The following is a 224378-nucleotide window of genomic DNA, read 5'->3' as shown; positions in this document are numbered from 1 at the left end:
GGGTGAATTCGAAGAGTACGCGGCGCTGCGCCGCCAGTTGCACGATCTGCTGCTGGCCGAGTCCGCGTCGGCTGCTACGAGGGAGCACATATGACACGGGCACGACGTTTCGCCGCGGTTCTTTTCGCCTCGCTGCTGGGTCTGGGCTTCGCTGCCGCCTGCGCCGACAGTCAAGAGTCCGCCTCGACTCTGACGCTGGGCTGGGTGGTCGATCCGTGCTGGGCACAGGTGCCCGTCGCCAACGAGCTCGGCTACTTCGCGCAGAACGGCGTAACGGTCAAGGTGGTGCCGTTTCCCACCGGTGCTGCGGCATTGGAGGCGCTCGCGGGCGGCGCAGTCGACGTCGCCAATGGCGGTGACGTCCCGACGTCTGCCGCAGTGCTGAAGAGTCCGCGGCTACGGGTGATCGCCGACGGGGCGCGCTGGCCGGAAGGCCGGTTCGTGGTCCGTCGGTCGTCGGGCATCGACTCCATCGCTGCGCTGGCGGGCCACAAGATCGCGGTACCGCTGGGCAGCAGCGCCCACTACTTCGCGACCAAGTTCCTGGCCGAAGCCAACGTGACCGCCGATCTCATCCAGACCGGTCCGGCAGAGATCGTCACCGCGATCGTCAACCACAACGTCGACGCGATCGCGGTGTTCCAGCCCGCGCTGGCTAAAGCTGTCCAGGCTCTCGGCGATGACCAACTCCAGTTGCAAGGCAGGCAGAAGTACAACCAGCACAGTCTCTACCTCGCCAACGACGACGTCGTCACATCGAAGAAGGCCGTGATCGCCAAGTTCATCTCGGCAATACGGCAGGCCGACGCTCCGTTGACCCAGAAGAATCCAGCCGCGTTGTCTGCGGTCGCGAAAGCCGTTGGGCTAGAACGGAATCTGATCGACTCGGTGTCTTCGGAGTTCGTCTTCCGCACTGAGCTCGGACCGGAACTGGCCGCAGACCTGGCCGATCGTGCACGCTGGGCGCAAAGCATTGGCCGCGTGCCGGCGGAGCAGCCGATCCCGGACTACCAGTCGGTGATCGTGCCGTCGTTCCTCGAGGCGGGGAAATCCTGACCGTGGTCCACCTTCTGGCCCTCGGCGGCACGATCTCGATGCGTGAGACCGCAACCGGGGCGGTGCCGAGCATCGATGCCGCGGAGGTGTCGGGCCAGGTCGGCGGTTTCCGCAGCGCCGAGGGGCTGGCACTGGTCGGCGGTTCCGAAGTCGACTTTGCGCTTTTGGAACGGCTCGTGTTCCGAGCCCGCGAGGTGGTGTCCGAGGGAGCCGACGGCATCGTCGTGACCACCGGAACGGACTCCATCGAAGAGGTTGCGACATGGCTGGCATATCGCGACAACTGGCCGGTGCCATTGGTGGTCACCGGCGCCATGATCGTGGGGACGCGGCCGGACAGTGACGGACGCGCGAATCTGGCGGACGCCTTAGCGGTGGCGGCGTCGGGCGCCGACGTCGATCCGGTCGTCGTGTTCGGCGGGAAGGTTTTCGACGGCCGCGAGGTGGTGAAGGTTTCCGGTCTGGTGCGCGATGCTTTCGATGCACCGGGTCGCGGTCCGATCGGGTATGTGGTTGCGGGGCAGGCTCGTTGGCATCGCCACTGCGCGCGTCTGAAGGCGCACGGTGACCCCGCCGGCCCGATTGTCGGAGTCCCGGTGGTGCTGGCCGCGCTCGGTGACGACGGCACTGTGCTGCGGGCCGCAGGCCGCGGGCGGCGGGCGATCGTGGTCGCGGCGAACGGCGCCGGAAACCTGCCGCCGCGCCAAGCCGCTGCGGTCAGGGAACTGATCGACAACGGCACGCTGGTGGTCATCACCAGCCGAGCGGCCGACGCGCGCGTGGCACCGGTCTACGGTTACCCGGGCGGTGTCGCCGGCCTTCAGGCGTATGGGGCCGAGCTGGCCGACGGACTCACTCCGCACCGCGCGCGGCTGCTCGTCACTCTAGGCCTCGCGCAAGGGCTCGGCCACGACCAACTGCGGGCGATGATCCGCTCAGAAGTGCGGCCATGACCGGCTTCGCCGTCGCGCCTGCGGTGAACCGCCGCGAACTCGCGGACCTGGCGGTCCGTCTGGTCGCGACTGGTCAGCCGTGGTGCGAGAACAGCCTCGACGGCCCCGCACGACCTCCGGAGGAGGAGCGCATCGCGCGTCCACTCGCCGAACTGCTGCGCGGGTGGGGCTTCTCGGTGGAGCTGATCGGGCGCACACCGCAGCGGCCAAACGTCGTCGCGTCGATGAGATTCGGAGACGGCCCGACGTTGATGCTCAACGACCACCTCGACACCTACCCGTCCGGGCCACCCAGCCGCTGGCACGTCTGCCGCGAAAGCCCTTACACCGCAGTCGAACTGGACGGCCGCCTCTACGGCCGTGGTACCTCCGACACCCGAGCCAACCTGGCAGCGCTGTTGACCGCCGCCAAACGTCTCGCCGACGATCCGCCACCGCGGGGAACCTTGCTTGTGGTCTTGACGGCCGACGAAGAGCGCAACGGCGTCGAGGGATCGAAGTATCTGGTCGAGGAATGCGGCTTGCGGCCGGACGCCTCGATCACAGTCGAGCCGACGGCGTGGACGCAGGGTGATCGGCGCGGGATCGCGCTGGCCGTCGCCCAGACCGGCCACGCGCTGCTCGACATCACTGCGCGAGGACGGTCGAGCCACATCTGGCGACCTGACACCGGCGCGAACCCGGCGCGGTACCTGACCGAGGCATTGGCAGACCTACACGCCAATCCCGTGCGGGGATGGCCGATCTCGGTCGTGGGCTTGCATGCCGGGGAAGCCGGCATGGCCCAGTTCACACCGCTGGTCGCGACAGCACGAGTCGCGGCGGTCAACGTCGGGCCCGACGTGGTCGCGGGCCAGCTGTTAGCGGAATTCCACCGGCGCCTTTCGCTCTCCCGACCCGACGGCATCGACGTCAGCGTGGATTTTGTCGACGGACCCACATTCGTCGCCGGAACCGAACGGCTCGACGACGACGACCCATTGGTGGCAGCGGTCAGCGACGCTTATCGCGAGGTCACCGGTGAGGCCGTCCGCACGTACACCAAGCCGGCGTTCAACGACACGATCCGCTTCCGCCACGCCGGAATTCCTGCCGTCACCTTTGGGCCGGGCGACGACGGATGGGCGGTGTACGACGAGAGTATTTCGCTGGACGCAATGGCGACGGCAGTGCAGGTGCTCGAACAGGCCGTGCGGATTTTTCTAGGCGGGCACTGATGCCACGCGACCCGGCGCGCGGCGGTTGCGGTTGCGCTCGGCCAGCCAGGCCCGCATGTTGTGGCGCACCGCCCGACCGATGATCCGCCCGTTCGGAACCATGTACAAGCTGTCGAGGAGAGAGAACCGGCGCAAAAACCATTCGGCCAGAACAGGTTCCGTCTCGGCGGCGCTCAGGAACTGTTCGAACAGGCTGCCGACCGGCCGATACCACCGCGGTACCGTGCCGCTGGCGTTGTGGAACATGAAATCGCCGATCGCGTTCATCGTCCACACCGGAAAGGTGGTCTTCGCGGTGGCGCGGTTCAGCGCCGGTGCGATGTCGTCGTCACCGGATGCCAGCGCCCGCTGCAGATGGCCCGCCTGAAGCGACGTCATCGTCATGCCCTGGCCGTAGGTCGGGTTGAAGCTGACCACGGCGTCGCCGAACGGGACGATGCCGGCGGGGAAGCGGGTGAGCTTGTCGTAACGGCGCCAGCGGCTGGTCGGATACTGGTGGAACGCGATGTCACCGATCGGCGTGGCCTGCCGGATCGCCGCGGCATGGTCGGGCAGCACCACGTCGGCGACGTCGCACATCTGCGAAAAGGTCTGCGGCGGTTGCACTTTGCCGACGCCGAAAGTGGTCATGCCCCAGGTGTCGTCCTCGTAGTAGAGCATCCCGATGCCCACCGGCTGCGCCCGCGACGCTCCGGCCACCACCACCTTCTCCTCGATCAGTCCCTCGGGGATGCGCAGCTGCTGCGTCGCATATCCGATGCCGACGTCGACCGTGTCCTCCACAGGGCGCTCAAAACCCCACTCCTGCAACCACACCGGCAGCCGGGTGCCGCGACCCGTCGCGTCGACGACAAGGTCGGCGTCCACGATCTGCCCGTCGTCCAGCACCACCCCGGTCACCCGCTGTGCGGCCGCGTCGAAGTGCGGCCTGCTCACCGACCGCTGCTGGATCGTGACGTTCGGCAGCCAGGCGGTGCGGCGGCGGATCTGCCATTCCAGGTGCGGCCGGCTCGGCACGTAGGTGGTGAACGTGTCCTCGAGTTCGGTGGGGATGCCCAGCAGATGCCCGGCCGCACCGAAGTGAATGGACCCTGGCTGATCCTCGAGGATGGGCACGCCCGCGGCCACCATGTCGTCGAGCAGTCCGGGAAACAGCGCGCCGAATTCCTGCGCACCGCGCGACATCAGGATGTGCACGTGCCGGCCCTGCGGCACGGCCGCCCGGTTCGCGGGACGCTCGGGCAGGTCGTCGCGGTCGAACAGGGTCACGCGGTCGTAGAAATCGGACAGCACGCGCCCGGCGCACAGCCCTGCGATGCTGGCTCCGATCACCACTGCGTGTTTTCGTTTCGATGCTATGAGGGCACAGTAGAGCAACACTCGGGAGGAAGACGAGAACATGGACCTGCGCACCAAATCCGTCGAGCAGTCGATCGAAGACACCGACGAAGAAGGCACCCGGCTCCGCAAGGATCTGAGCTGGTGGGACCTGACCGTCTTCGGGGTTTCGGTGGTGGTCGGGGCCGGCATCTTCACCATCACCGCGTCGACGGCCGGTAACCTCACCGGCCCGGCGATCTCGGTGTCGTTTTTGATTGCCGCGGTCGCGTGCGGGTTGGCCGCGCTTTGCTACGCGGAATTCGCGTCGACGGTGCCGGTTGCGGGCAGTGCCTATACGTTCTCGTATGCGACGTTCGGCGAGTTCGTCGCCTGGGTGATCGGCTGGGACCTGATCCTCGAGTTCGCCGTCGGTGCCGCGGTGGTGGCCAAGAGCTGGTCGACGTACCTCGGTACAGTATTCGGATTCCGCGGCGGCACAACGGATCTCGGCCCGGTCACGCTCGACTGGGGCGCCCTGCTGATCATCGCGGTGCTGACCACGCTGCTGGCCTTGGGCACCAAGCTGTCGGCGAACGTCAGCGCCGTGATCACCGCGATCAAGGTCTCGGTGGTGCTGTTGGTGGTGGTCGTCGGCGCCTTCTACGTCAAAGCGTCCAACTTCTCGCCGTTCGTGCCGGCCCCGCAGCCCAGCCCGTCGCAGGCCGACCAGTCGGTGTTCTCGCTGCTGACCGGAGCAGGTGGTAGCACCTATGGGTGGTACGGGGTGCTCGCGGGGGCTTCGATCGTGTTCTTCGCGTTCATCGGCTTCGACGTCGTCGCCACCACCGCCGAGGAAACCAAGAAGCCTCAGCGCGACGTGCCCCGCGGGATCCTGGCCACGCTCGCGATCGTCACCGTGCTCTACGTCGCCGTGTCGATTGTGCTGTCCGGGATGGTGCGGTACACGCAGCTCAAAGACACCGCCGACGGTGGCCACGCCAACCTCGCGACCGCGTTCAAGCAACACGGCGTGACGTGGGCGGCCGAGGTGATCTCCATCGGCGCGCTGGCCGGGCTGACGACGGTGGTGATGGTGCTGATCCTCGGGCAGACCCGCGTGCTGTTCGCGATGTCGCGTGACGGTCTGCTGCCGCGGCAGCTGGCCAAGACCGGCTCGCGTGGCACGCCGGTGCGCATCACCGTGCTGGTCGGAGTGCTGATCGCGCTGGCGGCATCGGTGTTTCCGATCGGCAAGCTCGAGGAGATGGTGAACGTCGGCACGCTGTTCGCATTCGTGCTGGTGTCAGCGGGCGTGATGATTCTGCGCCGCACGCGGCCGGACCTGCATCGCGACTTCCAGACGCCGTGGGTGCCGTGGCTGCCCATCGCGGCGATCGCCGCCTGCCTGTGGCTGATGCTGAACCTGACGCTGCTGACCTGGATTCGGTTCGCGATCTGGATGCTGGCCGGGATCGTCGTCTACTTCGCGTACGGCCGCCGGCACTCGGTGCAAGGTCGCCGCGCAGTGCAAGCAGCGGTCTGACCCGGCCACTGATGGTTTACAAAAAGGTTGTCTGTGTCTAGACAGAGGACAAATCAGGCGTTACCGTAAACGCATGGACACACAGCAATGGCACGACACCAAGCGGTACCTGTGGCTGACGGGCCTGGTGGCGCCCACGGCATTGTTCGCCATGCTTCCGTTGGTCTGGGCGATGAACCAGGCCGGTTGGCACACCGCCGCTGCGCTGCCGCTGTGGATCGGCCCGCTGCTGCTGTTCGTGGTTCTGCCGCTGCTCGACCTGAAGTTCGGCGCCGACGGCCAGAATCCGCCGGACGAGGTGATGGAGCGACTCGAGAACGACAAGTACTACCGGTACTGCACGTATGCGTTCATTCCGCTCCAGTACGCCAGTGTGGTGCTGGGCGCGTACCTCTTCACGGCCCATGACGTGTCCTGGTTGGGCTTCGACGGACCGCTGGGCTGGCTCGGCAAGATCGGCGTGGCCCTAACGGTCGGGGTGCTCGGCGGCGTCGGAATCAACACCGCGCACGAGCTCGGACACAAGAAGGACGCGCTGGAGCGCTGGCTGTCCAAGATCACGTTGGCGCAGAGCTGCTACGGGCATTTCTTCGTCGAGCACAACCGCGGCCACCACGTGCGCGTTGCCACCCCTGAAGACCCGGCCAGCGCGCGGATGGGTGAGACGCTGTGGATGTTCTTGCCGCGCAGCATCTTTGGCGGCCTGCGCTCATCATGGGAGTTGGAGGCCCAGCGGATGCGGCGAATGGGCAAGAGCCCGTTCAGTATTCGCAACGAGGTGCTCAACGCGTGGCTGATGTCGGTGGTGTTGTGGGGTGCGCTGTTGGCGGTGTTCGGCTGGGGTCTGATCCCGTTCATCGTGATCCAGGCGGTCTTGGGCGTGGGTCTGCTGGAAGCCGTGAACTATCTGGAGCACTACGGGCTGCTGCGGCAGAAGACGGCCAACGGTCGCTACGAGCGGTGCACGCCGCAGCACAGCTGGAACTCTGATCACATCGTCACCAACATCTTCCTGTACCACCTGCAGCGACACAGTGACCATCACGCCAACCCGACGCGGCGCTATCAGACGCTGCGCAGTTTCGACGAAGCGCCGAACCTGCCGAGCGGATACGCCAGCATGATCATGCTGACGCTGGTCCCGCCGCTGTGGCGCAAGGTGATGGACCCGCGGGTGCTGGCGCACTACGACGGCGACATCACCCGGGCGCACGTGCACCCACGATCGCGATTTCGGTGCGCGAACATGCGCTGAGCGCCCGAAATCGCACCGAAATCGCAACCCGAAAGAGGGGAAGAATGGACTACAAGCTTTACCGCTGCATCCAGTGCGGCTTCGAGTACGACGAAGCGGTGGGCTGGCCTGAGGACGGCATAGCCGCCGGCACCCGCTGGGACGACATCCCCGACGACTGGAGCTGCCCGGACTGCGGGGCGGCCAAGGCCGACTTCGAGATGGTCGAGATCGCCCGCGCGTGACGGTTACTCTCGCGCGTGTGAAGCAGCGAGTTCCGTATGCGGAGGCCTCGCGCGCGCTGCTGCGCGACTCGATCCTCGACGGCATGCGGGATCTGCTGCTCAGCCGCGACTGGTCGGCGATCACGCTGGCCGACGTGGCGCGCGCCGCGGGGATCAGCCGGCAGACCATCTACAACGAATTCGGATCGCGCCAAGGCTTGGCGCAGGGCTATGCGCTGCGGCTGGCCGACCGCCTCGTCGACGTCATCGACGAGCAGATCCAGCAGAACCAAGGCGACATCTACGCCGCGTTCCGGCAAGGGTTCGGATCGTTTTTCGCCGAGTCGGCCGCCGACCCGCTGGTGATCTCGTTGCTCAACGGTGAAGCCAAGCCCGACCTGCTTCAGCTGATCACGACCGACAGCGCGCCTATCATCAACCACTGCTCGCAGCGGCTGACCTCGTCGTTCATGAACAGCTGGGTTAAGGCGTCTGAAGAAGACGCCGGGGTGCTGGCGCGCGCGATCGTGCGGCTGGCCATGAGTTACGTGTCGATGCCTCCCGAGGCCGATCACGACGTCGCCGACGACCTAGCCAGGCTCATGACACCGTTCGCCGAGCGATACGGTGTCATCGACACAGATTGAGCTTGAGAAGGACGAGATGACGACTCTAGAAAACAGCCTGATGGCCGATGTCCGCAACGGCGTCGAATACAAGGTGGCCGACCTGTCGCTAGCCGACTTCGGCCGCAAGGAAATCCGGCTGGCCGAGCATGAGATGCCGGGCCTGATGGCGCTGCGCCGCGAGTATGCGGAAGTGCAGCCGCTCAAGGGTGCGCGTATCTCCGGGTCGCTGCACATGACGGTGCAAACCGCGGTGCTGATCGAGACGCTGGTGGAGCTGGGCGCCGAAGTGCGCTGGGCGAGCTGCAACATCTTCTCCACACAGGACCACGCGGCCGCGGCCGTCGTCGTCGGCCCCCACGGGACAGCCGAAGAGCCGCAAGGGGTTCCGGTGTTCGCGTGGAAGGGCGAGACGCTCGAGGAGTACTGGTGGGCCACCGAGCAGATGCTGACGTGGCCGGGCGAGCCGGTGAACATGATCCTCGACGACGGCGGTGACGCCACCATGATGGTGCTGCGCGGCGCCGAGTTCGAGAAGCAAGGCGTGGTTCCGCCGGCAGAGGACGACGACCCAACCGAGTGGAAGGTGTTCCTGGCGCGGCTGCGGGAGCGCTTCGAGTCAGACAAGACGAAGTGGACGAAGATCGCCGAGTCGGTCAAGGGCGTCACCGAGGAGACGACGACGGGTGTGCTGCGGCTCTACCAGTACGCGGCCGCCGGTGAGCTGACGTTCCCGGCGATCAACGTCAACGACTCCGTCACCAAATCCAAGTTCGACAACAAGTACGGCACCCGGCACTCGTTGATCGACGGCATCAACCGCGGCACCGACGTGCTGATCGGCGGCAAGAACGTGCTGATCTGCGGTTACGGCGACGTCGGCAAGGGCTGTGCTGAGTCGCTGAAGGGCCAGGGCGCGCGCGTCACGGTCACCGAGATCGACCCGATCAACGCATTGCAGGCGTTGATGGAAGGCTTCGACGTCAAGACCGTCGAGGATGCGATCGCCGACGCCGACATCGTGATCACCGCGACCGGCAACAAGGACATCATCACGCTCGATCACATGCGGGCGATGAAGGACAAGGCAATCCTGGGCAACATCGGCCACTTCGACAACGAGATCGACATGGCCGCGCTGGAGCGCTCGGGCGCCAAGCGGATCAACATCAAGCCGCAGGTCGACGAGTGGGTGTTCGACAGCGGCAAGTCGATCATCGTGCTGAGTGAGGGCCGGCTGCTGAACCTGGGCAATGCGACCGGGCACCCGTCGTTCGTGATGAGCAACAGCTTCTCCAATCAGGTGATCGCTCAGATCGAGCTGTGGACCAAGAACGACGAGTACGACAACGAGGTGTACCGGCTGCCCAAGAAGCTGGACGAGAAGGTGGCCCGCATCCACGTCGAAGCACTGGGCGGGCATCTGACCAAGCTCACCAAGGAGCAGGCTGAGTACATCGGCGTCGACGTCGAGGGCCCGTACAAGGCGGAGCACTACCGCTACTGATTTTCGGCGGCGTCGAGCCTGCGTCCAGATCGCGAAAACGTCGGGAATTGCGATCTGAGCGCAGTCTCGGGCCCGGTGAGATACGCCAAAATCGGTGCGAATTCGCGCGTGCCACTCCGCGTTCGATCCCGAAAACACCAAAGTCACGGTTGGCCGGTGCGAGTTCGCGCTCCAGAAGGCAGCGTGACGCAAACCAACGAGGGGGCAGTTCGCACCACATACGTCCACCGCTTTCGGACCGGTCACTAGTCCGCCGTCGGTGCCTACGCTACCGACCGGCGGCGCAGTTCCGGCCTGATCCATCGAATTGAGTTAGGTAGCGATGCTGACGCTGTCCCGGCTGCGTGACCTGGACGCCGGCGCCTGGCGCCTGGCGACGTGGTCGGCGCCGTTCATGGTGCAACTCGTCTCAGCCGTGCTGTTCATCCTCATGTGGGTGTTGGGCAAATGGCCCTTCGCGACGCATGATGCGTACGCAGGGGAACGCGCCTGGCTGTTGACAGCGACGGCGATTACCACCCTGGCATCGCTGGCGACGAGTGCTGCTCTATTCGCGTCGCAATCGCCGCGGCGGCGCGCGCTGTCTCTGAGCATTGCAGCCTCGTCGGTGGTGGTGTTTATCGGCGGGGTCTTCTTTGCCTTCTGGATGTTTCGTTGAGAACGGCCGGCCGGGATGTGAATCCATCGATGAACAAGTCTTCAACAAACCGTTATGGTCCAGCCAGCTTCATCGCCGCGATCGCGAATATCGCGGTATTGGAGGTTGTCACGTGGGTATTTCTCTCCTGGTGGATAATCCTACCGTTGATTATCGCACCGATATTGCTCGTTGAGCTAGCCATTTCCTGGGGGCTGACAAGAGCCGACGGCAAGATTGGTCAAGTTGGACGAGGAATCCTCATCGGCTCCCTGTCGGCTCCGCTCACTGCGGTAATCTTCATTGTCGCCTTCATCATCGCTCAAGCGATTGGGCCGATTTGATATCAAACGATACGGGGCGGTCTGACCGTCTATTATCCGAGCCCATAGCTTGGTCCTGGGCCACTTGGACCGCGCCATTCCTAACTCAACTTGTGGTCGGCGCAACCCTCATCTGTATGTGGTTGTTGGGAAAGACCGAATATTTCAAACAGTCCCATGAACGAGGCTGGTTGCTGTCCTCGGCGGGAATTTCGACGTTGGCGGGTCTGCTGATCGCAGGGTTATTTGCCTTCTCCCGTTCGCCGCGCGCGCGGGGCCTCGCCGTCAGTATGGCCGGCTGCTCACTTGCCGTCCTTCTCGGTGCGTCGATTTTTGCGTTTTGGATGTTTCGGTGGTGAGCGAGCACAGCGAGCATTGCGCGGTGATCCAGGACCGCTATGGTCCCGTCAGTTTTCTGTCGACACTCCTCACTATCTTCCTTCTGAATTCTTACCTCTGGTTCTTGGGTCCGTACGCCATCATCGGTTTTCCGATATTTCTACCGCCGATATTGATCGTTCTGGTAGTTGCGATCTTCCTTGCCAGAAGCACTGGCAGAGTAAGCCAGGCTGGCCGAGGAATATTGATCGGTCTCCTCTCGGTGCCGGCCGCGATAGCGATTTTCGTCACCGGCTTCATCGTGGCGAACGCCATCGGGCCGATTTGAGCCGGCCGTCGCGACTAACGCACTGTCACATCGAGCGTAAACCGTCCTGCGACGTGCGGTGGATTGGCGTTGTCCTGCTGAACCAGCGTTACGTGGACGGTTCCCGCGCGTGCCGCCCGATACCTACTCGTAAAGGTGCCGACCTTTTTATCAGCGCGGCCAGGATCGTATTTCCCCCCGAGATGCTCGAGGATCGTGATGTCGTACTTTTCCTCATCGTGCCACTGACAATTAGATGTCTGGTAATCGTCTGGCAATACGATGTCGAGCACCTGACCGCTGTTCAGCTCGATATGCCGACCATTGCCGGATTCATTCACCGTCACGTCCGCCATGCCGAAGAACTCATAGCGCAGGCTCGACTGACACCCGGCCACCAGCAGCACGCACGCCAAAGCCATCGGCAATCTCGAGTACACGTCCACCCTCCGGCTGAGTTTGCCTCAGCACCACACCATTTCACACGTCGCCAGTGGACTCGCCGAGCTCCGTAGGTACGTGCCGTACCGAACTCGCGTACGTTGTCCGGTGTGGCGGGGGTCCTCATTGCGATCGAAGGTGTCGACGGCGCCGGCAAGCGCACCCTGTGCGACGGCCTGCGGGCGCAGTATGAGCGGAACCACAGATCGGTCGCGATGCTGTCGTTCCCGCGCTACGGGCATTCGGTGAGCGCCGACATCGCCGCCGAGGCGCTTCACGGCGACCATGGCGATCTCGCGTCGTCGGTGTATGCGATGGCGGTGTTGTTCGCACTGGACCGCGCCGCCGCGCGCGACGAGATCCACCACCTCAGGGCCGCGAACGACGTCGTCATCCTCGACCGCTACGTCGCCTCCAACGCCGCCTACAGCGCCGCGCGGCTGCGCCAGCACGCCGACGGCCAGGTGGTCGAATGGGTGAAGAGGCTCGAATACGAGCGGCTTCACATGCCGGCCCCGGATTGGCAGGTGCTTTTGGATGTGCCCGCTGAGCTGGCGAAGGCCCGCGCGCAACACCGCGAGGCCACCGAGGACAGCCGTGCCCGCGACTCCTATGAACGTGACGACGACCTGCAGCGCCGCACCGGTGAGGTCTACCGGGGGCTCGCCGAGAACGACTTCGGCGGGCCTTGGAAGATCGCGCGCGCCGACGTCAACACCGCCGTGCTGGCAAGCTTCCTGTTTCCGTGAGTCAAGCGACGCGTTGCGCCTTATTCCAGGACATGCGCGTGTGGTAGCCGGGTTTTATCCCGATCTGGTGACACCATGGACACCATGAGGCAAAGGATTCTTGTGGTCGACGACGATCCATCGCTCGCCGAGATGCTCACCATCGTGCTGCGCGGCGAAGGTTTCGACACGGCGGTGATCGGCGACGGCTCCCAAGCACTCACCGCGGTACGCGAACTTCGCCCCGATCTGGTGTTGCTTGACCTGATGCTGCCGGGGATGAACGGCATCGACGTGTGTCGGGTGCTGCGGGCGGACTCCGGCGTGCCGATCGTGATGCTGACCGCCAAGACCGACACCGTGGACGTCGTCCTCGGTCTGGAGTCCGGCGCCGACGACTACGTGATGAAGCCGTTCAAGCCAAAGGAGCTGGTCGCGCGGGTACGCGCGCGGCTGCGGCGCAACGATGACGAGCCCGCCGAGATCCTGTCGATCGCCGACGTCGACATCGACGTGCCCGCCCACAAGGTGACCCGTCAAGGCGAGCAGATCTCCCTGACCCCGCTGGAGTTCGACCTGCTGGTGGCGTTGGCGCGCAAACCGCGGCAGGTGTTTACTCGTGATGTGCTGCTCGAACAGGTGTGGGGATACCGGCATCCCGCCGACACCCGTTTGGTCAACGTGCACGTTCAGCGGCTGCGGGCCAAGGTCGAGAAGGATCCCGAGAACCCGCAAGTGGTGCTGACTGTTCGAGGAGTGGGATACAAGGCCGGCCCTCCGTGATCGGTGGCCGTTCGGCGGTCGCTGCGTTCCATGACCGCTGCGCGGTCGCCGTCAATCTGACCGCTCGGCGGTCGCCGTGATCTTCGGTTCCAGGCGGCGCATTCGGCGCACCGCGCCACTGCTGCGTGGCCTCGGCGCGTTGAGTCGCGCCATCGGTCTCGCTTGGCGGCGATCCCTCCAGCTGCGTGTCGTCACGCTGACGCTGGGCTTGTCGCTGCTGGTGATTTTGGTCCTCGGTTTCGTACTGACCAGCCAGATCACCGACCGCGTGCTCGACGCCAAGGTCCGCGCCGCCACCGAGGAGATAGATCGGGCCCGCGCCACCGTCAGCGGCATCGTCGGCGGCGAAGAAACCCGATCCCTGGACAGCAGTCTTCAGCTGGCCCGCAACACGCTGATCGACCGCAAGACCGACCCCGGCGCCAGCAACCTGGGCGGCGCGTTCGACGCCGTGCTCGTCGTCCCCGGAGACGGTCCTCGCGCGGCCACCTCCGCCGGCCCGGTCACCCAGATCCCGGAAACCATGCGCGACTTCGTCAAGGCCGGCCAAGTCAGCTACCAGTACGCGACCGTGCACACCGAGGGGTTCACCGGCCGGGCGCTGATCGTCGGCAGCCCCACCACCGGGCCGGTGTCCAACCTCGAGCTGTACCTGATCTATCCGCTGTCCAGCGAGGAAAGCACGATCGCGCTGGTTCGCGGCACCATGCTGACCGGCGGCCTGGTGCTGCTTGTGCTGCTGGCCGCGATCGCTCTGCTGGTGTCACGGCAGGTGGTGCAACCGGTGCGGTCGGCGTCGCGGATCGCAGAGCGGTTCGCCGAAGGCCACCTGACCGAACGCATGCCGGTGCGCGGCGAGGACGACATGGCGCGTCTCGCGGTGTCGTTCAACGACATGGCCGAAAGCCTGTCGCGCCAGATCACCCAGCTCGAAGAGTTCGGAAATCTGCAGCGGCGCTTTACCTCTGACGTCAGCCACGAGCTTCGCACGCCGCTCACCACCGTGCGGATGGCCGCCGACCTGATCTACGACCACAGCGAAGAACTCGACCCGTCGCTGCGCCGGTCCACCGAGCTGATGGTCAGCGAACTCGACCGCTTCGAGACCCTGCTCAACGACCTGCTCGAGATCTCTCGTCACGACGCCGGCGTGGCCGAACTGTCCGTCGAGCAGCTCGATCTGCGCACGACCGTGCGCAACGCGCTGGAGAACGTCGGCCACCTCGCCGACGACGCCGGCGTCGAACTCGAACTGGACCTGCCCGATCACGAGGTGATCGCTGAGGTCGACCCGCGCCGTGTCGAACGGATCCTGCGCAACCTGATCGCCAACGCGATCGACCATGCCGAGAACAAACCGGTACAGATCCGGATGGCGGCCGACGAGGACACCGTCGCCGTCACCGTCCGCGACTTCGGCGTCGGCCTGCGCCCAGGCGAGGAGAAGCTGGTGTTCAGCCGGTTCTGGCGCTCCGACCCGTCGCGGGTGCGCCGCTCCGGCGGCACCGGGCTGGGCCTGGCGATCAGCATCGAGGACGCCCGGCTGCACCAAGGCCGACTCGAGGCGTGGGGCGAGCCCGGCAAGGGCGCCTGCTTCCGGTTGACGCTGCCTCTGGTGCGCGGCCACAAGGTGACGACGAGCCCGCTGCCGCTCAAACCCGTTGCGCCGCAGCCAAATCCACGCGCGCCGCGACAGCGCGAGGCTGCGGAGAAGGTATGAGACGCCTGCCGGCCGTGGTCGTCGCGCTGGCGGCCGTCATTGTGGTGGCCGTGTCCGGCTGCGCCGGGGTGCCGTCGTCGTCGGCGCCTCAAGCGATCGGGACGGTGGAGCGTTCGCCGGCGCCGAGCCTGCCCAAACCCACTCCCGGCATGGACCCCGACGTGCTGCTGCGCGAGTTCCTCAAGGCCACAGCGGATCCCGCCAACCGGCACCTGGCGGCCCGCCAATTCCTGACGGAGTCGGCGTCGCGTGGCTGGGACGACGCGGGCAGCTCGCTACTGATCGACAACGTCGTGTTCCTCGAAACCCGAAGTGCGGACCGGGTTTCGGTGAACATGCGAGCCGACATCCTCGGCTCGCTGTCGGACATGGGGGTGTTCGAGACGGGGGAGGGGGCGCTGCCCGACCCCGGGCCGATCGAACTGGTGAAAACCAGCGGCGGCTGGCGCATCGACCGCCTGCCCAACGGAGTGTTCCTTGACTGGCAGCAGTTCCAGGCCACCTACAAGCGTCACAACCTCTATTTCGCCGACCCGACCGGCAAGACCGTCGTACCCGATCCGCGCTACGTCGCAGTGGCCGATCCCGACCAGCTGCCCACCGAACTGGTCAGCAAACTGATCGCGGGCCCGCGACCGGAGATGGCTCACTCGGTGCGCAACATGCTGGCTCCTCCGTTGAAATTGCGTGGGCCGGTGACCCGGGCCGACGGCGGCAAGACCGGCATCGGCCGCGGCTACGGCGGCGCCCGCGTGGAGTTGGAGGGATCGTCGACCACCGATCCGCACAGCCGGCAACTCGTTGCGGCGCAGATCATTTGGACGTTCGCGCGCTCCGGCATCGCGGGGCCGTACGTGATCAACGCCGACGGCGCCGCGCTGGACGACCGGTTCGCCAACGGGTGGGAGGCCACAGACGTCGCATCGACGGACCCGGGCGCCGACGACGGCGCGTCGGCCGGTCTGCACGCGCTGGTGGGCGGGTCGCTGGTGTCGGTGGAGAACGACAATGCACCGCGGATGCCCGGCTCGTTCGGCCAGATGCCGGAGCAGAAGGCGGCGATGCTGTCGCGCACCGGCCGCGACGTTGCGTCGGTGGTGGTGCTGCGCAGCGGACAGCCGGACGCGGCGGCGTCGCTGTGGATCGGGCCCAGCGGCGGTGTCGCGGTGGAGGCTACAGACGGGCACACCATTACCCGTCCTAGCTGGTCGCTGGACAATGCGGTGTGGGTGGTGGTCGACGGCGTCAACGTGGTGCGGGTGATTCAGGAGGCCGCGTCGGGCCAGCCCGCCCGCATTCCGGTCAATGCGACGGCGGTGACGACGCGCTTTCCCGGTCCGGTCACGGAGTTGCAGCTGTCGCGGGACGGGACCCGGGCGGCCATGGTGATCAACGGGCAAGTGGTTCTCGCGACCGTCGAACAGACACCTGGCGGTGAATACGCGTTGACGTATCCGCGCCGGCTGGGCTTCGGTCTCGGCGCGTCGGTGGTGTCGCTGTCGTGGCGTACGGGGGACGACATCGTCGTCAGCCGCACCGACCCTCAGCATCCCGTGTCGTATGTGAACCTCGACGGCGTGAATTCCGATGCGCCCTCGCGCAACATCACGATCCCGGTGTCGACGGTGGTGGCCAACCCGTCGACCGTGTACGTCGCAGACCAGCGCGGCGTGCTGCAGTTGTCGAGCGCTGCTGCCGAAAACGAGCAGCGGTGGATCGAGGTGCGGGCGTTGATGATTGCCGGTGCTGTGCCGGTGCTGCCGGGGTGATTTCGACGCTTTGCGACGCTGAGCGTCGTTTAGCGTGCCGAAATCCCCGCGACGTGCTGCAGGAACGGGGTGATGATGTCGACCGGCAGCGGGAACACCACCGTGGAGTTCTGGTCAGCGCCCAACTCCAAAAGTGTTTGCAGGTAACGCAATTGCAGCGACGCCGGGCTCTTGGAGAGCGTATCGGCCGCCTGGCGCAGCTCCTCGGAGGCCTGCAGTTCACCGCGGGCGTTGATCACTTTCGCGCGCCGCTCCCGCTCGGCCTCTGCCTCGCGCGCCATCGCCCGTTGCATGGATTCGGGAATCTCCACGTCCTTGATCTCGACCACCCGGACCTCGACGCCCCAGGACTCGGTCTGCTTCTCGATGATCGTGCGCAGGTCGCTGTTGAGGTCCTCGCGGTGGGCGAGCAGCGTGTCCAGGTCGGCGCGACCGAGCAATGAGCGCAGCGTGGTCTGCGCGATCTGCGACGTCGCGATCGCATAGTTCTCCACGGCCAGAATGGCTTTCAACGGATCGGTGACCTGAAACATCACGACGGCATTCACCCGCGCGGGCACGTTGTCGCGGGTGATCACCTCTTGCGGGGGGATCGTCAGCGTCACCACGCGCTGGTCCACCCGCACCATTCTGTCGACCAAGGGAATCAGGAACCTGAGCCCCGGCTGATAGAGGGGACGGACGTGGCCCATCCGGAACACCACGCCCCGTTCGTATTCGCGCAACACCGCCAGCGAGACGACGCCGAGCGCAACGAGCACGATGGCGGCGACGACGACGATGGCGATCACCTCTGCGGTCATCTGGCGTCTTTCTTGTCGGCGTCCTGGTCGGCCCAGCCGCCGCCCCACCGGGTGGAGTACCGGTCTATGGCAGCGGCTACCGCATCCTCCTCGCCGCTGCGATGCGGCAGGTGCGCCGGCGCGTTCGACGGCGTGTTCCAGAAGTGCTGTGCCAGCGGCAAACCGGTGACGACAACGAGCGCCGACGCGCCGAGCAGAACCACCAGGTCTGCCGCGGAGTGGTTGCCGACCAACATGCCCAAGGGCATGACCAGTCCCATCGCCGCGACTGCGCAGGCGATACCGCGGTGAAAGCGGCCGGCCTCCGAATGCGGCCACGGGTCCACTTCGCGCGTCACCTCACGGCCGTGGTCGGACGTCGTGCACGTCGACTTCACCGGGCAGCTGTTGCACACCGTCGGCGAACCGCGGTAACGCATCACCCGATGCTGCGGGTCGAACGACGTAGGCCACAACCACTGGTCTTGCGGGCACACCCATGCGTCGTGGTCGGCGTGGTAGACGAAACTGCCTGTGCGCCAACGAGCGGCCCGCAATGATGATCGCCGTGCCATGAGGTCGATGGACCACGCGATCGCGACGAGCATGAGCGCGTAACCCGCGATCAGCCAGACCGACGCACTGACGGTCATTGTTCGGCTGCCGCCGTTTCGGCGCCGACTTCGGTATAAAGCGGGTGATCGGGCAGCTCCTCGGCAGTTGGCCCAGAACGCCAGTGGCGCACCGCCTGCCATGCGATCCAGATGAACGGCAGCACGCCGCCCACGATCAGGATCACGTCACCGGGCAGCCGCAGCCACTCCAGCAGCGCATTGCCGGGTTGGGTGAGATAGCCCAGGGAGCGAGCGTCGACGTAGCCGTTGTTGACCGAGTGGTACAGCTGCAGCACACCGAGGGGAAGCAGGGTGGCGAACACCATCCAGGCCAAACCGATGTTCATCGACCAGAAGGACACGCGCGCAGCTTTTTCCGGCCATTTGTCGGCTGGTATCGCGTAACGGAACGCGAACATGGCCAGTGCGACGGCGAGCATACCGTAGACGCCCATCATCGCCGCATGTCCGTGGTTGGCGGTAAGTGCGGTGCCGATCTGGTAGTACGACACGATCGGCAGGTTGATGAGGAATCCGAAGATGCCCGCACCCACGAAATTCCAAAACCCAACGGCGACAAGGAACATGACCGCCCAGCGGTGCGGGAAGGGGTGGTCGCTGCCGGCCTGCTGTCGTGAGCCGAGTTGCAGGAACGCCCACGCCTCGACGGTCAGGAAGGTCAACGGGATGACTTCTGCGGCGGAGAACAACGCGCCCAGTGCCATGTGCTCGACGGGCGTCCCGGAGAAGTACAAGTGGTGCATCGTGCCGATGACGCCGCCGGCGGAGTACAAGATGACGTCAAGGAAGATGATGCCCAACGCGATTCGCTGTCGCACGACGCCGAGCAACACGAAGATGTAGGCCACCATCACCGTGGTGAACAGTTCGAGGAAGTCTTCGACCCACAGATGCACCACCCAGAACCGCCAGAAGTCCGCGACGGTGTAGTGGGTACCGCTGCTGGCGAGTAGACCGACCGCGTAGAAAGCCGGGATCGCCAGACCGGCGAACAAGAACAGCCACGGCATGTTCAGCTTCGACTCGCCTTTGAGCCGCGACCGCATGCCGCGCCACACAATTGCTATCCACAAGAACATGCCGACCACGAGCAGGATCTGGAACAGCCGAGGCAAATCCAGGTACTCCCACTGCTGCGAGAACAGCGAACCCTCCGGAACCACACCGTAAATGGACAGCGCTTCGGTGATCAAGGAGCCGAACACCACCACCGCCACGGCGATCAGCAACCCGTAGGCAAGCCAGCTCTGCCGCCGCGGCTCACGGCGAGCGATGAACGGCGTGAGGAAGATTCCGCCGGCCAAGAAGGCCGCCGCGGTCCAGAACAACGCCAGCTGCACATGCCACGTCCGGGCGAGGTTGTACGGGAGTAGACGGGCCAGATCGAGGCCGAAGAACGTCGACAAGTCAGCGCGATAGTGCTGCGCGGCCGCACCAACCAGGGTCTGCGCCAAGAACAGCACCGACACGATCGCGAAGAACCAGACCGTCGCACGCTGCGACGGCGTCAGCGTCACTTCGCCCGGCTGCCGGTAGACCAGCGTCGGCGCCTCGACGCTCTGCCAGCCGATCTTCTGGCTCCAGCGGCCGTACACGAAAAGCAGGATCCCGGTCCCGCCGAGCAGCGCCACTAATGACAGCACCGACCAAACCACCACCTGACCGGTCGGGCCGTTGTCGACGCGGGGTTCGGCGGGCCAGTTGTTCGTATAGGTGTAGTTGTGGCCGGGGCGTTCGGCGGACGCCGCCCACGCGGTCCACGCGAAGAACGCGGTCAGGTCATTGACGTCGTTTGGATTGGTGATGAAATCTGGCAGTAATCCGCGCTTGGTGGAGTCCTTGCCCCAGTAGTCGGCGTACTGTGCGCGGATGTTCTCGAACGCCTTGACCTGACGGTCGGTGAACACCAGAGTCTTGGTGTCGGGGTCGTAGCGGTTGGTGCGGAATTCGGCGACGACGCGGTTGTGCGGATCGGGATTACCCTCGGCGCGGAATTGGTCAGCGACGTTGTCGGCGGCCTTGCGTAGGTATTCCGCGGTGTAATCGGGTCCCAGGTATGCGCCGTGGCCCAGCACCGATCCGTACTCCTGTAGGCCGCGCGCCTGGAACAGCTCTTGGCCGCGGGTGATCTGCGCCTTGGTGAACAGCACCTGGCCCGATTGAGTTACGACCTTGTCGGGCAACGGCATTGCCGCCGTATACGCACGATAGGCCAGGATGCCCATGACGAAGAAGCCAAAGATCATCACCAACGCGACGCCTTGGACCCAGCCTTTTCCGATCAGACGTTCCGCGGACGGTTGATCGGTTTCTGGTGCTGAGAACGACTGCGCTGAATCAATGGCCATGCGATGCTCCTGCCCGCTAGCTGCCCCGCGTCCTACGTATTTATCACCCGGGGACAGCAGAGGGGACCTATTCCGCCTGGCATTCTGTGCCCTTTCGCTGCACTTCGGGGTCGTCGCTGCGGTTGTGGCTCGGCGTCGGTTCGCTGACGCGGCGGCAGGTGAACTGCCGCGTTCGGCGCTGTAGCGGGAATTTAGGCTCTTACAGGTGAGCGATTCATCTGTGTTGCGCGGCAATCCCGGCGAAATCGGGCGGGTGGCGGAGTTGCTGGCGCGCGGAGCCGACGACTTCCGCGCCGGCCTGGCCGACGTGGATTCGGAGGTGTCGAGCATGCTCGACGGCTGGCGCGGCGATTCCGGGGGTGTTTACGGCGAAGCATGGCGTGAGTGGCACGAAGGGGCAGCGCGCATTCAGTCCGGGTTGTCGTTGATGGCATCGGCATTGGGCCGTGCCGGCGGCGACTATCAGGGGCAGGAAGTCGCATCGTCGGAATCGCTGCGGAATGTGGCACCTTGAGTAACGCATTTGCGGTCGACCCCGAAGCGCTGCTTGACGCAGTCTCGCGGATGGCAGGCTTCGAACGCTACGTCGAGTCGCTGCTGCAGGAAATCGACGCGCTGGTCGCCGGACTTCACGTGGAGTGGAGCGGGACTGCCGCGGCCGCGCACGCCGAAGCGCATCGACAGTGGGCCGAGGGTGCAGCGATGATGCGAGACGCTCTGGGGAAGCTGCAGGCTGCGGGCAAAGTCGCCCATCACAACTACACGGGGGCGGCAGCGACCAACCAGCGCATGTGGGCATGACATTCGGCAATGGGTGCGCTTGACGTCGATCCGCCGGCGCTTGACGGTGCCGGCACGTCCGTCGTATCGGTTGGGAAGGACCTTGGGTCGGCGATTTCGACCCTGACGAGCGCGCTGAGCGGGACCGGCGGAATGTGTGGCGACGACCCGGCCGGTGCCGCGTTGGCGCGCCAGTACGACAGCTCTGCCAAAGCGCTAGTAGAAGCGATGACCCAGGTGCGCAACGGGTTGGTTCGCATCGGCGATGGAATCCGCGTATCGGCGACGAACTACTCGGTCGCCGAGGCGGCATCCAACATCGCAGGCAGTACCGAGCCGCTTCCCAGGCCAACCCCAACTGAGATGATCAATCCCGGGTCGGTACCGTCCGGTGTCGGTAGCGGTACGCCCGCACCGGCGGGATGGGGTTGGGTCGCGCCGTTCATCGGAATGATCTGGCCTACAGCGGATTCGGGGCGCCTACGTACTGCGGCCGCCGCCTGGACGGCCGCGGGAACGCAGTTTCTTGCGACCGAAGTCGGTGCGGCCGCACCACTGGCGATCGTTGGGGCGCAGAAGATTCCGGAGGCCGACGCGATCGGCGTGGCTTTCGCGACAGCAGCGCGAGGCGGAAGCCAAGTTTTTCAGCAGTGTGGAACTATCGCCAGCACTCTCAACACCTATGCGGCACATGTCGACGAGGTGCATGCCGCGGTGTTGGACTTGCTGTCACAGATCGCGGACCCGCTGACCGGCATCAAAATCGTCTGGGACCTTCTCAGCGGCGACGACGAGAACGAAATCAAACGCATCGCCAACGAGATCCGCACGGTCATCGACAACTTCAAGGCTGAAGCGACGGCATTGGGCCACCAGATTGCCGGTCTCGCGGCTGAAGCCAACACGATTGCCACCACCATGGGCCACTACGCGCACAAGGAGTGGGATCACTTTTTACACGAGAACCTCGCGGGCCGGGCGCTGGATCAGATCGGGCAGTTCGAAAAGGGCGTTTTAGAAGAAGCCGGCGGCATGCTGAAAGACGTCTTTTGGACGTACTCGCCAGAGCGTGAAGCGATCGACCCGGAGGGCTACCACCGCGACATCGAGAACCTGGCCCACGGCTTGGCGCCGCTGGTTGGTCTCGGCGGACCGAACGCACCCGGAGTTGGCGAGGCATGGAAGCAACTCGGCAAGGAAGCAGTCCACTGGGATTTGTGGAGTACAAATCCGGCGGAGGCGGCCGGCCGCAGTGTCACCGACGTTGCCACATTGTTCATTCCCGGAGTTGGCGAAGAGGCGACGGGACTGCGCACCACCGTTCGTGCGGCCGACGCGGCAGCGGACGCTGCGCGCGTCGAACGCCCGCTGGAGAGCCTGCCGCTGGCCAAGCCGCCCGAGCTGCCGAAGCCGCCGGGCGAGTCGCCCAAGCCACCGGCTGAGGCGCCCAAGCCGCCGGTGGAGGCGCCCAAGCCGCCGGCCGAAGTTCCTAAGCCGCCGGCTGAATCTCCGAAGGCGCCACCGGTGGTGCATGAAACGCCGACACCCACGCCTGGTCAGTCGGCCGCGGACGCGAAAGTGCCAGCGGCGCCCGGGCGCCCGCCGGCGCCCGCAGCAGCGGATGCGCTACCTCAGGCTGAGCGAGGGACGGCATCGCCGGTGGGCTCGTCTTTCGGAGAATCTGGTGCTCGCTCGTCGGGCGGTGCGGGCCTGAACGGTGTCACCCATCCAGGCCAGATCACTCCGTCGGGTTTGGCTTCGCTCGAACGGATAGAGCCGCCCCATCCAGCGCTTTCCGACCCGACCGGGGTGCCACCCTGGCATGAGCCCAGCGGACTGGACCACCCATCGCATGGTTCTCGCAGCGGCGCAGGTGCGGACAACGGTTCGCCGGCGACGGCCACACACGTCGAACCGAGCCCGGAATTGATCGATGGCGCGAGTGCAGCGCCAGCCGACGGTAGATCAGTGCTGACGTCAGACGACGCAGCCGGTCCACACTGGCAGCGCCTCGATGACGGACCGGCAGACCCTGGCTACGGGCAGCCGATGCCCGATGCCGGCGACTCAGGCCCGTATCCGACGCCAACTACGGAAAACCAAGCAACTTGGGATCTCGTTCGACATCCCGAGGAACCATACGGCCACGATGAAAACGGCAACCCGCTCACCAAAGAGCAGTACGACGAGCGCTATACCCAAGTGGGGCCTGACGGCGAGTCCTTGAATAGGTACCCACCTAATGAGGGTGCTGTGCCGGGCACCAGAGTGGCTTACAATTCGGTGGAGGCCTTCATCCATGATTTTGGCAGTCAGATAGACAGAGTAGGCAGTCCGTACGGCGAATACTTCGCCGTAATGGAAAACGGGGTGCCCGCCTCTTTCGAAGAACGTAGCCTCCCAATTAGTTCACTTAACGGCCAGTATTATCGATACAGTTTCAGTGGTAGCCTTCCAGAAGGCTGGGCGATTGAGATATCTGAGGTAGCTCCCGGTTTCGGTCGCGACGGTGGGGGTTTGCAAGTGAAGATCATCGATGATGGAGGCGACGCGATGTCAGTATTGCAATTATTAGAGCGTGGAGTCCTGGGTGAGCAATAACCGCTACGAGCTGTCCGCTGATGTTGCCGCATTGGCGGTGGCGGCCGGCTTCAAGGAGCACAAAGTCGGCGGGGACGCCACATGTCTGGTTAACAATGGCGGAGAGATAGTCTTCTACATCCGACGCGAGCCGCAGGGTTGGTACACCGTGACCAAGGCCAACCGTTCTGGCGCTGAGAAATTCGAATTGGCAGCTGCCGATCATCGGGTGCTCGATCGGTATTTCCTCGCGCTTTTCGGGCAAGGTGTTCGCGCCAGCCGACGAATAGCGCTTGTCAATCTGCCCTTCAAGGCTGAGGAAGTTTGCGAAGGTTATTCATTGATACCCGACAATCACGCCCTCCAGTGGCTTGTTGATTCGTCCGGGAGCAGAGTCGCTGCGGCAAAGAACAGCTCCACCGGCACGGCTAGGTTGGTAGAACTATCACACTTGCTTCCAAAAGCCTGCGATGAAATTATGTCGATGTTCCAAGTCGGCGACGAATTCCCTAATCATGGTTGAGATATCTCGTCTTCTCCCAAACGATCGAGCAGATTAGTGAAATGTTCGTTGACTTGTGGCCTTCAATCTCCATTAACGACTTCCAAGGGCACACAATCTATTGGGCGTCGGGGGCATTCGGCACGGATAACGTCTTCACAGCGAGGGGTCGTTAATGGCGGGAAGTATATTCTTCCGCAAGCATCATTGGGCCGAGAGTGCGCAGCTCATCTTTTACGTATTTGACTATCTTGCGAAGAAAGCATCGGACCCGAACGTAAGTAGGCATCTATCAGAACTGGAAGCCGCGAATGTGCCTATCCTTGATTTGCGAGAGGCCAGACACTCGGAATTAGTTGACATTATTGCCGACGATCTTCCAGTGCATTTGGAAAATCTTAGCGACCCTGAGCGCCGACGCAGACTAATAGCGGCACTGGATGAGCTCATCTCGTATGCAAAGGAGCAAAAGGCAGAGGACGGTTAGATAAGCTATGTCACGTGTTCAACAATGTCGGAATAAGATATTACGTAGCAGTTTTTCGAAGTACGGGATGCGGTTGAAACTGTGACCGAGCTCGGTTTTCTTCGAGAGGTCACTTAATGAGGTTTGAACAGAACGGTATGCGGCCCACTGGCGAAGGAGGTTCCGTCGATAACTTCCTTCGGCAGTACGAGCAGTCGCGCAACCTATGGCGAAAGACGAAGGGCCGCACTCCTTGGAACTCGCCGGCCTGGATTGGAAGCGGCCTCTCGCTCCGCAGGGGGTACCCGTTCCCGGACTGGACCGGCTATGTCATACGGCAAGAGGCAGACGCCTTCTTCGTTCTCGCTTCGACTACCGAACGGCGATCCACTCCGTTCGTGACCGTGGCCGCGGTCTTCTCGCAGATGGAAGATGCGGGAAATACGTCATCGCGCAGATGGGCGATTCTCTCAGGACCGAGTGCCGCGCTGATCCGGTCTTCTGGCGATGGAGAGATGCGGGCCTCGATGACCGCATAGAGAAAGGCCTCCCGGATCCGCGATTTCTCGCTGCAATCAACCGTATCGATAACGTCGAACCTGGGAAGCGGCGATTTATGCATCGCTATGTGATCAGGCAGCACCCTGACATTTACGCCGTCTTGAATAGTTGGGAGGAGCCGATGAGTCATGTGTTGACCAATTCTTATGAGGAACTGCACGAGTTGCTCGCCGAGGGCTTGCCAGAATCGAGATGAGAGCGTCATCGAGCTCGGAGGCAAAGAAGCCAGAATCGAGGCTAGTACATGGCCCGGCCCGCGTTTGGACAACCCGGGGGTGGGGAGGAAAAGGGTCGTCATAGATATCCGCACAGGCGATACCGTCGCCGTCCAGCGGTTGATTGATGCGCGGGTTCTTCGAGAGATCGGCTTGGGACCATGAAAAATTCCGGCGGCTCTGACACATCGGCCAACGACGAGGTAGCAGAGTTCCTGGCACGATACGAGCGCTGGCTCGTCCGGTGGCGTCGTCTGGAAGGTCGGTCGCAGTGGGATCCACCGAGGTGGTCAGGTGACGATCTGTGGTTATGCAGTGGCTATCCCAAGCCTGACTGGAGCGGATATGCGGTCCGGCTCAGCGAAGACGGCATCATTGTCTTCAATGCGACCACCGAACGACGAGCCACACCACATATCACCGTCAAGGCGCTCTTCTCGCGGATGGAGGATGCCGGCAAGTTTCTGCTCTGGAACTTGGGAGACTACTTGAGAATCTCGCGAGGAATCGATCCAGTCTCATGGCGATGGTCGGACACCAGCCTCGATGAACGAATTGCGAAAGGGTTGCCTGGTGAAGAGATCCTCAACATGATCTCCGAGCTCGAACAGATCCCCGTCGAGAGATCCCGCGCATTTGTTCGCAAATATTGGCTTAAGGATGAACCCGAGGTATACGCATCATGACCACCTCAGACGAGTTGAGGAGTCGAGTATTGACAATGACTTATGATGACCTAGAAAACCTCTTAACCGAAGGGTTAACGTGACTTTCCGACGTATATGAGCGATTCGGCAGTGGCCCTGAGCAGCGCCATAATCTAAGGATTGCCGTTGCCGAGCGGGGATCACAGGCAAGGGGGAACAGAATGCTGATGACGGCACTGACCAGAGGATCGAATTGGCGAGAATCGAACTGCGAAACATCGATTTTGGACCACCCGACTTGGAGGCGCAGATCCCGCTGACGGCAAGCCTCCGGCGGTGGATACCAGGTCCAGACAGGGATGATTACATAACCGCATTACTTGACCGCCCAATCAAGTATCACCCACCAGCTGATTTCGTGTGGGAGCGTACACAACCCGAGTTCCGTGCTCACGACGGTAATGGACCGTTTGTGTGGATCTATATGTTGGTCATATGTAGCCGATTCGTCGGCACGCAACTGCATCCCGGTATGGAGGCCTTTCCTGTGAATATCCTTTGTCATCGACAACACGCTTGGACGTGATCAGCGGCTGGATATGAGCAAGGTCGACTATGTCGCCGTTGGCTTCATCGATGCCCTCGCCGACGAACCGGTTCAGAACGAGTGACATCGTCGACTCACTTGCGTTGGAGCCCGGCAGCATTGCCGCCGCCATGTCGGTGCCTCTCGCCACACTGGCGCCATGCTTGACCTTGTCCTGCCGCTGGAGTGCGGCGGCTGCGGTATGCCGTCGACACGATGGTGTGACGCCTGCGCGCGCGAGCTGACGCTCACAGAAGACGACCCTCGACTGGTCACCCCCCGCGTGGACCCGGGCGTGCCTGTGTTCTCCCTCGGTCGATATGCCGGCGCCCGCCGGGCCGCGATCGTCGCCGCCAAGGAACACGGCCGCGCGGACCTGCTGACACCAATGTCGCAGGCAACGGGTCAAGGACTGGACCGGCTGGTCGGCTGGGGGATCGTCGACCTGCCGCTGACGCTGGTGCCGGCGCCCACTCGCCGGTCCGCCGCGCGGCGCCGCGGCGGTGACCCCGTCACTCGCATCGCGCGTGCCGTCGCCGACACCCGTGACGGCGTGGACGTCGTCGCCGCGCTGGGCATGCGGGCAGGCACACGCGATTCAGTCGGCCTCTCGACAAGCGCGCGACAACGCAACGTGCGCGGCCGCATCGTGCTGCGCCGAAGCACCCACGGCGAGGTCGTTCTCGTCGACGACATCGTCACCACCGGCAGCACTGCCACCGAATCGGTCCGCATCCTGAATGCCGCAGGAGCCCGCGTGGCGGCGGTGCTCGCCATCGCCCACGCATGACTGGTGAAGAACAGGCAACGGGTGAGAGAAAGGGGTGGCACGCGGCGGTGAACACCATTACCGTCGGGACCAAGCAACAGTGACTCGGCCGCCTCGAACCACCGGGGCGCCACTTACCGACAGCGGTAGGAGGTGAGTCTTTCGACCTCTTGTGCCGGTGGGTGGCGAGGGTGTAGGTCGCGATTCACCGGTTTTGTTCACAGAACCCGGCACGCCGGACCGCGTGCGACTCCGCGACAGAAACGAGTTGTCAAGCATGCCAAGCCGATCCGTGGAATCCGATTTGGGGACATCTCCCGCTCGCGAGGGAGTCCTGGCCGATACCGACGATGCTGAACCCACGCCGCGCGCTGAGGTCGTGGTGAAGGGGCGCAACGTCGAGATACCCGACCACTTCCGCGTGTACGTGTCGCAGAAGTTGGCCCGCCTCGAGCGGTTCGACCGCACGATCTACCTGTTCGACGTAGAGCTCTACCACGAGAAGAACCGCCGCCAGCGCAAGAACTGTCAGCACGTGGAGCTCACCGCCCGTGGCCGTGGCCCCGTAGTCCGCGGCGAGGCGTGCGCCGACAGCTTCTATGCCGCTTTCGAGTCGGCGGTCAACAAGCTGGAGAACCGGCTGCGCCGCAGCAAAGACCGACGCAAGGTCCACTACGGCGAGAAGACCCCGGTCTCGCTGGCGGAAGCCACCGCCGCTGCGGTACCGCCATCGGACAACCAGGCTGCCGAGGCACCATCGGTCGACGGCATTGCGGTCGACGACCACGAGCCCGGGCGCATCGTGCGCGTCAAGGAGCACCCCTCGACGCCGATGACCGTCGATGACGCGCTCTACGAGATGGAGCTCGTCGGCCACGACTTCTTCCTTTTCCACGACAAAGAGACCGACAAGCCCTCTGTCGTGTACCGACGGCACGCCTACGACTACGGGTTGATCCGGCTGGCGTAACCGCCGTGACAGCCTGAACCCCCCGCGGCGAGCTCTGACTGGCCTGTCGCACTCTCGCCTACCATGGGGTACGCCGAAGACGTCAACCCATAGGGGATATCTGTGCTGTCGAAATTGCTGCGCCTCGGTGAAGGTCGCATGGTCAAACGCCTCAAGGGCGTCGCAGACTATGTCGGCAGCTTGTCCGATGACGTAGAGAAGCTCAGCGACGCCGAACTGCGGGCCAAGACCGAGGAGTTCAAGAAGCGCTACGCGTCCGGGGAAGACCTCGACGACCTGCTGCCCGAGGCGTTCGCCGTCGCCCGCGAGGCCGCCTGGCGCGTGCTGGACCAACGGCCGTTCGACGTGCAGGTGATGGGCGCGGCGGCGCTGCATTTCGGCAACATCGCCGAGATGAAGACCGGTGAGGGCAAGACGCTGACCTGCGTGTTGCCTGCCTATCTCAACGCGATCGCCGGTAAGGGCGTGCACATCGTCACGGTCAACGACTACCTGGCCAAACGCGACAGCGAGTGGATGGGGCGCGTGCACCGCTTCCTGGGGCTGGACGTCGGCGTGATCCTGGCCGGCATGACACCCGACGAGAGGCGGGTGGCCTACAACGCCGACATCACCTACGGCACCAACAACGAGTTCGGGTTCGACTACCTGCGCGACAACATGGCCCATCGGCTCGAGGACCTGGTGCAGCGCGGCCACAACTACGCGATCGTCGACGAGGTGGACTCGATCCTCATCGACGAGGCCCGCACGCCGCTGATCATCTCCGGGCCGGCCGAGGGCGCGTCGAACTGGTACACCGAGTTCGCCCGCCTTGCCCCGCTGATGGAAAAAGACGTCCACTACGAGGTGGACATCCGCAAGCGCACCGTTGGTGTGACCGAGCTCGGCGTCGAGTTCGTCGAAGACCAGCTGGGCATCGACAACCTCTACGAAGCGGCCAACTCGCCGCTGGTCAGCTACCTCAACAACGCGCTGAAGGCCAAGGAGCTGTTCCACCGCGACAAGGACTACATCGTCCGCGACGGCGAGGTACTGATCGTCGACGAATTCACCGGCCGCGTGCTGATCGGCCGCCGCTACAACGAGGGCATGCACCAGGCCATCGAGGCTAAGGAAGGCGTGGAGATCAAGGCCGAGAACCAGACGCTGGCCACGATCACGCTGCAGAACTACTTCCGCCTCTACGACAAGCTCGCCGGCATGACCGGCACCGCCCAGACCGAGGCGTCGGAGTTCCACGAGATCTACAAGCTCGGCGTGGTGTCGATCCCCACCAACAAGCCGATGATTCGCGAGGACAAGCCCGATCTCATCTACAAGACCGAGGAAGCCAAGTTCCTCGCGGTGGTCGACGACGTTGCCGAGCGGTATCAGAAAGGTCAGCCGGTGCTGATCGGCACCACCAGCGTCGAACGCTCGGAATACCTGTCTCGGCAATTCCAGAAGCGGCGCATTCCGCACAACGTACTCAACGCCAAGTACCACGAGCAGGAAGCCGGCATCATCGCCGAGGCCGGCCGTCGCGGCGCGGTCACCGTCGCCACCAACATGGCCGGCCGCGGCACCGACATCGTGTTGGGCGGCAACGTCGACTTCCTCACCGACAAGCGGCTGCGCGAACGCGGCCTCGACCCGGTGGAAACGCCTGAGGACTACGAGCAGGCATGGCACGACGAGCTCGCGAAGGTCAAAGCGGAGGCGGCGGCCGAAGCCAAAGAGGTGATCGACGCCGGCGGGCTTTACGTGTTGGGGACCGAGCGGCACGAGTCGCGGCGCATCGACAACCAGCTGCGCGGCCGGTCGGGTCGGCAGGGCGATCCCGGGGAGTCGCGGTTCTACCTGTCGCTTGGCGACGAGCTGATGCGGCGGTTCAACGGCGCGACGCTGGAGTCGCTGCTGACGCGGCTGAACCTGCCCGACGACGTGCCGATCGAGGCCAAGATGGTCACCCGCGCCATCAAGAGCGCCCAGACCCAGGTCGAACAGCAGAACTTCGAGGTCCGCAAGAACGTCCTCAAGTACGACGAGGTGATGAACCAGCAGCGCAAGGTGATCTACGCCGAGCGCCGCCGCATCCTCGAGGGCGAAAACCTCAAAGACCAAGCGCTGAAGATGATCCGGGACGTGGTCACCGCGTACGTCAACGGCGCCACCGCGGAGGGCTACGCCGAGGACTGGGATCTCGAGCAGCTGTGGACGGCGCTGAAGCAGCTGTATCCGGTGGGCATCGACTACAAGCAGCTGACCCACCGCCACGACGAGGTCGACGACCTCACGCGCGAGGAGCTGCTCGAGGCGGTACTTGCCGATGCCGAGCAGGCCTACGCCAAGCGGGAGGCCGAGATCGACGCGCTGGCCGGCGAAGGCGCAATGCGTCAGCTCGAGCGCACCGTGCTGCTCTCGGTGCTGGACCGCAAGTGGCGGGAGCACCTCTACGAGATGGACTACCTCAAGGAAGGCATCGGGCTGCGCGCGATGGCCCAGCGCGACCCGCTGGTGGAATACCAGCGCGAGGGCTACGACATGTTCATGGGCATGCTCGAAGGCCTCAAAGAGGAGTCCGTCGGCTTCCTGTTCAACGTCGCGGTGGAAGCCGCGCCAGCTCCGACAGTGGCGCCGATGCCCAGCCCGGAAGGACTCACGCAGACGGCCTCCTCCGGGGCAGAGCCTGAGGGCGGCGTGGCGACCAAGCAACGCGAGAGCGCTGCCCCAGCTCCGTTGCGCGCCAAGGGAATTGACGACGGAGAGCAGCAGCTCACCTACACCGGACCGTCGGAGGACGGCTCTGCGGCGATACAGCGGCGCAACGGCGGCGAGCCCGCCGGTGTGTCAGCTGGAGGCACCCGGCGCGAGCGGCGAGAAGCCGCACGGCGTCAGGCCAAGCAAGCGAAGTCCGGCCGCCGGCGCTGAGTTTCGAGCGACCGGATTTGAGGGCAATTGCCCCATGTGAGGCGGTTATGCGCCGAGCGAGCATCGGCGCATGAACAATGCACACACCAACCAGCCCATCCGAATCCGAATGATCGTCGCTGCCGGTGCAGTCACCGTCGGTGCGCTGCTGAGCGTTGCCAATCCCGCCATTGGGAACGCGACGTTCGACAAGAAGAGCTTCGACAACTGCGCCAGGGCTGCGGACGGGCGCTGGCTCAGGGGCGAGACCGACTCCCAGACCCACGACGACGAATACAAGTTCTGCTGCGCCAGGTCCGGCGGATATTGGAACGCCAAGAAATCCTCCTGCGACGCCGAGCCGCCCGCCCGCACGGCAGAGCCGCAAGTTCCGCAAGCGCCGCGGCCCACGGTAGCCAGCCCGGCGCCGTAACCGCTAACGCGCCGAAGCTACGGACGATCACCGAAATCGCTTGGCAGCCATCACCATTCGTAGTCTCGGCGCTGGCTCAACGCCTTTCGACGAGCTTGGCTATCCGTTCCAACGTCTCGCGCATGCCGTTCTCGGCCTGCTTCGGCATGCCGCTGGATCGCAGCAGCCACTTCTGCTTGTCCTGGGAGATGTCCCATGTCTCCCGCACCCGCGTGCCGCCGCCATTGGTGGGCTCGAGCTCGTAGCGCCAGATCCGGCCGCCCACGAGACCGCCCAGCATGGTTGTCTGCCAAGCGATTCGGCGGTCAGGTTCGAATTCGATGACGGTATTGGTGGTCCGGTACGGCAATCCCATCCGCATCGACATACCGAACTTGGAACCCTTCGACAGTGGTATCGATTCGTGTTCGGCATGCTGCACGGTGCCGGAGCCGTCGAAGCTGGCGTGCTTGCCGGCGTCGGCAAGTAACTCGAAGATCGCACTCGCCGGTGCGTCGATCACTCGTTCAACGCTCACTCTGTCGTTTTCCACGCTGGCCATGGACCCACGCTAGCCGATCTGAAGCGCCACGAGTCGCCATCTTCGACGGCCGCGGACCACCGTGTGCTCCACCCGCCCCGCGATCGCGCGGAGCCGCTCGCCGCGGCAATACGTCGCAGACACCTCCGCGATCTCGCCCTCGCTGTCCACGATGCGCAGCCGGACCCGGCGCAGCTGAGCCGCTGTCCGGCCGGCGCCTCGCGGCGCGCGGGCCAAAGCGATCACCGTATCGGCCACGCAATCGCCGAGCATCGGCTGCAGCTGCGCGAACGGGCGGCGTCCGTCGATCACTTCCAGCACACCGCGCAACGCCGCCTCGGCGAACACCGCCGCAGCCTGTGCCGACGGTTGCTCCGGCGCAGGCGGCACCGCAACCAGCCGGCGGCTCCGGCGAAGACCAGGCGTCGGTGGGCGGGGCTGGCCGATCGGCGGCTCATAGTCGACGACGGGAACGACGGTCAAATGGCGGTTCATGCGCGCAGCCTCCAGCGGTGACGATGTCGACCTGCCTGCTGGAGAGACGCAGACGTGTACTCACAAATGATCCCATGGCGAGCACGGCGTCCCAGCGCCGAATTTTCGTTCCGGCCCGACAATGCGGAACTCCCTCGTCGCCGGATACGGTGGGCGCAAGCTGCGGCTGAGTTCGGTGAGGGGAGGGTATGGCCCGCGTGGTGACCCGCTTGTCGGCGTCCGACGCGTCGTTCTACCACCAGGAGGACACGTCGACGCCGATGTACGTCGGGTCTCTGTCGATTCTGCGGCGGCCGAAGGGGGGCCTGTCGTACGAAACGCTGCTGCGCACCGTCGAGCAGCGGCTGCCGCAGATCCCGCGCTATCGCCAGAAGGTGCGCGAAGTGACGTTCGGCCTGGCCAGGCCGGTATGGGTCGACGATCCCGACTTTGACATCACCTACCACATCCGTCGCTCGGCGCTGCCCTCTCCGGGCAGCGACGAGCAACTGCACGAGCTCGTTGCCCGGCTGGCATCGCGGCCGCTGGACCGCTCACGGCCGCTGTGGGAGATGTATCTGGTCGAGGGCCTGGCGAAGAACCGGCTGGCGATCTACACCAAGTCCCACCAGGCCCTGGTGAACGGCATGACGGCCCTGGAGATCGGCCACGTGATCGCTGACCGCACCCAACGCCAGCCCGAGTTCGGCGAGGACATCTGGATTCCCGCCCACGAGCCGTCGAACTTCGAGCTGGTGATGGGGGCTGTCGGCGACTGGGTGACGCGACCCACCACCCAGCTGGAGTCGATGCGCACCGCGGCCACCGACATGGTCACCAACGCGGGCTACCTGGCCGACATGGGCCGTCAGCTCACCCATACCGTCCGCACCCTGTTGCGAGGGACCGCGCCGGACAGTCCGCTCAACACGCAGGTGTCGCGTAACCGCCGATTCACCGTGGCCACCGGTCGGTTGGACGACTATCGCAAGCTGCGGGCCCGCTACGACTGCGACGTCAACGACGTGGTGCTGGCCGTGGTGGCCGGCGCGTTGCGCAATTGGCTGTTGTCTCGGGGAGAGCCGGTGACGACGACGTCGACGGTGCGCGCGATGGCGCCGATGTCGGTGTACCCCGAAGCCGATCTGGAGACGAACGCCGGCCCGGGACAGGCGATCAGCGAAGTGTCGCCGTTCCTGGTGGATCTGCCCGTCGGCGAGGGCAATCCGGTGGTGCGTCTTTCGCAGATCGCGCACGCCACCGAAAGCCACCCGACGGCCTCGAGCCTGGTGGACGCGCGCACGATCGTGACGCTGTCCGGCTTCCCCCCACCGACGTTGCACGCGATGGGCATTCGCGTGGCCACCAGCTACTCGGCTCGGGTGTTCAATCTGCTGATGACGAATGTGCCCGGCCCTCAGTCGCAGATGTACGTCGCGGGCGCCAAGCTGCTGGAGACCTACGCGGTGCCGCCGCTGCTGCGCAACCAGGTGCTGGCGATCGGGGTGACGTCCTATTGCGGGATGCTCTATTTCGGCATCAACGCCGACCGTGACGCGATGAGCGACGTCGACATGCTGCCGACCCTGCTTCAAGAATCTCTCGACGAGCTGATCGAAGCCGCGCAGTAGGTCTGCGACGATACCATTCGGCGATGAGCGGCAACAAGGCGGATGACGCGTCGGCGTCGCCGGCGGCGAAGCCCAAGCGACGCAAGATCCCGCCGAAGGTCTATGAAGCTGAATTGTTCCGTCTCCAAACGGAATTCGTGAAGCTGCAGGAGTGGACCCGCCATTCCGGCGCGCGCATCGTGGTGGTGTTCGAAGGCCGTGACGCCGCTGGCAAAGGCGGCACGATCAAGCGGATTACCGAGCACCTCAGCCCTCGGGTGGTGCGCATTGCCGCATTGCCGGTGCCATCTGACCGAGAGCGTGGCCAGTGGTATTTCCAGCGCTACGTTGCGCAGTTGCCGGCGCGCGGGGAGATCGTGCTGTTCGACCGGTCATGGTACAACCGGGCCGGCGTCGAGAAGGTGATGAATTTCTGCACGCCGCAAGAGCATTCGTTGTTTCTCAAGCAGGCACCAATTTTCGAGGACATGCTCATCGACGACGGTGTGGTACTGCGCAAGTACTGGTTCTCGGTCTCGGACAAAGAGCAATTGCGCCGGTTCCGGTCGCGGCTGACCGACCCGGTGCGGCAGTGGAAGCTCAGCCCGATGGACCTGGAATCGATCTATCGGTGGGAGGACTACTCGCGTGCTCGCGACGAGATGATGGCCGTTACTGACACTCCCAAAAGCCCTTGGTACGTCGTCGAATCCGATTCGAAGAAGGCTGCGCGACTGAACATGATGGCCCATCTGCTGTCCACTTTGGAATACCACGAGACGCCGAGGCCGGCGGTGCAACTGCCGGCCAAGCCTGTTCACTCCGACAGCTACCAGCGTCCGCCGCGGCGCCACTACCACTACGTGCCCGACCACGTCGCCCGCTTGCTCGGCCAAGCGGAGCCGGCATCGTGACACGGGTCTACATCCCCGCCACGCTGGCGATGCTGCAACGGCTGGTGGCCGACGGCCAGCTCGACCCGGTGAATGGCACGGCATTTGCCGTGACACCTGCGCTTCGGGAGGCGTACGCCGAAGGTGACGACGACGAGCTCGCCGAGGTGGCGTTGCGCGATGCCGCGCTGGCGTCGCTGCGGCTGCTCACTACCGAGGACGACTCGTCCGGGCTGCCGCCTCGGCGCGCGGTGCTGGTCGCAGACGTGGATCACGCGCAGCCGCTTCCGCTGCTCGATGATGCCGTTGTGCGGCTCAGCGGCCCAGTGCGTTTTGACCAGGTGGTCTGCGCGCACGTCGACAACGCGGCGGCCGAGGAGGCGGTGGTCGCGGCGGTGGAAGCGATTGACGCTGCCGACCTCGGGGACGAGGATGCCGAGCTTCGGGTCGGCGACGCCCAGGACCACGATTTGGCCTGGTACGCGCCGCAGGAATTGGCATTCCTCCTCGACCTGCTCTGACCGGAGTTGTTACGCCACCGTAGGTTACGGTACCGTAGGTAGGACGGATTGACCGACGGGAGTGAGGCATGGGTTCGAAGATCTCGAAGCCCACCGCGGTCGTCGCCGATACTCAACGGCCGACCGTTTCAGGCGCCGCAGCCAAGCATCCGGTGTGGCGGACACTGCGCGCGGTAGCCAGCCGGATCACCACGCCGCTTTTGCCCGACGATTACCTGCAACTGGCCAACCCGCTGTGGTCCGCCCGGGAATTGCGCGGCCGTGTGCTCGACGTCCGTCGGGAAACCACCGACTCCGCGACCCTGGTGATCAAACCGGGGTGGGGTTTTGAATTCGACTACGAGCCGGGCCAATACATCGGCATCGGCCTGCTGGTCGACGGGCGCTGGCGGTGGCGTTCGTATTCGCTGACCTCGAGCCCGGTGACCTCACGCTCGGCGCGCACGATCACGATCACGGTCAAGGCGATGCCCGAGGGATTTCTGTCGACGCATCTGGTCGGTGGAGTCGCGCCGGGCACAATCGTGCGGCTGGCTGCCCCGCAGGGCAACTTCGTCATGCCTGATCCGGCGCCGGCGTCGGTGCTGTTTCTCACCGGGGGCTCGGGCATCACGCCGGTGATGTCGATGCTGCGCACGCTGGCGCGTCGAGAACAAATCACGGACATCGTGCACATCCATTCCGCGCCAACGAAATCTGATGTGATGTTCGGCGGCGAACTGGCCGAGTTGGCGCGCGAGCATCCTGGTTACCGGCTGAATCTGCGGTTCACCCGCACGCAGGGCCGCCTCGATCTGAACCGGCTGGCCGAAGAAGTGCAGGATTGGCGCGAGCGTGAAACCTGGGCGTGCGGCCCGCTGGGGATGCTCGAGGCGGCAGAACGGGTGTGGGCTGACGCCGGACTCACCGGCAAGCTCCACCTCGAGAGGTTCGCGGTGAGCAGGGCTGGCACGCATGGCGCCGGCGGCACCGTGACGTTCGCCCGCAGCGGCAAGTCGGCGACCGTCGACGCCGCCACCTCACTGATGGACGCCGGCGAAAACGTTGGCGTGCAGATGCCTTTCGGCTGCCGAATGGGTATCTGCCAGTCATGCGTGGTGGGCTTGGTCGACGGCCATGTGCGCGACTTGCGCACCGGTGTGGAACACGAACCGGGTACTCGCGTGCAGACCTGCATCTCGGCGGCGTCGGGAGATTGCGTGCTCGACGTCTGATGATTACCCACTGGTAACCTACGACGTCGTAGGTTACGCTAGCGTAGGTAGCGACCCGACGGCGGAAGGAGCATGCGTTGGCTATCTCGGACGTCCCCGCGTTCGCGCACCTCACGGACGCGGACATCGAAAGCCTCGCGGTCGAACTGGACGCGATACGCCAAGACATCGAGGACTCACGCGGCGAGCGCGACGCGCGCTATATCCGTCGCACCATCGCCGCGCAACGCACTCTCGAGGTGGCCGGCCGGGTGATGCTGGCGGCCAGCTCCAAGCGGTCGGCCTGGTGGGCCGGAGCAGCGACGCTGGGCCTGGCCAAGATAATCGAGAACATGGAGATCGGCCACAACGTCATGCACGGCCAGTGGGATTGGATGAACGATCCCGAGATCCACTCCTCGACGTGGGAGTGGGACATGGGCGGCGCCGCCAAGCACTGGCGCTTCACCCACAACTTCCAGCACCACAAGTACACCAACATCCTGGGCATGGACGACGACGTCGGCTACGGCATGCTGCGCGTCACGCGTGACCAGCGCTGGAAGAAGTACAACGCCTTCAACCTGCTGTGGAACACGATTCTTGCGCTCGGCTTCGAGTGGGGAGTTGCGTTGCAGCACTTGGAGATCGGCAAGCTGTTCAAGGGGCGGGCCAATCGCGAGGCCACCAAAGTGCGGCTGCGTGAGGTGTCGACCAAGGCCGGCAAGCAGGTGTTCAAGGACTACGTCGCGTTCCCGGCGTTGACGTCGGCCTCACCGGCCGCGACCTTCAAGTCCACGGCGACCGCGAATTTCATGGCCAACGTCATCCGCAATGTGTGGGCCAACGCGGTGATCTTCTGCGGCCATTTCCCCGACGGCGCAGAGAAGTTCACCAAGACCGACATGGAAGGCGAATCGAAGGGCCAGTGGTACCTGCGCCAGATGCTCGGTTCGGCCAACATCGATGCCGGGCCGGTGATGGCGTTCATGACCGGCAACCTGTCGTACCAGATCGAGCACCACCTGTACCCGGACCTGCCCAGCAATCGACTGGCCGAGATTTCTGTGCGGGTGCGCCAGGTGTGCGACAAGTACGACCTGCCCTACACCACCGGGTCGTTCTTGGCGCAGTACGGCAAGGCGTGGCGCACGATCGCCAAGCTGTCGCTGCCTGACAAATACCTCAGTGCCACCGCAGATGACGCACCGGAAACGCGCAGCGAAAAGATGTTCGCGGAGCTGGAGCCGGGATTCGCAGGCACCGATCCCAACACCGGCCGTCGACGCGGGCTCAAGACCGCGATCGCGACGGTTCGCGGCTGGCGCCAGAACCGCCGCGAAGCCCGCCGCGCCGCTGCCTGATCTCAGCGCCCGGGCGCCTCGGCGGCGTTCGGCGCGGTCGGGGTCGGCGACGCCGACGTCGACGAAGGTGTCGACGACGGTGTGGTCGGCGTCGTGGAGCTGCTGCTCGAGCCGGCCGGGTTCAGCACGGTGTCGATCATGTAGATGACGCCGTTGGTGGTCGTGATGCCGCCGCAGACCACTTTCGCCGTGTCGTCGACCTTCACGTCGCCGCCCTTGCCGGTGACGGTGACCTGGTTACCCTGCAACGTCGTCAACTTGCCGTGCACGTCCTCCGGATACAGCAGGCCGAGCACCACGTGGTAGCTGAGCAGATTGCTCAGCGCGGCCGGATCGGCCTTCAGCGCATTCAGCTGCTCCGGCGGCAGCTGCGCGAACGCGTCGTCGACCGGCGCGAACAGGATGTGCTGCCCGGAGTTCAGCGCCGAGACCAGGTTGACGTTCGGATTCAGCTGCCCGGTCAGCGCGGCGTTCAGCGTCGTCAGCATCGGGTTGTTGGCCACGGCGTCGGTGATCGACCCGCTCGCCATGCCCGCGAACGACCCCTTACCCGACGGGACCTGCTTCTTGTAGTTGTCGCAGCCGGAACCCTGAGGGTCGGGCGGCTGCAAGGTCGGGCTCGTCGGGCTGCTGCTCGGCGTCGGCTCCGACGGGGGGTCGCCGTGCGCCGTCACCGACAGTCCCAACGACAACGCGATCGCGGTGCCGGCCGCGACGAGGCCAGCCACCTTACCGGCGTGCTTACCGGCGTGAGTCATAACTTCGGGTCCTCTCGGTCTTCGTTCAGCGGCCATCTGCTTGCCCCCAACCGCGGTCGGCGAAGAATCGCCTGTGCCGCTACGCCGCTGAAACACTCGGTGGAATGGTAAGGGCGCCCCTCAGGTCCGCCCAAACGGCCCTGGTGAGGCTACGTTTCGGTGAGCACCCGCAACAGCCGTCGCGCCGCGCTGACGCGCCGCGCCGCCGGGCCGCTCAGCGCGTCCAGCGCGCATTCCGGGTCGGCCGGCGGACCCAGGTGCCCGCATCCGCGCGGGCAGTCCTCGACGGCGTCGGCCAGGTCGGAAAATGCCATCAGCACGTCGTCGGGTTCGATGTGCGCGAGCCCGAACGACCGGATTCCCGGTGTGTCGATCACCCACCCGGAGTCCGGCAGCGGCAGGGCGACGGACTGCGTGGACGTGTGCCGGCCCTTGCCCACGCCGGTCACCTCGCCGATCGCCCGATCGGCCTGCGGCACAAGGCGGTTCACCAACGTCGATTTGCCTACGCCCGAATGGCCAAGCAGCACAGTGACTTCGCCGGTCAGCAGCGGGGCCACCGCGTCGAGCGGATCGTCGCGCCCGGCGGTGGTCACCGTCAGGTCGAGGTCGGCGAACTGCTCGGCGAAGGGTTCGGCCGGGGCCAGATCGCTTTTGGTCAGGCACAGGATCGGCCGAAGACCGCCCGCGTACGCCGCGATCAGCGCCCGGTCCACCAGCCCGGTGCGCGGCGGTGGGTCGGCCAGGGCAACCACGATCAGCAGCTGGTCGGCGTTGGCCACCACCACCCGCTCGGTGGGGTCGGTGTCGTCGGCGGTACGTCGCAGCACGGTTCGCCGCGGGCCGCGGCGCACGATGCGCGCCAGCGTGTCGGGGCGGCCCGACAAATCGCCGACCAGGTCCACGTCGTCGCCGACGACGATCGGAGTGCGGCCGAGTTCACGGGCCCGCATGGCGGTGACCCGCTGCGCGGGGTCGCGATCCAGCACGCACCCCCAGCGGCCACGGTCCACGGTCACCACCATCGCCGGACGCGCGTCGGCGTGTTCGGGGCGCGTCTTGGTCCGCGGCCGCGAGCCTCGGCCCGAGCGCACTTTGACGTCGGATTCGTCGAAGTCGCCCGGTCTCACCGGGCGGGATCCTGGCCCGCCAGCATGTCCGCCCACAGCTGCGGGAATTCCGGCAGCGTCTTGGCGGTGGTCTCCACGTCGTCGACGGCGACCCCGGGCACTGCCAGGCCCACGATGGCGCCGGCCATCGCCATCCGGTGATCGGCGTACGAATGCCAGGTACCCCCGTGCAGCGGCGTCGCGGTGATCACCAGGCCGTCGTCGGTCTCCTCGCAGTCGCCGCCGAGCTTGTTGATCTCGGTGGCAAGTGCGGCCAGCCGGTCGGTTTCATGACCGCGCAGATGAGCGATGCCGGTCAACCGCGACACCGAGCCGGGCTGCGCAAGGGCGGCCAGCGCGGCGACCGCGGGGGTCAGCTCGCCCACGTCGCCCAGGTCTGCGTCGATTCCTTCGTAGCTACTGGGCCCCTGCACGTCGAGATGCGAATCAGCTTGCAGCACAGTGCATTTCAGCTTGCGCAGCAGGCTGAGGATGTGGTCGGCGGGTTGGACGCTGACCAGCGGCCAGCCCGCGATGCGCACGGCGCCGCCCGTCACCACCGCCGCAGCCAGGAACGGCACCGCGTTGCTCAAGTCGGGCTCGACACGCCAGGTCCGCGCTGTGACCGGGCCGGGTGCCACGTGCCAGCGCCGCGGCGCCGAGTCGTCGACGTCTACGCCGGCCTCGCGCAGCATCGCCACCGTCATCGCGATGTGCGGGGTGGATGGGAGGGTAGCTCCGGTGTGCACGACGGTCAGCCCGTCGTCGAAGGCCGCTCCCGACAGCAGCAGTCCGGACACGAACTGTGACGACGCTGACGCGTCGATCTCGACCTTGCCCCCGCGCACCGCACCCGTGCCCCGCACCACGAAGGGCAGCCCGGTGCCGTCGACGGACACCCCCAGCGTGCGCAGCGCGTCGAGCAGCGGGGCGATCGGCCGGCTGCGGGCCTGTTCGTCGCCGTCGAACGTGACCGCCGTGGCACCGAGGGCGGCCAGTGGCGGAACGAACCGCAGCACGGTTCCGGCCAGCCCGCAATCCACGGTCGCGCCCTCACCCGGTTCGACCCGGCCCGACACGGTGACGTCGCTGCCGTGAACGTCGACGCCGAAGCCCAGCGTGCGCAGCGCGCCGATCATCAGGTCGGTGTCGCGGCTGCGCAGCGCACCGGTCACCGACACCGACTCGTCGTCGCTGGCGCCCAGTGCCGCGAGCACCAGCGCACGGTTGGTCTGCGACTTGGAGCCGGGAACGGCGACGGTGGCGTGCACAGGGGCGGGCGCGGTGGGGGCCTGCCAGATGCTCACGCCTCAATTCTGGCGTGTCGGCAACCGGTGCCACGATGGAGGCATGTGCGGGCGTTTTGCGGTGACCACCGATCCGAAGCTGCTGGCGGAGAAGATCCACGCGATCGACGAGGCCACGTCGGCTGCGAAAGCCGGCTCAGGACCCAACTACAACGTCGCGCCGACGAACACGATCGCGACCGTGGTGAGCAGACACAGCGATCCCGAAGACGATCCGACGCGACGGCTGCGGCTGATGCGGTGGGGACTGGTGCCGCCGTGGGCCAAGGCCGGCCCCGACGGGGCGCCCGAGGGCAAGGGGCCGCTGTTGATCAACGCCCGCGCCGACAAGGTCACCACGTCGCCGGCGTTTCGGTCGTCGGCGAAGAGCAAACGCTGCCTGGTGCCGATGACGGGGTGGTACGAGTGGAAGGCCAATTCGGACGCGCCGTCGGGCAAGAAGCCGCGCAAGACCCCGTATTTCATGACGCCCGGCGACGACCAGTTGATCTGCATGGCCGGGCTGTGGTCGGTCTGGAAGCCGGCCAAGGACGCTGAGCCGCTGCTGAGTTGCACGGTCATCACCACGGATGCGGTCGGCCCGCTCGCGCAGGTCCACGACAGGATGCCGCTGATGATCGACGAGCGCGACTGGGACCGATGGCTGGACCCGGACAGTCCGCTCGACCCCGAGCTGCTCACGGTGCGCGCCGACCTGTCGCACCTGGAGATCCGCGAAGTGTCGACGTTGGTCAACAACGTGCGCAACAACGGCCCCGAGCTCATCGAGCCCGCCGAGCCGGAGGCCAAGCAGCCGACCCTGCTCTAGGAACCGGCATTCACGTTCGCCGCCGTATCCGGCAATAACACCGCACCGGTGCCCGAACCGTCGTTAACATCGACGGGCAAGGCTGTGGCCAGCGCAACGGACGGGGACGGCATGCTCAGCGCGGTGCGGAAGATCCTGAGCTTTCAGATGACCGTCGCTGAGTGGATTGGGACTGCGGCCCTGCTGGGCGTCCCGTACCTGCTCGTCGGCGCTCTGTGGTTGGTCACCCACACTGATCAGCTCAACCAGACCCACGGTTCGCACCGTGTGGTGGTGATTGCCGGGTCCGCGCTGTCGTGGCCCGTTCTCGTGCTGTTCAACGTCTGCCTGACGTGATGCGAGTGGAGGCGACCGAAAGGAGACGCATGCGCGAGTTCTCGCCCGATGACTGCCGGATCCGGATTCGCAGACGCACCGCCCGTTGGGATGACGGTGCGGTTACCGCAGCCGAGGCCATGGATTTCTGGGGGTTCGCGGCCGGCGCAGCCAACGTGATCATGCAGCTGTCGTGGCCCGAAGTCGGTTACGGAGTCGTCGAGAGCAAGGTCGACTCCGGCAACATCCTCAAGCATCCGTGGAAGCGGGCACGCACCACGCTCCAGTATCTGGCCGTCGCGGTCCTGGGCACGCCGGCGGACCGTGCGGCGTTCCGCAAGGCCGTGGACGGCTCGCACCGGCAGGTCAAGTCCGGCCCGGACAGTCCGGTGCGGTACAACGCCTTCGACCGCGACCTCCAAATGTGGGTTGCCGCTTGCCTTTTCGTCGGTTTGGAAGATGTCTACCAATTGTTGCGCGGCGAGATGACGCCGGCGCAGGCCGAACAGTTCTACCGATCCGCGTGGACGCTGGGAACCACGCTGCAAGTCACCGAGGACCAGTGGCCACCCACCCGCGCGGAGTTCGATGCGTACTGGGTCGACGCGTGCCGTCGGGTGCAGATCGACGAAACGGTCCGTCAGTACCTGTTGGACCTGATCAATCTGCGGATGATCAATCCCGTTCTGCGGCTGCCTTTCCGGCCGCTGCTGAAATTTCTGACCACCGGCTTTCTGGCGCCGGTGTTCCGCGACGCCATGGGTCTGCGGTGGAGCAACGTCAAGCAGGGTCTGTTCGAATGGCTTTTCCTGACGGTCGCTTTCGTCAACCGGTTCATTCCGGTGTTCATCCGCCAAGGCGGCAGCTACGTATTGCTGGCTGACGTCAGACTGCGGGTCCGCGACAATCGGGCGCTGGTATGAGGGCACTGCGCCGGCTGCTGAGCAGACGGGTCAGCGTCGAAGCGATGATCGAAGTGGCCTTCTGGCTTGCGGTTCCCTACATCGTTGTCGGACTGGTGTGGGCGTTCTTCGACGCCGAGCAGGTGCAGCTGCTCGAGGGCGATCTGCGCACTCGGATGCCGGCGGGATCGGAGATGGTGTCGTTCGTGACCACGGCGGCGCTGTGGCCGTGGCTGCTTGTGGGCGCGCATATCTCCGTGGTGTAAGGCCGGATCAGGCCTCGTAACCCGGCGGGTTGGGCGAGTCCACCCAGAAGTCGACGCCCAGGGTTGCGCCGGGCACGCAGTCGTACACCGACAGGTCGGTGACGCCGGATTCGACGAGCACGTCCTCGCACAGCAGGGTCTTGCCGGTGTACTCGCGGGCGGGTTTGTTGAGGACGGCATACGCCGCGTCGGCATAGACCTCCGGTTTGCGCGACCGGGCCATCGCCTCGTCGCCGCCGAGCAGATTCTGCACCGCCGCGGTGGCGACCATCGTGCGCGGCCACAGCGTGTTGGAGGCGATGCCCTCATCGCGCATCTCTTCGGCAATTCCCAACGCGCACAGGGTCATTCCGAATTTGGCCATCATGTAGGGGGTCGGCTTGAGCCACTTGGGTTCGAGGCGGATCGGGGGAGACAGCGTCAGGATGTGCGGGTTCTCCCGGCCTCTCATGTGCGGGATGCAGGCCTGCGACACCGCATAGGTGCCTCGCACCTGAATGCCGTTCATCAGGTCGAAGCGCTTCAGCGGCACCTCGGTGATCGAACCGAGGTTGATCGCCGAGGCGTTGTTGACGCACATGTCGATGCCGCCGAACTGCTGCACCGCCTTGGCCACCGCGGCGACCACCATGTCGCCGTCGCGGATGTCGCCGACGATCGGCAGAGCTTGACCGCCGGCCTCCTCGATCTCCTTGGCCGCGGTATAGACGGTGCCGGGCAGCTTGGGGTGGGGTTCGGCCGTCTTCGCGACGAGTGCGATGTTGGCGCCGTCCGCGGCGGCCCGCTTGGCGATCGCCAGGCCGATGCCGCGGCTGGCACCAGAGATGAACATGGTCTTGCCGGAAAGGGACATCTGTCGACCTTAACCGGGCGCTTCTGGGCTGGATGGCGTGCTCGTGGGACGGGTAAGGCGTCTGTGCCGTCGGACAACCAGCCCGCGATGACGGGAGGCTCAGTGGGTGAAAGTCGTCAGATCGATCCAGCCGCCAAAGGGGTTGCGCCGCTTGCTATTTCGTATAACCATCCAGCTGTACCACGCCAGGCTCGGCTGGTTGTTCAGCCAGCGGTTGCTGCTGCGGCCGCACGACGATCCCGGTGACCGCCGAGGGGCTGTCGGCTGAGCAGGGCGTCGAGATCTTAACCCGCTACGCCACCCGACATCGTGTGCTGGCGATGCACCTGCTGCCTCGGTTGATGGGATTCGAAGTCGACGGCTCCGAGGAGGACTTCCGCGCGGTAGGGCGGCGGATCCCATTTGTGCGGTTCATACCGCGGTAACAGCTGCACCGGGAACAACGCAGGTCCTGACTGGTGTTGATGGGTGCAGTCAAGGGTCGAGCGGCTTGCGGTTCTAGGATTGAAGAAGGGGTTGTCTGGTGTTGACGGCGTGCCTGGAGCGCCCAGTGTGGGTGGGCGGCGTCGATGACACCCCAACGAAAGGGATCGACATGACCGACGTCGATGGTGCGGGCGCCGCACCGTCGGACGAGGCCGGACCGCCGGAGACGCCGACTGATAGTGGGCGAACCGAGACCGATGCTGAGCTGACCGCACGCTTCGAACGCGATGCGATCCCGCTGCTCGACCAGCTCTACGGCGGCGCGTTGCGAATGACGCGCAATCCCGCGGACGCCGAAGACCTGCTGCAAGAGACCATGGTCAAGGCTTACGCCGGCTTCCGCTCCTTCAAGGAAGGCACCAACCTCAAAGCGTGGCTGTACCGGATTCTGACCAACACCTACATCAACAGCTATCGCAAAAAGCAACGCCAACCGGCTGAATATCCCACTGAGGAAATCACCGACTGGCAATTGGCGGCCAACGCCGAGCATTCGTCCACCGGGCTGCGGTCGGCCGAGGTCGAGGCGCTGGAGACGCTGCCGGACAACGAGATCAAGGAGGCGCTGCAGGCACTGCCGGAGGATTTCCGGATGGCGGTGTACTACGCCGACGTCGAAGGCTTCCCGTATAAGGAGATCGCCGAGATCATGGATACTCCGATCGGGACGGTGATGTCGCGGCTGCATCGCGGCCGGCGGCAACTGCGCAGCTTGCTCGCCGATGTGGCGAGAGATCGCGGATTCGTGCGGGGACACGAGGAGGTGTCATCGTGAGTGGCGATGAGCGCTCGCGCGAAGAGCGGAGCAGCACCGATGAGCGCTCGCGCGAAGAGCAAAGCAGCACCGATGAGCGCTCGCGCGAAGAGCAGAACGTATTCAAGCCGCCGATAGGCCCGATTGACCCGGAGCATCCCGATTGCGCGGCCGTGATGGCCGAGGTGTGGACACTACTTGACGGCGAGTGCACACCTGAAACCCGCGACAAGCTGCGCCACCACCTCGAGGAGTGCCCCGGCTGCCTGCGTCAGTACGGCGTCGAAGAGCGCATTAAGCGGCTGATCGCAGCCAAGTGCAGCGGGGAAAAGGCGCCGGATCGGCTGCGTCAGCGCCTGATGATGGAAATCAGCCGCACCACGATCATCAAGTACTGACCGCGGGTCTGCTGTTACTTCTTGGCGCCGGCGTTGGGCCGTTTGCCGTGGTTTGCCTTGTTGTGCTTGCGGTCACGCTTCTTGCGGCCACGCTTGGCCATCGTCTTCTCCTTCGGTCACTTCATGTCTACTGGCCGTCCATCCTCTCATGCGGCTCGAGTGCTCGGCTCTTCGCGCAAGCGCTCATCGCGTGTGCTGGCTCTTCGCGCAAGCGCTCATCGCGTGTGCTGGCTCTTCGCGCAAGCGCTCATCGCGTGTGCTGGCTCTTCGCGCAAGCGCTCATCGCTGTGGTTCGATTAAGGCGAAGATTCATGTCGCCGCCGCGCGGCTCCGGCGATCGATGTCGCCGCCCGGGCGGCTCCGGCCTGCGGTGCAGAGAACGGGGTAGTGAATGGCCGAAGACGTTCGCGCGGAAATCGTGGCCAGCGTGCTGGAGGTCATGGTCAAAGAAGGCGATCAAGTCGGTGAGGGCGACACCCTGGTGCTGCTGGAGTCGATGAAGATGGAGATCCCCGTGCACGCCGAGACGGCGGGGAGGATCACGCAGGTCAAGGTGGCTGTGGGTGACGTCATCCGCGCCGGCGATTTGATAGCCGTCATCGATTAGCTAGGAGCCATGTCCACCCTCGGTGAACTGCTCGCCGAGCACACCGTCCTGCCAGGCGAGGCGGTCGATTACCTGCACGCGGTCGTGGGGGAGTGGCAGCTGCTGGCCGACCTCTCCTTCGCCGATTACCTGATGTGGGTGCGCCGCGACGACGGTGCGCTGGTGTGCGTGGCGCAGTGCCGGCCCAACACAGCGCCCACAGTGCTGCTGACCGACGCGGTCGGAACCATCGCTCGCAGTGAGGACTTACCACAGGTTGCGGCCGCGTTCGCATCCGGCACGATCGGCGACGACGGCACCGGTATGGAAGCGGTGCCGGTCCGTCACAGCGATGACGTGGTGGCGGTGCTGACGCAGCAGACGGCGGTGGCTACGCGACGCAAGTCCAGTCCGCTGGAAGTCGCCTACTTGGACTGCGCCAACGACCTGCTGCAGATGCTGGCCGAGGGGACGTTTCCCAATGTCGGTGATCTGCCGGTGTCGCGGTCCAGCCCGCGAGTGGGCGACGGGTTCATCCGCCTGGACGTCAACGGTGACGTGGTGTTCGCCAGCCCCAACGCGATTTCGGCGTACCACCGCATGGGGCTGGCTTCCGAGCTGGAGGGCCACAACCTCGTGCGCGTGACCCGGCCGCTGATCTCGGATCCGTTCGAGGCGCAGGAGCTGGCCGATCATGTGCTCGACTCGCTGGCCGGCGGTTCCAGCATGCGGCTCGAGGTCGACGCTGGTGGCGCGGCCGTGCTGCTGCGCACGCTGCCGCTGGTGGTGCGGGGCGAGTCCGTCGGCGCTGCGGTTCTGATCCGCGACGTCACCGAGATCAAGCGGCGCGATCGCGCCCTGTTGTCCAAGGACGCAACGATCCGCGAAATCCATCACCGGGTGAAGAACAACTTGCAGACGGTCGCGGCGCTGCTGCGGCTGCAGGCGCGCCGGACCACGAATCCGGAGGGCCGCGAGGCGCTGATCGAGTCGGTGCGGCGGGTCTCGTCGATTGCCTTGGTGCACGACGCGCTGTCGATGTCGGTGGACGAGGAAGTGAACCTCGACGAGGTGGTCGACCGGATCTTGCCGATCATGGGTGATCTCGCCGGTGTCGACTCTCGCGTCCGGGTCGAGCGCGCGGGGACGCTGGGTGTGCTCGATTCAGACCGTGCGACGGCGCTGATCATGGTGATCACCGAGTTGGTACAGAACGCGATCGAGCACGCCTACGACCCGTCAGGGTCCGACGGCAGCGTGACCATTCGCGCCGAGCGCTCGTCGCGGTGGCTCGACGTGGTGGTGCACGACGATGGCCGCGGGCTGCCGCCCGGTTTCAGTCTGGAGAACTCGGATCGGTTGGGCCTGCAGATCGTGCGGACGCTCGTGGCGACGGAGCTGGACGGCTCGCTCGGCATGCACGACGCCCCGGGCGGAGGGACGGATGTGGTGTTGAGGGTGCCGATCGGCCGCCGGAGCGGGCGGAGCCCGCAGTAAGGCTGGAGCGGGCAATAGGAGTAATAGCTCGTAAAGGCTGAATCCGATAAACGCTTGTTAGCTCAGCAAAGTAGGGCGCGGAATTTTCCGCGCCCTACTAAATACGTGCTGAGAACGTCAGACCGAACTGCGTGCTCGGGTCCGGGCGTTGCGGCGCTTCAGCGCACGCCGCTCGTCTTCACTCATGCCACCCCAAACGCCGGCGTCCTGGCCGGAGTCCAGTGCCCACGTCAGGCACTCGGTGGTTACCGGGCAGCGGTTGCACACCAGCTTCGCTTCTGCGATCTGGGCGAGTGCGGGACCGCTGTTGCCGACGGGGAAGAACAGTTCCGGATCCTCGTCCCGACAGACCGCCTTGTGGCGCCAATCCATGTAAATCTCCTTGCAGCGTGCGTGCAACGACGCACGGTTGTCTTCGGCTCTTAATGCGTGCGCACGAATTGTTTCCGCACTGTTGCAACCGATCGTTTCACAGGCTCAACAGATGTCAACACTCTGCGGTAACTCGTGGGCAATCTCACTATCAGAATCCGTTCCCGGATTCCCTATCCGTTTGTACTACACTTTCGGCCCTGCTTCGAGTGTGTAATCAGGTCGGAGCTGGTCAGCCTGATTCCTGGGGCGGCGCGACCACCGATAGGGCATCGGGAACAGCGGTGAATGTCATTGCGTCGCGGGGTCCCACGTAGTCGCCATCGATCTGGGTCGCCACCGGTGTGGTCGAAGTCACGCGCACCCAGGCGACGTCGTCGTCACGGACCAGGTGCTTCGCGTGAATCCGGGGGCGTTTGGACAGCATCTGGCGCACGAGCCGCAAATTCGAGAACACGTTCATGCCTGTGGTGGCGAACACGCCGATGCCGGTCTCGTAGGTGGTGGTCGTGTTGGTCCACACCGGCCGGTTGTTGGCGTAGGTCCACGGCCTGGCGTTGGAGACGAACACGAAGTGCACACCGTCGATCGGCTCCCGGCCAGGCAGCTGCAGGCTGAGCACCGGTTCTCGGCGGGCGCTGCGCAGCGCCAGCGGCACAGTGGTGCGGATGTAGCGCCACGCCGTCACCTTGCGGCCCTTGTCCCGCTGCGCCTCGACCGCCGCCACCACCTCCCCGTCGAGGCCCATGCCCGCGGTGAACACGCCCCAGCGTTCGCCGCAATCCATCAGGCCGATCCGCCGCCAGCTGCGGTCGTCGCGGTGCACGCCGAGCAGGTCGACGAGCTGGTTCGTGGCCTTTACCGGGTCCGGGCTGATGCCGAGCGAACGGGCGAACACATTGGCCGATCCACCCGGCACCACCCCGACCGCTGGCGCGTGGGCGGTCCGCCGGTCGGCCGGCGGCCCGAGGATGCCGTTGACCACCTCGTTGACCGTTCCGTCGCCACCGTGGACGATCACCACGTCCACCCCGTCGTCGGCGGCGGCCCGGGCGATCTCGATCGCGTGTCCGCGGTGATCGGTGTGCTCAACGGTCAGCTGCGTGCGGCTTTCCAGCGCGTGGGCCAGCAGGTCGCGCGCCGCCGGCGTGGTTGACGTCGCGTTCGGGTTGACGATCAGCACCGCGCGCACGAGCCATGAGCCTAAGGGTGTTTACGCTGAGGTCCGTGACCGGTGCTGTTCCTCCTGTCGTTCGCGGGACCGGCGTGCTCGTGCTGCTCGAAGGATTCACCGGATTGCTCTATGCGCTTGCGATCGCGATCGCCGGACTTCGGGGTGCCGACGCTCGAGTGGCGTACGGCACCGCCGGGCTGCTACTGATCGTCGCCGCCGCGGTGTCGGCGGCGGGGTGGGCGCTGTGGCGGGGACGACGCTGGGGCCGCGGCCTGGCGGTGTTCGCCCAGCTGTTGTTGCTGCCGGTGGCGTATTACATGCTGGCCGGTTCGCAACGGCCCGAGCTCGGTGCGCCACTGGGCCTGGTGGCGCTGATGACGCTGGCTTTGCTGTTCAGTCCGTCGGCGCTGAAATGGGCGGCAGCTCAGTCTGATTCGGCTAGCTCAGACAACCCGGGGCCGGACAGCCGGTAGGTGATCCACTCGGTCAAAGGTCGTGCGCCGACGGCCTCGTATAGGCCGATCGCATCGACGTTCCAGTCCAGCACTGCCCACGTCAGCCTGGTGTACCCGGCGGCGACGCATTCGCGTGCCAACTCGCGCAGCAGTGCGCGGGCCAGCCCGCGGCGACGAAACACGGGCCGAACGTAGAGATCCTCCAGATAGATGCCCGCGGTGCCGTCCCAGGTGGAGAAATTGAGGAACCACAGCGCCGCGGCCGCAATCTCGCCGTCTACTTCTGCCACATGTCCGCGCACGGTCGGCTCAGCCCCGAAAAGTGCTGTGCGCAACTGTGTTTCGGTCACCGAACACTGGTCGGCGGCCCGCTCGAACTCCGCCAGCTCGTGGATCATCGCGGTCAGCTCTGCCTCGTCGCCGGGTCGGGCGCGGCGGATCGCAGCCGTCACGGCGTCACCCCCAGCGCCGAAAGGATCGTTCTGAATTTCGTTGTGGTCTCGTCGATTTCGTCGTCGACCTGCGAATCGGCGACGATCCCGCCGCCCGAGTAGGCGCGCGCGCTGCGCCGGTCCGCCGACAGCACCGCGCAGCGGATCGACACCACCCAGCGACCGTCGCCGCGGCTGTCGCACCAGCCGGTTGCGCCGGCGTAGAAGCCGCGGTCGCCTTCCAGTTCGGCGATCATGTCCGCGGCGATATCGGCGGGCACTCCGCCGACTGCCGGTGTGGGGTGTAGGGCCAGCGCTAAATCCAGTGCAGTAGTGCACGAGTCGCGCAGCCGCGCGGTGATGGTCGTGCTCAGGTGCCACAGCGCCGCGGTGCGGCTGAGCTGAGGTGTGGGCGCGACCTGTAAGTCGACGCACAACGGGTCCAGCGCTTTGCGCATCGCGTCGACCACCAGCTCATGCTCTACGCGGTTCTTGGCCGAGGCGGCAAGCGCGACGCCGTTGGCGCGGTCGACGTCCGGGTCCGGGGAGCGTGGCGCGGAGCCCGCGAACGGCTGACAGATCACCAGGTCCCCGCGGCGGTCCACCAGAAGCTCGGGGCTCGCGCCCACCAGTGCGCGTCCGTCGTAGTCGGCGCCGGCCGCCGACAGGTCGACGAAGTAGGTGTAGGCGTGCGGATCGGCTTGGGTCAGCCGGTGAAGAATGCCCAAAACCTCCAACGGCGTCTCGGACACCAGCTCTAGCGCCCGCGCCAGCACCACTTTGCGCAGCCCGCCACTGGGGTCGCGCAACACCGCGAGCGCGCGCCGGATCCGCTCGCCGTGCTCGTCGGCCGTGGGAACGCTGGCCACGATCCGGGGCGCCGGTTCCGTGCGCGGCGGCCCGAACGGCAGCCGGTCGCCGAATGCGTAGGATTGTGGAGCCGTCAACGCCGCGGGCATGCGGACGTCAAATGGCAACGCGCCCAAAACAATTGGGGTCTGCCCGGATCGCAGGCCGGCCTGCGCGGCGGAGATGTCAGAGTATGCGGCGGCGGCACCGTGGGCCACCAGGGTGCCGCCGGGGCCACTCAACACGAACGATGGGGTCATCGGTAAAGCGGGCGCGGGTAACCGGTGACGCCGAGTCGGCTGATTTGGCGGACGTTGTGTTCGAACCCGCACACCGCGATCGTTGCCGCCACCATGGAGAACCGGATGCCTTCGTAGAGCGGTTGTTCGATCCAGCGGGTCAAGACCGCACGGGAGAAGTGACCGTGGCCGACGAACAGCACGTCACGCGATTCCATGTGCTGCAGGGCCAGCGCGATCGCCTGGTCGGCACGGTCGCGAACCTGGGCGACGGTTTCGCCGCCGGGGCAGCCATGCGTCCACACCAACCAGTCCGGTACGGCTTTGCGGATCTCCTCGGTGGTGGTGCCTTCGTAGTCGCCGTAGTCCCATTCGCTGATCAGCGGTGTCACGTCGTCCACGCGCAGCCCTGCGAGCTCGGCGGTGACGATCGCGCGCTTGCGCGGGCTGCACACCACGAACGGGTTGTCCAGACCTAGCTGGGTTAGCGTCTCGCCGGCGGATTTCGCCTGTGTGCGGCCCGTCTCCGTGAGGTCCAATTCGGTGCGGCTGGTGTGTTTTCCGCTCCGCGACCACTCCGTTTCACCATGCCGAAGTAGCAGCAGCCGGTGCTGGTGCAGACCCACCCTGCCGATTCTGCCGCACTAACCCACACCGACCCGACTGCGTGCTTGGATGGCAGCGTGACGCGAGTATTGGCAGTGGCCAACCAGAAAGGCGGGGTCGCCAAGACCACGACGGTCGCGTCGTTGGGGGCGGCGATGGTGGAGCAGGGCCAGCGGGTGCTGCTGGTCGACCTGGACCCGCAGGGATGTCTGACCTTCTCTCTCGGCCATGATCCGGACAAGCTGCCGGTGTCGGTGCATGAAGTCCTGCTCGGTGAGGTCGAGCCGTCGGCGGCGCTGGTGGACACCGAGGAGGGCATGACACTGCTGCCGGCCAACATCGACCTTGCCGGTGCCGAGGCGATGCTGCTGATGCGCGCCGGCCGCGAGTACGCACTCAAACGCGCGCTGGCCAAGGTCAAAGACGAATTCGACGTGGTCATCGTCGACTGCCCGCCGTCGCTGGGGGTGCTGACGCTGAACGGGCTGACCGCCGCCGACGAGGTGATCGTGCCGCTGCAGTGCGAAACCTTGGCGCACCGCGGCGTCGGCCAGTTCTTGCGCACGGTCGCCGACGTGCAGCAGATCACCAATGCAGACCTCAAGCTGCTGGGCGCGCTCCCGACGCTGTACGACTCGCGCACCACTCACAGCCGCGACGTGCTCCTCGACGTTGCCGACCGCTACGACCTGCCGGTGCTGGCCCCGCCCATCCCGCGTACTGTGCGGTTCGCGGAGGCCAGCGCTTCGGGCTGCTCGGTGCTGGCCGGGCGTAAGAACAAGGGCTCTGCGGCCTACCGCGATCTGGCGGCCTCGTTGCTCAAGCATTGGAAGTCGGGCAAGCCGCTGGCGAGCTTCACGCCGGAGGTCAACTAGGCCTCGCCGAGCGCGACCACCGTGGCGCCACGCTGTTCGACCACGGTGGTGCCGACGACACCGAGCATGATCGGACCCGCGACGATGCCGCGGTCGACGGGAATCAGCCGCTCGAATGCTCCGGTTTTGGGTTCGTACACCCCGATGCCGCCGGTGACCGGGATCAGCAGCCGATCGGCCATCATCTTGCCCGGCCCCAACGGCGCTGCGCTGCCCGAGGCGATGGTGTAGCGAAGGGCCAGACTCGAGCCGTCCAGCACTGCGACGCTGTCGCCGAGCCACACCGTGACCAAATCGCCGGCGTGCGACACGGCGATCTGCGGCCCGGGTCGGCGGGGCAGCAGCGTATTGCCGGTCTCCTGACCGGTCTCGTCGTACACCACGACGCGTGGCTGCGGCGTCGGCAGGTACACCGCCGTCCGCAGGTCCGACACCGCCAGGACCTTCGCGCCAGCGTCCGGCTTGAGCCCGGGCTGCTGCACGTACTTCTCGTCGGGCTCGACGTCCTCCTTGGAAACTTTGAGCAGCGTCAGCCGCACATCCGGAAAGCTGCTGCAGGTTTCCAGGACTGCCGCGGCCGACGTACTCGCCGCCGTCGACAAGAACTGGCACGGCGGCTTCGGCGGCACAGGTGGATTGACCGGTGCGTCGATGTCGCCGTAGGCGAGCGTGCGAACCATGTCCGAGCGCCACATCTCCAAGCGGGTGCGTCCGGCGGACAGCACGGTGGTGCCGTCGGTGGACAGCCTGACCTGCTTGTCGGCGTACGACGTACGGGTGGGTCCGCGCTCGCCTGTGCGCGCCTGGACAGTGCTGATCTGACCGCAGCCGCGGCTGTCGGGATAGGCGGCAACTGCCAGGTCGTAGACCCATGTGGCCGCGCAGATGTCGCGGTCTCGGGCGAAGCTCCACCGCTGCGAGCCGGTCTTCGGGTCCCGACCCACCAGCTCGTGACCTTCCCCGGTCACCACAGTGCTGGTCACGATCACCGGCTCGGTGGTCACCGGACTCGGCGCGCTCCACAGCTGACGCAGATTCGCCGGAACGGCACGGGCCTGGTTGATCGGCGGCGCCGGTGCGGCGGCCGGTCGGCTGATCGTCGCGCGGGCGTCGCTGTGCCACCAGATCAGCGCCCCCGCCACCGCGACGACCAGCACGATGGCTGCGGCCGCCAGGATGTCGCCTTTAGTGCGGCGCTCGGGTTTGACCAACGGGGTGGATCAGCCGGCAGATGGCGACGCGCCGCTGGCGGTTGCGCCTGAGGACACGGCTTGCCGCGGACGACGCCGCCGCCGACGCCGCCGACCGGCGGAACCGGACTCAGCGGTCTGCTGGTCGGCCTCTGCCGTGTCGGCTTGGGCTTCGACGTGGCCGGTGACCGGTTCACCCGCGCGGGTGCGTCGCCGCGAGCGGCTTCGGCGGGCAGGCTGCTCGTCGCCGTTGCGCCGCGGCGATGAGCCATTCGATCGTCCGCCCGAAGCTGCGGCTTTCTTCGCGGGACCCACGCGGCCACCGGCGTCGGTGGGGATGTCCAGTTCGGAGTACAGATGCGGCGAGTTGGAGTAAGTCTCCGGCGGATCGGGACAGCCCAGGTCGAGGGCCTTGTCGATCAGCGACCAGCGGGCCAGCTCGTCCCAGTCCACCAGCGTGACCGCGACGCCGGCTTTACCGGCCCGGCCGGTGCGGCCGATGCGGTGCACGTATGCCTGCTCGTCTTCAGGGCACTGGTAGTTGATGACGTGGGTGACGTCGTCGATGTCGATGCCGCGCGCGGCCACGTCGGTGGCCACCAGCACGTCGATGTCGCCACCGCGAAACGCCTTCAACGCCTTCTCGCGGGCGATCTGGCCGAGGTCGCCGTGCACCGCGCCCACCTTGAAGCCGCGCTCGGCGAGCTCGTCGGCCACCTTCTGCGCGGTGCGCTTGGTACGGGTGAAGATCATCGTCGCGCCGCGACCGCGGGCCTGCAGGATGCGGCTGACCAGCTCGAGCTTGTCCAGCGCGTGCGCACGGTAGACGAACTGCTCGGTGGTGGCGTGCACGGCGGAGGAGTGCGGCGCCTCGGCGCGGATGTGGGTGGGCCGGTTCATGAACGTGCGGGCCAGGGTGATGATCGGGTCCGGCATGGTCGCCGAGAAGAGCATCGCCTGCCGGTTGTCGGGAATCTGCCGCAAGATGCGCTCGATGTCGGGCAAGAAGCCCAGGTCCAGCATCTCGTCAGCCTCGTCGAGGACCAGCACCGAGAGCCCGCCCAGCTGAAGATGGCCCTGTTGTGCCAGGTCCAGGAGGCGGCCGGGAGTACCGACGACGACGTCGGCCCCCTTCTGCAGCGCCTCGATCTGCGGTTCGTACGGGCGGCCGCCGTAGATGGACACCACCGACAGTGGCCTACCGTTCTCGGCCGTCAGGTATTTGGCGGCGCTGGACAGGTCGCCGAAGACCTGCAGGCACAACTCGCGGGTGGGCACCACGACCAGCGCGCGGGGCGCTCCGGCAAGCGGGCGTTCGTCGTCGGTGGTGATTCGGTGCAACAGCGGTACACCGAAGGCGAACGTCTTGCCCATGCCGGTGCGCGCCTGGCCGATCAGATCCTCGCCGGCCAGCGCCAGCGGCAGCGTCAGTTCTTGGATGGCAAAAGGGTGTTCGATTCCGTTCTCGGCCAGTGCGCGCACGATTTCGTCGCGAACGCCGAGCTTGGCAAATGTGGGGTTGAGGGCGGTCATGTGGCCTTTCGTGTCATTCGTTCTCCGCGCCAGCGGGGCCGGCAATCGTTGTCGCCACGCGCGCACGAGTTCGAATGTTCACGTCTGGCCGGCACCAAATCGGTGCCGACTCCGATGGCCCTGCGCTTATCGGAAGGCGGGCCAACTGCGTGCACGCACATATCGGAGCGGCGGCTTACGCGGCCGCCTGCTGCCATCATACCGGGCTAGGCTGTCGGCCATGAGTTTCACGCAGCCCGCCGCTGCCGCCGAACAGCTCGCCGACCGGCCCGCGTCGCGAATTCCCGCCGACCATCCGGGCGTCGACAAGCTGTTTGCGCTGCTGGCCTACGGCGAGGTCGCCGCGTTCTACCGGCTCACCGACGAAGCCCGGATGTCGCCGAGCCTGCGCGGCCGGATCGCGATGGCCAGCATGGCGGCCGCCGAGATGCGCCACTACGAGTTGCTTCGCGACGCGTTGGCGGCCCGTGGAATCGACGTCGAGCAGGCGATGACGCGGTACGTGTCCGCGTTGGAGAACTATCACCGGCTGACCACGCCCAGCACGTGGCTGGAGGCATTGGTCAAGACCTACATCGGCGACGCCCTGGCCGCCGACTTCTACCGCGAGATCGCCGACGTGCTGCCAGACGAGGTCGCGGACGTGGTACGCGGCGTGCTCGCCGAGACCGAGCATTCACAGTTCGTGGTGGCCGAGGTGCGCGCCGCAGTGGCGGCCAGCGGCAAGCAGCGCAACCGGCTCACGCTGTGGGCGCGCCGGCTGCTCGGCGAGGCGATCACGCAGGCGCAGTACGTGTTGGCCGAGCACGACGACCTGGCCGACCTGGTGGTGTCGGGTACCGGCGGATTGGGCGAGATCACCACGTTCTTCGAGCGGTTGCAGCGCACGCACGCCGAGCGGATGGCCGAACTGGGCCTGGCCTAGCTGGCTCAGCGGTTGCAGGTCGCCGCAATCGTGTTGTAGTCCTGCGCCGCGATGGTCTGGCCGTTGGCGTCGGCGATCGCACAGTTGAGGTGGCTGGCGACGCTCACGGCGGTCACCGAGTTCAGCAACATGTTGCCCCCCGAGACGACCGTCTTCGTCCAGGGCAGCGTGACGTTGAATTCCGTTCGGGGAAGGCCTGTTTCGTCGAGATAAGTGACCGTGACGATGTCGCCGGGCTGACGCGTGCCCGACACGGTGTAGGTGATGGTGCGCGGATCGGTCTGCGGGACGGCAGGGGTCGGCGTCGCCGTGGAGGCGGCCGTCGGTGTCAGCGTGGTGAAAGTCTCTCGGGGTAGCGAGGTGGTGGGCGGCGCCGAGGCCCGCGGTGGCGTCGTCGTCATCGGGGGCGGCGTCGGCGACGGTGCGGCCGCCGACGGAGCCGCCGGTGTGCGCGACGGCTGGATCGTTGCCGACGTGGACGCGGTGTCACCGCCGCGCACGATCCCGATCGCGCCGATCACCGCCAGCACCACCACCACGACGGCCAACACGCCCGCCCAGCGCCACCGCGACGAATCCTCGTAGTACACGATCTCGTCGACATCGCCGGCGCGCTCGTCGAGCTGCTTCGTCGTCGTGTCCCAAGTCATCGCGTGCGTGTTCTTCCCCGTCGGCCTTGGCGCTGGATCGGCCCGATGGTAGTGACGGACGCCGGCCCTTCGACGCGCTTGCGGTACACGTCCGGTTACAGGTTGATGCCGTCTTCGCATACCGCCGAAGGGTTCAACTAGCCTGCTGTCGGGAACGGAGAGCGACGAAAGGGTGCAGCGTGGAGGTCAAGATCGGCATTGCGGAAAGCCCGCGCGAGCTCGTGCTCAACAGCTCGCAGACGCCCGCGGAGGTCGAGGAGCAAGTCCGCGCCGCGTTGGAGAGCGGTTCGCCGGTGCTCGAGCTGACCGACGAGCGCGGCCGCAAAGTGCTGGTGCAGACGTCGAAGGTGTCTTATGTGGAGATTGGGATCGCCGACGTGCGCCGGGTGGGCTTTGGCGGCGCTTGAGCGCTTGCGTGAACGCGCGGCAAGCCGCTACTCAGGAGCGCGTCAGCGGCACGTGTGACAGCCCGCCCCAGGCGAACTGAACGGTCCCTTCGACGGCGTCCTCTTTGGAGATCGGCCGGTCGGCGCCCACCCAATACCGGGCGCAGTCCACGCTGATGCCCACCAGCCCCACCGCGATCATCCGGGCGCGATGAGCTTCCAATCCGGAGTCGCGGCTGATCAGGTCGGCCACGGCATCGGTGCAGCTTTCGGTGGCGACCCGCACCTGTGCGGCCACTTGCGGCTCGGTGACGTAGTCGTTTTCGAAGATCAGCCGGTAGCCCTGGCCGTCGTGCTCGATGAAGTCGAAGAACGCCTGCACCGCTGCGCGCAACCGCTGGCGGTTGTCGGTCGTGGTGCGCAGGGCCTGCCGCACGCCCGATACCAGCTTGTCGACGTGGCGCTCCAGCACCGCCAGGTACAGTTCGAGTTTGCTCGAAAAATGTTGATACAGAACAGGTTTGCTGACCCCGGCTCGGTCGGCGATCTCGTCCATGCCCGCCGCGTGGAAGCCGCGGTCGACGAAAACCTCACTGGCAGCGGCAAGTAACTGACCGCGGCGTTCGTCGCGGGGGAGCCGGTTGCCGCGCCGGTTGCCGCTATGGGCGTTTCCGGTGACGTCGTCGCCTGTGGCGAACGCGTTCCCGCGCCTTTCGGCGGTGTTGGCGAGTTCGCTCATCCCCATCCTCATTCGACCGCTGGTTCAGGAGTCTGACACTACTACCGCCGCCTGCGGTGCGGCGGAAGTGCCACCTGCTTGGGCTGTGACATTCTGTGTTTCGTGACCTACGACCCGGGGCGCCGTGGCGGTCGCGTGCCGGTGCTGCGCAACGAGTGGCGGGAGCCGTTGCGGGCCCAGCGCGACCCGGTGGGGGCCGACTACGGGCGGATCCGGTCGAATCGCGATGGCAGACAACGCTGGCGCAAGCGAACGTGGCTGGGCCGGTTCGTGTCGACGTATGGCTGGCGGGCGTATGCGCTGCCGGTGCTCGCGGTGGTGACGGTGCTGGCGATCGTGCAGGTGCTCGACGGCGACAACAAGTCGGCCGCGCCGCCGCGTGAGGGTCCGGCGCAGACCATCAGCCCCGTCGGCACCGCGATCGTCGGCGCACCACCGAAGGGGCTCACCCAATTCGACGCAAGCCTGCCCACTGGTGTCCTGCCGGACGGCGGCCCCTACACCGAGGCGGGGGCCAAGACGTGGCACGTCGTACCCGGCGTCGAGCAACAGGTCGGTCAGGGCACCACCAAGGTGTTCACCTACACCGTAGAGGTGGAAGACGGCCTCGACACCGCCACGTACGGCGGTGACGAAGGCTTCGCCCGGATGGTCAGCCAGACACTGGCCAACCCTAAGAGCTGGACGCACAATCCCCAGTTCGGGTTTCGCCGGGTCGACGCTTCGGCGCCCGGCAAGCCCGACTTCCGGGTGTCGCTGACGTCGCCGATGACCACCCGGGAGGGTTGCGGGTACGAGATTCCGCTGGAGGCGTCCTGCTACAACCCGGCGTACGGCGCTGACACGCAGCATCGGGTGTTCATCAACGAGGCGCGCTGGGTGCGGGGCGCGGTGCCGTTCCAGGGCGACATCGGCTCGTACCGGCAGTACCTGATCAACCACGAGGTGGGCCACGCGATCGGCTATCAGCACCACGAGCCGTGCGCCGACAACGGCGGGCTGGCCCCGGTGATGATGCAGCAGACGTTCTCCACCGACGACAACGACGCCGCCAAGTTCGACCCCGACACCGTCAAGCCCGACGGCAAGGTGTGCCGCTTCAACCCGTGGCCGTACCCGATCGCCTGACCCCTCGCCTGGGCCAGCGTGCGCGTCTGTGCACCGACACGCCGAGTTCTCTGTACGACGACGCACGCCGGCGCCCGACGACCGTGCGCACGGGTTCGTCGCCGGGAAGCTCTGACCGGCATTCGTCGTTGCTCGGGGTGCCTATTCTGTGGGTGGAACCGCTGATCAAGGAGAACTCGGGTGTCGACAACCCTGCCGCCGCTGGTGGAGCCCGCGGCCGAGCTGACCCGTGACGAGGTCGCGCGCTACAGCCGTCATCTCATCATTCCCGACCTCGGCGTCGCGGGGCAGAAACGCCTGAAGAACGCGCGCGTGCTGGTGATCGGGGCCGGTGGCCTGGGTTCGCCCGCGCTGCTGTATCTGGCAGCCGCAGGCGTGGGCACCCTGGGGATCGTCGACTTCGACGTCGTCGACGAATCCAACCTGCAGCGCCAGATCATCCACGGCCAGTCCGACATCGGCCGGTCCAAAGCCCAAAGCGCCCGCGACTCGATCCACGAGATCAACCCTCTCGTCGACGTCCGCCTCCACGAGTTCCGGCTCGAGCCGTCCAACGCGGTGGAGCTGTTCGAGCAGTACGACCTCATCCTCGACGGCACCGACAACTTCGCCACCCGGTATTTGGTCAACGACGCCGCCGTGCTGGCCGGCAAGCCCTACGTCTGGGGTTCGATCTACCGCTTCGAGGGCCAGGTGTCGGTGTTCTGGGAGGACGCGCCCAACGGCCTCGGCCTGAACTACCGCGACCTGTATCCCGAACCTCCGCCGCCGGGCATGGTGCCGTCGTGCGCTGAAGGTGGGGTGCTGGGGATTTTGTGTGCGTCGATCGCGTCGGTGATGGGCACTGAGGCCATCAAGCTGATCACCGGAATCGGTGAACCGCTGCTCGGTCGGCTGATGGTCTACGACGCTCTCGAGATGAGCTATCGCACGATCAAGATCCGCAAGGATCCCGAGACCGTCAAGATCACCGAGCTGATCGACTACGAGGACTTCTGCGGTGTGGTTTCCGAAGACGCCGCCCAGGCCACTGCGGACTCGTCGCTGACGCCCCGCGAACTGCGTGAGCTGTTGGACTCGGGCAAGAAAGTGGCGCTGATCGACGTGCGCGAGCCGGTCGAGTGGGACATCAACCACATCGACGGCGCACAGTTGGTACCCAAGTCGACGATCGAGTCGGGCGAGGGCCTGGCCATGCTGCCGCAGGACCGGATGCCGGTGTTGTACTGCAAGACCGGCGTGCGTTCCGCGGAGGCACTGGCCGCGGTGAAGAAGGCCGGCTTCGCCGACGCAAAACATCTGCAGGGCGGCATCGTGGCCTGGGCACGTCAGCTCGAACCCGACATGGTGATGTACTGACGACCGTTCTCCTCGATGCTGCGTGCAGATCGCGAAACCGGCGCACATCACGATCTCCGCGCAGTCTCAACGGCGTAACGACGCGTCCGACACGGCTCGGTCACCCGCGGGCCGCAGTCGTTTGCGCAGGTAACCTGACGCCATGATCGTCGAGCGTCCGCCGGAGCATGTGCAGGCGGCGTTCGGGCTGAGCGGATTTCGTCCGGTACCGCTGGGGGCCGGGTGGGAAGGCGGTTTCCGCTGCGGCGAGGTCGTGCTGTCGATGATCGCCGACCACGCCCGTGCCGCCTGGTCGGCGAAGGTGCGTGAAACGTTGTTCGTCGACGGCGTGCGGCTGGCCCGGCCGGTGCGCTCCACCGACGGCCGCTACGTCGTATCCGGCTGGCGCGCCGACACTTTCGTCGCCGGAACCCCGGAGCCGCGGCACGACGAGGTGGTGTCGGCCGGGGTGCGCCTGCACGAGGCCACCGCGAAGCTGGAACGGCCGCGGTTTCTGACGCAGCCGCCGGTGGCGCCGTGGGGCGACGTCGACGTGTTCGTCGCCGCGGACCGTGCCGCGTGGGAGGAGCGCCCCCTGCACTCCTGGCCGTCAGGTGCCCGGGTGTCACCCGGATCTCCGGACGGGCAGCGTTCGCTCGACTTGATCAACCAACTCGCCGGGCTGCGTAAGCCGACGAAGAGTCCCAGTCAGCTGGTTCACGGCGATCTTTACGGCACAGTGCTTTTCGCAGGCACTGCCGCTCCCGGCATCACCGACATCACGCCGTACTGGCGACCCGCGTCGTGGGCGGCGGGCGTGGCCGTGGTGGACGCGCTGTCCTGGGGCGACGCCGACGACGGACTCATCGAGCGGTGGGCGTCGCTACCGGAATGGCCGCAAATGTTGTTGCGCGCGTTGATGTTTCGTCTTGCCGTACATGCTCTGCACCCGCGCTCCACGGCGGCCGCATTTCCCGGTTTGGCCCGAACCGCCGCGCTGGTCCGGCTGATCCTCTAGCTCACCGGCCCGGCCGCGGGCATGTGAGAAGGATGTATCAAGCAGGTCATCGCCTGCAGCGTTGCCGCAACACGGTTTTCCTACCGTGGCCGCATGCTCACCCGGACACGCAGACACGACATCGACAACTGGGACCCCGAAGACCTCGACGCCTGGAACAACGGCGGCGCGAGAATCGCCCGCCGCAACCTGATCTGGTCCGTCATCGCCGAGCACGTCGGCTTCTCGGTGTGGTCCATCTGGTCGGTGATGGTGCTGTTCATGCCCCAGGCCGTCTACCACATCGACCCCGCGGGCAAGTTCTTCCTCGTCGCGGTCCCCACGCTGGTGGGTGCGATCATGCGCATCCCGTACACGTTCGCCGTTACCCGCTTCGGCGGCCGCAATTGGACGGTCTTCTCCGCGTCGCTGTTGTTGATCCCGACGCTGATGACCCTGTATTTCATGGCGCACCCCGGCACGTCGTACACCACCTTCATGCTGGTGGCGGCACTCGCGGGCGTCGGTGGCGGCAATTTCGCCTCGTCGATGACCAACATCAACGCGTTCTACCCACAGCGGCATAAGGGCTGGGCGCTGGGCCTCAACGCGGGCGGCGGCAACATCGGTGTCCCGGTGATCCAGGTGGTCGGCCTGTTGGTCATCGCGACCGTCGGTAACCGGTCCCCGCACTGGGTGTGCGCGGTGTATCTGGTGCTGATCGCGTTCGCGGCAGTGGGTGCGGCGTTGTTCATGGACAACCTCAAGCACCAGAAGACCAATGTGCGCTCGATGGTCGAAGTGATGGCATTCCGCGACTCCTGGCTGATCGCACTGCTCTACATCGGAACGTTCGGGTCGTTCATCGGATTTTCATTCGCGTTCGGCCAGGTGCTGCAGATGAACTTCTTGGCCAGCCTCGCTCACGGCGGCCCGGCCACCGCCGCGATGACCGCCCAGGCGTCGCTGCACGCCGCTCAAATCGCCTTCATCGGGCCGCTTCTGGGCTCGTTGTCGCGGCCGCCCGGCGGCTGGCTGTCCGACCGGATCGGTGGTGGCAAGGTGACGCTGTACACGTTCGTGGCGATGATCGCTGCGGCGGGCTGGCTGGTGGTCGCCGGACGGCTGGACGACGCCACACCCGGTGCGCCTTCCGGCGGCATCATGACCGCCTACGTGATCGGGTTCGTGGCGCTGTTTTTACTGTCCGGGATCGGCAACGGCTCGGTATACAAGATGATTCCGTCGATCTTCGCCGCGAAGGCCCAAAGCCGCGACGACCTGAGCGCGGCAGAAAAGACTGCATGGTCGCGGAGCATGTCCGGCGCGCTGATCGGTATCGCCGGCGCCATCGGCGCACTCGGCGGGGTGGGCATCAACCTCGTGTTACGGGCCTCCTATCTGTCCGCGGCGCACTCGGCGACGATGGCGTTCTGGATTTTTCTGGCCTGCTACGTGGTGTGCGCGACGATCACGTGGTTGGCCTACGTGCGCCGTCCCGCCACTGTTTCCTCGCTCGCGACACCGGAGGTGGTGCCGGCATGACCACGAAACACGTTGTGGTGGTGGGCCACGGCATGGTGGGCCACCGGTTCGTCGAAGCGTTGCGCGACCGCGACGCCGACCGGCGCTGGCGGATCACGGTGCTCTGCGAGGAACCCACGCCCGCCTATGACCGGGTAGCGCTGTCGTCATACGTTGGCACCTGGGATCGCGCCGCACTCGCCCTTCCCGGAAGCGATTACGGCAGCGACGAATTCGTCGACCTGCGCACCGGGACGCGGGCGGTTTCGATCGATCGCCACGCACAGGTGGTCACCACGTCGACCGGTGACGAGCTCGGCTACGACGCGCTGGTGCTGGCCACCGGTTCGTATCCGTTTGTGCCTCCCGTGCCCGGCGGCGACAGCCAGCGTTGCTTCGTCTACCGCACCCTCGACGATCTCGACGCGATCCGCGCGGCGGTGACCCCGGGCGCTGACGGTGTGGTCGTCGGCGGCGGGCTGCTGGGTTTGGAGGCCGCAAATGCCTTGCGCCTGCTGGGCATGAGGCCGCATGTCGTCGAGTTCGGTAACCGACTGATGCCGGCACAGGTCGACGACGGCGGTGGCGCTGTGCTTGCCGGTCTGGTGACGAAGCTGGGCCTGACAGTACACACCGGTGTTTCCACCACCGCGATCGAACCGCGCGACGACGGGCTGACGGCCGCGCTGTCAGACGGTTCGGTGATCGATGCCGGGCTGCTGATCTTCGCCGCCGGTATCCGCCCCCGCGACGAACTGGCCCGCTCATGCGGACTGGCCATCGCCGAACGCGGTGGAGTGTTGACCGATATCACCTGTCGCACAAGTGATCCGTTCATCTACGCGGTCGGCGAGGTCGCGGCGATCGAAGGCCGCTGCTACGGCTTGGTGGCACCGGGATACGCCACCGCCGAGGTGGTGGCCGACCGGCTGCTGGGCGGCACCGCGGAGTTCCCCGGCGCGGACATGTCGACCAAGCTCAAGCTCCTCGGTGTCGACGTGGCCAGCTTCGGTGACGCGCACGCCACCACTGACGGCGCGCTGGAAGTGGTGCTCAACGATCCGACAAAAGGGACCTACGCGAAACTCGTTGTCTCTGACGATGCTTCGACGCTATTGGGTGGCATCCTGGTCGGCGACGCGACCGCATACGGCACGCTGCGTCCGCTCGTCGGGCGCCCACTGCCCGCCGACCCGGCGTCGCTGATTGCCCCGGCCGGCGCCGAGGTCGGAGTGGGCGCGCTGCCCGACGAGGCGCAGATCTGCTCGTGCAACGCGGTCACCAAAGGTGCTATCTGCTCGGCGATTTCAGAGGGCGCCTGCGATGTGCCCGCCATCAAGAGCTGCACCGCGGCTGGGACATCGTGCGGCAGCTGTGTTCCGATGCTCAAGCGGCTGTTGGAGGCACAGGGTGTCGAACAGTCCAAGGCGTTGTGCGAACACTTCAGTCAATCCCGCGCGGAGCTGTTCCAGATCGTCGCCGCTACCGGCATTCGCACGTTCTCCGCGCTGATCGCCAAGTACGGCAGCGGAACCGGTTGCGACATCTGCAAACCGGTGGTTGCGTCGATCCTCGCGTCGACGTCGTCGGACCACATCCTCGACGGCGAGGCCGCCGCGTTACAGGACACCAACGACCACTTCCTGGCCAATTTGCAGCGCAACGGCACCTATTCGGTGGTGCCGCGTCTGCCGGGGGGCGAGATCACCCCGGAAAAATTGATCGCCATCGGCGAGGTGGCCCGCGATTTCGGCTTGTATACGAAGATCACCGGTGGCCAGCGCATCGACCTGTTCGGCGCTCGCGTCGAACAACTTCCGGCGATTTGGAAACGGCTCATCGACGCCGGCATGGAATCCGGCCACGCGTACGGCAAAGCCCTGCGGACGGTGAAGAGCTGTGTGGGTTCGACGTGGTGCCGCTACGGCGTGCAGGACTCCGTGGCCATGGCCGTCGAACTGGAGCTGCGGTACCGCGGGCTGCGCTCGCCGCACAAGATCAAGATGGGCGTGTCGGGCTGCCAACGGGAATGCGCAGAGGCACGCAGCAAGGACGTCGGCGTCATCGCGACCGAAAAGGGTTGGAACCTCTACGTCGGCGGCAACGGCGGCGCCACTCCGAAGCATGCACAGCTGCTCGCCGGCGATCTGGACTCGGAGACGCTGGTCCGCTACATCGACCGCTATCTGATGTTCTACATCCGCACGGCCGACCGGCTGCAGCGCACCGCCGTCTGGCAGGAAACGATCGATGGTGGCCTCGATCACATCCGCGCCGTCGTGTGCGAGGACTCGCTCGGAATCGCCGCCGATCTCGAGGCCGCGATGGCGCGCCATGTCGCCGGCTATTCCGACGAATGGGCCGGTGTACTGGCCGATCCCGCAAAACTGTCGAGGTTCGTGTCGTTCGTCAACGCACCCGACCAAGCCGATCCGACCGTCGTCTTCGACGACAGCGGCCCGCGCAAGGTGCCTGTGTTGTTGGGCACACCGCGATTCGGTGACACGCGCGAAAGGTCGAGTTAATGGCTTCGAAACACGACTTGACTGCAATGGGTTCACAACAACTTCAGCAAGGAGTGGGCACTCATGACCGTTCTCGTTGACGGCCCCCGGACCGCCGACCTAACCACCCGCACGTGGACCGCGGCCTGCCGCCTCGATGAGCTACTGCCCGGCCGGGGTGTCGCGGTGTTGCTTGCCGACGGGCAACAAGCGGCATTGTTTTTGCTGGCCGACGGCACATTGGCAGCAGTCAGCAACATCGACCCGTTCGGCCGGGCCGCGGTGATGTCGCGCGGCATCACCGGCGATCGGCATGGTGAGCCGACGGTGGCGTCGCCTCTGCTCAAACAAGTTTTCTCTCTTCGGGATGGACGCTGCCTCGATGACGAGTCGCGCGCGCTGAAGGTCTACGACGTGCGAGTGACTGATGGAATCGTTGAAATCGCCTGCGAATGAACCGCTGAGAGGGTTCACGATCGGCGTGACCGCGGCGCGACGATCCGAAGAGCTCATCACCCTTCTCGAGCGCCGCGGCGCGACGGTCGTACATGCACCGGCGATCCGGATCATACCGCTGATCGACGACACCGAATTACGCCGCGTCACAGAGCTTCTCATCGCGCAACCACCCGATGTCGTCGTGGTGACGACGGGCATCGGGTTCCGCGGGTGGATCGAGGCCGCGCACGGCTGGGACGTGGCGGACGAGCTTGCTGAAGCGCTCGGCTCGACACGCATCCTCGCGCGCGGGCCGAAGGCGCGCGGCGCTGTTCGTCAAGCCGGCCTGTGTGAGGAGTGGAGCCCGGACTCGGAGGCGTCAGCTGAGGTTCTCGACCGGCTGCTCGCCGACGGCGCCGCCGGATTGCGCGTCGCGGTGCAGTTACACGGCGCAGCGTCGGAGTGGGAACCCAACGCCGACATCTGCGATGCGCTGACCATGGCGGGTGCAGACGTCGTGAAAGTACCCGTCTACCGCTGGGAATCACCGGAGGACAGCCGTCCGATGGACCAGCTGATCGGCATGATCATCAACGCCGACGTGGACGCCGTGAGCTTCACCAGTGCGCCTGCGGCTGCGTCGATGTTGCAGCGAGCCAAGGCCCTTGGATGCGTGAGCGAGCTCGTCGAGGCGCTGCGCGAGCACGTCGCAGCGATCTGCGTCGGCCCGGTCACCGCCGCGCCCCTGCGCCGGCTCGGAGTGCCGGCAACCTACCCGCAACGCTATCGCCTGGGCGCGCTCGCTCGGCTCATCAGCGACGAAGTACCAAGGCGTGCTTCCCATTTCACGGCAGGCGGTCATCGCATCAGCGTGCGCAGCTCGACAGTCGCTGTCGACGGCGAAATCCGAACTCTGCCGCCTGCCGCAATGACATTGTTGCGCCGGCTGATGGCCAATCCTGGATTGGTGGTGTCGCGCGAGCAGTTGCTCGCCCAGCTGCCCGGCGGCGGAGCAGACACGCACGCAGTGGAAACCGCGATGGCCCGGCTGCGTTCGGCACTCGGTGCGCCGGGTGCAATCCAGACCGTCGTCAAGCGCGGCTACCGGCTGGCGATCGATCCGGCCGAATGCTGATCCTCGTCGCGCACGGCACCCGCAGCAGCGCCGGTGTGCAGTCGATCTTCGAGCTGAGTGCCGCGGTAGCACGCCGTGTCGGCGCGGTGCACACCGCGTTCGTCGACGTGCTCGGACCGAATCCCGCTGAGGTGCTTGCGCTCAGCCGAGGTCCCGCGATCGTCGTTCCCGCGTTTCTGGCGGGCGGCTATCACGTCCACACCGACCTGCCTGCGCGGGTTGCCGAAAGTGGTTGTACCGGCGTGTCGGTGCGGCCGCCGATCGGGCCCGACCCCGCGCTGGCGGTTGTGATGCGTGACCGCCTGCGCGAGGCGGGTTGGCATCCTGGCGATGCGGTCGTGATGGCAGCCGCCGGATCGTCAGACCCCCGAGCTGATCGCGACTTGCGCTGTGCTGCAAAGTTATTGGAGCACCACGTCGGCCGAGTAGCGATCGGCTTCGTGGCCACGGGCGCACCACGGGTGGGTGACGTCGTCAATGAGCTGAGGGCCGCGGGGCGACGCAGAGTGTTCGTCGCGTCGTATCTGTTGGCCCCTGGCCTCTTTCACGATCGGCTGGCCGACTGTGGCGCGACCGCGGTGACCGCCCCGCTGGGTTTGCACCCCGCACTCGTCGACCTCGTGGCGGCCCGCTTCGAATGCCGCGACGGTATCGCACTATCGAACGCCGCGCTGGCGCGGGTCTCGACGGTGCAGTCAGAACGTGTGGCGGACGTCGCGTAGCGGCACTCTGCCGTCGACGGCCAGCACTCCTTCGGCGCGCAGCGACGCCAGTTGCCGGGTCCGCAGGTGCGGTGCGGGACGGCCGTCGGCGCGGATCACGCGGTGCCACGGTAGGTCAGCGGAATCGGTGCGCATGATCCAGCCGACAATTCGTGGACTGGAAAGCCCTGCAGCACTGGCGATGTCGCCGTATGTCGCCACCTTTCCCGGCGGTATGGCCGAGACCAGCGCGCGTACCCGTTCGACGTCGGCATCGCTGACAGCCGTCATAGCCGGTGCCGCACTGCCGCCGCGGTGTCGCCGGGCCGGGCCAGCGGCAGCATGTGGTCGCAGTCCACGTCGACGAGGGTGAAGTCACGGCCGAGGCTGTCGTGCAACCCGTGCACCAGCGCGTCTGTGACATACGGTGGCTGCGTCTTGGTGGCACGCATCAGCGTCGTCGGAATACCACTGCGGGGCAAGACAACTGGCCGGGCCAGCTCACTCCAGTAGGACATCATCGCCGGTAGGCTGATCCGCCACCCCACCCGGCCACCGGGCCAGGGCACCAGGTGCTCGTCCAGCTCGGCTTCGAGGTCCTCCGGGGGGACCTCGTGCCACGATCCGGACAGCTTGTCGGCGCGGGCCTCATCGCGGTCGGCGTAGTCGGGGGATGCCAGCATCTCGTCGGCGATTTGGCGCATGCGGCCGCCATCGAGACCGGCCGCGGGGTCGAGCAGCACCAGCGCGTCGATCAGATCGGGCCGCTGTGCAGCCAGGCTCAGTGCGATCGCCCCGCCGAACGAATGCCCGACCGCCACCACCGGATGGCCGCCGTCGGCATCGAGCACGGCTGCCAGTGCGTCGACGTTCGCGTCGATGGTCCACGGCGCGTTCCACGACGAGCGCCCGTGCCCCAACAGGTCCGGCGCGGCGACGGTGACGTCGGCGAGGTGCTGGGTGGCCAACCTCTGCCAGCGCTTGCCGTGTCCGGTCAGCCCGTGGATCGCCAGCACCCTGATCGGCCCGTCGGGTCCGTATCGGTAGACGTGCAGATCAGACATGGCTCGATCCTGCCAAACCGCAACTTGTCAGACCCCCGTGGTGTCATGCCGACATGGCCTCACCGCAGCCGATCATCCACCCCGAAACCCGGGGCCTCGTTCGCCTCGTCGGCGGTCCTGGCACGGGGAAGACCAGCCGGCTTGTCGACGCCGCGGCCCAGCACATCGCGTCCGGCCTGGAACCCGAATCCGTTCTGCTGCTGTGCCCTACGGCGCGGGCGGCCATCAGGGCGCGTCGCGCGCTGGCCGCGGCGCTGACGGGGCAGGGGCCCATGGTGATCCGGGAGCCGCTGGTGCGCACGCTGCATTCCTACGCATTCGCGATCCTGCGGCTGGCCGCACAACGCGCCGGTGACCCGCCGCCACGCCTGGTCACCGGCACCGAACAGGACGGCATCATCCGAGAACTGCTGGCCGGTGACCTCGCCGACGGGCCAGACGCCATGGTGGCGTGGCCCGAGCCGCTGCGGCCCGCGCTCACCACCGCGGGATTCGCCACCGAACTGCGAGACCTGTTGGCACGCTGCGCCGAACGAGGTGTCGACGGACCGCAGCTGCAGCGGCTCGGAAAGGCCTCGGGGCGCCCGGAGTGGGTGGCGGCCGGGCAGTTCGCCCAGCAGTACGAGCAGGTCATGCTGCTGCGGGCCGCAGCGGGCCGGGCCGCACCGCACGCCACGGTTCCGGCACTCGGGGCGGCTGAGCTCGTCGGCGCCGCACTAGAGGCGTTGGCCACCGACCCGGGCCTGTTGGCCGCCGAACGCAGCCGGATCCGCGTGCTGCTTGTCGACGATGCGCAGCACCTCGATCCGCAAGCCGCGCGGTTGGTGCGTGTCATCGCGCAAGGCGCGGCGGTGACCGTTGTCGCGGGAGACCCCAACCAGACCGTATTCGGCTTCCGCGGCGCAGATCCGGCGCTGCTTTCCGGCGAGGACGGCCAGACCGTGACGCTGACGCAGTCGTACCGCTGTGCACCCGCGATCGCCCGCGCGGTGAGCGCGATCGCGGCCCGGTTGCCTGGCAGCGCGCCGGCCCGCGTGATCGAGGGGAGCGGCGACGATCCCGGGTCGGTCGGGGTGCGGCTGGCGCCGTCGGCGCATGCCGAGGCGGCGGTGATCGCCGATGCCCTTCGGCGCGCACACCTGGTCGACGGCATGCCGTGGTCACAGATGGCGGTGATCGTGCGGTCGTTGCCGCATGCGGCGTCGGTGCTGGCCCGTGCGCTCGCCGCGGCCGGTGTGCCGGTGCGTCCCCCGGCGCCCACCACGTCACCAGCTGATCACCCCGCAGTACGTGCGTTGCTCACTGCACTGAGCGCAGCTGTCGACGGGCTCACCGGCGAGCAGGCGCTTGCGCTGGTCACCGGCCCGATCGGCCGAATCGACCCGGTGTCGCTGCGGGCATTGAGACGCTGCTTGCGCCGTCACGAAATCCATGTCAGCTCAACGCGATTCGAGGAACTGCTGGCCGACGCTCTGACTGGTGATCCGGCACACCTGCCCGCGGCATATGCGCCGGCGCTGCGCCGGGTACGGGGCGTCGTGGACGCCGCATCCCGTGCCGCTGGGCAGGATCCTCGCTACGCGCTCTGGCAGGCATGGAGCCGGTCAGGCCTGCAGAGACGATGGTTGCAAGCCAGAACACGCGGCGGCACCACGGCAGCGCAGGCTGACCGCGACCTCGACGCTGTCACCACACTTTTCGACATCGCCGACGGCTACGTCGCCAACACCCCGGGCGCGACGGTGCGGGGGCTCGTCGACCACGTCAACACGTTGGCACTTGCTCCTCCGGAGCGGGAACCGCTCAGTGAGCCCGAGAGCGTCGCAATCGTCAGCGCACACGCGGCCCTGGGGCGTGAGTGGGAATTCGTGGTGATCGCAGGCCTTCAGGAAGGCTTGTGGCCCAACGCTATTCCGCGTGGCGGTGTCCTGCGCACGCAGCAACTCCTCGACGTCCTCGATGGTGTCGCCGGCACGGCGTCGGCCCGGGCGCCGGTGCTGGCGGACGAGCGTCGCCTGCTGATATCCGCGCTGGGCCGGGCGCGGAGGCGGCTGCTGATCACGGCCGTCGACAGCGACGGTGACGACGCCAGCGTGCCGTCGACGTTCGTCGACGAACTCGAGCAACTCGTCGACGTCGACGACCAACTGGCCGCCATCGCTCCCCGATTGCTCGCACCGGCGGCGCTCGTGGGCAGGTTACGTGCGGTGGTCTGCGCACCCGAGGGCACAGTGGACCATGGGCGCCGGCGTTACGCCGCAACCCAATTGGCGCGGCTCGCCGCCGCCGGGGTGCCAGGTGCCGACCCGTCGACCTGGTACGGGCGGACATCCGTCAGCACTGATCAACCGGTCGTCGACCCCGACGGCCACCCCGTCACCGTGTCGCCGTCGACCGTCCAGACGCTCACCGACTGCCCGCTACGGTGGCTGCTGGAGCGTCACGGCGGCGCCAACAGCCACGACGCGCGGTCGGTGCTCGGCTCTGTGGTGCACACGCTGATCGCCGCCGAGGGCAAGTCCGAGGCGCAACTCGTCAGCGAGCTCGAGAACATCTGGGATGCTGTGCCATTCGAGTCGCAGTGGCATTCCCGCAACGAGCTCGCTCGCCACCGCGCGATGCTGTCGGCCTTTTGCCAGTGGCGCGCACAGAGCCGACGCGAGTTGACGGTCGTCGCCACCGAAGTCGAGGTCGACGGCGTGCTGGCCAGCCCGCACCCGGACCTGCCCGACGTCCGGGTGCGCGGCCGCATCGACCGCCTGGAGCACGATGCGGCCGGCCGGCTGGTGATCGTCGACATCAAGACCGCAAAACGCGCCGTTTGCAAGGACGACGCCCAACGGCATCCGCAGCTGGCGACATACCAGCTCGCGGTCGCCGAAGGCCTCATGCCAGCAGAGGGTCAGCCCGGCGGCGGCAGGCTCGTTTACCTCGGCAAACCGGGCGTCGTCGAACGCGACCAGGACCCGCTGACCCCGGACACGCAGCAGCAGTGGCGACGCGCCGTGCACCAAGCGGCGGCTGCAACCACCGGCCCCACATTTCTCGCCCGAGTCAACGACAGCTGCGGCCACTGTCCCGTCCGCTCCAGCTGCCCGGCCCTGGGCGCATCGCCCGCGAACGGAGGACGGATCGGATGACGCCGCAGCACAGCCCTGCCGAACTCGCACAAGCACTGGGCTTGCCGACACCTACCGACGAGCAGGCCGCGGTCATCGCCGCGCCGCCCGGCCCCCTGGTGGTGATCGCCGGCGCCGGCGCCGGCAAAACCGAAACCATGGCCGCGCGCGTGGTGTGGCTGGTCGCCAACGGCTTCGCCGACCCCGGTCAGGTGCTGGGGTTGACGTTCACCCGCAAGGCCGCCGCGCAACTGCTGCGCAGGGTCCGCTCACGGCTGTCGCGCCTGGCGGGCGCGGGTCTGGCAGTGGGGACACCGGTCGCACGCACGCGAGCCGCCGCGGACGCGGAGCCGCCGACCGTCAGCACCTACCACGCCTTCGCCGGCGCCCTGCTGCGCGACCACGGGTTGCTGCTCCCGCTCGAACCCGATACCCGGCTGATCAGTGAAACGGAGTTGTGGCAGTTGGCCTTTCGGGTCGTCTGCGACTATCCGGGCGACCTCGACACCGACAAGGCCCCGGCCGCGGTCACCTCGATGGTGCTCAGACTGTCCTCGGCGCTGGCCGAACACCTCGTCGACACCGACCAGCTGCGCGACACGCACGTCGAACTCGAACGGCTCGTGCACACGCTGCCGGCAGGGTCTTACCAACGTGACCGCGGTCCCAGCCAATGGCTGTTGCGCATGCTCGCCGTGCAGCACGAACGCACCCAACTCGTGCCGCTCGTCGATGCGTTGCACGCTCGCATGCGCGCCGAGAAGGTTATGGACTTCGGCCAGCAGATGGCTGCTGCCGCACGGCTCGCGGTGGCACATCCCGAAGTCGGCGAGCAGTTGCGGCGCCGGTTTCGCGTCGTGCTGCTCGACGAATACCAAGACACGGGTCACGCCCAGCGCATCGCGTTGTCGTCATTGTTCGGCACAGGGGTCGACGACGACCTCGCCCTGACTGCCGTGGGTGATCCGATCCAGTCGATCTACGGCTGGCGCGGCGCGTCGGCCACCAACCTGCCGCGGTTCGCCACGGACTTCCCGCGCGCCGACGGCACGCCGGCGCCCACATTGGAACTGCGCACCAGCTGGCGCAATCCACCGCGGACACTGCATCTGGCCAATGCGGTGTCGGCCGACGCGCGGCGCCGTTCGGTGGCGGTACGCACACTGCGGGCGCGCCCGGACGCGCCTGCCGGCACGGTTCGGTGTGCACTGTTGGACACTGTGCACGCCGAACGTAACTGGGTGGCCGAGCACCTCGCCGCCCGCTATCACGGAGCGAAAGCGGTTGCGGCCCAGCCTCCCACGGCCGCAGTGCTGGTACGGCGCAACGCCGACGCCGCCCCGATGGCCGAGGCCCTCACCGCACGCGGCGTGCCCGTCGAGGTGGTGGGACTGGGCGGGTTGCTCGGCGTGTCTGAGGTTGCCGACGTCGTCGCGATGCTGCGGCTGGTTGCCGATCCCGCCGCCGGCCCGGCGGCCATGCACGTGCTGACGGGTCCGCGCTGGCGGCTCGGCGGTAAAGACATCGCGGCGCTGTGGCGCCGAGCTACAGAGCTCGACGGTCAGGCTGCGCCGGTGTCACTCGACCAGCTCGTCGCACAGGCCGCGCCGGATGCGGACACCGCCTGCCTCGCCGACGCGATCTGCGACCCCGGCCCGCCGCACGGCTACTCGCCGGAAGGCTATCGACGCGTCGTCGCACTCGGCCGCGAACTGACCGCGTTACGAAGCAAACTCGACTACCCGCTGCCCGATCTCGTCGCTGAGGTCCGCCGGACGCTCGGTGTCGACGTCGAAGCCAGGGCAGCGCGCAGCGTCGACGCCGGCTGGTCGGGCAGCGAGCATCTTGACGCGTTCGCCGACGTGGTCGCCGACTACGCCGACCGGCCCAACGCGTCGGTGCCCGGGCTCCTGTCCTACCTCGACGCCGCCGCGGCCGTTGAAAGCGGTTTGGCGCCAGCCGATGTCGCAGTTTCTCGTGACCGCGTGCAGGTGATGACTGTGCATGCCGCCAAAGGGCTCGAATGGCAGATCGTGGCGGTCCCGCATCTCAGCGCACGCGTCTTTCCGTCGACGGCCTCCGCGCGTACCTGGCTGACCGACGCCGCGGATCTGCCGCCGCTGCTGCGCGGCGACCGCTCGGCCGACGGCGTGCTCGGCGTGCCGGTCCTCGATACGGGCGCCGTGACCAATCGAAAGCAGCTGTCGGACACCATCAATGCGCATCGCCGCCAACTCGAGCAGCGCCGGGTCGACGAAGAACGCCGACTACTGTACGTGGCGATCACCCGCGCGGAGGACACCCTGCTGTTGTCCGGCTACCACTGGGGCCCGTCGGCCGCCAAGCCTGCCGGACCGTCGGAGTTCCTCACCGAGCTCAAAGACATCATTGAGAAGTCCGCAGCCGACGGCGAGCCGTGCGGCGTGATCGAACACTGGGCGCCGTCCCCGGCCGACGGCGACCCAAATCCATTGCGCCAGGCTGTGATCGAGGCCGTCTGGCCCGCCGACCCTCTCGGAGGCCGACGCGCAGACGTCGAACGCGGTGCCGCGCTGGTGTCCGCGGCTATCGACACACCGACGGAATCCAGCACCGACCCGGAGGGGTGGGCGGCCGATGTGGACGCGCTGCTCGCCGAGCGAGCCCGCATCGAAGCGCCGCCGAAAGCCGTCCTGCCCCCCGAAATCTCCGTGAGCAGCCTCGTCGAGATGGGCCGCGACCCGGTCACTGCGGCCCAGCAGTTGCTTCGCCGGCTGCCCAAGCGGCCCGATCCGAATGCATTGCTGGGCACTGCTTTCCACGAATGGGTGCAGCGTTTCTACGGCGCCGAGCGGCTTTTCGACCTCGACGACCTACCTGGTGCGGTCGACGCTGCAGCAGCCGATGCGGAGAAGCTGACCGAGCTGCAGGACGCGTTCATCGCGTCGCCGTGGGCGTCGCGCTCACCGCTCGATGTCGAAGTGCCGTTCGAGATGACCGTCGGTCAGACCGTCGTGCGCGGCCGCATCGACGCGGTGTTCGCCGATGCCGACGGAACAGAGACCGTGGTGGATTGGAAGACCGGCGAGCCGCCGAGCACCGAGGCCGAGCTTGCGCAGGCAGCCGTGCAGCTGGCGGTTTACCGGTTGGCGCGGGCGGCGTTACGCGGCTGCCCGCAACACCGAGTGCGCGCCGCGTTCCATTACGTGCGCTCGGGCCGCACCGTCCGCCCCGACACCCTGCCCGGGGCCGCGGAGCTCAACGCGATTCTGGTGCAAGCTCACGACGGCGAACGCCAGACTTTGAGCGCCTGAACGATCATCGGAATCTGCAGCGGCAGCCGGGCGATCGCCACCGCCCGCATCGGCCACGGCTTGCTCCAACAGAGCCGGACCATGTTGACGTTGGCGGGAAACACCGACACGAACAGCGCTGCGGCCACCAGCCCGCCCGCCCTGCGCGTGCGGGGCACCAGCAGCAGCGCGCCCGTCGCCAACTCCGCCATCCCCGAGGCGTAGGTGTAGAACCGGGCCGAGCCGGGCAGCTCGGCCGGCACGATCGAGTCGAACGGTTTCGGCGCAACGAAGTGCAGGGTGCCCATGCCGAGCAGCATCGAGCCCATCCGCGTCGCACGCGTGGCGGCAGGGTTGTCGTCGGTCCGTGTCATGAGAGCATTGTGCCCGTGCGGACCGGCCCAGACGGGAACCGAATCATGACGGGTCAGCGTGGCCAGCAGTAAGTTGAGGCGCTTGGCCAGCGCCGACGACGCCCTCACTTCACGACCGGATGCCGCATTGGTCGACGTGCTGCGCATCCCGGAGAAGTTCGTCAGCCCGGGACAGCGGATCTTCCGGCGGGTGGTGTACGCGGCGCTGGCGTTGTTCGCGGCGGTGCTGATCGTGTATCTGGACCGCGACGGCTATCGGGACGGCGGACAAGGCAACCCGCTGTCGTTCCTCGACTGCTTCTACTACGCGACGGTGTCGCTTTCGACCACCGGTTACGGTGACATCACCCCGGTCACCGAATCCGCCCGACTGGTCAATGTCCTGGTGATCACCCCGCTGCGGGTGGCCTTCCTGATCGTGCTGATCGGCACCACCGTCGAGACGCTCACCACGCAGTCCCGCCAGGCCCTCAAGATCCAGCGATGGAGGAAAAGAGTGCGTAACCACACCATCGTGATCGGCTACGGCACGAAGGGCAGGACAGCGGTCGACGCGATGATCGGCGACGGCACTCCGGCCGGCGAGATCGTGGTCGTCGACACCGACCAATCCGTGTTGGAACAGGCCGCCACCAACGGGCTCGTCACCGTTCACGGCAACGCCAGCAAGTCCGACGTGCTCCGGCTCGCCGGCGCTCAGCACGCCGCCGCGATCGTCGTCGCCACCAACCGCGACGACACCGCGGTCCTCGTCACGCTCACCGCCCGCGAACTCGCCCCCAAGGCCAAGATCGTCGCGGCGGTGCGAGAAGCCGAAAACCGCCATCTGCTGCGGCAATCCGGCGCCGACTCGGTGGTGGTGTCGTCTGACACCGCCGGCCGGCTGCTCGGTATCGCGACGTCCACCCCGAGTGTCGTGGAGATGATGGAAGACCTGCTCACCCCTGAGGAAGGGTTCGCGATCGCCGAGCGCGAGGTGGAGCGTAAGGAGGTCGGCGGCTCGCCGCGGCACCTGTCCGACATCGTGCTCGGCGTGGTCCGCAACGGCACGCTGCTGCGCGTCGACTCGCCGGAAGTCGATGCGCTCGAGCCGGGGGATCGGCTGCTGTACGTGCGCAGTGTGGAACGCAGCTGATCTTGAAGCTACGCAACGTCCCCTTGCTCGCCCGCGTCGGCGCCGACCGAGCCGACGCTGTTCGCACGGATGTCGACGCTGCGGTGGCCGGGTGGCCGAATGCCGCTGTGCTGCGGGTGGATTCGCGCAACCAGGTGCTGGTCTCCGAGGAGCAGGTGGTGCTCGACAGCGCTCTCGGATTCGGTGACAGGCCGCCGCAGGAGGCGGTGTTCCTCGGCCGGCTGCCGGACGGTCGGCACGTGTGGGGCATCCGCGCGCCGCTGGCCCATGACGATCACGACGGCGCCGAGGTCGTCGATCTGCGCCGCGGCGGACACCTCTTCGACGACGTCAGCGCCCAACTCGTCGCCACCGCGACCGCGCTGCTGAACTGGCATGACAACGCTCGGTTCAGCCCGGTCGACGGCGCCCCCACCAAAGCCGTCAAGGCCGGCTGGGCGCGCGTCGACCCGGTCACCGGCCACGAGGAATACCCCCGCATCGACCCGGCGGTGATCTGTCTGGTGCACGACGGCGCTGACCGCGCGGTGCTGGCCCGCCAAACCGTCTGGCCCGAGAGGTTCTTCTCGCTGCTGGCCGGATTCGTCGAAGCCGGTGAGTCGTTCGAGTCGTGTGTGGTCCGCGAGATCGCCGAAGAGATCGGATTGCATGTGCGCGACGTGCGCTACCTGGGCAGCCAGCCCTGGCCGTTCCCGCGGTCGTTGATGGTCGGCTTCCACGCGATCGCCGACCCCGACGAGCAGTTCTCCTTCAACGACGGCGAAATCGCCGAAGCCGGCTGGTTCAGCCGCGCCGAGGTCCGCGACGCGCTCGAACACGGCGACTGGACCAGCAGCTCCCATTCACGGCTGCTTCTGCCCGGATCGATTTCGATCGCCCGCGAGATCATCGAATCCTGGGCCTACGCAGACTAATTCGCCAGCTGCGCCAGCTTCTGTTTGACCTGCGCCGCACTCGGATTGGTCATCGTGGAGCCGTCGGCGAACTTCACGGTGGGCACCGTGCGGTTGCCGCCGTTCACCGAGCTGACGAACTGCGCAGCAACCGGGTCCTCTTCGATGTTGATCTCCTCGTAGGCGATCCCGTCGGCCTTCAGCATCGTCTTCAACCGCACGCAATAGCCGCACCAGCTGGTGGTGTACATGGTCAACGGCACAGATGTCATAGCCAGATCTAACCAATCGTCACGCGCGGCGATTCCCGCGCCATGGTGTCGGGGCGTGCTGCCATGATGGGCACCATGCCGACGGTCCGGACCAGTGGCTCTTCGCCCGAGAGGCTCATCGGTGCCAGTGGCTCTTCGCCCGAGAGGCTCATCGGTGCCAGTGGCTCTTCGCCCGAAAGGCTCATCGCTGCCGACCTCGACGATGAGCAGCGCGAAGCCGTGCTGGCGCCGCGCGGACCGCTGTGCGTGCTTGCCGGTGCCGGCACCGGCAAGACCCGCACCATTACCCGCCGCATCGCGCACCTGGTCGCGGCCGGACACGTCGCACCCGGGCAGGTCCTGGCTGTGACATTCACCCAGCGCGCCGCAGGGGAGATGCGCAACCGGCTGCGCGAGCTCGACGACGGGGTGGGCACCGGCTCGGTGCAGGCCGTCACCTTCCACGCCGCGGCCCGCCGCCAGCTGAACTACTTCTGGCCACGCGTGGTCGGCGATGCCCGCTGGGAGCTGCTGGACAGCAAGTTCTCCGTCGTGGCGCACGCCGCCTCCCGGATGGGGCTGCAGGTCTCCGCTGACGACGTGCGCGATCTCGCCGGCGAGATCGAATGGGCGAAGGCATCGCTGATCACTCCGGAGGGATACGCGGACGCGGTCGCCGACATCGGACGGGACACCCCGCTGGACGCCGGCAAGGTCGCCGCGGTGTACGCCGGCTACGAAGCAGCCAAGACCCGCCGCGACGGCGTGATGCTGCTCGACTTCGACGACCTGCTGCTGCACACCGCCGCGGCCATCGAGAACGACGCCGCTGTCGCGCAGGAGTTCCGCGACCGGTACCGCTGCTTCGTCGTCGACGAGTACCAGGACGTCACTCCGCTGCAGCAACGTGTGCTTGCCGCCTGGCTGGGGGAGCGCGACGACCTGACGGTGGTCGGCGACGCGAACCAGACCATCTACTCGTTCACCGGCGCCACGCCACGCTTCCTTCTCGAGTTCTCCCGCCGCTTTCCGGACGCCACCGTGGTCCGTCTCGAGCGCGACTACCGGTCCACCCCGCAAGTCGTATCGCTCGCCAACCGGGTGATCGCAGCCGCGCGTGGCCGCGTCGCAGGCAGCAAGCTGCACCTGATCGGGCAACGCGCCCCCGGGCCGGTGCCGTCGTTCTCCGAACATTCCGACGAGGTCGCCGAGGCGGCTGCCGTTGCGTCGAAAATCAAAGCGCTGATCCAGGCCGGCACCCCCCCGTCAGAAATCGCGGTGCTGTACCGCATCAACGCCCAGTCCGAGGTGTACGAAGAGGCGCTCACCGAGGCCGGCGTTCCGTTCCAAGTCCGTGGCGGCGAAGGGTTCTTCACCCGCCAGGAAATCCGGCAGGCACTCGTGGCGCTGCATCGCGTCGCCGAGCGCGGCGCCACCGGCGAGCTCGGCCCGCTGGTGCGGGCGCTGCTCGAGCCGCTCGGTCTGACCGCCACCCCGCCGGCCGGCGCTCGGGCGCGGGAGCGTTGGGAGGCGCTCGGCGCGCTCGCCGAACTCGTCGACGACGAGGTCGCCCGCCGACCCGACCTGGACCTGTCCGGGCTGCTGGCCGAGTTGCGCATACGCGCCGACGCCCGCCATCCCCCCGTGGTCCAAGGGGTGACGCTCGCGTCGCTGCATGCCGCCAAGGGGCTGGAGTGGGATGCGGTGTTCTTGGTCGGGCTGGCCGACGGCACACTGCCCATTTCGCATGCCCTCGCCCACGGCCCCGACAGCGAGGCCGTCGAAGAGGAACGCCGACTGCTTTATGTCGGAATCACAAGGGCGCGAACGCATTTGGAGCTGAGCTGGGCGCTTTCGCGCACCGCCGGCGGTCGGCAGACCCGGCGGCCGTCACGGTTTCTGGCCGGCATTGCGCCGCAGACACCGTCCGACACCGCGGCCCGCAAGCCGCGGCGTGCACGCGGGTCGGCGCCACGCTGTCGAATCTGCAACGCCGCGCTGTCGGCACCCACCGCGATCATGTTGCGCCGCTGCGAGAAATGTCCCGCCGACATCGACGAAGAACTGCTCAAGCAGCTCAAAGAATGGCGGCTGCGCACCGCCACCGCGATGGATGTGCCGGCGTTCGTGGTGTTCACCGACAACACGCTGATCGCGATCGCCGAACAGCTGCCCGCCGATGACCACGCCTTGGTGGCGATCCCGGGCATCGGCGCGCGCAAGCTCGAACAATTCGGGCCCGACGTGCTCGCGCTCGTCCGCGCCCGCAGCGCATAACCGCAGGTCAAAAATTGGTTGTCGACGGATACTGCTACCCTTTACCCTCAAACGCGGGCGTGTGGCGCCCACGATTCATCCGTAGCTGATGACGAGAGGAGGAGCCCGATCATGTTGAGCATCAATGCGTTCGCGGTAGGCATGCGCGTTGTCGGCGCTGTTCGGGATCTTCCGGCCGGCACCTGGACCGCGCACGCCGCCGCGTCGGCGCATGCGGCGGCGGCGCCCGCGCGCAAGCGCCGCACCGCCGCGACTGCCGGGTTCGTGGACGGGAGCACCATCTAGCAGCTCCCACACCCAAGGCCACGGACCCGCAGACAGCAAGGATCCGTGGCCTTCTCGCTTTTACGGGCACCTGGTCACAGATCCGCCAGCAGACAACGACGGACTACGACCAGGAAGCAGGAATTGGACATGTCGCTCTCGACGTGTCGGGAGAGAAGGCCCGAACTGCCTTGTCATGCAGGCGATCCCGACTTGTGGTTCGCCGACAACCCCGCCGACCTCGAACGCGCCAAGCAGCTGTGCGCCGGCTGCCCGATCCGTCGTCAGTGCCTACAGGCGGCGCTGGAGCGAGAAGAGCCGTGGGGTGTGTGGGGCGGCCAAATCTTCGAGCGGGGCACCATCATCGCCCGCAAGCGCCCGCGCGGACGGCCGCGAAAGGATGCCGAGGCGGCGTGACACCTTCGACGACGAGCTAGCCGTCCGCGTCGGCGAAACCTGGAAGGTATTGCATCACAATGGATCTCATCGGCACATGGGCGTCCAGCTGACAGGCGATTGCGACGTTGGAGGCGATCACGCGCATCGGGATCGCGAGCTTCGGCGGCACGTCGAGCTGTCGCACCGTCTTGATCTGCGCCACCGAGCGTTCCATCTGCACCGCGGTCATCCGCTGCAACCACTTGCGGGTGTAATGGAACACCTCCGTTTGGACGGGTTCGATGTACTGGCGCAGCATGTCGTCGATTTCGCGCGCCGACACCTTCTCGCCGGGCTGGATGAACCCGATCACCTCCATCGTCGCGATCAGGTTGTCGTAGTCCCCGTCGATCGCATACCGCAGCATGTGGCCCAGCTCGATCGGTAGCCCGCCCGGCAGCGGCGCGACCGCCCCGAAGTCGATGACGCCCATCTTCTGATCAGCCATCAGCATGAAATTTCCGGGATGCGCGTCGCCGTGCATCATCTCCAGACGCTGTGGCGCGCTGTAGGTCAGCTCGGCCAGCAGGGTGCCCATCCGGTCCCGCTGCTCGACGGTGCCGCTGCGGATGATCTGCGACATCGGAATGCCGTCGATCCATTCCGCCACAAGCACTTTCGGGGCGCTCGCGACGATATGAGGTATCACGAACTTCGGATCACCCTCGTACGCCTTGGCGAATGCCCGCTGGTTCTCGGCCTCGAGCCGGTAGTCGAGCTCCATCTCGGTGCGTTCGATCAGCTCGTCGACCACCGCATCGACGTCGGCGCCAGGGGAGAGCTGCTTGAGCACGCCGACCATCCGCTGCATGGTCTTCAGGTCGGCCCGCAGCGCTTCGTCGGCACCGGGGTACTGGATCTTCACCGCGACCTGCCGGCCGTCGTGCCACACCGCCTTGTGCACCTGGCCGATGCTCGCGGAAGCCACCGGGGTGTCGTCGAACGACATGAACCGCTCACGCCACTTGGTGCCCAGCTGCGCGTCGAGCACCCGGTGCACCTTGGCCGCCGGCAACGGCGGGGCGTCTTTTTGCAGCTTGGTCAGCGCCTCGCGGTACGGCTTGCCGTACTGCTCGGGGATCGCGGCCTCCATTACCGACAGCGCCTGGCCGACCTTCATCGCCCCGCCCTTGAGTTCACCGAGCACGGTGAACAACTGCTGGGCGGCCTTGTCCATCAGCTCGGCGTTGACCTCGTCTTTCGACTTGCCGGTCAGCCTCTTGCCGAAGCCCAGTGCGGCCCTGCCGGCGATGCCGACGGGCAGGGAGGCAAGCTTCGCGTTGCGAGCCGCCCGACCACGTTTGATGTCTGCCACTCCACCATCATCCCCGACGAACGGGTCGGCGGTCGCACCGATGTGGCAACACGGGTTGTCAGCAGGAACACCGGGGATGGCGCGCCCACCGCCGCGCGACGATCGAGCTGGCGCCGACGTCGAATTCCAGCGTGGTGTCCAGCGTCGGCGGCGGGGCCGGGGTGCTGCCGGACTGGATGGCCCGCAGTATCCGGTCGACCTGGTTGACCGCCAGCGCGGCGGTGGCCAGCACCGTCGCCCGGTCCGCCGTGCCCACGGTGTCGCGCAGCTGCGCCGCCACCGCCGGCCAAGCAGCATCGTGATCGCTGCGGTGAAGGTCGGCGCAGCGCAGACAGCTGGTAACACCCGGCACCACCATCGGCCCGACCAGGCCGGTGCCGTCGCGCACCCGGACCAGAAGGTGTGGTGTCGCGGCCGCATGCAGTGCCCGCACAAGACCCGGGTCGACGACGAGGTAATCGGTCAACACGACGAGGTCCGCATCGGCCGCGGTGGCGCCGCGCTGGTTCGTGTGCCGCACGCGCGCCCCTGAGCAGCGAATCGCGTTGACGACGACGTCGGACAGCGGGCCGCTGCCGTGCACCCGGACGTTGATGGACCGCGTGGTCCGCGAAAGACGTTGGCGCGTAGCCACATTCGCACACAGAAGCTGCCGGACCACCTCCGCGAACTCCTGTGGGTCGGCGAGCCCGAGCTCGACTGCGCTTGCCAGCAGGTCGGCCGTCGGTACCCGCGACTGCATTCTGCGCAGCAGAACCGCCAAGGCGTCGGCCGTCAGGCCCAGGGGTGGGCGCACCAGCACCGCCCGGCGTGGATCCCATCCCACTTGGACGAACCCGTCGGGGCGTAGCAGCACAGGCATCGACGGCTCGAGTGTGACGACCCCCATGGCTTGACTGTGCCATGCGCGCAGTCGCACTCAGGGGTTATCCACAGGGGGCGGTTAGTCCTCGCCGTCGTCCTCGGTGCGCTCGTCGGTTTCGAATTGGGCGATCACTTCGTCGATGCCGCTGGTGTCGCCGCCGATCACCCGGTCGATGAACCCGGCCGGCTCGTCGAGGTCGTCGGAATCAGGCAGCAGGTCGGGGTGTTGCCAGACGGCGTCGCGCCCGTCGATACCCGCTGCCTCGGTCAGCCGCTCCCACAACGCGGCGGCCTCGCGCATTTTGCGGGGCCGCAGCTCCAGGCCGACCAGCGTGCCGAAGGTCTGTTCCGCAGGCCCGCCCGTGGCCCGTCGCCGCCGCAGCATCTCGCTCAGCGCCGCCGTGCCGGGGATGCGGTCACCCAGCGCGGCGGTCACCACCGTCTGCACCCAGCCCTCGATCAACGCGAGCAACGTCTCCAGGCGCTCCAGAGCCGCGGTCTGCTCGGGAGTGGCCTTGGGCTCGAACACGCCCTGCGTGAGCAACTGCTCCATCGCCGCCGGGTCGCCCAGCGCCATCGGGTTGAAGCCGCGCGCCGCCTCTTCGATGCCGCTCATGTCGATCTTCATTCCGCGCGCATACGACTCGACCGCATTCAGCAGCTGACTGGCCAGCCAGGGCACGTGGCTGAACAGGCGGTGGTGCGCGGCTTCGCGAGCCGCCAGGAACGTCAGGATCTCGCTGCGCGGCTGCTCCAGCCCCGTCGACAACTCTTCGATCGCGTCGGGCATCAGCGCGCCCACGCCCTTCGGCCCCAGCGGCAGTCCGATGTCGGTGGAGGTGAGCACCTCCTTCGACAGCGTGCCCAGCGCCTGGCCCAGCTGCGAGCCGAACGCCATCCCACCCATCTGCGTCATCATCGACATCAGCGGGCCGGCCATCGCCTTGGCCTCCTCCGGCAACGCCGCCGCCCATACCGTCGAAATCTGTTGTGCCATCGGGTCGCACAGCCGCTTCCAGGTGTCCAGCGTGTTGTCCACCCAGTCCTGCGGCGTCCACCCGACCGCCTTGACCGTGCCGGCGGGCAGTGCGGTCGCCCCGTCCAGCCACGTCTCCGCGAGGTGCACAGCGTCGGCGATGGCCGACGACGTCGTGGCGGGAACCGGTTTGACGAAACCGATCGAACTGGACGCCAGCTTTCGCGCGAGGTCGTAGTTCACCGGTCCCGACGCCTTGCCCGAAGCCATCGCGCTGCCCGCGCCGCTGAACATCTGGCCGAGTTGGGTGAACAGCTTGCCGAGGTCGGTGACGTCGAAGCCCATGGCGGACTCGTCGCCGGAATCGGCATCCTTCTTCCGCTTGTCGCGGTCGGGATCGTCACCGGCGGAAAAGCCGAAAGGCAGGTCAGCCATAACCCCAACGGTACTCACCGCCACGGAACTCGGGGCGGCTCGGCGTCACGCTCTCCGTGAACGGGTTGGGTTTTCGGTTCCGTACTGTGTCTGGCGTGAACAGGCGGATTCTGACGCTGGTCGTGGCACTGGCGCCGATCGTCGCGTTCGGTGTGCTGCTCGGGGTGGTGACGGTGCCGTATGTGTCGCTCGGCCCGGGCCCGACTTTCAACACCCTCGGCGAGGTCGACGGCAAGGAGGTCGTCGACATCGAGGGCACCACGGTGTTTCCGGCGTCGGGCCATTTGAACATGACCACGGTGGCGCAGCGCGACCAGCTGACGCTCGGTCAGGCGGTCGTGCTGTGGATGTCGGGCCGCGAGCAGCTGGTGCCGCGCAGCCTGGTCTATCCACCCGACAAATCGCGCGACGAGGTCACCAAGGAGAACACCGAAGACTTCGAGGCCTCAGAAGACAAGGCCAAATATGCGGCTCTGGGCTTCCTTCACTACGCGCCGGCGGTGACGGTCGAGGTGGTCAACGACGACGGCCCGTCGCACGACAAGCTGCAACCCGGTGACGCGATAGACAAGGTCAACGGCACTGCGATCACCAGCCTCGACCAGTTCCAGTCGCTGCTGAAGCAGACCAAACCGGACCAGCAGATCGTCGTCGACTTCCGCCGCAAGAACGCGCCGCCGGGCTCGACGACGATCAGACTCGGCAAGAACAAGGACCGCGATTACGGTTTTCTCGGTGTCAGCGTGCGCGAGGCGCCGTGGGCGCCGTTCAAAATCACGTTCAATCTGGCCAATATCGGCGGACCGTCGGCCGGGTTGATGTTCGCGCTGGCGGTGGTTGACAAGCTCACCACCGGAGACTTGACCGCGTCGAAGTTCGTCGCCGGCACCGGCACCATCGACAGCGACGGCAAAGTCGGGCCGATCGGCGGGATCACCCACAAGATGCTCGCCGCCCACGAAGCCGGCGCGACGGTGTTCCTGGTGCCCACCGACAACTGCGCCGAGGCGCGCAGCGCCGACGACGACGGCCTCGAGCTGGTCAAGGTCGACTCGTTGGGTCAGGCGGTCGACGCATTGCACCAGCTTTCAGCCGGCGGCGAACCTCCTCGCTGCTGACAATCCCGCCTCACCGCTGATGCGTACAGTTGGGTCACCACCGCCGAACCGCGCGAGGCTTGTCCGAGCGGGTAACTAGCACCAAGCAGGAGTTGAGACGTGGGAATGCGGCCGTCCGCCAGGATGCCCAAGCTGACTCGGCGAAGCCGGATACTAATCGGCATAGCGCTCGCCGTCGTGGCGTTGCTGCTGGTGGGCCCGCGGTTCGTGGACGCGTACGTCGACTGGCTGTGGTTCGGAGAACTCGGCTACCGCTCGGTGTTCAGCACCGTGGTGGTGACGCGCTTGGTGGTGTTTTTGGTCACGGCCCTGTTGGTCGGCGCGATCGTGTACGCCGGACTGGCGCTGGCTTATCGTTCGCGTCCGGTGTTCGTGCCGGCCAACGGCCCCAACGACCCCGTCGCGCGGTACCGCACCGCGGTGCTGACCCGGCTGCGGTTGTTCGGCATCGGTATCCCGGCGGTGGTGGGCGTGCTGGCCGGGATCATCGCGCAGAGCTACTGGGCGCGGGTCCAGCTCTTCCTGCACGGCGGTGACTTCGGCGTCGCGGACCCGCAATTCGGCAAGGATCTGGGCTTCTACGCGTTCGACCTCCCGTTCTACCGGTTGGTGCTTAGCTATCTGTTCGTCGCGGTGTTCCTGGCGTTTCTGGCGAACCTCGTCAGCCACTACATCTTCGGCGGAATCCGGCTATCGGGCCGCACCGGTGCGCTGAGTCGTTCGGCCCGCATCCAGCTGGTGGTGCTGGTCGGAATTCTGGTGGTGCTCAAGGCCGTTGCGTACTGGCTGGACCGCTACGAGCTGCTGTCGCACACCCGCGGCGGCAAGCCGTTCACCGGGGCCGGCTACACCGACATCAACGCGGTGCTGCCGGCGAAGATGATCCTGCTCGCCATCGCGCTGATCTGCGCGGTCGCCGTGTTCTCCGCGATCGTGTTGCGCGACTTGCGAATTCCGGCCATCGGTCTGGTGCTGTTGTTGCTGTCGTCGTTGATCATCGGGGCGGGCTGGCCGCTGATCGTCGAGCAGTTCAGCGTCAAACCGAACGCGGCACAGAAGGAAGGCGAGTACATCAGCCGGAGCATCACCGCGACGCGGCAGGCCTACGGGCTGACCGACAACGTGGTGACGTACCGCGACTACAGCGGCAACTCCACCGCGACCGCCCAGCAGGTGGCCGCCGATCGGGCCACCACATCGAACATTAGGGTGCTCGACCCTACGATCGTCAGCCCGGCATTCACGCAGTTTCAGCAGGGCAAGAACTTCTACTACTTTCCCGACCAGTTGTCGATCGACCGCTATCAGGGGCCCGACGGAAACCTGCGGGATTTCGTAGTCGCAGCCCGAGAACTCAACCCGGACAGGCTGATCGACAACCAGCGCGACTGGATCAACCGGCACACCGTCTACACGCACGGCAACGGTTTCATAGCATCGCCGGCCAACACGGTGCGCGGAATCGCCAATGACCCCAACCAGAACGGCGGCTACCCCGAGTTCCTCGTCAACGTCGTCGGCGCCAACGGCACGGTGCGTTCGGACGGGCCCGCCCCGCTGGACCAGCCGCGAATTTACTTCGGACCGGTGATCGCGAGCGCGGCAGCCGATTACGCGATCGTCGGCAAGACCGGCGCCGACCGCGAGTACGACTACGAGACCAACACCGAGACCAAGAACTACACCTACACCGGCACCGGCGGTGTGCCCCTGGGTAACTGGTTCGCCCGTACCGTGTTCGCCGCGAAGTTCGCCGAGCGAAACTTCCTGTTCTCCAACGTGATCGGCGACAACAGCAAGATCTTGTTCAACCGGGACCCGGCGCAGCGGGTAGAGGCCGTGGCGCCGTGGCTGACCACCGACAGCTCGGTGTATCCGGCGGTGGTGAACAAGCGGCTGGTGTGGATCGTCGACGGCTACACCACGCTGGACAACTATCCGTACTCGGAGTTGACGTCACTGTCGTCTGCGACGGCCGACTCCAACGAGGTGGCGGTGAACCGGCTGGCACCTGACAAGCAGGTGTCCTACATCCGAAATTCGGTGAAGGCCACCGTCGACGCCTATGACGGCACCGTGACGCTGTACGCCCAGGATGAGAGCGATCCGGTCTTGCAGGCGTGGACGAAGGTGTTCCCCGGCACGGTGAAGCCGAAGAGCGCGATATCGCCGGATCTTGCTGCGCACCTTCGCTATCCGGAGGACTTGTTCAAGGTCCAGCGAATGCTGCTGGGCAAGTACCACGTCAACGATCCGGTGACGTTCTTCTCCACCTCCGACTTCTGGGACGTGCCGCTCGACCCGAACCCGACAGCCAGCAGTTATCAGCCGCCGTACTACATCGTCGCCAAAGACCTTGCGCGCAATGACAACTCGTCGTCGTTCCAGCTGACCAGCGCGATGAACCGGTTCAAGCGCGACTTCTTGGCCGCCTACATCAGCGCCAGCTCCGACCCGGCGACATACGGCAGGATCACGGTGCTGACGATTCCGGGGCAGGTCAACGGTCCCAAGCTGGCCAACAACGCGATCACCACAGACACGGCGGTGTCGCAATACCTCGGTGTGATCGGGCGCGACAACCAGAACCGCATCCGGTGGGGCAATTTGTTGACGCTGCCGATCGGCCAGGGCGGGCTGCTCTACGTCGAACCCGTGTACGCCTCGCCCGGCACCAGCGACGTGGCATCGTCGTACCCGAGGCTCATTCGGGTGGCGATGATGTACAACGACCGGGTCAGCTTCGGGCCGACGGTGCGTGACGCTCTCGAGCAGCTGTTCGGCCCAGGCGCGGGCGCCACCGCGACAGGCCCGGCACCGGCGCCGGAGGGCACGCCACCCGCAGGGGCGCCGTCCACACCGGTACCGACGGCTGCGCCCGACGGCAATTCGCCTCCTCCTGCTGCTACGCCCGCACCTGCTGCGGTGCCGCCGGGAGGGCCGGTGCAGTTGTCGACGCAAAAGGCCGCGGCCTTGCAGGAGGTGCAGTCCGCGCTGGACTCGGTGCAGCAGGCGCAGCGAAGCGGCAACTTCGCCGATTACGGCAACGCGCTGCAGCGCCTCAACGACGCGATGACGAAGTACAACAACGCCAAGTAGCCCCGTCCCTTCGCGCGAGGGTGCGTGTCTGCTCAGCGACACGCCGCTCTGGGCGTACGGCGGTGCACGCTCGCGGCCGTCGAGCGCGCGATTTGGCCACTGGCCGTGGCTTCGGTAACCTTGCGTTCACCGACGCGGGGTGGAGCAGCTCGGTAGCTCGCTGGGCTCATAACCCAGAGGTCGCAGGTTCAAATCCTGTCCCCGCTACCAAGTAGAACGGCCTCCGGGAGCGATCTCCGGGGGCCGTTTTCCATGGGGTCGATCCCCGCGTGACCGCACTTCACCCTGACAGCTGTAACGCATGTGACTGTGGCGCCGATGACCTTCCGACGGACTTTGGCGCAGCGCAGGGGGTCGGGTGGTAGGACGCATGAGTGCGGTGGCTGTTGCCGTCGCGGTGGCAGGCGCAGCACTGATCGGTGTGACCGCTGGCGTTGCAAACGCAGAGTCGAGTTGTCCTGACGTCCATTGGATCGGCGCCGCCGGCTCCGGCGAGCGCGACGATCCGACCGCGAACGGCGGAATGGGCCGAGTGGTCTACCAGTCATACCGCGATCTCGCCCAGCAAGTGCAGCGAGACGGCCGGGTGATCACGGCCGAAGCAGTCGACTATCCCGCCAAGGCAGTGCCCGCCGATGGCGACCTGCTCGGCTGGGCCGGCTTCATGAGCAGCGTCGACGCCGGCACCGCCGCATTGCGCACCCAGTACGCGACATTCGCAACACGTTGCCCCGCAAGCAAAGTCGTGCTGGCCGGTTACTCGCAGGGGGCAATGGTGGTGCACCGCAACCTGCAGCCGCTGGCCGACAGCCCCAACATCGCGGCGGCGCTGCTGGTCGCCGACGGCGACCGGCTACCCGGCGACACCGTGATCACCATCGGTTCGGCCACTGCGTCGCCCGCCAAAGGCAAAGGCGTGGCGCAGGACTGGCCGATCTTGGCGCACGCTCCAGGCAAGCTCCCCGACACCATTGGCAGCCGCACGATCAGCGTCTGCGATCGCGGCGACGCCGTCTGTGACGCCGTTTCCGGCCCGACGACCGCCGCTGGCGTGGCCATCCACACGAGCTACGCGCTCAACACCAGCGGCGGATACGCCTGGACCGCTCCGGTCTATCAATTGCTCGGGCCGTCGCCTCAGGTCTCGCAGCTGGCGTCGGACACGCGCACGGTGAGGTAATGCCTAGAACGGTGCGGTAATGGCGTGGAACCGCGTGACTATCGGGCCGCTTCCAGCTGGCTGGGGGCGTGCCGCTTGACCCGCCGCGCATTCGCGGCCTGAGCCGCTTCGGCGTTGCGCCGCAGGCGGCGAATCTCGCGGTTGATCCGACGGGTAAGCACCCGGTCGTCGCGCTTGGTCAGTGACCGACTCCGTTCAACCAGCAGATCCAGCTGCTGCCAGCTGAGTCCGTCTAGGTCGCCGTCGGAGTCATGCGTGGCCACAACCACTCCGCCGCGCAACAGCGGCACCGTTTTCGCGGTGAAATTCGTAGTGGCCAAGAGTAGTTCGGTAGCCCTGCGGTTGGGACGGCGCTGGCACCGCCGGGTCGAGGGAGTGAACCAGAAGTCGAACTGCCTGTCGGTGCTGGTCAAGCTCTCCAGCCCACAGTTGTTGATCAGATCTGCGATGTCGGCCTTGCTGTAGGCCCGGGTTTCATAAGCGACGCCATTGGGGCTGAAGTAAAGGACAGTGTTCATTCAGATGTTCCATTCGACTCTTTCTGGGTGGTGGTGATGGGCTGGTGCCTGACCAACCGCTGTTACCAAAGTTACCCATGTGACAGTTGAGATAAACCTCGATAACGAATTCGACACGTCGTGAAATAGGTCACTTTTCCGCCCACAGAGAACCGCACGGCACGCCACCGGAATGCGGCATAACGGGTTCAGATACTGGGTAGGCTTTGCCCACGCGGCGTCGTCGCCGCCGATCGGAGTGGTCATGGCTCACCAGATCCAGCGCGGCCGCGCAGCTAGATCAACTAACGGCCTTGCCGAGTTATCTCCCGCCCGCGCCCTCATGGTCCGATCGTCGGACGGCACCCGCTTGCACACCGAGGTCTTCGGGCCCGACGACGGCTATCCGATCGTGTTGAGCCACGGCATCACCTGTGCGCTTCGCGTATGGAAACACCAGATCGCCGATCTCGCTACCGACCACCGCGTCATCGCCTTCGACCACCGCGGCCACGGCCGCAGCGAAATTCCACGCCATCGGCGCCACTACACCCTCGACTATCTCGCCGCTGACCTGAACGCCGTCCTCGACGCGACGTTGCGACCGGGGGAGCGGGCGGTGATCGCCGGACACTCGATGGGCGGCATGACCATCAGCGCCTGGTCCCATCGGTACCGCGACTCGGTGCCACACCGCGCCGACGCGGTCGCGCTGATCAACACCGCCACCGGCGACCTGCTGCGCGAGCTGCGTCTGCTCAACGTGCCGGGTCTTCTGGCTGCGGCCCGAATTCGAGTGGCGGAACAGGTTATTCGCGCTATCGGGCCGCTGCCCGTCCCGGCCGGCGCCAAGTGGACCAGCCGTCGATTCATCACGGCACTGGCGGTGGGTGCGGACGCTCACCCGTCGGTCACCGATCTGGTCTACGAACTGTTCATGGGCACCTCACCGGTCGCTCGCGGCGGATGTGCGCGAATGCTTGCCGACGCGCTCGGCCCTGAACACCTGCCCTTGGACGGTCTGACCGTGCCGGCGTTGGTGATCGGCAGCACGAAAGACCGCCTGCTGCCGATCGGGCAGTCACGAAAGATCGCCGACGCTGTCCCGAATCTCGCCGGCTTCGTCGAACTGCCCGGCGGGCACTGCGCCATCCTCGAGCACCCCGACAAGGTGAACCAGCACCTGCGCGACTTGGTGGCGTCGGTGACCCGGCCCCAGCGAGCGACCTCCTAGCCGCGCAGCCGCTTCGCCACCTCAGCCGCGGCGCGCCGGCCCGACCGCACCGCCCCGTCCATGAATCCGGTCCACTCGTCGGCGGTTTCAGTACCCGCCCAGTGGACAGGGCCGACGGGCCGCCGCAGCCACGGACCGAACCGGCTCCACGACCCAGGCGGGACCGCCGCCGTCGGGCCGCCGGGTGCGAACGGTTCCTGACTCCAGCAGTGGTCGAGGTAGTCGATGGGATCCAGTGCGGCGTCCCCGAAGATGTCAGCGAAGCAGCCAACTGCGACATCGCGACGACGACTAGGCGGCAGCGGGTCGAACGTGCGAGCGTCGGCAAAGCCGAGCAGGATGCCCGGGCCGCGCTCCGACGGGCTGACGTCGAACGTGATGAACACCGGCCCCTCATCCGAAAGCGCTTGTCCGGTCTGGCCTTTGGTGCGCCAGAACGGTGTCTCGTAGGCGACGTAGGCCTTGCTGAGCTTGCCTTGCGGCCAGCGTTCGGCAAGGTGGCGATACTCCAGCGGCAGCTCTGGCGCGAACTCGATGCCGTCGCGATGTTCGGGCGCGATCGCGACGATCGCGAACCGCGCGTGCACCTCGTGTCCGTCGTGGGACGCGGTCACCCCGTCGAAGTCGCGCCATGCGATGCGCCGCACGCGGGCGTCGAGGCGCAGCCGGGATCCGAGCTCGTCGGCGATTCGCAGCGCAATCTGCTGCGTCCCGCCGGGGAACCGGTCCTGCTGCGCACCGCCGCGGGTGTCGAGCATCCGGTCCAGCCCTCCGGCGGCATTGACGTAGCGCACCACGTGCAAGAGCGACACTTCGTCGGGCTCCGCACCCCACGTCACGCGGCTGATCAACGCCAGCAGCACCCGCACCGCCTCCGAGGCGCGGATCGATCCGAGCCACTCCGCCAACGACATCGCATCCAGCGACGCATCGGCCGTCCACGGTTCGGTGATCGACACCCGGCGACCCAGACGGGCGAGCTGCCAGCGCACCCGCGCCAGATCCAACAGTTCCCGGATGGACAGCTTCGGAATGGTGCCGCGATACGCCCTGACGCGCCCGCGCCAGCGGATCAGGTTGAGGCCGTCGGCGTAGGTGGGCACTGTCTGACATCCCAAGTCGGCCGCCACTTTGAGCACTTCATCCTGGGTGGGACCGACGAACGTGGCGCCGAGGTCGACGGGCACGCCGGCGATGGTGCCGGTGCACGATCGCCCGCCGACGCGCTCTCTGCCCTCGAGGACGACGACATCGTGGCCACGGTGGACCAGTTCCCGCGCTGCGGTCAGCCCTGCGAAGCCTGCGCCCACGACCACGACGTCGGTGTTGGTCTCAGTCACGGGCATCAGTCAACTCCTGTTCGGCGCGGCGATACATGCCTATCGTGGGAGACATGAACGTCAGCGCGGACGAATACTTCGATGTGTTGATCATCGGTGCCGGAATCTCCGGAATCGATGCGGCGTACCGCATTCGCGAGAAGAACCCCGACATTCGGTATGCGGTGCTGGAGCGACGTGACCGGTTGGGCGGCACCTGGGACCTGTTCCGCTATCCCGGCGTGCGGTCCGACAGCGACATCTTCACGCTCAGCTTCCCGTTCGAGCCGTGGCGCCGCGAGGAAGCGATCGCCGATGGTGCACACATCTGGCAGTATCTCGCCGACACCGCTGACAAGTACCACATCACCGAACACATCCGGTTCAACACGTTCGTCCGGTCGGCCGACTGGGATTCCAGCACTGATACGTGGACCGTCCGTGCCGAACAGGATGGCACCGAGAAGACCTATCAATGCGGGTTCTTGTATTGCGCCACTGGCTATTACGACTACGACCACCCGTATCTACCTGACTTCCAGGGCATCGAGGACTTCCAGGGGGAGGTGGTCCACCCCCAGCACTGGCCGGAGTCGCTCGACTACACCGGCAAGCACGTCGTGGTGATAGGCAGCGGCGCGACGGCGATCAGCCTCATTCCCGCGCTGGCGGAAAAGGCCGGGCGGGTGACCATGCTGCAGCGCTCACCCACATACCTGTATTCGTCCAAGCAGGTGGACCCGCTGTCCAACTGGTTCCGAAAGCTGTTGCCGCCCAAGGTCGCTTACTGGTTGATCCGTTGGCGGTTTGCACTCTTCTACGTGTTCACCTACCAGTTCGCCAAGAAGGCACCCGGGTTGATGAAGAGGTTCTTGCGGCGGATGGCTGTCAGCAACCTGCCCAAGGGCTACGACATCGACACCCACTTCAAGCCGCGTTACAACCCGTGGGATCAGCGCCTTTGCCTCATTCTCGACGCAGATGTCTACAAGACCATCGCCGAGGGCCGCACCGAAGTGGTCACCGACCATATCGACCACTTCGACGAGACCGGTATTGCGCTGGCCTCCGGTCGGCACATCGACGCGGACATCGTCGTCACCGCTACCGGCCTGCAGCTGCAGGCGCTGGGCGGCATCACGGTGAGCGTCGACGGCGAGAAGATCAACATGCACGACCGGTTCGTCTACAAGGGCTACATGCTCGATGACGTGCCCAACTTGGCGTGGTGTATCGGCTACACCAACGCGTCGTGGACGCTGCGCGCCGACATGAATGCGGAGTCGATCGCGAAGTTGTTGGCGTACATGCGATCTCATGGCTACACCCACGCCTATCCGCATCTGGAAGACAAGAACCTGCCGGAGAAGCTGACGTGGGATCTGCAGGCCGGCTACGTCATGCGTGCGCTGGACGTGTTGCCGAAGTCGAGCGTGCACCGCCCGTGGAACATGCGGCACAACTACCTGCTCGACGCGCTCGACCACCGGTTCGACCGCCTCGAGGAGTCGATGGTGTTCGGCCGCGCAGAACAGGCCCGCGCCGCTTAGGGCGCCACCGACAGCCAGTCCGCGAAGCCGGACGGGTCGTGCCGGCCCAGGGCGCCGTGCTCGAACAGACCCCAGCCCTCGGCGGGCTCGCCGTCGCCGTCGCGGCACAGCGCCCGGCCCACGTGGTCGATCACACCGAAGCCCGCCCGCCCGACGATCGCCGGGTCCGTCATGTCGTAGGTCAGCCGCTCGGTGAACTTCTCGCCCTTCCACATGCCGTGCAGCCAATCGGCGTCGCCGCCGTAGCCGCCACCGACGTGAATCGGTACCGGCAGCTTGGATTCGACGTCGAACCGCACCGGTGTGCCGTCGGCGGCGGTGGCGTCGATGGTCGCGCCGGTGGGGATCCGCGTGCCGGATCGGTAGTGGATCTTCACCCGCGGCCAGCCGAGTTGCTCGACGCGCCCATCGCGCCAGATCCGCGTGCAGTCGTTGAGCGAACGGAACCCGTCGGGCTCCTCTTGGATGATCAGCACGATGCCGAAGTCGTCGAACGCCATCGGCACGTACAGCCACCACATGCCCTCGAACGGCGGATCGGCCGGCCGGCCGGCCGGTTCCGGTTCGCCGATCGGTCGGATGCCCCACGACCTGTCCCGGGAGCCGATCCAGGTGTCGGGGTCGACGGCGATCTCGTCGCCGTCGATGGCGATGCGGCCGCTCCAGGTGCCCAGCTGCGCAAATCGCTGCGCGTCCAACGTAATTCGGTTACCACTGCGCAGCACATGGCGCTGTTCCTGCACAGCGTCGAACAAGCCGTTCCACGTGAGGTCGACGGAAATACCTTCGGTTTGCTCGAGGACAATCCGCAATTCGTGCAACGGCTCGACGACGTCCACCCGGTAGCCGATCACGTTCTGCCGCAGGCGGTCCTGGTCGATTGCATCGGACAGATGAACGGCGGTCTGCACATCGCCTCTGCGCACCAGCACGAAAGCGTCCTTCACGCCGAGGTTCGGGTAGTAGCCGATCCCACTGATCAGGAAGATGTCTCCGGTGCGGTCGTGGGCGTTGAAGTACGAGCGGTCGTAGAAGTTGCGGTCGCTGGAGCCGGCCCAGGCGATCGGCTGCGGAACCTGGTGGACGGGGAATTCGTCGACGGGACCGATCATCAGGCCTCTTCTCCGATCAGCCGCTTCATCAATGCGGCATGGTAGAACAGCGATTCCACGTCCTGCGGCCGCTCGACCTCGCCGAAGTGCACGCGTCGCGCGCCAGTGCGCATGAATACACACGCCCACATCACTCCCGAGTACGCGTAGAACCAGTGCAGGTCGCCGAGTTCCACCCCGGTCAACTCGCGATATGTCGCCCGGACGTCGTCTTCCCGCAGCACGTCGGGCAGTCCCGGCAGCCCTGCCAGCCCCGCGAGTTCTTGAAACACCATGTGCGCGAAGATCAGCCACGCGACATCGAGTTCGCGTGGCCCCAGCGTCGTCATCTCCCAGTCGAGCACGGCGACGGGCCGGAAGTCGCGGTAGAGCACGTTGCCGATCCGCGCGTCACCCCACAGCAGCACCGGGTCGGCGGCGGCTACCTCGGCCGGCCAGTTGGCTTGCAGCCAGTCGAATGTCCGCTCCAACAACCCAGAGCGGCCGATGTCGGGTACCGCGAAGTCATACCAGGACCGCACCCACGCGAAGTGACGCTCCAGCGCATTGCCGCCGGTGCCCAGGAACCCGAACGTCGACGTCGGATCCGGAATGGCATGCAGCTTCGCCAGCACCTCAATGGTCGAGTTCTGCAACAGTCGCTTCGATTGCATCGGTGCGTCGTGAAACCAGTTGCCCCCGAACGTATATGGCATCACATCGGGCGGTACCACACCGTCGACGTAATCCATCAGGAAGAACGGGGAACCGAGCACTGACCCGGTTGGCTCGAGCCACCGCACCCGCGGCACGGGAACATCAGTGAGTTCACCGACCAGCCGTATCACCTCGAATTGATGGTCGAGCCGGTACGACGGAAACACCGGAACGTCTTGGGCGCCGGGGGCGACGCGTGCGACGAATCGTTGCTCGGTCGGCGTACCGCCGTCTACCCAGCGCGCCGTGAGAATGATCGTCTCCGACGACATCCCGGTCGCGTCGACGCCACTTTCCACGGTCACTTCCGGAACCCGGTTGCCCGGCAGCACGGTAGACAGCCACTGCGACATCACATCCGGCAGCGTGCTGGTGTCACGGCTGGATCGCTGTAGTCGGCTGACGTCGTCGACAGCCGGTTCTCCCGCCACATTCGCTCCAATTACGATACTGTTGGTAGCGATATGAAAGCAGATCCGTCGACCGTTGACAAGACCCCGGGACGGCCGCGCGACCCCCGCATCGACGCGTCGATCCTGCGCGCCGCAACTGAATTGCTCACGGAGATCGGATATCCGAACCTGACCATGGCCGCCGTGGCCGAGCGGGCCGGTACCACCAAGACGGCGCTGTACCGGCGGTGGTCGAGCAAGGCCGAACTAATCCACGAGGCGGTGTTTCCCGCGGCGCCGACCGCGCTCGTTACATCGTCGAACAGCTTCGCCGACGACGTGCGCGCGATGGTCGAAGCCACCCGTGACGTGTTCACCACGCCGGTGGTTCGCGCCGCGCTACCCGGCCTGGTTGCTGACATGGCAGGCGATCCGGAGCTGAACAGCCGTGTGATGCAACGTTTTACGGGGCTGTTCGCGGCGGTGCGCGACCGCGTGCGACGGGCGATCGACGAGGGCGATGCCCGGCCGGAAACCGACCCCGACCGGCTGGTGGAGGTGATCGGCGGTGCGACCATGTTGAGGATGTTGCTGCATCCGGGGGAGGACCTCGACGACAACTGGGCCGCGCAAACCAGCGCAATCGTGCTCGACGGTGTGGTGGCATGACAGGCGTGCTGCAACCATTTCCCAGCGACTGGCAGTCGATGCTGGTGCTGATGCCCCACCCCGACGACCCCGAATACGGCATGGCGGCGGCCGTCGCGAAGTGGACCTCCGCAGGCAAGACCGTGCGATACGTGATGGCGACGCGCGGCGAGGCGGGCATCGCCGGCATGGCGCCGGAAGAGACGGCAGCGGTCCGCGAAGCCGAAGAACGGCGCTCCGCCGCCATCGTCGGCGTGTCGAGCGTCGACTTCTGGGATTTCCCGGACAGTCAGATCCGCGACTGTGACGAACTGCGCGCGAAGATCGCCGACGCCATCCGCGACGCACAGCCCGACATCGTCGTGACGATTTTCGGTGGACCGCAATGGGCGCCCGGCGCGCCGAACCAGCGTGATCACATGGAGTTTGCCGCCGCCGTGCGCGCAGTCTGCACCGATCGCCGGCTGTTCAGCAACGGCCCCAACGGAACGCACGCGGAGATTGTCGACGAGTTCGTCGACGTCGCGGTGCGGTCCCTGGCCGCGCATGAGAAGTATCTGTCGGTGCTCGACCCGGATACGTCGGTGGTCGAGCAGGCACGCAAGCAAGTCGAGATGACGACGCCGGCGCATCCCGACTTCGGCGGGCACCGCGTCGTCGAGTTCATCCTCGAGAACTGACCACGATCATGGCCGAGCGTCAGCGCACGAATTCCGCTGCGCGGTCGCACAAGTCGAGCAGCGGCTGCGGCATGATGCCGAGCACGATCGTCGCGGCCGCCGAGATCGCGATCGCGATCTTGCTCAGCGTGCTGGGCACCACCACCTGCGGCGGCTCGGCAGCTGGTTCGGTGAAGAACATCAGCACGATCACGCGGACGTAGAAGTACGCGGCGACACCGCTGGCCACCACGCCGACGATCACCAGCGGCGCGGCCCCGCCTTCGACAGCGGCCTTGAACACCGCGAACTTCGCGACGAAGCCACTTGTCAACGGGATACCGGCGAACGCCAGAAGGAACCCGGAGAACATCGCGCCGACGAGCGGCCGCTCCCGGCCCAGGCCCGCCCAGCGCGACATATCGGTGTCTTCGTCGCCCTCTCGGTTGCGCACCAACGACACCACGGCGAACGCCCCGAGCGTGCTGAACCCGTAGGCCACCAGATAGAACATCGTGGACGACAGTCCCGCTTTGTTCGCGGCGATCACGCCGGTGAGGATGAACCCGGCGTGCGCCACCGACGAATACGCGAGCATCCGTTTGGCGTCGGACTGCGTCACCGCGCTGATCGTGCCGACGGCCATCGTCAGGATCGCGATCGCCCACATCACCGGGCGCCATTGCGTCTGCATGTGCGGCAGTGCGACGTAGAACACCCGCAGCATCGCACCGAACGCGGCGATCTTCGTGGCGGCGGCCATGAACCCGGTGATCGGCGTCGGCGCGCCCTGATACACGTCGGGGATCCACGAATGGAACGGCACCGCACCGACTTTGAACAGCAACCCCACCGACAGCAACGCGACACCGATCAACGCCATCGTCTGGTCCCGCTGGCCACTGATGACGTCGCTGATTCCGCCGAGTGTCAGTGTGCCGGCATACCCGTACAGCAAGGCGATGCCGTACAAGAAGAACGCCGACGAAAACGCCCCCAGCAGAAAGTATTTCAGTGCCGCTTCCTGAGACAACAACCGGCGTCGGCGGGCCAGGCCACACAGCAGGTACAGCGGCAGTGACAGCACCTCCAGTGCCACGAACATGGTCAGCAGGTCGTTGGCCGCGGGAAACAGCAGCATCCCGGCGAGCGCGAACAACACCAACGGAAACACTTCCGTTTGGCTCATGCCGGTCCGGTCGGCCTCCCGCTCAGCGGTGCTGCCGGGCACGGTGGACGCTTGCGGCGTGAACGCGTCGAAGCCGGCCGGTGCGACCGAAACAGCCTCCAACGCAGGCATTTCGACGCTCAGGCGGCGCTCGGCGATGAGCATCAGAGCCAAGATGCCGACCACCAACAGCGTCCCCTGCAACAGCAGCGCCGGCCCGTCGATCGCGACAGATCCCGCGACGGCGACCTGGCCGGGCAGCCGCACGCCCGACGCCACCAGCACCACCGCGACCAGCGCGGCCACCGATGCGCCGAGGCTGAGGACCAGCTGAACCGGATAGCGCATCCGCCGCGGCGCGAACGCTTCCACCAGCACGCCCGCGACGGCGGCGCCGAAGACGATCAGCATGGGGGAGGCGAGGGCGTATTCGACGCTGGGGGCGGGAATGCTCATTTCGGCTGTCCCTCTGCGGTTTTCGACGGGGGCGCCGACGGCGCCGGATCGCGCTGGCCGATGGTGGTCAAGGTGTGGCCAACGGCGGGGTTGATGACGTCGAGGGCGGGCTTGGGATAGATCCCCAGCACCAGAAGCAGTGCGATCAACGGTGCGACGACCACGGCCTCACGCGGCAGCAGGTCGCGCAGCCGCTCGTTGCCGTCCTTCACGGGACCGGTCATCATCCGCTGGTACATCCACAGCACGTAGACCGCAGAGAGCACCAGTGCGGTGGCGGCCACGACGGCGGCGGCCTGATAGCGGGTGAATGTGCCGATGAGGACAAGGAATTCACTGATGAACGGCGCCAGTCCAGGCAGTGAGAGCGTGGCCAGGCCCGCAACCAGGAACGTGCCGGCCAGCACAGGTGCCACCTTCTGCACGCCGCCGAACGAGGCGATCGCGCGGCTGCCGCGCCGCGACGTCAGGAACCCGGCGATGAGGAACAGCGCGGCGGTGGAGATGCCGTGGTTGACCATGTACAGCGTGGACCCGGTCTGACCCTGGCTCGTCATCACGAAGATGCCGAGGATGATGAACCCGAAGTGGCTGATCGATGTGTAGGCGATCAGGCGCATCACGTCGGTCTGACCGATCGCCACGATCGCGCCGTAGACAATGCCGACCACGGCGAGCGTGATCACCAGCGGCGCGAAGGTTTTCGATGCATCCGGGAACAGCTGTAAGCAGAAGCGCAGCATGCCGAAGGTGCCGACCTTGTCCACCACCGCCATCATCAGCACCGCGGTCGCCGGTGTAGCCTGCACCGCGGCGTCAGGTAGCCAGGCGTGAAACGGCCACAGCGGCGCCTTGACCGCGAACGCGAACATAAAACCGAGGAACAGCGCGTTGAGCACCAGCGGGCTGGCGCCGAGCTGGCCCGTGGACGCCATCGTCACGATCTCGCGGAAATCGAACGTGCCGCCGCCGTTGCGGGCTGTCACCACGTACAGGCCGATCACCGCGGCGAGCATGATCAACCCGCCGAACAGGTTGTACAGCAAGAACTTGACGGCCGCGCGTGATCGATGTTCGCCGCCGAACCCGCCGATGAGGAAGTACATCGGGATCAGCATGGCCTCGAAGAACACGTAAAACAGCAGGACGTCAAGCGCCACTAGGGAAATCAGAACCATCGCCTCGACCGCGAGGATCAACGCCACATAGGTGTGCACGGCGCGTTTGCGGTCGCCGGCGTCGTTCCAGGCGGCCACCAAGAGAAGCGGCACCAGCACAGCCGTGAGCACTACCAGCGCCAGTGCGATGCCGTCGAGTCCGAGCGTGTAACCGGTGCCGAAAGCCGGTATCCACTGGTGCTTTTCGACGAACTGGAACTGCGCACCGGAGGTGTCGAAAGAGACTGCGAGCACCACGGCGACGGCCAGCACGCCCAGCGATACGACCAGTCCCGCCCACTTCGCCAGCGCCCGTTGTGCCGGCGGCAAAAGCATGATCAGCACCGTGCCGGCCACCGGCAGCAGCCACAGGATCGACAACAAGGGAATGTGGTTCACCACAGTTTCACCGCCAGGATTGCGGCGACCACCAGTGCGGCGCCGGCGAACATGGACAGCGCATAGGACCGCGCGAAACCCGTTTGGGCGGAACGCAGTGCGCCGGACAGTCGGCCGATTGCACCTGCGAGTTCGGTGACGGTGCCGTCGATGCCCTTGTCGTCGACGCGCACCAGCGTTCGGGTCAGGTCAGCCCCGGGCCGCATGAACACCTCTTCGTTGAACGCGTCGCCGTAAAGATCTTTGCGTGCCGCGACGGTGAGCACCGAACCGGCGGGTGCGACGGCGGGCACCGGACGTGTTCCGTAGAGCCGGTAGGCGATCGCGATCCCGACCGCAACGACGGCCAGCGTGATCGCGGTGGTCACCCACACCGGCACCGCATGGGTCACCTCTTCGTGGGCGCCGACGACGGGCTCCAGCCAATGCTGCAACGTGCCGCCGATCGCGAGCAGTCCACCGGAGGCCACCGAGCCGACGGCCAGCACGATCATCGGCCACGTCATCACTTTCGGCGCCTCGTGCGGATGCACATTCTCGGCCCAACGCTTCTGCCCGAAGAACGTCATCAGCATCACCCGCGTCATGTAAAACGCGGTGATGCCTGCGCCCAGCAGTGCGGCTCCGCCCAGCACCGCGCCCTTGAATCCGCCTGCCGCCAAAGCTGTTTCGATGATCGCGTCCTTGGAGAAGAACCCGGCCAGCGGCGGAACGCCGATGATCGCGAGATAGCCGAGCCCGAACGTCACGTAGGTGATGGGCAGCGCTTTGCGCAGCGCGCCGAAGTGGCGCATGTCGACGTCGTCGTCCATCGCGTGCATCACCGACCCGGCGCCCAAAAACAGGCCGGCCTTGAAGAACCCGTGGGTCAACAGGTGCAGGATCGCGAACGCGTATCCGGCCGGTCCCAGTCCGGCGGCGAGCACCATGTATCCGATCTGGCTCATCGTGGAGGCAGCGAGCGCCTTCTTGATGTCATCCTTCGCGCAGCCGATGATCGCCCCGAACAGCAACGTGACCGCGCCGACGGCCGCGACGCCGGCCTGTGCGCCGGGGGCCAGGTTGTAGATCGGGTGCGACCGCACGATCAGATACACCCCGGCGGTCACCATGGTGGCCGCGTGAATCAGCGCGGAAACCGGTGTGGGGCCTTCCATCGCGTCGCCGAGCCAGGACTGCAGCGGCACCTGCGCGGACTTGCCGCAAGCGGCCAATAGCAGCAGCAGCCCGATCGCGGTCAGCACCCCCTCGCTGGTGCGTTCGGTCGCGCCGAACACCCCAGAAAACGAGATCGTCCCGAACGTCGCGAACATCACCATCATCGCCACGGCCAGCCCGATGTCGCCGACGCGGTTGACCACGAACGCCTTCTTGGCCGCGGTGGCAGCCGACGGTTTGTGATACCAGAACCCGATCAGCAGGTACGAGGCCAGACCAACGCCCTCCCACCCGACGTACAGGCCGAGGTAGTTGTCGGCGAGCACCAACAGCAGCATCGCCGCGACGAATAGATTGAGATACGCGAAAAACCGTCGCCGGTCGGGGTCTTCGGCCATGTAGCCGATGGAGTAGATGTGGATCAGCGCGCCCACGCCGGTGATCAACAGCACGAAGCACATCGACAGCGGATCGACCAGCAGGCCGAAGTTCACCTGGAGGCCGCCCACGGGCACCCAGGAGAACCCGTCGAGATGGATCGCGCGGTCTTCGCCGTGGCGACCGAGCAGCTCGGTCAGCAGCACCACACCGACAGCGAATGCGCCCAGCACCGTCGCACATCCCAGCAGGTGCCCCCAGCGGTCACTGCGCCGACCGGCCAACAGCAACACCGCCGCGCCAAAAGCGGGCAGCGTCAACAACAACCAGCTCAGCTCGCCCATGTCAGTGCCGCAGCAGGTTGGCGTCGTCGACCGAGGCCGAGCGGCGGGTGCGGAAGATTGTCATGATGATGGCCAACCCGACGACCACTTCACAGGCCGCCACCACCATCGTGAAGAACGCCACGACTTGGCCGTCGAGGTGGCCGTGCATCCGGGCGAACGTGACGAACGCCAGGTTGGCGGCGTTGAGCATCAGCTCCACACACATGAACATCACGATCGCGTTGCGGCGCAACAAGACTCCGGCCGCTCCGATCGTGAACAACAACGCCGACAGGTACAGGTAGTTCAGCGGATTCACTGGCCGTTCCTCTCGGGGGCCCCGTCGAGCACGTCGACTGGTCGCGGAGTGAGAACCTTCGGCACCGACACCTCCGCGTAGGAGCCGTCGGGCAGCTTCGCCGGGACGTCGACGGCGTTGTGGCGGGCGTACACCCCTGGACCGGGCAGCGGGGTCGGGCGTGCGCCGCGGGCGAAGCGCTCCTGGGACAGTTCGCGCTGAGTCTTGCGGCGGTCGAAGCGTTCTCGGTGCGCCAGCACCATCGCGCCGATCGCGGCGGTGATCAGCAGCGCGCTGGTGACCTCGAACGCCCACAGGTACCGCGTGAAGATCAGCACCGCCAAACCCTGGACGTTGCCGGCCGAATTCGCCTGTGCCAGCCCGGTGAACGACGTCGTGCCGGCGCCCAGGCCCGCGATCAGCAGAACGCCGAAGCCCAGCCCGGCAAGCATCGCGGCAATGCGTTGTCCCCGAATGCTTTCCACCAAGGACTCCGCGGTGTCGACGCCGATCAGCATCAGCACGAACAGGAACAACATCATCACCGCGCCGGTGTAGACCACCACCTGCACCACCCCCAGAAACAACGCGTCCTGCGCGATGTAGAACACCGCGAGCACGATCATCGTCATCGCCAGAAAGATCGCCGAGTACACCGCCTTGGATGCCGTCACCATCCCGACGGCACCGATCACCGCGACCGTGCCCAGCATCCAGAACAGCACGGTCTCACCGGTTCCCGTGTGCGTCAGCGCCTCCGCCAGCACGGTGGTCATTGCACCGGCTCACTGATCGCGGGCTTGATGTTGCCGCGGTAGTAGTCCTCGTCGGTGGCCCCCGGCGCCATCGGATGCGGCGGGGCGACCATGCCAGGCTGCAGCGGCGCGAGCAGTCGGTCCTTGCCGTAGATCATGTCGGCACGGTTGTCGTCGGCCATCTCGTAGTCGTTGGTCATCGTCAACGCCCGGGTGGGGCACGCTTCGATGCACAGCCCGCACCCGATGCAGCGCAGATAGTTGATCTGATACACCCGGCCGTAGCGCTCGCCCGGCGAATAGCGTTCCTCTTCGGTGTTGTCCGCGCCTTCGACGTAGATGGCATCGGCCGGGCAGGCCCACGCGCAGAGCTCACATCCGATGCACTTCTCCAGCCCGTCCGGGTACCGGTTGAGTTGGTGCCGCCCGTGATAGCGCGGTGCCACCGGCCCGGGTTTCTCCGGATACTGTTCGGTGATCGGCTTTTTGAACATCGTGGACAGCGTCACGCCGAATCCGGCGATCGCGTCGAGGAACTTAGGCATCTGCGGCTTTCTTCTCGGGGAGGGGAGGAACCGGGAAGTCGCTGTACGACGACGGCGCAGCGGCCGATGGCATCGGTTGTGTCTTTTGGCGCCACACCATTCGGAACGATGCAAGCAATGCGACGGCGCCGAGCACGCTCGCGACGATCAGCGCCGCCGCCCAGCCGTGGTATCCCTCGGCGCGCAGCGTGCGCACCGTGGCGACGATCATCACCCACACCAGCGAGATCGGGATCAAGATCTTCCAACCCAATGCCATGAACTGGTCATAGCGCAGCCTGGGCAGAGTGGCGCGCAGCCAGATGAACAGGAACAAGAAGCCCCACACCTTGCCGACGAACCACAGCAGCGGCCACCATCCGCTGTTGGCGCCGTCGATCATGTTGAACGGCCACGGCGCATGCCAGCCGCCGAGGAACAGCGTGGTGGCCAACGCCGACACGGTCGTCATGTTCACGTATTCGGCGAGCATGAACATCGCGAACTTCAGCGACGAGTATTCGGTGTGGAAGCCACCGACCAGCTCGCCCTCGGCCTCGGGCAGGTCGAACGGCGCGCGGTTGGTCTCGCCGACCATGCTGGTGACGTAGATGAGAAACGATGGCAGCAGCAGGAACACGAACCACAGCCGGTCCTGGGCGGCGACGATGCCGGAGGTCGACATTGTGCCCGAATACAGGAACACGGCCGCGAACGACAGCGCCATCGCGATTTCGTAGGAGATCACCTGCGCGCTGGAACGCAGCCCACCCAGCAGCGGGTAGGTCGAGCCGGATGCCCAGCCCGCCAACACGATTCCGTACACGCCCACCGAGGTCACCGCGAGCACGTAGAGCACCGCCACCGGCAAGTCGGTCAACTGCAGCGGCGTGGTGTGCCCGAACACCGACACCTGTGGGCCGAAGGGGATCACCGCGAACGCCATGAAAGCCGGGATCACCGAGATGACCGGGGCCAGCAGGTAGACCGGCTTGTCGACGCCTGCCGGAATAATCCCTTCCTTGAGCCCGAGTTTGAGCCCGTCGACCAGGCTCTGCAGCAAGCCGAAGGGGCCGACGCGGTTCGGCCCGAATCGCATTTGCATGCGGCCCAGCACTTTCCGCTCGATCAGGATCGCCGCCAGCACCGTCAGCACCAGGAAGCCGAAGATCGCGACGGCCTTGCCGACCACCAACCACCAGGGATCGTGCCCGAACTCGGTCATGACACCGCCTCGACGCGCAGCACCGCACCCACTGTCGTCCGCAACTTCTGGTGCACCGCTGAGGTGGCGGAGTTCATCGGCACCCAGACCACCCTGTCGGGCATCTCAGTGACGACCAGCGGCAGCGCGATCGACCCGTTCTCGTTGCTGACCCTCACCGAATCACCTTCGGATGCCCCGATTTCTGCAGCGGTTGCCGCCGACAGGCGCACCACGGGGCGGCGTGCGGTGCCGGCCAGATACGGCTCGCCGTCCTGCAGCCGCCCGGCGTCCAACAGCATTCGCCAGCTCGCCAGCACCGCCTCGCCCACACCGGGCTGCGGCGCGTTGCCGGCGGAAACGGTCGGCGGTTGCGGCCGTGTGCCTTGCCAGAGCCCAAGCTGGGCCAGCTCGGCGTACGCCGCCGCCGGATGCGGCAGCCCGAATTCCACCCCCATCTCGTCGGCGATCATGTGCAGCACCCGCACGTCGGGGACCACGCCGGTGTGGCGCAGCGACGGCTCGAACGGACGCCGGCGCCCTTCCCAGTTGACGAAGGTGCCCGCCTTCTCCACCACCGGGGCGACCGGGAACACGACGTCAGCGCGTTCGGTGACCGCGCTGTGCCGCATCTCGAGGCTGACCACGAACGGCGCAGCGTCCAGCGCCGCAGCCGCAGCGACCGGATCGGGCAGGTCGGCCAATTCCACCCCGCCGATGACCAGAGCGCCGAAAGAATCTGCGGCGCTGAGGATTCCGTGTGTATCCCGACCGGCTGCCGTGGGCAGGCTCGTCACGTTCCACGCCGAGCTGACTTCGGCCCGGGCGTCGGGATCGGCAACCGGGCGCCCGCCGGGCAGCAGCGAAAACAGTGCGCCCGCCTCCACGGCGCCGCGCTCGCCGGCGCGTCGCGGCACCCACGCCAGTCGCGCACCGGTCGCGTCGGCCAAGCGCACGACGGCGGACAGTGCGCCGGGGCAGTCCGCCAGCCGTTCGCCGGCCATGATCACTGCGCCCGGCATGCCGAGGATTTCGCCGAGCTCTCCGGTGCGCAGCGCCTCCAGCGCCGTCGCCTCACCACCGGGTGCGGCCGGCAACAGCGTGCCGTTCATCTTGGTGAGCCCGCGAGTGGCGAACGGTGCCAGCGAGTACACCTTGGTGCGGTTCTTGCGGGCCGCCTTACGCAGCCGCAGGAACACGATCGGAGATTCCTCTTCCGGCTCGAACCCGGCGAGCAGCACAATCGGCGCCGCTTCGAGGTCGGCGTACGTCACCGCCATCGGCTGCCCGGCGACGCGTGCGGTGAGAAAGTCGGCCTCCTCGGCCGAATGCGCCCGGGCCCGGAAGTCGATGTCGTTGCTGCCCAACACAAGACGCGCGAACTTGCCGTATGCGTAGGCGTCCTCCAGCGACACCCGGCCGCCCACCAGCACGCCGGCGTTGCCGTAGGCCGCCGACAATCCTTTCGCGGCCACAGTCAGCGCTTCGGACCACGACGCCGTCGCTAATGTGCCGTCCTCGCCGCGGATCAGCGGCGTGGTGATCCGATCCGGCTGGGTGGCGTAGGTGAACGCCCAGCGGCCCTTGTCGCAGTTCCACTCTTCGTTGACGTGCGGGTCGTCACCGGCCAGCCGGCGCAGCACCACACCGCGGCGGTGGTCGGTGCGCTGAGCGCAACCCGAGGCGCAGTGCTCGCAGACGCTCGGGCTGGAGACCAGGTCGAACGGGCGGGCGCGGAACCGGTAGGCAGTTCCGGTCAGCGCGCCGACCGGGCAGATCTGCACGGTGTTACCCGAGAAATACGAATCGAACGGCTCTTTCGTGTAGATGCCGACCTGCTGCAGTGCGCCGCGCTCGAGCAGCTCGATGAACGGATCGCCGGCGATCTGGTTGGAGAACCGGGTGCAGCGAGCGCACAGTACGCAGCGTTCACGGTCCAGTAGCACCTGGCTGCTGATGTTGATCGGTTTGGGGAACGTTCGCTTGACGTCCTCGAAGCGGGAGTCGGCGCGGCCGTTGGACATCGCCTGGTTCTGCAGCGGGCACTCGCCGCCCTTGTCGCACACCGGGCAGTCCAGAGGGTGGTTGATCAACAACAGCTCCATCACCCCGCGTTGCGCCTTGTCGGCGGCCTCCGAGGTGAACTGGGTGCGCACCACCATGCCGTCGGTGGCCACGGTGGTACACGACGCCATCGGTTTGCGCTGGCCCTCGACCTCCACCAAACACTGCCGGCAGGCGCCGACCGGGTCGAGGAGGGGATGGTCGCAGAACCGGGGAATCGACACGCCGATCAGCTCGGCGGCCCGAATCACCAACGTTCCCTTGGGAACTGACAACTCGACGTCGTCGATGGTCAGCGTCACCATTTCGGTTTCGGTGGCTGCACCATGGTCAGCCGTCGCCGTCATCGAGATCCCCCTCGTGCCGCGACAGTGCGGTTTCGTACCCGACTCGCCGTGCGACCCGTGCGAAAACGCACTCTCGACCCGCTGGCCGTCATACCGCTGCCCCTTCCGGCGCGACGAGCATGGAGTCGCGCGGATCGAACGGACACCCCTGCTGCTGAACGTGGGCGACGTACTCGTCACGGAAGTACTTGATCGACGAGGTGATCGGACTGGCCGCACCATCGCCCAACGCGCAGAACGACTTTCCGAAGATGGTGTCCGAAATGTCCAGCAGCTTCTCGATATCGGCCGCGGTGCCTGCTCCGGTTTCCAGCCGCTCGTAGATCTGCGCCAGCCAGTAGGTGCCCTCGCGGCACGGCGTGCACTTGCCGCAGGACTCGTGCTCGTAGAACTGTGTCCAGCGACGCACCGCGCGCACCACACAGGTGGTCTCGTCGAAGATCTGCAATGCCTTGGTGCCCAGCATCGAGCCCGCGGCGCCCACGCCCTCGTAATCCAGTGGCACGTCCAGATGCTCGGCGGTGAGGATCGGTGTCGACGAGCCGCCCGGCGTCCAGAACTTCAGCTCGTGACCGGCGCGCACACCACCCGCATAGTCGAGCAGCTCGCGCAGCGTGATGCCCAGCGGCGCCTCGTACTGGCCTGGGCGCGTCACATGCCCGGACAGTGAATACAGCGTGAAGCCAGGCGATTTGTCGCTGCCCATCGAGCGGAACCAGTCGACGCCGTTGAGGATGATCGGCGGCACACTGGCGATCGATTCGACGTTGTTGACCACGGTCGGGCAGGCGTACAAGCCCGACACGGCCGGGAATGGCGGACGCAGCCGGGGCTGGCCGCGACGGCCCTCCAGCGAGTCGAGCAGTGCGGTCTCCTCACCGCAGATGTATGCGCCGGCCCCGGCGTGCACGACGATTTCCACATCGAAGCCCGAGCCCAGGATGTCGCGGCCCACATAGCCGGCCTGATATGCCTCTGCGACGGCCGCGCGCAACCGGCGCAGCACTGGAACGACTTCGCCGCGAACGTAGATGAACGCATGCGACGCGCGGATGGCGTATGCGGCGATGACAGCACCCTCCACCAGGAAGTGCGGAGTCGTGAACATCAGCGGGATGTCCTTGCACGTCCCAGGTTCCGACTCGTCGGCATTGATCACCAGGTAGTGCGGCTTCGCGCCGGCGCCGGTCGAATCCTGCGGGATGAAGCCCCACTTCATGCCGGTGCCGAACCCGGCGCCCCCGCGGCCGCGCAGCCCGGAATCCTTGACGGTCTGCAACACTTCCTCCGGGCTCATCTTCAGCGCGGCGGCCAGTGCCTTGTACCCGTCGTTGTCGAGATACGTCTCCAGCGTCCAGGACTTGGGGTGGTCCCAGAATCGGCTCAGCACAGGGGTCAACGGTGTGCCGCCGGCCATCTCAGCTGTCCTCCCGATCGACGGCGCCGATTTCGTGTGCGACCCGCAGACCGGCCAGCGTCGCCGCGCCTGGGCCGCCCTGACCGTCGTCGGGACGGTCGTCGCTGAAACCCGCAAGGAGACGCGACGTTTCGCGGAAGGTGCACAGTGGCAGACCGCGACTGGGTGTGACGGTCTCTCCGGCGCGCAGCTTGTCGACGAGTTCGATCGCGGACTCCGGCGTCTGGTTGTCGAAAAATTCCCAGTTGACCATCACGACGGGGGCGTAGTCGCAGGCCGCGTTGCATTCGATGTGCTGCAGCGTGATCTTGCCGTCGCCGGTTGTCTGGTCGTTGCCGATGTCCAAATGCTCACGCACGGCATCGAATATCGCGTCACCGCCCATGATCGCGCACAGGGTGTTGGTGCAGACTCCGACGAGGTAGTCGCCGGTCGGGTCGCGCCGGTACATCGAGTAGAACGTGGCCACGGCTGTCACCTCGGCCCCCGTCAAACCCAGTTGACCGGCGCAGAACTCGACACCCGCGGGGGTGAGGCAGCCGTCCTCCGCCTGTACCAGATGCAGCAGCGGCAACAGCGCTGAGCGCGGCACCGGATAACGCGCGATGATCTGCGCCGCGTCGGCGGCCAACCTCTCGCGCACGTCGTCGGGGTAGTTCTCGCGGCCGCGAAGATGGCTCGGCTCTTCAGGTTTGGGGCCCAGCGATACGAACACCGTCACCTATCCACCCCGCCCATGACCGGGTCGATCGACGCCACCGCCGATATCGCGTCGGCCACCATGCCACCCTCGCACATCGCCGCGACCGCTTGCAGATTCGTGAACGACGGGTCGCGGTAGTGCACGCGATAGGGGCGGGTGCCGCCGTCGGAAACCATGTGCACCCCCAACTCGCCGCGCGGCGATTCGACCGCGACGTACACCTGGCCGGCCGGCACGCGGATGCCTTCGGTGACGATCTTGAAGTGGTGGATCAGCGCCTCCATCGAGCTACCCATGATCTTGGCGATGTGCTCGGGGGAGTTGCCCAGACCGTCGGGGCCCAGCTCGAGGTCCGCGGGCCACGCGAGCTTCTTGTCGCCGATCATCACTGGCCCTGGCTTGAGTTTGTCCAGGCACTGCTCGACGATCTTGATCGACTCGGTCATCTCCTTGACGCGGATCAAAAACCGGCCGTACGCATCACACCCGTCGTCGGTGATCACGTCGAATTCGTAGTTCTCGTAACCGCAGTAGGGGTCGGAACGACGCAGGTCGTGCGGCAGCCCGGTGGAACGCAACACCGGCCCGGTGATCCCCAGTGCGATGCACCCGGTCAGGTCGAGGTAGCCGACGCCCTGGCAGCGGGCCTTCCAGATGTAGTTCTCCTTGAGCAGATTCTCCATGTCGCGCAACCGTTTTGGCAGCAATTTGACCAGGTTGCGCAGCGCTGGCATCGCATCGTCGGGAAGGTCCGCGGCCAAGCCGCCGGGCCGGATGAATGCATGGTTCATTCGCAGGCCGGTGATCAGCTCGAACACCTTCAGTATTTCTTCGCGTTCGCGGAACCCGTAGAACATCGCCGACATCGCGCCCAGCTCCATACCGCCCGTGGCCAGCGCAACCAGATGCGACGAGATGCGGTTGAGTTCCATCAGCATCACCCGAATCACGCTGGCGCGTTCCGGGATCTCGTCGGTGATGCCGAGCAGCTTCTCCACACCCAGGCAGTACGCCGTCTCGTTGAAGAACGGCGACAAATAGTCCATCCGGGTGACGAACGTGACGCCCTGGGTCCAGTTGCGGTACTCGAGGTTCTTCTCGATGCCGGTGTGCAGATAGCCGATGCCGCAACGGGCTTCGGTGATCGTCTCGCCCTCGATCTCGAGCACCAGCCGCAACACCCCGTGAGTGGAGGGGTGCTGCGGTCCCATGTTGACCACGATCCGCTCGCCGGCAGCGGATTCCTTTGCGGCAGCGACGACTTCGTCCCAGTCTTGACCGCCGACCATGACCACGGTGTCGCTCATCAGTTGTAGGCCCTCCTCTCGTCGGGAGGGGGTATCTCGGCGCCGTGGTATTCGACGGGCACCCCGCCCAGGGGATAGTCCTTGCGCTGCGGATGCCCTTCCCAGTCGTCGGGCATCTCGATGCGGGTCAGCGACGGATGACCGTCGAAGATGATCCCGAAGAAGTCGTAGGTCTCCCGTTCGTGCCAGTCGGTGGTCGGATACACCGAAAACAGCGACGGCACGTGGGGATTCGCGTCGGGCACGGCCACTTCCACCCGGATCCTGCGGCCATGGGTGATCGACATCAGCGGATACACCGCATGCAGTTCACGGCCGGCTTCCTCGGGATAGTGCACGCCGGATACCCCCAGACACATCTCGAAGCGCAGTGCGGGGTCGTCACGCAGGGTCTGCGCCACCGCCACCAGATGGTCGCGGCGCACGTGCAGCGTCAACTCGTTGCGATACACGACAACGCGCTCCACGGCCGCGGTGAAGGTCTCGTCGCCCAGCGCCTCGATCAGCGCGTCGACCACCTCGTCGAAGTAGCCACCGTAGGGCCGCGGCGAGCTGCCCGGCAGCGCCACCTCGCGCACCAGCCGCCCATACCCGGACGTGTCGCCAGTGCCTTTGATGCCGAACATGCCCCGGCGCACCTCGATGACCTCACGGTCACCCGAGGTCAACGGCGGACCGTCCGAGGACGTGTGCGTCGGCGTGGTGTCGGTCATCGGCGCAGCCCGCCGATCTGCAGCATGGTGGGCGCCGGGTTGGCTGCTGCCAGTGCGGCGGCCTCTGCCTCGCGAATGGCTTCCTCGCGGTGTACGCCCAGCGGCATCTCTTGGATCTTGGCGTGCAGCTTGAGAATTGCGTGCAACAGCATCTCGGGGCGCGGCGGGCAGCCGGGGAGGTAGATGTCCACCGGCACCACGTGATCGACGCCCTGGACGATCGCGTAGTTGTTGAACATTCCGCCCGACGACGCGCACACCCCCATCGCCAGCACCCATTTCGGCTCGGCCATCTGGTCGTAGACCTGCCGCAGCACCGGGGCCATCTTCTGGCTCACCCGCCCGGCCACGATCATCAGATCCGCCTGCCGCGGTGTGGCCGAGAACCGCTCCATGCCGAATCTGGCGATGTCGAAACGCGGGCCGGCCGTGGCCATCATCTCGATCGCGCAGCACGCCAGCCCGAACGTCGCCGGCCACAACGACCCGGCTCGCACGTAGCCGGCGACCTTCTCCACCGTGGACAGCAGAATTCCGCCGGGAAGCTTTTCTTCAAGACCCACCGACGACCCCTATTCCCAAGTCAGCCCGCCGCGCCGCCACACGTAGGCGTACGCCACGAACACTGTGGCCATGAACAGCGCCATCTCCACCAACGCGAACACCCCCAGCGCGTCGAACGACACCGCCCACGGGTACAAGAACACGATCTCGATGTCGAAGATGATGAACAGCATCGCGGTCAGGTAGTACTTGATCGGGAACCGCTGACCCGGCGCGGCATTCGGGCCGCTGACGGACTTCTGAGTCGGCTCGATCCCGCACTCGTAAGCGGCCAACTTGGCCCGGTTGAAGCGGCGCGGCCCCGCCAGCACCGCAACGAAGACCGAGAACACCGCGAACGCGGCGGCGATCCCTCCCAACACCAAGATCGGGACGTAGACGTTCAACTCGCTCCCTGATGCGTCGCAGCCATGTGACGTAGCCCGATTGTGAGCCCGTCAGTGACCTCCCCCACAGCCTAAACATGCGCCAGCGGGGCCGCCGAGTAGGGGTAAGAGCGTCAGGCCCGGAGCAGTCCCACGACCGCGTCGGCCAGCTGAATGGGATCGATAGGCAGTGGCACCGCCGCCTCGGCGCGCGACCACTTGGCCAGCCAGGCGTCGTCGCGGCGTCCGGTCAGCACAACGATCGGCGGACAATTGTCGACCTCGTCTTTGAGCTGCTTGGCAATGCCCATTCCGCCAGTCGGGGTGGCTTCGCCATCGAGAATGGCCAGGTCGATGTCGCCGTTTTCGATGTGGCGGATCACCATCGGACCGGTCGCCACGTCGACGTAGGTCAACTCCGGCAGCTCCGGGTGGATGCGCTTGCCCAGCGCAAGCTTGACCTGTTCGCGCACATTGGCGTCGTCGCTGTAGACCAAGACGCGGACGCGAGCATTCGAGTCGAGTGGCACGACGGGGATGCTAGCTTCCGGCGCTCCGGAACACCGCGTCAGCCGACAGCGTGGTGGTATCGGGCATCATGCCGAGCATGTTGCCGCTGACACCGAGCTGTGTTCGCTCGACCGTGGTGGTGGTCCTCAGCCGGACGGCGCCGTCGTCGAGGCGCTCAGCTCGCACCCGCAGCGGAAGGGCGACGGTGTTGCCGCGAATCGACAGCTCCGCGTGTACGTCGAATTCGTCGTCGCCGGCGGGGTCGACGCCGCTGACGGTGACGGTGATGTCCGGGTGGTGCTCGGCGTCGAAGAAGTCCGCCGAGCGCAGGTGGTTGTCGCGTCGTTTGATTCCGGTGACGACGGACGCGGCCTTGATCGTGACCCGGCCGGAGACGTTTCCGTCGGCGTCGACGCGGCCTTCGCCGCTGAAGTCGGTGAACCTGCCGTTGACCTTGGCCAGACCCCAGAGGGTCTTGTTCGTGAACGAGAACGACGACCTGCTCTGGTCGAGCTCCCAGCTGCCGACGGCCTTTGGGCTCGTCAATAGCTCTGTGACAGTTGACATTTCGCCTCCTTACCCGGATTGGTTCAGCAGCGGCGCAAGGTCCGCCGGGTCGAAGTACTCGTCGATGCGGGTGATCAGCCCGTCGCGGCCGACCCGGAAGATGATGCCGACGCGCAGCGAGTAGGGCGCGCCGGCGCGTGTGGTGCCGTGCAGCACGTGCTGCTGCACGAAACCGCCCGGGAAGAACTGGCGGTCGAGCACGTCGTAATGCCGCTCGGCGGTGGCGGCCACGAACCAGTCGATCACCCGCACGCCGCGCTTCTTGTCGCTGCGGCTGGTGTCGCCGGCATGCCATACGGTCACGTCGTCGGACCACAGCGCCGCGACCGCGTCGACGTCGCCGGCCTCGATCGCCGAGAACAACCGGTCGGCCACCGAAGCGAGCGCGTAACCGGGGTGGGCTACCTCGAGCCGGTTGAAGACCAGGGTGCGCAGAGCGGCGACGACCTCGTCGGGCCGCTCGTCGAACTCACCGGCGCGGATCGCGTCGATGAGCTGCTGCTCGTCGACACCAGTGATTTCGTTGCCGAGTTCACGTTCGACGATCCGCACCACGTTCGCCGCGACGCGGGCGTGGAAGTTGACCGGTCCGTCGGTTGCGCGTCGTACGTCGGTGTCGAGAAAATCGGCGACCGCGGCGAGAAGCTCGGGCGCGGTCGGTCGGCCGAACGGGGTGGTCGCGCCACTGCTCATGCCGTGGCCTCCAACAAGTCGAGCAGATCCCACTCGGTTTCGCAGACCCGCCGGCCGATCGCGGCCAGCTCGACCGACCGGGTATGCCCGGACAGGTGCCGCTCGGCCTGATATCGGCAGATGATGCCCCACGACAGCGTGGCCCGGATCAGCCACCAGCGCATCGCCACGCGGTCGACGGTAGTCCCGCCGGCCCGCTCGTAGGCGGAAAGGAACCGTTCCACGCTGCCCAGGCCGCCGGCAGCGCGGCTCTGCGGTGCTCCGAACCGCCAGGCGCGAATGCAGAACCAGGCGAGGTCTTCATAGATTTCGCCGATGTGGACCAGCTCCCAGTCGAGCACCGCTGCCAGCCCGTCGTCGTCGACGATCACGTTGCCCATGCGGAAGTCACCGTGCACCATCACCGGCGGCGAGGGCGGCGGGCGGTTGGCGGAAAGCCAGCGCAGCGTCCACTCGAAAGTGGCGGTGGTGTCGCCCATCTCGTCGAGCTGGGCCCGCCACAGCGCCATCTGGTCGTCGCGGCGCAGCTCGACGCTGGCCGGGTCGACGCGGTGGATCGCGGCCAGCGCGTGCGCGCATTGCTCCAGCAGCCGTGATCGGGCGGCGTCGTCGAGCTTTCGCAGGATTCGCGGCGCGATCGTCTCCCCGTCGATGAAGTCGCAGACCAGCGACGTCGCGTCGGCGACCAGCACGTGCGGCACCGGCGCGCCCTGCGCGGCGGCCAGCCGTTGCACCCGGGCTTCGGTGTCCATCGAGACGTGCACATGGTCCGGGGGACCGGTTCGCAGGATCAGTCGCCGGCCGTTGGCCTCGAACGCCCAGGTGGACCGGCTGGCGCCGCCGGTCAGCGCGCGCAGATTGCTGACGACGACGGGCTCGCCGAGCACTGGCTCGAGGACGCCCGACAACCAGTCAGCGACCCCGTGAGTGTGCGGTTTCATACGCGACCCGCCGCCGAGTTGCAGGTACGAATTCGCACACTCGGCGTCACGAGCGCTTGCCGAACTTGAACAGCCGCTGCGCCACCCGGCGGATCTGGATTTCCTCGGATCCCTCGGTGATGCGGTAGCGGCGATGATGCCGATAGATGTGCTCGAACGGCTGGTGTCTGGTGTAGCCGACACCGCCGAACACCTGCATGGCCCGGTCGGCGGCCTCGCACACCAGCCGGTTCGCGCGGTAGTTGGCCATCGACACCTTGTCCGACACCTCGAGATGGTGATTGCGGTCCAGGTGCCAGGCCGCGTAGTACACCAGCAGCCGCACCATCTGCGCCTCGGTGGCCAACTCGACCAGGGGCCACTGCACCGCCTGGTTCACCGACAGCGGCTTGCCGAACACCATGCGTTCTTTGGCGTACTCGACGGCCCGGTCGATGCAGAAGTGCGCAGCGCCCAGACTGCTGGCGGCTTGGCGAATCCTGTTCTCGTGCAGGAAGGTCTGCGCCACCTCCAGTCCGCGGTCGACCTCGCCGAGCACCGCGTCGTCGGGCACGTGGACGTCATGCAGCTCGACCTCGCCGTGGTCGGACGGCATGTTGAACGTCCACCAGTAGTACGGCACCTCGAAGCCCGGCGCATCGCACGGCACGAGAAACGCGGTGATGCCCACCGCCTGCCCTGGTTCACCCGATGTGCGAGCGAACACCAGGTCGTGTGTCGCCCGGTGCACCCCGGTGTTGAACCGCTTGGCGCCGTTGATGACCCAGCCGTCGCCGCTGCGTTCGGCCCGGGTTTCCAGCCAGGTGGCGTCTGAGCCGTGTCCCGGTTCGGTGAGCCCGAACGCGAAGCTGCGCTCGCCGGTGATCAGCGCCTCCGACCACTGCTTGCGCTGCGTGTCGGTGCCGAACCGCTCCATCATGATCACTTGTGGGAAGTTGCCGACGATCGACGACTCGTCCTGCAGGTCGTTGTGCAGCCCAAGGCCCTTGGCCGCCAGATGTTCTCGGATGACCGCCATGTCGAGGTTGCTGCCGTCACGACCACCCAGCGACGACGGCAATCCGTAGCGCAGCCACCCGGCCTTGTCGGCGCGCCGTCGCATCTCGCCGAGCAGATCCTCCCAGGCCCGCGCCGGGATGCCGCCGTTTTCCCAGTCGGTGCGGGCGTATTCGCGGCGCTGGTCGAAGTACTGCATGTGCTCACGCTCGAGCGGCTTGATTTCACGCTCGATGAACGCGTCGATCTCGTCGAGCACCCCCGGAAGATGCTCGGGCAGAGCAAAATCCACTATGTCCCCTTTCGCGCCGAGACTACGGTCGTTGACGGATCCGCCGGCCTAGAAGCCATACAGCATCTTCTTCCAGATCGTCGACAGGGTTGCGATCGCGTCCGCGTCGCTGATCTGCCCCAGACCCGACGACGCGACGAACACCGTCGTGAAGTTCTCGAACAGCAGCGCGATCGCTGCGGCGACGTACTGCGCGTTCAACTCGCGACCGTAACCCTGTTCTTGCGCCCGCAGAACGGAGGCGGCGACGATCTCCATGCCGAAGCGGCGGAATTCGTTCTGCACGTGGGCAAACCGCTGCTGAGTAGCGGCCAGTTGGGCAACCGCGATCATGATTCCGATGTTCTGCTTGAACATGTTCCAGTAGCCGGTGACGACCGTGGTGAAGAACTCGGTGTCGTCCGGAGATTCCGGCAACGAGACGGACAATCCCGACGGCTGCACCACGTCGTGTAGAAAAGACTCCGCCAAAGCGGCCAGCAGGTCTTCCTTGTCGTCGAAATAGCGGTAGAACACCGCGGGCGACTTCCCCGCCGCCGACGTGATGTCAGCCAGCGTAGTCCCGTGAAAGCCGCGCTCCGCGAACAACTTTCGCGCTGCCTGCGCCAGGGCCTCCCGCGTCTGGCGCCCTTTCGAGCTCAGCGTCTGGACGGCCATCGTCACAGCAGCCGGTCACCGGCCCGCAACAGCGCGCTCGGCAACTCATGGCCGACCACACGTGAAGCGACGCGCGCCGCGGCGATCGCGGCCGGGAGGTCAACGTCCACGGAAATTCCGCTGTCGCGCAACAAGTACACAAGGTCCTCGGTGGCGATGTTGCCGCTGGCGCCCGGCGCGAACGGGCATCCGCCCAGCCCGCCGACCGAGGCGTCGAGACGAGTGACACCGGCTTGCACCGCCGCGTATGCGCTGGCGAGCCCCGCGCCGCGGGTGTTGTGGAAGTGCGCGCCGAGCGGAATGTCGCCGAGGACGGCACGTACGTCGGCGAACAGGTCGGCGGTGCGGCGCGGCGTGGTGGTGCCGATCGTGTCGGCCAGCGCCAGGCGGTCGACTCCGTCGTCGCATGCCTTCTCGACGATGTCGAGCACGCGGCGCGGGGGAGTGGGGCCGTCGAAAGGGCAGTCCCATGCGCAGGCGACGATCACTTCCACCGACGCCCCACTGTCGTGCGCGACGGAGACGATGTCGGAGATGGCGGCGGTCGCTTCGGCGCTGAGCCGGCCGACGTTGGCACGGCTGTGCCCGTCGGACGCCGACACCACGTACTCGATCGACCGAAGCCCTGCGGCCACCGCGCGTTTCGCCCCGTTCGGGCTCGCCACCAGCGCGGAGAACTCGACGCCCGCCGAGTCCCGGTACCGGTCCAATTCGGCGGCCAGCTCGGCGGCGTCGGCCAGCGCCGGCACCTTCGACGGCGATACGAACGCAGTCGCCTCGACTTCCCGCACGCCGGCGGCCACCACGGCGTCGAGCAGTTCCAGCTTGGCGCTCAACGGAATCGGCTCTTCGATCTGTAGCCCGTCGCGCAGCGACACCTCGCGAATCGTGACGTGGCTGGGTAGCTCGCTCATATCACTCCCTCGGCGTGCAGCGCTTCGAGGTCGTCGGCGGTCTTGCCGAGCAGTCCGATGTAGACGTCCTCGTTGTGCTGTCCGGGACGTGCGGGCCCGGCGTTGCGGATGGTGCCCGGTGTGTCAGACAGCACGGGGACCACACCGGGGCCGAGCACCGTCCGCTCCACCCGTTCGTCCCAATGCTCGACGATCATCCCGCGGGCACGCAGCTGAGGATCCTCGACAACCTCGGCCACCGTGTTGATCGGCCCGCTGATCACTCCTGCATCTGACAGCGTCGAGATGATGTCGTCGGGCTGACGCTCGGCGGCCCAGGCGGCGATGATCTTGTCCAGCTCGTCCTGATTGCGGCCACGCGCAACGTGATCGGCGAACCGGTCGTCGGTGGCCAGCTCCGGTCGGCCCATCGCTGCGCACAGCCGCCGGAACACGGTGTCCTGATTGGCTGCGATCACCACCCAGCTGCCGTCGGCCGTGCGGTAGATGTTCGACGGGGCGATGCCCTCCAACCGGGTGCCCGACGGTCCGCGCACTATCCCACCGACGTCGTAGTCGGGAATGGTGGATTCCTGGATCGCCAAACAGGATTCGGTCAGCGCCGCGTCGACGACCTGTCCCTCACCGGTGACGGTTCGCCGGTACAGCGCCGCGAGGGCGCCTTGCACGGCGAACATGCCGGCCAAGCTGTCACCCAACGACAGCGCGAGCCGCGGCGGCGGGCCGCCGGGGAATCCGTTCATGTACCGCAGCCCGCTCACCGCCTCGGCGACCGACGCGTACCCGGCCTTGTGCGCCTCGGGCCCGGTCTGGCCGTAGCCGGAGACGCGCACCAGGATGATGCCTCGGTTGCGTTCGCGCAGAGCCTCATAGCCCAGCTCCCACTTCTCCAATGTGCCGGGGCGAAAGTTCTCGACGACGATGTCGGAGCGCTCGACGAGGTCGAGGAAGAGCTCCCGGCCGGCGGCGCCACGCAGGTTCAGCGTCACCGCCTTCTTGTTGCGCGCGTGCACCGTCCAGAAGAAGTGGTGCCCGTTCAACTCGGCCTGCCCCCACGTACGCAGCGGATCGGGCTGGCCCGGCGGCTCGATCTTGATCACCTCGGCGCCGAGGTCGCCAAGCAGCCGGCCGGCGAACGGGCCCGAGATCAGCGTGCCGACCTCGACCACCCGAATGCCGTCGAGCGGACCGGCGACGCTCATGCGACCTCCAGCGAAAAGCCGTGCCTAGTCAGCCAATCAGTGCAAATGCCGACGGCCTTGCGCAGCGTGTCCCGTTGGTCCGGCCCCGCGTAGTAGTGGTTGGCACCGGGAATCTCGTGCATTTCCTTATCGGGGTGGCCGATGGCTTCGAAGAGCCGGTGGGTGTGGCTGGGTGTGCAGGCATCGTCGGCGAGGTTGCCGATCACCAATGTCGGAACGGCAATGTCCGGCCCGCATTTGACGGCGTCACCGTTGGCGTCGTCATAGCTCCATTGCGACAGCCAGCTGCGCAGCGTGCAGAACCGTGCCAGCCCGACGGGGGAGTTGTTGACCCACTGCGGATCACCCAGATAACAGGTGCCTGGCGTGCGCTCGTTCGGGTCCACCGTCGGGTCCAGCCAGCGTGGGTCGGCCATGGTGCCGTGGACGACGAACGCGAACTCGTCGTCGGGCCGACCTGATGCCTTCAGCTCGGCCAGTTTCCCCTTGACCCACTTCGTGATTCGGCGATTGCGGTCGATCTGCGCCTGCCGGTACCGGGCGAGGAACTCCTGGGTGTAGGGCGGCTGATTCGGGTTGTCGGGGTGGTACAGGTCCAGTTCGGGATCGCGTTCGGTGGGGTCGGACTCGTCGAGGATCGACGCGTCGAGCCATTCGGTCAGCGTGCCGTGGCGGCTGACGTGCGCGGCCAACAACATCAACCCGTCGGCGGGAATCAACCCGAGCTTGGTCAGGTCGGGCCCGTCGCCCGAGGGGCTGGCCGTCACCGTCGGGTGCTGAGCTTGCTGCTGATAGAACACCGACAACGAGCCGCCGCCGCTCCAGCCCGCAAGGACCACCTTCGAGTAGCCGAGCCGGTTCTTGGCATCCTTGACGGCTTCGCCGAGATCCTGGACCACCTTCTCCATCAGCAGCGCGGAGTCGGTGCCCCGGAACCGGCTGTTGCAGTAGATGACGTGATGGCCCGCGCGGGCGAGCGCGTTGATCATCGGCAGGTAGGCGCCCCCGCCGATCGGATGCATGAAGACGAGCACGGTATCGGACTGCTTGGTCTTCGGCCGCAGCAGGTAGCTTTCCAGCACCACGAGCTCGGCGACGCCGCCGTAGACGTCGCGCACCCCCGAATCATTGTGATACGCAACGAGATACGGGATGCGGTCGTAGTCGTGCTTGACGGACGTGGTCACGAGTGCTGCCCGAGGTCGTGTGCGAGCACCTCGTCGGATGGCGTGAGACGCCGGCGGGTGTCGATCGCGATGACCTGCCAGTCGACGCGGTCGAAGTCGTCGAATTTGCGCCGGGCCCGCTCTCGCGCCTTCTCCGGTGCGCCGTGGTGAACGCCCTGCGGCGCGTGCGATATCAGGCCAGGCGGCATCGGGATGCCGTACAGCGCACCGCCGTGGAAGAACGCGATTTCGTCGTAGTCGACGTTGCGGTGATACCACGGCGTGCGCTCGGTGCCCGGCACGCTTTCGGCCGGCTTGGGCAGGAAGTTCATCACGTAGACGCCGGTGGCTTGCATGAACAGGTGCACGGTCGGCGGCAGGTGCACGCTGTCGGAGGTGACGACGTTGTAGTCGGCGATGTTGAACGTGAACGGAAAGTTGTCACCGCGCCACCCGACGACATCGAGCGGATTGTGTTGATAATAAAGCAAAGTCGGGCCGCCATCGTGCACGAGCCGGACTTCGTACTGGTCGCGTCCATCATCGTCGAGCGGTGCCGGGTCGGGGATGGTGACCTGTGACGGGTCGAACGGGAAGTGCCGGCCGAGGTAACCGGGCGACGGCACCCGGAACTCGTCGGTGGCCTCGATCATCAGCAGTGTCGTCTCAGCGTCGGGCACCTGACGCCACGTCGTCGCCTTCGGAAGATAGATCCAGTCTCCCTCGCGGTAGGGCATCGGGCCGAACTCTGTCTCCAGCAGCCCGGAGCCGCGGTGCACGAACGACAGAAGGTCGCCGTCGATGTGGCGGACGAAGTACGGCATCTCCTCGGTGCGACGGCTCAACGACACCCGGCAATCGGGGTTGGAGAACAGCAGCAGCGGGCCGCCGGCGGCATCAGTCGCGTCGCTGGGCTTGAGCTCTGTCGAAAGCACGTCGACCGGCCGCAACGGACCCACGCTGCGGTACGCGGTGGGGTCGTGCCGTCGGTACATGTTCGCGGTGCGGCCGGTGAACCCGCCGCGGCCCAGCTCGTCGTCCTTGAGCCCGTCGAGGTCTGCGTGCAGGCGCCGTGGCGTGGTGCCTTTGCGCAGGTGGACGAACGACTCCATCGTCGGCTCCCTCGGATCGCCGGGACCAAAACTAAAAGTGACTTTACTTTTTGTTACCGCCCGCCACAAGGTCTCGACGCATTCCGGGCGGCGTGTCGCGAAGCGCAGTGCACTGTCGGCACAGGACGGGCCATGGGAAGGTAGTCAGCAATGCAGAACTACCAGTTCATCTCTTACGAGCAGTTCGGCCGCAACTTCTTCGAAGTTGCCGTCACCGAAGAGCGCGTGGCGGCCGCCTTCGCCGCGATCGCCGGCGACCAGTTCGAGATGGGCCCGATGCGTCAGGGTCCGGGCGGGCTCGCCAAGGTCACCGCCAAGGTGACGATCAAGCAGCCCAAGGCGTACCGGGTCCTCGGCGAGACAATCACGTTCGACATCCGCATCCCGCTGGCGATCGACATGGTGATCGACCTGCGATTGGACAAGCCCAGATTCAACGTCGCCGGCGAGATCAAGTTGAGGGCCGAGGCGCGCGCGGCTGAACCGCTGCTGCTTTTCATCGACGTGGCGAAACCGCGGCCGTCCGACATCGTGGTGGATGTGGCGTCGACGTCGTTGCGCGCGGAACTACTGCGGATCGTGGCCGGGGTGGATGCCGAGATCAAGCGCTTCATCGCTCAGTATGTCCGCGACGAAATCGACAGTCCGGCGTCGGAGAAGGCCCAGGTGATCGACGTGGCCCAGCGCCTCGACGAGGCCTGGACCGGCATCTGAGGGCTGCTAGCGGGGGCGGCGAGCCAGCCGCTCGGTGTCTAGGATCAGCACGCTCTTGCCGTCCCAGCGAATCCAGCCGCGGTGCGCGAAGTCAGACAGCGCCTTGTTCACCGTTTCCCGCGAGGCACCGACGAGCTGGGCGATCTCCTCCTGGGTGAGATCGTGTTTGACGCGCAGGCCGCCGGGTTCCGAGGTGCCGAACTTCTGAGCCATCTTCAGCAGCTCTTTCGCGACGCGGCCGGGCACGTCGGTGAAGATCAGATCGGTCAGGTGATCGTTGGTGCGGCGCAGCCGCCGGGCGAGCACCTGCAACAGCCGTTCGGTGATTTCCGGCCGGTTGGCGATCCAGGCGGTCAGCGCGGCGCGGTCCATCGCCGCCAGGCACACCGTCGTGATCGCGGTCGCCGTCGCCGTGCGCGGCCCCGGATCGAACGCCGACAGCACGCCGAACATGTCTGACGGCCCCATGATCGTCAGCAACTTCTCGCGGCCGTCCGGTGAGCGCCGGCCGATCTTCACTTTGCCCGTGATGACGATGTACAGTCGATCGCCGGGATCGCCCGCCGCGTAGATGGTGTGCCCTCGCGGGAACTCCACCAGCTGCAGTTGCCGCATCAAATCGGCCGCCGCCTCCGGCGACACTCCTTGCAAGATGCCGGAGCGTGCCAACACCGCCTCGGCGAGCCCGCCGTCGCGGCCGAGACCTGACGAATGTTCGGTCATGTCCCTTGGATGATTACCCGACATGTCACGGCGGCGAGGGAAAACCCTGAGAACTGGTAGGCAGCCGTGCCGTTCACCGAGGTGTGTCTGCGACGTGACCTCGCCGCGACAGCAGCAGAGCACGCTCGTCTTCATGACGGCGCTCGAGGCGGTGTGCGCGTTGGTCGCCGCGGCGTCGATCGGTTACTACCTCGGCGGGTCGACGAGATCGGCAAAGAGGAGACGCAGACGGCGCGCCGCGCTGTGCGGGATCGCGCTGAGCGTGACGACCCTGATTGTGGCCAGACGCATTCGGCGCCGACTTCGGCGATCAATCCCCGCGATTTCCGGGTATCTACCGAAGATCAGCTTCCCGGCCATGCGAGAGATTGGACGTCAACATGAGGGCAGTCGTGCTGAATCGTCGTTTCAGCGCTACCGTCGGGGCCGCCGCGATGATCGCGCTGGCCGTCGTCGGGTCTGCGTGTAGCAGCGATTCGGGCAACGGGCCTGCGACCACCACCGGCGGGCCGACCACTACGTCGGACAGTGTCCGCAGCTCGATCTCGGCGACTCTGAGCTCGTGGATCAGTTCGGCCAGTTCGGTGATCAGCTCGCAGGTTCACGACTCGCCGACACCGTCGCCGTAGTCCTACTTCAGCTCAGCGGACGACAGCCCGAGTAGCCGACGGGCGACTACCAGCTGCTGGATCTGCTGGGTGCCCTCGAAGATGTCGAGGATCTTCGAATCGCGGGCCCACTTCTCCAGCAGCGTCTGCTCGGAATAGCCTGTGGTGCCGGCCAATTCGACGGCCTTGAGCGTGATGTCGCTGGCCACGCGCGCTGCCTTGGCCTTGCCCATCGAGGCCTCCTTGCTGTTCGGGATGTCGTTGTCGGCCTGCCACGCCGAACGCACCGTCAACAGATAGCCCGCCTCCCAGTCGGCCTCCATCCGCATAAACTCTGCGGCAGGAGCACTTTGAGCATGTGCCGGCTTGTCGTAGGAGATCTCGATGCCGGCGTCGGTGAGGATGCGGCGCAGCTCTTCCAGTGCGGCGCGGCCGATGCCGACGGCCATCGCGGCGACCACAGGGCGCGTGTTGTCGAACGTCTCCATCACCCCGGCGAACGCCTTCTCGACGTCGATCTCGGGGCTGCCGAGCAAGTTTTCCTTGGGGATGCGGACGTTGTCGAACCGGATCACCGCGGTGTCGGAGGCCTTGATGCCCAGCTTGTCCTCGAGCCGCTCGACCGTGACGCCGGGATGGTCGCGGGGCACGATGAACGACTTGATCGCGGCGCGGCCTTTGGACTTGTCCAGCGTGGCCCACACCACGATGTGGGTGGCGCGCGAACCTGCGGTGACGAAGATCTTCTCGCCGTTGATGACGTACTCGTCGCCGTCGAGGGTGGCCGTGGTGGACACCGCGGCGGAGTCCGAGCCGAAGCCCGGCTCGGTGATCGCCATCGCCGCCCACACGCCCTTGCCGAGGCGTTCGAGCTGCTCCTTGGTTGCCACGCTGTTGATGGCTGCGTTGCCCAGGCCCTGCCGCGGCACCGACAGCATCAAAGCCACATCGCCCCAACTGATTTCCATGACGTTGAGCACGGCCGACATGTTTGCGCCGTTGTGATTCTCGTTTTTGGCCTCGTCGGCGTCCCGGAATGCTTCTGCTCCGGCGAACGCGAACGTCTTTGCCTCAGAGATGCCTTCGAAGAGGTTGGCCAAGGTGTCGAGCTCGACGGGGTATTCGTGTTCGCGAAGGTCCCACTTGCGCGAGATCGGCCGCAGCATCTCGGCGGCACCCTGGTGTGCCTTGTCCACCACCGCTTGCAGCTTGCGGGGCAGTTCCAAATTGATTGCCATGACTGGGTTTTCCGTTCGCTCAGATTAGTACGACGCCCTCGGCGACCCCGATTGCGCGGAGGTCGCGGTACCAGCGTTCGACGGGGTGTTCCTTGGTGTAGCCGTGGCCGCCCAGCAGTTGCACGCCGTCGAGCCCGATCTGCATGCCCTTGTCGGTGCCGAGCCGTTTCGCGAGTGCGGCTTCGCGGATGAACGGCAGGCCCTGTTCCGCGCGCGATGCGCCGCGCCACGTGATCAGGCGAAGGCCGTCGAGCTCGATCGCGATGTTGGCGCACATGAACGCGACGGATTGGCGATGAGCGATCGGTTCCCCGAACGCGTGGCGCTCTTTGACGTAGGGCACGACGTAGTCGAGCACCGCATGCGCAGTGCCGACGGCCAGCGCCGCCCAGCCCAGGCGGGACAACGCGACGGCTTCGGAGTAGTCGGCGTCGGTGGCTTCGTCCTCACCGAGCCGTGCGCTCAACGGTACCGAGACATTGTCGAGCTCGACCTGGCCCAGGGCTGCCGGCCGCAGGCCCATGCTGCGGTCCGCCTTGACGGTGAGCCCCTGCGATGACGACTCGACGATGAAAAGCGCTGGCCTGCCGTTCAATTGGGCGCCGACGATGAACAGCTCCGCGTCTGCGGCAGCCGGCACAAGCGATTTGACGCCGTGCAGCCGGTAGCCGCTGGGCGTGCGAACCGCGGTGGTCTTCAGCGCCGTCGGATCGAACAACGGCTGCGGTTCGGCGATTGCCACGCATGACTGCGGCACGTTTTCTCCGGCGAATTCTTTGAGGTAGGTGGCCTGCTGGTCGGCGCTGCCCCAGTTGGTCAGCGCGGCCGCAACACCACCCGGCGCCAGGATCGGCAGGGCCAGTCCCATGTCGCCGTACGCCAGCGCCTCCGCCACAAGGGCATTGGTCACCGTCGAACGGTGTGCCGCGATGCCGTCGAAGTCCTCGGGGATGTTGATGGCCGTGATGCCCAATTCGGCTGCGCGGCTGATCAGGTCCGGCGGGTAGGTGGCCGCGTCGTCGGCCTCCCGCGCGGCGGGCCGAAGCACCTCCTCGGCGAATTCGCTGACCGTGCTGACGATCATCTTCTGGTCGTCGTCGGGCGTCAGGTCGAAGTAGTCTTTGCCGCTGGACGTCAACCGCGTAGGGCCGCTGCGCAGACCTTGCACCCGTTTGAACTGCCGGGTGCTGGCACCGGCCACCGAGAACGCCTGCTTGATGCCGTAGCGCAGCGCCCGGTTGACCGGGTCGCGCAGGTGGTAGCGGTCGAGGAACTCCTGCCCGACGATTGGCGTGACCAACGCGAGCCCGATGTCGGTCGGAGTGCGCTTGTGCCGTTGCAGGCCGACCGCGCTCTCGCGGCCGGGAACGGAATTGCGGCGCTTCTCGCGGCGCGACGATGTCCGCTTGGACGGTAGGAAATTGGTCATGTCATCAGCCTCAATCGATGGATGGCGATGCGATAACGGTATCTTACTCCGGAGTAAGATAGCGATAACCTGTTAACTAATTCACATTCGGCGAACACTTGTTCACGCTCGTCGGCACTAGCCGGATGACAGCTGAGCCAGCACGGTGTCGTGCAGCTTGCCGTTCGTCGCAACAGCACTTCCACCGTGCGGACCCGCAACCCCGTCGAGATTGGTGAATGTCCCGCCAGCCTCGCGGATGAGGATGTCGAGTGGGGCCAAATCCCACAGAGAGACTTCGGGTTCGGCCGCGATGTCGACCGCGCCTTCGGCCAACAAACAGTACGAAAAGAAATCACCGAACGCGCGCACGCGCCACACTGCGTCGGTCAGCGCAAGAAACCGCTCGCGGCGCGCCGCCCACCCCGACAAGCTGGAGAACGACAGACTGGCAGCCGAAAGCTCACCCACGGCCGACACCGCGAGCCGCCGAGGCGTGCCGCCTGCCACCGCGGCGAAGGCGCCGCGACCCGCAGAAGCCCACCACCGCCGCTGCAGCGCGGGAGCGCTGACCACGCCGACCGCTGGCACGCCGTCGTCAAGCAATGCGATCAACGTCGCCCACACCGGGACGCCCCGAACGAAGTTCTTGGTCCCGTCGATGGGATCGATCACCCACTGACGACCGACGAATTCTGTTGCGCCACCGAATTCTTCGCCAATGACAGCATCCTCGCGACGTTGCGTCGCAAGCGTCTGACGCATCGCCTCTTCCACGTTCCGATCGGCATCGGTGACCGGCGTCAGATCAGGTTTTGTCTCGACGCGCAGGTCGAGCGCACCGAACCGCGGCGTGGTCAGCGCGTCTGCTTCGTCGGCCAAGCGCAGCGCCAGCTCGAGGTCGTCCGACCGATCGCCCATGGCAGCAGTCCTACCATGAGGGCGTGTGGGAGATCTTCTGGATAATCGTGGTCCTCGGCGCGCTCGCGTTGTTGGCGGCGCCGTGGCTGCGCCGACTCAGACAGCCCGCCGACGCGGTGGATGGCACTTTGCTGATCACTGGCGTCAGCCCGCGGCCAGATGCGACGGGGGAGCAGTTCGTCACCGTCACCGGCGTGATCAACGGTCCCACAGTCAACGAGCATGTGGTGTATCAGCGTTACGCCGTCGACGTCGGCAGCTGGCCACGCGTGGGTGAACTCATCCCGGTGCTGTATTCGCCCAGAAATCCGGACAATTGGCGGGTCGCGCCGGGTGCCTGAATTTACTGCTGCGGCACCTGAATAGGGATCGGAACCGGCAGGAACGGCACATTCAGATACGTCGTCGTCATCGGATTGGTTGTCGTTGTCGTCGTGGTCGGTTCCGTCGTTGTCGTCGTCGGGGCGGCAGTCGTCGTGGTGGTCGTGGTGGTGGTGGTCGTCGTGGTCGTCGTGGTGGTGGTCGTTGTTGTGGTTGGTGTGGTGGTGGCCACCGCCGTTGTGGCGGGTGGGGGCAGCACAGCGGTGACGGTCGGCGCCGGTGGCTCAGCCGGCGCCGGAGGGCCGGCGTTGACGATCGCGCTGGTGGCAGCCTCCGACGACGGCATGGGCGCAGGGGGGCTGGTCGGCGATGACGTCACCGCGATCGGCGGACGGGGCTTGTCCTCGTGCGATGTCAGGCTGTATGCCAGCCCGCCGAGGGCGACCAACAGCACCGCGGCCGCCAGACCGACACCAGCCATCGGTCGGCGATACCAGCGAGGCGATCGTTCGAGAGGCCCTTCGGCGGGGAGGAACTCCACCGGTGGCCGCGCCTCGTCGAAGTCCCACGCCGGGTAATCGGCACCGGTGAAGGGCACCGGGTCTGGCGCGGCCGCATCGTCTTCTGACCACGCCAATGCCCGAAACGTCGCCGATCCGGCCTGCTCAGGCGGCGAAGGCGCCCATGCCGCCACAGTGGCCTCGTCTGTCGGCAGTCGCGCGCTCATCAACGCCGCCCCGGCGGCCGCGTTGAGCTCCGCGCGCGGCGTCGTCACCACTGGCCTGCGTAAGTCTTCAGAGAGGCGCAGGGTGATCGCCGGAATGCCGGCCCCGCCACCGACCGTCGCGACCGCGGCAAGCCGTTGGGGGCCAATTCCGTTGCGCCGCAAGACCTCATGCAGTGCTGTGATAACCCCTGTCAGTGGCTGGGCGATCTGACCCTCGAGTTCAGCGCGGGTGAGCCGAATCTTGCTGCGGTGCCGCGGAAGTTCAACGCTCACCTCGGTCACCGAGTCGGCCGACAAGCGTTCTTTGGCCTGACGGCAGTTCTCACGCAGCAGCCGCAGAGGGCCGACGGCCGCGGTGGCCGCGGGATCGATTCCCTGGGTGCCCGCAATCCCCGTCAGAATGTGCGTCAGCAGCAGCTGGTCGATCTGGTCGCCGGAGAAGTCGGTGTATCGCAGCGTCTCGTCCACCGCCCCGAAGCCCGAGCCCGCGTCGGCGAGCGTGATGCTCGTCCCGCCCGCACCGAAGTCGAGCAGCGCAACCACTCCGTCGGTGGGCAGGCCGGGATCCACGGCCAACGCAGTCAGCGCGGCGGTGGCATCTGAAACAACCAGTGGCGCAAGGCCATTCGGGTTCAGCTCGCTTACGTCCGGGATCGCAGACCGCAGGGCAGACACTGCGGCGTTGCCCCACCATGCGGGCCGGGCGATCGTGACGGCGGTGGGACGTGCGCCGCCGGCTCGCACCATCGCCGCGAGCGCCTCGACTGTCAGCCGATCGGCACGGTGCGCTGTCCCGTCGGCCGCGACGAGCGGCACCGGGTCGCCGACCCGCTCCACAAATCCGGTGATCGACACTCCGCCTGACAACGTCAGTGCGGCAGGACGTAGCACAGGTGGGTTTCCGACGCGCGCCGCGACCAGGCTGGCCGTCCCGATCGACAACCCCAGGGGGTCGCTCATAGGGCATCCACCGTAGCGTCCGACGGGCCGCGTTCTCCAGTCGACACCCCGGCGCGAAACCTCAAGGGCTGATGGGAGTTTGCTGTGACAGCAGGTCAGGCCGCTGAGTCAGCCGCCGACCGGCGCACGGTGATGTCACCTGAGCCGCTGCGCACCTGCACCTCGAGTGTCTGGTCACCGGCGGCGGGCCCGTCGGACAACTGCATCTCGTTGGTGACGACGCCTGAACCGGTCGCGATGTTCAGGTGCGCCGCGGTGCCCGGCGTTACCGCGACCTCGACGTCGCCGCTGGCGGTGTGCGCGAAGATCTTGCCGCGCACCGCTGCGGTGACGCGGACCGATCCCGACGCTGTCTGCGCCTTGACGTTGCCCTCCAGCCGCCCGATGGTCAGTTTTCCGCTGGCGGCCTGGAATTTCAGATCGCCGACGCACGCGCCGATCGCTGCGTTCCCCGACGCGGTCGCTATCGCCCCGCCATGCGCAGTGTCGACGGTGACATCCCCGGATGCGCCGTCCGCCTTGAGCTTTCCGTGCACCACCGCTATTCGCACGTTGCCGCTGGCAGTCGCGAACCGGCAGTCGCCGTACTCGCCGTCGGCCTGGACATCCGCGGAGGACACCGCAATGTCGAGTCGCGACCGCGACGGCAATTCGACGTCGATGTCGACTGCTCCGGTGCGCGCACCGAACAAGCCCCATCGACCGACCGACACGGTGAGCGTGCCGTGGGAGAAGTCGACGCGAGTGCGTTCGGCAGCCCGGACGTCGGCCAGGCGCGACGCGTCGCTCGGCCGCACCTCGACGACGGTGTCTGCGCGCTCGGTCGCTACCAGTCGAACGGCGCCGGCGGCCGTCTCGACGCGAGCGGTGATCGGTTCGGGTGTGTCATATGTCGGCATCTGTTGTCTCCCTTGGTGTTTCATCGCACCCAGCCGGTGACGACCCGGCCGGCGTACTTTGTGGACCGCTTTCCGCCGGCAGCGGCAGTCGCTGCGCGCACGAGCCAGGCGTTCAGTGAGATCCCGTCGCGACGGGCCGCCGCCTCGATGGTCGACCGCAGGCTCTCCGGAAGCCGCAGCGTCACCCGCCAAGTGCCGCCGTCATCGGCGCCGACGGGTTCGGCGTCCGGTGGGCCATCGACCGGTTCCTCGACGTCTCCGGTGAGGACGAATTCGGGGTCGCGGCCACGCAGCCGCACCTCGACGGTGCGGGGTGCGAGCTCACGCGTGATCTCGGCGGCTGCACCGGACAGTGCGTCCAAAAGCGCGAGCCTCAGCGCCGATTCCAGGGGCGCGGTGAGCCGGTCGGCTAACGCCACAGCTTCCTCGCCGCCGGCTTCGGCGGCGAGGAGCAATTCGTGCCGGACCGCATCGACATACGGTTGCAAGTCCATGGTGTCATGGTGACACCATTACGACACCATGGCAAGACACCACCGAGTTACCCGTGTCCGATGCGCAGCAATTCGTCGAGGCTGGCCAGCTTCACTCGCGGCCGGCCATGCGGTTCGCCGGTGGTGCGTTCGTGGCGGTCGATCAGCTGCCAGTGCTCGTCGGTGACCAGCTTCGGCTGCCGCGACAGCAGCCACTCCAGAAGTTCGTCGGAGTAGTTGTCGTCGTGTGACGGTTCGGCCAAGTCGGCCACCAACGTGTCCACGGTGTGCTGCGAGTCGCTCTTGTTGCTACCGATCACTCCGGACGGCCCGCGCTTGATCCAGCCGACGACGTACTCGTTGCGGCTGCCCTCGATGCGCCCGTCGGTGTGGGGGATCGTGCCGGTCCGGTCGTCGAACGGCAGACCCGGCGTCGGCACGCCGCGGTATCCAACCGCGCGCACCACCAGTTGTGCAGGCAGCACTTCCCGTTCGCCGGTGTCGCGGGCCACCACGCGGCCGGTCTCGTCGGTGACCAGCTCGTTGCGGCCCACCACCACTTCCTCGACCCGGCCGTCGCCGCGAATCTCGATCGGAGAAGTGCGGAACCGGAACACGATCCGTCGGTTGCCCGGCGTGGGCCGACTCTCGGCGAACTTGCGCAACACCTTGATGTTGTTCTTGACCGTCTTGCCGGCTGCCTCGGCTTCTTCGTCGGTGATGTCGGTGACGTCGGTGGCCGGGTCGACCAGCACGTCGACTCCTTCCAAGCCCTTGAGCTCGCCGAGTTCGCGCAACTCCAAGGTCGTGAAGGTGGCCTGCAGCGGGCCCCGACGCCCGATGATCACCACTTCCTCTACCCCGCGCGGGTCGAGCAGCTTCAGCGCGTGGTCGGCGATGTCAGTGGTGCGTAGCTCGTCGGGGTCGGTGACCAGAATGCGTGCGACGTCAAGCGCGACGTTGCCGTTGCCGACGACGACGGCCCGCTCGCCCGTCAGATCCAGGGGCATCTTCTCGTAGTGCGGATGAGCGTTGTACCAGCCGACCAGCTCGGTGGCCGCGACACTTCCCGGCAGATCTTCGCCGGGGATCCGCAGCGGCTTGTCGGCCTGCGCGCCGACGGCATAGATGACCGCGTCGTAGCGCTGCGCCAGTTCAGCGGCCTGGACATGCTCACCGACCGCGATGTTGCCGAAGAATCGGAACCGCGGGTGCGCCGCGGTCTTTTCGAACTGGGCGCTGATCGACTTGATCTTCGGATGGTCGGGCGCCACCCCTGAGCGCACCAGCCCCCACGGCGTGGGCAACATCTCGAGCATGTCGACGTGGACGTGCACCGGCTCGGGGGCGTCGGCCAGTTTCAGCAGCGACGCCGCCGCAAAGTACCCAGACGGCCCCGAGCCGACGATCGCGACATAGTAAGGACGCATCCTGGAGCCTCCCCGGTTGTCGGCCGCGCGATACGGGCTGTCGCGTGTGGCCGAGTTACGGCTCGATGCTAAACGGGGACCGGCCGGTAACGTAGGCACCCGTGGATCCTGACCGTCAAGCCGACATCGCGGCCTTGGACTCGACGCTGACCAGCGTCGAGCGGGTGCTCGACCTCGACGGTCTGCGGGCACGCATCGAGAAGCTGGAACACGAGGCCGCAGATCCCCATCTGTGGAACGACCAGGCTCGGGCCCAGCAGGTCACCAGTGAGCTGTCCCACGCTCAGGGCGAGTTGCGCCGCGTAGAGGACCTTCGCCGCCGGCTCGACGACTTGCCGGTGCTCTACGAACTGGCCGCCGAAGAGGGTGGCAGCGACGAACTCGCGGAGGCAGATGCCGAGCTGAAGTCCCTGCGCGAGGACATCGAGGCGATGGAAGTCCGCACACTGCTGTCCGGCGAGTACGACGAGCGCGAAGCGCTGGTGACCATCCGCTCCGGTGCGGGCGGCGTCGACGCCGCCGACTGGGCCGAGATGCTGATGCGGATGTACATCCGCTGGGCCGAGAAACACAAGTACCCGGTGGAGATCTTCGACACCTCATACGCCGAAGAAGCCGGCATCAAGAGCACCACGTTCGCGGTGCACGCGCCGTTCGCATACGGCACGTTGTCGGTGGAGCAAGGCACGCACCGGCTGGTGCGAATCAGCCCGTTCGACAACCAAAGTCGCCGCCAGACCTCGTTCGCGGAAGTCGAAGTGCTGCCTGTGGTGGAAACCACAGATCACATCGACATCCCGGAAAGCGATGTGCGCGTTGACGTGTACCGATCCAGCGGTCCGGGCGGCCAATCGGTCAACACCACCGACTCGGCGGTTCGACTTACGCACATTCCGACCGGTATCGTGGTCACCTGCCAGAACGAGAAGTCGCAATTGCAGAACAAGGTTTCGGCGATGCGCGTGCTTCAGGCAAAGCTGTTGGAACGCAAGCGGTTAGAAGAACGAGCTGAGCTGGATGCGTTGAAGGGCGACGGCGGCAGTTCGTGGGGAAACCAGATGCGCTCCTACGTGCTGCACCCGTACCAGATGGTCAAGGACCTGCGCACCGACTACGAGGTCGGCAATCCGGCTGCGGTATTAGACGGAGACATCGACGGGTTCCTCGAAGCGGGAATCCGGTGGCGCAACAGAAAAGATGACGACTAACACATACCTGGCCTTTCCCCTCGCCGAGCGGTGGAGTGGCTTCTGGCACGGCCAGCTGGGTGAGTGGATCTTGACGAAGGGTCTGCACATCCTGCTTCTGTTGATCGGGTCGCTGCTGGTGGCCCGGTTCATCAGCTGGGCCGCCAAGCTGATCACCAGTCGACTCGACGAGGGTTTCCGCGAAAGCGACGCGCTGGTGCGATCGGAGGCCACCAAGCACCGCCAGGCCGTCGCATCGGTGATCTCCTGGGTGTCGATCGCGATCCTCTACGTGATGGTGGCCGTCGAGATCACCGACATCCTGGCCGTCCCGATCGGTTCGCTGGTGGCGCCGGCGGCCGTGCTGGGCGCCGCGCTCGGTTTCGGCGCGCAGCGCCTGGTGCAAGACCTGCTCAGCGGCTTTTTCATCATCACCGAGCGCCAGTACGGGTTCGGCGATCTCGTGGCGCTGACGGTGTCGGGTATCGCCGCCGAAGCGCGCGGCACGGTCGAAGACGTCACGCTGCGGGTGACCAAACTGCGGTCCAGCGACGGCGAGGTGTACACGATCCCCAACGGGCAGATCGTCAAATCGGTGAACCTGTCGAAGGACTGGGCGCGCGCCGTCGTCGACATCCCAGTGCCGGTGACCGCCGACCTCAACGCCGTGAACGATGTCTTGCATGACGTCTGCAATGCGGCGACGGAAGACCCCCAGCTCAAAGACTTGCTCCTGGACGCGCCGTCGCTGATGGGGGTCGAGAGCATCCAGGTGGAAAACGTGATCCTGCGCATGGTCGCGCGCACGCTGCCCGGCAAGCAATTCGAGGTCGGCCGACGGCTGCGGGTTCTTGTGGTCCGCGCGCTGGGGCGGGCGGGCATCGTCTCGCCCACTGAGTCGACGCCGATGGTCGGCGCGATTCCGGCCCCGGCCACCTCGACCAGCGCCCAAGAGGCACAGCTGCCGGAGTCTCGGTGAGCCCGCGATGACCAAGGACAACAAGAGCTGGCCCGCGTATGTCTTCGGCGGTCGTCTGCGCACGTCGACGCTGGCGCTGATTGTGGCCTTCCTGCTGATCTGGTGGCTCTACGAGGCCAACCAGCCGGAGCCGCAGCCGCAGCAGGCCCCGGCCACCCAGGTGGTGCCACCGGGTTTCGTGCCGGACCCCAACTACACCTGGGTGCCGCGCACCGACGTGCAGCCGCGCAGAACCACACCTCGCACCACCACGGCCACCACGACGCCGACACCGACGACCACCACGCCGACGGAGACGACGTCGCCCACCTCGCCGACCGACACCACAACCAGCGGCTCGCCGACCATCACCACGCCCGCTCCGCCGGGGTTTGCCCCGCAGTCGCCGTCACCTGCCGTGCCGGGTCCCGGCCCGTCGCCGACGCCGTCGCGCTGACCGGGGCGCAGGTGAACCACCGCTACACTGGCGTGCCGTGATGATCACCCTCGACAAGGTCAGCAAGCAGTACAAGTCGTCTGCCCGCCCGGCTCTGGACAACGTGAGCGTGAAGATCGACAAGGGTGAATTCGTCTTCCTCATCGGTCCGTCCGGCTCGGGCAAGTCGACGTTCATGCGGCTGCTGCTGGCCGAGGAGAAGCCCACCAAGGGCGAGATCCAGGTGTCGAAGTTCCGGGTCAACCACCTGCACGGTCGTAACATCCCGCATCTTCGGCAGGTGATCGGCTGTGTGTTTCAGGACTTCCGGCTGCTGCAGCAGAAGACCGTATATGAAAACGTTGCGTTCGCCTTGGAGGTGATCGGCAAGCGCGCCGACGTGATCAACCGCGTGGTGCCCGACGTGCTGGAAATGGTCGGGCTGTCCGGTAAGGCGAACCGGCTGCCGCACGAGCTGTCCGGTGGCGAGCAGCAGCGCGTGGCGATGGCGCGGGCGTTCGTGAACCGTCCGCTGGTGCTGTTGGCCGACGAACCGACCGGGAACCTCGACCCGGAGACAAGTAAAGACATCGTGGATCTGCTCGAGCGGATAAACCGCACCGGCACCACCGTGGTGATGGCCACCCACGACCATCACATCGTCGACTCGATGCGCCAGCGGGTGGTCGAGCTCGACATGGGCAAGCTGGTGCGTGACGAGCAGCGCGGTGTTTATGGGATGGACCGCTAAGTGCGCTTCAGATTCCTTCTCAACGAGGTCTGGAACGGCTTTCGTCGCAACCTGACCATGACCATCGCGATGATCCTCACCACCGCGATCTCGATCGGCCTGTTCGGTGGCGCGCTGCTGGTATGGCGGCTGGCCGATCAGTCCGGCAAGATCTACCTGAGCCGGGTGGAATCGCAGGTTTTTCTCAATTCCGATGTGTCGCAACGTGATCCGGACTGCAAGCAGAACCCGTGCAAGGCGCTCAACGATCTGCTGCAGAACCGCAAGGACGTCGAGCACGTGGTTTATCTGAACCCGGATCAGGCGTACGACGATGCGATTCAACGGATTCCGACGTTCAAAGACGTCGCCAGCAGGTCGGCGTTTCCGGCGTCGTTCAAGGTGAAGCTCGTCAACCCCGATGACGACAAGGAATTCGCGCAGGCGATGATCGCCCAGCCAGGGGTTCAGCGGGTGCTGAATCAGAAGGAGCTGGTCGACCGGCTGTTTTCGGTGCTGTACGGCCTGCGTGATGCGGCGTTCGCGATCGCCTTCGTGCAGGCAATCGGGGCAGTCTTGTTGATTGCGAACATGGTTCAGGTATCTGCCTTCAACCGGCGCACCGAAATCGGGATCATGCGGCTAGTGGGTGCGAGCCGCTGGTACACGCAGTTGCCGTTCTTGGTGGAGGCGATGCTGGCCGCCCTTCTCGGGGTGGTGCTCGCGATCGTCGGATTGCTCGGGGTGCGGGCCTTCTTCTTGGAGGATGCGCTCAAGCAGTTCTATGACGTGCCGCCGCCTAACCCGCCGCTGATCGCCCGGGTCGACTACCTCGACATCTTCTACATCGCCCCCTTCCTGCTGCTCGGCGTGGTGGTTGCGGGCGTGACAGCGTATGTGACGTTGCGCCTCTACGTACGGCGCTAGCCGTGGGCAAGAAGAAGCTGTCGAAGGGCGGTCCGCCGCGGCAGGTCGTCGCGACCAATCGCAAAGCGCGCCACGACTATTCGATACTCGACGTGTTCGAGGCCGGCATCGTGTTGGTGGGCACGGAGGTCAAAAGCCTTCGCGAGGGCAAGGCGTCGCTGGTGGATGCGTTCGCCACCGTCGACGACGGCGAAGTGTGGCTGCGCAACATGCACATCCCGGAGTATTACCACGGCACCTGGACCAACCACGCGCCGCGGCGCAACCGCAAGCTCTTGCTGCACCGCCGTGAGATCGACACGCTGATCGGCAAAATCCGCGACGGCAACCTGACGCTGGTGCCGCTATCGGTGTACTTCACGGGCGGCAAGGTGAAGGTGGAGCTGGCGCTAGCTCGCGGCAAGCAGGCCCACGACAAGCGCCAGGACATGGCGCGCCGCGATGCTCAGCGCGAAGTCACCCGCGAATTGGGCCGGCGGGTCAAGGGGATGCTGTAGCCCGCTGCCTCGGGGCTAGCATCGCCTGGTGACCCAGCTTGACAAGCAAGAGGTTCTCGAGGCCCTGTTCGGGGTCTGGGAAGACATCGACGAGCTGCTGGCCGGACTGTCCGACGAGCAGTGGAATGCACCGACTGCGCTGCCGGAATGGCGCGTGCACGATGTCGTCAGCCACCTCATCGGCACTGAGGCGTTCCTGAAGGGCGAGCCGACGCCCGAGCCGGATTGCGATGTGAAGGCGCTGGCGCATGTCCGCAACGACATCGGGGCGATGAACGAATGCTGGGTCAGATATCTGCACGACGAGCCCCCCGCGGCGATGCTGGAAAGGTTCCGGTCGATCACCGCGGACCGGCGTGAAGCGTTGCAGGTGATGGACGAGCAGGCGTGGAACGAGACGACTGCCACGCCGGCCGGCCCGGACACCTATGGGCGGTTCATGCGGATTCGGGTGTTCGACTGCTGGATGCACGAGCAAGACATCCGGTATGCCGTCGGAGTGTGGGCAACCGACGAGAAACTGGCCGGCCCGCCGGCGCGGCAAGCCCTTGCCGAGATCACCTCAGCGCTCGGCCGCACCGTCAGCAAGCTCGCCGGGGCGCCTAGCGGCAGCCGGGTGGAGTTTGCGCTGACCGGGCCGTTGCAGCGAACGCTGCGGGTGGCGGTGAACGGTCGCGGCCAGGTGGTCGACGAGTTCGAGAACGGCCCGACGACGACGATCCAGCTGGACGCGGTGCTGTTCACGCGGCTGGCCGGCGGGCGGACCACGGCGGCGGAGAACATCAATGCGATCGACATCACCGGCGACGTCGACCTGGGCCGACAGGTCGTCGAGCGGCTCGCCTTCGTCATCTGAGCGATTTGGGTGCGCAAACCGGCGCTGAGCGCACGTTTGCGCACCGAAACCGCACCAGGCGCCGCGGAAGAAATTGGCTGGGCCGTGCGTTGTAGGGCCGGGTAAACTTGGGAATCCTGCCGAAGGTCGGCAGGGATGCTCGAAGACAAGGGGCTGAAAGGTTTCGACTTCGCGCATCGAATCAAGGGAAGCGTGCCGGTGCAGGCAAGAGACCACCGTAAGCGTCGTTGCAACCAATTAAGCGCCGATTCTCATCAGCGCGACTACGCTCTCGCTGCCTAAGCGACAGCTAGTCCGTCAGCCCGGGGGTTCCCTCGACCCGGAGCCTGGCGTCAGCTAGAGGGATCCACCGGTGAGTCCGGTCGCGGGACTCATCGGGACATCTAACAGCGACTGGGATCGTCATCCCGGCTAGTCCGCGAGACCGGGAGATCCGAGAAAGACACAGCGGACTGCGCACGGAGAAGCCTTGAGGACATGCCGTAGGACCCGGGTTCGATTCCCGGCAGCTCCACCAAAAAACTGCTGGTCAGAGCCATGATGAGGCTGGAAGTCGAAGTCCCGTCAAGATTGCCGTCAAGATGACGGTGTAGCGTTCTCCCCGTGGCCAGCCTCCGTGTCCGTCAGCGCAAGGACGGCAGCACCTATACATCGGTCCTCTACGTGCATCACGGCCAGCAGACCAGCACAAGCTTCAACGATCACGGGGAGGCCTTAAAGTTCCAGGATGTGGTCAACCGGCTGGGCCCCGCCGAGGCTCTTCGAATCTGGCAGGCCGCGGCCCCGGGGGATGACCACACGGTCAAGAGCTTCATCACTGAACACCTCGACAGCCTCTCGGGCACCGAGAAGAAGACGCTCGCCGAATATCGGCGCTATCTCGTCCGTGACATCGAGCCGGTGTTGGGCCACATCCCGCTGGCGACGCTGAGTCGCACAGATATCTCCCGGTGGGTCAACAAGATGCGCGAGGCTGGATCATCGACCAAGACCCTCTCGAACAAGGTCGGCTTTCTCAGTGGCTGCCTGAATCTCGCTGTTCGCGACGGCTTGATCCCCGCCAACCCGGCGACCGGTCTCCGCCTGCCCCGCACCGTCGCCCACGAAATGGTTTTCCTCACGCGAGAAGAGTTTCTTCTCCTGCGCGCCGCATTCACACCACGCTGGTGGCCATTGCTGAACTTCCTGGTCGCATCGGGTTGCCGGTTCTCAGAAGCCACCGCCCTCAAGCCCTCCGATGTAGACCGCCGTGAGGGCACTGTGCGCATTGCTCGGGCATGGAAGCGCGTGCCTGGTGGCGGTGACGGCGAAAAGTATGAGATCGGTGCACCCAAGACGCGGCGGTCAGTTCGCTCCATCAATCTCCCGCCATCCGTACTAGATCAGCTGGACTTCGATCAGGAGTGGCTCTTCACCAATTCGGAGGGTGGGCCAATTCGGCTTTACAGCTGGCGGTCTAACGTCTGGCTGCCGTCGTTGGCAAAGGCCCGGCGGAAGGACACGGAGAACCCGGACAAGCCCGTGCTGGACAAAGCAGTGCGCGTCCACGATCTGCGCCATACCTGCGCGTCGTGGCTCCTGGGTGCCGGTGTGCCGCTGATCGTCGTGTCGGGGCACCTGGGGCACGAGGACACCGCCACGACTGCCCGCATATATGGCCACCTAGATCGGACGGCGGGGCAGGCGGCAGCCGTTGCGATGGCCAATCTCCTGACGATCTGAGTCAGTTGCCCCGGCTGGGCCAGCCCCCGAGAACCCGCCGAGCCGCAGCCAAACGCCACCCGCGCTGATCTGTACCCCCGCTGGACAGTTCCGATGACCTGCAGATTTCACTTCCTCTATAGGTTTGCAGCATCGAATTTCGTTGTGCTGCACCGGATCCCATTTGACGCCAAACGGAACTAGGCGTAATGTGGGCCACGCGCAAGGCCGCCCAGTTACTCTCGAATACGACAAACAAACACCAATTTGCTTTGGTCTACGCGCAACTAGGTGCGCATCGCGAGCGCGGAAGCCCGGTGCCCGGCAAGTGGAGTCTGGTCGGGACCAATGAGGTGAATACGCGAACTCCCTCGGCTTTACAGACCGCCGGTCGACAGTCGAACCTAAGACCCCTGGATGCGCACCTATGCCCGCAGACTCCATATCGCCACCGCCCCTGGTGTACTCGCTCAATGAAGTCGCCGGTAAACGGCTGCCATGCACTGTGCGCTGGCTAGCCGACAAGCTGCGCGCTGGCGAGTTCGTTGGCCACAAGATTGGCCGAACTTGGGTCCTTACGGAGGACGACATCAATGAGAACATCAGACGTTGCGCGGTCGGATGCGAGCCCGAGTCGTCTGACGAAACCAAAAAAATCGGCTCACAACGGCTCAATTCGATGACACGGACAACCGCTCGACGGATGAGCCGGGGCGATCAGTGATGGCAGTGGAAAATGCTCCCGGCCTGGGAACCGGGAGCGACTCCAACAGCAACTTTGAGGACCTCAACCTCGCCTTCGAGGATACTGGATACCGCTTTCTCGACCATGACACCATTTACGCACGGGGTGCGTGGTTGTACCGGGACGCGGGCTGGTGTGGCGTGCTGCCGCTGCCCCCGGCGTCAAAAAGCCCGCCGCCGAAGGGATTTACTGGCTACGACGGCCTATGGCCGACTGACCAGCAGATCAATGACTGGATCGCTCGCGAGCGTGCCGATGCGAATCTTGCGCTGCGGGTTGAGTATGGCGTCATAGGCATCGATGTTGACGCTTACGGTGCCAAGACGGGCAGTAAGACCCTGCGGGAGGCCGAAAGACGTTGGGGTGCTCTTCCTCCCACGTACCGCTCGACCGCGCGAGTCGGTGACGAGGTCAGCGGTATCCGCGTATACACAGTCCCTCTCGGTGTTCTGTTCCTGCCCGAGGTCAAATTTGAGGAATTAGGTCTCGCCGACATCGAGCTGATCCAGCCCCATCACCGTCTTATCTGCGCATGGCCATCCATCCACGCCAAGACCGGGGAGATGTATCGGTGGTACGCCCCCGATGGGTCGCTGATGTCAGAAGATTTAGTGCCCCATGTGGAGGACCTACCGCAGCTGCCGAAAAAGTGGGGTGAGGCGTTGTCTCGGGATGCACTGCGCGAGGCGGTCTTTGACGGATCTGCCCCCAACCGGACCAGAGCTGCCCGGGAGCGGATCAATGAGGCGCTTTACGAGCGAATCGTTGCATTGCTGGACAACGGTGCACCTGATCGGGTGGTGGCCGCACGGCTGGAGCGTGCTCTGACTGATCTGGTGGGCGGCGAGGGTGCTCGCCATGACACCACTCGTGACCACGTGGCCGGTCTGATGCGGCTGCACTCAGTGAAGCGGGTTGGCGTACCCCGGGCGCTTGAGCAGCTCTACACCGCCTATGTCATGGAGGTTGCCGATACCCGTCCCCGGCCAGTCGCCGAAGCCGAGTTCCTGCGGCTTATCGAGGGTGGTGCTGCCCTAGTTGCGGCCACCATGCCTGACCGTGACGGCTACACGATTTTCGACGCCGGGACGGGTGAGCACGATACCGATGGGGTGCGCCAGGACGCGCCGTCATGGAGCCCTGTAGACCTGACCGGCCTGCTGGCGGGTGAAAAGGAGGCTTTGCAGCCCACGCACTTCGAGCGCGCCGACGGCCAATGCCTCCTTTATCCGGGATTGGTGCACAGCGTGCACGGCGAATCCGAGTCCGGGAAGTCGCTGATCATGCAGACAGAATCCGTGCGGGTGATCAGTGAAGGCCACGATGTCCTCTACATCGACTTTGAATCAGATGCGGAATCGGTGATTGCGCGCCTTCGCGAGTTTGGCGCTGACCCCCAAGCCATCGCAGACCGCTTCCACTACGTGCATCCCGAGGTCCCACCGGAGTCGGCGGAGGAGCGGCAGGCGTGGACCCAAATGCTCTCGCGCAGCTACGACTTAGTGGTTATCGACGGGGTCACTGATGCGCTGGGCATCTTCGGCTGCTCAACGAAGGACAACGACGAGGTCGCCCGCTGGATCAGGACGGTGCCCAAAGAGATCGCGACCCGTACCGGCGCGGCTGTCGTGCTAATCGATCACGTCACCAAGGACCCGAACACCCGCAACCGCTGGGCTATTGGCGGTCAGGCCAAGATGGCCGGGCTTACCGGCGCGGCCTACACCGTCGATGTTGTCGCACCGTTGGGCCGCGGCAACCGGGGCGAAGTCGTGCTGCGGGTTGCCAAAGACCGTCCCGGTGCTGTCCGGGCCGCCTGTGGTTCCTACAACAAGAAGGATCGCACCCAGGAAGCGGCGCGGGTAGTCGTGGACGCCAGCATCGAGCCACCGGCGATAACCGTTGAAGTCCCAAGAACAGCACACGCCACCAACTCGGGCGAACTGCAGTCATTTCGACCGACCGTGCTGATGGAGCGCGTCAGTAAGGCGATCGAGGGAGCCCCGGAGGGATTGACCAAGACGCAGGCGGCAACTCAGGCTGGCGGCAAGAAAGAGTCGGCGATGAAGGGCTTCGACATTCTGCTGGCCGAACAGTACGTGGCAAACACCAGCAGTCGAAGGGGACACCCGCTCTATACGTCGGTCAGACCGTACCGACAGCTGGAAGACCCACTGTCAGACTGCTACTCGGGCTTGGGAACTGATCCGCCATGCGGATAGGTGAAAAATGGGTACTTCCGGTTCCCGGTTCCTATACCGGGGAACCGGGGAACCGGTCAAAGCAGTTCCTCGGGAACCTCAGGGGAACTGTTGGGAACCAATACATCTCAACTTGGACCCTGAGGGGCAGCGGGGCGGCGGGAGCGCCCGTTAGCACACCGAGTTGCGGTGTCCACTTCAGCGAATCAAAAACACCATCAAATCAGGGAGAGCACTGCCCGTACGACCTGATGGAAGGACGACAACATGAGCTTTCAGGACGACGATCGAAAACACGCCTACGCACTTCTCTCCCGCGACATCCGGCGCCTGACGGCAAAGGTTCACCGCGCCGATATCCCTGCTGCGGCAAGGCAAGAGATCGACGCGGACCCGGTGCAGCTGGAGGCAAGGCTGTGGCTGGTGTCGTTCCACGACCCTGCCGCTGGTGTGCTCATCCAGGATCAGGCCACCTACTCAGATGGGTGTCCTGTCACCACGACAATCAGGCGGGGTGGCGGGTTCCTCACGCTTTTGCACAGCCCGGATTCGAAGGATGAGACTCACAGAGAGGCAGAGGACCTCGACGAGAGCTGTGGCCTGGTGACGCATACGAACCTCCCTGCAGTTCATCGGAGGACGGCTGGAAATGAAACTAAAGCAATGAGCCTCGATCTCCAGCGCAGAGAACCGCGCTGTCGCATCTGCCGCGACGAAAGTGTGCGGGTTTTGGTCAATCGGCTGCTGGACTGGCGTGGCGTGCCACTTCGGGACGGCGGAAAATCGCACAAAGTCACCTATGCAGACATCCTGCGCGACCTGGAGCCGCTAAACGAGGGACGCGGCAAAAGGGACCGCATCACCTATGACTCGCTTTGGGTTCACGCCAAGCGTCACTATGACCTCGCGGGGATAGAGGCTCGCTGGACAGCGCAACTAGACAAGATGCTGCGCGATGCTTGGGGGATAACTGTAGAACTGTTAGAACAGCCTCGAACGAATAGCCACTAAGTACGAAAAATTGGTCGACGAGGCGTGCTACTTGCTCACTGCAGCCAAATGGCACACGCAAATTGGGTCGAAGGACCCTATTGCGAGATGGTTAAGGGGGCGGAGCCTAGGGGCAAGTCGCGGTAGCGCGGGGCAAGGTTCGTGGCCGCAGTCTCGGGAGGGGGAGTTGACTTGGCGACGCTTCGGCGTGGTCTACGTAGTGGGCCGATCAGAGCCATTGTTGGTGCTGCCGCAGTTGGTGCGGCACTAGCTCCTGTGGTGACAGGCATCGCCCCGAAGGCGTGGGCCTGCACCACCGCGGAGAGCCCCAATCTCGTGTGCTCAAACGAGCAGCAGTTTGTCGACGATCTCGCCGCTCGGGGTATCACCGCAACTCGTTCTCCGCGTGGGCTGGCGAACCTGGGCTGGCAGATCTGCGGCGATCTTGAACAGGGCCGCCCGCAGGATGTCGAGGCGAACCGGGTTTACGCCTACAACGTAGCCGCGGGCAATGACGGATCGCGGGCAATCGTGGCAGTCGCGGTCGCCGACCTGTGCCCTCAAGCCGTCGAATCACACTATCGCCCAACCGGCTACCAGCCGACGTACAACTTGCCGTGACAAACCGAGCTTGCGGCACTTGGTTGGCCGTCTTGTTTTCCGCCGATGTATTTAAAGCGTCTACCGCGGCGGTTTGCTGCAAGTAATCTAGCTTTCCAGCAGTATTAGCCCATGTGCATTAGTTCAGGGTAAAAAGGGAGGGGCGAACCGTGGGTTTCCGTAGTGCTCTAGTGTCGTCGATATTGGCAGTCTGCTGCGCAGTCGGCATCTCGATCGCTCAGTTAGCGTTCGGCGACACTCGGGCGGCTCCGCTTCCAACTGCACCAGTCGTCGGCGAGCCCTGCAATGACCTCGACAAGCTCGGGTATGACCCTTCGGCCGGGCAGATTGTGTGCACAGGTACGAGTTGGGCGCATTCTGTCACGCCGGTTGGTGTTCACGCGCTCGGATCGCCTTGCATCCCATCCGCCGATGAACGGCAGATGTCAAGCTCTACTGATGGCCATCTGATTTGGTGCTCCTACCAAGGGGTGTGGGCGCTATACAGGCCATGACCGGGCTGCGGTGGAAGTCGGCCAAAATGAGTGGTTCGACACAGCGTGCATCTTTTTCTCGACGCAAGGGGGTTGGCGATGCGGATTACGGCTCTACGTAGTCCTTAATGCGGAAGAGGAGCCACGTTTCATCACCGTCTGTCCCATATCGCCGAGCGCTGACTCGCCAATCATCAGACTGCCCTCCTGGCGTCCGGTGTCGGCCTATGAAAACCGCATGCGTAATTCGTATGCATACTGACATGGCTACTGTGCCATTAGCGCGGCGCACCCCACACTGCTGAGGTGCAATAAGAGCTAGCAGGCCAGGGTCGCTTGAGGTCCAAAGTCACTTCTTCGAGGAAACACCCGCGCAACTAATGGAATAGGCCTACGGTTGATTGGTATCTAGAGATGGCTCGGATTTTGGTGGTTAAGGAATGAAACGCTCGCACGCGCGTCGTCTGCGCGGTAACGGTCGTGAGTCATCGTTTCAGCGCGGTGCTCAACGACACGATGATGCGTGCGCCATGCGGAAGCTCAAAAGGCATGAAATGATATCCGTTCGTCGCGCGAAGGTCCTTGCGCTCTCGGCGCTGGTTTGGAGCGGCATCGCGGTCGCGAATAGCGGATGCTCGGCGGCTGACTCGTCCGACGATACGGCATATCAGACTGGATACAGCATTGTCACTGCAGGCGATTCCGCGTCGATGACCATCCAAGCGGCGCGAGAGATGGCAAATCAGACGCCCGACCAATTCTGCCAGTATGAGTTGTACGAGATCAAAGTGAATCCACAGTGGCTACTGAGTCACACCACTGTCACGTTCGATCCAGCGAAAGTGATCAAGCATGGTGATGAATTTGTTCGGGGGTGCGTGGACGGCCTCCACCGAAATGGTTACTGATGTTCGAAGGGAACTACAAGTATCGTGCGGCCCTGTCCCGCGGAGCGATGATAACACCAGACGGACAGCCACTATGAAGAAGGGTCGCAGCAGAAACACTGCTCCGAATGCTGCCGCACTCGCACGCCCGTGTGGCACTGGAGGTGAAGCGCTCCAAACCTCTACCGGTTACAAAAAGTAAGGGGTCGACATAACGATGAGAAAGCAACTATCGGCAGCGGCGGTCGGATTGATCGTCGGACCGGTCTTAGGATTGGGCGTGGCCCACGCTGACGATGGTAAGTACTCAGCATGTGTAAACGCAGGCATCGACACAAACAATTGCCACCTGATCATCAACCAAGCTGCAGAGACAAATGCCTGCCATATGGCCGTAGGAAACGGCAATCTGGTAGAGGCGTTTCTTAACAACCAGGGCTACAGCGAACAAATGGCCCGAGTTGGGGCCGCCATTGCCTGTAGGTGACTTCTCACAGGTAGGTGACATAGGAAAGTCTGGCCCTGCGGCGGGGGCGACGCGCGCGTCACGCCCGCGATTGTCGGACTCCTGTCATAGCGTTGCTGGCACACTTCGATCTAAGGGGGACTGATGCTCGGGTTCGCAACTGTGGACAGGCAACCAACGGCAAACGCGACCGCTGTCTGGCTTACCTGCCGTCTTGACGGATCACGGGTCGATCACACCAATGCGGTGGTTATGGCGCACAACGACGAGCGATACGACGACAAGCTTTGGGCGCTGACTGCTGACCGGGCGGTCGTCCTTACAGAGGGTACGACGCCACCGATGGCATTCGCCCACTACCTGACCATCTACAGCTTCAGCGAACTGATTGATGAGACCTCTGCCTGCCAGCAGCTCATCGGTGACGCGGTTGCCGACTACGCAGTGCGGACGAAGAACAAGAATCTGGTGGTCCCCGACTTCCCCGAGCCCCCGACGATGAAGACCGACGATCGAGACGAGCCTGCATATCGCGCTTTGTCAGTTGCCAACTTTGTAGCGGCCGTGTGGTCGGCATGGCTTTCGACTGAGGAGCAACGGCTCCGGCGAACGATCAATCCCAAGACCTCCACGCCCCCGTGGATCATGCCCGAAGCACTCTGCAGCCCCGATATCGCCGAGTTTCCCACTAAGTTTGCGCAACTCGTCCAGCCGGAACCGGTGACGCGATGCTCGACTATGTAGCCATCGACTTCGAGACCGCCAATTCCTACCGCGGTTCGCCGTGTGCGGTGGGCCTCGTTCGCGTCCGCAACGGACTACCGGTGGCGGAACGCCGTTGGCTGATTCGGCCTCCCGAAGCAGTCGGCCACTTCGACTGCTTCAACACCTTTATCCACGGCATCAGCGAGGATATGGTCGCAGATGCACCGCGCTGGAGAGACGCACTGGCGACAATCATCGACTTCATCGGCGGCGATGTGGTGGTCACCCACAACGCCGGGTTCGACATCGGCGTCATTCGTTATGCATGCGCGGCGGATAACATCGAATGGCCCGAGATCCGCTTTCTATGCACGATGGTCCTCGCACGCCGTGCGTTATCGCTGCCGTCCTACCGCTTGCCTTTCGTTGTCGATGCCCTTGGCTGCTCGATGGACGACCACCACGACCCGCTCTGCGACGCCCGTGCCGTCGTGGAGGTGATTCGCGGGTTGGCCCGCACTCACGATGCAGATGACCTCAACGTCCTGGCTGATGCGGTCGGTGTCCGTATCGGTCACATGCACAGCGGTGTCTACCGAGGCAGCGTGTGTGTTGGTTCGAATGCAGGAGGTCTGTCGCGACTCTTGCGGGCGGAGCTGAATCCCGACGCCGATCCCGATGGCTACCTTTACGGTCGCGTCGTCGTGTTCACCGGCGCTCTGATGTCGATGACTCGGCAGATTGCATGGGATGAGTGCTCGCGGGTCGGAGCGGTCGCCGAGAAGTCAACGACGAAGCGCACCAATGTGCTCGTCATCGGGGACATCAATCCTGCCGTGTTGCGGCCCGGGGCCGAACTGACCAAGAAGGCGCAGAGGGCGTTTGAACTGCAAGACGCGGGTCAGGACATCGAGGTAATGACCGAAGACGATTTCTTGCGCTGCCTCGACGGGAAGCCCCTATTGCACGGGGAGGTGCTGCTGGATGCAGCCGCCCAGCAGGAGGGTGCAATTGCGGCGGAACCTGTCTCAAGTCGCATTCGCAAAATGCCGCTACTGGAACGGCCAGTGCCCGAGCCGCCAAAGCCGTTCCCGCCGCCGAAACCGCTACGTCGAGAACGCATCCTGACAGACCAAACGTGTTGCGCGGACAGATGCACGAAAACCGCTGCATTCAGAACAAGGTCGAAGCCGACGTGGTGCGACGAACATATTGCGGAGTTGCAACGACGGGGTGGGATCAAGGCCCTTGAGCCGTTCACGCACCCCGACGACTGGCAATTGACCGAATGCCTGACGTGCACCGTGCAAGCGCATTACCGCTTCATCTACACCCTCGACAAGAACCGCTACGGTGAGCCGACCTGCCGAGCCTGCTTCTGGCGTGAATGGGCTGCAGACGCACGGGCGCTGCAGGGAGCATGGGCTAAGCGGGAGCCGGTGCCCCATGAGGAAGCCAAGGCGTTCGCTGAAGAACATGGCTTCGACTACCTGGGGCCACTCACCGCTCCTTCGCTGCCCGACGACCCTCACCACACGCGCTGCCGACGGTGCGGCAAGATCAGTGCCGAGCGGTTGGGCGACATCGCCTTCGGTTGTACCTGCGCACACCGTGCACCCAGCAACTCGGCACGTTAGCCACAAATCCGATTCCGATGCCCGTCGCGATGAGAATGGTTTGTTCCGGCATGTCGGCATTGTGCCGGTGGGTTTCACTGAAGCGGGTCATTCTCGTCCCCGGGGAGTCGTTCAAGCTCGCGGCTTATGCGAGCAAGGCTGACGATGTATTGACATGCTTCCCGTAGCTTCCCTAGCGAGTCCTTGGGCCAGTCAGAAAGCGGTGGAACAGTCATCATGTGGTCGAGCAGTCTGTTACGGCGTTCGAGATCTTCACCGTGCTCGGCCATGGTCATGAGCAAGTTGTGTAACGCCGCGTCACCCGGCTCTACAACATCGAATCCCATGCTCGGCACCGTAGAGGCAGCCACCGACAACACCTTGCCCACCTTTGCCGGTGTGCACTTGCCCGGCACAGGCCGACCTACGGCCCGGCTAACGATGTGGCCGGGCCCTCTCCAGGGATTCCGGCATTGTTAACGCCGTAGTAGAGCCCGGCCACTGTAAGCATCAGAGCTCCGGCCCAACCACTTCAACCATCCGCTCACCCGCGAGCCGATGTGCACCCCGATCCCGCCGATGTCATCACCGCGGAGTCGCACTCGCCGGTGTGCAACCCCGCGCGCACCTCGATACCGAGCGCCTGCACCGCGTCGCGGATCGCCATCGGCAGCGGATCGCTCGCTGCGGGCCGTCGAGCATTGCGAGGAAGCCGTCGCTGGATGTGTTCACCTCGCGGCCTCGGAAGCGGGCGCCCAGATGTTCCTCGTTCACTCGGTTCGGTTGAGGCGATGCTTTCAAACTTCAAGCGTCACAATGCGAAGAGCGCGTACTCAACGACATCAGGTGCTTGCAGCCATGTGGGATTCGATGCCCACCCTTCGGCTAGTCGCAGGTAGCGCATGTAGTCGGCTGGGCGCACGAATCCCTTGGCCGGCACGGTCTCGGGCGCAACCTTGTTCAAGGACGCTCGAACTCGTTTGTCGAGGACCAGTGGGCGGGGCCGATGATCGGTCGTGTATCCGGCGAAGTAGAGCAGCTTCGTGCCGAACGACATGTTTAGGCCATTGATCTTGTGGGTGTTGAGCAGAGCGTGCCAACCCGCCGCTGCGCCTTCGTTGCGGGTGGCCTCAACGATCATTGCGATCTTGTCGGCGGCACCGTCCTGGGCGAGCACGGCCTGAGTGCGAACGGGACCATAGTCTTTGGGCTTGTATCCCCACGCCATCGCCATCAAGAACAGTTCGACTGGGTCGCCATCGGCGTGGGCATGGATATAGCGCCGGGCTATCCCGCCCGCTTCGTCCGAGTGAGCTTTGAGTTCGGCGTGTGCTTTTTCATGCCCAGCGAACGCCGTGGTCCATCGTTCGGGCACCCACCTGATTCTCTGCGCATCCACATCCTCGATGCTGCACTTACGGAGGGGTTCGGGAAAGGCGTCGCTCATAGGCCTTCTCCGATCGCCCGAGAGTGCAGCATGACAGCAACGTTATGACATGTCGTCGACACCCGCCTGTGCACGCACGGACTATCTTGACTCAGTCGAATAACCACTAAGTACGAAATTTGGTCGGCGCGGCAATCGGTCATCGGACTCCATTGCGCCATCGCGGTACGCCGCCCGAACTGGGCCGAAACAGGGTCCCCGTCCTAGCGTGCATATCCTTGCTGCACGAGCCACTGAGCCCCCCTGTCGCAGCCCTTCAGCCACCGGTCGGTGACAACAGAGACATTGCGGGGGCCATACAGCGTCTCCTGGTAGAGCTGCAGCTCGCCCTTGCAATATTCCTGGCGAAGCTTGGCATCGGAAAGAGTGAGCGGATCAATGCCCTGGGTCCGGCTCTTCCCGTATGCCTGAAGGCCGTCATGTTGCATCGCGCTAAAACCGATCGACTCCGACGTGGCAGGGTCTAGGGCGTTGGCCGAGGGGTCGGCCGAAGCAATTCCCGTGCTGAGCAGGACCGCAACCCCGAGGAGGGTGAGCAGGTTGCCCAAATGTTTAAGATGTCTAGTTGACATTTTCGCTCCCATGGTCGTCGAGGCCTTTGCTGGCTGTACCCATGTTGGGTTGTTCTCTCCGTTCGAATAAAGGGTCTTTGGCCACTTGGGGATGCATACCTGAGTCACTGCTGGGGTGTGCCGTTGACCCGGAATATCGTTGCCGTGACGATTCCGACTCCATCGCATCCGTGAAGGTAGACGGTGGCGAATTGCCCACCGCCGAGACCCCGGCACACGAGCACTGCCGCTGAAAGTCCATCGTTGGAGCCGATCTATGGCCCGGTTACTCCTGGCCAGCCGGGAGGCGGTGTCGGTGAAGGTCCGGTCGGTGTGATACCCCGCGCCGACGGCGTCGTGCTGCAGATCTATGGACGGCTCTCCGGAAGACACCTGAAGGTATGCAGTGATGCGCAGGGCGTATAGAACCACTGTGGTCCGGCAGTTCGTCCGGTGTCATACCACGAGAAAACGAAGGTGCGCGCTCAGCAGTTGTGTAGTGCGATGTCCTTGGCCACGTAGGGGTCATAACCGCGACTAACGACATAGTTAGTCACGGCGCGAATGCAGTCACTGTTGGCACTAGTTGTCACAATGTCAGCAACCGTCGCACAGGTAGCGTCACGGTAGGTGCCCACATGGTGTACTTCCTGTGGGATGAGCAAGTTGCCGAGCTCACAGTACGTATCGGCATGGGCAGTGGGACCCGTGCCCACAAACGGGACCGACAGGGTGACAGATAGGGCGGCAAACAACTTGATCACCAGACCAGTATGATCGCCAGACAATCGTGGGTCTCGAAAACGATGGCAACGCGATGAAAGCGGCACGCCACCGGCTTTGGGACGCACGATCTTGGGCGGCGAGAGCAGCCACACACGCATAAGTGCAGTTGACGGAGGATGCGCACGAACCGGCTGATTGAATCGCCACAGGTAGGCGGAACCGGGTTGGCCTATCAGAAGCCTTTGCCTCGCATGCTTCGAAGTTAGGTCGGCGGCAATGGAGTCGCGGGAGAAGCAACGAGCGGATGACCACCATTCGGTGGCACGCGCGTCAGATCCTCAAACGCAATCCCAGCCCACTAGCAGGATTTATTCGTTGCTAAACACCTTCGAGCTGCCGCCTAACGACCGAGCACGCGCCGACCATTATCGCGAAATAGAACACATCTGAGACGGCTCAATCACACTCCGGGCCAAGCTTATTGGCCAAGGTCATGCCGTCTCGGAAGTTTGTCTCAGATGGGCTTGTCTCACCGACTGCGGTGCCGCCGCTTCTGAGACTGTTGCCATCACTGCGTTGAGCGATGGCGTCGAGTTGAGCAGTCCAAACCCGTACCGTTAGCCAGACCCGTTGAGATACAATAAAAGTGCTTCACGAGTTGCCGTCGTTAAGCTCCGACTGGACGGCACGCCAACCCCACGCTCGTTGGGTGGCTCGGATGACGAAGCGGCCGACACCAGCCGGTGTCGGGCAAGAGCGCCTCCTACACGGAGGCCCAGGATTGCGGGAGTGCCTATGACTGCTTCTGTTTGGGATTTTTCTGGCACCGATGCACAGTGCACCTCATACAAACCAGGCCATCTAGTCCACTGGATTCAGTTCAACCACTCCCTGCGCGAGCCGTCGGGCGCTGTCCCTGTAACCGCGGCAGTCGACGATGATGGCGTGATCCACATCAAGGGTGATGACCTGTCTCTATTGCGGTGGAATCACCGTCCAGCGCTGCTACGAGATGCGCTGCGCCGCTTCGGCGGAATGGCGGTGTGGAAGCCGCGCTGGCAAGTTTTGGCGGTCCCCACCGAAGCGTTCGTTGGGGGTGCGCGCAGCGTCTTCAGCCTCGCAACGGTCGACCAACGCCACGACTGCTATGTCAATGACGCGGGCAAATGACGATCATCACCCACGCAGCGGACAATGGCGCGCAAGAGGTGAGCACCGGCACCCTCATCGGCTACACCCGCGTCTCCACGGTCGCACAAACGCTTGATCAGCAGAATGCGGCGCTCGCAGCGGCGGGCGTGACAAAGACGTTCTCGGACGTGATGTCGGGTGCCCGCGACGACCGGCCTGGTCTTGCTGCGCTCATGGAGTACGTCCGTGCGGGCGACACGGTGGTGGTGTGGAAGCTGGACAGGCTGGGCCGCAACATGATCCACATTCTGCAGACCGTCAAGGAACTCAGCGCCAGAGGCGCGACGTTGGTGTCGACCACCGACGGCATCGACTCGTCAACCCCTGCCGGTCGCATGATGATCGGCGTGCTGGGATCGCTGGCCGAATACGAGCGTGAGCTGGTGAAGGAACGCACCGCGTTGAAGCGCCAAGCATCTCGAGAAAACGGGAAGAGGTTTGGCCGACCCAAGAAGGTGACCGGCGCCCAACACCTCGCCACCGCAAGGCGGATGAAGACCGACGGCCACACGGCCAAGGACATCGCCAAGTACCTCGGAGTCAGCCGCGCCACCCTCTATCGGTACCTGGTCGACGAATCCCTGTAACCCCCGACGGGGGGCTGCGCTGGTTTCGCCCCCGACGGGGGTGTTTCAGATGCGGTTTACCCCCGGCGGGGAAGGGATCCCATCCCCGTCGGGGGTGCAGGAACCCCGCCACCCCCGCAGGGGGAAGGCGCAACCTTCGGCTCCGCGCCTGAGTGTTCAAGTCCGGCATGACATCACGACTCAACAAACTTCACGGCCCTACGCCTCGGTGGAGTAAAGGAGACGGCCATGACATTCTCAACGACACAGATTGACCGCGCTTGCGGCGTACTGCTCGGCACCGCAGCAGGAGACGCCCTTGGTGCGGCTTATGAGTTCGGCCCACCTCGCGGCCCCGACCTTGAGGTCGCCATGGTCGGCGGCGGAGCCTTCGGCTGGGAACCCGGCGAATGGACCGACGACACGTCTATGGCGATTGCCATCGCCGAGGTGGCCGCCACCGGAGCAGACCTGCTTCACGAGAAGGCGCTCGATGCGATCGTTACCCGCTGGCATGAGTGGATGCTTAACGCCAACGATGTTGGTGTTCAGACACGGTCGGTTCTCAGCCGAGCAGCCCGACACGGCAGCACGGCGGAAGCGGCACGCATGGAATCAGCAGCGCTACACAGGTCAACTGGCAGATCTGCGGGCAACGGTTCATTAATGCGCACCGCACCCGTCGCACTGGTCTACCTCAACGATGAAGCAGCCCTGGTCGAGGCAGCCCGTGCGGCGAGTGAGCTGACGCACTGGGACCGTGAAGCCGGTGATGCGTGCGTGCTGTGGTGCCTCGCCATCCGTCACGCCGTTTTCACGGGAGAGCTGAACGCTCGAATCGGCCTGCCGCACATCGACAATGAACGCCGAGAATTGTGGGCATCACGGCTCGATGTCGCCGAGAAGGCTAAGCCGTCAGACTTCCACAACAACGGGTGGGTGGTGGAAGCGCTGCAAGGGGCATGGTCAGCGATCGCGACAACGCCGGTTCCGCAGGATGATCCGGCCAACGGAGTCTTCCGCGTCGACCACCTGCGCCTGGCGCTCGATGCGGCGGTGCGAGGGGGAGGGGACACCGATACCGTCGCAGCGATCGCCGGTGGGCTGCTCGGCGCTGCCTACGGCGCGTCGGCGGTTCCCGCGGAATGGCGTCGCATGCTGCACGGCTGGCCACGAATGCGCGCCCGTGACCTCGTCAATCTTGCATCCACCATTATCCGCGGAGGAGAGCCCGACTCCTTCGATTTCGCCTACAACGGCTACGAATTAGGTGTCCTAGTAAGGCATCCCTATGACGATGAGGTGTGGCTAGGAGACATCGGGGCGCTGCGGTCACTGCGCGATGGTGTCGATGCTGTCGTGTCGCTCTGCCAGGTCGGTGACGGGGACCTGCCAGCGCGCGCTGAACAGCTTGATGTTCGCCTGATCGACCAACCGGGCGTCAACGGCAATCTCGACTTTGTCTTGCTTGACACCGTGCGCCTCGTCGAACAGCTGCGCCGGGAGGGCCACACCGTCCTGATTCATTGCGTGCAGGCGCAGAGCCGCACGCCCAGCATCGCCGCCCTCTATGGCGCACGGCTCCGGCAGACAACCATCGAAGAGGCGCTTGCAGATGTAGTTGTAGCGCTACCTGGCGCTGATCCGATCCCGGAGTTTCGTGAGGCGATGCAACGACTTCACCCCGCCGCAGACTGAACTAGGACCACGAGCAGGTTAAAAGGTCAGAGACGCAGTTCGCCTCCCCCTCAGCGTTTTTCGTGTGGTCGACCAGATAAGAGGCTTGGACGCGCGGGTGTGAAATTCCCTCGGCATGAAGATGCGCTTACACATTTGCAATCGGAGTCCCACCTTTCCGGGTCGTTGCTTGTCGGAGCGGCGCTTGCTCGGTTGGAGGCTCAGATCGTGCTGGGTCAGCTTATCGACCGCACATCGAAGATCGAGGCGGTTGATATCGGTCGGCGGCTGCCGAGCCTCCTCGTGCGCCGTCTCGAACGACTCGAATTGGCTTGCGAGTGATGGGGTTCAGTCGATTGTTCACACTTCTGAGCGATGCAGGCTTTCGAGGGCATTGAGTCGGGCGCCGCGATGGTGAGCAGCTATCTGACACACCCTGGCTTCGTCGCGTCGAACCTGTTCGCCGAAAAGGAAACGGGCACAAGGCTTCGCTACGAGCGTCCTGTCCGAACGAAACTGAGGACACTGACGCGAAGCTTCATGTGTAAAAAACCGCGCGCGCGAAGTTCACCCGTCAGGCCAAGGCGAAGAACAAGGGCAGCGCCGTGGGTCGCGCGGCGGCTCGACGCGGCAAGTCGAAAAAGAAGCGCTAGCCGTGGCGCGTCGACCGGTTCGGCGCAAGGCGAAGCGCCCATACCACCGGGACGTGCGTGGCCGGTTCGCTCCGGGCCGGGTGCCGCCGAAGCGCAGAAGAAACGTAAGCGCCGCCGTCGTGCTGCCGGGGCGGTCGTCGTCGCCGGAGTCGTCGCCGGAAGTCAGGTCCATCCCGCCAGCCGCACGCGCACTGAGGTCCAGCGCCGTCGCATCGTTCGCGGCCATGTCGAGCGGGCCCCCGCCGACCACGAGCGAATGACCAGCTTGCGCGCTCGCGCGTTTCCGACAACGGCGGCCACCGGCAAGCCGTTCAACGCCCGCGCGGCGAGAGCCGAGGGCCGCAAGCTCACCAAGGGCTACCGAAAGGGCGTCAAATCGGTGCGGAAAGTGCGTCGAAAGTCTCGGCGTCAGTCCTCGCGGCCTGGCGGCAGGCGGCAAAGTGCCAGGACGGCTGGTGTGTCGGCATCCTGGTGTGTCGGCGCGAATGCCTACGATCCGCCCATGGCTGTAAACGAAGAGACCGGCCCGAATGCAACGACGGCGCACCCTCTACGGATGAGTGGTCGCAGCGCGTTTTACTCGTTTTCGTTCGATCTCGGGGCCGACCTCGACTACATCGCGCTTGCTAACGGCCTGTTGAAGAAGGACATAGCAACTGTTGCGGGATCGCCTACGCGCGATGGGTTGCGAGTAGGACGACGAGTGTCGAAAACTCATCGGTTCCATCGAAACGCCTCAAGAACCGCAGATTTTTACAATGCGTTGTATGACGAAGAATTCTCGATTGCGCGCCTATGGAGAATAGATAAACTCCAAACCTTGAAGATCATGTGGATTCTCCGATCTGTACTGTTGTCCGCCATCATTCGATGGGTGCGATCATCAGCAGGGCTAGAAGTGCGCACTGAAGATCAATCCGATCAACGAGAGACTTCTACAAGAAATTTTGCCGACAGCATTGACGACAGCCGAATGCGGATGAACGAAGCCATCGACAACATACGTGAAACATTTGTGCATCAATTGGTAATGGGTGCGATGCGACTCAGGCTGGAGCAGCAGATCTACTTTCCGAGATATTATGCGCAGCTGGAGCCGTTTATTCGCTTGGAGATGAACCGCTCGCATGTCACGGTCGGTGACTTCGAAGACGAGCCCATTGAGATATCGTTGATGATTCATCGAAGCGGCATCTGTATCTTAACTTTTGCAACTTCGGTAGATGCAGAGCTAGATTTCCGCGCGGCCTACAACGCCCTCTATGCGGGTGCTCGACACTTCGACGCTGTTAAGTTGTCGGAGCCGGTTTTTTCGTATCGTGGTTCACGCCCCGATATTGGCAACATTGAAATCCGAACCAAAGAAGAGATCCACGAAGGTCTCCGATGGTTTTCACTAACCCGTGATCAGTCAGAAGCAGCGGCTAGTCCGATCACGATGGTGGACATCTTTTACTTCTATCGGCACGTTATAGAGTCGGTTGCTCGGCGTGAGATGAAATACGAGTGGCGCTGCTTCAGCACACTGTTTGTGGGAGAACCCGTCTGCGGCTGCGTCGGTTCGGAGGCTAAACAAGTTCACGATGTCGAACTTGGACAGTTGCTCATCCGCTCCCTGTCTCCGTACCCGGTCAAAGATGAGTTTCGCAAAGAACTTCTCGAAAACTATCTAGTCACCACTCATGCCGAAATGTGGCTGTCGGCTGGGTGCGCCATACATACATATTGGAATCGACGGGATATCGACTACCTGAGTGATATTGAAGTGATCGAGCCCATCGAATTTGCTATTCTGCAATACAGCCAAGTGGAGGCAGTCGATACAAGAACCGTCAATGTTTCCGTAAAGGATCGCGATCTGTTTGATGCGCAACGACAGATCGCAACTAACATGCCAGAGTATGGCCGGAATTTGATGTCTAACGTCGATGCGCCCCGCATAATCTCAGGTTTGAGTGATCTGCTCACCACGCCTCAAATTGCGACCCGAATCAACGACCGAGTGAAGGTGCTCGAAAGTATAGTGAACACTCGTTTTACCCGCAGGCAGTCACGTCGCTCACTTGCTATCTCGTCGATTGGTCTCATTGTCGTGATTGTGCTGCTACTGCCGCGCGTCGACGAAATGGTTAGAAAACTATTAGTACTTACGCCGACATCTGGCATGATGACGACTATCGTCGACTTTTTCGGCACGCAGGATCGCGCGACATTAGCGCTCTACTGGCTTTTCCTAGCAGTCACCGTAGTCATATTCGCGCTATTTACGATGCGCGTATCTCGTTCGCGCCTGCGGCGGCAGCGGCGCAACTTCGGTTACCACACGACGCATGAGGTGGCGCTTACCCGCGACGCGCAACGTGACGGAGATCAATCGAACTCATCGGCCGCCGAGAACCCGACATCGCCAGCTAATGAATCCGGCCCGCCAGCGAAGACAGCAGATAGTTGAGATTGTTGAGTCCCGCCACCAGGGCGGTGTGTGGTGGGCTATACTGGCTGGTCAGACCCACTTTTTGGCGTGGTGCCCCCGGCAGGATTCGAACCTGCGGAGTGCCGACCACAGCACTGAGTCGAGAGGCGGTGCTATGTCCGTCACCTCCTACGCCCAGCTTATTACTCTCCCGCTTGGCCGTCTCCTCGATCAACTGGATGTCTGTCCAGCCCGTCTGGTCGGGCTCATCGCGATCGGCACGCAGGCGCCGCGGACCTTGTGATTGGAGACATCTTGCTTAGGTAATGGCGAACTGCTCACCGTGGCAGAGGTCGCTGCCCTAACGCCGTTCTCCGGACGTTGGCTATTGGCGCCAGGCCGGATCAGGTGGACCCGAGACGATAGAACTGCGACGACGGTGATGCATCGCTGGGACGATGTCGAAGCATGGCGGAAGCGCAAGGAGTGTCTTGACGGCGTCAAGAGCTGACACGTAAAGGCCTGGTCACGAGCCGTAGCGAATCGGAGCGAGATGTAGTGAACCCGCAGATGAATGCGCATTTTGCCAGGTAGAAGCTCGGGTTCGATTCCCGGCAGCTCCACTGAGTTAACGCAGGCGCATCGAGAAACGGTGGTCGCCACTCGCGCAAGGGAGTTTCCCGCCTGACGTAGCGGGTATGGGGCGCATCGTGGATTCCGTCATCGACGTCGTCGCTGAGGACGACGCCAGGACGGATTCTCAGTCACGGCGACGCAGGTGGCGTCGTGCCGGATGGATCGTCGGCTCACTCGTTGCGGTCGTCGCCTGCTCGGTGTATCTCGTGCAAGCTGCGACCGGATACCTGATGGATCTGTCGGTCTTTCGGGATGCGGGTTATGCCCTGACCCACAATTTGCCGTTGTATCAAGGCTTTTCGAGCTCGTCGGGGTTTCCGTTCATCTACCCGCCGTTCGCGGCTGTCCTGTTCGCGCCGATGGTGGCCGTGCCGGCAACTGCGTTGCAGATTGGGTGGAGCGCGTTCAACCTGCTCTTGGTGTGGTGGACGTTGCGCACCATCCTCAATCGCCTCAATGTCCCGTCGCACAACTGGACCGCGGTTGCCGCCCTCGGGCCGGCCCTCCTGCTGGAGCCGGTCAGATCGAATTTCTCCTTCGGCCAGATCAATATCGTGCTGATGGCCCTGGTCGTGGCCGATTGTTTCGGCGCGCTGCCTCGCGGACTTCGGGGCGCAGGCATTGGCATCGCGGCCGGCATCAAGATCACCCCGGCTGCGTTCGGCCTGCTGTTGCTGTTTCGGCGTGACGGTTCGGCGATCGCCCGAGCGCTGACCGCCATCGCTGCGACGGCGGTCATCGGTGTCGTCGTGAGTCCTGGAGATTCGAAATATTTTTGGGGCGTCGAGTTCTTCCGCACTGATCGAGGGGGCGGTCCCGCGATTGACGGTAACCAGGCGATCATCGGAGTGATCGCACGGTCAGGCGTTACCGGTGTCGCGATGGATGTGCTGTATGTGCTTGCCGTGGTCGCGGTCGTCGCCGCAGTGGTGTTTGCCGGACGTCGGTTCAGCCGGGCGGGACACCATGTCGTCGCCACCGGTGTCGTCGCGCTGGGCGCTCTGCTAGCAGCGCCATTGGCGGTCACACATCACTGGGTGTACATCGTGCTCTTGATCCCGCTGGTGATCGCCCGGCAATACCGACGATGGCGACCGATGCTGATCGCGGCTCTTCTTGTATTCGCCGCCGGTCCGCATTTCGCGCTGCCGGTTCGCGTTCCGGGAGCCGAGACCGTGCTGCGTCACGCCATCGGTAACGCGCAAGCGATCACCGGTGTCGCGCTGTTGATCGGCGCGGTGATTGCTGCGCGTTCCCTCCGTGTGGCCGAGGACGAGATTGCGCCGCAAGCCTGCAGGCGACGCCTCAACTCCCGCAGCTTGGTTGTAAACCAGATGCCACAATAGGTTTCGCAGCGCAAAGGGCACTTAGCCCTAGGCTAGAGTGCTTGGTACACGCGCTATTCGCCGTCTGCCTCAGGGGTGTGGGGTCAGCCCGTAGACAGCCCAGCAGGGCTGCATCGAATGCACGTTGCGGAAGACTTGGCCGCTGGCAACCATCATCGGAACGCCATCGACCACCTGGCAATGCATATCCGCGAGGTCGATGCCCTGCGGTTGTTGCGGCTGAGGAACCTGATTCAGGCCCTGCTGGACACCGTCGGCGATCTGATTGGCGATTCGTCCAGCCGGGTTTTGTTGGTCTTGGCACTGCTGGTTGTTCTGGTCGCATGGGGCCGGATCGTCGGCACTGGCGATGGGCGCCCCCCATATCAGACAGCCGGCGGTGCTCAACACGAACGCGGACGCAATGAGCCTGGTTGAGTGTTTCAAGACAGTTTCCCTTCGTTGATTATTTGCTCACGCAGCGCTAACGGCTGACACGGCATCAGGCACCGACGCATTTGCGAGTCTCATGACTGAGCCTGCGCTTACAGGCGTTATTGCTCGACGACGCGATAGGGCTGTTGCATCCGCCGCCCGCTCGGGGCGAGTGAACGCAGTACGACAGTCGATTGCTGGGGATTTCACAGGAAACCGAGAATCGGTTGCATACTGCTGTCACCTCCGCGCGAATCCAGACCGAAAGCCGGGAAACGAGGGGCCCGAATCAACGGTAAAGGTCAGAAGCTGACCGTGACCCGTTCCTGTTCGGGACGTTGGTCATGGAAGGTCGCCGGACTGTCCGGGCTATGCGCCGGCGCCGAAGCTTTGGAAGTGATCGAAGTAGCTCAGCGCTGACCTATCCCGCTCAGATTGCGAATCGCTTGAATTTCGGTGTCCTGATAGGCCCGTCCATCGGGTCGAAGAAGGTCGTGAAACCACACTTTCGGAGGCGCTGTGTACGGGTGATCCCACGAATCCCACGGATAGTACGTCTGAGTCTTGCCAGCCACCAAGCCCCAGTTGAACGCACCGACGTTGTGTCGCTTGGCAATCGGCAAGATACCTTCTACGGTGCTGCCCCTCGACCGAGCCAGATACTCGGTGCACAGGATCGGTCTGCCCAAAGGCGAGAGTTCAGCGATCCGCGCCTCGAAGGCCGAGGGCTTGTCATAGCAGTGGAACGTGATCACGTCGGAGTTGTCGAGTTGAATCCCGCTGATTGTGCTGCGATTGCCTGCATCTCCCCAATTGCCCTGCCAGACAGCACTTGTCAACGGCTGAACAGGATCGACTGACCGTGCCCACCGAAACACCTGGGGGAGTAGCGCCGCGACGAGCTCCTGCTTGTCTTTCCTCTCCACCTTGCGATATTCACGCGCAGGATTGTCGGGTTCATTCCACAGGTCCCAGCCCAAAACGCGGTCGTCGTTGCGGAATTGGCTCACCACACCCGTGACGTAGTCGCGCAGAACGCCGGCATAACTGCGGTCGCCGAGACGTTCGGCGCCAGGGCTCTGCACCCATCCGGAGTTCGTGACTCCTGGTGTCGGCGCGCGCTGTGGGCCTGCCTTCGGGAACGGATCCCAGCAGGAGTCGAACAAGACAAAGAGTGGCTTGATGCGGTGGCTGGCCGCGATGGCGACGAACTGTGCGAGACGGCTTTGAAAGGCTTGGGGACCCTGAGCCCACAGCTGGTCGTGCAGGAAGACTCGCACGGAGTTGAATCCGACTTGCCGAGCCAGGGCCAGTTCGCGGTTGATGCGTCCGGCGTCGTATGTGCCCGGCTGAAACATCTCGAGCTGATTGATGGCGGTTGCCGGGATGTAGTTCGCGCCGACCAGCCAACCCTGTGCTTGATACCACCGGTCGGCGCGCTCACTCGACCACCGGCCTGGTTCGGCCGAGGCGCGGGGCACTCGCGCCAATGCAGCGCCTGCCGCGATGAGCAGGGGCAGCTTGATGGCCGTTCGACGGTGCACTTGGCAACCATAATTTTTCAAGCGGTGCACTCAGGCCCGCGTACTGATTCGCAATCATTGAGGTGGGGAATCGTTATCGGGCGCAAGGGCGCTGACATGTCACAGCTCACTGCCGGGGGTGCATGGCGCACAGCTCACAGGGGCCGAAACAGATTGATGCACAGGCCTTTCAGTTGAGCGACGCACCGAGGGGATCGGCGCGAACCGACCGCTGCGGCAGCGCGGCGGGCCGACCGCCGCCCATTGCTAGCGGATGTGCAGCCCGGTCAGCGCCCGGGCCATGACGAGCCGCTGAATTTCGCTGGTTCCCTCGAAGATGGTGAATATCTTGGCGTCGCGGTGCATCCGCTCGACCGGGTAGTCGCGGGTGTAGCCGTTGCCCCCGAGGATCTGGATCGCCTCGTCGGTCACATACACGGCGGTCTCGCTGGCGTGCAGCTTGGCCATCGACCCCTCCGCCGACGAGAACGGCTTGTTGTTGCGGTGCATCCAGCCCGCCCGCCACACCAGCAGCCGCGAGGCGTCGATGCGCATCTTCATGTCGGCCAGCTTGAAGGCGATGGCCTGGAACTCGCCGATCTTGCGGCCGAATTGCTCACGCTGGCAGGCATAGTCGAGCGCATACTCGTAGGCCGCACGCGCGACACCGAGCGCCATCGCGCCCACAACCGGACGGGTGCGTTCGAACGTCATCATCGCTGCGTGACTCGACGTGCGTTTGCCTTCGCGCGCCTTGGCGATTCGCCGCTCGAAGCGCTCGCGACCACCCAGAATCATGTTGCCGGGTAGCCGGACATCGTCGAGGACCACCTCGGCGGTGTGTGACGCGCGAATGCCGTGCTTCTTGAACTTCTGGCCCTGCGACAGCCCCGGTGTGCCGGGCGGCACCACAAACGTCGCCTGCCCGCGCGTGCCCAGCTCGGGGTGCACCGAGGCCACGATCACATGCACGTTGGCGATGCCGCCGTTGGTGGCCCACGTCTTGGTGCCGTTGAGCACCCACTCGTCGGCGGCCTCGTCGTAGCGTGCCCGGGTTCGCACGGCACCCACGTCGGATCCCGCGCCGGGCTCCGACGAACAGAATGCGGCAATCTTCGGGTCGCCGGGAGTGCCGAACATGTGCGGTAGCCACTCGCCGATCTGTTCGGGCGTGCCGCTCGCGGCCAGTGCCGCCGCCGCCAGGCCGGTACCCAGGATCGACAGGCCAATGCCTGCGTCGCCCCAGAACACCTCCTCGAAGACCGTCAGTAGGCCGAGCCCGCTGGGCTCGGCCGCCATCTCGGCGAACAACTCCGGGGTGTAGAGGCCGACCTTGGCGGCTTCCTGGATCAACGGCCACGGCGTTTCTTCGCGTTCATCCCACTCGGCGGCAGCGGGCCGGATCACTTCGGCGGCGAACTCGTGCACCCAGTCGCGCACGTGCGCGACGTCTTCGGGCACGTCGAGGGAAAAGGACGTCTGCATGGTTGGTCTTCCTCTTTTCAGGCCGCCACCGGCGGTCGGGCATGGGTCTGAATATCAGTCTCGCTGTTGTTGATTCGCCCGGCACCCCAGCACAGGGCTGCGACGACGCTCAGCGTGCAGGCCAGCACCACCAGGCAGCCCGCGGTCCACAGCCACCCCGGCGCGCCCAGGTTGCGCTCACGTTGCAAGATCTTGGCTTCCTGGACGAAAGGTGTCGGATTGCTCGGCGTGGCCAGGGGGGTGGAGACGGCCAGCCCTTCGGCGGGCTTGTCGATGCCCGAGTCCTGCGGCAGATAGATCGGGATGGCGGCCATCGTGCGGCCGTCCTGCACTCGCAGAAGCGTCTTCCAGCTGCCCCACACCGGGATGGGCTGGGTGGAGCGGTAATGACCCGGGCCGATGCGCTGCAAGTGGTCGACGATGATGCCCCGCTGGTTGGCCAGTCCGCCCTGCCACGACATGATCGAGACCCACTGCGGGTCGGCGCTGATCAGATCCGGCGGGTCGATCCGCACGTCGGCGGACACGGTGAGTTGTCCGGGCCTGGTCGGCTGGTTGGTCAATGTTACGGTGGCCCTGGCGTTTTCGGGCACGGTGTAGTGCAGGCCGTTGGCGGTCGCGGCGCCGATCGTCAGCACGGTCAGCGCTACGGTTCCGAGGGCGACCGCGCGGCGCGGCAACCGCCGGCCCGTCAGCACCATGCCGAGCATTCCGCCGCACATGCCGGCCAGCACCGCGACGGGCACGGCCATCGCCAGCGCCTCAGGCCACATCGACATCGGCCACGGGTAGGCGTACACGGCGTTGATCCACCACGACTCCAGCCACAGCCCCGCCGTGGCAGCGCCAAGCCCACCGATCGCGCCGAACAGCAGTGGCCGGGCGAAAAGCGATGTGAGTGCGAGCAATTCGATGACGATCGCCGGGCCGAGGTACAGCGGGAGCCAGCTGATCGGTGCACCGAGAATGGGACCGACCACCAGCGCCACGGCGCCACGTATCACCACCGACAGCACTGCCGCCAGAATCGCCGCGCCGCGCCCGAAACTGAGCCGTGCGGCCACCAACGCCAGGGCGCCGGCCGCCGCGATCAGCATCGGCTGAAACACCAGTCGAAACTGCGGTACTCCGAAGTCGAATTCGATTTGAAACACCGACAGGCCGATGACCAGGCCGCCGAATCGGGTGTACTGGCGCATTCGCTGCCCGAAGGTGTCGTCGTCTGCGGCCCCGCCGGCAGCTTTGCTCGCTTCGTATTCGAGCAGGAGAGAAGCCAGCGTCGACAGGCCGGCGCCGCCGATCATCATCAGATGGGTCGGGCCCCATAGTGTGACGTCCTGGCCGAACAGGCGGTGCCAGATGTCGTCGAGGGGAAAGCCGATCAACGCGTACAGGCCGCACCCGGCGATCAGCAGCCCGCCGACCGGGGCGTACCAGTTGCGCGTGATGCGCACCGCCGCCGGCCCGGGTTTGTCATAGGGCAGCACCACGGCGAGCATGCCCCCGACGAACAGCAAGAACAGGCCGATCAGGATGAAGTAGTGCGCAGGGTTGGCCAGTGGCCCTGGATCGCGGCCTTTGCCGATGTGCAGGCTCACATCCCAGATGAATCCGAACAGCGCGAAGATGATGTTTGCCGCGAACACCACGACCGGCAGCGCTACCCACGCCGGCCGGTTCAGCCGACGCGCGCACGCCTCGGCCGCGCGGTGCAGCCAGGTGATGCGCCGGGCACGGTGCAGGTAGCCGATCCAGACCAGCGCCGCCGAGACCACCACAGCGGTGACCGTCAGGCCGATCACTTGGTCAAGTGCCGCGCCGCCCCCTTCGGAGCCTGCGGCAGTGAAAGCCGTCATCGGTGCGTTCCCCATAACTCGTCGGTCGGGGCGGCCAAGCGTCCCCGCGTCGTCACAAATAGTAAACGTTCGTACACTGAAAGTGCAAACGCAGCGCTACAGCGGGTGTGTGCAATGAAACACATGTTCACTGCCGTGGCCGCTGAGGCGCGCAGGTGCAGGTCTGTGCCATCCTCGGCGGAGGTCGTCAACGATTGCGGGCCCGGGCCCACCTGAAAGCAGCGAGGTGACACGCCGATGAGCACACCGGCCCAACTGATCGTGAGATGCCTGGAGAACGAAGGTGTTTCGGTAGTTTTCGGCATCCCCGGCGAAGAGAACATCCGGTTGGTGCAGGCGCTGGCCGACTCCTCGATCCGATACGTGCTCACCCGCCATGAGCAGGGCGCGGCGTTCATGGCCGAGATGTACGGCCGGGTGACCGGCCGGGCCGCGGTGGTGTCGACCACGCTGGGCCCAGGAGCGATCAACGCGCAGCTCGGCGTGGCCGATGCCAGCACCAACAGCACGCCGCTGGTCGTACTCTCCGCGCAGGTGGGCCACGACCGCGAGTACAAGGAATCCCACCAATACGTCGACTTGGTGGCGATGTTTCGTCCCATCACCCGCTGGGCCGATGCCGTGCCCACGCCGCGCGCCATCCCGGAAATGGTGCGCAAGGCGTTCAAGCTGGCCGAGACCGAGCGTCCCGCGGCGGTATATCTGGCCGTGCCGGAACACATCGACGCGGACGACACCGACTACGACCTGTCCCCGCTGCCCCGCAACGTGGTGCGCCCCGACGCGCCGTCGCCGACCCAGGTCCAGCGCGCAGCGGCGGTGCTGCGCGACGCCAAGCGCCCGATAGTGCTCGCCGGGCACGGCGCCGCACGCGGGCAAGCCACTGCGGCGCTGATCCGGTTGGCCGACGAGCTCGGGGTGCCGGTCGCGACCACCTTCCACGGCAAGGGCGTCATGCCCGACGACCATCCCCACAGCATGGGCGCGATCGGGTTCATGGGCCACGACTACGCCAACTTCGGGTTCGACGCCGCCGACGCGGTCATCGCCGTGGGATATGAGCTCCAGGAACTGGATCCGGCGCGAATCAACCCCACCGCCGACAAGGCGATCATCCATGTGCACCGCTTCCCCGCCGAGGTCGACGCGCACTATTCGGTGGACGTCGGAATCATCGGCGACATCGGCGCCTCGTTGAACGCGCTCACCGACGAAATGGGCGGGCATCGCTACGATCGCGCCGACGCTCCGGTGGCCGGCCTGCTGGCCGACGAATTCGCCCGCGGCCAAGCGGATTCGCGGTTTCCGCTGGCGCCGCAACGCGTCGTCGCCGACACCCGGGCGGCGTTGGGCCGCGACGACGTGGTCCTCGTCGACACCGGCGCGGTCAAGATGTGGATGGCCCGGCTGTATCCCACCTACGCCAGCAACACCTGCCTGATCTCGAATGGATTGTCGGCCATGGGTTTTGCTCTGCCGGGCGCACTCGGGGTGAAGCTGGCCCGCCCGGACGCCAAGGTACTGGCGGTCGTTGGTGACGGCGCCTTCTTGATGAATTCCCAAGAAATCGAGACGGCCGTGCGCGAGCGCATTCCACTGGTGGTCCTCATCTGGGAGGACAGCGGGTACGGGCTCATCGAATGGAAGATGGACCTCGAGCTCGGCGACCACTACAACGTCAAGTTCACCAACCCGGACGTGATCGCATACGCAAAAGCGTTCGGCGCCAAGGGCTATCGGATCGGCAGCGCGGACGAGCTGCTGCCGACGCTCAAAGGTGCCCTCGACGACGACGGGGTGTCGATCATCGCTTGCCCGGTCGACTACGCGGAGAATCTACGGCTCACCGACCGGCTCGGCCAACTCGAGGAAACCCTGTAGCCCGCTGCCGATCAGGCGGTGCCGGTCGGCTACTGATCCGGCGGCGGTGCAGGCTCGCCGGCCGGCGCCGGCGCGGTCTCCAACGGCGCGGGTCCGAAGAGCAGATCGGCGGGAACTCCGTTGTGGAATTCGTGCCAAATCTCCCTGAGATAACTGAGCTGACCGTTCGGCTGCATCCCGTCCGGGTTCACGACGGGCGGCGTCGCGGCGACCGCATTCGGACACGACAGCACAGGCTGCGGTGTCATGGCGAGGCCCAGCGGATCACAAGGCGAGGCGGCCGCCAGTCCCGGACCGAACGATCCGACGGCGGCGAAGATCGCCGCGAGGACGCCGGCGATGACCAATGCTGCAGTCCGAAACGAACTCGTCATAAGTGTGTCGTGCTTTCTTGCTGCCGGGGACCGACGGATCTGGCCGACCCTACTGCGTCGGCCGCTGCGCCGCCGCTGACGGCCGGGATTAGCGTGGCATCGGCATGCGTTGCTTGCGCAAGATGCCCGCCACAACAGGACCGCGCAACATGACCGTCGCAACATAACCGTCGAAGAGGGTGCAGATGAAGTTCGGGATTTCCACATTCGTCAACGACGACAGCATCGACCCGGTATCGCTTGCCCGCGCCGTCGAGGAGCGCGGGTTCGCCTCGCTGGTGGTCGCCGAGCACACTCACATTCCGGCCAGCCGCGAGTCGGCCTACCCAGGCGGGGGCGAGTTGCCGTCTGTCTACTACCGGACACTCGACCCTTTCGTCACGCTCGCCGCGGCGGCCGCTGTGACCTCCACCATCGAATTGTTCACGGGCATTGCGCTGCTGATCCAACGCGATCCCATCATCACCGCCAAGGAGGCCGCGAGCATCGACTTGATCTCCGGCGGCCGGTTCGTGTTCGGCGTCGGCGCCGGGTGGAACCTCGAAGAGATGCGGCATCACGGCACGGACCCGAAGACACGCGGAGCGTTGCTCGACGAACGCATCGAGGCGATCAAGGCGCTGTGGACCACTGAGCCCGCCGAATACCACGGCAAATTCGTCGATTTCGACGCTTCTTTCAGTCGTCCGAAGCCGGTGCAGAAGCCGCACCCGCCGATCTTCATCGGAGGCGACTCCGACGCCACCGTCAAGCGGGTGGTCCGCCATGACGCGGGCTGGATATCGAACCCGCTGCCGGTGGACCGGCTCGCCAAGCGCATCGATCAGATGCGCGAGCTCGGTGGCCGCGACGTACCTCTGGCGATGTTCGGCACGCCCGTCGACCCCGGGTATTGGGCCTCCGCCGACGAATTGGGATTCGGCCAGCTGGGCCTGCTGTTGCCCACCCGACCGCACGACGAATCGCTGCGCTTGCTCGACGAATTCGCGGCACAGGTCGACCGTTACCGCCGCTGAGCGCCTGTGATAGACACAGCGCCATGCCCGCGCGCAACGGCGACCGGAGGCTGCTGACTCCGGGCGAGACATGCTGGCGCGTCGAGCGTGCGGAGCAGTTCGCGTGCATCGTGGACGCCGCCGAGTACTTCCGGCACGTCAAGTCGGCGATGCTGCGGGCGCGGCACCGTATCATGCTGATCGGCTGGGACTTCGACGCCCGAACGGCTTTCGAGCGCGGCGCCAAGACATTGCCCGGCCCCAACCAGCTCGGCGCGTTCCTCTATTGGATGTTGTGGAAGCGACCGACCCTCGAGGTCTATCTCCTGAAATCCAACCTGCGGCTGCTTCCCGCCTTCGACGGCATCTGGTTCGGCCTCACCCCGGTGTCGCTGGTGAACCAAATCACCAGCAGGCGAATACATTTCGCTATCGATGGGGCCCGGCCCACCGGTGCCGTCCATCACCAGAAGATCGCTGTCATCGACGATGCGGTGGCTTTCTGCGGCGGCATCGACCTCACGGTCGAACGATGGGACACCCGCGCGCACGAGCACGTAAGTCGCGGCCGCCGGACGGTCGGACGTACCTATGGACCGCGACATGAGGTCGGCGCGGCGGTGGACGGTGCCGCGGCGCGGACGCTCGGTGAGCTGGCCCGGGAACGCTGGCACGCCGCGACGGAGCAAACCTTGGCGCCAGTGGAACCCAAACACGTCGCCTGGCCCACGAAGCTCGCACCGATTCTGCGCGGCGTCGACGTCGGGATCGCGCGCACGCTGCCGGAACTTGACGGCCGTCCAGAGGTGCGGGAGGTAGAGACACTCAACCTCGAGGCCATCGCGGCAGCCCGTCACACCATCTATCTGGAGAACCAGTACCTGGCGGCCCGCCGGATCGTGGATGCGTTGGCCGCTCGTCTGAAAGAAGACGACGGCCCGGAGATCGTCATCGTCCTGCCCCGAAGAGGCAACAACCCCCTCGAGCGGGAAACGATGGACGGCGCGCGCCACCGACTCATTCAGGTGCTGTGGGACGCCGACGATCATCGCCGCCTGGGCATCTACTGGCCGGTGACAGACGGCGGCGCGCCGATCTACGTGCATTCCAAGGTGATGGTGGTCGACGGTCGGCTGCTGCGCATCGGGTCCTCCAACTTCAACAACCGGTCCATGGGCTTCGACAGTGAATGCGATGTGGCGATCGAGGCCCACCCGCAAGCAGCCGAGCATGCCGCGGTGCGCCGCCAGATCACCTGGGTGCGTGACGAGCTGATATCCGAACACCTCGCGACGACCGTCGACGAATTGGCCTGCGCTACACGGCAATTCGGGTCGTTGCTCAAGGCGATCGAGGCGCTTCGCGGAGAGGGTCGCACGTTGCGGGCGTTCACCAAGCGCACCGTGGCCGGGGAAGGGAGCCCGCTGGCCGAAAACGAGCTGATGGACCCCGACCACGTACCGCGCTCGCTGACCAGAAGCGTGCAACGGTTCATCGCCGGGCTGCGGAGCAGCTGACTGGTCACGCGCGGACGGTCTGGGCGTCGAATCGCGCCTGAAGGGGTATGTCGGGCCAGACCCTCACGGGCAGACCGATTCACAGCATGGAGGCGCGATGGCATTGGAAGCGGGAACACACGAACAGGGCCCCGAGGCGTTCTCGGCGTCGAAGCTGGCGCGCAAGATCACCGGGCCGCTTCTGTTCCTGTTCATCCTCGGCGATGTCCTGGGCGCCGGCATCTACGCGTTGATCGGTGTGCTGGCGGCAAAGGTCAACGGCGTCGTGTGGGCGCCACTCGTCTTGGCACTCCTGCTCGCTCTGCTCACCGCCGGCTCGTATGCCGAACTCGTGACGAAATATCCGCGGGCAGGTGGCGCGGCCGTCTTCGCTGAGCGCGCGTTCAAGGTGCCCATCGTCTCGTTTCTGGTCGGCTTCTGCATGCTGGCGGCTGGGGTGACGAGTGCAGCCGGACTTTCGCTGGCCTTCTCCGGCGAGTATCTGGCCACATTCATCCACGTGCCGGCAATACCGGCAGCAGTCGTTTTCCTGGCCGTGGTTGGCTGCGTGAACGCCAGAGGGATCAGCGAGTCCGTCAAGTCGAACGCCCTGATGACCGTCGTCGAATTCAGCGGTCTGCTTCTGGTGGTCGCGGTCGGGGCCGTCATGCTCGGTGCAGGCGACGGCGACGTCAATCGGGTGGTGCAGTTGCCGCACGGGGTCAACCCGGCGTTGGCGATTCTCGGGGCCGCGATCGTGGCCTACTACTCGTTCGTCGGCTTCGAGACGTCAGCCAACGTCGTCGAAGAAATCCGCGATCCCAGCCGGGTGTATCCCCGCGCCTTGTTCGCGGCGCTCGTCACCGCTGGGGTGGTCTACGTACTCGTGGGGCTCGCAAGCGTCATAGCGTTGCCGCCCGGTGAGCTCGCCGGATCGTCGGGCCCGTTGCTGGCTGTGGTCGAAAAATCTGGAGTGGCGATCCCGAGCTGGCTCTTCAGCTTCATCGCATTGATCGCGGTCGCCAACGGAGCGCTGTTGACGATGATCATGTCCAGCCGGCTGACCTACGGCATGGCCGAGCAAGGCCTGGTGCCCAGCATCCTCGGCAAGGTGCTGCCGAAGCGGCGCACACCCTGGGCCGCGATCGTGACGACGACCGTGGCGGCCATGCTGTTGAGCTTGGTCGGCAACCTGGCGACCCTCGCCGAAACGGTGGTGCTGTTTCTGCTCTTCGTCTTCATCTCGACGAACCTCGCGGTGCTGGTGCTGCGGCGCGACACCGTCGAGCACGACCACTTCCGCGTGTGGACGGTGGTGCCGATTCTGGGTATCGCATCGTGTGTGCTTCTGCTCACCCAGCAGAGCGCCAAGGTGTGGGGGTTCGCCGCCGTGCTGCTTGCGGCAGGTGCGTTGCTCCATGTCGTCGCCGGAAAGGTGAGCGGTGGAGTCCGGCGAACCGCCGGCTGATGACGGTACCGCTGGTATCGGCAACCTCAGTCGTGGGTAGTCTGCGCCTGAGGGCAGTCACGCATGTGCGCCCGGAGGGAGACGTTCACAATGAACGGCAACATCAGCGCGACAGAGACGCCGCCACGCCCACCTCACGAGGATCTTCGCCTCGGACAGACGCCGCTGCCCCCGGAGCAGGACCCCTTCTATCAGCCGCCGAGCGGCTACCAGCACGTCGAACCGGGGACGCTGCTGCGCTCGCGCGATGTCGAGCTCGGGTTCCTCGGTGTGATCCCGCAGGGGTTCACCGCCACGCAGCTGCTCTACCGCAGCACCAACCTGCACGGCGAACCGGAAGTGGCGGTCACCACCGTGCTGGTCCCTGAGCAGCGCGACCCGGACGCGGGATGCCCGGTGCTGTCGTATCAGTGTGCGATCGACGCCGTGGCGTCGCGCTGCTTCCCGTCGTACGCGCTGCGCCACCGTGCGCGGCCCGTCGGCGCATTCGTCCAGTCGGAATTTCTGCTGATCGCTGCCGCTCTGGCCGAAGGGTGGGCGGTGTCGGTGCCCGACCATGAGGGGTGCCACGGCATGTGGGGGGCGCCGCGCGAACCGGGATACCGGATCCTCGACGGCCTGCGCGCTGCGCTGGACTGCGAGCGTCTCGGCCTGTCGTCGACGTCGCCGATCGGTCTGTGGGGCTATTCCGGTGGCGGTCTGGCGTCCGCGTGGGCCGCTGAACTCCTCGCCGACTACGCCCCCGAACTCAACGTCGTCGGCGCGGTGTTGGGATCGCCGGTGGCTGACCCCGGCAGCGTGGCACGCCGGCTCAACCAGTCCTTCTTCGCCGGGCTCGCGGCGCTGATGATCTCGGCGCTCACCGACGTCTTCCCGGGCGCTCGGCGAGTGGTCGACGAGCACGCCACCGCTGAGGGCAAACAATTGCTCGACGAACTGCGCACGATGACCACGGGTGGTGCCGTGTGGCGGCTGCGCCACACCGACATCGGTTCGTATGTCGACATGACCGCCGACGAGCTCTGGGATCTGCCCGAGGTTCGCCATATCTTCGAAGAAACCCGGCTGGGGAAGTCGGTGCCGAAGCCGCCCGTGCTCGTAGTGCAGGCCGTGCACGACCGCATCATCAGCGTCGACGACGTCGACCGCCTGGTCGACACCTATGTGCGGGACGGGGCAGCGGTCGTGTACCACCGCGACCGGTTCTGTGGACATCTGCTGCTGCACCCGATGTCGACGCCGATGGCGCTGCGCTGGCTGCGCGACCGGTTCACCGGACGACCGCTGAGTGAGCACCGCACCCGCACGGTGTGGCCGACGCTGCTCAATCCGTCGACCTACATCGGCATGGCGAAACTCGGTGTCATCACCGCGAAGGTGATCCTGGGTCGGCGCGTGGAACGGCGACCGGTCTCCGAGAGCTGAGCCGCGGTTATTTGCCGTTGCGCTCGCGGTGCTTGCAACCCGGCCAGCAGCACGGCCGGCGTTTGCCTTCCTCCAACTCTTCTTGAGTCCGGCGGATGCGCCGCTGTCGGGTCTTCTCCTGCTTGGCGTCTTCGACCCAGCAGATGAACTCGTTGCGGGCCAGGGGAGTGATGTCCTTCCAGGCGGCGAGGGCTGTGGCGTTGGCCGTCAAAGCGTCGCGCAGGTCGGCGGGCAGCTTGTGCACCACGCCACCAGGTACTTGTTGGCTGCTCACGACGACAGGCTAACCGGCGACCGGCCGGCGCTGCGGCACTGGCACAATCACCGCATGGTCGAGCGTTGGACCAAAGAGCGCCGTCTGGAGCACACTCGTTCGCTGCTGCTCGACTCCGCCGAAGACGTGTTTGCCGAGAAAGGTTTCGCACCAGCGACTCTCGACGACATCGCCTACGCTGCCGGGTACACCAAGGGCGCCATCTACAAGCACTTCGCCACCAAGGAAGACCTCTTCCTGGCGGTGAGCGACCGGTATTGGCGACGCTACTTCGACAATTTCGCCGAGGTCATAGCGGCGGCGAAGCAGCTCGGGGCGCGTGAGCTCGACGACATCGCCGCCAGGTGGCGTCAGCTGAGCCATGACCGGGGAGCCGAACACGCGGCGTTAGGACACGAGTTCACTCTCTATCTGCTGCGCAATCCCGAGGCGCGGGAAAGGGTGGCGGCCAAGCGGTCAGAGGTCGTCGAGGCGCTGACCAAGTACATCGTCGAGGGCATCGAGCGGCTGGGCGGAACGCTGCTGATTCCGGCGTCGACGTTCGCTCAGGTGCTGATCGCCACCAGCGACTCCGTCGTCTTGGGCAGCGAGCTCGACGACATCGACCTCTATCGTCCCGCCGTACAGATGTACGTGTCGGTGATCAAACTTCCGTGAGCGCAGCGGTGACGATCGCCTACGACAGCGAACTGCGGGACCGCATTGCATCGCATCTGGCGCGTCATGAGCGCCGAACCGTGACAGACCCCACCAAGCGGCGGGCGGCGGTGGCGGTGGTGCTCGTCGAATCCGACGTGGGCGAGGACCGGGTGGATCCCGCGCCGGTGGACGACTGGATCGCCGGGCGGCCGATGGAACCGAGCTTGGACGGCCGCATGGTCGACGTGTCAGGTGGCGCTGCTTTCCTGTTGTGCCGCAGGACATCTCGGCTCTCGTCTCATGCCGCCCAGTGGGCGCTGCCCGGTGGTCGCCTCGATCCGGGCGAAACGGTGGTCGACGCGGCGTTGCGAGAACTGGACGAAGAGGTAGGGGTGACGTTGCCGCCCTCGGCTGTGCTCGGACTGCTCGACGATTACCCGACACGATCCGGTTACGTCATCACACCCGTGGTGATCTGGGGCGGCGGGCGCCTCGACCTCCACCCGGCGCCCGACGAGGTGGTTGCGGTCTACCGTGTCGGACTGCACCAACTTCAGCGCGCCGATTCGCCACGGTTCATCACGATTCCGGAGAGCCCGCGCCCGGTCGTGCAGATTCCGTTGGGAAACGACCTCATTCACGCGCCGACGGGTGCGGTGTTGCTGCAACTTCGGTGGTTGTGTCTGGAAGGCCGGCACGACCGCGTCGACCAGCTCGAGCAGCCCGTGTTCGCCTGGAAGTAGCGGATCGTCTGCGACTTGCTCATAAGGTGGACCGATGGCTGCGGGGGAACAACGCGCGGGCATCGACCTGACGAACCTGGATCAACCGCTGAGTCCCGATGCGGGGGCGACCAAACGCGACCTCGTCGACTATCTGGATGCGGTAGCCGACCGGATGTTGCCTGTGCTGGCCGACCGGCCGCTGACCGTGCTGAGGGTGCTGCGCGGTCGCCCGCCGTTCATGCAGAAGAACGTGCCCAGGTACACCCCCGAGTGGCTGCGCACAGTGTCGATGTGGGCCGAGGCCTCTCATCGGGAGGTCCGCTACCCGGTCTGCGACGACAAGCGAACACTGTTGTGGCTGGCCAACCAGCGCGCGGTCGAATACCACCCGACACTCGGGCTGGCCGACAACATCTACCGCCCGACGCATCTAGTGCTCGACATCGATCCACCGGCTGGCGCAGACTTCGCCGCCGCAGTCGCGGCCGCCCACCTGGTGCAGCAGGCGCTCACTGACTGCGGCCTCGCCGGCGCGGTGAAGACCAGTGGTGCCGAGGGGATTCACATCTTCGTGCCGGTGGACGACAGCGCTGCCGTCGACGACGTCGCGGCGGCCACGCGCGCCCTCGCCGCCCGCGCCGAAGCGCTCGATCCATCGAGTGCGACAACGGCTTTCATCGTTGAGGACCGTGCAGGCAAAGTGTTCATCGACTCCACCCGTGCCGGTGGTGCGACGGTCGTCGCCGCCTACAGTCCACGCCTGCGGCCCGGCATCCCGGTGTCGTTCCCGGTCGCCTGGTCGCAGCTGAGCCAGATCAGGCCTACCGACTTCACGCTTCATACCGCCGTGAACGCCCTTTCCGGTCACGACCCGTGGGCTGAGGCGATGCCCGCCCCGCAGCGCCTGCCACCCGATCTCATCGAGCAGGGACGCACCATTCCGGTGGCCCGGGTGGCCGCCATGCACGAAGGCAAACGGCGCGCCCGGGCACGGCGGTCCGCGGGGAGTTGATCAGGCGGGGATCCGCTTGGGGTGCCGAGTCAGAAACAGCAGCGCCGTGGCCGCGACGGCCGCACTGATGACCATGGCGACCGCCATCGGAATCGCGGTGTGGGCGCCGCCGATTCCGACCAGAGGCGCCACCACCGCCGCGGAGCCGAATTGCAAGGCGCCCAACACAGCTGAGCCGGAACCCGCTGCGTGGCGTACCTCGTCGAGCGCGAGCGACGTCGCGTTGGCCACCACCAGTCCCAAGCTCGCTACCGTGCACCACAGCAAAGCGAGCGTGGCCCACAGCACCGGCCCGACGACCGCGTCGATCAGCAGCAGGGCCGAGAACAGCGCGAGTAATCCGACACCGATGTGCAGCAACCGGCGCTGGCCGAACCGGCTGACGATCCGCGCGTTGACCGCATTCATGACCACCAGGCCCACCGCGTTGGAGGCGAAGGCGAATGAGTAGCCGACCACGGGCAGGCCGAGCACGTTCTGTAACACGAACGGCGACGCTGAGATGTAGGCGAACATCACCGTGAAACCGAACGCGAATGTCATTGTGTAGCCGACGTATCGGCGGTTGCTCAGCACGGAGCGGGCGTCGCGCAACATAGCGAGCGGGCCGCCGGTGCTCCGACGCTCCGGCGGATGCGTCTCGGTGAGCACCACGCTCACGCCGGCGAACATCAGGACGGCCAGGCCGGTGAGGATCCAAAACACACCGCGCCAGCCGATCAGGTTCATCAGCGATCCACCGATCAGCGGTGCGACCACCGGTGCGGCCCCGTTGATGATCATCATCAGGCTGAACACCCGCGCTGCTGCGGCACCGCGCGCCCGATCCGCCACGACCGCCCGGCTGAGCACCACGCCGGCCGCACCGCTGAAGCCCTGCAAGAAGCGGAAGGCGGTCAGGAATGCGATATTGGGCGCAAGCGCACACGCCGCGCTCGTGAGCACGCAGACTGCGGTGCCGGCCAGCATGAGCGGGCGTCGGCCGAAGCGGTCCGACAGCGGGCCGATGAAAAGCTGCCCGAGCGCCAGACCGACCATAAAGGTGGTCAGGGTCAACTGGATCGCCGACGCAGTGGTTCCGAACTGCTTGGCCATCACAGGAAAGGCCGGCAGATACATGTCGATGGACAACGGTGCGACGGCAGTCAGTAAAGCAAGCACGCCAAGCCAACTCAGCGGCACGGCGGACGATCGCTTGTCTTCCTTGTCTGTTGTGTCGACGGCAACGGAGCTCATAGGGATCCTGACAACGTAAATTTACATATAAAGTTATATGTATTGTAGGCGATGTGCCGAGTGTTCGAAAAGCGGTTCCCGTTCAGGCTGCTCGCGAAGTGGCGACGGCGGTGCGGACGGTCGTCTGGTCGCTGCGCCGTTTCGGCGAACGACAGGTCGGGCTCGAGCCGTTGCCTCATTCGGAGTTCGAGGTCATCCGTACGGTGGCGGACCATCCAGACATCACCGTTTCGGACGTTGCACGCATGCTCGGCTTGGCGCAGAGCAACGTGAGCACCACGGTGCGACGGCTCGTCGAGCGCGGCTTGATCGACCGCACCGCCGACGAGCACGACCGCCGTGCGGCCCGATTGCGGCTCACCGCAAAAGCGGTGCGGCACAAGCGGATGATCGAAGACGCGTGGGTCGCCGGTATCCGCGCACAGCTGGCCGAGATGACCGACGAGGAAGCCTCGTTACTGGTCGATGCGGCGCCGTTGTTCAAGCGGCTCGCGTCGATGTCGCAGCCCTGACGCGTCTTGTGGCTCAGCCTTCTTCGGCATCCCCGATGCCCTCTGGCGGGGGAGTGGAGTAGGCGGGGGACGCCGGTGGCGGCTGTTGGGAGCTTTCCTGGGTTTGGTCGACGGACGTGGCTTGGGGAGGTTGATCGCCCTGGCTGGGCTGTTCCGCGGTGGTCATGTGTCCTCCGTTCAATGGTCTCCGCGTCGCCTACCCGGATCGTCGGCGCGGAAAACGCTTGCCGTCGGCGCGCGACCGCAGCGGCGCCAGCAAGGCTTGGAGTCCATATTCGAAAACGGCGTCATAGTCGGTCGGCGACCTGAGTGCCTCGACCAGCGACTGGTCGGGCCAATCGGAGGGCCACAGCGACGGATCCTCTTCCTCGTGGGCGGGACGGCGGATCGTCGAGAACTGCATCAGCGCCGACGAAATCACGTGCACCTGAACCGCTCGCAACACCAGAGCGGCATCGGCGCCGTGGACGCCGAGTTCGGCCAACTGGGCCGCCAGCGTCTTCTGGATCGGCAGAAACAGCAGCGGCGTGCGATCACGCTCGTGTGCGATTGCGAGCAGATGCTGCCGTTTGATCAAAGCCGTCCGCTGCGAGCGGGCAAGGGACGCAATCCTTTCCACCGGTGTATCGCCATCGACGGCGAGGTCCGCCATGTCGCTCAGCAGCCGGTCGACCAGCCTGTCGAACAATGTGTCGCGGCCTCCGACATGCCAGTAGATGGAGGTGACCGCAACGCCGAGTTGTTCGGCGAGCGCGCGCATCGTGAACGCCTCGACCCCTTCCCGCTCGATCAGTGCCGCCGCGGCATCGAGGATCATCTCTGCGCTGATGACCTCCTGCGGGCGTGAGGTTCTGGCGCTATGACGAGGCCTGCGCTGCGGAACCGCCAGGTGTCTCACCCCCTGTGATGCGTTGTGCCTCGGGCAGGTCGAGATAGCGCTCGAGGTTGCGATGCATGTTGATCACGCGGCGTTCCTCGTTGGACAGCACCAGGTGCGTGAAGCCCGGCTGATGCAGGCCGCGCTGCAAACCGGCCAGCACTGCGATGTCCTGGGTCATCACCAGGCCAGGATGTGCCTCCCGCGCCGTCATGTGGACGTCGGCCGGTTTGGTTCTCGGCGCGCCGGGCGCCATCCGCGTCCACAACAACATCACCAGCTCGCCGCGATCGGGATCGGGTCCCGGATGGGAGGTCATCACGGTCAGGTGGTCGGCGTTGGTTAGAAGCGTCATGTTGGGAAAGACGTTGTACTGGTGCAGCCGCATCAATTGGTCTGTGGTGGCCCACGCCAAGTCGACACCTCTGTCAGCCGCGAAAGCCCTTGTGCGTTCGGCAATCACGTCGGCCACCGACTCGCCGGCGCGCTGAGCATCGGCCGGAAACGGAGTATCTTCGGCCACGCCCATCAGCGCACCTTGGGTGCGCACGTACGCGTCCCAGACGTCGCTGTCGCACAGTGGCTCATTGAGTGCCGGGCTCGGAACGCCGTAGAGCTGTTCGGATTTGCCGGTGTGTCCCCAAATCACTTGGGGCGCATAGACGTCGTCCATGCACCGGTGTAACTCGGGGTGCAGTGTCTGGACGTGATACGTCTCGCTGTAGCCGTCGGCAATGGTCTTCCAGTTCGCGTCGACCTCGATGGTCATCGTGGCGTAGCAGCGGAAGTCGCCGAGCCCGCACCAGGCGATGTCTTCGGGCATTGCCTCGAGGTAGTCCAGCAACGGCACCGCGTCCGGGTCCAGGTTGACGAAAACGAGCCGCTCCCACGTATCGACGTTGACAGCGACGAGCGGGAAGTCGGACATCCGCAGGGCGCCGAAGCCCTTGCGGCGGGGAACGCGCCGAAGTGCGCCGGAGAGATCCCACGTCCAGCCGTGGTATCCGCAACGCAGTTCACGCAACTGCGCGCCCGCGCCGGTGCACAGGGTGTTGCCTCGGTGCCGGCACACGTTCTGGAACGCACGCAGCATGCCGTCGTCGTCGCGGATGATCAGTACCGAATATGTGCCGCAACGGTATTCGAAGTAATCGCCCGGTTCGGCGACGTGGTCGAGGGTGCAGGCAACCTGCCAGACCTTCGGCCACATGTGCTCTGCTTCGAGCTGTGCGAATGCCGGCGAGAAGTAGCGTTCCGCGGGCACCAGCGTGGGGCGTTTCGGCGGTGTGCCGATCGCGTCCTCTCGGCGGCCCGTCACTGTTCACCCCTTCCTGTGGCGATTTCGGTGCGCAAACGTGCGCTGCGCGCCGTTTTGCGCACCGAAATCGCTGAATCGGCGCTCTGTAACGGTGTTACAGTGAGCCACTGTAGCGGCTGGCACGGCATTTGTAGGGAGCAATCGTGTTCGACCTCAAGATCACCGGTGGCACCGTGGTGGATGGCACGGGTGCGGCGCGGTTCAGCGCCGACGTGGCCGTCAAGGACGGCAAGATCGTCGAGGTTCGCCGCCGCGGACCGGCCGACCCGCCGCTAGAAGGCGAAGCCGCGCAGACCATCGACGCGACCGGAAAGATCGTCGCGCCGGGCTTCGTCGACATCCACACCCATTACGACGGCCAGGTCAGCTGGGACGACCTCCTCGAGCCGTCCAGCTCGCACGGGGTCACCACCGTTGTCGCCGGTAACTGCGGTGTCGGCTTCGCGCCGGTTCGCCCCGGCAGCGAGGAATGGCTCATCGAACTCATGGAAGGCGTCGAGGACATCCCGGGATCCGCTCTGTCCGAAGGGATTACGTGGGGCTGGGAAAGCTACGCGGAGTACCTCGACGTGATCGGCAGCCGCAAGCTCGCCATCGACATCGGAAGCCAGATTGCACACGGCACGGTTCGCGCCTACGCGATGGGGGAGCGTGGCGCCCGCAACGAGCCGGCCACTCCGGAGGACATCGCGACGATGAGCCGGCTGGTGCAAGAGGCGGTTGAAGCCGGAGCGCTGGGGTTCTCGTCGTCGCGCACGCTCGCTCACCGCGCGATGGACGGCGAACCGGTGCCCGGCACGTTCGCGGCCGAGGACGAGCTGTTTGCTCTCGGCCGCGCGATGGCGGCAGGCGGCGGATCGGTGTTCGAACTCGCGCCGCAGGGCGCGGCCGGTGAGGACATCATCGCGCCGAAGAAGGAACTCGAATGGATGCAGCGGCTCGGCGCTGAGATCGACTGCGCGTTGAGCTTCGCGCTGATCCAAGTGGACGCCGACCCCAATCTGTGGCGCGAGCAGCTCGACATCTCGGCCGCGGCACACGAGAAAGGCAGCCGCTTGCACCCCCAGATCGCGGCGCGCCCCTTCGGGATGCTGCTGGGCTTTCCCGGTCACCACGCCTTCACCCACCGCCCGACGTATCGTCGGCTGAAGGCCCAATGCAGCCGTGAGGAACTCGCCGCCCGGCTCGCCGAGCCGGCCGTGCGCGCGGCCATTCTCGCGGAAGACGATCTGCCGGCCGATCCAAACATGTTGTTCGACGGCATGTTCGCGTTCGCGCAGCACTCGGTGGACAGGCTGTACGCGATCGGCGAGCCACCCGATTACGAGCCGACACCAGACCGTACCGTCGCCGCGATCGCTCGGGAGCGCGGCGAGGATCCGTTGGCGACGATGTACGACTTGATGTTGGAGAACAATGCCGGCGCGATGCTGCTGCTGCCGCTCTACAACTATGCGGAGGGCAACCACGACGCGATCCGCGAGATGCTGACCCATCCCGCTGGTGTCTGCGGACTGTCCGACGGCGGCGCTCACTGCAGCATGATCTGTGACGCCTCGTATCCGACGTTTCTGCTCACGCATTGGGCGCGCGACCGTCGGCGTGGCGACAAGCTGCCGCTGGAGTACGTGATCCGCAAGCAATCTCGTGACACAGCGCAGTTGTTCGGTCTCACCGACCGCGGAGTGATCGCGACCGGAAAGAAGGCCGACCTCAATGTGATCGACATGAACGCGCTGACCCTTCACGCGCCGCGGATGGCCTACGACCTGCCTGCCGGCGGCCACCGGCTCGTGCAGAGTGCTTCCGGTTACACCGCCACGATTGTCAGCGGTGTGGTGACGCGGCGCGACGGAGTCGACACCGGCGCGCGGCCCGGTCGGCTGGTGCGCGGCGCGCGCTGAAGGCCGGCGCGCCTAGCTCGCGCCTAGCCAGAGTGCAGCTTCGCCAAAAATTCGTGACAGCGCTTGGCCCGCTCGGAGTCTTGCGCCATGACTTCTTCGAAGAAGGACGCCACGTCGTCCAGCCCCGCGTTCTTTGCGTCCCGCACATACTGGCCGTAGTCGTGGCCTGCCTTCAGCGAATGGTATTGAACGGAAATCAGATCGAAGCTGACGTCGTCGAAACCGGTTTCTCCCGTCGCCACGATTCCTCCTCAACGATTAGTAGTCACCTGTCGTCAGCGGCTACCCGGCAACGCTGGCCATAAACGACCGAACGGCATCGCGTCGTTTCGGCGCCGACGCCCGCGGGTATCAACCGCGGCAGGGTCGTTGCGAATCGAGGGCCGGGTTTCTGACCGGCTTTGAAGTTGACCGCGGGGCAATCACAAACGTCAGGAGGCGCGCATGCGCGCGATGATCTACCGCGGTCCTGACAAGGTGCGCGTTGTAGAGAAGTACGTGCCGCCGATCGAGCACCCCAACGACGCGATCGTGCGCGTCACGCTCGCCGCGATCTGCGGGTCCGACCTGCACCTCTATCACGCATGATGCCCGACACGCGGGTCGGCATGACCTTCGGGCACGAATTCATCGGCGTGGTCGAACAGGCTCCTGCTGATCGCCACAGACCGGGTGAATTCCGTTGAGCCTCAACTTCCTTCATGCTGAGCGGCCACCTGACGTCGCGGTTCGGAACCAACCGGGTGGACCGCAACCACATGTGGATCGACCCGATCCTGATCGGCGGACTGTACCTTCTTCTCGCGGCGGCGGGGGCCGGCGCGGCGTTACGGCGGATACGACGATTCCGCCGCAGCCAGTAGCCCCTAGAGGATGTCGACGATCTGGTTCTTCAAATCCTCGGCCGCAGTTCCGAAGACCGCTTGCACACTGCTGCCCAGCTCCACCACGCCGGCCGCTCCGAGATTTCGCAAGCGGGCTCGGTCCACCTTGGTCGGGTCGGAGACTTCGATCCGCAGCCGGGTGATGCAGGCGTCGACGTTGACCAGGTTCTCGCGGCCGCCGAACGCGGCGATGACCTGCTCGGCCTTGCTGGCGGGCGCGGCGTCCACCGATGTCGCCGAATCGCGGCCCTCGCCGAGGTTCGCGTCTTGCTCGGCCTGAAACTCGGCGTCGGGCTCGCGCCCCGGAGTCCGCAAGTTCCACTTCGTGATCGCGAACCGAAACATGGCGTAGTAGACGGCGGTGAACACCACGCCAACGACGAGGAGCACCGGGATGTTCTTCGCGGCCGGTGCCGTGCCGTAGAGCAACAGGTCGATCAAGCCCGCCGAGAACGAGAAGCCGAGATGAATGTCGAGCAGGTAGGCGACGGCCAGCGACACCCCGGTGAGAACCGCATGGATGAGATAGAGCGGGAACGCGACGAACATGAACGCGAACTCCAGCGGCTCCGTCACCCCGGTGAGGAATGCGGTGAGCGCGGCCGCCGACAAGATGCCGACGGCAACCTTGCGCTGGCGTTTGTCGGCGACGTGGATCATGGCCAGGGCCGCGCCGGGCAACCCGAACATCAGCACCGGGTAGAAGCCTGAGGTCAATATCCCGGCGGTCGGGTCGCCGGCAGCGAACCTGGTGAGTTCGCCCGTGGCGACAGTTCCGTCGTGCGGATAGCTGCCGTAGAGGAACCACACGTACGAGTTCAGGATGTGGTGCAGGCCGAGTGGGATCAACATCCGGTTGGCGAATCCGTAGACGAATGCGCCCAGCGCGCCCGAGCCGCCGATAAACGCCCCGAGGCCTTTGAGTCCGGCGTCGAACAGCGGGTAGAAGTAGCTCATCGCGAACGCGATCACCAGGCTCGCCAGCGACACCGCGATCGGCACGAACCGGCGTCCGCCGAAGAACCCGAGGTATGACGGCAGCGCGATCGTGTGATAGCGGTCGAACAGCGCGGCCGTCAGCAGCCCGACCACGATGCCGCCGAAGACGCTGTAGTTGATCTGCGCCTGTTCGCCTGCCTTGTCGACCACGCCGGCGAGCACGATCGGCGACATGGTCTTGAACACGGCCTGCATCACCAGGTATCCGACGACGGCGGCCAGCGCGGTGGACCCGTCGGCCTTCCGGGCGAATCCGATTGCGACGCCGACTGCGAAAAGCAGCGGCAGATTGGTGAACAGTGCCCCGCCGGCAGCGCTCATCGCACTGAAAAACGATCCGATGACCGGTGAATGGATCCGGCCGAGCAGATCGTCCTGGCCGAGCCGCAGCAGGATGCCGGCCGCGGGCAGAACGGCGATCGGCAACATCAAGCTCTTGCCCAGCCGCTGCAACTGCGCGAACCCGGGCACCCGAAGACCCGACTTCGCCTGTGGCTCTTGCGGTTTGGTCTTCTCGCTCATCATCTGCACCTTCCCGCGCACGGCTGTCAGACCGGCACAGCTCAGCGGAAGCTTAGACCAGGAGTTCTCCAGGTCCTGCTGGCTTCCCGTACGGTGCGCGTCGGCGACTATCTATCCTCCTGATGTGATTGAGACGGCCGTCGCCGCGCCCATCGGGGGCCGTGTGGTTGCGCTCGCCGACGTGCCCGATCCGGTTTTCTCAGCAGGCATGGTGGGGTACGGCGCCGCCGTCGACCCGCCCCGCCGGATCGTCGACGCGGTTGCGCCGGTGGCCGGAAGAATCATGAAGCTGCTGCCGCACGCCTTCGTCGTGGTGACTGCCGAGGGAAAAGGCATTCTCGTCCATCTGGGCCTCGACACGGTCCGGTTGAACGGCGAAGGTTTCACCGTGCATGTCAAGCAGGGCGACGACGTCGCGGTGGGCCAGCTCGTCGCCACCTACGACGTGCCGGCGGTGCAATCCAAGGGGCTCAATCCCGTGGTGCCTGTGGTGGTGATGGATGAACGCACATTGGGCAACGTCATCCCTGCCGTTCCGGCCGGTACTGAAATCACTGTCGGCGCAGCGCTTTTCACCGCGGTGAAGTAGAGCGGCATGTTGATCACCGCAAACACCGTGCTGACCGGCTCGAGTTTGCTGCGACCCGGGTGGATCGAGGTGCACGGCGGCACAGTGGCTGCGCTCGATGCCGGTGCACCGCCGCGGCCTGCCGACCGTGACCTGGGCGCTTTCACGGTGGTGCCCGGGTTCGTCGACACCCACGTGCACGGCGGCGGCGGCGCGCACTTTTCCGCCGCATCGCCTGCCGACACCGCCGTCGCGGCGCAACTGCACCGCCGGCACGGCACCACGACGCTGGTGGCCTCGCTTGTCACTGCGGGTCCGGCACAACTGCTTCGCCAGGTGGAGGCACTGGCCGAGGACGTCCGGCAAGGCTCGATCGCCGGGATCCACCTGGAAGGCCCATGGCTGGCCGCCGAGCGGTGCGGTGCCCACGAGCCGTCTTTGATGCGCGATCCGGATCCAAGCGAACTCGACCGGCTGCTCGCCGCGGGTGGCGGGACCATCAAGATGATCACACTGGCGCCGGAGCGACCCGGTGCGCTGGCGGCGATCCGGCGGATCGTCGACGCCGGCGTGATTGCGGCGATCGGGCACACCGACGCGACTTACGAACAGACGCGGGCGGCGATCGACGCGGGCGCGACGGTGGGGACACATCTGTTCAACGCGATGCGCCCGATCAACCATCGGCAGCCCGGGCCGGTGATTGCGCTGCTCGAAGATGCCCGTGTGACAGTCGAATTGATCGCCGACGGCGTGCACGTCGACCCTGCGTTGTACCGGCATGTGTGCCGCAGCGCCGGCCCCGACCGGGTGTCGTTGGTCACCGACGCGATCGCCGCGGCCGGAATGCCCGACGGCGCTTACCGACTCGGGCCGGTGGCAGTGGATGTCGTGGACGGTGTGGCCCGAGTTGCGGGCACCCACACCATCGCCGGTGGCACCGCCACCATGGACCACGTGTTCACATTCGCGTTGGCGCACAGCGGATTACCCCGTGAGGAGGCGTTGATGTCAGCCGTGCGGCAGGCCTCGATCAACCCGGCTCGCGCACTGGGCCTGCCGTGCACCGGGTTGGCGCCCGGAGCGAGCGCCGACCTGGTGGTACTCGGCCCGGATATGGACATCAACGGCGTCATGCACCAGGGCCGAATGTTGGGTTGAGCCACGCCGCGCGCCCCGAAGCGTGGATCAACCCCACATTCGGCATGCCGCTACTCGTGAGTGAGCAGAAACTCGACCAGCACCCGGCTCATCGACGGAATTGCCTCGCGTGCAATGACTTCGTAGCCGTGGGTGCTAAGCGTCGGCAGGCTGAGTAGCCCTGCGCGCGGTGTGATGCCTTGGGCTTTCGCATGCGATGCGTCGGACTCGAATGCACCGAGGGTGGCGGCCTGGGGTGACAAGCCCAATTCGCCGGCAATGTCCATCAATCGGTCAGCGATGTCCTTGTCGTAGACGCAGAGCGCATCGCCGTACGCGACGATCGGCCCGCCGCCGACGCTGGTGGTGTATTCCGCTTCGGTCGGGCCGACCTCCAGCGCCAGCGTGAGGTCGCCGGGAAGGGTCCGACTTGCGTAGGAGCCACCGACGCCCCCGATTTCTTCGTTGGTCGTGAACACAACGTAGACATCGCGTTTCGGGCGCTGCCCGCGCTGCCGAATCATCTGCGCCACCTGCAGGAGTGCCGTTATCGCCGCCCGGTCGTCCATGAAATAGCAACCGAGGTAATCGCCGACCTCCACCAGCGTGCGCTTGCTTCGATGAACGCACACCCTTGTCCCGGGCCGCACGCCGGCTTCGGTGAGTTCCTCCGGCGTGCGCCCGGTGAAAACGTAGACGTGCGGCCAGTCCAGTGACTTGTCTCCACCGTCGGGCTTGGTCTGCCAGATCCGCTGGCTCTCGGCGGTCGTGTGCTCCGAACCCAGCGCCAAGACGCCGATCAGCTGCTGCTGATTGCCGAGCACCGCGACCGGGCCCAGACCGAAGTTGCCCGGGTACATCGTGCCCAGCGGCGTCAGGTGCAGGGTGCCGTCCGGCTCCACCCGCTTGACCACCATCGACAGCTCGTCCATGTGCGCCATCACCCGAGTGGCGGGTGCATTCTGCTCGCCACTGCGGATGAGCCCGATGAGATTTCCCGCTTCGTCTACCCAGGTTTCGTCGACCACGGGTTGCAATTCGCGGCGGCAGATGTCGCGGACCTCGTCCTCCTGCCCGCATGGCCCGTACGTGTAGAGCAGCTCTTGCAACAGCTCCCGCCGAAACCCGTCTGTCATACCGCTTTCTGCGCGATCACCCATGACTGCACGATGTCACGCTGTGCTAATCGTCGTCCGCGTCGGGCGGATATGGCATACCGAATTCGTCGGCCAGCAGGCTTTGCACGATGATCATCGCCGCCTGCGAACCTGCCGCGATGGCGCCTGCCACGTACGGCTGCTCGGTGCAGACGTCACCGGCTGCGAACACCGAGCCCGCGCTGGTGCGATGCAGTGAATCCACTCCGATGGTGTCTGGCGCGAGCGGGCCGGGCGTGCAGGTGGCCCCGAGCTGTTCGGCGAGTTGGGAGTGCTGCCGCAGTGGCGCCTCCACCAGCAAGCCGTCTCGTTCCAGGCGAGTGCCGTCGGCGAACGCGATGGCGCCCAGCTGCCCGTCATGCCCGATCAGTTCGACGACCCGACGCTCCTCGATGGTGATCTTGGCCGCGTCCAGCAGCCGGCGTTCTTCAGGGGAGAGTTTCGGCGGCCCGTCGGTAAGCAGCACGACGTCTTCGCTCCACCCCCGCAGCATCAGGGCCGCATGCACGGCCTCTTCGCCGGCCGCCAGCGAAGCCAGCCGCTTGTCGCGCATCTCCCAGCCGTGGCAGAACGGGCACTGGAACACCGACTTGCCCCACATGTCGGCCAGCCCGGGCAGCTCCGGCGGGCAATAACGCATGCCGGTGGTCAGCAGCACGCGTTTTGCGTGAACCAGTTCGCCGTCGTCGAGTTCGAGCTCGAAGCCGTCGTCGACGGGAGCGCCTCGGGTGACCCGGCCGTCGCGGATCTCCACACTGGGATAGGCGGACAGCTCTCGCCGGCCGAGTGCGTACAACTCCGCAGGTGGACGTCCGTCATGGCCGAGCAGCCCACCGACGCCCTGCGATGGCAGGTTGCTCTGCTCGCCGGCGTCGACCAGCAATGTGCGACGACGGGCTCGGCCCAGCACCAGCGCGCCGCTCAGCCCGGCCGCGCCGCCGCCCACCACGATGCACTCCCAAACCATGAGAGGACTAATTGCGCGTGGCGGCGGAGCTCAAACCTGTGCCCGCCGGTTGTGAGACCATCCGCGGATTGACCACTGGATCAAAGACGCCGCGCCGTCGTCGGAGCTACGTCGTTGACACCACCACAATCCCGCTCGCTACGACGGGTTCGTCGCCCGTTACGCACACGAGCTTGCGCAGCCGGCCGCACAGCAGGCGCTCGACGAGCTCCGAAACCTCGCCGACGCGGGGCCGGTTACGCTGCTCACGTCCGCGAAGGATGTCGAGCACAGCCATCTCGTGGTGCTCGCACGACTGTTGGAAAGGACTCCATGACCGCAGCCTGGGCGGTCGCCGTGGCGGCGATTTTCGTGTGGCTCGGCATGGTGCTGGCGATCTCGTTTCTGGAGGCGCCGCTGAAGTTCCGGGCGCCCGGGGTCACGCTCAAGATCGGGCTGGGCATCGGTCGGCTGGTGTTTCGTGCGCTCAACGGCACCGAAGTGGTGCTGGCCGCGGTGGTGCTGGTGGCGCTGGCGTTCAAGTCGCCGCCAGTGGCGGTACTCGTTGCCGTGTTCTGCGCGGTCGCTGCGCTGGCCGCGCAGCTGGTGGGCGTTCGCAGGCACTTGGCGCGGCGATCTGACGCAGTGCTGGCGGGGGAGGACGGACAAGGTGGGCGCTCGCGCGCACATTACGTTTACGTCGGGTTCGAAGGGATCAAGGTGGTGGCGCTGCTGGTGTCCGGCATTCTGTTGCTGGCCGCGTGACGCCGACGAGGAGGAACGATGGAATCGTTGTCATTGACGGCAGTGGCCGACGAACAGCTGGCCCGGGCGCGCCAGTCCAACAGTGGGCGGTCGGCCCAGACCATCTACGGGGGCCACGAGCACTTTCTGCGGCAGACGGTGATAGCGATTCTGGGCGGCCACGAAATGGCCGAGCACAACAGTCCCGGCGAGGCCACGTTGCAGGTGCTGCAAGGTGAAGTGAAGGTGACCGCGGGCGAGGACTCCTGGCAGGGCGCCATCGGCGACTACCTGGTCATCCCGCCCGTCCGGCACAGTCTGCAAGCCGTCGAGGATTCGGTCGTGCTGCTGACCGTGCGGGCTGACAGCCGGGAACGGATTCAGTAGCGGTAGTCGGCCAGCTGTGTGCCGCCGATGCGCTCGTCGCCGTCCACGAGGACGAGCGCCGGCACCATCTCGCTGGTCACCAGCCCGTGCTCGCCGGTGAAGCTGTCGATCACGTCGAAGCTGCGGGCGATGCGGTCTGGGGTGTCGACGACGACCGTGGTCACCGGAACGCGCCGACTCACTTGAAAAAGCTTGTCGCCGTGAGGTTTACGCGAGCCGTGAAACCCCCAGACGCCGCGCAGCACCGTCGCGCCGCTGGCCGCTCCGCCGGCGCGGAGTTCGCGGACCAGCGCGCGGTGTACCGGTGCGCCGCGGTGAAGAGCGGCCGAGGACGTATAGACCGTCAGCTTCTGCCATAGCGGCCGGCCGTGGCCGTCGGTCGTCGGCAACCGGTCAGGGCGAGCCAGCAGGGTGCCGTCGCGTTTGCATACGCGAACGCGCTCGACGGTGAACAGCGGATGGCGCACCATCGCGCTGAGCCGCGGCAGCACGTCGGCGATGGCGTCGGCGCTGCCGACCGCGATGACCATCATCGGCACGTCGACGTTGCGGCTGAAGAACCGGGCACGCCGGCGCTCGCCGCCCACGGTGCCGTCGACGCCGAGGAATGCCGACGCGCCGGCCAGTCCTTCGCGGTAGAGCAGGTCGCAGATCGCGATGTATGCCGGCACGCCGTCCACGCGTTCTTGACGGCCGACGTACACCGTGAGCTTCGCGGCATCAGTGGCCGACGGCGGCGGTTCCGTGAGGCCGGTGAGCAGCCGGGCGCGCTCCAGCGTGATCAGCCCGGTCGGTGTCAGCTTCACTACGTCGTCGACAAGCGCTGAAATCTTCTCGCGCGTGTCCACCGCCGCCACCGCCACGGGCGGGTCCTCCGACAGGCTCAGCCACTCGTCGCTGCGCAGCTGTTTGCGCGGCCCGAACGATGCGACGCCGCGCAGCATCACGCTGGTGGCAACGGCTCGCTCGGCGTACAGCGCCAACAGCTGCTCGGCCAGGAACAGGCCGTCGACGCGTTGGCGCTCACCGAAGTAGGCGGTCAGCTTCAACGCGTCGCTCACAGCCGGCCCGCGATCCACTGGCCTGCCACCGCGGCGGCGACGCCGAGCACCGTGCTGACGACGATGTTGGCCGCGGCGGGCCAGATCTGCCGCTCCTCGGCGAGTCGCTGAGTCTCCAGCATCCAGGTCGAGAACGTGGTGTAGGAGCCGACGAAAGCGGTGCCGGCCAGAAGCGAGACGTGGTGGTTCAGCGTCAAACCCGACAGCAGACCGAGCAGCATGGCGCCGGTGAGGTTGACCGTCAGCGTGCCGAACGGAAAGGGCTTGACGACCCGTCGGGCGACCGCGCGGTCGACCAGGAAGCGCAGCACGGCGCCGGCACCGCCGAGCAGCACGACGCCCGTCCACACTGCGACCGTCATGCCCGGACCCGCACCCGCCGCACCATGGCGGTGGCCACGTAGACCGCGAACAGGCCCGCCGCGATGCTGGCGCCGGTGTAGCCAGCCGCCAGGCCGTAACGGTGGTCTTCGAGCATGCGCAGGGTCTCCACTTGCATGGTCGAAAACGTGGTCAGCCCGCCGCACAGGCCGGTGCCCAGAAGCGGCCGCCGGTAGCTCGACAGCGGCAGGCGTTCCAGCAGCCGGGTGGTGAAGTAGCCCAACAAGAATGCGCCGACGATGTTGACGCCGAACGTCGGCCACGGCCACTGCCCGGGCTGTGGATCGGCCAGCGCGGTGAGACCGGCGCGGGCCAGGGTGCCGAGTGCTCCTCCGGCGAACACGGCCACCAGCTCGCGTCGGTCGAAGGCCATGTCGCAAAGTATCCACGACCGCTCGGCGAGGTCCGCGGTTCGGCGCCGCCGCCGCTGGAGCAGAATCGCACCCATGGCGGCCAATCCCCGTGCCGGTCAGCCGGCGCAACCCGAGGACCTGATCGATGTGGCGCATGTGGTGACCGCGTACTACACCATCGAACCCGATCCGGACGATGTGGCGCAGCAAGTGGTGTTCGGCACGTCGGGGCACCGCGGATCGAGCCTCGACGGCGCGTTCAACGAGGCGCACATTCTGGCCACCTCTCAGGCGATCGCCGAGTACCGGGCCGTGCAGGGCACCACCGGCCCGCTGTTTATCGGTCGAGACACCCATGCGCTCTCTGAGCCGGCGTGGGTGTCGGCTTTGGAGGTTCTCGCCGCCAATGACGTTGCGGTGATGATCGATTCAGCCGACCGCTACACGCCCACGCCGGCGATCAGTCACGCGATCCTCACCTACAACCGCGGACGGTCGGACGGTCTGGCCGACGGGATCGTCGTCACCCCGTCTCACAACCCGCCTCGCGACGGCGGGTTCAAGTACAACCCACCCAACGGCGGACCTGCCGACACGGACGTCACTGGGGCAATCGCCAAGCGCGCCAACGAGATTCTGCGTTCGGGGCTGGGCGAGGTGAAGCGGGTACCGCTGGCCCGTGCGCTGAAGTTCGTGCAGCGGCACGACTATCTGGACGCCTATGTAGACGACCTGCCCAATGTCGTTGACCTGCAGGCGATTCGCGCCGAGGGCATCCGCATCGGCGCCGACCCGCTCGGTGGTGCGAGCGTGGACTACTGGGCGGCGGTCGCCGAGCGGCACAACCTCGACTTGACGGTGGTCAATCCGCTTGTCGATGCGACGTGGCGGTTCATGACGCTCGATACCGACGGCAAGATCCGGATGGATTGCAGTTCGCCGAACGCAATGGCCGGGCTGATCGCCAATCGCGACAGCTATCAGATCGCGACTGGAAACGACGCGGACGCCGACCGGCACGGCATTGTGACGCCGGACGGCGGCCTGCTCAACCCGAATCACTACCTGGCGGTGGCGATCGACTACCTCTACAGTCACCGAAGGTCGTGGCCGTCGTCGACCGCAGTCGGCAAGACGGTGGTGAGCAGTTCGATCATCGACCGCGTGGTGGCCGGCTTGGGGCGCAAGCTCATCGAGGTTCCAGTCGGCTTCAAGTGGTTCGTCGACGGATTGATCGGCGGCAGGATCGGTTTCGGAGGCGAAGAAAGCGCGGGCGCGTCGTTTTTGCGGATGGACGGTTCGGTGTGGACCACCGACAAGGACGGCATCATTCTGGCGCTGCTGGCTTCGGAGATCCTGGCGGTCACCGGAAAGACACCGTCGCAACGGTATACGGAACTGGCCGAAAAGTACGGTGCACCAACGTATGCGCGCACCGACGCGCCAGCTGATCGGGAGCAGAAGGCCCGGCTGTCGAAGCTGTCGGCTGATGAGGTGACGGCCACCGAGCTGGCGGGAGAGAAGATCACGGCCAAGCTGACCACGGCGCCCGGCAACGGCGCTCCGCTGGGCGGGCTGAAGGTGACGACGGCCAACGCGTGGTTCGCCGCGCGGCCGTCGGGAACCGAGGACGTGTACAAGATTTACGCGGAGTCATTCCGCGGGCCGGACCATTTGCGTGAGGTGCAGGAGGCCGCGCGCGAGGTGGTGGCGAAGGCGCTGTCGTGAGTGCGACGCCTGCGGAGGGGGAGTGTCGGACCCAACCTCGACTGCCCCCTGAGGTCTGGGTCCTCATCACCGCCAATGCGGTGATCGCACTCGGCTACGGGGTGGTGTCGCCGGTGCTGCCGCAGTACGCGCGCAACTTCGGGGTGAGCATCAGCGCGGCGACCTTCGTGATCACCGCGTTCGCGGCGATGCGGCTGTGCTTCGCCCCAGTCAGCGGTCTGCTGGTGCAACGGCTCGGCGAGCGGCGCATCTACGTCAGCGGGATTTTGATCGTCGCGCTATCCACCGGTGCCTGCGCGTTCGCTGAAACATATTGGCAGCTCTTGCTTTTCCGGTCGCTCGGCGGTGTCGGGTCGACGATGTTCTTCGTGTCGTCGCTGGGGTTGATGATCCGCGTCAGTCCTGAGGATGCTCGAGGCCGGGTGGCGGGCATGTTCTCGTCGGCGTTTCTCGTGGGGTCGGTGGCCGGGCCGGTGCTGGGCAGTTTGACGGCGGGACTTGGGCTCTCGGCGCCCTTCGTGATCTACGGGATCGCGCTGGTGATAGCGGCCGCGGTGGTGTTTTTCAGCTTGCGGCATTCGTCGTTGGCCGCACCGGAGCGCCAGGCGGAGCCGGACGTGACGTTGCGGGATGCTCTGCGGCAGAAGGCATATCGCGCGGCTTTGGTGTCGAACTTCGCGACTGGGTGGTCGGTCTTCGGATTGCGCATGGCGCTGGTGCCGCTGTTCGTGTCCGAGGTGCTGGCGCACGGTGCGGGGATGGCAGGGCTGGCATTGGCAACGTTCGCCGTGGGCAACGTCTCGGCGGTGATTCCCAGCGGATATTTGTCCGACCGGGTGGGCCGGCGGACGCTGCTGATTGTCGGGCTGTCGGTGTCGGGGATCGCGACAGGCATGGTCGGGTGGGCGTCGTCGTTGCCGCTGTTTCTGGCGGGTGCCTATGTTGCCGGCGCGGCGGCGGGTATGTTCAGCTCGCCGCAGCAGGCGGCCGTCGCGGACATCATCGGCAGCAAGTCGCGGGCGGGAACCGCGTTGGCGACGTTTCAGATGATGGCCGACCTCGGATCCATCACCGGCTCGTTGGCCGTGGGGCAGATCGCGCAGCATGTGTCGTTCGGCGCGGCGTTCGCGATCAGCGGGGTCATCCTGTTGGTCGCAGCCGGAGGCTGGGTGCTGGCGCCTGAGACGCGCGGGCATCGGCCGGCAGGGCCTACACCGGCGCGCGCACTAGGGCCCGAAGCGGGCGGTGAGGTGCCCTGACGCGGCGTTCGCCGAGGCAACAGAGAGATCGTCGGCCCGCCCGCTGGCCTCTTAGCTGCGACTTTGAGCAGCCTTCGCTGGTGGTGTAGCTTCGATGGGCACGTATCTCGGGGCTATGGCGCAGCTGGTAGCGCACCACACTGGCAGTGTGGGGGTCAGGGGTTCGAGTCCCCTTAGCTCCACTCAGTTTCAGCTCTCGGCCCTGCGGCCCGACTCGCCGCCGACGAACAGACCACCGATGATGCTGACGATGCCTACAGCGGTAAACCCCAGCGCGCTCGCCTGCCACACACGACCGATGTCGTCGCACCGGGTCGCCAGGTCGTCGCTGGCCGAAAGCTCACCGCCAGTCGCTGTGGCCACCTCTGCGGCCTGCGGCTGATACGCGATGCCGCACGATTTTGCGGAGCCATTCTCGGTGACCGTCAATTGATGGGAGCCGACGCCTACTCCAACCGCGAGTAGCGCGACACCCAATATGAGAAACAGCGCTTTCACTGCGTCTCCAACTGTTCCGATACGTGCCCCGGTTGTTTTCTCATGAGGATCGTCTCACCACTTCCGTCATCGCACTCGGATTTGCTCTTGCTTGAACGGTGCCAGCGGCGCACCGGCTCGTCAGTCGGCCGATCGGCCTATGCAACGGAGTACATGCGGGTCGCCCGATCGGGGGACCCGGTCAATGCAAGATGGTTAATGCGATTTCGCCGCGTTCCTTACGGTGAGCGTCGTTTCACGCGCCGACGTCCCTAGAACGACGTCGGTTGTTCGATGAAGCTGAACAATGCCCAGCCCATACAGATCAGCAGGTTCATCGCAACGGCGACGAGCGCCAAGAACATCAGGCATCGCGCACAGAAACGACGGCGGCGTTGGTTGTGCGCGTGGCGCTCTTCGCGGATCAGGTGCCTGGCTGCGAGCGCGAAAGTGACATCGACGAATTCGTCCGCGCTGACGGCCGCGCCGGCCGCGATCTGGCGGAGCCGCACGGCAGGGATCTCGACGCCCACGCCGGCGAAACTTCGACTCAGGCGGTACGCCTGCCAGCGGCCCAAGTCGTGATCCGTCATGGCCACACGACGCGGGCGGTTCGTCCATTCCTCTTGGTTCGACGGGGTGGTCATCTCCCAGATTGTGCGACAGCGCAGCGCCCAATGTTGCGGATTCACAAGGATTTTCCACTGCATGCGAACGCCCGCTCGTCCGCCGCGCACACCGTGCGGTGTCAGCGTTTGCCGTAGCCGACCTCGGCCGGCAGAGGCGGCCCCGACGGCGTCGTCGGAGCCGGTGTCGAGGGAGCCGCCGACGAGGCGGGCGCACCCGGGCGGTGGAAGTCCACCATCTTCTCCTCGCGGATCACCCGGTTGTCGACGGTGACCGACAACGAGTTCGCGGTCACGAAATACTCCACGCCGTCGTTCTTGGCGACGAACCCGCCGTCACCGGACTCGGAGGCAGCCAGAATCACCTTGGCGCCGTCGCGCAAACGGACACCGCGGTACTGGTACTGGCCGCCCGGGGTCTTGCAGATCGCCACGCGCGACGAATCTGTGCTCCCGAAAACCACGGCGGTGTCCGGTGCCGTGCACCGCGCGGTCGAGTCGACGTAACCCTGCCCGTCGCTGGCAGGCACAGCGTGAGCCATGGGGAGTGCGATGGTGAGCAGCGCTGAACCCGCCGCCGCGGCGATGGACAGGCGACGCGTCGAGACCGCAGAGAACGACATCACCTCCACCAGACCACGGTTCGGCGGACCGTGCGAGCGTCGGTTCCAAGGCACAACCGAATTGTTAGCGATCAGAAACCTCGGCGTGTCGGCAATTTCGGGTGTTTCCACGTCCTCGCCTGCAACTGTAGGTTTTGCCGCAGCTGACGCCATGAGTGGAAGGGCCCGGTCATTGCCATACCAGCCGCCTTGTCCGCCCTACCGGCAGGCCGCACTCCGGCAAAGCGAAACCCGTTCAGCGACAGCGCAAGACCGATGAAGAGGATGAAGGCATGCGCCATCTGACAGCTGTAGTCACCCTCGCCGTCGCATGTGTCCTCGTCGCAGCCTGTGGCAGCAGCAGCGACGGCGACAAGACGTCGAGCAGCAAACCACCGCCGACGACCGCCGCCGCCCCTCCGCTCGCCGACACAGACCTGCCCGGGCTACTGCTCAGTCCCGAGGAGATCAACGCCGCTATGGGCGCCACCGAAATGGCGGTGTCGAACACGCGCTTCGAGATGTCCGACGACAGCGCCTTGATGGAGCCCAAAGAATGCCTGGCGATCGACGGAGCGGCGCAAGCGCAGACCTACGCGGGCAGCGGCTTCACCGCTGTACGTGACCAGACGCTGCAAGAGGGCGACAACTTCACGCATTTCGCCGAGCAGGCGGTGGTGCTATTTCCGAGCGCCAAAGAAGCCACCGCGTTCTTCACCGCATCGGTCCAGCAGTGGCCGGCCTGCCACACCTACAAGCACCTGCAATCCGGCTCCGAATGGCAGGCGGGACCGATCTCGAATGCCAACGGCATTTTGAGCATCACCGCGAGTCAACAGAACGCGAAAGCCCCCGGCTGGGCGTGCGGGCGGGCACTGGCAGCCCGCAACAACGTGGTCGTCGACGTGAACACCTGCAGCCCCAACCCGGCAGACACCGCGGTGAAGATCGCCGCCCAGATCGCCGCCAAGGTGAAGCACTAGCGGCGCCGCTAAAAGTCCACTCGCAGCGCACAACAACTCTGCGCGATCTCGACGTGGGTGCGGCCGTCGTCCGCTTGAATGTCATATGCCGACGTCGAGGAGAGAGCCCATGAAGAGACGTGAGAGCGCCGTTGCGCGGTCCGCAATGGGAATCCGGCTGTGACCGCGTCGACTGCGACCGTGTCGCAGGAGCCGGTCGAATTCGATCCCTATTCCGATGACTTCTTCAATTCTCCCTACGCGACGTACCGCCGCATGCGTGACGAAGCGCCGGTGTACTACAGCGAGAAATACGACTTCTACGCGCTGACCCGCTACGAAGACGTCGCGCCGGCGTACAAGGACTTCGAGACGTACTCGTCGGCGAAGGGCGTCACGCTCGACATGGTCAAGGCCACGGATCTGAAGATGCCGGAGGGCCGGCTGATCATCATGATGGATCCGCCCGAGCACGAGGTGATGCGCAAGCTGGTGAACCGGGTATTCACGCCGCGCGCCGTCGCGGCGCTGGAACCGATGATCCGGGAGAAGATCTACGACGTCGTGAAGACGTTGAACCCCGAGTCGTTCGATGCCGTCGCGGATTTCTCGGCTTTGTTTCCGGTCGAGATCATCACGGCAATGTTGGGCGTCCCGCCCGAAGACCGCCAGCAACTTCGCATCTGGCTGGACAAGGGACTGGAACGCGCGCCGGGATCGATGAACCCCTCGCGGGAAGGCATCGACTCGATGATCAAATCGGGGACCTACTACTACAACCTGATTCAGCAGCGCCGAGCCGAGCCACGCGACGACATGATCAGTCGGCTGATCGAGACGGAAGTCGTCCAGGACGGCGAGGTGAGGCGTCTGGATGACGTCGAGATCGCGGGTTTCGCCAACATGTTGGGCGGTGCGGGCGCCGAAACGGTGACGAAGCTCGTCGGCAACGCGGTGGTGGTCTTCGCCGAGAACCCCGACCAGTGGCAAGAACTACAGAACGACCGCAGCAAGATTGCGGCGGCATTCGAGGAGTTGCTCCGCTACGAGGGGCCGTCGCAGTACAACGTGCGGTACACGATGCGCGACGTGACGTTGCACGGCGCCACGATTCCCGCCGGCAGCACCGTCGTGCTGATCAACGGAGCCGCGAACCGTGACGAGAGGGTGTTCCCCGATCCGGATCGGTTCGACATTCACCGTGAGCGCAAGTTCGGCTACAACATCGGTTTCGGCTACGGCATCCACAGCTGTCTGGGTGCGGCTCTGGCCCGAATGGAAGGCCGCATTGCACTCGAAGCACTGCTCGACTTGATTCCGCGCTACGAGGTGGAGCGAGAAGGCCTGCGTCGAGTGCACATGACCAACGTGTGCGGTTGGTCGAATGTCCCTGTTCGCGCCGCCTGACGTCCGTTTTCGCCAGTCCGGGCAATGTGCGGTACCTCCGGCGCGGAGCGGGGTTACTGTCAAGTAACACCCCAGCTTCTGTGGAGGTCGACATGACCGTGACGAAAGAAGTCAGCGAGCAGCAAGCCCGACAAGTCGCCGAGCAGGCGCGTGAAGCGCGATGGGAGCACCCGAGTTTCGGCAAGGAGCTGTTCTTGGGCCGCTTGCGGCTGGACTTGGTTCACCCGCACCCCAGCGGTTTCCCGCAGGCCGTCGAGCGCGGGCAGGCGTTCCTGGCAAAGCTGCGCGCCTTCTGCGAATCCGAGATCGACCCCGCGGTGATCGAACGCGATGCGCAGATCCCGGACAACGTCATCCGCGGCTTGAAGGATCTCGGTGCGTTCGGCATGAAGATCGGTACCGAATACGGCGGCGTCGGCCTGTCGCAGGTCTACTACAACAAGGCGCTTGCGCTCGTCGGGTCCGTGCATCCGTCGCTGGGCGCGCTGTTGTCCGCGCACCAGTCGATCGGGGTGCCGCAGCCGATCAAGATGTTCGGCACCGAAGAGCAGAAGCGCACGTGGCTGCCCCGATGTACCCGCGAAATCAGCGCCTTCTTGCTCACCGAGCCGGATGTCGGCAGCGACCCGGCCCGGCTACACGCCACCGCCACGCCCGACGGCGACGACTACGTGCTCAACGGCGTCAAGCTGTGGACCACCAACGGGGTGATCGCCGACCTGCTGGTGGTGATGGCGCAGGTGCCCAAGAGCGAGGGGCACCGAGGCGGCATCACCGCGTTTGTGGTCGAAGCCGACGCGCCGGGCATCGTGGTGCAAAACCGCAACGCGTTCATGGGATTACGCGGCATCGAGAACGGCTTCACCCGGCTGACGGATGTGCGGGTCCCGGCCGCCAACAGAATCGGCCGGGAAGGCGAAGGCCTCAAGATCGCGCTGTCCACGCTCAATGTCGGACGGCTGTCGCTGCCTGCCGTGTGTACCGGCTCGGCGAAGTGGTGCCTGAAGATCGCCCGGGAATGGTCGCGCGAGCGCGTGCAGTGGGGGCGGCCGGTCGGTGAACACGAAGCCGTGGCCGGCAAGGTGGCGTTCATCGCGGCCACCGCCTACGGGTTGGAGGCGATGCTCGATCTCGCCAGCGAGCTCGCCGATGCCGGCGGCGCCGACATCCGGATCGAGGCCGCGCTGGCCAAGCTCTACGGCTCCGAGATGGCCTGGCTGATCGCCGACGAGCTGGTGCAGATCCGCGGCGGCCGGGGTTACGAGACCGCCGCGTCGCTGGCCGCCCGCGGCGAGCGTGGCGTGCCCGCCGAGCAGATCCTGCGCGACCTGCGGATCAACCGCATTTTCGAAGGCTCCACCGAGATCATGCATCTGCTCATCGCCCGCGAAGCCGTGGACGCGCACCTGTCGGCGGCCGGTGACATCATCGACCCGCAAGCCGACATGCGGCGCAAGGCCCGAGCAGCCGCCCACGCCGGGAAGTTCTACGCGCGCTGGCTGCCCACCCTGGTCGCCGGTAAGGGTCAGCTACCCACGTCCTACCCCGAATTCGGCCCCCTGGCAGCGCATCTGCGCTACGTCGAGCGGGCCAGCCGGCGGCTCGCCCGCAGCACCTTCTACGCGATGTCGAGATGGCAGGGCAAGCTCGAGCACAAGCAGCGGTTCCTGGGGCGGATCGTCGACATCGGCGCCGAGTTGTTCGCAATGACCGCCGCGTGCGTGCGGGCCCAGCGCGACAACGCAGACCCCACCGCGGTCGAGCTCGCCGACGCGTTCTGCCGTCAGGCCCGGGTCCGCACCGAGCAGCGCTTCGACGAACTCTGGCACAACAGCGACGACTCCGACCGGGCGCTGGCCCGCGCGGTGCTCGACGGCCGCTACACCTGGCTGGAGGAAGGCATCCTCGACCCGTCGATCGACGGCCCCTGGATCGGGCAAGACGACGGCGCCGGCAAGGACGACGTACACCGCGTCATTTCTTGAATCAGGTTGCGCCACAACAATTTCCCGCACCAATGAGGATTTGGAGGTGGGCCAGATGGACAGCTTCGCGCGACTCGGTGCGGTCGGGGCGGCGCTCGTCGGCGCGGCGATCGCGATATCGCCGGGACCGGCGTCAGCTGATTCGGCCACAACCGAAGTGATCACCGCCGTCGCGGTCAGCCCGACGGGCGAGCCGATCAACGGCTACCAGGAGGCGCCGGCTCAGGGAAACGTCACCGCGGTCACCGACTGCACCGCGGCGTCGCCGTCGGCGCTGGCCGACGACATCTACTCGTGCTCCCCGAGCGCAGCCGGCGCCGGAACGTGCTGGCCGTCAACGCCCGGATCCCTGCTGTGCATCGACGATCCGTGGAGCAAGCGCCTGCACCGGGTCACCTACGCTGGCACGCTGCCGCATGTGCAGCCAGCCGCGATCACCGATCCGTTCGCGCTGCTTCTCACCGACGGCACACGCTGCCTGCTGCGCAACGGCGGCGCCTGGGGCAGCCGCGACGACGGCTACGTCGGCGTCTACGGCTGCGGTGACGCGACTGAGAATCTCGCAGTGTTGTGGTTGCCCAGTGCAGGCCCCGGCACGTGCATCGACCGGTCGCAACCACTGTGGACGGTCAAAGTGGGCCAACTCGGTAGTCCGGGGGAGCGCTTTGCGCCGCCGCAGACCCGCACGGTGGCCACCGCATGGTTCGCCGGCAACGCCGTCTAGTCACCCCGCGACGCACCCGTCGGCAAGTTCTGTAGGGTGATGCACCGATTCGGGGCCGTCGAATGAGGAGCAGCTGGTGACGCTCAACACCGTCGCGCTCGAGCTCGTACCACCCAATGTGGAGCGAGGTCGGCAGCAGGCGATTGAGGATGCGCGCAAAGTGCTGCAGTTTTCCGCCGAGTCCGGCCTGGAGGGCCGGATCCGGCACGTGATGATTCCCGGGATGATCGCCGAAGACGACGACCGGCCCGTCGAGATGAAGCCGAAGCTCGACGTGCTCGACTTCTGGTCGATCATCAAGCCGGAGCTGCCGACGGTGAAGGGACTGTGCACGCAGGTCACGGCATTCATGGACGAGCCCACACTGCGCGAGCGCTTGGCGCAGCTGTGCTCGGCGGGTTTCGAGGGCATTGTCTTCGTCGGCGTGCCACGCACCATGCAAGACGGTGAAGGTTCAGGCGTCGCGCCCACCGACGCCCTGTCGATCTATCGGGAGCTCGTCCCCAACCGGGGTGTGATCCTCATTCCCACCCGCGAGGGCGAGCAGGGCCGGTTCACCTTCAAATGCAATCAAGGCGCCACGTTCGGCATGACGCAGCTGCTGTATTCCGACGCAATCGTCGGCTTTCTCCGCGAGTTCGCGAAGAGCTGCGACCACCGGCCGGAAATCCTGCTGTCGTTCGGCTTCGTGCCGAAAGTCGAGACGCGGGTGGGCCTGATCGACTGGCTGATCCAGGACCCGGGAAACGCCGCGGTGGCCGGCGAGCAGGAGTTCGTCAAGAAGCTGGCCGGCAGTGACCCGGCGACAAAACGCCAACTGCTCGTCGACCTCTACAAGCGGGTGATCGACGGGGTCGCGGAGCTCGGTTTCCCGCTGAGCATCCACTTGGAGGCGACGTACGGCGTCTCTGCCGCGGCGTTCGAGACCTTCGCCGAGATGCTCGCCTACTGGTCCCCGGCGGTTTCAGGACGAACTTCGCGCCATTGAGGCACAAATCGGCTCCGCCGAGGCACAAATCGGCGCCCACTTGTTTCTCTTAGCCGGGTTGCGGGCACGCTGCGGCCATGGCGTTCAAACTCACATACCGCGATGGACAAGAAGACGACTACGACGACTCCACCAAGTGGGCCGTCGAAGACGGCGTTCTGAAGATGGGGCGAGAGGCTGGCAAGTGGACGGTCCTGGTGTCGCCAAGTCATTGGGCCACGATCGAAGTTCGCGACGACGACAAGAGCGGTCGCGACAAAGACAAGGACCGTGACGAGGACAAAGACAAGGACAAGGACCGCGAGAAAGACAAAGACGACGAGGACAAAGACGACGACGACAAAGACAAGCGCGACAAAGACAAGGACGACGAGAAGGACTGACCTGGCCGTCGTCGGCAATCAGACCATCGCGGTCGGCGAGACCTTCAGGCCAATGGCCAACGCACCGGCCAATTCTCGGCTGACGTCGTAGTCGAAGATCACATGGCCGCTGAGGACGTCGACGTCGCGCTTGAACCGCTGCAGCGGATTGCTGACGAAATGCGCACTGGCACCTGACGATTCGAGCAGTCCAGAGATCACTGCACGCGATTCCCGCACGATGTGTGCAGCCGCCAGCCGGGCGTCGGCGCGGATCGGGCGCGGCACGCGGTCCCCGGCGGCCAGGATCGTCTCGATCTGCTGCGTCGTGCCGTCCAATAGCCCGTGCAGCGCCCGCAGCCGAACCCGGGCGTCGGCCAACCGCGCTTGAGCGGCCGGCTTGTCTTGCTGCCGAGTGCCCTCGTACGCGATGACGCGCTCGCCGAGCCGTTCCGCATACAGCTCGGTGACGCGCTCGGCGGCCCCCAGCGCGGGCATCGCGGCCACCAGGGCGAGCGCCGGCACCATCGGCCATCGGTAGAGCACCGCGTCGTGCAGCGCAGCGCCGGGCGCGCTGCCGCGATAGATGTCGGCGACTTTGACAAGCCGATGCGCGGGCACGACGACGTCGTCGACGACGACGTCGTTGGACCCGGTGGCCCGCATCCCGTCGGTGTGCCACACGTCGACGACGCCCACGTGGCCCGCGGGCAGCAGCGCCAGTGCCGGATAGATCGCGTCGTCGGGTCCGCACAGCGCTCCGACCATGACCCAGTTGCCGTGCATGACGCCGGTGGCCCAGGACCAGCGGCCGCGCAGCCGCACGCCGCCGTCGACGGGAACGCCTCGGCCGGTGGGGGCCAGCGCCGCCGGCGCCATAAATGGCTCGCTGGTGAACGCTTCTTCCTGGGCCCGCTCGTCGAACAACGCCAGAAGCCAGTTGTGCAGTGCGTAGAACGCCGCCGTCCATGCGGTCGAGACGCACCCGTGTGCCATCCGCCGCACCGGGCCGAACATCTGCGAAAACGCTGCCTGCTGGCCGCCGTAACGCGCCGGTCGGAGGAGTTCGGTGAAGCCCGACTCGGTGAGTTCGGCGACGGTGGCGGCGGGCAACTGCCTGCGCTGCTCGGCCTCCTGCGCACGCTGCGCAAGCCGCGCCACGAATTCGTCAGTGATGGCGCCGGCCGTCATCCCCACACCGTACCATACCTTTTAGTATGTTCGGCCGTCACGGCCGAAGCATGAAGTCGAGGAACCGCTCACGCTGTTGCGCGGATTGCCTCTTGGGTGTGGCGCCGGCCAGATGCAGGAAGCCGATGCCTGCGGCGAACAGTGTGTCGGCTCGTAGCCGGGCTTCGTCAGCGTCAAACCCGTAGTCGCAGAACGCCTCTCGCACTGCCCGCAGCAGCCGCCGGTCAGCCGAACGCACAGCTGCCGCTACCGTGTCGTCCGAGCGCGCCCACTCACGCATCGCTCGCTCCAGCGTCCAGTGCCGCGGGCTGACGAGGGACGCCATCATCTGGGACAGCCGTTCGCGCGGCGCGACGTCACGCATCCGGGCGAACGCGCCGCGATCTTCGTCGCGCAGCTGCGCCCACGATTCGATCAGCGCGCTGCGGTAGGCGGCCATGTCGGCGAAATGCCAGTAGAAGCTGCCCTTCGTCACGCCCATGCGTGCGCAGAGCCGGTCGACCTTGAGCGCGTTTCGCCCCTCCTCGGCCAGAAGCGCATAGCCTGCCTGGAGCCAGTCATCTGCCGACGTGCGAGTGGTCACGGCAGCGGTTGGCCTGGCAGGCTGCCGACCTCGAGGCCCGCCATACTGCAGGTGCCCTCGAAAATCACCCGGCCGAATTCCCTTACGCGGCAGCGGAGCCGACCAGCGAGGTGTTCGAAATCGGTGTCGACGTTGCGGCGCTCCGCGGGCAGGGGTACCGGCAGGACATGCGGATCGAGGGCTGTTCCGTCGCCGTCCAGGTCGATTTGATAGCGCAGACCCCTGGCGCGAACGTTCCACCGTCCCTCGCCGACTTCCCACTGCACCAGCTCGGGCGGGGTTACGCGAATCACCTTCTCGCCTAAGCGCACCACGACTCCGCCGACGTCGCGTCCGAGGGGACCGAGCCGCAGACGACCGCCCGAGAACGCGACACAGACGTCGGCGCCGTCGAAGTCGTGGGCTTGTCCCCACCACCAGCGTTCCGGGAAACCCGCGCCCCAATTTCGTTCCGAATACCACCGGGCATTGTCGAATTGCCAAGTGTCGCCGCCGAATTCGACGGTGCCGCTCACGGATCCACCGAGCCGGTACGGATGCCAGTACTGGTTGAGGAAGGGAACCGAGGAAAAGACTCCGCCGCCGGCGAAAGCCTTGGGCCAGGGGAATGGGTTGCCGAACCGCAGATCGAGGTGAACGTCGTCGAGGTCGATGCGAAGCCGTTCCGCCGACGCACTCAGCGCGCGGGCCGGATCGGTGCCGGCGCGGACCGCAAAATGCGACCGCTGCGCGTGCGCGTCGTCCAATGCCGCCGATCGCACCAGGCCGCCGGGATGCAGAGCCACTGCGACGGTCGCCCAGTCACCGTCCGGATGACGGTTGACGCTGCACAGCGCCACCGCGACACGACCGGAAGCTGCGTCGGTGACCCGCCAGAACCAGCCCTCCATCTCCGTTCCGTGCGACGGCAGAGGATCGCCGAAGGGCACGTCGGCGCCGGTGCGCCGGTAGAGGTCGACAAGGCGGTGTACGGCGCCCAGCGATCCGTTGCGCAGGTTTTCAGTCAAAGTCATCGGCGACCTCCCGGGGCAACTCTAGGTATAGCCGAGTGCTGCTCTCCGAAAGTGGGTAGCCGTCAACGAACAACCAACGAGGGGAGAAGCGCTCATGCGCGCCGAAGAAGGCGACGAATCGATCGAAGAACTCGCAGCAGACGCCAAGAAGTCGCAGAAGAACATCGACGAGGCAGTCGACAACCCCGAACGCGAGTCAGAGCACCCGCAGCACCGCGCCGATCGCTAAGCCGGCGACAAGCAATGCGCCGGCCAGCCGCACGTGCAGCCATGCCAGCGCGGCATACCACAACGGCCACACCGGGAACTGCGGCGGCGGCTCCGCCGGCGGGGGCTTGCGGAAGTACGGCCAGACCTTGACCAGCCGGGGGAGCGCCAGCACCACCGCCAGCGCCGGCCACGGCATCGCACCCACCGCCACACAGACGCCGACCAACACGTAGAAGCCCGCCATCATCGCCAGCGTCGTCACGCGGGCGCGTGACTCGCCGAGCAGCACCGGCACCGTGCGGATGCCCAGCGGCGCGTCGTACGGGATTTTGTCAATGTGCTTGCCCATCAACACCGTTGTGCACAGCAGCCCGTAGGGCAGCGACGCCAGCAGCAGGTCCCACCCGACGTGACCGACCGCCGAATAGTAAGTGCCGCACACCATCAACGGGCCCCACACGACCAAGACGTCGGGCTCGCCGAGTCCGCGCTTCTTCAGCCGAAGCGGCGGCGCGGTGTATGCGACGCTCAGCACGAACCCGGCGAGCGCGAACGCGAGGACGGGCCAGCCGCGCACCAGTGTCAGCACCACGAGGATCGCCAGGTCCGCGAGGTTGACCGCCAGAATCGCCGACACCAGGGTGCGCCGGCTCACCAGACCGGACAGCACCGGATGCGGTGCATACAGCGCGCGGGGATAGTTTTCGCTGTCGGTGCCCACGTGCGTGTCGAACAGATCGTTCATCAAGTTGTTGGCGGTGTGCGCCAACATGATGCCCACCACCGCCAGGACCAGCCAACGCCAATCCAGCCCCGGCTCGCCGACCGCCAGCAGCGCCGCCACCAGACCGGCGAACAGCGTCATCGGCAGCACCGCGGCGCGGGTGACGACGATCCATCGGGTCACCGCGTCGACGCGGCCGTCCGGTGGCGGGTTGGTGGTGCGCAAGGCGTACAACCATGAACTGATGCGCGACCGCGACGCGACCTCGGCCATAGCTGACAGCGTAGGCCGGTTCAGCCGTCCTCGGCGATCTTCGGCAAACCTCTGACCACGCCGCCGAATGTGACCGAACCGCAAGGCTGTTGCGCCGGGGCGCTGGCTTACAGTCCGGAGCTGCTGCGACCGGTCAGCGCGTCACGCACCCGGTCGATGAGCCCGACGCCGGGCCCGAGGATCTTGTTGGCCGGTGGCTTGTCCGGTGCCGACGGGTGCGGTCGGGTGGGCGCGAGTTTCTTTGTGTTCTGGAACTTTTCGCCCAGCTCGCGCAGCTGCGACTCGTCGCACGCGCCGCGCAGCTTCGGCAGCAGGTCCTTTTCCTCGTCCTCGATGTGGTGGCGGATGTCCTCGATCAGCTTGTTGACCAGCTGGCCGTACTTTTGGTCGGCGGGGTCGGTGTTCTCGATCTGCTTCATCACCTCTTCGGCCTCGGCGTGCTCCTTGAGTTCGTGGTCAGCGATCTGATCGCCGTCCGGCAGCACCTGCCGCGCTGTCGGATACAGATACTGTTCCTCGGCGACCGAGTGGCGGACCAGCTCGGTGATGATGTGTTCGACCAACTCGGTGTTCGGCGTCGCGCCCTCGCGTTCGATCTCGGCGAATGCATCTTGCACTTCGCGGTGATCGGTGATGATTTCCTCGACGATGTCGTGCTGCTGTGTCATGGTTTCACCCTCCACCGGTGTGCCGGACGATTACCCGGCGGTGTCCAGCGCTAACCGGGGTGCCCGAGAAGAAGAGACGCGATGACCGACGCTTTCGACGCCCGGCAACGATTCACCGGCGCGCAGGTGGCCTGCCTCGCCACCGCCTCGTCCGACGGCGTGCCTCATGTCGTACCTGTCGTGTTCGCCGTCGCCCACGACGTCGTGTACACCGCGGTGGACACCAAGCGGAAGACCACCCACCGCCTGCGCCGGCTGCGCAACATCGAGCAGAACCCGCGCGTCAGCCTGCTCGTCGACCACTACGACGACGACTGGAACCAGCTGTGGTGGGTGCGCGTCGACGGGCTGGCGCAAATCCACGACCGCGGTGAGGAAATGGCCACCGGATACGATCTGCTGCGCCGCAAGTACCCTCAGTACCAGCGGATTTCGCTGACCGGTCCGGTGATCAGCATCGCCGTGAGCCGCTGGTCTTCGTGGCAGTCCTGATCGCCCGGCAGGCGGCTCAGCGGTGCTCGGCGCGGGTCAGCTGACGGTCGAGCTCTGCCAGCGACTGCCGGGCGAAGCCCCGCCACAACCAGCCGAACACAGGCAGCGCCGGCGCGCCGAGCCGTGAACGCGGATGGATCGTCCACCGCCAGGTCACGGTGGTGCCGTTGCCGATCGGGGTGAACAGCCACTCGCCATCCACCGTGCTGACCAACGGGGACAGCGGACCTTTGATGTCGCGGAGCACGTAGCGGAAAGCGTGCGGGGGGTCGACGTGAGTGAGCTCCTCGCGCATGCTGCCGCCCCCGGTCAGCCAGACCGTGCGCGTCTGACCGGCCGCGTCCCAGCCCCCGGTTTGGTCGGTCACCTTGCTGATCGGCGGAATCGGCCCGTACCAGCGCTGAAACAATGTCGGCAGTGGCAACGGCAGAGTGCCGGCGAAGGCCCGCTGTGCGTCGACCGGGATGTCACGAGACTGCTCGACAGTCAGCGGCTTGCTCATGGCGCTGATCGTAGTGGGGCAGTGTGGTGATTTCCGCGGCTACGGACCGGCGCGACTCGAAGCGGCCGATGCCCAACGCCACCACGGCGGCCAGCGCCCACCCGAGCAGAATGTCGATGACGTAGTGCTCGGCCGAATACACCAGCGTAAAGGCCATCATCACCACATAGGCGGCCAGAACGGGACGCCATCGCCGTTGCACCCGATTCCACAAGAACGCCGCGATCATCGCCGAAAGCGCGGCGTGCAACGACGGAATGGCAGCGACCATGTTGACGCTGACCTGGCCGCTGTTCACCAGGTCGCGGGCGACGTGCAGGTGCAGCGTCTCCCATCCCCGCGTCGAAATCCGCTCGACGAACTGATTCGCGCCCGCCTGGGTCGTCTGCATCGGTCCCAGCAGCCCGCCGTCGGGCACGCCGGCGGGAGAGCCGAACATGCACGTCGGATACGACGGGCCGCCCGCCACATCGGCAGCCGTGCACCGGGCGGCCGCCCACGGCGGCGCGGCGGGCAACACGATGTAGATCGCCAGCGCGGTGAACGACAACGCGACGAAACGGCGCACGAACGCCTTCCAGTCCTCCCGCGAACGCAGCCACAGCACCCCCGCCACCACGTAGGGAAGGATGAAAAACGACATGTACACGGTGCTGACGGCCACCTCCCACCACGGCGGCGCCGCCAGCTTGATGTGCTCTTGCAACCAGACCGTGGGCACTTTGCCGAAGAACAGCCACTTGTCCGCGTCCACCTGCCACTGCCACAGGGTCGGTGTGCCCACGAGCTTCGCCGCGCCGCGGCTCACGTCATAGACCAGCAGCACCACCGCAAACGGCAGCCAGTCGCGGATCACCATCAGCATCTTGCGGCGGCCGATGCTGGCCGCGATCAGACCGGTCGCGATGTAGAGAAGGATCAGTTCACGGTTGAAGGCCAGGCCTGCGGTCAAGGTGCGGTAGACCACGACGACGGCCCATGTGGTGACCGCCGCGCGGCGGATCAGTGTGAGGCGCCGCTGCCGGGCCGCGGCGTCGTCGTCCAGCGATGATTCGAGTTCCCTGCGTCGACGGAGAACGTCTGGCAGCCGCGAAAACCGTGCGGATGCTGTCTCCACGTCCACGCTCAAGACACGAGCCTTTCAGCCAGCCGGATACCAGGGTGCAGCCGACCAGGCGTTTCGGCCGCGCGTTCCCGAAGTCTAGATACTCACCAGAGACACCCACGTCGCCGCCTGAACACGACTTGGTAACCGGCGAGCTGCCGTGCTCGATCCACCGCAGTGGGTCAGCAGCAGCGCGCGGCCGGATCAGCGTCGGCCGCAGCATGCCGCGCCTTCCAATATTCGCGTTCGGTGAGCACCGGTTCGCCGGGGTGCCTGCGACGACGGTGCTGTACGTAGCGGGCGTAGTGCGTATCGCCCATCAACGTGCCGACGTACCAGCGGACTTGGCGGGCGAATTGGCCAGCTCGTCCCATTGCCGTTGCACCTCCCGTTCTGCTGCGGTGGGAATCAGGCCCGACGGGGCGAAGAGCCGTGACGCCACCGGCGCATCCTCGGTCAGCGGCGTTCCCCCTCCGCGAAGCACCCGCACGATCATGACCACACCGGTGACGAAGACGACGACGACGAGCACCGCGAACACGACCGACAGCGTGCCCTGGATGTACGTGTTGCGAATGATTGCGTGCATCTGGTGGGCGTTCTTGGCCGTCGAGCACAACTTCCCGGCGTCCAAGGCATGCTGGCAGCGTGTATGCAGCTCCCAGTAGCCGACGGCGGGATCAGCAGAGAAGATCTTCTGCCACGATGCGGTCAGTGTCACCGCCAGATCCCATAGCAGCGGAATTGCCGGTATCCACAGCCATTTCAGATAGCCCTTTTTGACTACGACCACCGACACCAGCGTCAGCGCGATCGCGGCCAGCAGCTGGTTGGCGATGCCGAACAGCGGAAACAGCGTGTTGATACCCCCCAGGGGATCGGTGACGCCCATCAAGAGCACACTGCCCCACAATGCGACCACGACCACGCTGCACATCCAGGCACCCGGACGCCAGCTCGGATTGCGGAAGTTGCGCAGCGGGCCGCCCAGGTTGCCGAGCGCATCGGAAAGCATGAATCGCGCCACCCGGGTGCCGGCGTCGACCGTGGTGAGGATGAACAACGCCTCGAACATGATCGCGAAGTGATACCAAAACGCTTGCAGCGCAGGGCCGCCGAATGCCCGATGCAGCACGTCCGACATGCCGATGGCCAGTGTCGGCGCGCCACCGGTGCGAGAGACGATCGACGCCTCGCCCACCGCAGCGGCCGACTGCTTGATCTGTGCGGCAGTGATCGGCTCGCCGCCCAGCGGCAGCATGTTGACGTACGCCGCCGCGGACTCGGCCGTCGCGCCGGTCTTACCTTCAGGGGCGTTGAGCACGAAGTACAAATGCTGATTCAAGATCGCTGCGGTCACCAAAGCCATGACGCCGACGAACGATTCGGTGAGCATGCCGCCGTAGCCGATCAGCCGCATCTGGCCTTGCTTCTCGAGCATCTTCGGTGTGGTGCCCGAGGAGATCAGTGCGTGAAAACCCGACAACGCACCGCAGGCGATGGTGATGAACAGAAACGGAAACAGCGAGCCGGCGAACACCGGTCCGGTGCCGCTGTGCGCGAACGCGGAGACCGCCGGCGCCTGGATCACCGGCCGGGCGATCAGAATCCCCACCGCCAGCAGCGCGATGGTGCCCACCTTCATGAATGTCGACAGGTAGTCGCGCGGAGCCAACAGCAACCACACCGGCAGCACCGACGCCGCGAAGCCGTAGATGATGATGCACCAGCTCAACGTGACCTTCGACAGGCCGAACCAGTCTGCGCCCCAACGGGTTTCGGCTACCCAGTTGCCGGCGATCACCGCGACCAACAGCAGAACCACGCCGATCAACGTGACCTCGGAGACCCGGCCGGGACGCAGGAACCGCAGATAGAGGCCCATGAAGATCGCGATCGGGATCGTCATCGCAATCGAGAACACGCCCCACGGGCTCTGGGCGAGCGCGTTGACCACCACCAGCGCCAGCACTGCCAGCAAAATGATCATGATCGCGATCACCGCCAAGATCGCGGCCGTCCCGCCGATGGCGCCCACCTCGTCGCGGATCATCTGACCCAGTGACCGGCCGCGGCGCCGGGTGGACACCCACAGCACCAGATAGTCCTGGACGCAGCCGGCGAACACTGCGCCCACGATGATCCAGATCGTGCCGGGAAGGTAGCCCATCTGCATCGCCAGCACGGGCCCGACCAGCGGCCCCGCACCGGCGATCGCCGCGAAGTGGTGGCCGAACAGCACCCGCCGGTCGGTGGGCATGTAGTCGGTGGCGTTTTCGAACACCTCGGCCGGGGTGGCCTGTTCGTCGCGGGGACGGACGATCCGCATCTCGACCAGCCGGGCGTAGAACCGGAATGCGACGACATAGGTGCAAATGGCGGCGATCACGAACCAGACGGCGTTGACCGCCTCACCTCGGACGAACGCGATGATCGCCCACGCCACGGCGCCGAGCAGCGCGATGACGCCGAAGACGATCTTGTGGCGGGTAGTGATCGGGGAGCGGTCGACGACCGCTACGGGCGGCAGCTGCGGATCGGTGCGAATGTAGGTGACGTCGCCGTCGGTTTCCTCGGTGAGCTCCAGAGAAGTGGCGGTCGGTGAGGCCATGCGCTGATCTTGGCACGCCTCTCACGCCGAAACGGTATTCCGCGTGGACCCTTCTCGAACTTTCCCGCGCTGGTTACCGCGTCGCGGGGTCAGCGGTCGGCGAACTGCCGCAAGGTGTCGATGGTGTCGGCTTCGGCGGGGCTCTTGTCGTCGCGGTAGCGCAGCACACGCGCGAACCGCAGGGCCACCCCGCCGGGGTAGCGGCTGGAGATCTGCACACCGTCGAACGCGATCTCGACGACCTGCTCGGGCCGAAGTCTGACCACGTAGCCGTCGGTCGGGCCGTCGGCAAGCTCGAGGAACCGCTGGGTCTGCCAGTCCAGCATGGCGTCCGTCATGCCCTTGAACGTCTTGCCCAGCATCACGAAACCGCCGGTCGCCGGGTCCCGGGCACCGAGGTGGATGTTGGAGAGCTTGCCGGTGCGTCGCCCGGAGCCCCACTCGACGGCAAGCACCACCAAGTCGAGTGTGTGCACCGGCTTGACCTTGAGCCAGCCCGCGCCACGCCGCCCCGCCTCGTACGGCGCCGTCGGCGACTTCGCCATCACGCCTTCGTGGCCCGCGGCCAGCATCGCGTCCAGAAACCGGGCCGCCTCGTCGGCATCTGCGGTGATCAGCCGGTCGACGCGTTGTGCCGCAGGCACGACCGCGTCGAGAGCGGCCAGCCGGTCGACGGCCGCAAGGTCCAGCAGGTCGTCGCCGTCGCAGTGCAACACGTCGAAGAAGAACACCGAAAGTCGTTGCGCCCCTGCGGCTTCGGCGCGCCCGAACCGTGAAGCGGTGACCTGGAACCGGTGCGGCCGGCCGTCGGACCGCAACGCGATGGCCTCGCCGTCGGCGATCAACGACCGCACCGGCAGCGCGAGCGCGGCGTCGACGACTTCCGGCAGCCGAGCGGTGACGTCGTCGAGGCTGCGGGTGTACAGGGCGACGGAGTCGCCGTCGCGGTGGATCTGCAACCGGGCGCCATCCAACTTGGCCTCGAAAATCGCTGTGCCGCCGAGCTTTTCGAGAGCGTCGCCGACGCCGGTGGCCGTCTGCGCGAGCATCGGCCCGACCGGGCGGCCGACCCGCAGCGTGAACTGGCCGAGAGCCGCTGCTCCACCGGTCAACGCCGCGGCCGCCACCGCCGGCAAGTCACCGGCGAGCATCGCCGCCCGCCGCACCTGTGTGGTGGCAACGCCGCCGGCCCGCGCGACCGCGTCGGCCATCACCCCGGCCAGTGCGCCCTGCCGCAGCTCTCCCTGCAAGAGGCGGCGCAGGAAGGTCTGCTCGGCGGAGGTTGCTGCCGAGAAGAGCTGTCCGACGAGTGCGGCCCGCTGTTTTTGTGACCCGGTGCCTGAGAGCGCACCGATCGCGGTGAACGCCGCGTCCACCTCGGCGACGGTGAGGGTCGGCTCGTCGGCCGGCGGCGGAAGCGAGCGCAGGGCCGCCCACCCGACGCCGATATGTCGTTGCGGGAGTTCACCTGACAGCCACGACACCACCACGGCGACCTGGCGCGCGTTGCCGTCGGCCGCTGCGGTGGCCAACAACTCGGCGAGGCGTGCGATCTTCGCCAGCCGCGACGACTGTGCACCGACGTCGGCCGATGCGGTCGCGACGTCGGCGAGCAGCATGCGGTCTAGCCTCTCATCCGCCGTCCCCGTTGCGATCCTGGACGACGTGCGCGGTGGGCATAGGGGATGCTGGTCGGGTGCCGCGATTCAACCCGCTGCCCGACTGGGATCCGTTCCGTTCCCGCGAGCGGTTGGCGACGCTCTGGTCTTCAGCTGCGGTGCCCACCATCTCGACTGGTGCGGCGATCGCCTACCGCACGTTGTTTCAGACCCTGCGCAGGCTGGTGGTCGGCCGTGATCTCACTGTGCGTGTCGACGGCGACGACCTCACGCTGACCGTCACCGAATTCGACTTCCGGCTCGAGGCGCGCGGCCTGGCGGTCGGCCAGATCGGCGACGTGCTGGTGGTCGCCGAAGACGTGGCTTGGCGGGAGTACCGGTTCGACCAGGCAATGGCCGTGCTGGGCAACGTCCACTTCCGGCCGGGCGCGACGTCGGAGATCGTGGCGGCACCCGTGGAGCTGGCCCTGAAACTGCCCGCCGAAGTGCTCGAGGAGCTTGTCGCGCAGGCGACCCCGCAGTTCACCGCCCAGGTCGGCGACGACGGGGTGGTGCGGCTGTGCTGGACCCGCCGGCCCGGTTGGGGTCACCTCGAAGTGGACATCCGCATCGTCGGCACCGCGCTGTGGCTGCAGCCGCAGGCATTGGTGGTCGGCGGGCGTCGGATGGGCTTGCCCGGGCGGCTGCCCATCTATCCCGTCGAACTGCCCGATCTGCCCAACGGGCTGCTGATCACCAAAGTCGACGTGCGACCTGGCTTCGTGCTGCTGTACGGCTTGCTTCCGGAATGGCAGATCGACCTGCCGCTGAGCCGCCTCGAGGACATCGTCAGCCAATTGAGTTCACGCACCGGAATCGTCAACCTCGCGCGCTCCGCGCGGCTGATGTGACCGCAGATCAATCCTCGCTGCTGCTGCGGTTTTCCAGGAAGCGCAACAGCCGTGGATCCGTCGACCTGATGCGGTCCACCTCCTCACCGCCGTCGCATTGGAACAATCCCACCGTGACCTCACCTCTGCGGTGCTCGATCACCCGCCACACCGCACCGGCGTCCGCCCAGCGCTGCAGCACAGCCACCGGATCCTCGTGCACCATGCGGGCAGCATCGTCGCGCCCGTGACCGCGCGCAAGCGCTGGGTCATGGCGCGGTCGCGCTCAGCGCTGGCCCAGCAGTTGAGCCGTCTCGCGGTGCAGCCGACCGAAGTTGTAGTACGCCGCGCAGGCGCCCTCCGGTGACACCATGCACGTGCCGATCGGCGTCTCCGGGGTACACGCGGTGCCGAACACCTTGCATTCCCACGGCTTGATCACGCCCTTGAGCACCTCCCCGCACTGGCATGCCTTCGGATCGGCGACCCGCACACCCGGCATGTCGAAAGCCAGCTCGGCGTCGAAATCGGCATAGTCGCGGTGGACCTTGAGCGCGCTCTGCGAAATGAATCCCAGTCCGCGCCATTCGAAGTGAGGCCGCAGCTCGAATGTCTGGGCCATCAGCTTCAACGCCTGGGTGTTGCCCTCCGGCCGCACCACGCGGGTGTACTGGTTCTCGACCTCGCACCGCCCGTCGCGAATCTGGCGCAGCAGCATGTGCACCGACGCCAGAATGTCCAGCGGCTCAAAACCGGCCACCACCATGGGTTTCCCGTACACGTCCGGCACGAACCGGTACGGCCGCAACCCCACCACCGTCGAGACATGGCCCGGACCCAAGAAACCGGACAGCCGCAGATCAGGCGACTCCAGGATCGCCTTGATCGGCGGCACGATCGTGACATGGTTGCAGAACACCGAGAAGTTCCGGACATCGAGCGACCGGGCCCGCACCAGGGTCACAGCTGTAGACGGGGCCGTGGTTTCGAATCCGACGGCGAAGAACACGACGTGGCGGTCGGGATTGTCCAGCGCCACCTTCAACGCGTCGAGCGGGGAGTACACGAACCGCACATCCGCGCCGCGCGCCTTCGCCTCGATCAGGTTGCCTCTGGAGCCCGGGACGCGCATCATGTCGCCGAATGTGGTGAAGATGATTCCGGGTTGCTCGGCAAGCCACATCGCGTCGTCCACCCGGCCCATCGGGATCACACACACCGGGCAACCCGGACCATGCACCAGCTCAACCGATTCCGGCAGCAGATGCTCGATCCCGTGACGGTAGATGGTGTGCGTGTGGCCGCCGCACACCTCCATGAACTTGAAGTGGTCGCCACCGGCGAGCTCGGTGATCGACTTGACCAGGGCGCGAGCTGCTGCCGGATCGCGGAACTCGTCGACGAATCTCATTGCCCAGCTCCCTCAAGCGATTTCGGATGAATTGAAGGCTTGGATCTCGTTGTCGTAGTCGGCGCCCATGTGCTTGAGCTGATTCAGCGTGATCTCGGCTTCGCGTTCGTCGATCTTGGCCATCGCGAACCCCACGTGCACCAGCACCCAGTCACCGACCTGCAGGTTGTCGTCGGTGAGCAGCCGCACACTGATATTGCGCCGCACGCCGTTGACGTCCACCTTCGCCAGCGACTGTTCGGCGTCGACGATGTCGACCACCTGACCGGGTATCCCCAGACACATCGTGAAAACTCCTCAATCTCAACAGATTCGCGGCAACGGATCACCGACGAGCATGTCGACGATTCGGCTGCCGCCCAACGACGTTCGCAGCGCCACGATGCCGTGAGGTTCGGCCACGATCTCGCCGACCACCGCCGCATCGGCGCCCTGCGGGTGGGAACGCAGCGCGGTGATCGCCACGTCCGCCTCCTCGGCAGGCACGACAGCGACGAACTTGCCCTCGTTGGCCACATACAGCGGGTCGATACCGAGCATGTCGCAAGCACCGAGGACTTGCGGCTGCACCGGAAGGCTCGCCTCGTCGAGGATCAGCGCGAACGGCGAGTCCTTGACAAGCTCGTTGCAGACGGTGCCGACGCCGCCGCGGGTGGCGTCGCGCATCCACCGGGTGCGCGGGGCCGCCTCGAGCAGAAGCTCCACCAGCTCGTGCACCGGTGCGGTGTCGGACGCGATGTCGGCGTCGATGGCCAGGTCACCGCGAGCGAGCATCACCGCCATGCCGTGTTCGCCGATGGTGCCCGACAACACCACCTTGTCGCCGGGCCGCACACGCTCGCGTCCCAGGTGCCGGCCGTCCGGGATCAGGCCGACGCCGGCGGTGCAGATGTAGAGCCCATCGGCAGCGCCCTTACCCACCACCTTGGTGTCGCCAGTGACGATGTGGACACCGGATCGGGCCGCCGATTCGCTCATGTCCGCGACAATCTCGCGTAGCTCGCTGATGGGAAAGCCTTCCTCGATCACGAAGGCCGCCGACAGCCATTGCGGCCGGGCACCCGTCACGGCCAGATCGTTGATGGTGCCGTGCACGGCGACATGTCCGATGGAACCGCCCGGAAAGCGCCGTGGCGCAACGACATACGAGTCGGTAGAGAAGGCCAGCCGCTCGCCGGACGCAGTGCGCAGCAGCGCGGCGTCGCCGAGTTGCTCGAGTTCGGCGTTGCGGAACGCCTCGACGAACACTGCGTCGACGAGTGCGGCCGACGACTTGCCACCCGCGCCATGCGCGAGTGTCACCACGTCGTCGAGCAGGCGCGGACGGCGCTGCCGGAACTTGTCGATGCGTTCCAGCACCCGGTCTTCGCGCTCGGCGGCGCTCATCGCGTTGGTGGTCACGGGTGAACTCCGTTGCGGGGCTGAGCCATTCGGTCCTGTGCCACCGACCAGAGCCGATACCCGAGCATCGCATGGCTTTCCTGGATGCGATGGATGCTCTGCGAATGCACCGTGAAACAGAAGTCGAGGTCGTCGGCTACGGCCATCCGGCCGCCGTCGTGGCCGGAGAACCCGATCGTCAACAGTCCACGCTGGTCGGCCTCCGTGATCGCCGTCATCAGATCCTCGGAGTTGCCGGACGTCGACAACGCGATCGCCACGTCTTTATCGCGGGCATGGGCGATGATCTGGCGCTTGAAGATCAGCTCGAATCCGACGTCGTTGCCGAGTGCGGTCACCACGGCCTCGTCGGCGGCCAATGACCACGCGGCGACCGGGCGGCCCCGCGCGGGACGGCTGAACAGTGACGCCAGCGTCGCCGCATCGGTGGAGCTGCCGCCGTTGCCGAATGTGTAGAGCCGTCCGCCGCGACGGAAGCGTTCGGCCATCTGCGCTCCGGCGGCCGCCAGCGCGTCGCCATACTCGTCGAGCGATTCCCGTTGCAGCCGAGCACTTTCCGCGGCCTTACCGCGTGCCGAGTCAGCGAGGTCGTCGAGCAGGCTCTTGGCGTCGGTCTCCTCCGACTCGATGAATGGGTAGAGAAATCCGGTGCTTTCGGTCATCTGGTCACCTCGCGGCCTGTTGTCTGATCTTCGCTCGAGCGCTCATCGCCAAGACGGGCGATTGCGGCTCCTGCGTGCACCAACACGAGGTCATTGGTGGCGACGTCACCGAGGATCGTGACGTCCACCCACTCCTCGCCGGAGGCCGTGCGCACCAGCGCCTGACCGGTGTCGTCTGTTGGTGCCAGAAGAATTTCGGCGATCCGGCCCTCGTCGCCGCATGTCACGCAGACTTCGTCGGTGCGGGCGGTTTTCAGCAGGCCCGGATGCTCGAAGCAGACGTGGGTGAGCTCCCACAACAAGTGATACAGCAGCACAAACGTTCCGGTCGCCGGGACCATCGGGTCGTCGGAGTCGATCCACAGGATGTGGTTGGCCGCCCCGGCGGGTGGTCGCGGTCCGGACCCGATCCACAGCGTCAAAACGCCCCACGCCTGCGCGCGCCGCATGGCGTCGAGGACGGCGGGCTGATCGGCCGCCGCAATCGCGATCAACAGATCGCCGGGCTGGCTGGCCACCCGCGCCTGCGCCACCGGATCGGGGTCGACGAGGGCGACCGACGGCAATGCCCGCTTACCCATGATCACCGGGTGGACGAACTCGACGGCGACGTGATGGGCGTGCGGCTCCCACTCAGGCGAGATCACCCACAGGGTGGCGCCGTCGTGGAATCGGCGGGCCAGATCCAATGCCGCAGCGGCCAAGTCGGCGGAGAGTTCGGCGTCGACGTACGAGCCGCCCAGTTGCGCAGTGGTTGTCATCGTGGGCCTCTCGGGTGCGCGGGCCTGCGCTGCCCACCAGTCTGCTCTTGTTTCGCTGCGACCGGCAGGCGTTCGGCGCGGGCATTGTTGACCAGATCCAGGGTGGCTTGGGTGGCGGCCGCGAGCGCGGCGGCTTCGTCGTCGCTCAGGGCTGCGCACATCCAGTTCCAGTGCGCCGACACGACGTCGCCAGGCGCGGGCATCGGCGCCAGCCGCAGGTCGCCCTTCTTCCACCGCACGTCTTCGGTGCGGGCTTCGCCGAGAGACAGCCGGCCCGCAGTGAGCTGCAGTGGCTGCGACGCGATCGTCACATGGTCATCGGACACCGACTGGACCGTGCCCCAGCGGATCCGGCAGTCCTGCAGGACTGTCAGCGCGGTATCTGGGCCGCGATCCAGGAAGCGCACCCACGGGTAGACGACGAAGACGTGAAAACTGTGGTGCGCCAGCACCTCAGCGCACGGCTGGATCGAGTCGAGCAGACCGGTCACCTGCCCCTGGAATGCCGTTCTGAGACGGCGGAGCAGATCGCCGGGGTCCACCTTGTCCAACGCACGGCCGCCCGTCCAGTAGCTTCGAACGACGTCTTCATGCAGTGCCTCGGTGCCGCCGACGGCGTCGGCGATCGCGGTCAGGTAGGGCCAGGCGCCGTCGAATTCGCGCGCATGTACAGCGAGTTCGCCCACATCGCCGGTCCCGGCGGGCCCGCAATAGCCGAGCTCGTTCGGCGGATAGGCGTACTGGCCGAACAATTCCTGCCCTCGAGTCACCGTGCTCATGCCGAATTCCCCACCAAGAGCTGGCCCAACGCAAGCCCACCGTCGTTCGGCGGCACCCGCCGGTGGCTGATCACCCGAAAACCTCTGTGTCGCAAGCACTGCAGCGTCGAGTGCAGCAGCAGCGCATTCTGGAACACCCCACCCGACAGGGCGATCGTTTGCGACGCCTCGGCATGCCGAGCCGCCAATTCGACGATCAGGTGGGCGACCGCGTGGTGGAACCGGGCACCGATCACGGCTGCGCTCACACCAGCGCGCCAGTCGCCGACCGCCGCTGCCAGCACGGGAGCGGGGTCGATCAGATCGACCGGGGCGCGGCGCTCGATGCCGAACGTGTACACCGTTGCGCCACATGCGGCGCCGCGCGCAAGTCCTTCCAGCTCGATGGCTGCTTGCGCCTCATAGGCGACCACCTGGCGCACCCCGGTCAGCGCCGACACCGCATCGAAGAGCCGCCCCATGCTCGACGTCGGCACGCAGCCCCGGCCGGTGGCGAACTGGTGTGCCAACACCTTTCGTTCCTCGGGTGGACACGCCGCGACCGGCGGCAGGTCGGGATCCCAGTCGATGCCGGCCGCCCACAGGTGGGCCAGTGCCATCCGGTACGGGCGCAGCACGCTGGTGTCGCCGCCGGCCAGCGGTACATATTTCAGGTGCGCCAAGCGCTCGTATCCCTTGTAGTTCGCGAGCATGAGCTCGCCGCCCCACACCGCTTCGTCGCAGCCGTAACCCGTGCCGTCGAACGCGAACCCGAGCACCTGCTCGGAACCGTCGCACCCGTGCTCGGCCATCACGGCTGCGATGTGGGCGTGATGGTGTTGCACGGTGCGCACCGGCCGCCCGTCGGCGTTACAGTGCGCCCAGCCCGTCGACCGGTACAGCGGATGTGCGTCAGCCACCAGCAGTTGCGGCTGCACGCCGGTGAGCGCGCGCAGGTGCTGCTGCGCGTCGTCGAACGCCGACAGGGTGGCCAGGTCGTCCATGTCGCCGATGTGCTGACTCAGCCAGGCGTAGCGACCGTCGGCCACAGCCATCGTGTTCTTCAAGTCCGAGCCGACCGCCAGTGTCGGAGGTACGGGCAGCGGCAACGCGACCGGCAGAGGGGCGTAACCGCGTGAGCGCCGGATCGGCAGCTCCGATCCGTCGACCACCCGGACCACCGAGTCGTCACACGGAACCAGGATTGCGCGGTCGTGCATCAGCCAACCGTCGGCGAGGTGCGCCAACCGGGTCAGCGCATCGTCGTCGTGATAGCAAATCGGCTCTCCGCCAAGGTTTCCCGACGTCATCACCAGCACATCGGGGCCCTGCTGGTCGCCGTCCAGCCCGAACAGCAGGGCGTGCAGCGGCGTATAGGCCACCATCACGCCGAGGTCGGGGTTGCGCGGTGCGACGGATTCGGCTACCCGCGCCGAAGCCAAGCGAGGGAGCAGCACGATCGGCCGCTGCGGCCCGGTGAGCATGCGCTGAGCCGTTTCGTCGACCAGGGCGATGCGCCTCGCACTGGCCAGGTCGGCCACCATCACGGCAAACGGCTTGTCGCCGCGGCGCTTCCGGCGTCGCAATTCCGTCACCGCGGTCTGGTCGCGGGCATCACAGGCGAGGTGGTAACCGCCGACCCCTTTCACGGCGAGCACGCCGCCGTCACGCAACAGCATGCGCGCCGCGCTGAGTGCGTCGTCGCGGTACAGCATGTCTCGTCCCGGCTTCACGTAGCGCAGGGTGGGGCCACACTTCGGGCAACACACCGGTTGGGCATGGAAGCGGCGGTCGGCTGGATCGGCGTATTCGCGGGCGCAGTCGACGCACATGTCGAACGCCGACATCGTCGTGGTAGCGCGGTCGTAGGGGAGCCCGCCGATGATCGTGAACCGCGGCCCGCAGTTGGTGCAGTTGACGAACGGATGCCGGTACCGGCGGTTGGTCGGGTCACGTAATTCTGCCGCGCAGTCCGCACACATCGCGACGTCGGGGGAGACCAGCGTGCGGCCACTGTTCGACCGGGAGGTGTCGGCAATCGCGAAGCCGGTGCCGCCAACAGGCGAAACCTCCTCCATCTCAATGGATTCGATGAGCGCCAACGGTGGCGGCGAGTCGCGCAGCCGGGACAAGAACTGCTCGAGACCGGCGGTGTCGCCTTCCACTTCGATCAGCGCGCCAGAGCTGTCGTTGCGCACGCACCCGGACAGGCCGAACGCTGCCGCAGTGGTGTAGACGAATGGCCGGAAGCCCACGCCTTGCACCACCCCGCGCACGCTGACCCGCAGTCGGCGCCGGTCGGTCACGGCGCTGCCTCCGGATCGCGGCCCATCAGCTTCAGGCGTGTCATCGCGGCGTCAGCTCCTGCGCGGTCGGTCTTTTCGACGGCGAAGCCCATGTGGATGATCACCCAGTCGCCCGGCTCGAATGTCTCCTCGGGCAGCATGCCGATGTTGACCTTGCGTTGCTCCCCGGCGACGTCGACGAGCGCGAGCTGGCCGCCGTATCCCTCCAGCAGACCGACCACCTGACCCGGAATTCCCAGGCACATCTCAATCGCCTCCCGCGCAGACCCGCGCCGCCATCGCCGAGACCACCTGCAGCACGTCGTCGACGGCGCCGTTCACGGCCCTGCGCACCGAATCGGACAACCCGATGCCTTCGTCGACGGTCTCGACCTCGCAGCCCACCACCACGGTGTAGGGCGGCTTGCCGCCCAGTGCGGCCACGCTTGCGAACACCGCGCCGGGGTGCATGCTGTGGGCGTCCAGAACTGGTGCGCTGCAAGCAGATTCATGGTCCACCTCGAAGAGGTGTACGGTGCCCGGTGAACCTTGGTTGGGCACTGCGTCGACGAGGACCAGGCCGTCCCAGTCCTCGAGCAGGTCGTAGGCCAGGTGCATGCCGCCGATGCCGTAGTCGATTACCCGCGCGCCGGTGGCGGCGATGCGTTCCCGCCCGCGCCGCACCACCTCGGGGCCGAACCCGTCGTCGCCGAGGAAGATGTTGCCGATGCCTGCTACCAGAATCCGGGACGTGATGTCACTCCCGTCCTACATCCGGCGAATCTTCATGTAGCGCCGCGCATCCGGTATGGACGTCACGCCGACCACGACGCCCGCGACGATCACGGCGGCGACGACGCCGATCGCCACCCAACCCACTACATCCATTTCGAACTCCTTTCGAGCGGCTCGACTTCATCCGGGGCGAAGTACAGGTAGCGGCCGTACCACTCGTGCAAATCGGCAGCCGGGTCGTCGTCGACCACGACCGCGACGTGCTGGTTGCCGTCCACGTCCTCGTGGACCGAGGTGACGCGTGCGGTCTTTCCGCTGAAGAAGATGTCCTGAGCGTCGGCGCGCCGTGACGGGTGCAGACGCACCCGAGAGCCGGCGGCCACCCGGACCCCGTCGACCAACACCGCGTCGATCTTCGGCTGAACCGCGGTGTCGGCCACCGGATCCCACCAGTCCACGCCGTCGGGAATCTCGGGGATCAGGGGCGGCCGGCCATCCGCGGCGTGCGGATCACGCAGAACGCCATGCAGATTGAGCATCGCTTCTGGCGACATCGAGTCACATCGGTCGATGATCTGGGCGGCAAGCGGATCGGTCGCCCGGGCCTGCGCCTTCTCCTCGTCGGTCATGGTCATCACGCGCAACGTGAGGATTTCGTCGATCTCGGTGGAGTCGTAGAGCGCGCCTTCGCTCTGCTCGGCGATCTGCGGGTGGTCGTACAGGATGATCGGCGAAACCAGCGTCAGATCATTTGCGCCGGGCGGACCGGCGAGCACCGGGAAGCAGCGGTGCTGATGACATCGCGTCGCGGCCTCGGCAGCGGTCGACGGCGGGTCGAGCAGCGACACGAAGGCGCCGTTGGTCACCTCTGCTACGAGGTGCGTGCCGATGAACGAGGCGGCGATGGCCTCGTCTTTGTCGGCCGGCTCAGCACCGGTGTTACGCACGACCAGGCTGACCCGAATGAGTCCGTCGTCCCGGTCGGCAGCCAGTGCGAGTTCACCGGCAAGCTTTCTGCGGCTACGGACCAGGCGGCCACCGTCGATGCGTTCGACGTCGGTGCCGCCGGCTACGGCTATCGGAATCCGTTGCTTTTCTTCGAGATTCGCGACAGTGAACGGTCCGAACTCCAGCTCCCGTTCCACCGCCTCGTCCCACGTGAGCCACGTCCGGCCGCCAGCGGTCAGCTGGTCGACGGGCTCGAAACCACCGGCAGGACTGTTCTGCTGCGCGGTGCGCCGCTGCAACTGGAGGAACCGGACCACCACCGTCAACTCGGCGGTGTCACCGTCGACGAGCACCTGGGCCGACATCGTGTCGTTCTCGCCGATGCCTTTCTGTTCGGCGCCAGGCGGTCCCAGCACGCCGAATTGCCAGCGTGACTGGTTCTTAGATGAGCCGGCCCGGTACGGGTACAACAGATAACCCTCGTAGAGCACCGCGTCGGCGACGGCGCGAACGTGGTCCCAGCCGCCGCTCATCGCAGCTCCTTCTGACACGCCGCGTCCAGAAGCGCACTGACGGCGTCGTCGTAGCCCAGCAGACCCCGTTCGGTCTTGTACGCGGACAACGCCGCCAGCGTGGCGCGGTTCAGGCGCAGCCATCCGGTGTTCGGGTAGTGCTGGTCCATCAGCGTGCGCCACGCCGCCACCGGCAAGTCGTATCGGTCCTCTTTGTCCCACGGCACCTGCCGCACCGCGAAGCCGCGCGCGCCCTGGGTGAACACTGTTCCGCTGAACAGGAACTGGAGCGCAATGGTGCCGTCACGCAACGCATGCATGTACTTCGCCGCGGCGACCTCGAAGTCGTAGGTGCATTGCAGCGGCAGGTCGACCTGGGTGGTGCCGGTGAAGCCCGGCACCATCACGGCGCAGTGCAGCCACACGAACGTTCGCTGGGTGGAGCTCCACCGCTCCCGCGGCCCGAACAAATCCAGCAGCCCGGCCGCTTCTTCGTCGGAGTACCGGCGCCGCAA

Annotated in this window: 226 protein-coding genes, 2 tRNA genes, 1 other RNA gene, 5 pseudogenes and 1 riboswitch (2 of these 235 cut by a window edge); of the genes and pseudogenes, 119 read left to right on the top strand and 115 right to left on the bottom strand. The window is 65.8% G+C overall.

All coding sequences use genetic code 11. The features are described 5' to 3' along the window. The 4 genes in view from AC5Y4N_RS12570 to AC5Y4N_RS12555 are tightly spaced (at most 2 nt apart) and all read left to right on the top strand, a layout consistent with a single transcriptional unit that may run on beyond the window. A protein-coding gene (locus tag AC5Y4N_RS12570; RefSeq protein ID WP_499907716.1) for an ABC transporter ATP-binding protein crosses the window boundary here: on the top strand, positions 1-94 show its 3' end. It extends 686 nt beyond the left edge of the window; the window shows 94 of its 780 coding nt (coding positions 687-780); its start codon lies off the left edge, out of view; the stop codon is at positions 92-94. Beyond that, a complete protein-coding gene (locus tag AC5Y4N_RS12565) occupies positions 91-1056 on the top strand; it encodes an ABC transporter substrate-binding protein (protein WP_499907718.1) in 966 nt (321 codons plus the stop codon). Before AC5Y4N_RS12570 ends, AC5Y4N_RS12565 begins: the two co-directional genes overlap by 4 nt. Before the next feature lie 2 nt (positions 1057-1058). Then, positions 1059-2009 carry an asparaginase gene (locus AC5Y4N_RS12560; RefSeq protein ID WP_499907720.1) on the top strand — a complete coding sequence of 317 codons (951 nt, stop codon included), beginning with the start codon at positions 1059-1061 and terminating at the stop codon, positions 2007-2009. Then, positions 2006-3226: a M20 family metallopeptidase gene (locus tag AC5Y4N_RS12555; RefSeq protein WP_499907722.1), complete on the top strand. Its 1221-nt coding sequence runs from the start codon at positions 2006-2008 to the stop codon at positions 3224-3226. Before AC5Y4N_RS12560 ends, AC5Y4N_RS12555 begins: the two co-directional genes overlap by 4 nt. Here the strand turns inward: AC5Y4N_RS12555 and AC5Y4N_RS12550 are convergent. Then, positions 3212-4627 carry an FAD-dependent oxidoreductase gene (locus AC5Y4N_RS12550; protein ID WP_499907724.1) on the bottom strand — a complete coding sequence of 472 codons (1416 nt, stop codon included), beginning with the start codon at positions 4625-4627 and terminating at the stop codon, positions 3212-3214. The two genes, AC5Y4N_RS12555 and AC5Y4N_RS12550, sit on opposite strands and share 15 nt — an antisense overlap. On the opposite strand from AC5Y4N_RS12550, the gene AC5Y4N_RS12545 reads away from it, so the two are divergent. From AC5Y4N_RS12545 to AC5Y4N_RS12510, 8 genes are all read left to right on the top strand, one after another. Continuing rightward, a complete protein-coding gene (locus AC5Y4N_RS12545; protein ID WP_499907726.1) occupies positions 4626-6089 on the top strand; it encodes an APC family permease in 1464 nt (487 codons plus the stop codon). The two genes, AC5Y4N_RS12550 and AC5Y4N_RS12545, sit on opposite strands and share 2 nt — an antisense overlap. A 73-nt stretch (positions 6090-6162) precedes the next feature. Continuing rightward, a complete protein-coding gene (locus AC5Y4N_RS12540) occupies positions 6163-7344 on the top strand; it encodes an alkane 1-monooxygenase (RefSeq protein ID WP_499907728.1) in 1182 nt (393 codons plus the stop codon). Positions 7345-7388: 44 nt separating this feature from the next. Further along, positions 7389-7568: a rubredoxin gene (locus AC5Y4N_RS12535; RefSeq protein WP_499907729.1), complete on the top strand. Its 180-nt coding sequence runs from the start codon at positions 7389-7391 to the stop codon at positions 7566-7568. Next, entirely contained in the window at positions 7565-8194 is a 630-nt protein-coding gene (gene alkX, locus AC5Y4N_RS12530) for a TetR family transcriptional regulator AlkX (protein ID WP_499907730.1), read from the top strand. Before AC5Y4N_RS12535 ends, alkX begins: the two co-directional genes overlap by 4 nt. 16 nt (positions 8195-8210) lie before the next feature. Continuing rightward, positions 8211-9680 carry an adenosylhomocysteinase gene (gene ahcY, locus AC5Y4N_RS12525; RefSeq protein ID WP_499907731.1) on the top strand — a complete coding sequence of 490 codons (1470 nt, stop codon included), beginning with the start codon at positions 8211-8213 and terminating at the stop codon, positions 9678-9680. A 322-nt stretch (positions 9681-10002) separates the two neighbouring features. Next, on the top strand, positions 10003-10338 hold the full coding sequence (locus AC5Y4N_RS12520; protein ID WP_499907732.1) for a hypothetical protein: 336 nt from the start codon (positions 10003-10005) through the stop codon (positions 10336-10338). Positions 10339-10367: 29 nt separating this feature from the next. Further along, on the top strand, positions 10368-10661 hold the full coding sequence (locus AC5Y4N_RS12515) for a hypothetical protein (RefSeq protein ID WP_499907733.1): 294 nt from the start codon (positions 10368-10370) through the stop codon (positions 10659-10661). Positions 10662-10995: 334 nt separating this feature from the next. Beyond that, a complete protein-coding gene (locus AC5Y4N_RS12510; protein ID WP_499907734.1) occupies positions 10996-11307 on the top strand; it encodes a hypothetical protein in 312 nt (103 codons plus the stop codon). Between the two features lie 14 nt (positions 11308-11321). Here the strand turns inward: AC5Y4N_RS12510 and AC5Y4N_RS12505 are convergent, their stop codons facing one another. Beyond that, positions 11322-11732: a hypothetical protein gene (locus tag AC5Y4N_RS12505; RefSeq protein WP_499907735.1), complete on the bottom strand. Its 411-nt coding sequence runs from the start codon at positions 11730-11732 to the stop codon at positions 11322-11324. A 105-nt stretch (positions 11733-11837) separates the two neighbouring features. On the opposite strand from AC5Y4N_RS12505, the gene AC5Y4N_RS12500 reads away from it, so the two are divergent. From AC5Y4N_RS12500 to lpqB, 4 genes are all read left to right on the top strand, one after another. Then, positions 11838-12476 carry a dTMP kinase gene (locus AC5Y4N_RS12500; RefSeq protein WP_499907736.1) on the top strand — a complete coding sequence of 213 codons (639 nt, stop codon included), beginning with the start codon at positions 11838-11840 and terminating at the stop codon, positions 12474-12476. 75 nt (positions 12477-12551) lie between these two features. Next, positions 12552-13238, top strand: a complete 687-nt coding sequence (mtrA, locus tag AC5Y4N_RS12495) for a two-component system response regulator MtrA (protein WP_499907737.1) — start codon at positions 12552-12554, stop codon at positions 13236-13238. 76 nt (positions 13239-13314) lie between these two features. After that, positions 13315-14958, top strand: a complete 1644-nt coding sequence (gene mtrB, locus AC5Y4N_RS12490; protein WP_499907738.1) for an MtrAB system histidine kinase MtrB — start codon at positions 13315-13317, stop codon at positions 14956-14958. Beyond that, positions 14955-16727, top strand: coding sequence for an MtrAB system accessory lipoprotein LpqB (gene lpqB / locus AC5Y4N_RS12485; RefSeq protein ID WP_499907739.1), 1773 nt, complete (start codon positions 14955-14957; stop codon positions 16725-16727). Before mtrB ends, lpqB begins: the two co-directional genes overlap by 4 nt. Before the next feature lie 29 nt (positions 16728-16756). Here lpqB and AC5Y4N_RS12480 read toward each other — a convergent pair whose 3' ends face one another. Genes AC5Y4N_RS12480 through AC5Y4N_RS12470 form a run of 3 tightly spaced genes read right to left on the bottom strand, consistent with a single transcriptional unit; the run spans position 16757 to position 20492 of the window. Continuing rightward, positions 16757-17530, bottom strand: coding sequence for a slipin family protein (locus tag AC5Y4N_RS12480; RefSeq protein WP_499907740.1), 774 nt, complete (start codon positions 17528-17530; stop codon positions 16757-16759). Further along, positions 17527-18162 carry a hypothetical protein gene (locus AC5Y4N_RS12475; protein ID WP_499907741.1) on the bottom strand — a complete coding sequence of 212 codons (636 nt, stop codon included), beginning with the start codon at positions 18160-18162 and terminating at the stop codon, positions 17527-17529. The genes AC5Y4N_RS12480 and AC5Y4N_RS12475 overlap by 4 nt, the downstream gene beginning before the upstream one ends. Further along, complete coding sequence (locus AC5Y4N_RS12470) at positions 18159-20492, bottom strand: nitric-oxide reductase large subunit (protein WP_499907742.1); 2334 nt, start codon at positions 20490-20492, stop codon at positions 18159-18161. Before AC5Y4N_RS12470 ends, AC5Y4N_RS12475 begins: the two co-directional genes overlap by 4 nt. A 205-nt stretch (positions 20493-20697) precedes the next feature. Here AC5Y4N_RS12470 and AC5Y4N_RS12465 point away from each other — a divergent pair, with 205 nt between their 5' ends. From AC5Y4N_RS12465 to AC5Y4N_RS12450, 4 genes are read left to right on the top strand one after another with little or no spacing between them, the layout of a single operon-like run. Then, positions 20698-21006: a WXG100 family type VII secretion target gene (locus AC5Y4N_RS12465; protein ID WP_499907743.1), complete on the top strand. Its 309-nt coding sequence runs from the start codon at positions 20698-20700 to the stop codon at positions 21004-21006. Then, positions 21003-21293, top strand: coding sequence for a WXG100 family type VII secretion target (locus tag AC5Y4N_RS12460; RefSeq protein ID WP_499907744.1), 291 nt, complete (start codon positions 21003-21005; stop codon positions 21291-21293). Before AC5Y4N_RS12465 ends, AC5Y4N_RS12460 begins: the two co-directional genes overlap by 4 nt. A 9-nt stretch (positions 21294-21302) precedes the next feature. Continuing rightward, positions 21303-23873 (top strand): glycohydrolase toxin TNT-related protein, encoded by a 2571-nt coding sequence (locus tag AC5Y4N_RS12455; RefSeq protein ID WP_499907745.1) that lies wholly within the window; start codon positions 21303-21305, stop codon positions 23871-23873. Beyond that, positions 23863-24375 carry an Imm61 family immunity protein gene (locus AC5Y4N_RS12450; RefSeq protein ID WP_499907746.1) on the top strand — a complete coding sequence of 171 codons (513 nt, stop codon included), beginning with the start codon at positions 23863-23865 and terminating at the stop codon, positions 24373-24375. Before AC5Y4N_RS12455 ends, AC5Y4N_RS12450 begins: the two co-directional genes overlap by 11 nt. Positions 24376-25145: 770 nt before the next feature. On the opposite strand, the gene AC5Y4N_RS12445 is transcribed toward AC5Y4N_RS12450, so the two are convergent. Continuing rightward, positions 25146-25586, bottom strand: coding sequence for a hypothetical protein (locus AC5Y4N_RS12445; RefSeq protein WP_499907747.1), 441 nt, complete (start codon positions 25584-25586; stop codon positions 25146-25148). Positions 25587-25757: 171 nt separating this feature from the next. Between AC5Y4N_RS12445 and AC5Y4N_RS12440 the strand changes: the two genes are divergently transcribed. Continuing rightward, positions 25758-26282, top strand: a complete 525-nt coding sequence (locus AC5Y4N_RS12440) for a hypothetical protein (protein ID WP_499907748.1) — start codon at positions 25758-25760, stop codon at positions 26280-26282. A gap of 452 nt (positions 26283-26734) precedes the next feature. Here the strand turns inward: AC5Y4N_RS12440 and AC5Y4N_RS12435 are convergent, their stop codons facing one another. Further along, positions 26735-26980 (bottom strand): hypothetical protein, encoded by a 246-nt coding sequence (locus AC5Y4N_RS12435; protein WP_499940497.1) that lies wholly within the window; start codon positions 26978-26980, stop codon positions 26735-26737. A 9-nt stretch (positions 26981-26989) separates the two neighbouring features. On the opposite strand from AC5Y4N_RS12435, the gene AC5Y4N_RS12430 reads away from it, so the two are divergent. The 4 genes from AC5Y4N_RS12430 to AC5Y4N_RS12415 all read left to right on the top strand — a co-directional run bounded on the left by AC5Y4N_RS12430 (position 26990) and on the right by AC5Y4N_RS12415 (position 31893). Beyond that, positions 26990-27619 (top strand): ComF family protein, encoded by a 630-nt coding sequence (locus tag AC5Y4N_RS12430; RefSeq protein ID WP_499907750.1) that lies wholly within the window; start codon positions 26990-26992, stop codon positions 27617-27619. 256 nt (positions 27620-27875) lie between these two features. After that, positions 27876-28568, top strand: a complete 693-nt coding sequence (gene hpf, locus AC5Y4N_RS12425) for a ribosome hibernation-promoting factor, HPF/YfiA family (protein ID WP_499907751.1) — start codon at positions 27876-27878, stop codon at positions 28566-28568. Between the two features lie 102 nt (positions 28569-28670). Next, entirely contained in the window at positions 28671-31481 is a 2811-nt protein-coding gene (secA, locus tag AC5Y4N_RS12420) for a preprotein translocase subunit SecA (protein ID WP_499907752.1), read from the top strand. 70 nt (positions 31482-31551) lie between these two features. Further along, complete coding sequence (locus AC5Y4N_RS12415; RefSeq protein WP_499907753.1) at positions 31552-31893, top strand: hypothetical protein; 342 nt, start codon at positions 31552-31554, stop codon at positions 31891-31893. A gap of 76 nt (positions 31894-31969) precedes the next feature. Here AC5Y4N_RS12415 and AC5Y4N_RS12410 read toward each other — a convergent pair whose 3' ends face one another. Both AC5Y4N_RS12410 and AC5Y4N_RS12405 read right to left on the bottom strand, forming a co-directional pair. Next, entirely contained in the window at positions 31970-32434 is a 465-nt protein-coding gene (locus AC5Y4N_RS12410) for an SRPBCC family protein (protein WP_499907754.1), read from the bottom strand. A gap of 9 nt (positions 32435-32443) precedes the next feature. Next, positions 32444-32908, bottom strand: a complete 465-nt coding sequence (locus AC5Y4N_RS12405) for an Rv3235 family protein (protein ID WP_499907755.1) — start codon at positions 32906-32908, stop codon at positions 32444-32446. Positions 32909-33105: 197 nt separating this feature from the next. On the opposite strand from AC5Y4N_RS12405, the gene AC5Y4N_RS12400 reads away from it, so the two are divergent. From AC5Y4N_RS12400 to AC5Y4N_RS12380, 5 genes are all read left to right on the top strand, one after another. Then, positions 33106-34518: a WS/DGAT/MGAT family O-acyltransferase gene (locus AC5Y4N_RS12400; protein WP_499908062.1), complete on the top strand. Its 1413-nt coding sequence runs from the start codon at positions 33106-33108 to the stop codon at positions 34516-34518. Positions 34519-34541: 23 nt separating this feature from the next. Continuing rightward, positions 34542-35411 carry a polyphosphate kinase 2 gene (gene ppk2 / locus AC5Y4N_RS12395; protein WP_499907756.1) on the top strand — a complete coding sequence of 290 codons (870 nt, stop codon included), beginning with the start codon at positions 34542-34544 and terminating at the stop codon, positions 35409-35411. Continuing rightward, the gene (locus tag AC5Y4N_RS12390) at positions 35408-35911 is read left to right on the top strand and encodes a DUF6912 family protein (protein WP_499907757.1); all 504 of its coding nucleotides are present in this window, start codon (positions 35408-35410) and stop codon (positions 35909-35911) included. The genes ppk2 and AC5Y4N_RS12390 overlap by 4 nt, the downstream gene beginning before the upstream one ends. A gap of 68 nt (positions 35912-35979) precedes the next feature. Next, positions 35980-37125, top strand: a complete 1146-nt coding sequence (locus tag AC5Y4N_RS12385; protein WP_499907758.1) for a ferredoxin reductase — start codon at positions 35980-35982, stop codon at positions 37123-37125. 77 nt (positions 37126-37202) lie between these two features. Then, positions 37203-38468, top strand: coding sequence for a fatty acid desaturase family protein (locus tag AC5Y4N_RS12380; RefSeq protein ID WP_499907759.1), 1266 nt, complete (start codon positions 37203-37205; stop codon positions 38466-38468). Positions 38469-38470: 2 nt separating this feature from the next. On the opposite strand, the gene AC5Y4N_RS12375 is transcribed toward AC5Y4N_RS12380, so the two are convergent. The 3 genes from AC5Y4N_RS12375 to aroA all read right to left on the bottom strand — a co-directional run bounded on the left by AC5Y4N_RS12375 (position 38471) and on the right by aroA (position 41642). Next, on the bottom strand, positions 38471-39226 hold the full coding sequence (locus tag AC5Y4N_RS12375; protein WP_499907760.1) for a fasciclin domain-containing protein: 756 nt from the start codon (positions 39224-39226) through the stop codon (positions 38471-38473). Between the two features lie 149 nt (positions 39227-39375). Continuing rightward, the gene (gene rsgA / locus AC5Y4N_RS12370; RefSeq protein ID WP_499907761.1) at positions 39376-40356 is read right to left on the bottom strand and encodes a ribosome small subunit-dependent GTPase A; all 981 of its coding nucleotides are present in this window, start codon (positions 40354-40356) and stop codon (positions 39376-39378) included. Further along, positions 40353-41642, bottom strand: a complete 1290-nt coding sequence (aroA, locus tag AC5Y4N_RS12365; protein ID WP_499907762.1) for a 3-phosphoshikimate 1-carboxyvinyltransferase — start codon at positions 41640-41642, stop codon at positions 40353-40355. The genes rsgA and aroA overlap by 4 nt, the downstream gene beginning before the upstream one ends. 43 nt (positions 41643-41685) lie before the next feature. On the opposite strand from aroA, the gene AC5Y4N_RS12360 reads away from it, so the two are divergent. The 4 genes from AC5Y4N_RS12360 (at position 41686) to AC5Y4N_RS12345 (ending at position 43933) form a co-directional block, all read left to right on the top strand. Further along, on the top strand, positions 41686-42450 hold the full coding sequence (locus AC5Y4N_RS12360) for an SOS response-associated peptidase (RefSeq protein WP_499907763.1): 765 nt from the start codon (positions 41686-41688) through the stop codon (positions 42448-42450). 84 nt (positions 42451-42534) lie between these two features. Further along, positions 42535-42786, top strand: coding sequence for a hypothetical protein (locus tag AC5Y4N_RS12355; protein WP_499907764.1), 252 nt, complete (start codon positions 42535-42537; stop codon positions 42784-42786). 29 nt (positions 42787-42815) lie between these two features. Beyond that, positions 42816-43688: an oxygenase MpaB family protein gene (locus AC5Y4N_RS12350; protein WP_499907765.1), complete on the top strand. Its 873-nt coding sequence runs from the start codon at positions 42816-42818 to the stop codon at positions 43686-43688. Next, positions 43685-43933, top strand: coding sequence for a hypothetical protein (locus AC5Y4N_RS12345; protein ID WP_499907766.1), 249 nt, complete (start codon positions 43685-43687; stop codon positions 43931-43933). Before AC5Y4N_RS12350 ends, AC5Y4N_RS12345 begins: the two co-directional genes overlap by 4 nt. Positions 43934-43940: 7 nt before the next feature. Here AC5Y4N_RS12345 and AC5Y4N_RS12340 read toward each other — a convergent pair whose 3' ends face one another. After that, positions 43941-44786 (bottom strand): SDR family oxidoreductase, encoded by an 846-nt coding sequence (locus AC5Y4N_RS12340; protein WP_499907767.1) that lies wholly within the window; start codon positions 44784-44786, stop codon positions 43941-43943. A 242-nt stretch (positions 44787-45028) separates the two neighbouring features. Here AC5Y4N_RS12340 and AC5Y4N_RS12335 point away from each other — a divergent pair, with 242 nt between their 5' ends. The 3 genes from AC5Y4N_RS12335 (at position 45029) to rsrA (ending at position 46424) form a co-directional block, all read left to right on the top strand. After that, a complete protein-coding gene (locus tag AC5Y4N_RS12335) occupies positions 45029-45211 on the top strand; it encodes a hypothetical protein (RefSeq protein WP_499907768.1) in 183 nt (60 codons plus the stop codon). A gap of 170 nt (positions 45212-45381) precedes the next feature. After that, complete coding sequence (locus AC5Y4N_RS12330) at positions 45382-46047, top strand: sigma-70 family RNA polymerase sigma factor (protein WP_499907769.1); 666 nt, start codon at positions 45382-45384, stop codon at positions 46045-46047. A 113-nt stretch (positions 46048-46160) separates the two neighbouring features. Beyond that, a complete protein-coding gene (gene rsrA / locus AC5Y4N_RS12325; RefSeq protein ID WP_499908063.1) occupies positions 46161-46424 on the top strand; it encodes a mycothiol system anti-sigma-R factor in 264 nt (87 codons plus the stop codon). 14 nt (positions 46425-46438) lie between these two features. Here the strand turns inward: rsrA and AC5Y4N_RS12320 are convergent, their stop codons facing one another. Next, positions 46439-46525, bottom strand: coding sequence for a 50S ribosomal protein bL37 (locus tag AC5Y4N_RS12320; protein ID WP_499908064.1), 87 nt, complete (start codon positions 46523-46525; stop codon positions 46439-46441). 290 nt (positions 46526-46815) lie between these two features. Here AC5Y4N_RS12320 and AC5Y4N_RS12315 point away from each other — a divergent pair, with 290 nt between their 5' ends. After that, positions 46816-47031 (top strand): biotin/lipoyl-binding carrier protein, encoded by a 216-nt coding sequence (locus tag AC5Y4N_RS12315; protein ID WP_499907770.1) that lies wholly within the window; start codon positions 46816-46818, stop codon positions 47029-47031. Positions 47032-47040: 9 nt separating this feature from the next. Next, positions 47041-48507 carry a sensor histidine kinase gene (locus AC5Y4N_RS12310; protein ID WP_499907771.1) on the top strand — a complete coding sequence of 489 codons (1467 nt, stop codon included), beginning with the start codon at positions 47041-47043 and terminating at the stop codon, positions 48505-48507. A 117-nt stretch (positions 48508-48624) separates the two neighbouring features. On the opposite strand, the gene AC5Y4N_RS12305 is transcribed toward AC5Y4N_RS12310, so the two are convergent. Further along, complete coding sequence (locus AC5Y4N_RS12305) at positions 48625-48879, bottom strand: WhiB family transcriptional regulator (RefSeq protein ID WP_499907772.1); 255 nt, start codon at positions 48877-48879, stop codon at positions 48625-48627. A gap of 232 nt (positions 48880-49111) precedes the next feature. Then, on the bottom strand, positions 49112-50071 hold the full coding sequence (locus AC5Y4N_RS12300) for a diacylglycerol/lipid kinase family protein (RefSeq protein ID WP_499907773.1): 960 nt from the start codon (positions 50069-50071) through the stop codon (positions 49112-49114). A 5-nt stretch (positions 50072-50076) separates the two neighbouring features. On the opposite strand from AC5Y4N_RS12300, the gene AC5Y4N_RS12295 reads away from it, so the two are divergent. Continuing rightward, entirely contained in the window at positions 50077-50526 is a 450-nt protein-coding gene (locus AC5Y4N_RS12295) for a hypothetical protein (protein ID WP_499907774.1), read from the top strand. Here the strand turns inward: AC5Y4N_RS12295 and AC5Y4N_RS12290 are convergent. Genes AC5Y4N_RS12290 through AC5Y4N_RS12280 form a run of 3 tightly spaced genes read right to left on the bottom strand, consistent with a single transcriptional unit; the run spans position 50478 to position 52653 of the window. Continuing rightward, positions 50478-50960, bottom strand: coding sequence for a GNAT family N-acetyltransferase (locus AC5Y4N_RS12290; protein ID WP_499907775.1), 483 nt, complete (start codon positions 50958-50960; stop codon positions 50478-50480). The two genes, AC5Y4N_RS12295 and AC5Y4N_RS12290, sit on opposite strands and share 49 nt — an antisense overlap. Next, entirely contained in the window at positions 50957-52048 is a 1092-nt protein-coding gene (locus tag AC5Y4N_RS12285) for an isochorismate synthase (RefSeq protein WP_499907776.1), read from the bottom strand. The genes AC5Y4N_RS12290 and AC5Y4N_RS12285 overlap by 4 nt, the downstream gene beginning before the upstream one ends. Further along, positions 52045-52653 carry an acid phosphatase gene (locus AC5Y4N_RS12280; protein ID WP_499907777.1) on the bottom strand — a complete coding sequence of 203 codons (609 nt, stop codon included), beginning with the start codon at positions 52651-52653 and terminating at the stop codon, positions 52045-52047. Before AC5Y4N_RS12280 ends, AC5Y4N_RS12285 begins: the two co-directional genes overlap by 4 nt. Positions 52654-52710: 57 nt before the next feature. Here AC5Y4N_RS12280 and AC5Y4N_RS12275 point away from each other — a divergent pair, with 57 nt between their 5' ends. After that, positions 52711-53508: a ParA family protein gene (locus tag AC5Y4N_RS12275; RefSeq protein WP_499907778.1), complete on the top strand. Its 798-nt coding sequence runs from the start codon at positions 52711-52713 to the stop codon at positions 53506-53508. Here AC5Y4N_RS12275 and AC5Y4N_RS12270 read toward each other — a convergent pair. Further along, on the bottom strand, positions 53505-54719 hold the full coding sequence (locus tag AC5Y4N_RS12270) for an Rv3212 family protein (RefSeq protein WP_499907779.1): 1215 nt from the start codon (positions 54717-54719) through the stop codon (positions 53505-53507). The genes AC5Y4N_RS12275 and AC5Y4N_RS12270 overlap by 4 nt on opposite strands. A gap of 9 nt (positions 54720-54728) precedes the next feature. Beyond that, positions 54729-56231, bottom strand: coding sequence for a DEAD/DEAH box helicase (locus tag AC5Y4N_RS12265; RefSeq protein WP_499907780.1), 1503 nt, complete (start codon positions 56229-56231; stop codon positions 54729-54731). A 220-nt stretch (positions 56232-56451) separates the two neighbouring features. On the opposite strand from AC5Y4N_RS12265, the gene AC5Y4N_RS12260 reads away from it, so the two are divergent. Continuing rightward, positions 56452-57156, top strand: a complete 705-nt coding sequence (locus tag AC5Y4N_RS12260) for a ferritin-like fold-containing protein (protein WP_499907781.1) — start codon at positions 56452-56454, stop codon at positions 57154-57156. A 5-nt stretch (positions 57157-57161) separates the two neighbouring features. Here AC5Y4N_RS12260 and AC5Y4N_RS12255 read toward each other — a convergent pair whose 3' ends face one another. Then, complete coding sequence (locus AC5Y4N_RS12255) at positions 57162-57806, bottom strand: MmpS family transport accessory protein (RefSeq protein WP_499907782.1); 645 nt, start codon at positions 57804-57806, stop codon at positions 57162-57164. A gap of 179 nt (positions 57807-57985) precedes the next feature. Here AC5Y4N_RS12255 and AC5Y4N_RS12250 point away from each other — a divergent pair, with 179 nt between their 5' ends. Beyond that, positions 57986-58213 (top strand): DUF3107 domain-containing protein, encoded by a 228-nt coding sequence (locus AC5Y4N_RS12250; protein ID WP_499907783.1) that lies wholly within the window; start codon positions 57986-57988, stop codon positions 58211-58213. 31 nt (positions 58214-58244) lie between these two features. On the opposite strand, the gene fasR is transcribed toward AC5Y4N_RS12250, so the two are convergent. Continuing rightward, a complete protein-coding gene (gene fasR / locus AC5Y4N_RS12245; RefSeq protein ID WP_499907784.1) occupies positions 58245-58931 on the bottom strand; it encodes an HTH-type transcriptional activator FasR in 687 nt (228 codons plus the stop codon). Positions 58932-59033: 102 nt separating this feature from the next. Here fasR and AC5Y4N_RS12240 point away from each other — a divergent pair, with 102 nt between their 5' ends. The 8 genes from AC5Y4N_RS12240 to AC5Y4N_RS12205 all read left to right on the top strand — a co-directional run bounded on the left by AC5Y4N_RS12240 (position 59034) and on the right by AC5Y4N_RS12205 (position 68717). Further along, on the top strand, positions 59034-60059 hold the full coding sequence (locus tag AC5Y4N_RS12240; protein WP_499907785.1) for a DUF3152 domain-containing protein: 1026 nt from the start codon (positions 59034-59036) through the stop codon (positions 60057-60059). A 180-nt stretch (positions 60060-60239) separates the two neighbouring features. Next, on the top strand, positions 60240-61418 hold the full coding sequence (gene moeZ / locus AC5Y4N_RS12235) for an adenylyltransferase/sulfurtransferase MoeZ (protein WP_499907786.1): 1179 nt from the start codon (positions 60240-60242) through the stop codon (positions 61416-61418). 142 nt (positions 61419-61560) lie between these two features. Next, on the top strand, positions 61561-62415 hold the full coding sequence (locus tag AC5Y4N_RS12230) for a TIGR02569 family protein (protein ID WP_499907787.1): 855 nt from the start codon (positions 61561-61563) through the stop codon (positions 62413-62415). A 48-nt stretch (positions 62416-62463) separates the two neighbouring features. Beyond that, positions 62464-63939, top strand: a complete 1476-nt coding sequence (locus tag AC5Y4N_RS12225) for a nitrate/nitrite transporter (protein WP_499908065.1) — start codon at positions 62464-62466, stop codon at positions 63937-63939. Beyond that, the gene (gene nirB / locus AC5Y4N_RS12220) at positions 63936-66443 is read left to right on the top strand and encodes a nitrite reductase large subunit NirB (RefSeq protein WP_499907788.1); all 2508 of its coding nucleotides are present in this window, start codon (positions 63936-63938) and stop codon (positions 66441-66443) included. Before AC5Y4N_RS12225 ends, nirB begins: the two co-directional genes overlap by 4 nt. A 63-nt stretch (positions 66444-66506) precedes the next feature. Next, positions 66507-66878, top strand: a complete 372-nt coding sequence (nirD, locus tag AC5Y4N_RS12215; RefSeq protein ID WP_499907789.1) for a nitrite reductase small subunit NirD — start codon at positions 66507-66509, stop codon at positions 66876-66878. Beyond that, positions 66850-67995 (top strand): uroporphyrinogen-III synthase, encoded by a 1146-nt coding sequence (locus AC5Y4N_RS12210; protein WP_499907790.1) that lies wholly within the window; start codon positions 66850-66852, stop codon positions 67993-67995. The genes nirD and AC5Y4N_RS12210 overlap by 29 nt, the downstream gene beginning before the upstream one ends. Beyond that, a complete protein-coding gene (locus AC5Y4N_RS12205; RefSeq protein ID WP_499907791.1) occupies positions 67989-68717 on the top strand; it encodes a sirohydrochlorin chelatase in 729 nt (242 codons plus the stop codon). Before AC5Y4N_RS12210 ends, AC5Y4N_RS12205 begins: the two co-directional genes overlap by 7 nt. Here the strand turns inward: AC5Y4N_RS12205 and AC5Y4N_RS12200 are convergent. Together AC5Y4N_RS12200 and AC5Y4N_RS12195 are read right to left on the bottom strand one after the other, a co-directional pair. Continuing rightward, a complete protein-coding gene (locus tag AC5Y4N_RS12200; RefSeq protein ID WP_499907792.1) occupies positions 68691-68987 on the bottom strand; it encodes an MGMT family protein in 297 nt (98 codons plus the stop codon). The genes AC5Y4N_RS12205 and AC5Y4N_RS12200 overlap by 27 nt on opposite strands. Next, entirely contained in the window at positions 68984-69760 is a 777-nt protein-coding gene (locus AC5Y4N_RS12195) for an alpha/beta fold hydrolase (protein ID WP_499907793.1), read from the bottom strand. The genes AC5Y4N_RS12200 and AC5Y4N_RS12195 overlap by 4 nt, the downstream gene beginning before the upstream one ends. Before the next feature lie 53 nt (positions 69761-69813). On the opposite strand from AC5Y4N_RS12195, the gene AC5Y4N_RS12190 reads away from it, so the two are divergent. Both AC5Y4N_RS12190 and AC5Y4N_RS12185 read left to right on the top strand, forming a co-directional pair. Further along, positions 69814-72900: an ATP-dependent helicase gene (locus AC5Y4N_RS12190; protein ID WP_499907794.1), complete on the top strand. Its 3087-nt coding sequence runs from the start codon at positions 69814-69816 to the stop codon at positions 72898-72900. Then, a complete protein-coding gene (locus tag AC5Y4N_RS12185) occupies positions 72897-76172 on the top strand; it encodes an ATP-dependent helicase (RefSeq protein ID WP_499907795.1) in 3276 nt (1091 codons plus the stop codon). The genes AC5Y4N_RS12190 and AC5Y4N_RS12185 overlap by 4 nt, the downstream gene beginning before the upstream one ends. Here the strand turns inward: AC5Y4N_RS12185 and AC5Y4N_RS12180 are convergent. Continuing rightward, a complete protein-coding gene (locus AC5Y4N_RS12180) occupies positions 76139-76525 on the bottom strand; it encodes a DoxX family protein (RefSeq protein WP_499907796.1) in 387 nt (128 codons plus the stop codon). The genes AC5Y4N_RS12185 and AC5Y4N_RS12180 overlap by 34 nt on opposite strands. Positions 76526-76598: 73 nt before the next feature. Between AC5Y4N_RS12180 and AC5Y4N_RS12175 the strand changes: the two genes are divergently transcribed. Continuing rightward, positions 76599-77660, top strand: a complete 1062-nt coding sequence (locus AC5Y4N_RS12175; RefSeq protein WP_499908066.1) for a potassium channel family protein — start codon at positions 76599-76601, stop codon at positions 77658-77660. A 2-nt stretch (positions 77661-77662) separates the two neighbouring features. Next, positions 77663-78574 (top strand): NAD(+) diphosphatase, encoded by a 912-nt coding sequence (nudC, locus tag AC5Y4N_RS12170; RefSeq protein WP_499907797.1) that lies wholly within the window; start codon positions 77663-77665, stop codon positions 78572-78574. Here the strand turns inward: nudC and AC5Y4N_RS12165 are convergent. Both AC5Y4N_RS12165 and AC5Y4N_RS12160 read right to left on the bottom strand, forming a co-directional pair. Then, positions 78571-78825 (bottom strand): mycoredoxin, encoded by a 255-nt coding sequence (locus AC5Y4N_RS12165; RefSeq protein ID WP_499907798.1) that lies wholly within the window; start codon positions 78823-78825, stop codon positions 78571-78573. The genes nudC and AC5Y4N_RS12165 overlap by 4 nt on opposite strands. A gap of 8 nt (positions 78826-78833) precedes the next feature. Then, entirely contained in the window at positions 78834-79010 is a 177-nt protein-coding gene (locus AC5Y4N_RS12160; protein ID WP_499940509.1) for a hypothetical protein, read from the bottom strand. Between AC5Y4N_RS12160 and AC5Y4N_RS12155 the strand changes: the two genes are divergently transcribed. The 3 genes from AC5Y4N_RS12155 (at position 78943) to AC5Y4N_RS12145 (ending at position 81762) form a co-directional block, all read left to right on the top strand. Next, entirely contained in the window at positions 78943-81081 is a 2139-nt protein-coding gene (locus AC5Y4N_RS12155) for an ATP-dependent DNA helicase UvrD2 (RefSeq protein WP_499940507.1), read from the top strand. The two genes, AC5Y4N_RS12160 and AC5Y4N_RS12155, sit on opposite strands and share 68 nt — an antisense overlap. A 111-nt stretch (positions 81082-81192) precedes the next feature. After that, entirely contained in the window at positions 81193-81366 is a 174-nt protein-coding gene (locus tag AC5Y4N_RS12150; RefSeq protein ID WP_499907800.1) for a hypothetical protein, read from the top strand. A gap of 129 nt (positions 81367-81495) precedes the next feature. Continuing rightward, complete coding sequence (locus AC5Y4N_RS12145; protein ID WP_499907801.1) at positions 81496-81762, top strand: WhiB family transcriptional regulator; 267 nt, start codon at positions 81496-81498, stop codon at positions 81760-81762. A gap of 16 nt (positions 81763-81778) precedes the next feature. Here AC5Y4N_RS12145 and AC5Y4N_RS12140 read toward each other — a convergent pair whose 3' ends face one another. Genes AC5Y4N_RS12140 through AC5Y4N_RS12130 form a run of 3 tightly spaced genes read right to left on the bottom strand, consistent with a single transcriptional unit; the run spans position 81779 to position 85391 of the window. After that, a complete protein-coding gene (locus tag AC5Y4N_RS12140) occupies positions 81779-83140 on the bottom strand; it encodes a macrolide-binding ATPase MABP-1 (protein WP_499908067.1) in 1362 nt (453 codons plus the stop codon). A 16-nt stretch (positions 83141-83156) separates the two neighbouring features. Further along, positions 83157-83987 (bottom strand): cyclodehydratase, encoded by an 831-nt coding sequence (locus AC5Y4N_RS12135; protein WP_499907802.1) that lies wholly within the window; start codon positions 83985-83987, stop codon positions 83157-83159. Between the two features lie 54 nt (positions 83988-84041). Continuing rightward, positions 84042-85391, bottom strand: coding sequence for a zinc-dependent metalloprotease (locus AC5Y4N_RS12130; RefSeq protein WP_499907803.1), 1350 nt, complete (start codon positions 85389-85391; stop codon positions 84042-84044). Positions 85392-85468: 77 nt separating this feature from the next. Here AC5Y4N_RS12130 and AC5Y4N_RS12125 point away from each other — a divergent pair, with 77 nt between their 5' ends. The 4 genes from AC5Y4N_RS12125 to AC5Y4N_RS12110 all read left to right on the top strand — a co-directional run bounded on the left by AC5Y4N_RS12125 (position 85469) and on the right by AC5Y4N_RS12110 (position 90770). Further along, the gene (locus tag AC5Y4N_RS12125) at positions 85469-86491 is read left to right on the top strand and encodes a YlbL family protein (RefSeq protein WP_499907804.1); all 1023 of its coding nucleotides are present in this window, start codon (positions 85469-85471) and stop codon (positions 86489-86491) included. 99 nt (positions 86492-86590) lie between these two features. Beyond that, positions 86591-89590 (top strand): UPF0182 family protein, encoded by a 3000-nt coding sequence (locus AC5Y4N_RS12120; protein WP_499907805.1) that lies wholly within the window; start codon positions 86591-86593, stop codon positions 89588-89590. A 133-nt stretch (positions 89591-89723) separates the two neighbouring features. Beyond that, a tRNA-Met gene (locus AC5Y4N_RS12115) sits at positions 89724-89800 on the top strand. Between the two features lie 160 nt (positions 89801-89960). Next, positions 89961-90770 carry a cutinase family protein gene (locus AC5Y4N_RS12110; RefSeq protein WP_499907806.1) on the top strand — a complete coding sequence of 270 codons (810 nt, stop codon included), beginning with the start codon at positions 89961-89963 and terminating at the stop codon, positions 90768-90770. A 38-nt stretch (positions 90771-90808) separates the two neighbouring features. Here the strand turns inward: AC5Y4N_RS12110 and AC5Y4N_RS12105 are convergent, their stop codons facing one another. After that, positions 90809-91288, bottom strand: coding sequence for a hypothetical protein (locus AC5Y4N_RS12105; protein ID WP_499907807.1), 480 nt, complete (start codon positions 91286-91288; stop codon positions 90809-90811). 244 nt (positions 91289-91532) lie between these two features. On the opposite strand from AC5Y4N_RS12105, the gene AC5Y4N_RS12100 reads away from it, so the two are divergent. Beyond that, the gene (locus tag AC5Y4N_RS12100; protein ID WP_499907808.1) at positions 91533-92501 is read left to right on the top strand and encodes an alpha/beta fold hydrolase; all 969 of its coding nucleotides are present in this window, start codon (positions 91533-91535) and stop codon (positions 92499-92501) included. Here AC5Y4N_RS12100 and AC5Y4N_RS12095 read toward each other — a convergent pair. Continuing rightward, positions 92498-93847, bottom strand: a complete 1350-nt coding sequence (locus tag AC5Y4N_RS12095; protein WP_499907809.1) for a flavin monoamine oxidase family protein — start codon at positions 93845-93847, stop codon at positions 92498-92500. The two genes, AC5Y4N_RS12100 and AC5Y4N_RS12095, sit on opposite strands and share 4 nt — an antisense overlap. Positions 93848-93894: 47 nt before the next feature. Here AC5Y4N_RS12095 and AC5Y4N_RS12090 point away from each other — a divergent pair, with 47 nt between their 5' ends. Beyond that, positions 93895-95370, top strand: coding sequence for a flavin-containing monooxygenase (locus tag AC5Y4N_RS12090; RefSeq protein ID WP_499907810.1), 1476 nt, complete (start codon positions 93895-93897; stop codon positions 95368-95370). On the opposite strand, the gene AC5Y4N_RS12085 is transcribed toward AC5Y4N_RS12090, so the two are convergent. Together AC5Y4N_RS12085 and AC5Y4N_RS12080 are read right to left on the bottom strand one after the other, a co-directional pair. After that, positions 95367-96482 carry an Rv3169 family protein gene (locus tag AC5Y4N_RS12085; protein ID WP_499907811.1) on the bottom strand — a complete coding sequence of 372 codons (1116 nt, stop codon included), beginning with the start codon at positions 96480-96482 and terminating at the stop codon, positions 95367-95369. The genes AC5Y4N_RS12090 and AC5Y4N_RS12085 overlap by 4 nt on opposite strands. Then, positions 96482-97609 (bottom strand): phosphotransferase family protein, encoded by a 1128-nt coding sequence (locus tag AC5Y4N_RS12080; RefSeq protein ID WP_499907812.1) that lies wholly within the window; start codon positions 97607-97609, stop codon positions 96482-96484. Before AC5Y4N_RS12080 ends, AC5Y4N_RS12085 begins: the two co-directional genes overlap by 1 nt. A 33-nt stretch (positions 97610-97642) precedes the next feature. Between AC5Y4N_RS12080 and AC5Y4N_RS12075 the strand changes: the two genes are divergently transcribed. Continuing rightward, entirely contained in the window at positions 97643-98239 is a 597-nt protein-coding gene (locus AC5Y4N_RS12075) for a TetR/AcrR family transcriptional regulator (RefSeq protein WP_499907813.1), read from the top strand. Further along, positions 98236-98898, top strand: a complete 663-nt coding sequence (locus AC5Y4N_RS12070) for a PIG-L deacetylase family protein (RefSeq protein ID WP_499907814.1) — start codon at positions 98236-98238, stop codon at positions 98896-98898. The genes AC5Y4N_RS12075 and AC5Y4N_RS12070 overlap by 4 nt, the downstream gene beginning before the upstream one ends. A 19-nt stretch (positions 98899-98917) precedes the next feature. On the opposite strand, the gene nuoN is transcribed toward AC5Y4N_RS12070, so the two are convergent. From nuoN to AC5Y4N_RS11945, 25 genes and pseudogenes are all read right to left on the bottom strand, one after another. Beyond that, a complete protein-coding gene (gene nuoN, locus AC5Y4N_RS12065) occupies positions 98918-100501 on the bottom strand; it encodes an NADH-quinone oxidoreductase subunit NuoN (RefSeq protein WP_499907815.1) in 1584 nt (527 codons plus the stop codon). Beyond that, positions 100498-102057 (bottom strand): NADH-quinone oxidoreductase subunit M, encoded by a 1560-nt coding sequence (locus AC5Y4N_RS12060; RefSeq protein ID WP_499907816.1) that lies wholly within the window; start codon positions 102055-102057, stop codon positions 100498-100500. The genes nuoN and AC5Y4N_RS12060 overlap by 4 nt, the downstream gene beginning before the upstream one ends. Beyond that, a complete protein-coding gene (nuoL, locus tag AC5Y4N_RS12055) occupies positions 102054-103937 on the bottom strand; it encodes an NADH-quinone oxidoreductase subunit L (protein ID WP_499907817.1) in 1884 nt (627 codons plus the stop codon). The genes AC5Y4N_RS12060 and nuoL overlap by 4 nt, the downstream gene beginning before the upstream one ends. 1 nt (position 103938) lies before the next feature. Continuing rightward, the gene (nuoK, locus tag AC5Y4N_RS12050; protein WP_499907818.1) at positions 103939-104238 is read right to left on the bottom strand and encodes an NADH-quinone oxidoreductase subunit NuoK; all 300 of its coding nucleotides are present in this window, start codon (positions 104236-104238) and stop codon (positions 103939-103941) included. Beyond that, on the bottom strand, positions 104235-104993 hold the full coding sequence (locus AC5Y4N_RS12045) for an NADH-quinone oxidoreductase subunit J (protein WP_499907819.1): 759 nt from the start codon (positions 104991-104993) through the stop codon (positions 104235-104237). The genes nuoK and AC5Y4N_RS12045 overlap by 4 nt, the downstream gene beginning before the upstream one ends. After that, complete coding sequence (nuoI, locus tag AC5Y4N_RS12040; protein ID WP_499907820.1) at positions 104990-105517, bottom strand: NADH-quinone oxidoreductase subunit NuoI; 528 nt, start codon at positions 105515-105517, stop codon at positions 104990-104992. The genes AC5Y4N_RS12045 and nuoI overlap by 4 nt, the downstream gene beginning before the upstream one ends. Continuing rightward, entirely contained in the window at positions 105510-106721 is a 1212-nt protein-coding gene (gene nuoH / locus AC5Y4N_RS12035) for an NADH-quinone oxidoreductase subunit NuoH (RefSeq protein WP_499907821.1), read from the bottom strand. Before nuoH ends, nuoI begins: the two co-directional genes overlap by 8 nt. Next, positions 106718-109111 (bottom strand): NADH-quinone oxidoreductase subunit G, encoded by a 2394-nt coding sequence (locus AC5Y4N_RS12030; RefSeq protein WP_499907822.1) that lies wholly within the window; start codon positions 109109-109111, stop codon positions 106718-106720. The genes nuoH and AC5Y4N_RS12030 overlap by 4 nt, the downstream gene beginning before the upstream one ends. Positions 109112-109199: 88 nt before the next feature. Beyond that, a complete protein-coding gene (nuoF, locus tag AC5Y4N_RS12025; RefSeq protein ID WP_499907823.1) occupies positions 109200-110528 on the bottom strand; it encodes an NADH-quinone oxidoreductase subunit NuoF in 1329 nt (442 codons plus the stop codon). 1 nt (position 110529) lies between these two features. Further along, positions 110530-111249, bottom strand: coding sequence for an NADH-quinone oxidoreductase subunit NuoE (nuoE, locus tag AC5Y4N_RS12020; protein WP_499907824.1), 720 nt, complete (start codon positions 111247-111249; stop codon positions 110530-110532). Continuing rightward, positions 111246-112538, bottom strand: a complete 1293-nt coding sequence (nuoD, locus tag AC5Y4N_RS12015; protein WP_499907825.1) for an NADH dehydrogenase (quinone) subunit D — start codon at positions 112536-112538, stop codon at positions 111246-111248. Before nuoD ends, nuoE begins: the two co-directional genes overlap by 4 nt. After that, positions 112538-113251, bottom strand: a complete 714-nt coding sequence (locus tag AC5Y4N_RS12010) for an NADH-quinone oxidoreductase subunit C (RefSeq protein WP_499907826.1) — start codon at positions 113249-113251, stop codon at positions 112538-112540. Before AC5Y4N_RS12010 ends, nuoD begins: the two co-directional genes overlap by 1 nt. Next, positions 113248-113814, bottom strand: a complete 567-nt coding sequence (locus AC5Y4N_RS12005) for a NuoB/complex I 20 kDa subunit family protein (protein ID WP_499907827.1) — start codon at positions 113812-113814, stop codon at positions 113248-113250. The genes AC5Y4N_RS12010 and AC5Y4N_RS12005 overlap by 4 nt, the downstream gene beginning before the upstream one ends. A 9-nt stretch (positions 113815-113823) precedes the next feature. Next, positions 113824-114201, bottom strand: a complete 378-nt coding sequence (locus tag AC5Y4N_RS12000; RefSeq protein WP_499907828.1) for an NADH-quinone oxidoreductase subunit A — start codon at positions 114199-114201, stop codon at positions 113824-113826. A 113-nt stretch (positions 114202-114314) separates the two neighbouring features. Next, positions 114315-114710: an Rv3143 family two-component system response regulator gene (locus AC5Y4N_RS11995; protein WP_499907829.1), complete on the bottom strand. Its 396-nt coding sequence runs from the start codon at positions 114708-114710 to the stop codon at positions 114315-114317. A 10-nt stretch (positions 114711-114720) separates the two neighbouring features. Further along, the gene (locus tag AC5Y4N_RS11990) at positions 114721-115257 is read right to left on the bottom strand and encodes a YceI family protein (RefSeq protein ID WP_499907830.1); all 537 of its coding nucleotides are present in this window, start codon (positions 115255-115257) and stop codon (positions 114721-114723) included. 9 nt (positions 115258-115266) lie between these two features. After that, positions 115267-115632 carry a nuclear transport factor 2 family protein gene (locus AC5Y4N_RS11985; protein ID WP_499908068.1) on the bottom strand — a complete coding sequence of 122 codons (366 nt, stop codon included), beginning with the start codon at positions 115630-115632 and terminating at the stop codon, positions 115267-115269. A gap of 12 nt (positions 115633-115644) precedes the next feature. Next, positions 115645-115950 (bottom strand): annotated as a pseudogene (locus AC5Y4N_RS11980) (DUF6285 domain-containing protein); the annotation flags it as partial. Then, positions 115947-116891, bottom strand: a complete 945-nt coding sequence (locus AC5Y4N_RS11975) for a phosphotransferase family protein (RefSeq protein ID WP_499907831.1) — start codon at positions 116889-116891, stop codon at positions 115947-115949. The gene AC5Y4N_RS11975 and the pseudogene AC5Y4N_RS11980, both read right to left, overlap by 4 nt. A gap of 46 nt (positions 116892-116937) precedes the next feature. Next, the gene (locus AC5Y4N_RS11970; RefSeq protein WP_499907832.1) at positions 116938-118179 is read right to left on the bottom strand and encodes an acyl-CoA dehydrogenase family protein; all 1242 of its coding nucleotides are present in this window, start codon (positions 118177-118179) and stop codon (positions 116938-116940) included. A gap of 48 nt (positions 118180-118227) precedes the next feature. Then, complete coding sequence (locus AC5Y4N_RS11965) at positions 118228-118836, bottom strand: TetR/AcrR family transcriptional regulator (protein WP_499908069.1); 609 nt, start codon at positions 118834-118836, stop codon at positions 118228-118230. A 2-nt stretch (positions 118837-118838) separates the two neighbouring features. Continuing rightward, positions 118839-119750, bottom strand: coding sequence for a hydroxymethylglutaryl-CoA lyase (locus AC5Y4N_RS11960; protein ID WP_499907833.1), 912 nt, complete (start codon positions 119748-119750; stop codon positions 118839-118841). After that, a complete protein-coding gene (locus AC5Y4N_RS11955; RefSeq protein ID WP_499907834.1) occupies positions 119747-120952 on the bottom strand; it encodes a CaiB/BaiF CoA transferase family protein in 1206 nt (401 codons plus the stop codon). Before AC5Y4N_RS11955 ends, AC5Y4N_RS11960 begins: the two co-directional genes overlap by 4 nt. Then, positions 120949-122139 (bottom strand): alpha/beta hydrolase family protein, encoded by a 1191-nt coding sequence (locus AC5Y4N_RS11950; RefSeq protein WP_499907835.1) that lies wholly within the window; start codon positions 122137-122139, stop codon positions 120949-120951. Before AC5Y4N_RS11950 ends, AC5Y4N_RS11955 begins: the two co-directional genes overlap by 4 nt. Then, positions 122136-123230 (bottom strand): homogentisate 1,2-dioxygenase, encoded by a 1095-nt coding sequence (locus AC5Y4N_RS11945; RefSeq protein WP_499907836.1) that lies wholly within the window; start codon positions 123228-123230, stop codon positions 122136-122138. Before AC5Y4N_RS11945 ends, AC5Y4N_RS11950 begins: the two co-directional genes overlap by 4 nt. A 150-nt stretch (positions 123231-123380) precedes the next feature. Here AC5Y4N_RS11945 and AC5Y4N_RS11940 point away from each other — a divergent pair, with 150 nt between their 5' ends. After that, positions 123381-123944, top strand: coding sequence for a hypothetical protein (locus AC5Y4N_RS11940; RefSeq protein ID WP_499907837.1), 564 nt, complete (start codon positions 123381-123383; stop codon positions 123942-123944). A gap of 6 nt (positions 123945-123950) precedes the next feature. Here the strand turns inward: AC5Y4N_RS11940 and AC5Y4N_RS11935 are convergent, their stop codons facing one another. Beyond that, on the bottom strand, positions 123951-124667 hold the full coding sequence (locus AC5Y4N_RS11935) for a Crp/Fnr family transcriptional regulator (protein ID WP_499907838.1): 717 nt from the start codon (positions 124665-124667) through the stop codon (positions 123951-123953). 380 nt (positions 124668-125047) lie between these two features. Between AC5Y4N_RS11935 and AC5Y4N_RS11930 the strand changes: the two genes are divergently transcribed. Continuing rightward, the gene (locus AC5Y4N_RS11930) at positions 125048-125296 is read left to right on the top strand and encodes a hypothetical protein (RefSeq protein WP_499907839.1); all 249 of its coding nucleotides are present in this window, start codon (positions 125048-125050) and stop codon (positions 125294-125296) included. Between the two features lie 2 nt (positions 125297-125298). Here the strand turns inward: AC5Y4N_RS11930 and AC5Y4N_RS11925 are convergent, their stop codons facing one another. The 3 genes from AC5Y4N_RS11925 to hisN all read right to left on the bottom strand — a co-directional run bounded on the left by AC5Y4N_RS11925 (position 125299) and on the right by hisN (position 128842). Beyond that, entirely contained in the window at positions 125299-126513 is a 1215-nt protein-coding gene (locus AC5Y4N_RS11925; protein ID WP_499907840.1) for an acyl-CoA dehydrogenase family protein, read from the bottom strand. A 19-nt stretch (positions 126514-126532) separates the two neighbouring features. Continuing rightward, entirely contained in the window at positions 126533-127942 is a 1410-nt protein-coding gene (locus AC5Y4N_RS11920; protein WP_499907841.1) for an acyl-CoA dehydrogenase family protein, read from the bottom strand. A 117-nt stretch (positions 127943-128059) separates the two neighbouring features. Next, on the bottom strand, positions 128060-128842 hold the full coding sequence (gene hisN / locus AC5Y4N_RS11915; protein WP_499907842.1) for a histidinol-phosphatase: 783 nt from the start codon (positions 128840-128842) through the stop codon (positions 128060-128062). A gap of 23 nt (positions 128843-128865) precedes the next feature. Between hisN and AC5Y4N_RS11910 the strand changes: the two genes are divergently transcribed. Then, positions 128866-129183: a hypothetical protein gene (locus AC5Y4N_RS11910; protein WP_499907843.1), complete on the top strand. Its 318-nt coding sequence runs from the start codon at positions 128866-128868 to the stop codon at positions 129181-129183. A 2-nt stretch (positions 129184-129185) separates the two neighbouring features. Here AC5Y4N_RS11910 and AC5Y4N_RS11905 read toward each other — a convergent pair whose 3' ends face one another. The 4 genes from AC5Y4N_RS11905 to AC5Y4N_RS11890 all read right to left on the bottom strand — a co-directional run bounded on the left by AC5Y4N_RS11905 (position 129186) and on the right by AC5Y4N_RS11890 (position 133652). After that, on the bottom strand, positions 129186-130850 hold the full coding sequence (locus tag AC5Y4N_RS11905) for an Hsp70 family protein (protein WP_499907844.1): 1665 nt from the start codon (positions 130848-130850) through the stop codon (positions 129186-129188). Positions 130851-130945: 95 nt separating this feature from the next. Continuing rightward, entirely contained in the window at positions 130946-131749 is an 804-nt protein-coding gene (locus tag AC5Y4N_RS11900) for a DUF4097 family beta strand repeat-containing protein (RefSeq protein WP_499907845.1), read from the bottom strand. A gap of 20 nt (positions 131750-131769) precedes the next feature. Continuing rightward, positions 131770-132243 (bottom strand): toxin-antitoxin system HicB family antitoxin, encoded by a 474-nt coding sequence (locus tag AC5Y4N_RS11895; protein ID WP_499907846.1) that lies wholly within the window; start codon positions 132241-132243, stop codon positions 131770-131772. A gap of 47 nt (positions 132244-132290) precedes the next feature. After that, a complete protein-coding gene (locus AC5Y4N_RS11890) occupies positions 132291-133652 on the bottom strand; it encodes an FAD-dependent oxidoreductase (RefSeq protein ID WP_499907847.1) in 1362 nt (453 codons plus the stop codon). 101 nt (positions 133653-133753) lie between these two features. On the opposite strand from AC5Y4N_RS11890, the gene prfB reads away from it, so the two are divergent. The 15 genes from prfB to AC5Y4N_RS11815 all read left to right on the top strand — a co-directional run bounded on the left by prfB (position 133754) and on the right by AC5Y4N_RS11815 (position 149669). Then, complete coding sequence (prfB, locus tag AC5Y4N_RS11885; RefSeq protein WP_499907848.1) at positions 133754-134860, top strand: peptide chain release factor 2; 1107 nt, start codon at positions 133754-133756, stop codon at positions 134858-134860. Beyond that, positions 134850-135818 (top strand): mechanosensitive ion channel family protein, encoded by a 969-nt coding sequence (locus AC5Y4N_RS11880; RefSeq protein WP_499907849.1) that lies wholly within the window; start codon positions 134850-134852, stop codon positions 135816-135818. The genes prfB and AC5Y4N_RS11880 overlap by 11 nt, the downstream gene beginning before the upstream one ends. A gap of 7 nt (positions 135819-135825) precedes the next feature. Further along, positions 135826-136254, top strand: a complete 429-nt coding sequence (locus tag AC5Y4N_RS11875; protein WP_499907850.1) for an Rv3103c family proline-rich protein — start codon at positions 135826-135828, stop codon at positions 136252-136254. A 40-nt stretch (positions 136255-136294) separates the two neighbouring features. After that, positions 136295-136984, top strand: coding sequence for a cell division ATP-binding protein FtsE (ftsE, locus tag AC5Y4N_RS11870; RefSeq protein ID WP_499908070.1), 690 nt, complete (start codon positions 136295-136297; stop codon positions 136982-136984). Beyond that, positions 136985-137890, top strand: a complete 906-nt coding sequence (ftsX, locus tag AC5Y4N_RS11865; RefSeq protein WP_499907851.1) for a permease-like cell division protein FtsX — start codon at positions 136985-136987, stop codon at positions 137888-137890. A 2-nt stretch (positions 137891-137892) separates the two neighbouring features. Next, on the top strand, positions 137893-138387 hold the full coding sequence (smpB, locus tag AC5Y4N_RS11860; RefSeq protein ID WP_499907852.1) for an SsrA-binding protein SmpB: 495 nt from the start codon (positions 137893-137895) through the stop codon (positions 138385-138387). A gap of 28 nt (positions 138388-138415) precedes the next feature. Next, positions 138416-139243: a maleylpyruvate isomerase family mycothiol-dependent enzyme gene (locus AC5Y4N_RS11855; RefSeq protein WP_499907853.1), complete on the top strand. Its 828-nt coding sequence runs from the start codon at positions 138416-138418 to the stop codon at positions 139241-139243. A 149-nt stretch (positions 139244-139392) separates the two neighbouring features. After that, positions 139393-139760, top strand: a transfer-messenger RNA (tmRNA) gene (ssrA, locus tag AC5Y4N_RS11850). Positions 139761-139846: 86 nt separating this feature from the next. After that, the gene (locus AC5Y4N_RS11845) at positions 139847-140965 is read left to right on the top strand and encodes a tyrosine-type recombinase/integrase (protein ID WP_499907854.1); all 1119 of its coding nucleotides are present in this window, start codon (positions 139847-139849) and stop codon (positions 140963-140965) included. 702 nt (positions 140966-141667) lie between these two features. After that, entirely contained in the window at positions 141668-143911 is a 2244-nt protein-coding gene (locus tag AC5Y4N_RS11840) for a bifunctional DNA primase/polymerase (RefSeq protein WP_499907855.1), read from the top strand. A 246-nt stretch (positions 143912-144157) separates the two neighbouring features. Then, positions 144158-144901 carry a hypothetical protein gene (locus tag AC5Y4N_RS11835; RefSeq protein ID WP_499907856.1) on the top strand — a complete coding sequence of 248 codons (744 nt, stop codon included), beginning with the start codon at positions 144158-144160 and terminating at the stop codon, positions 144899-144901. Positions 144902-145159: 258 nt separating this feature from the next. After that, positions 145160-145501 (top strand): DUF732 domain-containing protein, encoded by a 342-nt coding sequence (locus tag AC5Y4N_RS11830; protein WP_499907857.1) that lies wholly within the window; start codon positions 145160-145162, stop codon positions 145499-145501. 913 nt (positions 145502-146414) lie between these two features. Next, entirely contained in the window at positions 146415-146882 is a 468-nt protein-coding gene (locus AC5Y4N_RS11825; protein ID WP_499907858.1) for a hypothetical protein, read from the top strand. Positions 146883-147471: 589 nt separating this feature from the next. Beyond that, entirely contained in the window at positions 147472-148071 is a 600-nt protein-coding gene (locus AC5Y4N_RS11820) for a hypothetical protein (RefSeq protein ID WP_499907859.1), read from the top strand. Beyond that, a complete protein-coding gene (locus AC5Y4N_RS11815) occupies positions 148056-149669 on the top strand; it encodes an exonuclease domain-containing protein (RefSeq protein ID WP_499907860.1) in 1614 nt (537 codons plus the stop codon). The genes AC5Y4N_RS11820 and AC5Y4N_RS11815 overlap by 16 nt, the downstream gene beginning before the upstream one ends. A gap of 74 nt (positions 149670-149743) precedes the next feature. Here AC5Y4N_RS11815 and AC5Y4N_RS11810 read toward each other — a convergent pair whose 3' ends face one another. The 4 genes and pseudogenes from AC5Y4N_RS11810 to AC5Y4N_RS11795 form a co-directional block, all read right to left on the bottom strand. Next, entirely contained in the window at positions 149744-149995 is a 252-nt protein-coding gene (locus tag AC5Y4N_RS11810) for a hypothetical protein (protein ID WP_499907861.1), read from the bottom strand. 195 nt (positions 149996-150190) lie between these two features. Next, positions 150191-150401 (bottom strand): annotated as a pseudogene (locus AC5Y4N_RS11805) (nucleotidyl cyclase domain-containing protein); the annotation flags it as partial. Between the two features lie 58 nt (positions 150402-150459). Beyond that, positions 150460-151095 (bottom strand): 8-oxoguanine DNA glycosylase OGG fold protein, encoded by a 636-nt coding sequence (locus tag AC5Y4N_RS11800; protein WP_499907862.1) that lies wholly within the window; start codon positions 151093-151095, stop codon positions 150460-150462. Between the two features lie 203 nt (positions 151096-151298). After that, a complete protein-coding gene (locus AC5Y4N_RS11795) occupies positions 151299-151643 on the bottom strand; it encodes a hypothetical protein (RefSeq protein ID WP_499907863.1) in 345 nt (114 codons plus the stop codon). Between the two features lie 1378 nt (positions 151644-153021). Next, positions 153022-153135: riboswitch (SAM riboswitch) on the top strand. A gap of 32 nt (positions 153136-153167) precedes the next feature. Here AC5Y4N_RS11795 and AC5Y4N_RS11790 point away from each other — a divergent pair. The 6 genes and pseudogenes from AC5Y4N_RS11790 (at position 153168) to AC5Y4N_RS11765 (ending at position 160854) form a co-directional block, all read left to right on the top strand. Then, a complete protein-coding gene (locus AC5Y4N_RS11790) occupies positions 153168-153542 on the top strand; it encodes a hypothetical protein (RefSeq protein ID WP_499907864.1) in 375 nt (124 codons plus the stop codon). Beyond that, complete coding sequence (locus AC5Y4N_RS11785; RefSeq protein WP_499907865.1) at positions 153539-154150, top strand: recombinase family protein; 612 nt, start codon at positions 153539-153541, stop codon at positions 154148-154150. The genes AC5Y4N_RS11790 and AC5Y4N_RS11785 overlap by 4 nt, the downstream gene beginning before the upstream one ends. A 228-nt stretch (positions 154151-154378) precedes the next feature. After that, entirely contained in the window at positions 154379-155827 is a 1449-nt protein-coding gene (locus AC5Y4N_RS11780; RefSeq protein WP_499907866.1) for an ADP-ribosylglycohydrolase family protein, read from the top strand. Positions 155828-155971: 144 nt separating this feature from the next. Then, positions 155972-156148: pseudogene (locus tag AC5Y4N_RS11775) on the top strand (cytochrome P450); the annotation flags it as partial. Between the two features lie 33 nt (positions 156149-156181). Next, positions 156182-158911 (top strand): hypothetical protein, encoded by a 2730-nt coding sequence (locus AC5Y4N_RS11770; protein WP_499907867.1) that lies wholly within the window; start codon positions 156182-156184, stop codon positions 158909-158911. Between the two features lie 659 nt (positions 158912-159570). Further along, positions 159571-160854 (top strand): glycosyltransferase family 87 protein, encoded by a 1284-nt coding sequence (locus tag AC5Y4N_RS11765; RefSeq protein ID WP_499907868.1) that lies wholly within the window; start codon positions 159571-159573, stop codon positions 160852-160854. 69 nt (positions 160855-160923) lie between these two features. On the opposite strand, the gene AC5Y4N_RS11760 is transcribed toward AC5Y4N_RS11765, so the two are convergent. The 4 genes from AC5Y4N_RS11760 to AC5Y4N_RS11745 form a co-directional block, all read right to left on the bottom strand. Further along, complete coding sequence (locus AC5Y4N_RS11760) at positions 160924-161244, bottom strand: hypothetical protein (RefSeq protein WP_499907869.1); 321 nt, start codon at positions 161242-161244, stop codon at positions 160924-160926. A gap of 434 nt (positions 161245-161678) precedes the next feature. Next, entirely contained in the window at positions 161679-162812 is a 1134-nt protein-coding gene (locus tag AC5Y4N_RS11755) for a glycoside hydrolase 5 family protein (protein WP_499907870.1), read from the bottom strand. Positions 162813-163058: 246 nt separating this feature from the next. Continuing rightward, positions 163059-164276 carry an acyl-CoA dehydrogenase family protein gene (locus tag AC5Y4N_RS11750; protein ID WP_499907871.1) on the bottom strand — a complete coding sequence of 406 codons (1218 nt, stop codon included), beginning with the start codon at positions 164274-164276 and terminating at the stop codon, positions 163059-163061. A 17-nt stretch (positions 164277-164293) separates the two neighbouring features. Further along, on the bottom strand, positions 164294-166132 hold the full coding sequence (locus AC5Y4N_RS11745) for a hypothetical protein (RefSeq protein WP_499907872.1): 1839 nt from the start codon (positions 166130-166132) through the stop codon (positions 164294-164296). Positions 166133-166369: 237 nt separating this feature from the next. On the opposite strand from AC5Y4N_RS11745, the gene AC5Y4N_RS11740 reads away from it, so the two are divergent. Beyond that, positions 166370-168013 carry an acetolactate synthase large subunit gene (locus AC5Y4N_RS11740; RefSeq protein WP_499907873.1) on the top strand — a complete coding sequence of 548 codons (1644 nt, stop codon included), beginning with the start codon at positions 166370-166372 and terminating at the stop codon, positions 168011-168013. Between the two features lie 29 nt (positions 168014-168042). On the opposite strand, the gene AC5Y4N_RS11735 is transcribed toward AC5Y4N_RS11740, so the two are convergent. Further along, on the bottom strand, positions 168043-168387 hold the full coding sequence (locus tag AC5Y4N_RS11735; protein ID WP_499907874.1) for a hypothetical protein: 345 nt from the start codon (positions 168385-168387) through the stop codon (positions 168043-168045). Between the two features lie 185 nt (positions 168388-168572). On the opposite strand from AC5Y4N_RS11735, the gene AC5Y4N_RS11730 reads away from it, so the two are divergent. The 4 genes from AC5Y4N_RS11730 (at position 168573) to AC5Y4N_RS11715 (ending at position 173771) form a co-directional block, all read left to right on the top strand. After that, positions 168573-169403, top strand: a complete 831-nt coding sequence (locus AC5Y4N_RS11730; protein ID WP_499907875.1) for an LLM class F420-dependent oxidoreductase — start codon at positions 168573-168575, stop codon at positions 169401-169403. A 23-nt stretch (positions 169404-169426) separates the two neighbouring features. Further along, the gene (locus tag AC5Y4N_RS11725; protein WP_499907876.1) at positions 169427-170899 is read left to right on the top strand and encodes a phospholipase D-like domain-containing protein; all 1473 of its coding nucleotides are present in this window, start codon (positions 169427-169429) and stop codon (positions 170897-170899) included. Between the two features lie 97 nt (positions 170900-170996). Further along, entirely contained in the window at positions 170997-172346 is a 1350-nt protein-coding gene (locus tag AC5Y4N_RS11720; RefSeq protein ID WP_499907877.1) for an APC family permease, read from the top strand. Between the two features lie 90 nt (positions 172347-172436). Continuing rightward, complete coding sequence (locus AC5Y4N_RS11715) at positions 172437-173771, top strand: lipase family protein (RefSeq protein WP_499907878.1); 1335 nt, start codon at positions 172437-172439, stop codon at positions 173769-173771. A 7-nt stretch (positions 173772-173778) separates the two neighbouring features. On the opposite strand, the gene AC5Y4N_RS11710 is transcribed toward AC5Y4N_RS11715, so the two are convergent. Then, positions 173779-174045: a YdeI/OmpD-associated family protein gene (locus tag AC5Y4N_RS11710; protein ID WP_499907879.1), complete on the bottom strand. Its 267-nt coding sequence runs from the start codon at positions 174043-174045 to the stop codon at positions 173779-173781. A gap of 54 nt (positions 174046-174099) precedes the next feature. Between AC5Y4N_RS11710 and AC5Y4N_RS11705 the strand changes: the two genes are divergently transcribed. Genes AC5Y4N_RS11705 through AC5Y4N_RS11695 form a run of 3 tightly spaced genes read left to right on the top strand, consistent with a single transcriptional unit; the run spans position 174100 to position 176421 of the window. Beyond that, complete coding sequence (locus AC5Y4N_RS11705) at positions 174100-174702, top strand: TetR/AcrR family transcriptional regulator (protein ID WP_499907880.1); 603 nt, start codon at positions 174100-174102, stop codon at positions 174700-174702. 8 nt (positions 174703-174710) lie between these two features. Then, a complete protein-coding gene (locus tag AC5Y4N_RS11700; protein ID WP_499908071.1) occupies positions 174711-175427 on the top strand; it encodes an NUDIX hydrolase in 717 nt (238 codons plus the stop codon). Positions 175428-175461: 34 nt separating this feature from the next. Further along, the gene (locus AC5Y4N_RS11695) at positions 175462-176421 is read left to right on the top strand and encodes a DNA polymerase domain-containing protein (protein ID WP_499907881.1); all 960 of its coding nucleotides are present in this window, start codon (positions 175462-175464) and stop codon (positions 176419-176421) included. On the opposite strand, the gene AC5Y4N_RS11690 is transcribed toward AC5Y4N_RS11695, so the two are convergent. Further along, the gene (locus AC5Y4N_RS11690) at positions 176422-177657 is read right to left on the bottom strand and encodes a multidrug effflux MFS transporter (RefSeq protein WP_499907882.1); all 1236 of its coding nucleotides are present in this window, start codon (positions 177655-177657) and stop codon (positions 176422-176424) included. A gap of 53 nt (positions 177658-177710) precedes the next feature. Between AC5Y4N_RS11690 and AC5Y4N_RS11685 the strand changes: the two genes are divergently transcribed. Continuing rightward, positions 177711-178169, top strand: a complete 459-nt coding sequence (locus tag AC5Y4N_RS11685) for a MarR family winged helix-turn-helix transcriptional regulator (RefSeq protein ID WP_499907883.1) — start codon at positions 177711-177713, stop codon at positions 178167-178169. Positions 178170-178182: 13 nt separating this feature from the next. On the opposite strand, the gene AC5Y4N_RS11680 is transcribed toward AC5Y4N_RS11685, so the two are convergent. Genes AC5Y4N_RS11680 through AC5Y4N_RS11670 form a run of 3 tightly spaced genes read right to left on the bottom strand, consistent with a single transcriptional unit; the run spans position 178183 to position 180364 of the window. Further along, entirely contained in the window at positions 178183-178335 is a 153-nt protein-coding gene (locus AC5Y4N_RS11680) for a hypothetical protein (protein ID WP_499907884.1), read from the bottom strand. A gap of 30 nt (positions 178336-178365) precedes the next feature. Continuing rightward, complete coding sequence (locus tag AC5Y4N_RS11675) at positions 178366-178986, bottom strand: TetR/AcrR family transcriptional regulator (RefSeq protein WP_499907885.1); 621 nt, start codon at positions 178984-178986, stop codon at positions 178366-178368. Positions 178987-179026: 40 nt separating this feature from the next. Continuing rightward, positions 179027-180364 carry an aromatic ring-hydroxylating oxygenase subunit alpha gene (locus tag AC5Y4N_RS11670; protein ID WP_499907886.1) on the bottom strand — a complete coding sequence of 446 codons (1338 nt, stop codon included), beginning with the start codon at positions 180362-180364 and terminating at the stop codon, positions 179027-179029. A 143-nt stretch (positions 180365-180507) separates the two neighbouring features. On the opposite strand from AC5Y4N_RS11670, the gene AC5Y4N_RS11665 reads away from it, so the two are divergent. Further along, positions 180508-182268 carry an N-acyl-D-amino-acid deacylase family protein gene (locus AC5Y4N_RS11665; protein WP_499907887.1) on the top strand — a complete coding sequence of 587 codons (1761 nt, stop codon included), beginning with the start codon at positions 180508-180510 and terminating at the stop codon, positions 182266-182268. A gap of 23 nt (positions 182269-182291) precedes the next feature. Here AC5Y4N_RS11665 and AC5Y4N_RS11660 read toward each other — a convergent pair whose 3' ends face one another. Next, entirely contained in the window at positions 182292-182510 is a 219-nt protein-coding gene (locus tag AC5Y4N_RS11660; protein WP_499907888.1) for an acyl carrier protein, read from the bottom strand. A 202-nt stretch (positions 182511-182712) separates the two neighbouring features. Here AC5Y4N_RS11660 and AC5Y4N_RS11655 point away from each other — a divergent pair. Both AC5Y4N_RS11655 and AC5Y4N_RS11650 read left to right on the top strand, forming a co-directional pair. Then, positions 182713-182915 (top strand): annotated as a pseudogene (locus AC5Y4N_RS11655) (alcohol dehydrogenase catalytic domain-containing protein); the annotation flags it as partial. Between the two features lie 54 nt (positions 182916-182969). Further along, positions 182970-183131, top strand: coding sequence for a hypothetical protein (locus AC5Y4N_RS11650; RefSeq protein WP_499907889.1), 162 nt, complete (start codon positions 182970-182972; stop codon positions 183129-183131). Positions 183132-183134: 3 nt separating this feature from the next. On the opposite strand, the gene AC5Y4N_RS11645 is transcribed toward AC5Y4N_RS11650, so the two are convergent. Continuing rightward, a complete protein-coding gene (locus tag AC5Y4N_RS11645; protein WP_499907890.1) occupies positions 183135-184673 on the bottom strand; it encodes a PTS transporter subunit EIIC in 1539 nt (512 codons plus the stop codon). 124 nt (positions 184674-184797) lie between these two features. On the opposite strand from AC5Y4N_RS11645, the gene AC5Y4N_RS11640 reads away from it, so the two are divergent. Both AC5Y4N_RS11640 and nagA read left to right on the top strand, forming a co-directional pair. Beyond that, complete coding sequence (locus AC5Y4N_RS11640; RefSeq protein WP_499907891.1) at positions 184798-185262, top strand: PTS sugar transporter subunit IIA; 465 nt, start codon at positions 184798-184800, stop codon at positions 185260-185262. Between the two features lie 6 nt (positions 185263-185268). Continuing rightward, entirely contained in the window at positions 185269-186402 is a 1134-nt protein-coding gene (gene nagA / locus AC5Y4N_RS11635) for an N-acetylglucosamine-6-phosphate deacetylase (protein WP_499907892.1), read from the top strand. A 50-nt stretch (positions 186403-186452) separates the two neighbouring features. Here nagA and AC5Y4N_RS11630 read toward each other — a convergent pair whose 3' ends face one another. Next, the gene (locus tag AC5Y4N_RS11630) at positions 186453-187541 is read right to left on the bottom strand and encodes a M42 family metallopeptidase (RefSeq protein WP_499907893.1); all 1089 of its coding nucleotides are present in this window, start codon (positions 187539-187541) and stop codon (positions 186453-186455) included. A gap of 22 nt (positions 187542-187563) precedes the next feature. Continuing rightward, positions 187564-188505, bottom strand: a complete 942-nt coding sequence (locus AC5Y4N_RS11625) for an NAD(P)/FAD-dependent oxidoreductase (protein WP_499907894.1) — start codon at positions 188503-188505, stop codon at positions 187564-187566. Between the two features lie 181 nt (positions 188506-188686). Here AC5Y4N_RS11625 and AC5Y4N_RS11620 point away from each other — a divergent pair. From AC5Y4N_RS11620 to AC5Y4N_RS11610, 3 genes and pseudogenes are all read left to right on the top strand, one after another. After that, positions 188687-188821 (top strand): annotated as a pseudogene (locus AC5Y4N_RS11620) (DUF488 family protein, N3 subclade); the annotation flags it as partial. Continuing rightward, positions 188818-189249 (top strand): hypothetical protein, encoded by a 432-nt coding sequence (locus tag AC5Y4N_RS11615; protein WP_499907895.1) that lies wholly within the window; start codon positions 188818-188820, stop codon positions 189247-189249. The pseudogene AC5Y4N_RS11620 and the gene AC5Y4N_RS11615, both read left to right, overlap by 4 nt. 18 nt (positions 189250-189267) lie before the next feature. After that, positions 189268-189615, top strand: coding sequence for a cupin domain-containing protein (locus AC5Y4N_RS11610; RefSeq protein WP_499907896.1), 348 nt, complete (start codon positions 189268-189270; stop codon positions 189613-189615). Here AC5Y4N_RS11610 and AC5Y4N_RS11605 read toward each other — a convergent pair. The 3 genes from AC5Y4N_RS11605 to crcB (AC5Y4N_RS11595) are packed head-to-tail and all read right to left on the bottom strand — an operon-like array spanning position 189609 to position 191430. Beyond that, complete coding sequence (locus tag AC5Y4N_RS11605; RefSeq protein ID WP_499907897.1) at positions 189609-190676, bottom strand: DUF190 domain-containing protein; 1068 nt, start codon at positions 190674-190676, stop codon at positions 189609-189611. The two genes, AC5Y4N_RS11610 and AC5Y4N_RS11605, sit on opposite strands and share 7 nt — an antisense overlap. Next, the gene (gene crcB, locus AC5Y4N_RS11600) at positions 190673-191038 is read right to left on the bottom strand and encodes a fluoride efflux transporter CrcB (protein WP_499907898.1); all 366 of its coding nucleotides are present in this window, start codon (positions 191036-191038) and stop codon (positions 190673-190675) included. The genes AC5Y4N_RS11605 and crcB (AC5Y4N_RS11600) overlap by 4 nt, the downstream gene beginning before the upstream one ends. After that, the gene (gene crcB, locus AC5Y4N_RS11595) at positions 191035-191430 is read right to left on the bottom strand and encodes a fluoride efflux transporter CrcB (RefSeq protein WP_499907899.1); all 396 of its coding nucleotides are present in this window, start codon (positions 191428-191430) and stop codon (positions 191035-191037) included. The genes crcB (AC5Y4N_RS11600) and crcB (AC5Y4N_RS11595) overlap by 4 nt, the downstream gene beginning before the upstream one ends. A 73-nt stretch (positions 191431-191503) precedes the next feature. Here crcB (AC5Y4N_RS11595) and pgm point away from each other — a divergent pair, with 73 nt between their 5' ends. From pgm to AC5Y4N_RS11580, 3 genes are all read left to right on the top strand, one after another. Then, positions 191504-193138 carry a phosphoglucomutase (alpha-D-glucose-1,6-bisphosphate-dependent) gene (gene pgm, locus AC5Y4N_RS11590; protein ID WP_499907900.1) on the top strand — a complete coding sequence of 545 codons (1635 nt, stop codon included), beginning with the start codon at positions 191504-191506 and terminating at the stop codon, positions 193136-193138. After that, positions 193135-194397, top strand: a complete 1263-nt coding sequence (locus AC5Y4N_RS11585; RefSeq protein ID WP_499907901.1) for an MFS transporter — start codon at positions 193135-193137, stop codon at positions 194395-194397. The genes pgm and AC5Y4N_RS11585 overlap by 4 nt, the downstream gene beginning before the upstream one ends. Positions 194398-194506: 109 nt before the next feature. After that, positions 194507-194579 (top strand) — tRNA-Ala (locus tag AC5Y4N_RS11580). A 7-nt stretch (positions 194580-194586) separates the two neighbouring features. On the opposite strand, the gene AC5Y4N_RS11575 is transcribed toward AC5Y4N_RS11580, so the two are convergent. The 3 genes from AC5Y4N_RS11575 to AC5Y4N_RS11565 form a co-directional block, all read right to left on the bottom strand. Next, the gene (locus tag AC5Y4N_RS11575; protein WP_499907902.1) at positions 194587-194826 is read right to left on the bottom strand and encodes a hypothetical protein; all 240 of its coding nucleotides are present in this window, start codon (positions 194824-194826) and stop codon (positions 194587-194589) included. Between the two features lie 320 nt (positions 194827-195146). Further along, positions 195147-195521 (bottom strand): hypothetical protein, encoded by a 375-nt coding sequence (locus tag AC5Y4N_RS11570; RefSeq protein WP_499907903.1) that lies wholly within the window; start codon positions 195519-195521, stop codon positions 195147-195149. Between the two features lie 101 nt (positions 195522-195622). After that, a complete protein-coding gene (locus AC5Y4N_RS11565; RefSeq protein WP_499908072.1) occupies positions 195623-196123 on the bottom strand; it encodes a hypothetical protein in 501 nt (166 codons plus the stop codon). A 272-nt stretch (positions 196124-196395) separates the two neighbouring features. Between AC5Y4N_RS11565 and AC5Y4N_RS11560 the strand changes: the two genes are divergently transcribed. From AC5Y4N_RS11560 to AC5Y4N_RS11535, 6 genes are all read left to right on the top strand, one after another. Further along, entirely contained in the window at positions 196396-197085 is a 690-nt protein-coding gene (locus tag AC5Y4N_RS11560) for a sensor domain-containing protein (RefSeq protein ID WP_499907904.1), read from the top strand. 159 nt (positions 197086-197244) lie between these two features. After that, a complete protein-coding gene (locus tag AC5Y4N_RS11555) occupies positions 197245-198471 on the top strand; it encodes a cytochrome P450 (RefSeq protein ID WP_499907905.1) in 1227 nt (408 codons plus the stop codon). Between the two features lie 92 nt (positions 198472-198563). Next, a complete protein-coding gene (locus AC5Y4N_RS11550; RefSeq protein WP_499907906.1) occupies positions 198564-200456 on the top strand; it encodes an acyl-CoA dehydrogenase family protein in 1893 nt (630 codons plus the stop codon). A gap of 55 nt (positions 200457-200511) precedes the next feature. Then, entirely contained in the window at positions 200512-201180 is a 669-nt protein-coding gene (locus AC5Y4N_RS11545) for a hypothetical protein (protein WP_499907907.1), read from the top strand. A gap of 76 nt (positions 201181-201256) precedes the next feature. Beyond that, positions 201257-202168 (top strand): mycobacterial-type methylenetetrahydrofolate reductase, encoded by a 912-nt coding sequence (locus AC5Y4N_RS11540; protein ID WP_499907908.1) that lies wholly within the window; start codon positions 201257-201259, stop codon positions 202166-202168. A 77-nt stretch (positions 202169-202245) separates the two neighbouring features. Then, positions 202246-202551 carry a hypothetical protein gene (locus tag AC5Y4N_RS11535; RefSeq protein ID WP_499907909.1) on the top strand — a complete coding sequence of 102 codons (306 nt, stop codon included), beginning with the start codon at positions 202246-202248 and terminating at the stop codon, positions 202549-202551. Positions 202552-202569: 18 nt separating this feature from the next. Here the strand turns inward: AC5Y4N_RS11535 and AC5Y4N_RS11530 are convergent, their stop codons facing one another. The 3 genes from AC5Y4N_RS11530 to AC5Y4N_RS11520 are packed head-to-tail and all read right to left on the bottom strand — an operon-like array spanning position 202570 to position 205317. Beyond that, positions 202570-203721 (bottom strand): acyl-CoA dehydrogenase family protein, encoded by a 1152-nt coding sequence (locus tag AC5Y4N_RS11530; RefSeq protein WP_499907910.1) that lies wholly within the window; start codon positions 203719-203721, stop codon positions 202570-202572. A 37-nt stretch (positions 203722-203758) separates the two neighbouring features. Further along, entirely contained in the window at positions 203759-204304 is a 546-nt protein-coding gene (locus AC5Y4N_RS11525) for a TetR/AcrR family transcriptional regulator (protein WP_499907911.1), read from the bottom strand. After that, positions 204301-205317, bottom strand: coding sequence for a tocopherol cyclase family protein (locus AC5Y4N_RS11520; RefSeq protein ID WP_499907912.1), 1017 nt, complete (start codon positions 205315-205317; stop codon positions 204301-204303). Before AC5Y4N_RS11520 ends, AC5Y4N_RS11525 begins: the two co-directional genes overlap by 4 nt. Before the next feature lie 94 nt (positions 205318-205411). Between AC5Y4N_RS11520 and AC5Y4N_RS11515 the strand changes: the two genes are divergently transcribed. After that, a complete protein-coding gene (locus AC5Y4N_RS11515; RefSeq protein WP_499907913.1) occupies positions 205412-205546 on the top strand; it encodes a hypothetical protein in 135 nt (44 codons plus the stop codon). Here AC5Y4N_RS11515 and AC5Y4N_RS11510 read toward each other — a convergent pair. Both AC5Y4N_RS11510 and AC5Y4N_RS11505 read right to left on the bottom strand, forming a co-directional pair. After that, on the bottom strand, positions 205514-206524 hold the full coding sequence (locus AC5Y4N_RS11510; RefSeq protein ID WP_499907914.1) for a prenyltransferase: 1011 nt from the start codon (positions 206522-206524) through the stop codon (positions 205514-205516). The two genes, AC5Y4N_RS11515 and AC5Y4N_RS11510, sit on opposite strands and share 33 nt — an antisense overlap. Before the next feature lie 107 nt (positions 206525-206631). Continuing rightward, a complete protein-coding gene (locus tag AC5Y4N_RS11505) occupies positions 206632-207192 on the bottom strand; it encodes a hemerythrin domain-containing protein (RefSeq protein ID WP_499907915.1) in 561 nt (186 codons plus the stop codon). A gap of 81 nt (positions 207193-207273) precedes the next feature. Here AC5Y4N_RS11505 and AC5Y4N_RS11500 point away from each other — a divergent pair, with 81 nt between their 5' ends. Continuing rightward, positions 207274-207684, top strand: coding sequence for a TIGR03668 family PPOX class F420-dependent oxidoreductase (locus AC5Y4N_RS11500; RefSeq protein WP_499907916.1), 411 nt, complete (start codon positions 207274-207276; stop codon positions 207682-207684). 16 nt (positions 207685-207700) lie between these two features. Here AC5Y4N_RS11500 and AC5Y4N_RS11495 read toward each other — a convergent pair whose 3' ends face one another. The 5 genes from AC5Y4N_RS11495 to AC5Y4N_RS11475 form a co-directional block, all read right to left on the bottom strand. Beyond that, positions 207701-208186 (bottom strand): SRPBCC family protein, encoded by a 486-nt coding sequence (locus AC5Y4N_RS11495; protein WP_499907917.1) that lies wholly within the window; start codon positions 208184-208186, stop codon positions 207701-207703. Next, positions 208152-209231 carry a phosphatase PAP2 family protein gene (locus AC5Y4N_RS11490; RefSeq protein WP_499908073.1) on the bottom strand — a complete coding sequence of 360 codons (1080 nt, stop codon included), beginning with the start codon at positions 209229-209231 and terminating at the stop codon, positions 208152-208154. The genes AC5Y4N_RS11495 and AC5Y4N_RS11490 overlap by 35 nt, the downstream gene beginning before the upstream one ends. Before the next feature lie 242 nt (positions 209232-209473). Beyond that, complete coding sequence (locus tag AC5Y4N_RS11485) at positions 209474-209665, bottom strand: YbdD/YjiX family protein (protein WP_499907918.1); 192 nt, start codon at positions 209663-209665, stop codon at positions 209474-209476. Next, the gene (locus AC5Y4N_RS11480; RefSeq protein ID WP_499907919.1) at positions 209611-211902 is read right to left on the bottom strand and encodes a carbon starvation CstA family protein; all 2292 of its coding nucleotides are present in this window, start codon (positions 211900-211902) and stop codon (positions 209611-209613) included. Before AC5Y4N_RS11480 ends, AC5Y4N_RS11485 begins: the two co-directional genes overlap by 55 nt. 89 nt (positions 211903-211991) lie before the next feature. Beyond that, positions 211992-213521 (bottom strand): ATP-dependent DNA ligase, encoded by a 1530-nt coding sequence (locus AC5Y4N_RS11475; protein WP_499907920.1) that lies wholly within the window; start codon positions 213519-213521, stop codon positions 211992-211994. A gap of 77 nt (positions 213522-213598) precedes the next feature. On the opposite strand from AC5Y4N_RS11475, the gene AC5Y4N_RS11470 reads away from it, so the two are divergent. Then, positions 213599-214411 (top strand): hypothetical protein, encoded by an 813-nt coding sequence (locus AC5Y4N_RS11470; protein WP_499907921.1) that lies wholly within the window; start codon positions 213599-213601, stop codon positions 214409-214411. 7 nt (positions 214412-214418) lie between these two features. Here AC5Y4N_RS11470 and AC5Y4N_RS11465 read toward each other — a convergent pair whose 3' ends face one another. The 13 genes in view from AC5Y4N_RS11465 to AC5Y4N_RS11405 are tightly spaced (at most 60 nt apart) and all read right to left on the bottom strand, a layout consistent with a single transcriptional unit that may run on beyond the window. Continuing rightward, positions 214419-214616: a hypothetical protein gene (locus AC5Y4N_RS11465; protein WP_499907922.1), complete on the bottom strand. Its 198-nt coding sequence runs from the start codon at positions 214614-214616 to the stop codon at positions 214419-214421. A 60-nt stretch (positions 214617-214676) separates the two neighbouring features. Then, positions 214677-215801: a hydrogenase formation protein HypD gene (hypD, locus tag AC5Y4N_RS11460; protein ID WP_499907923.1), complete on the bottom strand. Its 1125-nt coding sequence runs from the start codon at positions 215799-215801 to the stop codon at positions 214677-214679. Positions 215802-215813: 12 nt separating this feature from the next. After that, the gene (locus AC5Y4N_RS11455; RefSeq protein ID WP_499907924.1) at positions 215814-216086 is read right to left on the bottom strand and encodes a HypC/HybG/HupF family hydrogenase formation chaperone; all 273 of its coding nucleotides are present in this window, start codon (positions 216084-216086) and stop codon (positions 215814-215816) included. Positions 216087-216104: 18 nt separating this feature from the next. Then, a complete protein-coding gene (gene hypE / locus AC5Y4N_RS11450; RefSeq protein ID WP_499908074.1) occupies positions 216105-217187 on the bottom strand; it encodes a hydrogenase expression/formation protein HypE in 1083 nt (360 codons plus the stop codon). A gap of 11 nt (positions 217188-217198) precedes the next feature. Further along, positions 217199-217864: a D-sedoheptulose-7-phosphate isomerase gene (locus tag AC5Y4N_RS11445; RefSeq protein ID WP_499907925.1), complete on the bottom strand. Its 666-nt coding sequence runs from the start codon at positions 217862-217864 to the stop codon at positions 217199-217201. Continuing rightward, the gene (locus tag AC5Y4N_RS11440; RefSeq protein WP_499907926.1) at positions 217861-218625 is read right to left on the bottom strand and encodes a hydrogenase assembly protein HupF; all 765 of its coding nucleotides are present in this window, start codon (positions 218623-218625) and stop codon (positions 217861-217863) included. Before AC5Y4N_RS11440 ends, AC5Y4N_RS11445 begins: the two co-directional genes overlap by 4 nt. Further along, complete coding sequence (locus AC5Y4N_RS11435; protein WP_499907927.1) at positions 218622-219404, bottom strand: DUF6390 family protein; 783 nt, start codon at positions 219402-219404, stop codon at positions 218622-218624. Before AC5Y4N_RS11435 ends, AC5Y4N_RS11440 begins: the two co-directional genes overlap by 4 nt. Beyond that, a complete protein-coding gene (gene hypF / locus AC5Y4N_RS11430) occupies positions 219401-221689 on the bottom strand; it encodes a carbamoyltransferase HypF (protein WP_499907928.1) in 2289 nt (762 codons plus the stop codon). The genes AC5Y4N_RS11435 and hypF overlap by 4 nt, the downstream gene beginning before the upstream one ends. Continuing rightward, entirely contained in the window at positions 221686-221934 is a 249-nt protein-coding gene (locus AC5Y4N_RS11425) for a HypC/HybG/HupF family hydrogenase formation chaperone (RefSeq protein ID WP_499907929.1), read from the bottom strand. Before AC5Y4N_RS11425 ends, hypF begins: the two co-directional genes overlap by 4 nt. Position 221935: 1 nt before the next feature. Beyond that, entirely contained in the window at positions 221936-222424 is a 489-nt protein-coding gene (locus tag AC5Y4N_RS11420) for a hydrogenase maturation protease (protein WP_499908075.1), read from the bottom strand. A 12-nt stretch (positions 222425-222436) separates the two neighbouring features. Then, positions 222437-222556, bottom strand: coding sequence for a DUF6893 family small protein (locus tag AC5Y4N_RS11415; RefSeq protein WP_499907930.1), 120 nt, complete (start codon positions 222554-222556; stop codon positions 222437-222439). After that, positions 222547-223884: a hypothetical protein gene (locus AC5Y4N_RS11410; protein WP_499907931.1), complete on the bottom strand. Its 1338-nt coding sequence runs from the start codon at positions 223882-223884 to the stop codon at positions 222547-222549. The genes AC5Y4N_RS11415 and AC5Y4N_RS11410 overlap by 10 nt, the downstream gene beginning before the upstream one ends. Continuing rightward, positions 223881-224378 carry the 3' portion of a DUF6084 family protein gene (locus AC5Y4N_RS11405; RefSeq protein WP_499907932.1) on the bottom strand. It continues 147 nt past the right edge of the window, so only the last 498 of its 645 coding nucleotides appear in the window; its start codon lies off the right edge, out of view; it ends in the stop codon at positions 223881-223883. The genes AC5Y4N_RS11410 and AC5Y4N_RS11405 overlap by 4 nt, the downstream gene beginning before the upstream one ends.

It is taken from the genome of Mycobacterium sp. NGS19 (assembly GCF_059813155.1).
This window is presented reverse-complemented; position numbering and strand designations above follow the sequence as displayed.

Bases quoted from the DNA above. Each gene is read 5' to 3' on its own strand.
- AC5Y4N_RS12565 (WP_499907718.1), top strand. From the start codon at position 91: ATGACACGGGCACGACGTTTCGCCGCGGTTCTTTTCGCCTCGCTGCTG.
- AC5Y4N_RS12555 (WP_499907722.1), top strand. From the start codon at position 2,006: ATGACCGGCTTCGCCGTCGCGCCTGCGGTGAACCGCCGCGAACTCGCG.
- AC5Y4N_RS12545 (WP_499907726.1), top strand. From the start codon at position 4,626: ATGGACCTGCGCACCAAATCCGTCGAGCAGTCGATCGAAGACACCGAC.
- AC5Y4N_RS12550 (WP_499907724.1), bottom strand. From the start codon at position 4,627: ATGTTCTCGTCTTCCTCCCGAGTGTTGCTCTACTGTGCCCTCATAGCA.
- AC5Y4N_RS12540 (WP_499907728.1), top strand. From the start codon at position 6,163: ATGGACACACAGCAATGGCACGACACCAAGCGGTACCTGTGGCTGACG.
- AC5Y4N_RS12535 (WP_499907729.1), top strand. From the start codon at position 7,389: ATGGACTACAAGCTTTACCGCTGCATCCAGTGCGGCTTCGAGTACGAC.
- ahcY (WP_499907731.1), top strand. From the start codon at position 8,211: ATGACGACTCTAGAAAACAGCCTGATGGCCGATGTCCGCAACGGCGTC.
- AC5Y4N_RS12520 (WP_499907732.1), top strand. From the start codon at position 10,003: ATGCTGACGCTGTCCCGGCTGCGTGACCTGGACGCCGGCGCCTGGCGC.
- AC5Y4N_RS12515 (WP_499907733.1), top strand. From the start codon at position 10,368: ATGAACAAGTCTTCAACAAACCGTTATGGTCCAGCCAGCTTCATCGCC.
- mtrA (WP_499907737.1), top strand. From the start codon at position 12,552: ATGGACACCATGAGGCAAAGGATTCTTGTGGTCGACGACGATCCATCG.
- lpqB (WP_499907739.1), top strand. From the start codon at position 14,955: ATGAGACGCCTGCCGGCCGTGGTCGTCGCGCTGGCGGCCGTCATTGTG.
- AC5Y4N_RS12480 (WP_499907740.1), bottom strand. From the start codon at position 17,530: ATGACCGCAGAGGTGATCGCCATCGTCGTCGTCGCCGCCATCGTGCTC.
- AC5Y4N_RS12475 (WP_499907741.1), bottom strand. From the start codon at position 18,162: ATGACCGTCAGTGCGTCGGTCTGGCTGATCGCGGGTTACGCGCTCATG.
- AC5Y4N_RS12470 (WP_499907742.1), bottom strand. From the start codon at position 20,492: ATGGCCATTGATTCAGCGCAGTCGTTCTCAGCACCAGAAACCGATCAA.
- AC5Y4N_RS12455 (WP_499907745.1), top strand. From the start codon at position 21,303: ATGGGTGCGCTTGACGTCGATCCGCCGGCGCTTGACGGTGCCGGCACG.
- AC5Y4N_RS12445 (WP_499907747.1), bottom strand. From the start codon at position 25,586: ATGACGCTCTCATCTCGATTCTGGCAAGCCCTCGGCGAGCAACTCGTG.
- AC5Y4N_RS12440 (WP_499907748.1), top strand. From the start codon at position 25,758: ATGAAAAATTCCGGCGGCTCTGACACATCGGCCAACGACGAGGTAGCA.
- AC5Y4N_RS12430 (WP_499907750.1), top strand. From the start codon at position 26,990: ATGCTTGACCTTGTCCTGCCGCTGGAGTGCGGCGGCTGCGGTATGCCG.
- hpf (WP_499907751.1), top strand. From the start codon at position 27,876: ATGCCAAGCCGATCCGTGGAATCCGATTTGGGGACATCTCCCGCTCGC.
- AC5Y4N_RS12415 (WP_499907753.1), top strand. From the start codon at position 31,552: ATGAACAATGCACACACCAACCAGCCCATCCGAATCCGAATGATCGTC.
- AC5Y4N_RS12410 (WP_499907754.1), bottom strand. From the start codon at position 32,434: ATGGCCAGCGTGGAAAACGACAGAGTGAGCGTTGAACGAGTGATCGAC.
- AC5Y4N_RS12405 (WP_499907755.1), bottom strand. From the start codon at position 32,908: ATGAACCGCCATTTGACCGTCGTTCCCGTCGTCGACTATGAGCCGCCG.
- ppk2 (WP_499907756.1), top strand. From the start codon at position 34,542: ATGAGCGGCAACAAGGCGGATGACGCGTCGGCGTCGCCGGCGGCGAAG.
- AC5Y4N_RS12385 (WP_499907758.1), top strand. From the start codon at position 35,980: ATGGGTTCGAAGATCTCGAAGCCCACCGCGGTCGTCGCCGATACTCAA.
- AC5Y4N_RS12375 (WP_499907760.1), bottom strand. From the start codon at position 39,226: ATGACTCACGCCGGTAAGCACGCCGGTAAGGTGGCTGGCCTCGTCGCG.
- AC5Y4N_RS12360 (WP_499907763.1), top strand. From the start codon at position 41,686: ATGTGCGGGCGTTTTGCGGTGACCACCGATCCGAAGCTGCTGGCGGAG.
- AC5Y4N_RS12350 (WP_499907765.1), top strand. From the start codon at position 42,816: ATGCGCGAGTTCTCGCCCGATGACTGCCGGATCCGGATTCGCAGACGC.
- AC5Y4N_RS12345 (WP_499907766.1), top strand. From the start codon at position 43,685: ATGAGGGCACTGCGCCGGCTGCTGAGCAGACGGGTCAGCGTCGAAGCG.
- AC5Y4N_RS12340 (WP_499907767.1), bottom strand. From the start codon at position 44,786: ATGTCCCTTTCCGGCAAGACCATGTTCATCTCTGGTGCCAGCCGCGGC.
- AC5Y4N_RS12330 (WP_499907769.1), top strand. From the start codon at position 45,382: ATGACCGACGTCGATGGTGCGGGCGCCGCACCGTCGGACGAGGCCGGA.
- AC5Y4N_RS12320 (WP_499908064.1), bottom strand. From the start codon at position 46,525: ATGGCCAAGCGTGGCCGCAAGAAGCGTGACCGCAAGCACAACAAGGCA.
- AC5Y4N_RS12315 (WP_499907770.1), top strand. From the start codon at position 46,816: ATGGCCGAAGACGTTCGCGCGGAAATCGTGGCCAGCGTGCTGGAGGTC.
- AC5Y4N_RS12310 (WP_499907771.1), top strand. From the start codon at position 47,041: ATGTCCACCCTCGGTGAACTGCTCGCCGAGCACACCGTCCTGCCAGGC.
- AC5Y4N_RS12305 (WP_499907772.1), bottom strand. From the start codon at position 48,879: ATGGATTGGCGCCACAAGGCGGTCTGTCGGGACGAGGATCCGGAACTG.
- AC5Y4N_RS12295 (WP_499907774.1), top strand. From the start codon at position 50,077: ATGAGCCTAAGGGTGTTTACGCTGAGGTCCGTGACCGGTGCTGTTCCT.
- AC5Y4N_RS12285 (WP_499907776.1), bottom strand. From the start codon at position 52,048: ATGACCCCATCGTTCGTGTTGAGTGGCCCCGGCGGCACCCTGGTGGCC.
- AC5Y4N_RS12265 (WP_499907780.1), bottom strand. From the start codon at position 56,231: ATGACCGCCCTCAACCCCACATTTGCCAAGCTCGGCGTTCGCGACGAA.
- AC5Y4N_RS12260 (WP_499907781.1), top strand. From the start codon at position 56,452: ATGAGTTTCACGCAGCCCGCCGCTGCCGCCGAACAGCTCGCCGACCGG.
- AC5Y4N_RS12255 (WP_499907782.1), bottom strand. From the start codon at position 57,806: ATGACTTGGGACACGACGACGAAGCAGCTCGACGAGCGCGCCGGCGAT.
- fasR (WP_499907784.1), bottom strand. From the start codon at position 58,931: ATGAGCGAACTCGCCAACACCGCCGAAAGGCGCGGGAACGCGTTCGCC.
- AC5Y4N_RS12230 (WP_499907787.1), top strand. From the start codon at position 61,561: ATGATCGTCGAGCGTCCGCCGGAGCATGTGCAGGCGGCGTTCGGGCTG.
- nirB (WP_499907788.1), top strand. From the start codon at position 63,936: ATGACCACGAAACACGTTGTGGTGGTGGGCCACGGCATGGTGGGCCAC.
- nirD (WP_499907789.1), top strand. From the start codon at position 66,507: ATGACCGTTCTCGTTGACGGCCCCCGGACCGCCGACCTAACCACCCGC.
- AC5Y4N_RS12210 (WP_499907790.1), top strand. From the start codon at position 66,850: ATGGAATCGTTGAAATCGCCTGCGAATGAACCGCTGAGAGGGTTCACG.
- AC5Y4N_RS12205 (WP_499907791.1), top strand. From the start codon at position 67,989: ATGCTGATCCTCGTCGCGCACGGCACCCGCAGCAGCGCCGGTGTGCAG.
- AC5Y4N_RS12200 (WP_499907792.1), bottom strand. From the start codon at position 68,987: ATGACGGCTGTCAGCGATGCCGACGTCGAACGGGTACGCGCGCTGGTC.
- AC5Y4N_RS12195 (WP_499907793.1), bottom strand. From the start codon at position 69,760: ATGTCTGATCTGCACGTCTACCGATACGGACCCGACGGGCCGATCAGG.
- AC5Y4N_RS12190 (WP_499907794.1), top strand. From the start codon at position 69,814: ATGGCCTCACCGCAGCCGATCATCCACCCCGAAACCCGGGGCCTCGTT.
- AC5Y4N_RS12185 (WP_499907795.1), top strand. From the start codon at position 72,897: ATGACGCCGCAGCACAGCCCTGCCGAACTCGCACAAGCACTGGGCTTG.
- AC5Y4N_RS12180 (WP_499907796.1), bottom strand. From the start codon at position 76,525: ATGACACGGACCGACGACAACCCTGCCGCCACGCGTGCGACGCGGATG.
- AC5Y4N_RS12165 (WP_499907798.1), bottom strand. From the start codon at position 78,825: ATGACATCTGTGCCGTTGACCATGTACACCACCAGCTGGTGCGGCTAT.
- AC5Y4N_RS12160 (WP_499940509.1), bottom strand. From the start codon at position 79,010: ATGAGCCTTTCGGGCGAAGAGCCACTGGCACCGATGAGCCTCTCGGGC.
- AC5Y4N_RS12150 (WP_499907800.1), top strand. From the start codon at position 81,193: ATGTTGAGCATCAATGCGTTCGCGGTAGGCATGCGCGTTGTCGGCGCT.
- AC5Y4N_RS12145 (WP_499907801.1), top strand. From the start codon at position 81,496: ATGTCGCTCTCGACGTGTCGGGAGAGAAGGCCCGAACTGCCTTGTCAT.
- AC5Y4N_RS12135 (WP_499907802.1), bottom strand. From the start codon at position 83,987: ATGGGGGTCGTCACACTCGAGCCGTCGATGCCTGTGCTGCTACGCCCC.
- AC5Y4N_RS12110 (WP_499907806.1), top strand. From the start codon at position 89,961: ATGAGTGCGGTGGCTGTTGCCGTCGCGGTGGCAGGCGCAGCACTGATC.
- AC5Y4N_RS12105 (WP_499907807.1), bottom strand. From the start codon at position 91,288: ATGAACACTGTCCTTTACTTCAGCCCCAATGGCGTCGCTTATGAAACC.
- AC5Y4N_RS12100 (WP_499907808.1), top strand. From the start codon at position 91,533: ATGGCTCACCAGATCCAGCGCGGCCGCGCAGCTAGATCAACTAACGGC.
- AC5Y4N_RS12095 (WP_499907809.1), bottom strand. From the start codon at position 93,847: ATGCCCGTGACTGAGACCAACACCGACGTCGTGGTCGTGGGCGCAGGC.
- AC5Y4N_RS12090 (WP_499907810.1), top strand. From the start codon at position 93,895: ATGAACGTCAGCGCGGACGAATACTTCGATGTGTTGATCATCGGTGCC.
- AC5Y4N_RS12085 (WP_499907811.1), bottom strand. From the start codon at position 96,482: ATGATCGGTCCCGTCGACGAATTCCCCGTCCACCAGGTTCCGCAGCCG.
- AC5Y4N_RS12075 (WP_499907813.1), top strand. From the start codon at position 97,643: ATGAAAGCAGATCCGTCGACCGTTGACAAGACCCCGGGACGGCCGCGC.
- AC5Y4N_RS12070 (WP_499907814.1), top strand. From the start codon at position 98,236: ATGACAGGCGTGCTGCAACCATTTCCCAGCGACTGGCAGTCGATGCTG.
- nuoN (WP_499907815.1), bottom strand. From the start codon at position 100,501: ATGAGCATTCCCGCCCCCAGCGTCGAATACGCCCTCGCCTCCCCCATG.
- nuoL (WP_499907817.1), bottom strand. From the start codon at position 103,937: ATGGGCGAGCTGAGCTGGTTGTTGTTGACGCTGCCCGCTTTTGGCGCG.
- AC5Y4N_RS12045 (WP_499907819.1), bottom strand. From the start codon at position 104,993: ATGACCACCGTGCTGGCGGAGGCGCTGACGCACACGGGAACCGGTGAG.
- nuoI (WP_499907820.1), bottom strand. From the start codon at position 105,517: ATGCCTAAGTTCCTCGACGCGATCGCCGGATTCGGCGTGACGCTGTCC.
- nuoH (WP_499907821.1), bottom strand. From the start codon at position 106,721: ATGACCGAGTTCGGGCACGATCCCTGGTGGTTGGTGGTCGGCAAGGCC.
- AC5Y4N_RS12030 (WP_499907822.1), bottom strand. From the start codon at position 109,111: ATGACGGCGACGGCTGACCATGGTGCAGCCACCGAAACCGAAATGGTG.
- nuoF (WP_499907823.1), bottom strand. From the start codon at position 110,528: ATGGCCGGCGGCACACCGTTGACCCCTGTGCTGAGCCGATTCTGGGAC.
- nuoD (WP_499907825.1), bottom strand. From the start codon at position 112,538: ATGAGCGACACCGTGGTCATGGTCGGCGGTCAAGACTGGGACGAAGTC.
- AC5Y4N_RS12010 (WP_499907826.1), bottom strand. From the start codon at position 113,251: ATGACCGACACCACGCCGACGCACACGTCCTCGGACGGTCCGCCGTTG.
- AC5Y4N_RS11990 (WP_499907830.1), bottom strand. From the start codon at position 115,257: ATGTCAACTGTCACAGAGCTATTGACGAGCCCAAAGGCCGTCGGCAGC.
- AC5Y4N_RS11975 (WP_499907831.1), bottom strand. From the start codon at position 116,891: ATGAAACCGCACACTCACGGGGTCGCTGACTGGTTGTCGGGCGTCCTC.
- AC5Y4N_RS11965 (WP_499908069.1), bottom strand. From the start codon at position 118,836: ATGGCCGTCCAGACGCTGAGCTCGAAAGGGCGCCAGACGCGGGAGGCC.
- AC5Y4N_RS11960 (WP_499907833.1), bottom strand. From the start codon at position 119,750: ATGAGCGAGCTACCCAGCCACGTCACGATTCGCGAGGTGTCGCTGCGC.
- AC5Y4N_RS11955 (WP_499907834.1), bottom strand. From the start codon at position 120,952: ATGAGCGTCGCCGGTCCGCTCGACGGCATTCGGGTGGTCGAGGTCGGC.
- AC5Y4N_RS11945 (WP_499907836.1), bottom strand. From the start codon at position 123,230: ATGGAGTCGTTCGTCCACCTGCGCAAAGGCACCACGCCACGGCGCCTG.
- AC5Y4N_RS11940 (WP_499907837.1), top strand. From the start codon at position 123,381: ATGCAGAACTACCAGTTCATCTCTTACGAGCAGTTCGGCCGCAACTTC.
- AC5Y4N_RS11935 (WP_499907838.1), bottom strand. From the start codon at position 124,667: ATGACCGAACATTCGTCAGGTCTCGGCCGCGACGGCGGGCTCGCCGAG.
- AC5Y4N_RS11930 (WP_499907839.1), top strand. From the start codon at position 125,048: ATGAGGGCAGTCGTGCTGAATCGTCGTTTCAGCGCTACCGTCGGGGCC.
- AC5Y4N_RS11925 (WP_499907840.1), bottom strand. From the start codon at position 126,513: ATGGCAATCAATTTGGAACTGCCCCGCAAGCTGCAAGCGGTGGTGGAC.
- AC5Y4N_RS11920 (WP_499907841.1), bottom strand. From the start codon at position 127,942: ATGACCAATTTCCTACCGTCCAAGCGGACATCGTCGCGCCGCGAGAAG.
- hisN (WP_499907842.1), bottom strand. From the start codon at position 128,842: ATGGGCGATCGGTCGGACGACCTCGAGCTGGCGCTGCGCTTGGCCGAC.
- AC5Y4N_RS11905 (WP_499907844.1), bottom strand. From the start codon at position 130,850: ATGAGCGACCCCCTGGGGTTGTCGATCGGGACGGCCAGCCTGGTCGCG.
- AC5Y4N_RS11900 (WP_499907845.1), bottom strand. From the start codon at position 131,749: ATGCCGACATATGACACACCCGAACCGATCACCGCTCGCGTCGAGACG.
- AC5Y4N_RS11895 (WP_499907846.1), bottom strand. From the start codon at position 132,243: ATGGACTTGCAACCGTATGTCGATGCGGTCCGGCACGAATTGCTCCTC.
- AC5Y4N_RS11890 (WP_499907847.1), bottom strand. From the start codon at position 133,652: ATGCGTCCTTACTATGTCGCGATCGTCGGCTCGGGGCCGTCTGGGTAC.
- AC5Y4N_RS11880 (WP_499907849.1), top strand. From the start codon at position 134,850: ATGACGACTAACACATACCTGGCCTTTCCCCTCGCCGAGCGGTGGAGT.
- AC5Y4N_RS11875 (WP_499907850.1), top strand. From the start codon at position 135,826: ATGACCAAGGACAACAAGAGCTGGCCCGCGTATGTCTTCGGCGGTCGT.
- ftsE (WP_499908070.1), top strand. From the start codon at position 136,295: ATGATCACCCTCGACAAGGTCAGCAAGCAGTACAAGTCGTCTGCCCGC.
- AC5Y4N_RS11840 (WP_499907855.1), top strand. From the start codon at position 141,668: ATGGCAGTGGAAAATGCTCCCGGCCTGGGAACCGGGAGCGACTCCAAC.
- AC5Y4N_RS11835 (WP_499907856.1), top strand. From the start codon at position 144,158: ATGAGCTTTCAGGACGACGATCGAAAACACGCCTACGCACTTCTCTCC.
- AC5Y4N_RS11825 (WP_499907858.1), top strand. From the start codon at position 146,415: ATGAAACGCTCGCACGCGCGTCGTCTGCGCGGTAACGGTCGTGAGTCA.
- AC5Y4N_RS11820 (WP_499907859.1), top strand. From the start codon at position 147,472: ATGCTCGGGTTCGCAACTGTGGACAGGCAACCAACGGCAAACGCGACC.
- AC5Y4N_RS11815 (WP_499907860.1), top strand. From the start codon at position 148,056: ATGCTCGACTATGTAGCCATCGACTTCGAGACCGCCAATTCCTACCGC.
- AC5Y4N_RS11810 (WP_499907861.1), bottom strand. From the start codon at position 149,995: ATGGGATTCGATGTTGTAGAGCCGGGTGACGCGGCGTTACACAACTTG.
- AC5Y4N_RS11800 (WP_499907862.1), bottom strand. From the start codon at position 151,095: ATGAGCGACGCCTTTCCCGAACCCCTCCGTAAGTGCAGCATCGAGGAT.
- AC5Y4N_RS11790 (WP_499907864.1), top strand. From the start codon at position 153,168: ATGACTGCTTCTGTTTGGGATTTTTCTGGCACCGATGCACAGTGCACC.
- AC5Y4N_RS11785 (WP_499907865.1), top strand. From the start codon at position 153,539: ATGACGATCATCACCCACGCAGCGGACAATGGCGCGCAAGAGGTGAGC.
- AC5Y4N_RS11780 (WP_499907866.1), top strand. From the start codon at position 154,379: ATGACATTCTCAACGACACAGATTGACCGCGCTTGCGGCGTACTGCTC.
- AC5Y4N_RS11770 (WP_499907867.1), top strand. From the start codon at position 156,182: ATGCAGGCTTTCGAGGGCATTGAGTCGGGCGCCGCGATGGTGAGCAGC.
- AC5Y4N_RS11765 (WP_499907868.1), top strand. From the start codon at position 159,571: ATGGGGCGCATCGTGGATTCCGTCATCGACGTCGTCGCTGAGGACGAC.
- AC5Y4N_RS11750 (WP_499907871.1), bottom strand. From the start codon at position 164,276: ATGCAGACGTCCTTTTCCCTCGACGTGCCCGAAGACGTCGCGCACGTG.
- AC5Y4N_RS11745 (WP_499907872.1), bottom strand. From the start codon at position 166,132: ATGACGGCTTTCACTGCCGCAGGCTCCGAAGGGGGCGGCGCGGCACTT.
- AC5Y4N_RS11740 (WP_499907873.1), top strand. From the start codon at position 166,370: ATGAGCACACCGGCCCAACTGATCGTGAGATGCCTGGAGAACGAAGGT.
- AC5Y4N_RS11735 (WP_499907874.1), bottom strand. From the start codon at position 168,387: ATGACGAGTTCGTTTCGGACTGCAGCATTGGTCATCGCCGGCGTCCTC.
- AC5Y4N_RS11730 (WP_499907875.1), top strand. From the start codon at position 168,573: ATGAAGTTCGGGATTTCCACATTCGTCAACGACGACAGCATCGACCCG.
- AC5Y4N_RS11725 (WP_499907876.1), top strand. From the start codon at position 169,427: ATGCCCGCGCGCAACGGCGACCGGAGGCTGCTGACTCCGGGCGAGACA.
- AC5Y4N_RS11720 (WP_499907877.1), top strand. From the start codon at position 170,997: ATGGCATTGGAAGCGGGAACACACGAACAGGGCCCCGAGGCGTTCTCG.
- AC5Y4N_RS11715 (WP_499907878.1), top strand. From the start codon at position 172,437: ATGAACGGCAACATCAGCGCGACAGAGACGCCGCCACGCCCACCTCAC.
- AC5Y4N_RS11705 (WP_499907880.1), top strand. From the start codon at position 174,100: ATGGTCGAGCGTTGGACCAAAGAGCGCCGTCTGGAGCACACTCGTTCG.
- AC5Y4N_RS11695 (WP_499907881.1), top strand. From the start codon at position 175,462: ATGGCTGCGGGGGAACAACGCGCGGGCATCGACCTGACGAACCTGGAT.
- AC5Y4N_RS11690 (WP_499907882.1), bottom strand. From the start codon at position 177,657: ATGAGCTCCGTTGCCGTCGACACAACAGACAAGGAAGACAAGCGATCG.
- AC5Y4N_RS11680 (WP_499907884.1), bottom strand. From the start codon at position 178,335: ATGACCACCGCGGAACAGCCCAGCCAGGGCGATCAACCTCCCCAAGCC.
- AC5Y4N_RS11675 (WP_499907885.1), bottom strand. From the start codon at position 178,986: ATGATCCTCGATGCCGCGGCGGCACTGATCGAGCGGGAAGGGGTCGAG.
- AC5Y4N_RS11650 (WP_499907889.1), top strand. From the start codon at position 182,970: ATGCTGAGCGGCCACCTGACGTCGCGGTTCGGAACCAACCGGGTGGAC.
- AC5Y4N_RS11645 (WP_499907890.1), bottom strand. From the start codon at position 184,673: ATGAGCGAGAAGACCAAACCGCAAGAGCCACAGGCGAAGTCGGGTCTT.
- nagA (WP_499907892.1), top strand. From the start codon at position 185,269: ATGTTGATCACCGCAAACACCGTGCTGACCGGCTCGAGTTTGCTGCGA.
- AC5Y4N_RS11630 (WP_499907893.1), bottom strand. From the start codon at position 187,541: ATGGGTGATCGCGCAGAAAGCGGTATGACAGACGGGTTTCGGCGGGAG.
- AC5Y4N_RS11625 (WP_499907894.1), bottom strand. From the start codon at position 188,505: ATGGTTTGGGAGTGCATCGTGGTGGGCGGCGGCGCGGCCGGGCTGAGC.
- AC5Y4N_RS11615 (WP_499907895.1), top strand. From the start codon at position 188,818: ATGACCGCAGCCTGGGCGGTCGCCGTGGCGGCGATTTTCGTGTGGCTC.
- AC5Y4N_RS11610 (WP_499907896.1), top strand. From the start codon at position 189,268: ATGGAATCGTTGTCATTGACGGCAGTGGCCGACGAACAGCTGGCCCGG.
- crcB (WP_499907898.1), bottom strand. From the start codon at position 191,038: ATGACGGTCGCAGTGTGGACGGGCGTCGTGCTGCTCGGCGGTGCCGGC.
- crcB (WP_499907899.1), bottom strand. From the start codon at position 191,430: ATGGCCTTCGACCGACGCGAGCTGGTGGCCGTGTTCGCCGGAGGAGCA.
- pgm (WP_499907900.1), top strand. From the start codon at position 191,504: ATGGCGGCCAATCCCCGTGCCGGTCAGCCGGCGCAACCCGAGGACCTG.
- AC5Y4N_RS11570 (WP_499907903.1), bottom strand. From the start codon at position 195,521: ATGACCACCCCGTCGAACCAAGAGGAATGGACGAACCGCCCGCGTCGT.
- AC5Y4N_RS11565 (WP_499908072.1), bottom strand. From the start codon at position 196,123: ATGTCGTTCTCTGCGGTCTCGACGCGTCGCCTGTCCATCGCCGCGGCG.
- AC5Y4N_RS11560 (WP_499907904.1), top strand. From the start codon at position 196,396: ATGCGCCATCTGACAGCTGTAGTCACCCTCGCCGTCGCATGTGTCCTC.
- AC5Y4N_RS11550 (WP_499907906.1), top strand. From the start codon at position 198,564: ATGACCGTGACGAAAGAAGTCAGCGAGCAGCAAGCCCGACAAGTCGCC.
- AC5Y4N_RS11545 (WP_499907907.1), top strand. From the start codon at position 200,512: ATGGACAGCTTCGCGCGACTCGGTGCGGTCGGGGCGGCGCTCGTCGGC.
- AC5Y4N_RS11535 (WP_499907909.1), top strand. From the start codon at position 202,246: ATGGCGTTCAAACTCACATACCGCGATGGACAAGAAGACGACTACGAC.
- AC5Y4N_RS11530 (WP_499907910.1), bottom strand. From the start codon at position 203,721: ATGACGGCCGGCGCCATCACTGACGAATTCGTGGCGCGGCTTGCGCAG.
- AC5Y4N_RS11520 (WP_499907912.1), bottom strand. From the start codon at position 205,317: ATGACTTTGACTGAAAACCTGCGCAACGGATCGCTGGGCGCCGTACAC.
- AC5Y4N_RS11515 (WP_499907913.1), top strand. From the start codon at position 205,412: ATGCGCGCCGAAGAAGGCGACGAATCGATCGAAGAACTCGCAGCAGAC.
- AC5Y4N_RS11510 (WP_499907914.1), bottom strand. From the start codon at position 206,524: ATGGCCGAGGTCGCGTCGCGGTCGCGCATCAGTTCATGGTTGTACGCC.
- AC5Y4N_RS11505 (WP_499907915.1), bottom strand. From the start codon at position 207,192: ATGACACAGCAGCACGACATCGTCGAGGAAATCATCACCGATCACCGC.
- AC5Y4N_RS11500 (WP_499907916.1), top strand. From the start codon at position 207,274: ATGACCGACGCTTTCGACGCCCGGCAACGATTCACCGGCGCGCAGGTG.
- AC5Y4N_RS11495 (WP_499907917.1), bottom strand. From the start codon at position 208,186: ATGAGCAAGCCGCTGACTGTCGAGCAGTCTCGTGACATCCCGGTCGAC.
- AC5Y4N_RS11485 (WP_499907918.1), bottom strand. From the start codon at position 209,665: ATGGGACGAGCTGGCCAATTCGCCCGCCAAGTCCGCTGGTACGTCGGC.
- AC5Y4N_RS11480 (WP_499907919.1), bottom strand. From the start codon at position 211,902: ATGGCCTCACCGACCGCCACTTCTCTGGAGCTCACCGAGGAAACCGAC.
- AC5Y4N_RS11475 (WP_499907920.1), bottom strand. From the start codon at position 213,521: ATGCTGCTCGCCGACGTCGCGACCGCATCGGCCGACGTCGGTGCACAG.
- AC5Y4N_RS11465 (WP_499907922.1), bottom strand. From the start codon at position 214,616: ATGGTGCACGAGGATCCGGTGGCTGTGCTGCAGCGCTGGGCGGACGCC.
- hypD (WP_499907923.1), bottom strand. From the start codon at position 215,801: ATGAGATTCGTCGACGAGTTCCGCGATCCGGCAGCAGCTCGCGCCCTG.
- AC5Y4N_RS11455 (WP_499907924.1), bottom strand. From the start codon at position 216,086: ATGTGTCTGGGGATACCCGGTCAGGTGGTCGACATCGTCGACGCCGAA.
- hypE (WP_499908074.1), bottom strand. From the start codon at position 217,187: ATGAGCGCCGCCGAGCGCGAAGACCGGGTGCTGGAACGCATCGACAAG.
- AC5Y4N_RS11445 (WP_499907925.1), bottom strand. From the start codon at position 217,864: ATGACCGAAAGCACCGGATTTCTCTACCCATTCATCGAGTCGGAGGAG.
- AC5Y4N_RS11440 (WP_499907926.1), bottom strand. From the start codon at position 218,625: ATGACAACCACTGCGCAACTGGGCGGCTCGTACGTCGACGCCGAACTC.
- AC5Y4N_RS11435 (WP_499907927.1), bottom strand. From the start codon at position 219,404: ATGAGCACGGTGACTCGAGGGCAGGAATTGTTCGGCCAGTACGCCTAT.
- AC5Y4N_RS11425 (WP_499907929.1), bottom strand. From the start codon at position 221,934: ATGTGCCTGGGAATTCCGGGTCAGGTGGTCGGTCTGCTGGAGGGATAC.
- AC5Y4N_RS11415 (WP_499907930.1), bottom strand. From the start codon at position 222,556: ATGGATGTAGTGGGTTGGGTGGCGATCGGCGTCGTCGCCGCCGTGATC.
- AC5Y4N_RS11410 (WP_499907931.1), bottom strand. From the start codon at position 223,884: ATGAGCGGCGGCTGGGACCACGTTCGCGCCGTCGCCGACGCGGTGCTC.